The 162,163-nt window shown below is 70.5% G+C and carries 155 protein-coding genes, 3 tRNA genes and 1 pseudogene (1 of these 159 only partly in view); 87 read left to right on the top strand and 72 right to left on the bottom strand.

What is annotated here, in order from left to right:
- Nucleotides 1-574 precede the first annotated feature (574 nt).
- On the bottom strand, nucleotides 575-829 hold the full coding sequence (locus tag PSH03_RS01315) for an SCO4848 family membrane protein (protein WP_238687998.1): 255 nt from the start codon (nucleotides 827-829) through the stop codon (nucleotides 575-577).
- Nucleotides 830-995: 166 nt separating this feature from the next.
- Here PSH03_RS01315 and PSH03_RS01310 point away from each other — a divergent pair, with 166 nt between their 5' ends.
- The 3 genes from PSH03_RS01310 to trpS all read left to right on the top strand — a co-directional run bounded on the left by PSH03_RS01310 (nucleotide 996) and on the right by trpS (nucleotide 2,735).
- Nucleotides 996-1,406 (top strand): PRC-barrel domain-containing protein, encoded by a 411-nt coding sequence (locus PSH03_RS01310; protein WP_372494698.1) that lies wholly within the window; start codon nucleotides 996-998, stop codon nucleotides 1,404-1,406.
- A 4-nt stretch (nucleotides 1,407-1,410) separates the two neighbouring features.
- Nucleotides 1,411-1,587 carry a hypothetical protein gene (locus PSH03_RS01305; RefSeq protein ID WP_210782583.1) on the top strand — a complete coding sequence of 59 codons (177 nt, stop codon included), beginning with the start codon at nucleotides 1,411-1,413 and terminating at the stop codon, nucleotides 1,585-1,587.
- Nucleotides 1,588-1,676: 89 nt separating this feature from the next.
- A complete protein-coding gene (trpS, locus tag PSH03_RS01300) occupies nucleotides 1,677-2,735 on the top strand; it encodes a tryptophan--tRNA ligase (protein ID WP_210782585.1) in 1,059 nt (352 codons plus the stop codon).
- Between the two features lie 57 nt (nucleotides 2,736-2,792).
- Here the strand turns inward: trpS and PSH03_RS01295 are convergent, their stop codons facing one another.
- Complete coding sequence (locus PSH03_RS01295) at nucleotides 2,793-3,515, bottom strand: hypothetical protein (RefSeq protein WP_210782587.1); 723 nt, start codon at nucleotides 3,513-3,515, stop codon at nucleotides 2,793-2,795.
- 72 nt (nucleotides 3,516-3,587) lie between these two features.
- Between PSH03_RS01295 and PSH03_RS01290 the strand changes: the two genes are divergently transcribed.
- Nucleotides 3,588-4,238, top strand: coding sequence for a winged helix-turn-helix transcriptional regulator (locus PSH03_RS01290; RefSeq protein WP_210782589.1), 651 nt, complete (start codon nucleotides 3,588-3,590; stop codon nucleotides 4,236-4,238).
- 12 nt (nucleotides 4,239-4,250) lie between these two features.
- On the opposite strand, the gene PSH03_RS01285 is transcribed toward PSH03_RS01290, so the two are convergent.
- Nucleotides 4,251-4,400: a hypothetical protein gene (locus PSH03_RS01285; protein WP_210782591.1), complete on the bottom strand. Its 150-nt coding sequence runs from the start codon at nucleotides 4,398-4,400 to the stop codon at nucleotides 4,251-4,253.
- On the opposite strand from PSH03_RS01285, the gene PSH03_RS01280 reads away from it, so the two are divergent.
- From PSH03_RS01280 to PSH03_RS01270, 3 genes are read left to right on the top strand one after another with little or no spacing between them, the layout of a single operon-like run.
- The gene (locus PSH03_RS01280; RefSeq protein ID WP_238687996.1) at nucleotides 4,399-4,734 is read left to right on the top strand and encodes a YciI family protein; all 336 of its coding nucleotides are present in this window, start codon (nucleotides 4,399-4,401) and stop codon (nucleotides 4,732-4,734) included. The genes PSH03_RS01285 and PSH03_RS01280 overlap by 2 nt on opposite strands.
- A gap of 2 nt (nucleotides 4,735-4,736) precedes the next feature.
- Nucleotides 4,737-5,993, top strand: coding sequence for an RNA polymerase sigma factor (locus tag PSH03_RS01275; protein WP_238687995.1), 1,257 nt, complete (start codon nucleotides 4,737-4,739; stop codon nucleotides 5,991-5,993).
- Between the two features lie 16 nt (nucleotides 5,994-6,009).
- Nucleotides 6,010-6,600, top strand: a complete 591-nt coding sequence (locus tag PSH03_RS01270; protein ID WP_210782593.1) for an HAD family hydrolase — start codon at nucleotides 6,010-6,012, stop codon at nucleotides 6,598-6,600.
- Nucleotides 6,601-6,604: 4 nt separating this feature from the next.
- Here PSH03_RS01270 and PSH03_RS01265 read toward each other — a convergent pair whose 3' ends face one another.
- From PSH03_RS01265 to PSH03_RS01250, 4 genes are all read right to left on the bottom strand, one after another.
- On the bottom strand, nucleotides 6,605-7,576 hold the full coding sequence (locus PSH03_RS01265; protein WP_238687994.1) for a quinone oxidoreductase family protein: 972 nt from the start codon (nucleotides 7,574-7,576) through the stop codon (nucleotides 6,605-6,607).
- A gap of 133 nt (nucleotides 7,577-7,709) precedes the next feature.
- A complete protein-coding gene (locus PSH03_RS01260) occupies nucleotides 7,710-8,789 on the bottom strand; it encodes a WxL protein peptidoglycan domain-containing protein (protein WP_238687993.1) in 1,080 nt (359 codons plus the stop codon).
- A gap of 89 nt (nucleotides 8,790-8,878) precedes the next feature.
- Nucleotides 8,879-10,852 carry a purple acid phosphatase family protein gene (locus PSH03_RS01255; protein WP_210782599.1) on the bottom strand — a complete coding sequence of 658 codons (1,974 nt, stop codon included), beginning with the start codon at nucleotides 10,850-10,852 and terminating at the stop codon, nucleotides 8,879-8,881.
- 143 nt (nucleotides 10,853-10,995) lie between these two features.
- Nucleotides 10,996-12,213 carry a HupE/UreJ family protein gene (locus PSH03_RS01250; protein WP_210782602.1) on the bottom strand — a complete coding sequence of 406 codons (1,218 nt, stop codon included), beginning with the start codon at nucleotides 12,211-12,213 and terminating at the stop codon, nucleotides 10,996-10,998.
- Between the two features lie 181 nt (nucleotides 12,214-12,394).
- Here PSH03_RS01250 and PSH03_RS01245 point away from each other — a divergent pair, with 181 nt between their 5' ends.
- Nucleotides 12,395-13,057 (top strand): type 1 periplasmic-binding domain-containing protein, encoded by a 663-nt coding sequence (locus PSH03_RS01245; protein WP_238687992.1) that lies wholly within the window; start codon nucleotides 12,395-12,397, stop codon nucleotides 13,055-13,057.
- Nucleotides 13,058-13,126: 69 nt separating this feature from the next.
- Here PSH03_RS01245 and PSH03_RS01240 read toward each other — a convergent pair whose 3' ends face one another.
- Together PSH03_RS01240 and PSH03_RS01235 are read right to left on the bottom strand one after the other, a co-directional pair.
- Complete coding sequence (locus PSH03_RS01240) at nucleotides 13,127-14,848, bottom strand: glucuronyl esterase domain-containing protein (RefSeq protein WP_238687991.1); 1,722 nt, start codon at nucleotides 14,846-14,848, stop codon at nucleotides 13,127-13,129.
- Between the two features lie 317 nt (nucleotides 14,849-15,165).
- Entirely contained in the window at nucleotides 15,166-15,921 is a 756-nt protein-coding gene (locus PSH03_RS01235) for an SDR family NAD(P)-dependent oxidoreductase (protein WP_210782608.1), read from the bottom strand.
- Nucleotides 15,922-16,220: 299 nt separating this feature from the next.
- On the opposite strand from PSH03_RS01235, the gene PSH03_RS01230 reads away from it, so the two are divergent.
- Both PSH03_RS01230 and PSH03_RS01225 read left to right on the top strand, forming a co-directional pair.
- Nucleotides 16,221-17,708, top strand: a complete 1,488-nt coding sequence (locus tag PSH03_RS01230) for an MFS transporter (RefSeq protein WP_238687990.1) — start codon at nucleotides 16,221-16,223, stop codon at nucleotides 17,706-17,708.
- A gap of 227 nt (nucleotides 17,709-17,935) precedes the next feature.
- A complete protein-coding gene (locus PSH03_RS01225; protein ID WP_238687989.1) occupies nucleotides 17,936-18,418 on the top strand; it encodes a class I SAM-dependent methyltransferase in 483 nt (160 codons plus the stop codon).
- A 94-nt stretch (nucleotides 18,419-18,512) separates the two neighbouring features.
- Here the strand turns inward: PSH03_RS01225 and PSH03_RS01220 are convergent, their stop codons facing one another.
- The 4 genes from PSH03_RS01220 to PSH03_RS01205 form a co-directional block, all read right to left on the bottom strand.
- Entirely contained in the window at nucleotides 18,513-20,045 is a 1,533-nt protein-coding gene (locus PSH03_RS01220) for a non-reducing end alpha-L-arabinofuranosidase family hydrolase (protein ID WP_238687988.1), read from the bottom strand.
- A gap of 418 nt (nucleotides 20,046-20,463) precedes the next feature.
- Entirely contained in the window at nucleotides 20,464-22,080 is a 1,617-nt protein-coding gene (locus tag PSH03_RS01215; RefSeq protein ID WP_238687987.1) for a serine/threonine protein kinase, read from the bottom strand.
- A 276-nt stretch (nucleotides 22,081-22,356) separates the two neighbouring features.
- Nucleotides 22,357-23,469, bottom strand: coding sequence for a ricin-type beta-trefoil lectin domain protein (locus PSH03_RS01210; RefSeq protein WP_210782618.1), 1,113 nt, complete (start codon nucleotides 23,467-23,469; stop codon nucleotides 22,357-22,359).
- A 270-nt stretch (nucleotides 23,470-23,739) separates the two neighbouring features.
- The gene (locus PSH03_RS01205; protein ID WP_238687986.1) at nucleotides 23,740-23,955 is read right to left on the bottom strand and encodes a hypothetical protein; all 216 of its coding nucleotides are present in this window, start codon (nucleotides 23,953-23,955) and stop codon (nucleotides 23,740-23,742) included.
- Nucleotides 23,956-24,137: 182 nt separating this feature from the next.
- Here PSH03_RS01205 and PSH03_RS01200 point away from each other — a divergent pair, with 182 nt between their 5' ends.
- Entirely contained in the window at nucleotides 24,138-24,815 is a 678-nt protein-coding gene (locus tag PSH03_RS01200) for a hypothetical protein (protein WP_238687985.1), read from the top strand.
- Nucleotides 24,816-24,993: 178 nt separating this feature from the next.
- Here the strand turns inward: PSH03_RS01200 and PSH03_RS01195 are convergent, their stop codons facing one another.
- The 5 genes from PSH03_RS01195 to PSH03_RS01175 form a co-directional block, all read right to left on the bottom strand.
- Nucleotides 24,994-25,275 carry an SCO0607 family lipoprotein gene (locus PSH03_RS01195; protein WP_238687984.1) on the bottom strand — a complete coding sequence of 94 codons (282 nt, stop codon included), beginning with the start codon at nucleotides 25,273-25,275 and terminating at the stop codon, nucleotides 24,994-24,996.
- A 540-nt stretch (nucleotides 25,276-25,815) separates the two neighbouring features.
- On the bottom strand, nucleotides 25,816-26,094 hold the full coding sequence (locus PSH03_RS01190; protein WP_238687983.1) for a hypothetical protein: 279 nt from the start codon (nucleotides 26,092-26,094) through the stop codon (nucleotides 25,816-25,818).
- Between the two features lie 345 nt (nucleotides 26,095-26,439).
- Nucleotides 26,440-28,383 (bottom strand): DUF3732 domain-containing protein, encoded by a 1,944-nt coding sequence (locus tag PSH03_RS01185; protein ID WP_238687982.1) that lies wholly within the window; start codon nucleotides 28,381-28,383, stop codon nucleotides 26,440-26,442.
- Complete coding sequence (locus PSH03_RS01180) at nucleotides 28,380-28,868, bottom strand: three component ABC system middle component (protein WP_238687981.1); 489 nt, start codon at nucleotides 28,866-28,868, stop codon at nucleotides 28,380-28,382. The genes PSH03_RS01185 and PSH03_RS01180 overlap by 4 nt, the downstream gene beginning before the upstream one ends.
- A complete protein-coding gene (locus tag PSH03_RS01175; protein WP_238687980.1) occupies nucleotides 28,855-30,066 on the bottom strand; it encodes an ABC-three component system protein in 1,212 nt (403 codons plus the stop codon). Before PSH03_RS01175 ends, PSH03_RS01180 begins: the two co-directional genes overlap by 14 nt.
- 1,086 nt (nucleotides 30,067-31,152) lie before the next feature.
- On the opposite strand from PSH03_RS01175, the gene PSH03_RS01170 reads away from it, so the two are divergent.
- Nucleotides 31,153-32,073, top strand: a complete 921-nt coding sequence (locus PSH03_RS01170) for a hypothetical protein (protein ID WP_238687979.1) — start codon at nucleotides 31,153-31,155, stop codon at nucleotides 32,071-32,073.
- Nucleotides 32,074-32,351: 278 nt separating this feature from the next.
- Here the strand turns inward: PSH03_RS01170 and PSH03_RS01165 are convergent.
- Both PSH03_RS01165 and PSH03_RS01160 read right to left on the bottom strand, forming a co-directional pair.
- Nucleotides 32,352-32,424, bottom strand: a tRNA-Arg gene (locus tag PSH03_RS01165).
- A 35-nt stretch (nucleotides 32,425-32,459) separates the two neighbouring features.
- Nucleotides 32,460-32,550, bottom strand: a tRNA-Ser gene (locus PSH03_RS01160).
- A gap of 239 nt (nucleotides 32,551-32,789) precedes the next feature.
- On the opposite strand from PSH03_RS01160, the gene PSH03_RS01155 reads away from it, so the two are divergent.
- Nucleotides 32,790-34,088 carry a hypothetical protein gene (locus PSH03_RS01155; protein ID WP_238687978.1) on the top strand — a complete coding sequence of 433 codons (1,299 nt, stop codon included), beginning with the start codon at nucleotides 32,790-32,792 and terminating at the stop codon, nucleotides 34,086-34,088.
- Between the two features lie 4 nt (nucleotides 34,089-34,092).
- Here PSH03_RS01155 and PSH03_RS01150 read toward each other — a convergent pair whose 3' ends face one another.
- Complete coding sequence (locus PSH03_RS01150) at nucleotides 34,093-34,863, bottom strand: CPBP family intramembrane glutamic endopeptidase (protein ID WP_238687977.1); 771 nt, start codon at nucleotides 34,861-34,863, stop codon at nucleotides 34,093-34,095.
- 144 nt (nucleotides 34,864-35,007) lie between these two features.
- Here PSH03_RS01150 and PSH03_RS01145 point away from each other — a divergent pair, with 144 nt between their 5' ends.
- On the top strand, nucleotides 35,008-36,123 hold the full coding sequence (locus PSH03_RS01145) for a globin domain-containing protein (protein ID WP_210782628.1): 1,116 nt from the start codon (nucleotides 35,008-35,010) through the stop codon (nucleotides 36,121-36,123).
- A 69-nt stretch (nucleotides 36,124-36,192) separates the two neighbouring features.
- On the opposite strand, the gene PSH03_RS01140 is transcribed toward PSH03_RS01145, so the two are convergent.
- The gene (locus PSH03_RS01140) at nucleotides 36,193-37,722 is read right to left on the bottom strand and encodes a peptide deformylase (protein WP_238687976.1); all 1,530 of its coding nucleotides are present in this window, start codon (nucleotides 37,720-37,722) and stop codon (nucleotides 36,193-36,195) included.
- 326 nt (nucleotides 37,723-38,048) lie between these two features.
- Between PSH03_RS01140 and PSH03_RS01135 the strand changes: the two genes are divergently transcribed.
- Nucleotides 38,049-38,825 (top strand): IucA/IucC family C-terminal-domain containing protein, encoded by a 777-nt coding sequence (locus tag PSH03_RS01135; RefSeq protein ID WP_238687975.1) that lies wholly within the window; start codon nucleotides 38,049-38,051, stop codon nucleotides 38,823-38,825.
- Between the two features lie 36 nt (nucleotides 38,826-38,861).
- On the opposite strand, the gene PSH03_RS01130 is transcribed toward PSH03_RS01135, so the two are convergent.
- On the bottom strand, nucleotides 38,862-40,595 hold the full coding sequence (locus tag PSH03_RS01130) for a DUF6311 domain-containing protein (RefSeq protein ID WP_238688005.1): 1,734 nt from the start codon (nucleotides 40,593-40,595) through the stop codon (nucleotides 38,862-38,864).
- A gap of 314 nt (nucleotides 40,596-40,909) precedes the next feature.
- Here PSH03_RS01130 and PSH03_RS01125 point away from each other — a divergent pair, with 314 nt between their 5' ends.
- Nucleotides 40,910-41,620 carry a class I SAM-dependent methyltransferase gene (locus PSH03_RS01125; protein ID WP_210782636.1) on the top strand — a complete coding sequence of 237 codons (711 nt, stop codon included), beginning with the start codon at nucleotides 40,910-40,912 and terminating at the stop codon, nucleotides 41,618-41,620.
- A 135-nt stretch (nucleotides 41,621-41,755) separates the two neighbouring features.
- Here PSH03_RS01125 and PSH03_RS01120 read toward each other — a convergent pair whose 3' ends face one another.
- Nucleotides 41,756-42,298, bottom strand: coding sequence for a YbhB/YbcL family Raf kinase inhibitor-like protein (locus PSH03_RS01120; RefSeq protein ID WP_210782638.1), 543 nt, complete (start codon nucleotides 42,296-42,298; stop codon nucleotides 41,756-41,758).
- 143 nt (nucleotides 42,299-42,441) lie between these two features.
- Between PSH03_RS01120 and PSH03_RS01115 the strand changes: the two genes are divergently transcribed.
- On the top strand, nucleotides 42,442-42,597 hold the full coding sequence (locus tag PSH03_RS01115) for a hypothetical protein (protein ID WP_210782640.1): 156 nt from the start codon (nucleotides 42,442-42,444) through the stop codon (nucleotides 42,595-42,597).
- A 78-nt stretch (nucleotides 42,598-42,675) separates the two neighbouring features.
- On the top strand, nucleotides 42,676-43,833 hold the full coding sequence (locus PSH03_RS01110; protein WP_238687974.1) for a low temperature requirement protein A: 1,158 nt from the start codon (nucleotides 42,676-42,678) through the stop codon (nucleotides 43,831-43,833).
- A 90-nt stretch (nucleotides 43,834-43,923) separates the two neighbouring features.
- On the opposite strand, the gene PSH03_RS01105 is transcribed toward PSH03_RS01110, so the two are convergent.
- A tRNA-Ser gene (locus tag PSH03_RS01105) sits at nucleotides 43,924-44,010 on the bottom strand.
- Nucleotides 44,011-44,171: 161 nt separating this feature from the next.
- Here PSH03_RS01105 and PSH03_RS01100 point away from each other — a divergent pair.
- Nucleotides 44,172-45,170, top strand: coding sequence for an NAD(P)H-quinone oxidoreductase (locus PSH03_RS01100; RefSeq protein ID WP_210782653.1), 999 nt, complete (start codon nucleotides 44,172-44,174; stop codon nucleotides 45,168-45,170).
- Here the strand turns inward: PSH03_RS01100 and soxR are convergent.
- A complete protein-coding gene (gene soxR, locus PSH03_RS01095; RefSeq protein WP_112637862.1) occupies nucleotides 45,163-45,636 on the bottom strand; it encodes a redox-sensitive transcriptional activator SoxR in 474 nt (157 codons plus the stop codon). The genes PSH03_RS01100 and soxR overlap by 8 nt on opposite strands.
- 47 nt (nucleotides 45,637-45,683) lie before the next feature.
- On the opposite strand from soxR, the gene PSH03_RS01090 reads away from it, so the two are divergent.
- Together PSH03_RS01090 and PSH03_RS01085 are read left to right on the top strand one after the other, a co-directional pair.
- The gene (locus PSH03_RS01090; protein WP_238687973.1) at nucleotides 45,684-46,379 is read left to right on the top strand and encodes a thiamine pyrophosphate-binding protein; all 696 of its coding nucleotides are present in this window, start codon (nucleotides 45,684-45,686) and stop codon (nucleotides 46,377-46,379) included.
- 5 nt (nucleotides 46,380-46,384) lie between these two features.
- Nucleotides 46,385-47,278, top strand: coding sequence for a transketolase family protein (locus tag PSH03_RS01085; protein WP_238687972.1), 894 nt, complete (start codon nucleotides 46,385-46,387; stop codon nucleotides 47,276-47,278).
- On the opposite strand, the gene PSH03_RS01080 is transcribed toward PSH03_RS01085, so the two are convergent.
- On the bottom strand, nucleotides 47,264-47,971 hold the full coding sequence (locus tag PSH03_RS01080; protein ID WP_210782660.1) for a glycosyltransferase family 2 protein: 708 nt from the start codon (nucleotides 47,969-47,971) through the stop codon (nucleotides 47,264-47,266). The genes PSH03_RS01085 and PSH03_RS01080 overlap by 15 nt on opposite strands.
- A 123-nt stretch (nucleotides 47,972-48,094) precedes the next feature.
- Between PSH03_RS01080 and PSH03_RS01075 the strand changes: the two genes are divergently transcribed.
- Together PSH03_RS01075 and PSH03_RS01070 are read left to right on the top strand one after the other, a co-directional pair.
- Nucleotides 48,095-50,314: a glycosyltransferase family 39 protein gene (locus tag PSH03_RS01075; RefSeq protein WP_238687971.1), complete on the top strand. Its 2,220-nt coding sequence runs from the start codon at nucleotides 48,095-48,097 to the stop codon at nucleotides 50,312-50,314.
- A 210-nt stretch (nucleotides 50,315-50,524) separates the two neighbouring features.
- The gene (locus PSH03_RS01070) at nucleotides 50,525-52,126 is read left to right on the top strand and encodes a ricin-type beta-trefoil lectin domain protein (RefSeq protein ID WP_238687970.1); all 1,602 of its coding nucleotides are present in this window, start codon (nucleotides 50,525-50,527) and stop codon (nucleotides 52,124-52,126) included.
- 39 nt (nucleotides 52,127-52,165) lie between these two features.
- Here PSH03_RS01070 and PSH03_RS01065 read toward each other — a convergent pair whose 3' ends face one another.
- The 5 genes from PSH03_RS01065 to PSH03_RS01045 all read right to left on the bottom strand — a co-directional run bounded on the left by PSH03_RS01065 (nucleotide 52,166) and on the right by PSH03_RS01045 (nucleotide 56,688).
- Nucleotides 52,166-52,765, bottom strand: coding sequence for a hypothetical protein (locus PSH03_RS01065; protein WP_238687969.1), 600 nt, complete (start codon nucleotides 52,763-52,765; stop codon nucleotides 52,166-52,168).
- A gap of 56 nt (nucleotides 52,766-52,821) precedes the next feature.
- A complete protein-coding gene (locus PSH03_RS01060; RefSeq protein ID WP_238687968.1) occupies nucleotides 52,822-54,288 on the bottom strand; it encodes a sensor histidine kinase in 1,467 nt (488 codons plus the stop codon).
- Nucleotides 54,281-54,973 carry a response regulator transcription factor gene (locus tag PSH03_RS01055; protein ID WP_210782665.1) on the bottom strand — a complete coding sequence of 231 codons (693 nt, stop codon included), beginning with the start codon at nucleotides 54,971-54,973 and terminating at the stop codon, nucleotides 54,281-54,283. The genes PSH03_RS01060 and PSH03_RS01055 overlap by 8 nt, the downstream gene beginning before the upstream one ends.
- Before the next feature lie 89 nt (nucleotides 54,974-55,062).
- Nucleotides 55,063-55,569 (bottom strand): hypothetical protein, encoded by a 507-nt coding sequence (locus PSH03_RS01050; protein WP_210782667.1) that lies wholly within the window; start codon nucleotides 55,567-55,569, stop codon nucleotides 55,063-55,065.
- Between the two features lie 111 nt (nucleotides 55,570-55,680).
- Nucleotides 55,681-56,688: a phosphotransferase gene (locus PSH03_RS01045; RefSeq protein WP_238687967.1), complete on the bottom strand. Its 1,008-nt coding sequence runs from the start codon at nucleotides 56,686-56,688 to the stop codon at nucleotides 55,681-55,683.
- Nucleotides 56,689-56,878: 190 nt separating this feature from the next.
- On the opposite strand from PSH03_RS01045, the gene PSH03_RS01040 reads away from it, so the two are divergent.
- The gene (locus tag PSH03_RS01040) at nucleotides 56,879-57,817 is read left to right on the top strand and encodes a hypothetical protein (protein ID WP_238687966.1); all 939 of its coding nucleotides are present in this window, start codon (nucleotides 56,879-56,881) and stop codon (nucleotides 57,815-57,817) included.
- Between the two features lie 91 nt (nucleotides 57,818-57,908).
- Nucleotides 57,909-58,799: a maleylpyruvate isomerase family mycothiol-dependent enzyme gene (locus PSH03_RS01035; protein ID WP_210782672.1), complete on the top strand. Its 891-nt coding sequence runs from the start codon at nucleotides 57,909-57,911 to the stop codon at nucleotides 58,797-58,799.
- A gap of 19 nt (nucleotides 58,800-58,818) precedes the next feature.
- On the opposite strand, the gene PSH03_RS01030 is transcribed toward PSH03_RS01035, so the two are convergent.
- On the bottom strand, nucleotides 58,819-59,991 hold the full coding sequence (locus PSH03_RS01030) for a thiolase family protein (protein ID WP_210782674.1): 1,173 nt from the start codon (nucleotides 59,989-59,991) through the stop codon (nucleotides 58,819-58,821).
- A 112-nt stretch (nucleotides 59,992-60,103) separates the two neighbouring features.
- Between PSH03_RS01030 and PSH03_RS01025 the strand changes: the two genes are divergently transcribed.
- The gene (locus PSH03_RS01025; protein WP_210782676.1) at nucleotides 60,104-60,532 is read left to right on the top strand and encodes a PH domain-containing protein; all 429 of its coding nucleotides are present in this window, start codon (nucleotides 60,104-60,106) and stop codon (nucleotides 60,530-60,532) included.
- On the opposite strand, the gene PSH03_RS01020 is transcribed toward PSH03_RS01025, so the two are convergent.
- Nucleotides 60,525-61,436: a rhomboid family intramembrane serine protease gene (locus PSH03_RS01020; protein ID WP_210782678.1), complete on the bottom strand. Its 912-nt coding sequence runs from the start codon at nucleotides 61,434-61,436 to the stop codon at nucleotides 60,525-60,527. The genes PSH03_RS01025 and PSH03_RS01020 overlap by 8 nt on opposite strands.
- A 94-nt stretch (nucleotides 61,437-61,530) precedes the next feature.
- On the bottom strand, nucleotides 61,531-62,061 hold the full coding sequence (locus tag PSH03_RS01015) for a peptidylprolyl isomerase (RefSeq protein WP_091396894.1): 531 nt from the start codon (nucleotides 62,059-62,061) through the stop codon (nucleotides 61,531-61,533).
- An 84-nt stretch (nucleotides 62,062-62,145) separates the two neighbouring features.
- On the opposite strand from PSH03_RS01015, the gene PSH03_RS01010 reads away from it, so the two are divergent.
- On the top strand, nucleotides 62,146-62,925 hold the full coding sequence (locus PSH03_RS01010) for a hypothetical protein (protein WP_210782680.1): 780 nt from the start codon (nucleotides 62,146-62,148) through the stop codon (nucleotides 62,923-62,925).
- A gap of 115 nt (nucleotides 62,926-63,040) precedes the next feature.
- Here the strand turns inward: PSH03_RS01010 and corA are convergent, their stop codons facing one another.
- From corA to PSH03_RS00990, 4 genes are all read right to left on the bottom strand, one after another.
- Nucleotides 63,041-64,195: a magnesium/cobalt transporter CorA gene (gene corA / locus PSH03_RS01005; RefSeq protein WP_210782682.1), complete on the bottom strand. Its 1,155-nt coding sequence runs from the start codon at nucleotides 64,193-64,195 to the stop codon at nucleotides 63,041-63,043.
- A 311-nt stretch (nucleotides 64,196-64,506) separates the two neighbouring features.
- The gene (locus PSH03_RS01000) at nucleotides 64,507-65,601 is read right to left on the bottom strand and encodes an aminotransferase-like domain-containing protein (RefSeq protein WP_238687965.1); all 1,095 of its coding nucleotides are present in this window, start codon (nucleotides 65,599-65,601) and stop codon (nucleotides 64,507-64,509) included.
- Nucleotides 65,602-65,707: 106 nt separating this feature from the next.
- Complete coding sequence (locus PSH03_RS00995) at nucleotides 65,708-66,166, bottom strand: ester cyclase (protein WP_210782686.1); 459 nt, start codon at nucleotides 66,164-66,166, stop codon at nucleotides 65,708-65,710.
- A gap of 83 nt (nucleotides 66,167-66,249) precedes the next feature.
- The gene (locus PSH03_RS00990) at nucleotides 66,250-66,642 is read right to left on the bottom strand and encodes a CBS domain-containing protein (RefSeq protein WP_210782688.1); all 393 of its coding nucleotides are present in this window, start codon (nucleotides 66,640-66,642) and stop codon (nucleotides 66,250-66,252) included.
- A gap of 109 nt (nucleotides 66,643-66,751) precedes the next feature.
- Between PSH03_RS00990 and PSH03_RS00985 the strand changes: the two genes are divergently transcribed.
- From PSH03_RS00985 to PSH03_RS00965, 5 genes are all read left to right on the top strand, one after another.
- Nucleotides 66,752-67,204 carry an NUDIX domain-containing protein gene (locus PSH03_RS00985; protein ID WP_210782690.1) on the top strand — a complete coding sequence of 151 codons (453 nt, stop codon included), beginning with the start codon at nucleotides 66,752-66,754 and terminating at the stop codon, nucleotides 67,202-67,204.
- On the top strand, nucleotides 67,201-67,968 hold the full coding sequence (locus PSH03_RS00980; RefSeq protein WP_238687964.1) for a hypothetical protein: 768 nt from the start codon (nucleotides 67,201-67,203) through the stop codon (nucleotides 67,966-67,968). Before PSH03_RS00985 ends, PSH03_RS00980 begins: the two co-directional genes overlap by 4 nt.
- 78 nt (nucleotides 67,969-68,046) lie before the next feature.
- Nucleotides 68,047-68,778, top strand: coding sequence for a phosphocholine cytidylyltransferase family protein (locus tag PSH03_RS00975; RefSeq protein ID WP_238687963.1), 732 nt, complete (start codon nucleotides 68,047-68,049; stop codon nucleotides 68,776-68,778).
- Nucleotides 68,766-69,833, top strand: a complete 1,068-nt coding sequence (locus PSH03_RS00970; RefSeq protein ID WP_210782697.1) for an iron-containing alcohol dehydrogenase family protein — start codon at nucleotides 68,766-68,768, stop codon at nucleotides 69,831-69,833. The genes PSH03_RS00975 and PSH03_RS00970 overlap by 13 nt, the downstream gene beginning before the upstream one ends.
- Nucleotides 69,808-70,530 (top strand): CDP-alcohol phosphatidyltransferase family protein, encoded by a 723-nt coding sequence (locus PSH03_RS00965; RefSeq protein ID WP_238687962.1) that lies wholly within the window; start codon nucleotides 69,808-69,810, stop codon nucleotides 70,528-70,530. Before PSH03_RS00970 ends, PSH03_RS00965 begins: the two co-directional genes overlap by 26 nt.
- A gap of 128 nt (nucleotides 70,531-70,658) precedes the next feature.
- On the opposite strand, the gene PSH03_RS00960 is transcribed toward PSH03_RS00965, so the two are convergent.
- Nucleotides 70,659-71,930: a glycosyltransferase gene (locus PSH03_RS00960; RefSeq protein ID WP_238687961.1), complete on the bottom strand. Its 1,272-nt coding sequence runs from the start codon at nucleotides 71,928-71,930 to the stop codon at nucleotides 70,659-70,661.
- Between the two features lie 24 nt (nucleotides 71,931-71,954).
- Between PSH03_RS00960 and PSH03_RS00955 the strand changes: the two genes are divergently transcribed.
- The 10 genes from PSH03_RS00955 (at nucleotide 71,955) to PSH03_RS00910 (ending at nucleotide 83,238) form a co-directional block, all read left to right on the top strand.
- Nucleotides 71,955-72,815, top strand: a complete 861-nt coding sequence (locus PSH03_RS00955; protein WP_238687960.1) for an Fpg/Nei family DNA glycosylase — start codon at nucleotides 71,955-71,957, stop codon at nucleotides 72,813-72,815.
- A 264-nt stretch (nucleotides 72,816-73,079) separates the two neighbouring features.
- Nucleotides 73,080-74,651 (top strand): sugar transferase, encoded by a 1,572-nt coding sequence (locus PSH03_RS00950; RefSeq protein WP_210782769.1) that lies wholly within the window; start codon nucleotides 73,080-73,082, stop codon nucleotides 74,649-74,651.
- A 39-nt stretch (nucleotides 74,652-74,690) separates the two neighbouring features.
- The gene (locus PSH03_RS00945) at nucleotides 74,691-75,917 is read left to right on the top strand and encodes a sensor histidine kinase (protein WP_210782710.1); all 1,227 of its coding nucleotides are present in this window, start codon (nucleotides 74,691-74,693) and stop codon (nucleotides 75,915-75,917) included.
- 23 nt (nucleotides 75,918-75,940) lie between these two features.
- A complete protein-coding gene (locus PSH03_RS00940; RefSeq protein WP_088950711.1) occupies nucleotides 75,941-76,702 on the top strand; it encodes a LytR/AlgR family response regulator transcription factor in 762 nt (253 codons plus the stop codon).
- 66 nt (nucleotides 76,703-76,768) lie between these two features.
- Nucleotides 76,769-77,431: a DUF5701 family protein gene (locus PSH03_RS00935; RefSeq protein ID WP_210782712.1), complete on the top strand. Its 663-nt coding sequence runs from the start codon at nucleotides 76,769-76,771 to the stop codon at nucleotides 77,429-77,431.
- A 227-nt stretch (nucleotides 77,432-77,658) separates the two neighbouring features.
- Nucleotides 77,659-78,339 (top strand): response regulator transcription factor, encoded by a 681-nt coding sequence (locus PSH03_RS00930; protein ID WP_210782714.1) that lies wholly within the window; start codon nucleotides 77,659-77,661, stop codon nucleotides 78,337-78,339.
- Nucleotides 78,336-79,418 (top strand): sensor histidine kinase, encoded by a 1,083-nt coding sequence (locus PSH03_RS00925; protein WP_210782716.1) that lies wholly within the window; start codon nucleotides 78,336-78,338, stop codon nucleotides 79,416-79,418. The genes PSH03_RS00930 and PSH03_RS00925 overlap by 4 nt, the downstream gene beginning before the upstream one ends.
- Entirely contained in the window at nucleotides 79,415-81,136 is a 1,722-nt protein-coding gene (locus PSH03_RS00920; protein ID WP_238687959.1) for a DUF4153 domain-containing protein, read from the top strand. The genes PSH03_RS00925 and PSH03_RS00920 overlap by 4 nt, the downstream gene beginning before the upstream one ends.
- Nucleotides 81,137-81,180: 44 nt before the next feature.
- On the top strand, nucleotides 81,181-81,594 hold the full coding sequence (locus tag PSH03_RS00915) for a DUF485 domain-containing protein (RefSeq protein WP_238687560.1): 414 nt from the start codon (nucleotides 81,181-81,183) through the stop codon (nucleotides 81,592-81,594).
- Complete coding sequence (locus PSH03_RS00910) at nucleotides 81,595-83,238, top strand: sodium/solute symporter (protein ID WP_210782720.1); 1,644 nt, start codon at nucleotides 81,595-81,597, stop codon at nucleotides 83,236-83,238.
- A 100-nt stretch (nucleotides 83,239-83,338) separates the two neighbouring features.
- On the opposite strand, the gene PSH03_RS00905 is transcribed toward PSH03_RS00910, so the two are convergent.
- Both PSH03_RS00905 and PSH03_RS00900 read right to left on the bottom strand, forming a co-directional pair.
- On the bottom strand, nucleotides 83,339-84,193 hold the full coding sequence (locus PSH03_RS00905; protein WP_238687958.1) for a hypothetical protein: 855 nt from the start codon (nucleotides 84,191-84,193) through the stop codon (nucleotides 83,339-83,341).
- The gene (locus PSH03_RS00900; RefSeq protein WP_210782724.1) at nucleotides 84,186-84,686 is read right to left on the bottom strand and encodes a SigE family RNA polymerase sigma factor; all 501 of its coding nucleotides are present in this window, start codon (nucleotides 84,684-84,686) and stop codon (nucleotides 84,186-84,188) included. Before PSH03_RS00900 ends, PSH03_RS00905 begins: the two co-directional genes overlap by 8 nt.
- Nucleotides 84,687-84,971: 285 nt before the next feature.
- Between PSH03_RS00900 and PSH03_RS00895 the strand changes: the two genes are divergently transcribed.
- Nucleotides 84,972-85,736, top strand: coding sequence for an ABC transporter ATP-binding protein (locus tag PSH03_RS00895; protein ID WP_091396824.1), 765 nt, complete (start codon nucleotides 84,972-84,974; stop codon nucleotides 85,734-85,736).
- On the top strand, nucleotides 85,721-87,424 hold the full coding sequence (locus tag PSH03_RS00890) for an ABC transporter permease (RefSeq protein WP_372494695.1): 1,704 nt from the start codon (nucleotides 85,721-85,723) through the stop codon (nucleotides 87,422-87,424). The genes PSH03_RS00895 and PSH03_RS00890 overlap by 16 nt, the downstream gene beginning before the upstream one ends.
- Here the strand turns inward: PSH03_RS00890 and PSH03_RS00885 are convergent.
- Together PSH03_RS00885 and PSH03_RS00880 are read right to left on the bottom strand one after the other, a co-directional pair.
- Nucleotides 87,421-87,627, bottom strand: coding sequence for a DUF397 domain-containing protein (locus tag PSH03_RS00885; protein ID WP_238687957.1), 207 nt, complete (start codon nucleotides 87,625-87,627; stop codon nucleotides 87,421-87,423). The two genes, PSH03_RS00890 and PSH03_RS00885, sit on opposite strands and share 4 nt — an antisense overlap.
- Nucleotides 87,624-88,409 (bottom strand): helix-turn-helix domain-containing protein, encoded by a 786-nt coding sequence (locus tag PSH03_RS00880; protein WP_238687956.1) that lies wholly within the window; start codon nucleotides 88,407-88,409, stop codon nucleotides 87,624-87,626. The genes PSH03_RS00885 and PSH03_RS00880 overlap by 4 nt, the downstream gene beginning before the upstream one ends.
- Nucleotides 88,410-88,998: 589 nt before the next feature.
- Between PSH03_RS00880 and PSH03_RS00875 the strand changes: the two genes are divergently transcribed.
- From PSH03_RS00875 to PSH03_RS00820, 12 genes are all read left to right on the top strand, one after another.
- Nucleotides 88,999-89,751, top strand: coding sequence for a flavin reductase family protein (locus tag PSH03_RS00875; RefSeq protein ID WP_210782772.1), 753 nt, complete (start codon nucleotides 88,999-89,001; stop codon nucleotides 89,749-89,751).
- Between the two features lie 175 nt (nucleotides 89,752-89,926).
- Entirely contained in the window at nucleotides 89,927-90,292 is a 366-nt protein-coding gene (locus PSH03_RS00870) for a DUF485 domain-containing protein (protein WP_088950720.1), read from the top strand.
- Entirely contained in the window at nucleotides 90,270-91,961 is a 1,692-nt protein-coding gene (locus PSH03_RS00865; protein ID WP_210782730.1) for a monocarboxylic acid transporter, read from the top strand. The genes PSH03_RS00870 and PSH03_RS00865 overlap by 23 nt, the downstream gene beginning before the upstream one ends.
- 89 nt (nucleotides 91,962-92,050) lie before the next feature.
- Nucleotides 92,051-93,028, top strand: a complete 978-nt coding sequence (locus tag PSH03_RS00860; protein ID WP_210782732.1) for an NAD-dependent epimerase/dehydratase family protein — start codon at nucleotides 92,051-92,053, stop codon at nucleotides 93,026-93,028.
- Between the two features lie 76 nt (nucleotides 93,029-93,104).
- Complete coding sequence (locus PSH03_RS00855) at nucleotides 93,105-94,331, top strand: LCP family protein (protein WP_238687955.1); 1,227 nt, start codon at nucleotides 93,105-93,107, stop codon at nucleotides 94,329-94,331.
- A gap of 159 nt (nucleotides 94,332-94,490) precedes the next feature.
- Nucleotides 94,491-95,759 (top strand): LCP family protein, encoded by a 1,269-nt coding sequence (locus PSH03_RS00850; protein WP_210782736.1) that lies wholly within the window; start codon nucleotides 94,491-94,493, stop codon nucleotides 95,757-95,759.
- A 221-nt stretch (nucleotides 95,760-95,980) separates the two neighbouring features.
- Nucleotides 95,981-96,898: an LCP family protein gene (locus tag PSH03_RS00845; protein WP_238687954.1), complete on the top strand. Its 918-nt coding sequence runs from the start codon at nucleotides 95,981-95,983 to the stop codon at nucleotides 96,896-96,898.
- Between the two features lie 58 nt (nucleotides 96,899-96,956).
- Nucleotides 96,957-97,292 carry a rhodanese-like domain-containing protein gene (locus PSH03_RS00840; RefSeq protein WP_030487745.1) on the top strand — a complete coding sequence of 112 codons (336 nt, stop codon included), beginning with the start codon at nucleotides 96,957-96,959 and terminating at the stop codon, nucleotides 97,290-97,292.
- Between the two features lie 10 nt (nucleotides 97,293-97,302).
- A complete protein-coding gene (locus PSH03_RS00835; RefSeq protein ID WP_210782738.1) occupies nucleotides 97,303-98,091 on the top strand; it encodes a glycerophosphodiester phosphodiesterase in 789 nt (262 codons plus the stop codon).
- Nucleotides 98,092-98,145: 54 nt separating this feature from the next.
- Entirely contained in the window at nucleotides 98,146-99,600 is a 1,455-nt protein-coding gene (locus PSH03_RS00830; protein WP_210782740.1) for a PAS domain-containing sensor histidine kinase, read from the top strand.
- A gap of 61 nt (nucleotides 99,601-99,661) precedes the next feature.
- Entirely contained in the window at nucleotides 99,662-100,081 is a 420-nt protein-coding gene (locus tag PSH03_RS00825; RefSeq protein WP_238687953.1) for an ATP-binding protein, read from the top strand.
- Between the two features lie 59 nt (nucleotides 100,082-100,140).
- Complete coding sequence (locus PSH03_RS00820; RefSeq protein ID WP_210782745.1) at nucleotides 100,141-101,028, top strand: DUF5926 family protein; 888 nt, start codon at nucleotides 100,141-100,143, stop codon at nucleotides 101,026-101,028.
- Between the two features lie 96 nt (nucleotides 101,029-101,124).
- Here the strand turns inward: PSH03_RS00820 and PSH03_RS00815 are convergent, their stop codons facing one another.
- Nucleotides 101,125-102,342 (bottom strand): arginine deiminase, encoded by a 1,218-nt coding sequence (locus PSH03_RS00815; protein ID WP_091396783.1) that lies wholly within the window; start codon nucleotides 102,340-102,342, stop codon nucleotides 101,125-101,127.
- Nucleotides 102,343-102,505: 163 nt separating this feature from the next.
- Here PSH03_RS00815 and PSH03_RS00810 point away from each other — a divergent pair, with 163 nt between their 5' ends.
- The 5 genes from PSH03_RS00810 to pheA all read left to right on the top strand — a co-directional run bounded on the left by PSH03_RS00810 (nucleotide 102,506) and on the right by pheA (nucleotide 106,002).
- Nucleotides 102,506-103,243: a hypothetical protein gene (locus PSH03_RS00810; protein WP_112583868.1), complete on the top strand. Its 738-nt coding sequence runs from the start codon at nucleotides 102,506-102,508 to the stop codon at nucleotides 103,241-103,243.
- A 169-nt stretch (nucleotides 103,244-103,412) separates the two neighbouring features.
- A complete protein-coding gene (locus tag PSH03_RS00805) occupies nucleotides 103,413-103,871 on the top strand; it encodes a hypothetical protein (protein ID WP_112583869.1) in 459 nt (152 codons plus the stop codon).
- A 75-nt stretch (nucleotides 103,872-103,946) separates the two neighbouring features.
- Nucleotides 103,947-104,336, top strand: a complete 390-nt coding sequence (locus PSH03_RS00800) for an ACT domain-containing protein (RefSeq protein WP_238687952.1) — start codon at nucleotides 103,947-103,949, stop codon at nucleotides 104,334-104,336.
- An 84-nt stretch (nucleotides 104,337-104,420) separates the two neighbouring features.
- Nucleotides 104,421-105,038: a hypothetical protein gene (locus PSH03_RS00795; RefSeq protein WP_308194339.1), complete on the top strand. Its 618-nt coding sequence runs from the start codon at nucleotides 104,421-104,423 to the stop codon at nucleotides 105,036-105,038.
- 10 nt (nucleotides 105,039-105,048) lie between these two features.
- Nucleotides 105,049-106,002 carry a prephenate dehydratase gene (gene pheA, locus PSH03_RS00790; RefSeq protein ID WP_210782751.1) on the top strand — a complete coding sequence of 318 codons (954 nt, stop codon included), beginning with the start codon at nucleotides 105,049-105,051 and terminating at the stop codon, nucleotides 106,000-106,002.
- An 87-nt stretch (nucleotides 106,003-106,089) separates the two neighbouring features.
- On the opposite strand, the gene PSH03_RS00785 is transcribed toward pheA, so the two are convergent.
- The 3 genes from PSH03_RS00785 to PSH03_RS00775 form a co-directional block, all read right to left on the bottom strand.
- A complete protein-coding gene (locus PSH03_RS00785) occupies nucleotides 106,090-106,812 on the bottom strand; it encodes an AIM24 family protein (RefSeq protein ID WP_210782753.1) in 723 nt (240 codons plus the stop codon).
- A 169-nt stretch (nucleotides 106,813-106,981) separates the two neighbouring features.
- Complete coding sequence (locus tag PSH03_RS00780) at nucleotides 106,982-107,329, bottom strand: metallopeptidase family protein (protein WP_196924705.1); 348 nt, start codon at nucleotides 107,327-107,329, stop codon at nucleotides 106,982-106,984.
- 148 nt (nucleotides 107,330-107,477) lie between these two features.
- Nucleotides 107,478-107,909 carry an OsmC family protein gene (locus PSH03_RS00775; RefSeq protein WP_091396762.1) on the bottom strand — a complete coding sequence of 144 codons (432 nt, stop codon included), beginning with the start codon at nucleotides 107,907-107,909 and terminating at the stop codon, nucleotides 107,478-107,480.
- A gap of 132 nt (nucleotides 107,910-108,041) precedes the next feature.
- On the opposite strand from PSH03_RS00775, the gene PSH03_RS00770 reads away from it, so the two are divergent.
- The 3 genes from PSH03_RS00770 to PSH03_RS00760 all read left to right on the top strand — a co-directional run bounded on the left by PSH03_RS00770 (nucleotide 108,042) and on the right by PSH03_RS00760 (nucleotide 110,699).
- Complete coding sequence (locus tag PSH03_RS00770) at nucleotides 108,042-108,779, top strand: hypothetical protein (RefSeq protein ID WP_238687951.1); 738 nt, start codon at nucleotides 108,042-108,044, stop codon at nucleotides 108,777-108,779.
- Nucleotides 108,780-109,065: 286 nt separating this feature from the next.
- Complete coding sequence (locus PSH03_RS00765) at nucleotides 109,066-109,887, top strand: HAD family hydrolase (RefSeq protein WP_238687950.1); 822 nt, start codon at nucleotides 109,066-109,068, stop codon at nucleotides 109,885-109,887.
- Entirely contained in the window at nucleotides 109,887-110,699 is an 813-nt protein-coding gene (locus PSH03_RS00760) for an HAD family hydrolase (protein ID WP_210787440.1), read from the top strand. Before PSH03_RS00765 ends, PSH03_RS00760 begins: the two co-directional genes overlap by 1 nt.
- A 2-nt stretch (nucleotides 110,700-110,701) precedes the next feature.
- Here the strand turns inward: PSH03_RS00760 and PSH03_RS00755 are convergent, their stop codons facing one another.
- On the bottom strand, nucleotides 110,702-111,304 hold the full coding sequence (locus PSH03_RS00755) for a bacterial proteasome activator family protein (RefSeq protein ID WP_091396749.1): 603 nt from the start codon (nucleotides 111,302-111,304) through the stop codon (nucleotides 110,702-110,704).
- 84 nt (nucleotides 111,305-111,388) lie between these two features.
- On the opposite strand from PSH03_RS00755, the gene PSH03_RS00750 reads away from it, so the two are divergent.
- Together PSH03_RS00750 and PSH03_RS00745 are read left to right on the top strand one after the other, a co-directional pair.
- Nucleotides 111,389-112,186, top strand: coding sequence for an alpha/beta hydrolase family protein (locus tag PSH03_RS00750; RefSeq protein WP_238687949.1), 798 nt, complete (start codon nucleotides 111,389-111,391; stop codon nucleotides 112,184-112,186).
- Nucleotides 112,187-112,266: 80 nt separating this feature from the next.
- A complete protein-coding gene (locus PSH03_RS00745; protein ID WP_210787438.1) occupies nucleotides 112,267-113,454 on the top strand; it encodes an ABC transporter substrate-binding protein in 1,188 nt (395 codons plus the stop codon).
- Between the two features lie 67 nt (nucleotides 113,455-113,521).
- Here the strand turns inward: PSH03_RS00745 and ddaH are convergent, their stop codons facing one another.
- On the bottom strand, nucleotides 113,522-114,355 hold the full coding sequence (gene ddaH, locus PSH03_RS00740; protein ID WP_238687948.1) for a dimethylargininase: 834 nt from the start codon (nucleotides 114,353-114,355) through the stop codon (nucleotides 113,522-113,524).
- A 59-nt stretch (nucleotides 114,356-114,414) separates the two neighbouring features.
- Between ddaH and PSH03_RS00735 the strand changes: the two genes are divergently transcribed.
- A complete protein-coding gene (locus tag PSH03_RS00735; RefSeq protein WP_210787437.1) occupies nucleotides 114,415-114,879 on the top strand; it encodes an Lrp/AsnC family transcriptional regulator in 465 nt (154 codons plus the stop codon).
- Between the two features lie 72 nt (nucleotides 114,880-114,951).
- The gene (locus tag PSH03_RS00730) at nucleotides 114,952-115,908 is read left to right on the top strand and encodes a zinc-binding dehydrogenase (protein WP_238687947.1); all 957 of its coding nucleotides are present in this window, start codon (nucleotides 114,952-114,954) and stop codon (nucleotides 115,906-115,908) included.
- 6 nt (nucleotides 115,909-115,914) lie between these two features.
- On the opposite strand, the gene PSH03_RS00725 is transcribed toward PSH03_RS00730, so the two are convergent.
- The 3 genes from PSH03_RS00725 to mobA all read right to left on the bottom strand — a co-directional run bounded on the left by PSH03_RS00725 (nucleotide 115,915) and on the right by mobA (nucleotide 117,992).
- Nucleotides 115,915-117,021 carry a T3SS (YopN, CesT) and YbjN peptide-binding chaperone 1 gene (locus tag PSH03_RS00725; RefSeq protein ID WP_210787435.1) on the bottom strand — a complete coding sequence of 369 codons (1,107 nt, stop codon included), beginning with the start codon at nucleotides 117,019-117,021 and terminating at the stop codon, nucleotides 115,915-115,917.
- An 81-nt stretch (nucleotides 117,022-117,102) separates the two neighbouring features.
- Nucleotides 117,103-117,369 carry a DUF6457 domain-containing protein gene (locus PSH03_RS00720; RefSeq protein ID WP_210787434.1) on the bottom strand — a complete coding sequence of 89 codons (267 nt, stop codon included), beginning with the start codon at nucleotides 117,367-117,369 and terminating at the stop codon, nucleotides 117,103-117,105.
- Nucleotides 117,366-117,992 (bottom strand): molybdenum cofactor guanylyltransferase, encoded by a 627-nt coding sequence (gene mobA, locus PSH03_RS00715; protein WP_372494697.1) that lies wholly within the window; start codon nucleotides 117,990-117,992, stop codon nucleotides 117,366-117,368. Before mobA ends, PSH03_RS00720 begins: the two co-directional genes overlap by 4 nt.
- Before the next feature lie 282 nt (nucleotides 117,993-118,274).
- Here mobA and fdhD point away from each other — a divergent pair, with 282 nt between their 5' ends.
- Nucleotides 118,275-119,141, top strand: a complete 867-nt coding sequence (gene fdhD / locus PSH03_RS00710) for a formate dehydrogenase accessory sulfurtransferase FdhD (RefSeq protein WP_238687945.1) — start codon at nucleotides 118,275-118,277, stop codon at nucleotides 119,139-119,141.
- 13 nt (nucleotides 119,142-119,154) lie between these two features.
- Here the strand turns inward: fdhD and PSH03_RS00705 are convergent, their stop codons facing one another.
- The 4 genes from PSH03_RS00705 to PSH03_RS00690 all read right to left on the bottom strand — a co-directional run bounded on the left by PSH03_RS00705 (nucleotide 119,155) and on the right by PSH03_RS00690 (nucleotide 121,757).
- Nucleotides 119,155-119,871: a GAP family protein gene (locus PSH03_RS00705; protein WP_238687944.1), complete on the bottom strand. Its 717-nt coding sequence runs from the start codon at nucleotides 119,869-119,871 to the stop codon at nucleotides 119,155-119,157.
- A 278-nt stretch (nucleotides 119,872-120,149) separates the two neighbouring features.
- The gene (locus PSH03_RS00700) at nucleotides 120,150-120,467 is read right to left on the bottom strand and encodes a helix-turn-helix domain-containing protein (RefSeq protein WP_210787230.1); all 318 of its coding nucleotides are present in this window, start codon (nucleotides 120,465-120,467) and stop codon (nucleotides 120,150-120,152) included.
- Nucleotides 120,467-120,727 carry a hypothetical protein gene (locus PSH03_RS00695; RefSeq protein ID WP_238687943.1) on the bottom strand — a complete coding sequence of 87 codons (261 nt, stop codon included), beginning with the start codon at nucleotides 120,725-120,727 and terminating at the stop codon, nucleotides 120,467-120,469. The genes PSH03_RS00700 and PSH03_RS00695 overlap by 1 nt, the downstream gene beginning before the upstream one ends.
- Nucleotides 120,714-121,757, bottom strand: coding sequence for a DUF4192 domain-containing protein (locus PSH03_RS00690; RefSeq protein WP_210787234.1), 1,044 nt, complete (start codon nucleotides 121,755-121,757; stop codon nucleotides 120,714-120,716). Before PSH03_RS00690 ends, PSH03_RS00695 begins: the two co-directional genes overlap by 14 nt.
- A gap of 173 nt (nucleotides 121,758-121,930) precedes the next feature.
- Between PSH03_RS00690 and PSH03_RS00685 the strand changes: the two genes are divergently transcribed.
- From PSH03_RS00685 to PSH03_RS00665, 5 genes are all read left to right on the top strand, one after another.
- The gene (locus PSH03_RS00685) at nucleotides 121,931-122,845 is read left to right on the top strand and encodes a fructosamine kinase family protein (RefSeq protein WP_238687942.1); all 915 of its coding nucleotides are present in this window, start codon (nucleotides 121,931-121,933) and stop codon (nucleotides 122,843-122,845) included.
- Nucleotides 122,842-123,855: a GTP 3',8-cyclase MoaA gene (gene moaA / locus PSH03_RS00680; RefSeq protein ID WP_238687941.1), complete on the top strand. Its 1,014-nt coding sequence runs from the start codon at nucleotides 122,842-122,844 to the stop codon at nucleotides 123,853-123,855. The genes PSH03_RS00685 and moaA overlap by 4 nt, the downstream gene beginning before the upstream one ends.
- 2 nt (nucleotides 123,856-123,857) lie before the next feature.
- Nucleotides 123,858-124,112 (top strand): MoaD/ThiS family protein, encoded by a 255-nt coding sequence (locus PSH03_RS00675; protein ID WP_238687940.1) that lies wholly within the window; start codon nucleotides 123,858-123,860, stop codon nucleotides 124,110-124,112.
- A 14-nt stretch (nucleotides 124,113-124,126) separates the two neighbouring features.
- Nucleotides 124,127-125,371: a metallophosphoesterase gene (locus PSH03_RS00670; protein WP_238687939.1), complete on the top strand. Its 1,245-nt coding sequence runs from the start codon at nucleotides 124,127-124,129 to the stop codon at nucleotides 125,369-125,371.
- A gap of 61 nt (nucleotides 125,372-125,432) precedes the next feature.
- Nucleotides 125,433-128,612 (top strand): UvrD-helicase domain-containing protein, encoded by a 3,180-nt coding sequence (locus PSH03_RS00665; protein WP_238687938.1) that lies wholly within the window; start codon nucleotides 125,433-125,435, stop codon nucleotides 128,610-128,612.
- A gap of 115 nt (nucleotides 128,613-128,727) precedes the next feature.
- On the opposite strand, the gene PSH03_RS00660 is transcribed toward PSH03_RS00665, so the two are convergent.
- Nucleotides 128,728-129,381 carry a prepilin peptidase gene (locus PSH03_RS00660; protein ID WP_210787246.1) on the bottom strand — a complete coding sequence of 218 codons (654 nt, stop codon included), beginning with the start codon at nucleotides 129,379-129,381 and terminating at the stop codon, nucleotides 128,728-128,730.
- Nucleotides 129,382-129,391: 10 nt separating this feature from the next.
- Nucleotides 129,392-130,396, bottom strand: coding sequence for an EamA family transporter (locus PSH03_RS00655; RefSeq protein WP_238687937.1), 1,005 nt, complete (start codon nucleotides 130,394-130,396; stop codon nucleotides 129,392-129,394).
- Nucleotides 130,397-130,798: 402 nt separating this feature from the next.
- On the opposite strand from PSH03_RS00655, the pseudogene PSH03_RS00650 reads away from it, so the two are divergent.
- The 3 genes and pseudogenes from PSH03_RS00650 to PSH03_RS00640 all read left to right on the top strand — a co-directional run.
- A pseudogene (locus tag PSH03_RS00650) lies at nucleotides 130,799-131,281 on the top strand (LppU/SCO3897 family protein); the annotation flags it as partial.
- Between the two features lie 440 nt (nucleotides 131,282-131,721).
- The gene (locus PSH03_RS32720; RefSeq protein WP_210782186.1) at nucleotides 131,722-132,171 is read left to right on the top strand and encodes an LppU/SCO3897 family protein; all 450 of its coding nucleotides are present in this window, start codon (nucleotides 131,722-131,724) and stop codon (nucleotides 132,169-132,171) included.
- Between the two features lie 157 nt (nucleotides 132,172-132,328).
- Nucleotides 132,329-133,570, top strand: coding sequence for an ATP-binding protein (locus PSH03_RS00640; RefSeq protein ID WP_210782030.1), 1,242 nt, complete (start codon nucleotides 132,329-132,331; stop codon nucleotides 133,568-133,570).
- Nucleotides 133,571-133,595: 25 nt separating this feature from the next.
- Here PSH03_RS00640 and PSH03_RS00635 read toward each other — a convergent pair whose 3' ends face one another.
- Entirely contained in the window at nucleotides 133,596-134,144 is a 549-nt protein-coding gene (locus tag PSH03_RS00635; RefSeq protein WP_238687936.1) for a GNAT family N-acetyltransferase, read from the bottom strand.
- 133 nt (nucleotides 134,145-134,277) lie between these two features.
- Here PSH03_RS00635 and PSH03_RS00630 point away from each other — a divergent pair, with 133 nt between their 5' ends.
- Together PSH03_RS00630 and PSH03_RS00625 are read left to right on the top strand one after the other, a co-directional pair.
- The gene (locus tag PSH03_RS00630) at nucleotides 134,278-134,823 is read left to right on the top strand and encodes a DoxX family protein (RefSeq protein ID WP_112583895.1); all 546 of its coding nucleotides are present in this window, start codon (nucleotides 134,278-134,280) and stop codon (nucleotides 134,821-134,823) included.
- A 215-nt stretch (nucleotides 134,824-135,038) separates the two neighbouring features.
- On the top strand, nucleotides 135,039-136,505 hold the full coding sequence (locus PSH03_RS00625) for a glycosyltransferase 87 family protein (RefSeq protein WP_210782034.1): 1,467 nt from the start codon (nucleotides 135,039-135,041) through the stop codon (nucleotides 136,503-136,505).
- Nucleotides 136,506-136,509: 4 nt separating this feature from the next.
- Here PSH03_RS00625 and PSH03_RS00620 read toward each other — a convergent pair whose 3' ends face one another.
- The 5 genes from PSH03_RS00620 to PSH03_RS00600 form a co-directional block, all read right to left on the bottom strand.
- Nucleotides 136,510-136,938 carry a molybdenum cofactor biosynthesis protein MoaE gene (locus PSH03_RS00620; protein ID WP_210782036.1) on the bottom strand — a complete coding sequence of 143 codons (429 nt, stop codon included), beginning with the start codon at nucleotides 136,936-136,938 and terminating at the stop codon, nucleotides 136,510-136,512.
- A complete protein-coding gene (locus PSH03_RS00615; protein ID WP_238687935.1) occupies nucleotides 136,935-138,191 on the bottom strand; it encodes a molybdopterin molybdotransferase MoeA in 1,257 nt (418 codons plus the stop codon). Before PSH03_RS00615 ends, PSH03_RS00620 begins: the two co-directional genes overlap by 4 nt.
- A 77-nt stretch (nucleotides 138,192-138,268) precedes the next feature.
- The gene (locus PSH03_RS00610) at nucleotides 138,269-138,739 is read right to left on the bottom strand and encodes a MogA/MoaB family molybdenum cofactor biosynthesis protein (protein WP_238687934.1); all 471 of its coding nucleotides are present in this window, start codon (nucleotides 138,737-138,739) and stop codon (nucleotides 138,269-138,271) included.
- Nucleotides 138,736-139,227: a cyclic pyranopterin monophosphate synthase MoaC gene (moaC, locus tag PSH03_RS00605; RefSeq protein WP_210782042.1), complete on the bottom strand. Its 492-nt coding sequence runs from the start codon at nucleotides 139,225-139,227 to the stop codon at nucleotides 138,736-138,738. The genes PSH03_RS00610 and moaC overlap by 4 nt, the downstream gene beginning before the upstream one ends.
- Nucleotides 139,228-139,489: 262 nt before the next feature.
- Nucleotides 139,490-142,594 (bottom strand): AfsR/SARP family transcriptional regulator, encoded by a 3,105-nt coding sequence (locus PSH03_RS00600; RefSeq protein WP_210782044.1) that lies wholly within the window; start codon nucleotides 142,592-142,594, stop codon nucleotides 139,490-139,492.
- A 737-nt stretch (nucleotides 142,595-143,331) separates the two neighbouring features.
- On the opposite strand from PSH03_RS00600, the gene PSH03_RS00595 reads away from it, so the two are divergent.
- The 5 genes from PSH03_RS00595 (at nucleotide 143,332) to PSH03_RS00575 (ending at nucleotide 149,132) form a co-directional block, all read left to right on the top strand.
- Nucleotides 143,332-145,854: a putative bifunctional diguanylate cyclase/phosphodiesterase gene (locus PSH03_RS00595; RefSeq protein WP_210782046.1), complete on the top strand. Its 2,523-nt coding sequence runs from the start codon at nucleotides 143,332-143,334 to the stop codon at nucleotides 145,852-145,854.
- A 50-nt stretch (nucleotides 145,855-145,904) separates the two neighbouring features.
- Complete coding sequence (locus PSH03_RS00590) at nucleotides 145,905-147,269, top strand: glycosyltransferase 87 family protein (protein ID WP_238687933.1); 1,365 nt, start codon at nucleotides 145,905-145,907, stop codon at nucleotides 147,267-147,269.
- A gap of 41 nt (nucleotides 147,270-147,310) precedes the next feature.
- Nucleotides 147,311-147,943 carry a phosphoribosyltransferase gene (locus PSH03_RS00585; protein ID WP_238687932.1) on the top strand — a complete coding sequence of 211 codons (633 nt, stop codon included), beginning with the start codon at nucleotides 147,311-147,313 and terminating at the stop codon, nucleotides 147,941-147,943.
- 22 nt (nucleotides 147,944-147,965) lie between these two features.
- Nucleotides 147,966-148,349, top strand: coding sequence for a TFIIB-type zinc ribbon-containing protein (locus PSH03_RS00580; protein WP_210782052.1), 384 nt, complete (start codon nucleotides 147,966-147,968; stop codon nucleotides 148,347-148,349).
- A 105-nt stretch (nucleotides 148,350-148,454) separates the two neighbouring features.
- Nucleotides 148,455-149,132: a maleylpyruvate isomerase N-terminal domain-containing protein gene (locus tag PSH03_RS00575; RefSeq protein WP_238687931.1), complete on the top strand. Its 678-nt coding sequence runs from the start codon at nucleotides 148,455-148,457 to the stop codon at nucleotides 149,130-149,132.
- 23 nt (nucleotides 149,133-149,155) lie between these two features.
- Here the strand turns inward: PSH03_RS00575 and dnaB are convergent, their stop codons facing one another.
- Nucleotides 149,156-150,559, bottom strand: a complete 1,404-nt coding sequence (gene dnaB / locus PSH03_RS00570) for a replicative DNA helicase (protein WP_210782054.1) — start codon at nucleotides 150,557-150,559, stop codon at nucleotides 149,156-149,158.
- Nucleotides 150,560-150,955: 396 nt separating this feature from the next.
- Between dnaB and PSH03_RS00565 the strand changes: the two genes are divergently transcribed.
- Nucleotides 150,956-152,509, top strand: coding sequence for a hypothetical protein (locus PSH03_RS00565; protein WP_238687930.1), 1,554 nt, complete (start codon nucleotides 150,956-150,958; stop codon nucleotides 152,507-152,509).
- Nucleotides 152,510-152,703: 194 nt separating this feature from the next.
- On the opposite strand, the gene rplI is transcribed toward PSH03_RS00565, so the two are convergent.
- From rplI to rpsF, 4 genes are all read right to left on the bottom strand, one after another.
- The gene (rplI, locus tag PSH03_RS00560) at nucleotides 152,704-153,150 is read right to left on the bottom strand and encodes a 50S ribosomal protein L9 (protein WP_030487689.1); all 447 of its coding nucleotides are present in this window, start codon (nucleotides 153,148-153,150) and stop codon (nucleotides 152,704-152,706) included.
- Between the two features lie 14 nt (nucleotides 153,151-153,164).
- Nucleotides 153,165-153,446 carry a 30S ribosomal protein S18 gene (gene rpsR / locus PSH03_RS00555; RefSeq protein WP_051723758.1) on the bottom strand — a complete coding sequence of 94 codons (282 nt, stop codon included), beginning with the start codon at nucleotides 153,444-153,446 and terminating at the stop codon, nucleotides 153,165-153,167.
- Nucleotides 153,446-153,988, bottom strand: coding sequence for a single-stranded DNA-binding protein (locus tag PSH03_RS00550; RefSeq protein WP_238687929.1), 543 nt, complete (start codon nucleotides 153,986-153,988; stop codon nucleotides 153,446-153,448). Before PSH03_RS00550 ends, rpsR begins: the two co-directional genes overlap by 1 nt.
- Nucleotides 153,989-154,068: 80 nt before the next feature.
- Complete coding sequence (rpsF, locus tag PSH03_RS00545) at nucleotides 154,069-154,359, bottom strand: 30S ribosomal protein S6 (protein ID WP_036391391.1); 291 nt, start codon at nucleotides 154,357-154,359, stop codon at nucleotides 154,069-154,071.
- Between the two features lie 630 nt (nucleotides 154,360-154,989).
- On the opposite strand from rpsF, the gene PSH03_RS00540 reads away from it, so the two are divergent.
- Complete coding sequence (locus PSH03_RS00540; protein ID WP_210782060.1) at nucleotides 154,990-155,781, top strand: deoxyribonuclease IV; 792 nt, start codon at nucleotides 154,990-154,992, stop codon at nucleotides 155,779-155,781.
- Entirely contained in the window at nucleotides 155,778-157,934 is a 2,157-nt protein-coding gene (locus PSH03_RS00535) for a putative glycosyltransferase family protein (protein WP_238687928.1), read from the top strand. The genes PSH03_RS00540 and PSH03_RS00535 overlap by 4 nt, the downstream gene beginning before the upstream one ends.
- Nucleotides 157,935-158,052: 118 nt before the next feature.
- Here PSH03_RS00535 and PSH03_RS00530 read toward each other — a convergent pair whose 3' ends face one another.
- Together PSH03_RS00530 and PSH03_RS00525 are read right to left on the bottom strand one after the other, a co-directional pair.
- The gene (locus tag PSH03_RS00530; protein WP_210782064.1) at nucleotides 158,053-159,561 is read right to left on the bottom strand and encodes a glycosyltransferase family 87 protein; all 1,509 of its coding nucleotides are present in this window, start codon (nucleotides 159,559-159,561) and stop codon (nucleotides 158,053-158,055) included.
- A 126-nt stretch (nucleotides 159,562-159,687) separates the two neighbouring features.
- Nucleotides 159,688-162,163, bottom strand: the 3' portion of a protein-coding gene (locus PSH03_RS00525; protein WP_238687927.1) for a transglycosylase domain-containing protein. 398 nt of this gene lie beyond the right edge of the window; the window shows 2,476 of its 2,874 coding nt (coding positions 399-2,874); its start codon lies off the right edge, out of view; it ends in the stop codon at nucleotides 159,688-159,690.

The following is a 162,163-nucleotide window of genomic DNA, read 5'->3' as shown; positions in this document are numbered from 1 at the left end:
CCCCACCACAGTGGAACCCCAACCGGGGCTTTTCGTACCGCGTCCCCGCCGCTCTCGCGCCGGGCACTTTTACTACGTTACCTCACCGTCTTCGCCGTGTCAAACCGTGTGTCCCGGTCTGTCATGCTTCGTACGGGTCAGCGCCGGCGCACTCACGCAGCAGCGAACCGCTGCGTCAGGTCGTCGGATTCAGCAGACCGGCCGCTGCGGTTTCCCGCAGTCTCGCCCGGTTCCCTGCCGGTCGTGAACCTTACCCGGTCGGCTTCGCCGCACCAAATCCGCCTCGCGGCCGATCCGGCGAGCCCCGCCCGGACCGCGTCTCCCAGAAGTGAACCCCTGCTTGACCCGGTTGCCATCCCGTTTCGGTGCTCTAGGACCTTCGTCCCGTTTGCCCCGTTCCGCGCTGGCAGAGAGAAAGTTACGCGTCTGCGGGTTTGATCGTCAAATCCACGGGTAGCGGCGCGCGTCACATTCGCACGTCCGACCGGTTTTCCCAGGTCAGAGCCGTTCCGTCAGCAGCAGGCGCTCGGCGACCATCACGCCAGGCCGTCCTGGTCCTCAGGAGCGGCGGTGATCAGGACGGCTGCCGCCGCCGGGCGGCGAGCCAGGCCCGGACGCCGAGAACACCGGCGGTGGTGCCGATGGCCAGGGACGCGGCGATCAGCAAGACGTGCACCCACAGAAAGCTGGTGGCCGGGCCGTCGGCCACCGTGCCGGACGCCCAGGACCGCGGGTCCTGCCAGATGGCGACCGCGAACCTCGGCCAGATCACCCAGGTCCAGACGCCGACTCCGACCAGGAAGAGGCTCCACCCTCGCGACAGCACCATGGCAGCCGAGTATGCCAGCGCGCCTGGTCACCGTGCCCGCGCCGGCGCGCAACCGGGCGGCGGCGCGAACGCCGGGCGGACCGCCCCACACCTCGGCAGGAGCGCTGCCGCGTGGAGCCCAGGCTGTTTCCGGCGTCAGCGGGATGGGCACTGCGAAGGGGGACAGCTGAGGACGACCACCCCCTCGGTCACCCCTCCGGAGGATCAGGAGGGTGGGCACGACGGCCCGGACGCCCCCGGCCCGGGTACGCCCGTCGACCTGGTGGGTTATCAGGTGCAGGCGAGCGACGGGCGTATCGGCACCATCGACGAGACGAGCGACGAGGCGGACGCCGGACACCTGGTGGTCGACACCGGGCCATGGATCTTCGGCCAGAAGGTGTTGCTACCGGCCGGGACGGTCGACCGGGTGGATCACCAGGAACGCGTCGTGCACGTCGACCGGACCCGCCAGCAGATCAAGGACGCGCCACCGTTCCATCCGGTTTCGGCCGACCAGGAGTACCGGGAACGCGTCGGCGCCTACTACGCCGACAGCTACCTTCCGCCTCCCGGCGGCATCCCGCGGGTAATCTGAAGCCGTGGTCCGGACGGGCAACTGCGCATCCGAGGCGGTCGACCTGTTCGACGGCCGCTTCGTCGGTGCCGTGCCCGAGATCCCGACCAGCTCCGGCGACGGCCGTGAGCAACTTCTGAACGTCCTCCGTGCCGGTGGTCTGCGGTTTCGCGCCGGCGCGCGATGGCGGGCGACTCGCTGAGTCGATCCCGCTGACCGAGCAGGGCTGAGCCAGCCCTGCTTCGGCGCGCGCCCATGCGTGACCCACCTTCGGATACGAGAGGCACCACCATGTCCGTCGCACGAATGCTCACCGGCGACCGGCCCACCGGCCGCCTGCACCTCGGCCACTACGTCGGCAGCATCGCCAACCGGGTACGGCTGCACCGGCGCTACGAGAGCTTCTTCATCATCGCCGACCTGCACATGCTCACCACCCGCAACCGCCGGGAGGACATCGACCGGGTCTCCGGCAACGCCCGCGAGATGGTGACCGACATCCTCGCCGCCGGCGTCGACCCGGACCGGGCCACGTTCTATCTCCAGTCGGCCATCCCCGAGGTCGGCGACCTCAACACCCTCCTGCAGAACCTGGTGACCGTCCCCCGGCTGGAACGGGTGCCCTCGCTCAAGGACATGGCCCGCGACGCCGGCAAGGAGGAGATGCCGTACGGGCTGTTGGGTTATCCGGTGCTCCAGGCCGCCGACATCCTCTGCGTGAAGGGGGAGGTGGTTCCGGTCGGCCGGGACAACGCCGCACACGTCGAGGTGACCAGGGAGATCGCCCGGCGGTTCAACCACCTGTACGGCCCCGTCTTCCCGGTGCCCGAGTTGATCCCGGCGGACACGCCGAGCCTGGTGGGGACCGACGGCACCGCCAAGATGAGCAAGAGCCGGGGCAACTCGATCGCGCTCTCCGACGACGCGGCGACTGTGCGTCGCAAGGTGCTCGGCATGTACACCGACCCGAACCGGGTGCGGGCCGACGTGCCGGGGACTGTGGAAGGCAACCCGGTGTTCGCGTACCACGAGGTTTTCAATCCGGACCGCGACGAGGTGACCGACCTGGCCCGGCGGTACCGGGCCGGGCGGGTGGGTGACGTGGAGGTCAAGGAACGGCTGATCGTCGCGCTGGAGGGGTTCCTGGCGCCGATCCGGCAGCGCCGGGCCGAGATCGAAGCCGACCGGGGCCTGGTCGACCGACTGATCGTCGAGGGTACGGAACGGACCCGCCAGGAGGTACGCCAGACGGTGCTCGAGGTACGCCGGGCGATGGGGCTGACCGGCGCGTACCAGCAGATGCGACGGCGGGCTGAGCGAAGCCGGCGCCGGACGGACGCCTCGACCTGAGGCCGGGGCGTCCGGTCGGCGGCAGGGCGCCGGGTCCGCTGCGACACCATCGGGGTCTCAGCGGATCCGGACGTCAGCCAGGTCCAGGGTGATCGGCGTCCAGGAGAGGTCCGGGGTGCGGTCCTCCTGGCGGATGTGGATCCGGCGTCGCGTCGGCACGACCAGCCCGTCGACCTCGGTCGCCCCGCTGACGTGGTGCGCGACCGGGGAGGAGCCGTTGACCACCGGCTGGTAGTCCATGCGCCGCAGCAGCCCGCCGTCGTCGAAGTAGTACAGCTGGGTGTCGCTGTGGGTGTGCACGCTCTCGGGGTACGTGACGCGCAGGACGCGCCAGGACTCGCCGTCCTCCTTCCACGGCTCGACCTCGTGCGCCTCCACGCCTGGCCAGGTGAACAGGAACGGCTCGACGAGGTAGTGCCAGGTGGCGTAGCCACGGAAGTAGGCCGCCTGGGCGAGCGTCCACTGGCTCTCCCCGGTGTAGCCGGCAAAGCTGGCCCGAGGGTTCGTCAACTCGTCGATCAGGCTGCCGTCCGCCGCGGTGACGGTGACCCGGTCGGTGTCGCTGTCGTACTCGGTGACCTGGCCGGTGCCCTCCTGGACGTGGCGGATCCGTTCCCGGTGCAGGTCGGCCTCGACAAGTTCGGTGCTGTCGAAGTCGGGGCGGCCCTTGAACGCCCAGAACGGGCCGCCGTAGGTGAGCCGGGTGGTGAGGGTCGACGCGGTGTTCCAGCGATCAAGGCCGCCGTGACGCTCGATCACCTTGGCGAGCAGTGCATCCATTACGCGCTCCTAAGTTAGGACTAGACAGTCCGACGTTAGCACTGTTCGGTGGACGCCCACTACGATGGCGGTGTGACTCAGCGGACTTACCAGGACGCCTGCGGGGCGGCGCGCACGATGGACATCGTCGGCGAGCGCTGGGCTCTGTTGATCGTCCGAGAGTTGGTGTTCGGCCCGAAGCGTTTCGGCGATCTGCGGGCCGGGCTGCCGAAGGCCAGCCAGAACGTGCTCAGCCAGCGACTGCGGGAGCTGGAGCAGTCCGGCATCGTCCGGCGGGTGCAGCTCGGGCCGCCGGCAAGCGTGCACGCGTACGAGCTGACCGAACGCGGCCAGCAACTGGAACCGACACTGATCGAGCTGTCGCGGTGGGGCGCCGGCCTGCCCGCGGAGCCGGACGTCGAGATGAGCACTGACGCGTTCATGCTGTTGCTCAAGGCTCTCTATCGACCACCGACCGACGCGCCGGTGACGGCTCGACTCCGGTTGCAGGTGGGCACCGACGCCTTCGAGGTGGGGGTGTCTCCGAGTGGGATCGACGTCGCCCGTGGCCGGTCGGGCCCTGTCGACGTCACTGTCACCGGCACTGTCAGAGCACTGCGGGACCTGATGTTCGGCGGCACGCCGCTGCGATCGGCGGTATCGGCGGGCGAAATCGACGTGCACGGCGACATCCGAGCGGCCGAGCGGTTCTTCCTGCTCTTCGGAGCGACGCCCGACGAGTAGACCGGATGAAGCTCACAGCAGCTTCGCGGCTTCGGTGTGGCCAAGGCCGAAAAAGATCTGCCCGCGCCGTGTCGATATCACCGGCCCGTGTTCGTCGTCATGCTGTACGGCGACCCGCCGCACCGAGAGGAGCCGAAACGTGAAGTACATGCTGCTGTTCATGAGCCCCATGGTTGACGGGGAGGTCGTCGACAACGGGTGCAGCTTCGAGGACTGGATCCGCTACGACCGGGAGATGAAGGACGCCGGGGTCTGGGTCTCCGGGCACCCCTTGCAGGACCTGACCACCTGCACCACGGTGCAGGTCGGTCCGGACGGCGAGCGCACGATCACCGACGGGCCGTTCGCCGAGACCCGAGAGCTGCTCGGCGGGTACGACGTCATCGACGTGCCGGACCTCGACGCCGCGCTGGACTGGGCGGCCCGCAGCCCCGGGGCCATCGGCACCGGATCGGTCCAGGTCCGTCCCATCTTCGAGATCGACATGCAGGGGTGACAGTGCCGGCTGAGGGGGCAGCCGTCGGGTCGTCGGTGGAGGCGGTGTTCCGGGAGGAACGCGGCCGACTGCTCGCCTCGCTCGTGCGCCGCTTCGGCGACCTCGACCTGGCCGAGGAGGTCACCTCCGAGGCCATCGAGGCGGCGCTGACGCACTGGCCGACCGACGGCGTCCCGAGCCGGCCGGGGGCCTGGCTGCTCACCACTGCTCGTCGTCGGGCCGTGGACCGGCTGCGTCGGGACCGGGTGCTGGCGACCCGGCTCGCCGTACTGCAGGCGGAGGCCGAGCGGGCCGATCACGCGCCGCCCGCCGACGCGGACCGCGACCTGCCCGACGACCGGTTGGCGCTCTTCTTCACCTGCGCGCACCCGGCGCTGGCCGCGCAGGATCGCGGCGCGCTCACCCTGCGGTTCCTGGCCGGCCTCACCACCACCGAGGTCGCGCGGGCCTTCCTGGTGCCGCCCGCCACCATGGCCCAACGACTCGTCCGCGCCAAACGGAAGATCCGCGACGCACGCATCCCGTTCCGGGTGCCGGGGCCCGACGAGCTGCCCGGTCGGCTGCCCACGGTTCTCCAGGCCGTCTACTCGGTCTTCACCGAGGGGTACGCGGCCAGCACCGGCCCGGATCTGCAACGGATCGACCTGGCCGAGGAAGCCATCCGGCTGGGCCGGATCCTGCGGCGGCTGCTGCCGGCCGAGCGGGAGGTCGCCGGGCTGCTCGGCCTGATGCTGCTGGTCCACGCCCGACGGGACGCGCGTACCGGGCCGGACGGCGCCATGATCCTTCTCGACGACCAGGACCGGGGACGCTGGGACCGTCAAATGATCGAGGAGGGGCGCGGCCTGGTGGTGGTCGCGCTGACCGGCCGAGCGCCCGGCCCGTACGGCGTGCAGGCCGCCATCGCCGCGCTGCACGACGAGGCCGCCGACGTGGCCAGCACCGACTGGCCGCAGGTGGTGGCCCTCTACGACGTGCTGCTCGGCCTGGTGCCCTCACCGATCGTGGCGCTCAACCGGGCCGCCGCGGTCGCCATGCGGGACGGGCCGGCGGCGGGGCTCGCGCTGCTCGACGAGTTGGCCGACGAGCCTCGGCTGCGCGGCCACCACCCCTATCCGGCGGCGCGGGCCGACCTGCTGCGTCGGCTCGGCCGGTACGACGAGGCCGCCGCCGCGTACCGCAGCGCGTTGACGCTGGTCGGCACCGAACCGGAGCGCGCGTACCTGCTCAGTCAGCTGAGAGCCGTCACGACCGAGTGAGCTGTACCCTTCCCGGGTGAGTCTGCCTCTGCCTCCCGGGCCGTTCGCCGCGTACCTGTTCGACTGCGACGGCACCATCGTCGACTCGATGCCGCTGCATTACCTGGCCTGGCAGCGGGCCCTTGAGGAGTGGGGCTGCGAGTTCCCCGAGGACCTCTTCTACGCCTGGGGTGGGCGGCCCACCGCCGACATCATCGTCACGCTGAACGAGCAGCAGGGTCTGGCCATGCCGGTGGCGGCCGTCGTCGAACGCCGGGAGAGCTACTACCAGGAGTTGCTACCGCAACTCGCCGCCGTGCCCGACGTGCTGGCGCACATCCACGACGCGCACCGGCGGGTCCCGTTCGCCGTCGTCTCCGGCAGCACCCGCGCATCGGTCACCGCCTCCCTGGACGCGCTCGGTCTGCTGGACCGGTTCGACGTGCTGGTCTGCGCCGACGACTACACCCGGGCCAAGCCCGACCCGGAGGCGTTCCTGCTCGCGGCGGAGCAGCTCGGCGTACCCCCGGAGTCCTGCCTGGTCTTCGAGGACACCGACCTGGGCATCCAGGCAGCGACGGCGGCCGGCATGGCTTCGGTACGCGTGCCGCAACAGCGCACGCCCTGACGTCTCAGGCGACCGTCAGCAGGAGCTTGCCGGCGTAGGACGTCTGTAGGCGCTGGTGTGCGTCCCGCACCTTGCCCAGCGGGAACTTCTCCGCGACGTGCACCACGAACGGCCCCGCCTCGATGAGTTCGTTGAGGCGCTGCAACTGTCGAGGACTCGATTCGCCGTCGTACGCGCGGACCATGACGCCCGACCGCTCCTGCGGCTCCGGCCGCACCCCGTGGGCGAACGCGACGACCCCGCCGTCGGCCAGCGCCTCGGTCAGCCGGTCCAGCGTCGCGCCGCCGGCCATCGCCAGGATGGCGTTCACCCCGCCCGGCGCCGCGTCCCGGATCCGGGCCAGCACGTCGGTCATGTCGCCGTGGCCGTCGAGGGACACGTCGGCGCCGAGTCGGGTCACCAGCGCGACGCCGTCCGCCCCGGACGCCACGGCGATCACGTTCAGCCCCTGCCGCTTCGCCAACTGCACGGCCAGGTGGCCCTGACCGCCGCTCGCACCGAAGATCAGCAGCCAGGCGCCGGCCGACAGGCTGATCGCGTCGAGCCCGGCCAGCGCGGTCAGCGCGTCGGTGGGCATGGCACCGGCGTGTTCGGCAGGCACGCCGTCGGGCACCTTCGCCGCGTACTCCGCCTTGACCGACGCGTACTCGGCGTAGAAGCCGCCCTTCGGGCGAGCGGTGGCGGAGACGTAGACCAGGTCGCCCACCGCCAGGCCGGTCACCTTGCTGCCGGCCGCGATCACGGTTCCGGCGCCGTCGGAGCCGGGCACGATCGGGAGCGCCGAGCCCTCCGGCACCAGCACACCCTCGCGCTCGTACGCGTCCCACACCCCGACACCTGCGCTCAGGACCTTGATCAGCACCTCGTCGTCGGCGACCTGCGGGATCGGCAGCTTCCGCAGGGTGATCACCTCCGGCCCGCCGAACTCGTCGAAGGCCGCGGCCTGCATCCGCTCTGGCACATCCCCGTCAACCATGTGGCTTCCCTCTCCGTGCCGGCGTCACCGTCGCAGCATGCCGGCTCGGGAACAGGCGTGGCCCGGGGCCGAGCGTCGTTCACCCACAAGGACGAACGCCAGCGCTGGGTGGGCCTCGCCGGGCGTAGCCGGGTCAGGAGGTCTGCGGCTCCGGGCCACGAAGCGCCTGCTCGACGGCGTCGCGTACGCGGGCGTCCTCGCGCGCCTTGCTCTGCGCCCGGTTGCGGCGTCGGTACAGGTACGCCCCGACGAGCAGGGCGATCAGCACGACGAGCACCAGCACCAGCATCCAGGGCAGGGCCCAGCCGTGCGCGGTGACCTGGACCGGCTTGAGCGAGGTGGTGGAACCCGAGGCGTCGGTGAGCAGGGGTGTCACCGTCGCGGTCGCGGCCAGCGAGACGGCGGGAGCCACCCCGTGTACGGGCACCGTCACGTCCCAGCTCTCACCCGGAAGCAGCTCCGGCGGCGCGGCGACATCCTCGGCCCGCACCCGCAGCAGGCCGAACGGGCCCGAGACGGTCACCGCCTGCCTACCGGACAGGGCCGCGTTGCCGACGTTGTGGACCTTGTAGGTGATGGTGGCGTCACCCTTGCTGAACGGGTTGGTCGGCCCGGCGTACGTGACGTGGAGGTTCTCGATCGCGAGGTTCGGCTTCAGCTCGCCGCCCACCCGCAACTTGATCCGGATACCGAGGCGCCGGTCGACGTTGATCCCCTCAGCCTGGTCGGCCTGGGTCAGCGTGGTGAGGATGCCACCGACGTAGTCGCCGGGCGTGGCGTTCTCCGGAACGTTGACCTTGAAGGGGACCTGGGCGGTCTTTCCGGGCTGGATCACGACGCTGCCGGCGTTCGGCTTCACCCAGGCGCCGATCGCGATCGACTTCTTGTCCTTGGTGAGCAGGTCGAGCTGGCCGGCGTCGGTGGTGAAGCCGTCGGCCGCGTACACGGAGAGGGTCAGCGGCGCCGGGCCGCGGTTGGCCACGACCATGGCGTCCTCGACGGCACCGCCCGGGTTGACGTTGTAGCTGTAGCTGGACCGGGCCTCGCCGTAGCCGTTGGAGGCCGTCCGGACCGTCCAGGCGACGTTGCCGTCCGCCGCCAGGGCGGGACCGGCGCCGACACCGACGGCCGCGACGACGGCGAGCAGGGACAGTGCGGTCGTACGGAGGCGTGCGGTGGTCGTGGTCTTCCAGCGAGTTACGGACGGTTGCATCTCAAGTCCTTGTGGTGATCTTGGTAGTGGGTGAACCGGTGGCGGGGTAGGCCCCGAAGGTGCCTACCCCGCCGAGTGGAACAGTCCGGTCAGCTGCTCAGGGCAGTGATCGTGAGGGTGGTGCGGTAGCTGCCCTTCGCGATGCTGTCCGGGATCTTCAGATCCAGGTCAGCGCCGAGCTTGGCGCCACCACGCGGGTGACCCTGCGCGGCCGCGGCGAGCGCGCTGGAGACCGAGAGGCCCTTGCCCTGGTCGTCGAGCGACGACAGGACCGGGGCACCGGCCTCGGCGCCCGCGCCGGCGTCGAGCACGTACGGGTTCCAACCGAGGTAGGAGCCGGAGAACTTCTTGTCGGCGTCCTGGAAGTCGCCGACGTTGGCCGAGATCGACCACGGGGCGAGCGACCGGCGGCTGTCCGACACGAGGATCGGGTTGATCTTGCCGTTGGCCTGGAAGTAGGTGCCGTTGCGCTCCTGCGCGGTGCCCAGGTCGACCAGACCGTTGTAGCCGTCGATCGTCCAGCCGAACTCGCCCGGAGCCGGGTTCGGCACGTTGACCTGAATGGCCTGACCGTCACCGCTGTACGGGTGAATCGTGGTGTTGTCGACGATCGAGCCGACCGGCTGGCCGTCCGGGGTGTTGACGCAGGAGACGCCCTTCTCGACCGCCGCGTTCGGTGCCGCGCAGGTGCCGCTGCGAATGTTCTGCAGGACCAGCTTGTCCGCCTTGACCTGCACCTTGACGTAGCTGCGAACGTGCTCCTGGTTCTGCGCCGAGTTGAACCAGTAGTTGCTCGGGTTCAGCGGGTCCGGGCCGAGGCCCTCGACACCAGTGCCGGAGTTGTCGGGCTTCTTGATGTCGTAGTACTTCGAGCCGGAGGCCGAGTTCGCCGTCACGTAGATGACACCGCCCGGGCCGGGGAACACGTCGGCAGCACCCGGCTTCTCGGCCGGGTTCTCCTTCTGGCCGTTCTTGATGGAGTAGCTACGGGTGTAGACGTGGTCGTGACCCTGCAGCACCATGTCGATGCCGAGATCGGAGAACGCCGTCGTGAAGTCCTTCCGGCGGTTCTTGTTGTCCGCGTCGGTGGAGTGGCTCGCGGCCGAGTAGATCGCGTGGTGGTAGACGAGCACCTTCCACTTGGCCTCGGAGCCGTGCTTGTTGACGACGTCGGTGACGTACGAGACGTGCGCCGCGTCGCCACCGGGCGAGCCGTCGGCGGGGTTGACGTAGCTGTTGCTGTTGATGTCGATGAACAGCACGTCCTTGTAGATGTACCAGTAGTCGCCGCCGGAGCGGGTCGACTGGTCACCGTTGTAGTACTGGGCCGAACGGTCGGTGTTCGGGGTGAAGTGGTGCTGCTCCCAGGACTTGCCGCCGACGTCGTGGTTACCGATGGTCGCGGCCGTCGGGTACTGCCGAAGCTGCTCCGGGGAGAGGTACGCGTCCCACTGTGCCTCGTTGTTCGCGGACTCGACGTGGTCGCCGCCGGAGACCAGCAGCTCGGCGTTCGGGTTCGCCGCGGTGGCGACCTTCAGGGTTTCCGCCCAACCGGCCTGGTCCTTCGCGACGTCGCCGGAGGCGCCGATCTGGGGGTCGCCGAAGAACAGGAAGTCGTAGTCGCCCTCGAAGTCCTGCGTCTTGAAGGCGTACGCCGGGGACCAGCTGCCCTCGGCGCCGACCCGGTACGAGTACGCCGTGTTCTCACGCAGGTTGCTGATCGTGGCGTGCCGGTTGAAGCCGGTGGTGGAGGTGTTCGCCGCGCCGACGGCGTCGAAGCTGACCGCGCCGGCCGGGAACTCGCCGTTGACGATCTCGGCGGTCGGGGCGAGCTGGATCTTCTGCGCGGTGTCGGCGGAGGAGTACCAGCTCACGATGCGCTGGGTCTCGTTGGCGCCGACGCCGAGGACCACACCGGTGATCGTGGTGGACTCGGCCGCGCTCGCGGTGGCCGTCAGGCCACTGCCGAGGGCCGCGCCCAGGCCGAGGAACCCGGCTGCGACCCCGGCGACCAGGCGCCGCCGCACGAGCGCGGAGGCCCGTGTCGAGGTGCTCAATGTCATCGACATTGTTCCCTTTTCAAATAGAGAAATGGATTGTGCCTTCACCCGACGCTGGGGAAGCAATTCCACGCTTTCGCCGCCCGATGAACCGGCCATGAACGTGATCTTGCGAAAGACTGCACTCACGAACTACTTAGCTCTACTCATGATCCGGAAATGCGCTGCACAAACCAGATCAACCCCATAATGGACACGCCTGCGGAAACAGCTCCGGTCGCCCAGAGGCCGGCTTTCGGCGCACGACGGCGCAGCACGAACAGCAGCGGGAAGACGACAGCGATAATCGTCAACTGAACGACCTCGATGCCGACGTTGAACACCAGCAGCGACCACAGCAGGGTCCACGACCACGCCTCGTCGATACCCAGCGCGCCCGCGAAGCCGAGGCCGTGCACGAGGCCGAAGCAGAACACCACACTGAGGCGGATCCAGCCGGCCCGATCCAGGCTGAAATGGCCGCGCCCGGCCGTCTCCAGGTCGGCCGCGTGCTCACCACGCCGCCAGATCCCCCACAGGTGCCAACCGGCGACGACGGCGATCGAGAGCGCGATGATCGGCTCCACGATCACCCCCGGCACCTCGACCAGGCCGAGCGCGGCGAGCATGAACGTCACCGAGTGCGCCAGGGTGAAGCTGGTGGCCGCGAGCACGATCTCCCGAAGCCGCCGAGACCCGGCGATGAGCGCCAGCAGGAACAGGATGTGGTCGACCCCGGTCAGCAGATGCTCGGCGCCCAGGAGGAAGAACTCGCCGAACCGCTCGTACCAGGCCTGCGCGGTCGAGAAGGACGGGTTGGCGGCGTCGAGCGCCGCACTGCCCGAACGGCCGTCGATCTCGTAGGTGACTATCGTCTTCGTGCCCTTGACGTAGCCCTCACCATCAGGGAAGAGGCCGCTGCGCACCACGTGCTCGTCGGCCCGCTCCGGGCAGGTCCAGTCGAGCAGCAGGTCCGCGTACGGCACACCCTCGCGCTCGCCGACCGTCGCGTCACCCACCTGGGTCGGCCGGCAGGCCGCACCCCGGGAACTCACCGAGAACCGGTCGGAGACGTACCCGAGAACCGCCGACGCGTGACCCTTCAGTGCGGCGGCCTGGGCGGCGGTGTCGCCCGCCTCGAACGCGGCGGTCCCCGCCTGGAAGAGCGGGTCGTCGTCGCCGGCATCCGCGGCGGAAACGACGAGGAGGTCGTATTCGAGCTCCACCCCGGTCCGAATGTGACCCTCATCTCCCGCTGCAATTTTCGCGTACACGGTCGACGAGAAGCCGTGCGCGGACGCCGGTTCGGCGCCCAGAAACGGAACCACCGCTGCGGCGAACCCGACAGCGGCGACGATAACGGTGCGGCGGATGCGGCCTGACATTCGACTCCCTCGGTTGGCCAGTGCACGTTGCATGCCGTTGGTGAACACCAACCCGCGCACCGACGAACCGCCGGGGAACAACTTCCCCGAACGGCCGCCCACCGATTACCGGTGACCGGAATTGAGATAGGAATACGAAGAAGTACGCGCACTTTCCGCCACCACCCGGAGGACGATCACCTTGCGCCCCCCGCTTCGGGCCGTTGCCATGCTGGCCGTGACCGCCGCGCTGGTCACCGCCTGCAACTCCAGCGACGACTGGTCCGAGCCACGTCCGGCGCCCAGCGCCATCGGCACTCTCGGCCCGGGGTTCGTCGACCCCTCCACGAAGCCCGCGCCGGAGGCGACCATCACCCCGCGGCCCGGTTCGTGGGCCGACGTCCACCCGCCGAAGGACTACCGGGTCGTCCTGCTGACCAGCGGTACGGACAACGCGACCAAGGCCCTCGTGACGGCGGTGAAGGAGTGGGCCGACGACGAGCACGTCGACCTGAGGACCATCGTCGTCGGCAGTGCGCACGACACCGTTCCCAGCATCGCCAAGGCGATGGAGATGGGCCCGGACCTCATCGTCAGCGCGGGCAACGACCTCATCGACGGCCTCGCGCTGGTCACCCCGAACCACCTGGACGAGAAGTTCCTCGTGGTCGGCGCGGAACTCGCCGAGCCCACCTACAACGTCACAGCTGTCGACTGGGACGGCGCGTCGTTCCGTGGCGAGGGGCTCGGCATGTCCTCGACGTACGACCCGAACTCGTTCACCGCGGACCGGTGCGCGGCGGCCATCCGGGCGGGCGTGGCCGCGGTCCTCAACGACCTGACCGGGCTCGTGGTCTGGCTCTGACGCTCGGCTCCGCCGCGCAGCCGCGCGACCCGGTGCGGAGGCTGTGTGCCTCCGCACCGGGCCTGCGGGTCACCCGGTGGAACAGGTGGGAGTCATCCCCGCACCGGTGCCGCTGCCCTGGTAACCGAACTCGGTCGACTGCCCGGCTGCGATGGCGCCGTTGTAGGCGACATTGGTGAACTGGACGGTCCCGGTGCTGCCGCTCCGATTGGCGCTCCAGATGCTGGTGATGCTGGCACCCGACGGCAGAGTCATGGTTACCGTCCAACCGTTTACCGGCGCGGTGCCGGCGCTCACCCGCACCGTGGCGACGAAACCGCCCGTCCACTGGTTGACCGACACCGTCGCCGCACAGCCACCGGTCGGGGGCGGCGTGGTCGGGGGCGGCGTGGTCGGGGGCGGCGTGGTCGGGGGCGGCGTGGTCGGGGGCGGCGTGGTCGGGGGCGGCGTGGTCGGGCCGTCAGCCAGGACCGGCGTCGGCCAGTCCCGCCAGTCGGCCAACCGGCCGAGCGCCCTGCTGGAAATCCGGATCACGCCCGGCTCGTTGCCCGTCTTCAGCAAAAACTTGCGGATGTTGTTCTGCAGAGGGGTACGCCACTCGGGGCGGTTGGCGCAGTGGCTGCCGTCCTGCACGTCGGACCAGTAGGTGATGTTGTCGCCGGCGCCGAGCGCCTGGTAGACCTCGGCGCCGCCCAGGGCCGCGACGCTCGCCGACCGGGGGCCGAGGTTGGCGATGTGTGGGTTGTCCATGATGAACAAGCCGCGCGGTGCCACCATCGCGACCATCTCGTGGGTGTCCACCGGGAGCCGGTTCGGGCTGCCGGTGAAGGAGCCGAACGCGTCACCCAGCCAGGGTTGCTCCCCGTACGCGCTGCTCAGGCTCTGCGCGCCCTCACCCGGGATCCCCCGGAAGATGGGGACGCCCGCGCTGCCCGACTCGATCGGCATGGTCAGGGCGATGCGCTGGTCGAACACGCCGATCGCGAAGGCGCCCTTGCCGTAACGGGAGCAACCGGTGACGCCCATCGCGTCGGCCTTGAGGATCCTGCCGTCGGACTGCTCGATGACGTCGATGATCCGGCTGACGCCCCACCCCCAGGCGGCGAGCAGTCCGGTGCTGCTCGATGAGCCGTAGATGCTGTAGAACGCGCCCTGCTTGTTGGTCCGGGGAGTGCCCTCGCGGCCGACTGCCAGCGGGTCGTAACTGATCACGGCAGCGCCGGCGGCCTTGATGGTGGCCGTGTCGGCGCCGAACCCGCCGACGACCACGACGGCGGGGAAGGGACCGGTGCCGCTCGGCAGCTCGACCCGCGCCGAGAAGGTGGAGCTCCTGCCGTTGTGTGCCACGTTGACGGTGACGGTGCTGTTGGAGACCGTCCCCGTGACCGTCGCGGGCTTGGCGGGCTTCTCGCCAAAGACGAACTTCTCGGCGAGTTCCTTGATCTCCGCCCGCCGGCAGCGCCAGTCGGACCTGGCGGTGATGGTCGTTCCGTTCAGCTTCTTGAAGGGATCGGGAAGCTTGGCGTTGGTGGGCAGCGAGCCCAGGTCCGGCAGACCGGACACGGCGCAGTCGACGCCCTCGTCCTCCACTGCCGCAGCCAGCGTACCCATGGCGGCTTGCGCATTCGTCGTTCGTGTCACTACCGATACCGATCCGGCGACAGTGAGCGCCGCCAGCGCCAGCACGACGACCAGGAACCGGGTCCTGGAACGGCCCGAGGGGATGGTCACTAGAGGTCTCCTTCCGAGGTGGTGGTTTACAGGAAGGGACGAAGCGAGATCGATGATCACGATTGCCAGCCACGTCAAGCCTGGGCCGACTCATTGCAGAGTGTCAATGTTTTTCCGAAAGTTTCGACCCCATCTTGTCGAAACCTTTCGACGCCAACGCCCGGCTCGACGGCCGGCATCAGGTCCGCGCCGAACACCGACGGCACGATCGTGGCCCGCTGTCGACGCGACGGTAAGGAGATCGGCACCTCGGACAGCCCGTGGGCCGAGTTCGCAGTCACGCAGACGATCCAGCGGGCCTACCGGATCGTCTGACGCGTTGCCCGGTCCGGGGTGGCTGCCGCTGGAGCCGCCGCCCCGGACCGGACCTCACTGCCTCAGGCGGTCAGGGCGCCGTCGATGGCGATGGACGCGCCGCTGATGAAGGTGGCCTCGTCGCTGAGCAGGAACGCGGTGAGCGCGGCGACCTCGTCGGAGGTTCCGGCTCGTCCGGTCGGCTGCGCCGACAGGTAGCGCTCCGCGATCTCCGGGGCCTGGCTGACCACGCCCTGCCAGAGCGGGGTGTCGATCAGGCCGGTGACCAGGGCGTTGACCCGTACACCGGAGCGCGCCACGTCCAGGGCCGCCGAGCGCGTCAGACCGATGACCCCGTGCTTCGCCGCGTTGTAGGCGGCCTGGGTCCCGTCGCCCTTCACGCCGGAGACCGAGGCGTTGTTGACGATCGCGCCACCGCCGGAGGCGATGATCGCCGGCAGCTCGTACTTGAGGCCGTAGAAGACGCTCGTCAGGTTGAGGGCGAGCGACCGGTGCCAGTTGTCGCTGTCGGTCTCGCGCACGCTGGCCATCGGACCACCGCCGGCGTTGTTGAACGCGCCGTCCAGCCGCCCGTACTCAGTCACCGCGGCGTCCACGAGCCGCGCCATGTCCTCCTCGACCGTCACGTCGGTCGGCAAGAACAGGGCACTGCCGCCCGCGTTCCTGATCTGCGCGACGACTTCCTCGCCCCGGTCCTTGTCCCGGGCGCCGATGACGACGCGGGCTCCTTCCGTGGCCGCCCGCTGGGCGAACGCCAGGCCCATGCCCTGCGTGCCGCCGGTCACGACCAGCACCTTTGCTTCCAACCGTCCAGACATCTCGTCTCACATCCACTTCGACTGGTGAGCCGCCACGGGGCCCGCAGGGCTCTTCGTGAGACGGAACGCTAGCTTTTTCTGGAACGTTCGACAAAGTAACGACACTCACAGTCGACCCCTCCGCAGGCGCGACTTCCTCTTGATTGCTCGACACAATCCGGCAAAGGAGCTGATTTGGCCGTCCGAAACACCTCGGACGCCGCTGTAACCGCAGGCACATTCTTTGGTGTCCGTTCCATAAAGTAGTTAGCGTTGGGCGAGTCGCTCGAATCCGCCTAAACCACTCTTAAGGAACAGTCATGCCCACAGGTCGCACCGCCCCCGAGTCCCAGCGGTGGAAGGCCCTGTTGTTCATCTCCATCGCTCAACTGATGGTGGTGCTCGACGGGGCGGTCATGAACATCGCGCTCCCCTCGGCGCAACAGGCGCTGCACTTCACCGACGGGAGCAGGCAGTGGGTGGTGACCGCGTACGGTCTGGCCTTCGGCGGTCTGCTGCTTGTCGGTGGCCGGATCGGTGACATGGTCGGGCGCAAGCGCACCTTCCTGATCGCGCTGGCCGGCTTCGCGATCGCCTCGGCCATCGGCGGCCTGGCCGTCAACGCCGCGATGCTGCTGCTCGCCCGGGCACTCCAGGGTGTGTTCGCGGCCCTGCTCGCGCCGGCCGCGCTCTCGTTGCTCTCCCTGTCCTTCATCCAGCCGAGGGAACGCGCGAAGGCGTTCGGCGTGTTCAGCGCGGTCTCGATCGCCGGCGGCGCTGTGGGCCTGATCGTGGGAGGGCTGCTCACCCAGTACCTGAACTGGCGCTTCGCGATGTTCGTCCTCGTGCCGATCGCGGTCATCGGGATCCTGGGCGCCAGTCGCACAGTCCACGACGACGGCGAGCGGCACCGCGCGCGACTCGACCTGCCCGGCGTACTGCTGGCCAGCTCCGGACTCGTCGGCCTCGTCTACGGGTTCGGTGTCGCCGAGAGCCGCGGATGGTCGGCGGGGGTGACCATCGGGTCGTTCACCGCAGGGGTGCTGCTGCTGGCGACCTTCGTCGTGGTGCAGGCGCGGGTCACGTCCCCGCTGTTGCCACTGCGCGTCCTGACCGAACGCAACCGGGCCGCCGCGTACCTCTCGGTGGGCCTTGCGATCGTCAGCATGTTCGGGATGTTCCTCCTGCTCAGTTACTACTTCCAGCAGGTGAAGGGATGGTCGCCGGTGCTGGCCGGATTGGCTTTCATGCCGATGGCAGTGCCGCAGGCCATCGGTGCCACGCAGATCGGCGCCCGACTCGCGCACCGGATCGCACCCCGGCCGATCATGGTCGGCGGGTACCTCGTCACAGCGGTCGGTCTGGTGCTGCTGGCTTCGCTCGACGCGGACAGCGGCTTCCTGGAGATCGCGTTCGCCGAAGCGGTGATCGGGCTCGGCATCGGCACGGCGTTCATGCCCGCGATGAGCATTTCCACCCACGGCGTCGAGCCCAAGGACGCCGGTGTCGCCTCCGCGATGATCAGCTCGTCGCAGCAGGTCGGCGGGTCGATCGGCACCGCGCTGCTCAACACCATCGCGACCAGCTCGGCCGCCACCTACCTGGTCTCGCACGGTGGCCCGGCGGCGCAGGCCCAGGAGCGGAACGAGGCGCTGATGCACGGCTACTCGGTCGCGTACTGGGTTGCCGTCGGATTTGTGGTCGCGGCGGCACTGGTCTCGGTGGCCATGGTGAACGCCGGCGCCCCGAAGCACGTCCCGGCCCCGACGGACACCCTCGGAGACGTCACTCCGGTGCCCGTGCACTGATCGCTGTCGCGCCTGTCGATCCGGCGCGGTGACCGAGGACACGGTGCACCGATTCCGCCGAGAGGGTGGAATCAGAGGTGTGAGCAGAGAAGGCACCGGCGAGTGACGTCGTGAGGTCCACTCTTTCGACCCGCGATCCGGGTTCGTCCAGCGCTGGCACGACGCCCGCGGCGATCGAATCGATTCCGGCGACGCCCGCCCAGCGGCAGCGCTGGGCGGTGCAGGCGATGGCTGTCGCGCCTGACGACCAGGTGCTGGAGATCGGCTGCGGTCGGGGCGGTGCCGTCTCCCTGGTCGCCGGGCAACTCGCCACCGGTCGGATCGTCGCCATCGACCGCGCCGCAACGATGGTGCGGCTCGCGACCGAACGGAACCTGAGCCACATCGACGCCGGCAGAGCCGAGATCCGGCAAGCAGGGTTCGAGTCGGCCGACCTTCCGACCGGCCACTTCACCAAGATCTTCGCGGTGAACGTCAGCCTCTTCTGGTTGGGCGACGCGGCGCAGCAGATAGCTCGGATACGCAGCCTGCTGGCGCCGGGAGGACGGCTCTACGTCTTCGGCGAGCGACCCACCGAAGCGCACGCCACCGCGAACCTCACAGCGACCGAAACACTGCTCGAGACCCACCGTTTCGCCACGACCACATCGAGCGCCACCCGTGGTCGGGGCCAGGTGCTGACCTGTGTCACCGGCACGCCGATCCGGTGAGCATGGGCTGATCGCAGCGTTGACATGAGCCGGGCGGGCTCGGCGTGACGCCGAGCCCGCCCGTTCCGGGTCAGTCGAGCTTGATCAAACAGGGTCAGCGCTGCAGGGTCAGCAGACCCGGCCGGTACGGCAGCAGGCCGTAGTCGACGCCGTCGGAGCTGGGGGAACGCCCCTGGTAGAGCAGTTGCAGGTTGCAGGCGTCGACGGTCATCGTCTGGTCGGCGTTGGTGCGCAGCAGCTCACCGTGGCTGATGTCGTTGGTCCAGGTCGCGCCGCTGTTGACCTTGCCCGCGAACGGGTTGCTCTGGGACGCGGCCTGCGGGGTCCACGAACCGTTCAGGCTGGTCGCCGTGAACGAACGGAAGTAGCGGCCCGTCGAGCCGATCGCCTCGACGATCATGAGGTACTTGTTCAGACCCTGCAGCTTGTAGAGCTGAACGGCCTCGAACAGGTTGTTCGTGGTGTCGCTCATGATGGTCGTGTAGCTGCTGCCGAAGTTGCCCGGGAAGTTCCCGATCGGCATGCTGGCCCGGTAGATCTTGCCGTTGTCTCCGGCGAAGAACAGGTACATGTTCGTACCGTCACCGATGAGAGCCTGATCGATCGGACCGGTACCGGAGCCGGTAATGCTTCCGGTGAACAGCGTCTGCGGCGACGACCATCCGTTCGGGTTGGTCGGGTCGGACGAGGTCCGGTAGGAGAACGCCGGTCCACCCCACTGGTAGGCGAGCACCCAGATGTTCTTCGGCGCGAAGTAGAACAGCGACGGCGCGACAGTGCCGGAGTTCATCGCGTTCTGGCTGGCCGAGCCCATCTGCGAGTAGTTCGAGAAGAGGCTGAAGTTCATCGAGCCCCAACTCGACCCGAAGTCGTGCGTGGTGGCGTAGACCAGTTGCTGGCCGTTGTACGGGGCGACGGTGAAGTCCTTCAGCGACACCCAACCCGACCTCGGGTTCGCCAACACTCCACTGGAGGACCACCGGTACGTCGAGGGAAGGTCGCACGTGCCGCCCGGCGGCGGAGTCGTCGTCGGCGGCGGCGTGGTTCCGTCGACGCGGACGAACTGCCACTGCTGGTTGGCGCCGTTCCAGTCGTCGTACTGCACGATGTTTCCGCCGTCGGCGGTCGAGGCGCCCTGCACCTCCATCACCTTGTTGCTGTTCCGGTTGATCAACCGGACGTAGCCGCTGTCCGAGTCGGCGAGCCGGAACTGCTGGTTGGTGCCGTTGAGGTCACTCCACTGCACGATGCTGCCACCGTTGGCGGTCGAGCGGCCCGAGACGTCCAGCACCTTGCCGGACAGCCGCGACTTCACCCGGTAGTAGCCACCACCGGAGTCGACGAACTGCCACTGCTGCTGGTTGCCGTTGTTGCGGGCCCACTGGGTGATCCGGGCACCGTCATTCGTGGCCAGGTTGTAGACGTCCAGGGCCTTGCCGCTGTTGCGGTTGACCAACACGTACCACGCGTTCGTGTCGACCGACGCCGCAGCGGCGGGAGACGACACCACCGCTACGGCGGCGCCACCGACCATCAGCGCCGCCGCGCTGGCGGCGAGAAGGCGGGGCAACCACCAACGCCGCCGCGGCGGCGTTGCGATCGATGGAGACCTATCGAGGGCAGACATGATCCTCCTCCAGTGACCAAGAGCCGAACGGCCTGCCCGAGGGTGGGCGTACCGCGACGCGTGGCCGAGCGCGCAGGCGTCAGAGAGTTAGCGTTAACAAGACGCCGGCGAGCAGTAGCGCACGCCTGATTCGAGATCGACGAAGCAGGGCTTGCCCGGAAAGCCAAGGTGTCGTCGTCCTTAGGCATCGACTGTGAGCGATAACATGCCGTTCGTCAAGACGTAATGCGCTGGGAACATCTGCCGCTGCCGGGCTGCGGATCTTGGGGCAGGACGTCTTGCGCCGCGTTCCCGCAGGCATCGCCCCAGATCCCCCGCGCGGACCACCGCCGAGCCCTTGAGGAGGCCCCGCGAGCGCGTTAACATCGACGACTGCCCATTGCCGACGGCTTGCTGATGGCGCCGGTGAACTCCCGAGTCAGACCGCGCCTCGGTCGACCAGGCTGAACGTGGTGATCAGCGGAGCGTCACCGAGAAACTCGACGAAGATCTCCTTCTTGGTCGGGCTCCACTGCACCGGGCCGTACTCCTCGTTGATGATGGAGTAGGAGGTGCGCCCCTTGTCGTCCCTACCCTCACGGAAGATCGTGAACAGGGTTGCCTTGGTCGCCCGACAGTCGGCTCCCACCAGCGACTTGTACCCCTCGGAATCGAGCTTGACCCCGAGGCACGGCCGGTGGGCGATCTCCGGGTTCACCGACTTGATCATGTAATCGACACCGACTGGTTCGAGCACGAAGAGCGCATCCTTGCCGGTTCCGTCACCGACCTCGACCTCGCCGTGAGACGGCAGCGACAGGTCACGATCGATCTCCACCAGGTGCAGCAGGAATCGCCGCTGACCGGCCAGCATGGCCTGGGTCGGGTCCGCGGTGGCCGACGGTGAGGCGGACGGCTTGCCCGACGCGGGCGTGGACGTCGTGGCCGCCGGCCCGCTCGTCGTCGGGCTACCGCTCGGCGTCGAGCCGGCCCGGTCCGGTTCGGACATCCCATCCAACAGTTGCGGGCCGAACAGGAAAGCGGGCACCAGCACGGCGATCACCGCAGCAGTCGCCCCCAGCGCGGTGAGCCAGCCACGCCGGCGTGAACCCCCGCGACCGGCCGTGGCCAGACCCGACGGCGTCGACAGCGCGCCCCGACCATCACCACCGGCGGCGGGCGACACACTCGGCGGCGTCGCGCCCGGAAGTTGAGCCGGCCCGCCGGCACCCACCGGAGACGCTGCGGTCAACAACCCGTCGAGCAACTCCCGGGCGGTGGGCCGGGCAGCGGGGTCCTTCTCCAACGCGCGGGAGACCAATTCCCGCAACGGCCCACCGAGCCCGGTCAGGTCCGGCGGCTGAGTGAGGATCCGCATCGCGGTGGCGGTAGGCGAGTCGCCCCCGAACGGGCTGCGGCCGGTCGCGGCGTAGGCGACCAGGGCGCCCCAGGCGAAGATGTCAGCGGCCGGGCCCGCCGGACGGCCGGAAGCCGTGTCGAACCGCTCCGGAGCCATGTACGAGACGGTCCCGACCATCTGGTTGGTCCGGGTGTGCTGGCTCGTCGCCTCGAACGCTCGGGCGATGCCGAAGTCGATGACCTTGATCCCACCCGGTGCGACCAGGACGTTCGCCGGCTTCAGGTCGCGATGGATCACCCCAGCCCCGTGGATGGCGGTGAGCGCGGTGGCCACCCCGACCGCGATGCTGTGCAGCCGCGCCGCCCCCAGTGGGCCCTGTGTTCGGACCACCTCGGCCAGACTGGGGCCCTCGACGTACTCCACCACCAGGTAGGGCGGGTCATGGTCCGGGTCGGCGTCCAGGACCTCGGCGGTGCAGAACGGTGGAACCTGGCGGGCGCGGTTCACCTCACTACGGAACCGGCCCCGGAACTCCTCGTCGTGCGAGAGGTCCGCACGGACGACCTTGACCGCCACCAGCCGTCCCTGCGGCGAACGGGCCAGGAAGACACTGCCCATGCCCCCGTCGCCGAGCCGGTCGAGCACCTCGTAGCCACCGAGGCGTGCCGGGTCACCGGGACGCAACCCGTCGCTCACGCCAGATGCCCGCAGACTCCGACCACCGCGCGAACCGTTCCGCCCATCACCCGTTCCCCTCAGGTCACTCCGACGCCGGCCGCAGCCTATCGTCCGCCCACCGAATCCCGTCGATGCCGTCCACCAGCCGGCCACGACCGGGAACTATCGCCTCGTCGCGGCTGAAGCCGCCCCTGTCCGTCTGGCCGGGCAGGGGCGGCTTCCGACGTTGCTGGGAGTGCCGGTGCCGGCATGGGTGTCCACCTGCGATCCGACCATCCGGCGCGACCGTACGAGCTATCGGCGGCTCCACTGCTGGTTGGTCTGGCCGGTGCAGGTCCAGAGGACGAGCTTCGTGCCGTTGCCCGTACCCACGTTGTACGGGTCCAGGCAGAGGCCGGACTGCACCCCGGTGATGGTGCCGTTGGCGTTGACGTTCCACTGCTGGTTCGTTCCGCCGTGGCAGTCGTAGATGGTGACCAGGGTGCCCGGCGAGGTGCCATAGCCGGCGGCGTCGAGGCACTTGTTGCCGTACACGGTCAACGTCTTGTTGCTCGTGTAGGTCCACTGCTGGTTGGTGCGGCCGTGACAGTCCCACACCTGCACCTGGGTGCCGTTGGTGGTGGAGGAGCCGGGGACGTCGACGCAGCGACCGGACAGGGCACCCACGATCGCGGTGGTCTGCCCGGTGCCGCTGCCCGGGTTGCCGATGCTGCCGGGCACCGACTGCAGCGCGCTGTACCAGCGGGCAGCCATCTTGTCGTACCCGCCGGACGTGGGGTGGACGCCGTCGATCAGGTCGGCGGTGGTGAGTGCGCTGTGCATGTCGACCAGGCGTACGCGCTTGCCGGCGTTCACCTTGCTCTGCACGATGCCGGGGATCGCCGCGTTGAACGTGCGTGCGGCCGCCTCCTGGTTGCTGTTGGAGAGCGGGATGATCTGCGCGACGAACACTTCCGCTGTGGGAGCCGTGGTGGTGATCCGGTCGATCAGGGTGGAGAGCCGGTTCGGCGCGGTGCTCACGTTGTAGTTCTGCAGGATGTCGTTGGTGCCGATGTGCAGCAGAACGGTCTGCGGCCGCTGGGTGTTCAGCCAACCGACGATGTTCGCGTCGATCTGGTCGATGCGCCACCCGGGATGTCCCTGGTGGTCGTGGTCACCCAGGCTGGCAGGCCCGTTGAACTGCGACCCGACGAAGTCCACCGTGTATCGACCGTTGACGAGCCGCTGCCAGAGCCCGATGCGGTACCCGCCCGGTACCTGGGTGCCCTCGGTGATGGAGTCACCGAGAGGCATCACCCGCACCCCGCCGTTGGATTCCGCGTTGGCCGGGCCGGTCGAGATCAGCACCCCGGCGAGGACAACACCGAGTGCGGCAGTCGCCGCGAGCCATCTTGCCCTCGTTCGCATAGGTTTCTCCCCTGCAGTGGTAGTGCTGACCGAGGAGTCAGGCCGTCGCGACCGCCGCGACATCGGCATGACGATGCCGTCGCAGCACTGGGACGGATTGTTAACGCTAACAGCGATTTCTGTAAATTCTTGTCGCTGATCTGGCCCACGTCAAGCGCCAGCAACCCGGGTGTCCTGCCGGCGCGACGGCCGCCGGAAAGGCGGAAGGGCATGGTGGTGCTGCTGGGGTGCCCGTGACACGTACGCCGACATGAGCGAAGTCGCGGTAGGTCAGACCAGTCCGCCGAAGCGATCGACGCGAACGGATCCACAATCGTCCGCGCGGCCAACGCCATTCCGTTCCGGATCCTGGAGGTCGGAGCCGGCGGCGACCTGACGCTGCGAGACGCCACCATCAAGGGCGGCCAAGCCGAGGGTGGGGTCGGCGCCGGCGGCGGTGGCATCCGGATCGACGTCGGCGGCAGGGCTGTCATCGAGAACACCCACGTGGTCTACAACCACACCAACGGCCCGGGTGGCGGTATCGCCACCTCGGCGTCACGAAGATCCTCGGCGGGAAGGAGCACGGCAAGGACTGGGACGGCAAGGACAAGGACAAGAAGAACAGCGGCAGCAACAACAGCGCCCTGTTCGACGGTGGAGGCATCTTCAACAACGGCAACCTCACCGTGCAGAACACCCGGCTGAGCTACAACAACACGATCGGGGTCGTCAACATCCTGCCCATCGGTGGCGCTGGTGGCGGGTTGTCGAACAGCAGCGTCGCCGTTCTCGAGAACGTCCACCTGGACAACAACAACACCGCAGGCTTCCGTGGCGGCGACATCCGCGGTGGAATCAACTCCACCACCGAGGCCAGGAACGTCGAAGTCAACGACAACCGGGCCGGCAGCGAGGGCGGCGGAATCTTCTCCGACGGCGTCTTCCACCTCCGACACGGCAAGGTCCACCACAACGAGGCCGGCCAACGGGGTGGCGGCGTCTACAACCAGATCGGCCAGTTCGTTGTCGAGGACAGCTGGATCAGCGAGAACGTCGCCAGCACGAACAGCACGATCGAACACGGCGGCGGCGTCTACAACGGCAGCGGCACCGTGGTACTGCGCCGCACCCACGTCGACCGGAACCGGGCCATCGGCTCGAATTCCCAGGGCGGCGGAATCTACAACAACAGCACGCTCACCCTCACCGAAAGCAAGGTCACCGACAACATCTCCATCCTGGCACCCGGCGGGATCTTCAACGACGGCGGCCAGGTCACCGTGGACCAGAAGACGGTGATCAGCGGCAACCTGCCCACGAACTGCACACCCAGCTCACCGCCGGTGCCCAACTGCTTCGGCTGATCATCCGATCGGTACGACACACGGGTAGCTGGCACAGAGGTATCGGAGCAACATCCGGTCCCGCACAGGTTCGGTCACGAAGACCGAACCTGCGGCGTGACCGGATGCCGTCCGCGGAACGACCGCAGGGACTCGAACCGTCACTTCTCTGCCGGGCGACGATCCTCCGGGTGGCGGCTCAGGTATCGATGATGTTGTTGTTCGCGTCGATGCCGTGGCTGCGCCAGTAGACGTCCCACTCGTCGTCGACGTGCTGCGGGACCTTGCCCTCCGGGTAGCGGACGTACGGCGGGGTCGGCTCCTGCCCATCCGGGAAGCAGGCGCTGCCGCCCTGCCCGCCCACCGCGATCGCCGGATACTCACCGCCAGCGCAGATGTCCTCCCGGAACGAACAACCGGTGGTGACCATCAGCCCACCCAGGCCGACCCCGGCCAGGGCGATCATGATTCGCGTTCGCATGGAGGGAATTCTGGTCGCCGCGACCGCGCCTGCCATCCGTACGCGTACTCATCTCGAGCCGGGCGTCACGATTCCTCGCCCAGGGTCGACCAGGCCGATGGGGCGAGCAGAACAGCACAACAGCGTCCGATACGTAACCCCATACAAAACAGGGAACATGGCCGATTGGCTATATTCCCTGTTCAGGTGGTGCGCCCGAAGGGACTCGAACCCCCAACCTTCTGATCCGTAGTCGGAAGGAGAGGGTGCTCGCGACCTGCAGTTATGCAGGTTTGTCCAGATTCGGTATGTAGCAGTGTCGACGGAACGTGACGCTTGAGCGCGTTTCCTGCCCGCAGCGCGCGCCCATAGGCGCGCGGCCTGATGTGGATGTTTCGATCTGCGGAGGCAACGTCTGCACTGCCGCTGGTCGAGCATTGGTGGGGGCCACGACTCGCTCTGCCGTCTCGCGCAGACACTTGCCGCACGAACACGTAGGTCATCTCTGGGCTGCCGTCTCCACCAGGATGCCCCGCACGCAGCCGCACTGTTATTCGCGGATCAATCCCGTGGTCCCGGTCGGTCGCCCGCTTCTTGATCTGCTGGCGAGCTACCTGCCGCTCGGCGCGCCTGACTCATCAGGTCTCGGATCACTGCCGACGGGTTGAGGCCGCGGCGCTGGGCCTCCTCGAAAAGCCATATGAGCTCGCCCTCGCTCAGCTCCACCACGTACGTGTTCCTCACCGGGCGGGGCTCGTACTCCACCTTTACCTCGCCCTGGTCGATCAAGTCGGTCAGCCGCGCGTTCAAGGCCCACTGCTCTTCAGGACTCAGTCTCATGGTCCCCTCCGGGAATCGTCCGGCCCGCTCCCGTCTCATTCTTCAGCTGCCTGCCGCTAACTACCAGGACAAACTCGCTGCCGCCCGTCAGCGTGGCTGGCGGAGCACACTGGCCACTGCGCTCGCGGACCCGGTTCTACCGGGCGTTCTACGCGCTGGTGGGAGCCGCTGCCCCCGATGGTGCGCCGGGTGGCGCCGAGCCAAGGTCCTGGAAGCGACGTGCACGGTGCAGCGTCGTGGCGACCGCGTCCGTATGCCGACGCTCCCGGGTCTGCGGGAACCCTCGGAGCGCTCACCGAGGCTGCAGCATGAAGACTGCGCTTGGCGCGAACTCGGATGGCGCCGCTAGTCCTCCTCGATCCAGTCCGCGGGTATCAACGCCTCGCCGTCAGCGCGCCATCGATACCTGACCGCGTCGCTGAACCATTGCTCCTCAAGATCGGCATGCTCCATGACGATGACTTGGAGGTCTACTTCGGGACGCGCGATGGTCTCCATGACCACTTGATAGGTGCGGACGAGCGCCTCCCGATCGTCATCGGGCAGCACGTGCGAACCGTCGCCGGCGTAGTCGGAGGGAAACCAGACTTGCGACGGCTGGTCCATGATCAGGATCCTGGGTACCGGCCGGTCCTCCGTCGCGAACCACTCGTGCAACGCCAGGAAGGTCGCAACGTGGTACCCGACATAGTTCTCGCCGCTGCCCATCTCATGCAGTGGGACCGCGCCGTTGCGGGTGTCGGCGACGACCGTCAGACGCCTCAAGTCCAGGCGGATGGGCCACGCCGAGTGCTCGATTTCAAGGCGTTGAGCCTTCTCCCACAGGCTCTGACTTATGCGCGCCAGGAAGGATGTGAGCAGGTCGGGGTTCCCGTTCTCCTCCAGCCTTGCCTCGATCTCGGCGATCTCGGCCTCGATCTCAGCCGTGCGGTCCTGGATCGGCGGTTGTTGGCCACGTCGGTCGAGCATCTCAAGGTAGAAACCGATCCGCCCCTGAACCAACGCAGTACGGGCCTCGGCGTCGCGAAGCCTCGCGATGGCCTGGACACCGGCCGCCAGCTCATCAATCTCAGCCTTATTGGCTCGCAGTAGCTGCGTGACCTCTTGAATCTCTTCGGCCAGCAGCGCCGCCATCTGGTCGATTTTGGGGGTGTCCGTTCGTATGGCGACGATCTCCCCGTCAAGTCGCACCAGCTCACGGTGCATGTCAACCCACGTACTCTCGGCGCCGGGGGCGTCGTTGCCGCACACCGGACAGGCACGCGGAGGTCCGTCCTCGTTTCCGAAGAACCCGAGCGACGCGAGGCGTGCGCGCTGCTCGCCGGCCTCGGCCGCGAAATCGCTGTTCTCGTTGGCTGCGCGGCGAAGCCGGGTTAGTTGGATGTTCAAGCCAGCTAGCCGGTCTCGCAGCTGCGCGCGCTGCTGATTGAGTGCCGTGATCTGGTCACCTTGGGCCTCCGGCTGCCCGACGGACCGGACGTCGACGAGTGACAGTGACCGCAGGAGCCCGAAGGCTTCACCCTCATTGAGGCCCTGGGGCGGCAGCTCATCGAGCAGTCCAACTGCCGCTGCCTCCGCAAGGAGCGCACGGGCCTGGCCCGTGGCGCCGAGTGCTGCGGCGCGTTCATCGAGCGTCCGCCGCAGCGCGACGAGCTCCCGCTTGAGGGTACGTAGCCTGATCGTGAGTGTGGCGTACTCGGTATCCACCGCCCCCAGAAAGTAAGGGATGACCGCCCGAATTGCGTTGGGGCGGTGCTCATCCCCTTGGGTATGGAACAGCACATCCTGGTTAGCAATCTCGTTCTGTTCCTGCATGACAAAGAACAGCGCGTGACGAATGCTAGGAGACAGCGGACCCGTGGTGCCGGGCATCGGCAGACGCAGTGAGCGGTCGATGCCACACAAATCTCCGATGATCTGCTTGGCCGTGTCGACGTTCGTGTTGAACTCGAGTTCGTCGAATGCTGGTATCGATTCTGGATCGGAGACGACGCTGACGTACATGCGATCGGCGGTTTTGTGTAGGCGCTCCGGCGCTGGCCGGGCGATGTACATCGTCCGATCACCACTCACGATCATGAGACCGAACCCTCTGGAGTTGTCCCTCGTCACCCCCGCCTTGACCGGATACCCACCGCTACCGAGGCAGTAGTCGATGATCGTCAGGATCGCGCTCTTACCCCTGCGTGAGGAACCGGTGATGATGTTGAGCTGTCCGAGCTCAAAGGTCACCTTGCGGACGCGTTCGCCGCGGCCGTACACGACGACATGCCTGATCTGGAAGCTCAAGGACGGACTCCAAGAAGTGTGAAGATCGTCGGAAGGTCGCCGGCCCTGGAAAGCCACCGGCCAAGGAACAAGCTGGCCCTCTGGATCTGGGCAACTTCCGGGGTGTCACCGGTGATCCTCTTGGGGACTCGCTGGGTCGATCGGACGAGGTGTTGTTCCTCCAACACCAGCAAGCCGGCCCGCAAGCTAAGCAGGAGCCCTTCCCTCACGAGCGGGCCGAGGAACGGCGCGGCCTGTCGAAGGTGAACCCGGGCTGCCGATTCACGCTCGATCCAGTTGACCGTCGTCGAGGAGATGCTTTTCGGCAGCACGGCTCGCACGGGGGCGGTGAGGGCCATGACGGGAGCCAAGATGGCGAGGAGGACGTGACAGCCTGGGCCGTTCTCTTGCTCATGCCCCTGCACGGCGCGGGCGACCAGGAGTCCGGCGAACGCAGGATTGTGGAGGTTTCGCTCTTCCCGACTCAGAAGGTCAAGCGCCGGCATTCACACCACCGACAGGCTCCAGGATGGCCAGAAGACGCACCTCGAAGTCCGGGTGCCATCCCACACGCTGGTCGTCCGCGAGGATGTGGAAAGACCCCTTGCAGATAAAGGGGTCATGGCACTCGGGTCGGATGTTCCTCCGGAACTCGGTCTCCACCCAACCGTAGATCCGTCTCGCCGCCGCGATTTTCGTTTCTTCCGCCGCTTCCTCACCAAGCTCGTCCTGCATGACGGCGAAGTGCGTCTCCCACTCCTCGCGCAGCCGCCGCTCGTAGGTTCCGATCTCGCCGGGAAGAAGCAGATTTTCACGCGACCAGCGTGAGCGTTGGGTGGACGCGCGCAGGTAGTCACGCACCGCGAGTTCGATCCGGCGGTTGCCTATTCCGATCAAGTCGAGCTGTCGGATGAACGCGCGTTCGCCGTACTCCTCTCGGGTCGCCGTCATTTCGGCGATGTCCTCGTCGATCGGGAGGTTGTAGGGCCGGAACTGGTCGCGCAGCTCGCTGAACTTTTCATCGATCTCGCTACCCGGGATCGGCAGCGCAGCCTCGACCCGCATGGTCTCGATGCACCGCTGAATGAACCAGCCTTCGAGGCGGTTGAGTAGCGATTCGGCCGCCTGCTTGCCGACAGCGAAGTGGCAGACCTGAAGGAGGTCTCGGTAGACGTCCTCAATGGTGGGACCATCGCCGAGGACGGTGATGGCCGCAAGCATCGCCTCTCGTTGACCGTCCTTCAGTCCACGGTAGGCCTCGATGCTCTTTCTCTTGGCATCCGACGCCGATCTTGCGGCCGCCGCTTCAAGCAGTTCACGTGCCCTCTTGACATCCCGGCCCGGACCTGACTGTAGGTAATGGGCCACCGATTCGACGGGCACATCCGAGGTTGTCAGCAGCAGGAGTCGGGTACGGGCGGGGTCCAGCGATCCGTCCCTGATCGCCTCGCTCCAAATCCGTAGCGTCTTCCACAGATCGGTGCTGCCGTCCGTGAGCCGGGTGCCGCTGGCTCGATGCTTCAGTTGCCAACGTCTGCTTCCGCTGGCGGCGACGATTTCCACGTCGTCTACCACCTCAACCGACACACTCCAGCTCGCGTCAGCCCCGAACTCATTGAGCCCGGCCAGGAGGGCATATCGCAGCTGGTAAAGATAGCCGATAGCCGAGGCTGAAGCATCGAACACGCTACTTGAACCACTCACACGAGCTCCTGGATAAGCCGCGCCGGGACCGTTGTCGTGGCAGCACATCACAGCCAGGTCGCTGAGTAAATACGTCTCGTCACACTGGGGACGATTTGTTGCCCGAGGTCAACCGGCCGTCACAGGAAACGACTCTTCCGGCCGGTTGGCTGGAGTAGCGACAGCAGTATGCAAGTCCACGTGCGCGTCGTAGGCGGCATAGCCGGCCACGCGGGTCCCGCCCGTCCGGTCAACCCTCGCCGTCCGCTACGTCGAGCGGTGGCGCTGGAGCGCTCGATCTGCCTGCGTAGCGCACAACGTCCACCAGCAGGCTCAACCATCGGCGGCAGCACGCAGCGTCGCGAACCGAGTCCTGCATCGCTCCAAAGCCGGTCCTCGCGCCTTCGGCCAGCGGTCCGCCGTGCGTACTGCGATCCTTGGCGCCGAACCCACCTCTGACCCTATTCCGCCATGGTCGCCGGACCCGCCGAACCTGAGCCAAGCCCTGCCCGAACCGCCGCCGTCACCGAAATGGTGGCGACGCCGCCGGCCGGGCACCGCCAAGGCTTAGCCACCCAGCCTCCCGGTGTTATCGCCGCTGAGTCAGCGCGCCTCTTCGTTCCTCCGGGCGCCGCGCCACCGCTCCGCCCCAGGCTGACCAGCTCATGCCCCGGGTGCTGGACGCGGTGTAGGAGTTGCGAGCGGGCCCGGGCGCGATACGGCAACGGCGAGGTGTCCCTTGAGAGGGACACCTCGCCGTTGATCGTCAGCGGGCTTGGTGCCAGGTGGATAGCCGGAGAGGACTACCTCGTGCGGTCCTACCTGCCTGGTGCCGGAAAGCCTGTCGCTGGGAGGAACGATCCGACTCACCGCCGCCAACTCACCCTCGCTTCGACCTGCATCGGCAGGGCCACGCTCCCCCTGCTCTTGCAGCCCTCCGTCCGGGCTGAAACCACCATAGCAGCCGATTCATCACCAGGGATACCCTTAAAACCCCGATCAGACCGCGCTTGCGCGGGGGTAGCATCGGACTAGACCCAGGGTCACCCTTGCGCTAGCGTAGGGGTGAGCCTGCCACTGTTACCGGGCACTATAGGAGAACACTTTATGTCGCTGAATAACGGTGAACAGCCGTTCGCCCCTGCGCAAGCGTCACGTGTTTCGTCCGGTGACGGGTACCAGCGCCTCTTTGACCAGTTCACCTACCGGCGACCGCGCCCGATCGCCCTCACCGCGGCGGAGAACGTCGCCAAGCGCAATCACAACCGGTCCCTGCCGCTGCGCCGGGCGTTCGCGGAGCGGCCGGACAACTCGACCCAGCCCACCCCGCTGGCCCGCCTCCTCCGCGGCGGCCGAGGCGGCAGTGTCCGGCTCCGGCTGTACCTGTCCTACCTCTGGCTCGGCGCGGCGCCCCCGCACGAGCTGGTGTACCCCGCCCGCGCCTGGGCCGAGCTGCTCGACCTGGACGAGCCCGATGCCAGCGGAGCCCGACGTGTGGCCGACGCGGTGCGCTGGCTGGAGAAGAACAACTTCATCGAGGTCACCAACCGCGCCGGCGCCCCGAATATCGTCCGGCTGCGCAGCGACACCGGTGACGGCAAGCCCTACGAGACCCCCGGCTCCGCCTACAACCGGCTGAAGCAGAAGAAGCCGGAGGCGGCGCAGATCCACCGTTACATCCAGCTCCCGCCGACGCTGTGGACCTCCGGCTGGATGGCCGTGCTCAGCCCCGCCGCCTTGGCCATGCTGATCATCCTGCGCGTCCAGGTCGGCGCGAAGGACCCCGACACCGAAGAGGTCTGGATCGCCCCCGACTACGCCACCAAGGCGTTCCTGCTCTCCGAAGAGACCCGCACCCGCGGCATCCGCGAACTCCAGCACGCCGGCCTGATCAGCGTCCGACGCCGGCAGCTCGTCGCCACCGACAGCTTCGACTTCCGCCGGTTCCGCAACGTCTACCAACTCAACCTCCCGGCCCTCGCGCAACCGGCGGTAATCCCCGAGCCGGTCAAAGAGGCACCTGCGTGACCGGACTGTGCCGCGGAGACGGCAACGCACCTGCGCGGGGGTGGGCGGGTTGAGGCACCGGGCCAGGGTCGACAGCGGCGCCGACAATGACGGCGGTCAGGGTGGCGATCGCGAGCCAGTGGCCACAGGCGTCAACGTTCGGGCTAGCTTCTTCCGCTACTGACCGTCACGATCAAGCAGCGCCAGCGCGCGAGCGCGCGCCCATGGGCGCGCGAAAAAAGCCCCCCTGGTCGACGGTTGTCGATGACCAGGAGGGCATTTTCCCTGTTCAACTGCTGTGCGCCCGAAGGGACTCGAACCCCTAACCTTCTGATCCGTAGTCAGATGCTCTATCCATTGAGCTACGGGCGCTTGTGCTCAGCCAGTGTACACACCCGGCTTTCGCGCGGAGACTCCGGGATTCGAACCCGGGAGGGGCTTTAAGACCCCAACCGCATTAGCAGTGCGGCGCCATAGACCAGACTAGGCGAAGTCTCCCCGGTGATCCTCAGACCACCGCGCCCGAGGATACAGGTCACCACCCACCGGGAGCAAAACGACTTCCGGGGTACGCCCACCGCGACCCGCCGCCGTCCGTGTTTCCACGCTGTGCGCCGGCGTGATCGGGACTACGCTCCATCGATATGCAGGAGCAGCCGCCCAGCGAGTCGACCCGTCGAGAGCCTGCTGAACGAGCGCGTCGGCGCTCCCCACGGGCCACCTTCAGGCCGCCGATCGTGGCCGAGGAGCCCACCGAGACGGTGGAGCCGGCTGAGGCGCCGGCACCGCCGGCAGCCGACTCAGCGAGCCAGCGTCCCCCTCGACGGGCCAAGGCTGCCCCGGCGGTGCTCTTCCAGCCACCGGAGCCGGATCGCCCCCTGCCTCGACAGCCTCGACGCGCACCGACCGAGCTGACCGCCGAGGCGATCGCGGAGCAGCCGGAGCACGCGGAGCAGCCGACCGGCGACCAACCGAGCCCAGCAACCGGCCTCGCATCGACACCGCCGAAGGCTCGGACCGCCTCTGTTCGCAGGGCTGCCCCTCGGCAGGCAGCCGACACGCCGGCCGAGGTGACCCCCGCCACGCCGGCACCCCGCAAGCGCGCCGCACAACCCACCAAGGCCGCGAGCAGCACCGAAGCCGCAAGCACTACCGAACCGCAGACCACCACAGCCGCGAGCAACACCGGCGAGGCGAGCACCATCACGCCAACGGCCCCGGCCAGAGCCGCAAAGACCACCAAGCGCGCGGCCACCCCACGAAAGAGCACCACGCCGACAAAGAGCACCCCGCCGACAAAGCCCGCCCCCGAACCCGTGGTCGGGCCGCAGACGGCGCGCACCGAGCAGTTGGCCTCGGCAGCCCCCGCCGCGCGGCAGGTTGAGCCGGCTCTGGGGCGTACCCCGGAATCGGAGCTGCGCGCGGTCGCCGCGCGCGTGCTCGACCACCCTGGCTTCGCACCGGAGCTGTTGGCTCTGGCTGCGGTGCGGACGTTCGGGCCCGGCGCGGCGGGGTGGGCCGCTGGGTTGCGCGACCGGTATCCGGACGCCTCGGCGGACGGCCTGGCCCGGTTGGCGGCCCGGCGGTTCGTCCGCTCGGCGGGTGCGGGTGGGGCGACCGCCGCGCTGGCCGGCTTCTTCGCGCCGCTGGCCGAGTTGGCGGCGGTGCTGTGGACGCACTCGGAGCTGGTGCTGCACCTGGCCGCGGCGTACGGCAAGGATCCGACGCATCCTGACCGGGCCGTCGACCTGTTGGTGCTGACCCAGGTGCACCCGGATCGGGCGAGCGCGGCGGCGGCCCTGGCCGCCGCCGAGTCGCCGGGTGACCCGGTCGAGGGGGCGTGGCCGCGGGCGGCGGAGGCGGCTTGGCGGTTGGCCGCGCCGCTCACGGCGCAGGCCGGTGGTTGGGTGGCGTTGCGGCTGGTGGCCCGGTTGCTGCCGGGCGCGGCGGTGCTCACGGCGGCGTTGGGCGACGCGGCGGCGGCCGACCGGCTCGCGGCCCGAACGGTGGCCGCCTACCGACCCGACCGGCGCTGACGGGTCAGAGCCAGTCGAACCATTCCCGGGGCAGCAGCGCGTAGCCGACGAAGGCGAACACGTCGAGCAGGGTGTGCGCGATGATCAGCGGCATCACCCGCCGGGTGCGCAGGTAGAAGAGGCTGAACACGACGCCCATGATCGCGTTGCCGACGAACGCGCCGAAGCCTTGGTAGAGGTGGTACGAGCCGCGCAGCAGCGCGCTGGCCGCGATGATCGCGGCCAGCCGCCACTGGAGCTGACGCAGCCGGGTGACCAGGTAACCGACCACGATCACCTCTTCCAGCACGGCGTTCTGCACGGCGGCGAGAATCAGCACCGGAACCGTCCACCAGACGTCCGGCAGCGCGGCCGGCACCAGCGTGGCGTTGAGGCCCAGATGGGCCGCCACCCAGAACAGCGCCAGCCCGGGTAGCCCGATGAGCGCCGCCAGCCCGGCGCCGCGCGCCACGTCCTGACCGGGCCGCCGGGCGTCCAGGCCGAGGGTCCGCGCCGGGTCGCCGGGGTCACGGCTGAGCAGGTGTACGGCGAGCAGCACCGGCAGCAGCGCGAACACGATGCCGAGCAGCTGGTACGTGAGATCCAGCCAGGGGCGGGCCGACGCCGAGGTGTTCAGCGAGGCGGTCTGCTTGGAGAGCGGACCGTCGGCGGTCAACTTCGCGATGATCGAGACCACCGCGTAGATCGCGGACTGGCCGAGGGAGAGGCCGAGGACCAGCAGCGTCTCGGTGCCCAGCAGTCGGCGGGACACCGGGCGGGTCAGCTCAACGGTCACCGCACCACTCTGCCCGACGTGCGGCACCCGTGACATGGCCGACCGGCCACCATGAGCCGATCGCACATTCTGTGCGACCAGTCGACACGCTCCGTGGAGATTCTATGGGCGCCCGATCCGTTGCCGTCTGGAGAAGGAGCGTCCGTGGACAACCTCGCGCGGTTGCTGAAGGAGAGCTGGACCCTGGTCGAGGACGACCGGGTCCGGTTGAGCGGTCACTTCTACGCTCGGCTGTTCCTGCTCGACCCCGCCCTGCGGCAACTGTTCCCGGTGCAGATGACCGGCCAGGGCGACCGTCTACTCGAAGCGATCATCACGGCGATCCACACTGTGGACGACCCGGAGAGCTTCGACGAGTTCCTCCGGGCGCTGGGCCGCGACCACCGCAAGTACCACGTCGACGAGCGGCACTACGCCACGATGGGCGTCGCACTTCTGGACGCGCTGCGCAGCACCGCCGGCGACGGCTGGAACCTGGAGTACGACCAGGCGTGGCGGGAGGCGTACGCGGCGATCGCCGCCCTGATGGTGGCCGGCGCCGCCTCCGACGACGACCCGCCGTTCTGGCACGCCGAGGTGCTGACCCACGAGCGGTACGGCCCGGACACCGCCGTGCTGACCTGCCGGGCGTTGCAGCATCCGCTGCGCTGGCAGGCGGGGCAGTACGTGAGCCTGGAGGTGCCGCGCTACCACCCCCGGGTGTGGCGTAACTACTCGGTGGCGAACGCCCCGAACGACGACAACGTGCTGGAGTTCCACGTGCGGTCTCCGGGGGCCGGCTGGGTGTCCGGCGCCCTGGTGCGGCGGGTGCGGCCGGGTGACCTGCTCCGCCTGGCGGCGCCGATGGGGTCGATGACCCTGGACCGCGCCTCGGAACGGGACATCCTCTGCGTGGCCGGCGGCGTCGGGCTGGCGCCGATCAAGGCGCTGGTGGAGGAGTTGGCCACCTTCAACCGGACCCGGTGGGTGCACGTCTTCTACGGCGCACGGCAGGCGGGCGACCTGTACGGCCTGGACGGGTTGCAGGAGTTGGTGGCCGTACACCCGTGGTTGTCGGTCACCGCGGCGTGCAGTGAGGACCCGGACTTCGACGGCGAGCAGGGCGAGATCCCGGAGGTCGTGGCCCGGTACGGCCCGTGGACCACGCACGACTGCTTCGTCTCCGGTGCCGCCCGGATGGTCCGGTCCACCCTGCGGGTGCTCGCCGCGGACAACGTGCCGCCGCCGCACATCCGCTACGACACCTTCGGTGACCTCTAGACGTTCCTCCCCCCACACCGGGGCGCGTGCCCCTGCCCCCTGGGGCACGCGCCCCGGTCCCTTTCTTGGTCAGTAGCGCCAGGGGTGCCCGCTCTCGCGGTACTCCTCCACCGGCACCAACGGCACACCGGGTGCCATCCGGTCGACGTAGAGCCGGCCCTCCAGGTGGTCGATCTCATGTGCGACCAGCCGGGCCATGCCGAATTCGAACGACGTGATGATCCGGCTGCCGTCCCACTGGGCGTGTTCCACGTCCAGTCGCAGCGGCCGGGGCACCAGACCTCGGTGGTCGAAGAAGGAGAGGCAGCCCTCGTACTGCTCGTCGGTCTCCGGGTCGGCGTCGACCACCCGGGGGTTGAGCAGCACGACCGGCTCCGCCGACCGGTCGGGGGGCCGTACCACGGCCGCGGCGCGGCCGATGCCGAACTGCGGTGCCGCGACGCCCACTCCCTTGCTGAACGGGTGCAGCTCGTCGAGCCGGGCCAGGGCCATGGTGAGCCGGTCGACCACGTCCCGGGCGACGTGTTCCTCGCCGGGCAGGTCGAACGGGCGGGCCCGCTGGCGGAGCAGGTCGTCCCCGCGTTGCACGATCCCGAGGCCGCGCATCCGGTCGCTGGGTCGGACCCGGGCGCCGCCGGGGCCGACGTCCGGTTCGGTGTCCGGACGGGCACGGAACCGCCACTGCATCCGGTAGCGGGCATTCAACGGGGGGTCGTCGGTCTGCCAGTCGTAGATCACCCGATCGCCCTCGTCGTGACGCTGCGGCGCCGTCCGCAGCGGGCCCTCCTCCGCGCTGAGCGAGGTCTCCACGCCCCAGACCTGCGGGTCGAGGGCCGCAGGCAGGTCCAGGCGTACGGCGAGCTGCCGGGTGGGCAGTCGGACGGCTCGCTGGAACCAGGGGCCCCACTTCTCGTGCCCGACGCTGTACGCGTACTCGATGGTGGCCCGGTCGCCCGGGTAGAGGGGGAAGCGTCGCTCCCCGTTCTCGAAGAGCAGCCAGATCTCCTTGAACGCGTCGCGATCGTGCTTGGCGCGCCAGTGCATCGGCTCCGGGTCTCCGCCGCCGTCGTCTCGGCGGGCCTGTATCTGCAGTTCGGCGAAGGTGAGGGGGTGCTCCCGGTGGTGCCGGTTGGAGCGGCCGGGGTCGTTCGGGTAGCGGTCGACGGCGACCCGGACCAGGTAGCGGGTGACCGGTTCGGTGCCGGCGTTGTACAGCTCACGGTGGATGACGCACCGGTAGCCCTCGTCGGCGTGGGTGAGGGTGGCCAGCTCCCGTTCCACGACCAGGCCGGTGCCGGGTGGCAGCCACTGGCCTGGCAGGTACGGCTCGCGGTTCGGCTGACCGGCCCGGGCGTGCCGTAGGTCGTCGTACTCCCGGAAGCGCTGCCAGATCGCGCCGCTTGCCTCCAGGACGGCCTCCGCGCGGCGGGCGAAGTCCTCGGTCGGCCGGTGCCGCCGCCCCTCGACGTGGCTCACGTAGGACGGGTCGAACCCCATCAGGACGGCCAGTTGCTTCTTGGACAGCCCGCGCCCGGTCCGTTGCCGGGCGAGTTCGGCCGCGAAGGAGTCGGCAGCCCGTTCGAGGGGTGAGGTCGTCATGAGCTTCCTCGTGGCCGGGGCTATAAGTTTCACGTTCCGTACGCGACCACACACGCAAGTGGCATGTTTTCGACACACCGCTTGACAATTAACCGATGGCCGTCGATTGTGCGGCGGCGTTTCCCAGCACTGACTCCGGGTAGTACGCGAAGCACTACTCCCGTCGGATACGGGGTGACCTGGGCGTCCGGGATGTGACCAAGGTGAGGCTTCCCTTACGGTCAGGGGGTTGGTTAGGCTAGCCTTAGCTCAGGACGGCACTGGTTCGTCCGCCGGGGCGCACTCCTCGGTCACACAGACAGGGGACGACTCAGGTGACAGCGGTGATGCCACGGCGGGATACCGCCACCACGCCGCTCGCCCCCGTCACCGCGGCGCTCCGGGCCATGTTCGGCACCGACGACCTCCCCGGCCTCACCCGGGGCCTGCTGGTCGACGACGAGCTCGGCTGGGCGCCCGCCACCACCCTGATCGACGGCAGCCGACTGCCGGAGCTGTTGAACGGCGCCGCCGTCCGCTGGGGCGGCACCCCGCACGCCTGCGCGGCGTTGGCCTGGAAGTCCTACAGTTACTGGGCAGCGCTGCCGGTCGTGCTCGGCTGGGCCTCCGCCCGACGGGTGCCACTGCTCGATCCGGCCGACCTGCTGATCCACTTCGAGGACCATCGGCAGCTGCTCACCATGGGCATGCGCCGGGGCACGAAAGTGGCGGTGCTGCCGAACGACCCGCTGGCGCTCGCCGGCCTGCCGGAGGTGCGGGTCGTCGCCGACGAGGCGGAGCTGCTGGCCGCGCTGCGCGCGTCCCTGCTCGACGCGCACCTGGCACCGCTCATCACGGCGATCCAGTCCGAGGTCCGGGTGGGCACCCGGACGCTGCTCGGCTCGGTCGCCTCCGGCATCGCGCACGGCATCCTGCGGGCCGCGGACGCCCTGCCCGGCTCCACGGTGCAGAGCATCGACACACTGCTCGGCGCACTCGACCTGGCCGACCTGATCGAACTGGTGCCGGGGCCGACCGGTGAGCCGACAGTGCAGCGCCGCACCTGCTGTCTCGCCTTCACTCTGCCCCGCCCGAAGGTCTGCCAGGGCTGCTGCGTCCGGTAGGGCCTGTTTCGCCTAGGTCAGGCTGGGCCGCACTGCTCAGTCGGTCAACGACCGGACATCCCACACCCACACGCCGCCGGTGAAGACCGGTTGGATCCCGGTCAGCTCGGTCATGCCCCGGCGCAGCGCGGCCTCGTGCTCGTGTGGCCCGAGGATGACCACCCCGGCCCGCCAGTAGCGCAGGTCGTCGACCGCTCGGACCCGGGTCTGCGGGGTGATCGGCGGCACCGCCCCGGTGCGCCGGATGGTGCCGAAGAAGCTGCTGGTGGGGCGGGGAGTCGCACCGAACAACGCAACCTTCGGCGGATCGGCGTTCGGGCGGGTGTCCGGGCCGAGGAAGTAGCCACGGGCCAGCGGCATGTCCAGCCGGGTCGCGGCGGACCAGCGCAGCGGCTCGGCGTAGGTGGTGTCCGGCAACGGCAGGGTCACCACACTGCGCCCACCGGTCACGTACGGCCGCCAGGCCCCACTCGTCACGAAGCTGGGGACCGGGTCGAGGCGGGCCACGGGCAGCGGGGTGGGGACGATCGGCAACAGGGCCATCGTGAGCACGGTGGCGGTGACGAAGCGGACCTGCCCGCGAGCGGCCGGGTGCGCGTCGGCCAACTCGCGGGCACGTTCGGCGCCGTAGGCGAGCAGCAGCCCGATGATCGGGGTGATCGCCAACGCCCAGCGTGTCGGCACCACCGAGTGCAGGATGGGCAGGTTCTCCAGCGCCGCCCAGGGGCCCGGCACACCCGTACCCCGGTTGTCGAAGCGGACCTCCCGACCCAGCGACAGCACCGCGAAGAGCAACCCGAGCGCGGCCAGCGCGAGCACCACGATCGAGCGGCGCAGCCACCAGACCAGGGCGATCACCAACACCACCAGCGCCCAACCGAAGAAGCTGTTCTCCTCGGTCGGGTTCTTGGCCAGGCCCGCGGCGGTACGCGCGCTGCCGGCCAGTGATTCCCGGGAGTACGCGACGAAAGAGGCCACGTCGCTGGAGTAGCCGCGGATCAGGCGGGACAGCCCGGAGTACGCGTCCGGTCCGAAGAACTGCACGTACAGGGGGTACGCGAGCAGGAGCAGGGCGACCACGGCGGCGACGGCCAGCCCGGCGAGGAAGGATCGGGCCCGCGACCGTAGCTCCGCGCGGCCGAGGGCGAGCACGCCGACGATCACGCCGAGCCCGATCGCGGTCATCAGCAGGATCTCCAGGTTGAGGAACGCCTGCCAGACGATGACCAGCGCGAGGAGGACCCCGTTGCGCAGCCAGCGGCCGGGTTCACCGAGTCGTAGCGTGCGCCAGATGATCAACGGGACGACGAACTGCGACACGATGTTCGGGTGCCCATTGGCGTGCGACACCATGGCCGGCGCGAACGCGCAGAAGCCGGCGCCCAGCCACGCCGGCCCTCGGCTGCCGATCAGGACCCGGGAGAGCAGGAAATACCAGGCAGTGGCGGTGGCAATCATGCCGGCGGTGAGAAAGATCAGAAATGACGCCCGCGGCCCGAACAGCAGGGTGATCGGCGTCATTGGCAATGAAATGGATAATACGGACGTATTGGCCATCAGATTGACGCCGTCGGGGACGTTCATCTGATTGGAATGGAACGGATACGCAAAGTGCGTGACTACTCGCGCACCGTGGGCCATCATCCATTCGAACTGCGACTGATCGGACTGGTTGTCCCGCACACCGCTGCGCGGGTCCAGCCAGAGTCGACAGGTGACCCAGAAGCCGAGCACCACGAAGCTCAGCACGGCGGCCAGATCGGCCCACATCCCCCTGCGGGAAGGCCGAACGGCAGCGGAGGCCCCCTCCGCCGACGGCACGGCGGCCGGGCCGCCGCCGTCGCTGGGCACGTCCGGTTCAGGAGTAGTCATGACAATTCATAGGGTAGTCAGCGCATGGCGCCGCCGTGACATGTTTCGGGGTACTGCCGTACTATGTGCCGGGTTCGCCGACCGCCGATCACGAACCCACCCCCCGACCACAATTCGGCCACCCCGATGCCCCGATTCTTTCGCCGTCCCAGCGGATGATTCACTCTGTCGGTCCAGGCACGGGTCGAGTTCATATCGTGAGGAATCGACGCATGGCAGAAATCACTGGGGATCAGCGCGTGCAGTCCGAGGTGCTGGAAGGCCTGGCAACCGCTGTCAACCACCGTCGCTGGTTCATCGAACTGGCCGTGCCGTACCTCGGCGACGACCCGATCGAGATCGGCAGCGGTCTCGGTGACTACGCGCTGGAATGGTCCGAGCGGCTGCCGCGGTTCACCGCCACCGAGGCCGACCCGGCCCGGCTGGTGCAGCTCAAGGAGCGCCTCGCCGACCGTCCGAACGTCGACGTCCGGCAGATGCTGCTGCCGCACAACGACCGGGGCGACTACAGCGCGGCCGTCTCGTACAACGTCCTGGAGCACATCGAGGACCACGTGGGCGCGCTGGAGAGCATGCGCGACCTGGTCCGCCCCGGCGGCGCCGTGATCATCATCGTGCCCGCGTTCCAGTTCGCGATGGGCCCGGCCGACATCGCCACCGGGCACGTCCGCCGCTACACGAAGAAGACGCTCGGGGCGGCGATGACGGACGCCGGTCTGACCATCGAGAAGATGCACTACGCCAACGCGCTCGGGCTGATCGGCTACTTCATGGCCACCAAGGTCTTCCGGCTGATGCCGAAGGAAGGCCCGATGGTCAAGGTGTACGACACCCTCGTCCTGCCCGCAACCAAGGCCGCCGAGCAGCTCGTCCTGCCGCCGTTCGGCCAGTCCGTCTTCGCCGTAGCCCGCGTCCCAGCCTGACCCCGGCCCCGGCCCCGGCCCCGGCCCCGGCCCCGGCCCCGGCCCCGGCGATCTTGCACTTTCTGTCGTCCTTACGCCCTTTATGTCAGGGATGTCGGGACAGAAAGTGCAAGATCGCGGGAGCTGGGGGCGGGGTTAGTCCTTGATCTGGTACGTGGGGCGGATTACCGCTCTCGCGAGGGTGTGGAACGTCAGGTTGAAGCCGACGTAGGCGGGGCTGGCGTCCGGAGTCAGGTCCAGGCGGTCGACGTCCAAGGCGTGCACCGCGAAGACGTACCGGTGCGGGCGGTCGCCGGGCGGCGGAGCCGCCCCGCCGTAGCCCTGCTCGCCGTAGTCGTTGCGGACCGAGAACGCCCCGCCGAGGTCGGTGCCCGCCGCACCACCAGCCCCGGTGGGCAACTGGGTGACGTTGACCGGCACGTTCACCAGCACCCAGTGCCAGAAGCCGCTGCCCGTCGGCGCGTCCGGGTCGTAGCAGGTCACCGTGAAGCTCTTCGTCTCGGCGGGGAAATCCGACCAGGTCAGCTGCGGCGAGACGTTGTCACCCCCGGTGCTGCCATGCGCGTGCCGGGCGTCCATCGGCTCGCCGTTCTGCACGTCGTCGCTCATCAGCGTGAACGAGGGCACCGTCGGCAGCAGCTCGTACGGGTCCGGGGCGATCGGTCGTTCCAGGGTCATGGGGACGCGTCCTTCCGATGTGCGGAGATACCAGCCCCTTCTTACCCCGCCGCGGCCCTCCCGACGACCGGAAGCACGCGCTGACCCAGTGTGGTTTCGCAGAGCTACGTTTGAGTTCGGGCAGCGTTCCGCAGGGGGACATCGTGGCCGGCATCTGGCGGGACTTCGTGGTGGCCGTCTTCACCGCGTTCCGCCGCCGGGACGAGCGAGCCATCGCCGACGAACGCCGACGCGGTGTCGAGCGACTGGCCGAGGAGACGATCCGCCGGGAGCGGCGGGCCACCGACCCGCCGGAGTGACCGCGAAGCGGGGTGCCGGACCGCCTCGGTGCAACCGGTGAAGATGACCTGATGGGGCGGACTTTTGGGGCACGACCGATGGCGACCCCGGAGACTCATCGACCCATTCTGTTCGAGGTCTTCTTTGACCTGGTCTTCGTCTTCGGCCTGATCCGGGTCACCACGTTCATGAGCCAGCGGCCCGCGCCGGTGACCTTGATGCAGGGATTCCTCGTACTCCTGCTGCTCTGGATCTCCTGGCTGGTCTACTCCTGGCTGGGCAACCACGTCCGGATCGACGTCGGGCTGATCCGTGCCGGTGTCACCGTCGCGATGGCGGCCGTCTTCCTCGTCGCTCTCGTCATCCCCGACGCCTGGGGGACCGGACCAGGTACGACGGGGTCCCGGCTGATCCTGGTGCTGGCGTACATCGTGCTTCGAGTTGTCGATCTGGTTCTCTTCCGCTGGGTGGCAGCGGGCAACCGGCAGGTGCGCAGGACCATTCGCCTCTACACCCTCTCCACCGCGCTGTCCTGGATTCCGCTCGTCCTCGGCGCCGTGTTCGGCGGCACCGCACAGATCCTGCTCTGGGCGCTGGCCCTCACCATCGACATGGGCGGCGGGGTGGTCTCCTCGATGCTGAGCGGTTGGCCCGTACGCAGCCCCGGCCACTTCGCCGAGCGGCACAGCCTCGTGGTGATCATTGCGCTCGGGGAGTCCCTGATCTCGGTCGCCGCCGGCATCGGGACTCAGCGGATCCGTGGACCGATCCTGCTGGCCGCGCTCCTCACCCTCTCCGTCACCGTGTGCCTGTACTGGCTCTACTCCGCGAGCGCGGCAACCTCCAGGCACGCGCTGACGACGGAGTCCGGGCTACGGCGCGCCCACGTCGGTGCGAATGCCTACAGCGTTGCCCACTTCCCGGTACTCGCCGGGACCATCTACGTGGCACTGGGAGTCGAGCAGGTGCTGGCCGGCCTGGCACATGAGGAGTCCCACGGCATCTCGGACTGGATGCCGACCGTCGCGTTGTTCGGCGGGACCGCCCTGTTCCTCGCGGGCCGGGCGACGTTCCTGAGTCTCAGCGTCCGGTGCGTGCGACCGGGGCAACTCGTCGCTCCCGTCGTGGCGCTGCTGTTACTCCCCGTCGGCCGTCACCTGCCCGGCCTGGCCGCGCTCGGCCTGCTCACCGCGTTCCTCGCCGTGCTGCTCAGCTACGAGGCGTGGACCAGGCGCGCTACCGCCGACGAAGGCTGACCGCGCCAGATCCACTCGGCATTCAGGAAATCGCGGTATCCGCGTGGCCCGAACACCCCGACGTCCGAAAAGTCGAGTGGATCAAGGAGGCGGAGGGTGTGGGATTCGAACCCACGAAGACATCGCTGCCTTACCGGTTTTCAAGACCAGCGCCATCGGCCACTAGGCGAACCCTCCTGGGCCGCCACCCGTGGGCGTACGGCCACGCATAGTCTGCCACGGCTCGCTCCGGGCGGCCCGGCGTCCCTCCCCGGTGCGCCGGCCAGCCGGTCTGCTGCGTCCACTGTGGGCTGGACGGTGCGCCTGCGGCACCCGGGAAGATCGGGAAGACTGGGCCCATGCGAGCCATCACGATTCCCCAGCCCGGTGGACCTGACGCGCTGGTCTGGGCCGAGGTGCCCGACCCGGAGCCGGGCCCGGACGAGGTCATCGTGGATGTGCGGGCCAGCGGGGTCAACCGCGCTGACCTGCTGCAACGGCAGGGGCACTACCCGCCGCCGCCGGGTGCGCCCGCGTACCCCGGGTTGGAATGCTCTGGGGTGATCACGGAGGTTGGCGCGCAGGTCGCCGGGTGGGCGGTCGGGCAGCAGGTCTGCGCGCTGCTGGCCGGCGGCGGGTACGCGGAGCGGGTCGCCGTTCCCGCCGGGCAGTTGCTGCCGGTGCCCGCCTGCGACCCGGTCGACGCGGCGGCGCTGCCCGAGGTGGCCTGCACGGTCTGGTCGAACCTGGTCCAGGTGGCGCGGCTCGGCGCGGGCGACACGCTGCTGGTGCACGGCGGCGGCAGCGGGATCGGCACCTTCGCCATTCAGCTCGGGGCGGCCCTCGGCGTGACAGTGCTCACCACCGCGCGGGAGGCCAAGCACGACCGGCTGCGTGAGCTGGGCGCGGCACACATCATCGACTACCGGGAGCAGGACTTCGTCGAGGAGGTCCGGCGGGTCACCGACGGGCGCGGCGTGGACGTCATCCTCGACATCATGGGTGGGTCCTACCTGGGGCGGAACGTGTCCGCGCTGGCCACCGGCGGTCGGCTCGTGGTGATCGGGATGCAGGGTGGGCGCAAGGCCGAGTTGGATCTCGGCGCGCTGCTGGCCAAGCGGGCCAGCGTCACCGCGACGTCGCTACGGTCCCGTCCGCTCGCCGAGAAGGCGGAGATCGTCCAGGGCGTACGGGACGAGGTGTGGCCGTTGGTCGAGGCGGGCCGGATCCGGCCGATCGTGGACCGGCGGCTGCCGATGACCGAGGCGGCGCAGGCGCACCGGCTCGTCGAGTCCAATGACCACTTCGGCAAGGTGCTGCTCACCCGCCCGCCGGGCGGAGGGTCGGCCGTCAGCTGAGCGAGCCTGCCAGGGTCGGGTCGTCGGTCGGTCGGGGCAGCACCAGCCGGGCGCCCGGGCCCTCGCCGGCCAGGGTGTCCTCGGGGTTGTTGAGCGTGCAGCGCTGCAGGGACAGGCAGCCGCAGCCGATGCAGCCGTCCAGGTCGTCGCGGAGCTTGGTGAGCAGCCGGATCCGCTCGTCCAGGCGGCTGCGCCAGCTCGCCGACAGCCGCGCCCAGTCCTGCGGGCTCGGGGTGCGGGCCTCGGGGAGCGAGTCGAGCGCCTCCCGGATCTCGTCGAGCGAGACGCCGACCTGCTGGGAGATCCGGATGAAGGCGACCCGCCGCAGCTCGGCACGGGCGTAGCGGCGCTGGTTGCCGCCGGTGCGGTCGGCGCGAATCAGCCCGAGTCGCTCGTAGTAGCGCAACGCCGACGGTGCCACCCCGGAGCGGGCGGACAGCTCACCGATCGTCAATAGATCCGGCATCACCAGGTCCTTGAGTTGAAGTGCACTTCAACTCACACAGTAGTGGCATGACCACCACACTGCCCACCGACAGCAGCGCCCGCCTGCCCGGCCTGATCCGACGACTGACCGGCGACGAGAAGCACGCGCCGAGCGCGCACTCCACCGTCGACGTGCTCCAGGTGCTCTACGACCGGGTGCTGCGGGTCACCCCCGACACCGCCGACGACCCGGAGCGGGACCGGTTCCTGCTCTCCAAGGGCCACGGGCCGGCCGCCTACTACGCGGTGCTCGCCGCCCACGGCTTCATTCCGGACGCCTGGCTCGACGACCTGGCCGGCTCGGAGAGCCGGCTCGGCCACCACCCGGACCGACTCCTGGTGCCGGGGGTCGAGATCGGCTCCGGCTCCCTCGGGCACGGGCTCGGGCTGGCCGTCGGCACCGCGCTCGGCCTGCGCGCCCAGGGGCTGCTCAACCCCCGGGTGTACGTGCTGCTCGGCGACGCCGAACTGGACGAGGGATCCAACCACGAGGCGATCGCGTACGCGGGAGCGACCGGCCTGGACAGCCTCACCGCGGTCGTGGTCGACAACTCGTCGGCCAGCCACGGATGGGCCGGTGGCATCGCCAGCCGGTTCACCGTCAACGGTTGGACCGCCGACACCGTCAACGGCCGCAACCACGAAGCCCTGTACGCGGCGCTGACCGGGCACCGACCACGACACCCGCACCTGGTGGTCGCCCGCATCGAGAGCAAGGGATGACGGACATGCGTACCGCCTTCATCGACACCACCACAGCGCTTCTCGACGAGGATCCGCGCACCGCACTGGTGCTGGCCGACATCTCGGCGAGCCAGTTCGCCGCAGCCGGCCACCGCCACCCGGACCGGGTGCTCAACGTCGGGATCCGGGAGCAACTGATGATCGGTGTGGCCGGCGGGCTCGCCCTGACCGGGCTGCGTCCGATCGCGCACTCGTACGCGACGTTCCTGGTGGACCGGGCGTACGAGCAGATCAAGTTGGATCTGGACCACCAGGGCGTGGGCGCCGTCCTGGTCAGCATCGGCGCGTCGTACGACGGGTCGGCTGAGGGCCGCACCCACCAGTCACCCGGGGACGTGGCGCTCTTCGACTCGCTCGGTGACGGCTGGACGGTTCGGGTGCCCGGCCACCCGGACGAGGTGGCGCCGCTGCTGCGCAACGCCGCGACCAGCGACGATCCGGTCTACCTGCGGCTCTCCGAGCAGCGCAACGCCGAGGCGTACCCGGACGCCACACGGCTACGGGTGCTTCGGCGGGGCCTGACGAACGCGCCGCTCGTGGTGGCGGTCGGACCGATGCTCGACCCCACTCTGGCGGCGACCGAGGGAATGGACGTGACAGTGGCGTACACCCACACGCCCCGGCCACTCGACACGCCCGGGCTGCGGGCGCTCGCCAACACCGATGTGGTGCTGGTCGAGCCGTACCTGGGGGGGACGTCGAGCGCGCTCGTCAGCCGGGCCCTGGCGGACGTACCGCACCGGCTGCTCGCCCTCGGGGTGGGTCAGACCGACCTGCGACGGTACGGCGATCCGGCCGACCACGCCCGGTGGCATGGTCTGGACGCCGACGGCCTGCGGCGGTCGATCAGCGCGTTCCTGGGGTCAGTTGGCGGCTGAGACGGCGGGGCGGCGGCGAGCGCGCTCGCGCCCGAGGATCCAGATCGCCTCGACGCCGTCCTTCCAGGTGATCTTCTTGCCCTCTTCCCGGCCGCGTGCCCGGTAGCTGATCGGCACCTCGTACGGCCGGATCCGGCGACGCAGCAGCTTGCCGGTCACCTCGGCCTCCATGCCGAAGCCGCGCGAGCGCACCTCGAGCGACCGGTAGAGCGCCACCGGCATCAGCTTGAAGCAGGTCTCCAGGTCGCCGATGTACGAGTTGAACAGCACGTTGGCCGCCATCGTGACGCCCTTGTTGCCCATCACGTACCAGAAGCTGTAGGCGCTGTGGCTGCCGAAGGTGCGATTGCCGTAGACCACCTTGGCCCGACCGTCGAGCACCGGGTCGAGCAGCTTGGGGATGTCCTGCGGGTCGTACTCCAGGTCGGCGTCGAGGATGACCATGTAGTCACCCTCGGCGCTGTCGACCGCCGTCTTGATGGCGGCACCCTTGCCGGCGTTGCGCTGGTGGGTGATGACCCGCAGGCGCGCGTCGTCGGCGCGACCGAGGACCTCGCCGGTGCCGTCGCGGCTGCCGTCGTCGACGACTACCAATTCGATCTCACAGGGATAGTCCACCGCCAATGCCTGCTTGAGGGCATCCGCGATGCGTTCTTCCTCGTTGTAGACCGGCATGAGGATCGAGAGCTTCACGGGGATCTCCACGGTGGCGGCAACACGTCGGCCATAGCCTAGCCTGGTTGGTTTGTTTACCGCGTACCGCTACCGCTGGGCAGTCCGCGCGGCGGCCTCAGATCAATGGTGTTTACTTCCGCCATGTCGGCTGCCGGCTCCCTGCTCGCGGTGATTCCTGTCGCTGCGGTGCTCCTGCTCATCGTCGCGGCGATGCCACGCGAGGCTGGCGCGGTGGCACCGCTGCGGCTCGCCGTGGTCCGCGCCGTCCTGCTCAGCGGGGCGTACGCGGTGCTCGTCGTCGAGGTGCTCGGCGCGTCGCACGCGCTGACCCGAGGCGCGTTCACAGTCGCCTGGCTGCTCTTCCTGGTCGCGGCCGCGGCGGCGGCCGGTCTGCGCTGGCGACGGGCGACCCGCCTCGGGCGGCCGGCCGCCGCCGCACCGGTGCCGGTCAGCGCTGCGCCGGCAGTCAGCACCGCACCGCAGCCGGTGCCGGTCGGCGCGGTGGTGTCCGGTGGCGGACCTGACGTGTCCGCCCCGGCCGCCGAGCGCGGTGAGCCCGGCCCCGCGCCGACACAGGCTGGTCGGGGGTTCGCTGACCTTCGTGCCGTAGCGGTCGACGCGTGGCGGGCGGCCCGACCGGGTGAGCGGCTCCTCGCCGGCACTGTGGGCGGGCTGGTCCTGGTGGAGCTGCTGGTCGCGCTGCTGGCCGAGCCGAACAACTTCGACTCGCAGACGTACCACCTGCCGAAGGTGGAGCACTGGGTGGCCCAGGGCGACCTGGACTTCTGGCCGACCGCCATCCACCGGCAGGTGACCATCCCGCCCGGAGCCGAGTACCTGCTGCTGCACCTGCGCCTGCTCACCGGCGGGGACCACCTGCACAACCTGGTGCAGTGGGCGGCCGGGGTGGTCTGCCTCCTGGTGGCCGCACGGATCACCGCACAGCTCGGCGGCGGCCGGCGGGCCCAGTTGCTCACCGCGTTCGTGCTGGCGACCACGCCGATGGTGGTGCTCCAGGCGACCAGCACGCAGACCGACCTGATCTGCGCGGCGTGGGTGGCCTGCGCGGCGACCCTGGCGCTGGACGGGCTGAGTCGACGGACCGGCTGGGGCACGTTGCTCGGGCTGGGGGCGGCGACCGGGCTGACCGCGGTGACCAAGACCAGCGGCCTGATCGCGGTCGGCCCGCTGCTGGTGCTCTGGGGACTGGCCCAGTTGAGGCTGGCCCGGACCGATCGATCGGCACCGGCTGGCCCGGCGACACCCGGTGGGGGTCGGCGTTCCTGGCCGGTCGGCGGGCTGGCCCGCACCGTCGGCGGTTCGGTGCTGATCCTGGTGGTCGCTGCCGTGGTGGTCGGCCCGTTCCTGGCCCGGGTGACCGCCGAGTTCGGGCACCCGCTGGGGCCGCCCCGGCTGCGCGAGTCCATCCCGATGGAGCGGCACGACCCGGCGTCGATAGTGGTCAACGCGCTGCGGATCGGGCACACCGCGTTCGACACGCCGCTGGCGCCGCTGCGTCGGGCCGGGGCCGAGGTGATCATCAGCGGCGCCGAGGCGATCGGGGTCGACCCGCAGGACCGCGCGATCACCTTCGGGCGGGAGCTGTTCCCGGAGCCGGCCTGGTATCCGGACGAGGACCGGGTGGCGTTTCCGCTGGCCGGGGCGTTGGCGGTGATCGGTGCGGTGATCGCGCTCGCCCGACCACGGCGGATCGCCCCCGAGCGGGCCGGGTCGCTGCGGGCGTACGCCGTGGTGGTGCTGACCGCCGTGCTGCTGCACACCGCGATGATCAAGTGGCAGCCGTGGGGCAACCGGCTGCTGCTCTACGCCGTGGTGCTCGCCGTGCCCCTCGCCGGCCTCTGGCTGGACGCTCTCCTGCGCAACCGCGCGGGTGGGCGTCGTTCGGTTGCCACAGTGGCGGCCCTCACCGTGCTGGCCACCTCGGCGCTGGCCGGAGTGCTCGCGCTGTCGTACGGCTTCCCGCGCCGGCTGGTCGGCGCCGGCTCGGTCTTCACCACCTCGGACTGGGACACCCGGTTCCTGCGCCGCCCCCAGTGGGCCGACGAGTTCCGCTGGGCGGCGACCGCGGTCCAGGACAGCGGTGCGCGACGGATCGGTCTGGTGCAGCAGAACGACAACTGGGAGTACCCGTGGTGGCTGCTGCTGCGGCAGCCCGACGGCGGCTCACCGGACCTGGTGGCGTTGCAGTCCGTGTTGCCGGAACGACCGCCGGCCGACCCCTCCTCGGTCGACGCGATCGTCTGCACCGGCACCGAGGCGGCCTGCGCCAAACTCGTCCCGGCCGGCTGGCGGCTGGAGTTCCGCGGCTACGTCGGCTACGCCCTGCCGCCGGGCCGCTGAACCAGAAGTCGGCCGCACCGCCGCCCGGCCGCTGCACCAGAAGTCGGCTCGGCGCCGCCGTGGCGCTGGCGCGCGGGCCCGGATAGTCCGATCCGGGCGGTTCTGCAGCCCGCGCGCAAGGATCTGAAGCGCATTCACATCTGTTGATCCGCACGTTACCGTCTGGTAACTCAATCGACGTCCCGCGATTGAGCCGAAAGGAGTGCGTCGATGCCTGCAATCCCCGCCAGGCCCGAACGCGCGACCCGACGACGGGCCATCACCGTCGCCGTCGCCGTCGCCGCTCTCGTCCTACCGATGCTCGCCGGACCGGCCACCCCCGCCACCGCCGCCGACCGACCAACCGTCCAACCACTGCCCGCCAACCTCGAAGCCATCCGGGCCGCCGAGGCGACCGCCCTCTACGGCAGCCCGGCGATCCGCCCGATCGAGCAACGGCGTACCGCGTTGATCACCATGGGTGACAGCGAGATCTCCGGTGAGGGGGTCGGCAACTACGTCCCCGGCACCCACCAGGACGGCAACTGGTGCGACCGCTCGTACGACCAGGCGGTCTTCCGCACCGGCATCACGTCGGACGCGCAGTACAACATCGCCTGCTCCGGTGCCACCCCCTGGAACCTGATCGCCGGCGGCCCGACCCAGCACAACGAGCTGAACCAGGGCGACTACCTGGGCATCAAGGCGCGCAACACGCACGTGAAGCTGATCTGGGTGGTGGTCGGCGCGAACGGTGACGGCACCATCCAGTTCGGTCCGGTCGCCACCGACTGCGCCGTCCGCCGGGTCTTCTTCCAGGGCGCCTGCTACCCCACCTACACCGACCAGTGGACGATCCGCACCGACGGCAGCCGGCAGGCAGTGGAGTCGGCGCTGACCGACATCCGGCAGACCATGACCAACGCCGGCTACCTGCGGTCGGACTACGAGCTGGTGCTGATGTCGTACCCGAGCCCCGGCAGCCCGGACGTGGAGGACAACCCCAACTTCCCCGGCTGGTACTCCGGCGGTTGCCTGCTCTACCTGGCCGACGCGGCGTTCGCCCGGAACAAGGCGGTGCCGATGTTCGAGTCGGCGCTGCGCTCGGCCGCGGCGAACACCGGCACCCGCTACCTGGACGCCAGCCGGCTCTTCCACGGGCACGAGGTGTGCACCGACAACACCTCGGTCCGTGGCCTCTACATCGAGGTCGGCATCTGGAACGAGAACGCCGCCCGACAGTCGTTCCACCCCAACGCCCGTGGGCACGGCATGTTCGCCCAGTGCATCACCCAGTTCTGGAACTCCGGGCAGACGCGGGCCAGCTGCGTCGACCCGGCCAGCACCGGCGGTGGCGTGCTCTACCCGGGTCTGCTGGACTTCAAGCAACTGCGCAACCTGGCCACCGGCACCTGTGTCGACGGCAAGGGGTACGACTCCCGCAACGGCACCGCGCAGCAGCCGTACTCCTGCCACGGTGGGCGCAACCAGGGCTTCTGGTACGACTCGGCCCGGCGGTCGCTGCACTCGGAGCTGTCCCACGACCGTTGCCTGGACGTCGCCAACAGCTCGATGACCGCCGGCACCGCTGTCAACATCTACGACTGCAACGGCACCGGCGCGCAGCAGTTCGTCTTCGTGGGTAACCAGATCAGGCCGGCGAGCGCCAACAACCTCTGCGTGGCGTTCGACAACCCGCTGCTGGGCAGCTCTCGCCTGCGGTTGGCGAACTGCTCCAGCAGCACCCGGCAGCAGTGGTCGTTCGAGGCCCGTACCGCCGCCAACCCGGTCGGCTACGGTCACGACGACTTCATCGGCTCCCGCGTCTACTGACGAGGGAAGGGGCCCTGGCCTCGGCCAGGGCCCCTTCGCTCACTTGGCGCGGGGAACGAGGACGAGCCGGGCCACGCCCTTCTCGCCGTTCTTCGCGCCGGCGACGCCGAGCGTCGCGCCGACAGTTATCTCGCTCGGCTGCACTGTGGCCCGCCGCTCGACCACCCGCAGGTCGTCGCCGAAGGTCCAGGTCATGGTGAAGCCGTCGGTGGACTTGACGGTCATCGAGTCCCCGTCGATCGCTGTCACCTCGCCGCGCTGCACGGCGACGGTCTGCGTACCGCCGTCCTTCGTCTTCACCACCGCCTCACCGTGCAGGGTGTTCTTGCGCAGCAGCACGCGGGCCTGGCGGCGCTTGCGCCACTCCTCACCGCGCTTCTCCCGGGCCTTCTCCTGCGCGCTGGGGGACGCACCCGGCGTCGGCGTGGCCGGCGCGGCGACGGTTCGCACATCCAGGTCGTCGGCGTCGAAGCCCATCGCGGCCAGCGCCTGACCCTCGACCCCCATGGCGGCGGCGACGTCGACGGCGACATCCCGGGCGGGTTGGCTGGCCACCTCGGCCGCGCCGCAGCCGCTGACGCCGAGCGCGACCGCCGCGAGCAGTGCCGTGGTGCCGGTGGCGATACCCCAACGTGGCATGACTCTCCCTCTCGTCCGTGGAGCCCTCAGCCTTCCCGGGAACGACGAGCGGAGCGTCAGGCCGATGTTCGGGTCAGGTAAGGATCACCGGGCAACCGGACGGCGAAGGCGGCGCCGCCCTCCGGCGCGTGCCCCGCGGCGATCTCCCCGCCCAACCGGCGGACCAGCCCGGCGGCCAGCGCCAACCCCAGGCCGCTGCCCACCTTGCGCACCCCCCGGTAACGCTCGTGCAGCGCACCGCGTTCGAAGGCCACCGCCAGGTCGTCGTCGGTGAAGCCGGGCCCGCCGTCGCGAACCTCCAACACGCCGCCGTGCGCCGGGTCCGCGCCGGCCGGCCGGACCGCGAGCACCACCGGCGCCCCCGGGGGTACGACCCGCAGCGCGTTCTCCAGCAGCCCGTCCAGCACCTGCCGGATCCGCCCCGGATCGGTGTACGCGGGCACCGGCTGACCGGGCGTCTCCACCCGGAACGACACGCCCACCGCCGCGCACCGACCGGACCAGGTCGGCTCCGCATCCACTGCCAGTTGGGTCAGGTCCACCGGCACCGGTTCGAGGGGAAAGTCGGCGGCCTCCAGCCGGGCCAGTGCCAACAGGTCGCCGATCAGCCGGTCCAGGTGTTGGGCCTCGGCCAGCATCGTCCGACCGGTGTCCACCGTGTCGTCGGCACCGAGCACCCCGTCGGCGAGCGCCTCGGCGTACCCCCGGATCGCTGTCAGCGGGGTGCGCAGCTCGTGCGAGACGGAGAGCAGGAACTCCCGCTGTCGGCCCTCGCTGGTGGCCAGCGCGGCAGCCAGACCGTTCAACGCCTCGGCCAGGTCGGCGACCTCGTCCGGCGACTCGACCGGCACCCGGACGGCACGGTCACCGGCGCGCAGCCGGGCGGCGGCGGTGGCCGCGACACGGATCGGCCGGGCCAACCGACGGGCCAGCAGCAGCCCGGCCACCACGCCGGCGGTCAACCCGGCCAGCAGCGGCAACCACAGACTGAGCAGCACCCGTGCCCACAGCCCGTTGGCCAGCGGACGGGAGAGCACCACCCCGTTGCCGCCGGGCAGGGCCCGACCCTCGACCAGGGCCCGCTCACCGTTGACCGAGCGGCGGGCCGACACGTTGCGGCCCTGCCCGATCCGCTGCACCACCCGCGGTGGCAGGCCCCCCCGGTCCACCGCCCCGCGGCGGATGAGGTACGCGTCGATGCCCTGGGCGCGCAGTTGCTGGATGAGCCGTTCCTCGTCGGCTCCGCGACCCCGGTCGAGGCGGGTCCGCAGCACCTCGGCGGCGAGTCGGGCCTGGGCGGCGAGCGCTTCCTGCTCGCTCCGCTCCGCGCCACGGATCGCCAACGGCACCGCGACGATGGCGGTGACCAGCACCGACACCAGCGCCACCGCGCAGGTGACGAGCACCGCGCGGGCGGTCAGCGTACGGCCGAGTCGGCCTCGTCGGGGTGCGGTGGGTGGGGTGGCGCCGACCACCGGCAGGGCCATGGTCGGCGACTCGACGTGCCCGGGGTGGTCAGGCATCGACCGCGTACCCGACGCCGCGATGGGTCCGGATCACACTCGCCCGGCCGAGCTTCGCCCGCACCTGGGCGACGTGCACGTCCACCGTCCGGGTGCCGGCGTGCGCCGCGTAGCCCCAGACTCCGGCCAGCAACTCCTCCCGGGTGAAGACCCGGCCGGGCCGGGCCATCAGGTGAGCCAGCAGGTCGAACTCGGTGGAGGTGAGCTGCACCGGGGCACCGGCGGCGGTGACCGTGCGGCGGGCCGGGTCGAGCATCACCGGGCCGACGACACGTGGCCGGTCCGCGCCCTCCGGGCCGCCCGCGGATCGGCGCAGCACCGCGCGGACCCGGGCAACCAGCTCCCGGGGGCTGAACGGCTTGGTGACGTAGTCGTCGGCGCCCAACTCCAGGCCGACGATCCGGTCCACCTCGTCGTCGCGGGCGGTGAGGAAGATGACCGGGGTCCAGTCGCCGGCCTCGCGCAGCCGGCGGCAGATCTCGGTGCCGGGCAGACCCGGCAGCGCGATGTCCAGGACGCAGGCCACCGGACGCAACCGGCGGGCCGCGCTCAGACCAGCCGCGCCGTCACGCTCCAGGTGGACGCCGAACCCGTCCCGGGTCAGGTAGAGCCGGACCAGGTCGGCGATGGCCGGCTCGTCCTCCACGACGAGGACGAGCCCGCGATGCGGTGGTTCGACTGTCACCGGCCCATGATTGCCGACTGCGAAGGCTCGGCGCGATCTGTGTGTGTTCGAGTTCGGTAAAGGCCGGGCGACGCCCGGTCGGGGTCAGCTCACCAGGACGGAGCGAACATCCCGGGCCGGGCGGCGGCCGGTGCGTCACCGATGCTGGCGACGACCCGGGCGCCGGGCGGCCGCAGGCGGGTCCGGAACGCCTGGTTGAGCAACGCGTCGAGCTGCCAGACCTGCTTCGGGTGACTGGTCCGGATCAGGAACCGCTCACGGATCCCGTCGATCGCGGTGGCCGCCATCTCCACCGACTGCAGCCGCGGGTCCGGGCTCCAGGTGACGTTGCTCAGCTCGCGCAACTCGGTGTTGAGATGCAGGCGCAGTCGGTGCAGGAGGCGGGTCTGCTGGGTCACCACCAGCCGACGGTGGGTGAGTAGCAACAGGTAGTCGCCGGTGACCGGGCGGTCGGGGCGGCTGCAACGGGTGATCAGGATGGTGGCGTCACCGGAGCCGACGCAGCGCCGGAAGACCGGCATGTGCCGGCTCACCGTCTGCACGGCCAGGCCAGCCTCGGCGGCGGCCGGGAGGAACGTTCGGGAGAAGACGTCCATGACCTGCCCAACGACGTCCCCAGCAGGGTGATGTGGGTCACGCGGGATTTTTGGAAGTTCCACGCTGCCTGTCGCACTGCCTGTCCGACTTCCGACTCGGACGGATCATGGTCAGGAGTTCGGCTGAAGTGGACTGGCGGCGAACAGCTCCTCCAGCCAGCCCGGGACCGCGTCGGCGTACTCGGCGCGGGACTCCTCGGGAGTGTCCAGTGCCCGACGCCAGGAGAGTGACCGGCTCACCGGCCCCAGGGCGATCGCGAGGTCGGCGGCCTCCACGAGCGTCCGCCGGTCGTACCGGTCGGTCCACGCCTCCAGGTACGCGTCACGCAACCGCACCAGTCGGGCGTCGGCGGCGGCGAGCTTCCCGGCGTGCCCGATGGAGCGCAGGGTCACCAGCAGCGTGCCGAACGGGTGCGCCACCGAGGCGTCGCCCCAGTCGAAGTACCGGTACCCGTCCGCGCCGGCGAAGACGTTGCCGTCGTGCAGGTCGTCGTGTTGCACGGTCGCCGGAATGCCGAGGTCGGCGAGCCGACGGCACCGCTCGGCGTACGACGGCACCTCCGCCCGCAGCCGGTCGTACACCTCGGGGTTGGGCCCCTTCTCCGCGCCGATCAACAGCGACGCGCGGTCGTCGAGCAGCTCGACGAACAGGTCGGCGAGCACCTCGGGCCGATGGTCCGGTACGCCGGAGGTGACCAGCTCGTCGGCCTGCGCCGCGGTGGCCAACTGGAGGGCGGCGTACCCGGGCAGCGCCCGCTCCCAGTGCGTCAGGTCCGGGTCGCGGGCCAGCAGGTCGCGCAGTGACTCGCCGCCGTCGGGCAGCAACGACCAGCCCCGTTCAGGGTCCACCGCGATCGGGGTCAGCACCCGCTCGGGCGCGAGCCGGGCCAGCGTCGCGATCAGGGCGGCCTCGTGCATCGTGCCCGGATTGTTGGCCTTGAACCAGACCGGACCATCGTCGGTCGGCACCCGCCACACCAACGACCACGGGCGGATCCGCGGCTCCACCGGCCCGGTCACTCGCCGACCCGCGCGAGTCAACTGCTCGTCGACCCAGGACCGGGCCTGCGTCTGCCACTGCTCGTCGGACCAGTCCGGAGCACGCTCGATCGTCGTCACGCTGGCACCCTAGGCCGTCTTCCCGAAGTTGGGGACCGCTTATTCCACCGCCGCCGGCACGGCACGACGTCCCACCGGAGGCCGTGACATCTGCCGACTGCGCACCCTGGGAGATGCGCCGAGGAAGCTCCGAGCGAAATCATCGCTGCGCACAGTAATTAGTGCTCGAATCGGCTCGGGGAGTAGAGCTATGACGGGAACGCCAACCACAGCCCCTCGAAACGTCGCGCGCCCCTCCGTCGCCGATCGTCCACCACGCAACGGCGTCATCATCGCGGTCAGCGTGGCGGCCGGGGTCCTACTGGCGGTGCTCTGGTCTTACGAGTTCGTCGACTCGGTCATCGGTGACAGCGTCGCCAGCGGGATCCTCGGTCACGATGCGAAGGCGACGGCGATCTCCGGTACCGCCGCCGGCCTGGTGTTCGCATTCGTGTCCGGCCTCGCCGGCACGTTCACCGCGTGCAACATCGCGATGCTCGCGTCCATCGGGCCGCTCGGCGCGGCAAGCTCCGCCAACGGTGACCGGCTCCGGCTGCTGCTGCGGCCGGTCGGCTACCTCACCCTGGGCATGGTCGCCGTCGCCGCGGTGTACGGGTTCGTCGGGGTCCTGCTGGGTGACCGGCTCCCCCAGCTGTCCACCGACACCGCCGGTGGGGTGCCGGTACGCATCATCCAGTCGTCGGTGGTGTTCGGCGTCATCGGGCTGGCCCTCATCTATCTCGGGCTGGCCGCGATCCGGGCGGTGCCGGACGTGTTCGCCGACCGGCCGGTCGCACGGGTGATCACCCTCGGCGCGCTCATCGGCGGCTTCCTCATCGGCCGGCCGTACCCGTTGTTCAACAAGCTGTTCCACTGGGCGGTCGACAGCGGCAACCCACTGTACGGTTCGGCCGCGTTCGTGCTGCAGTCCCTCGGCAACATCGTCGTGGTCACCGCGCTGTTCGCGTTGCTGATCATGCTCACCCGCGGCCGGTTCATCAGCTGGCTCGCCGCCGACGTACGACGCAGCATGGTGATCAGCGGCGCGCTGCTCATCGCCCTGGGCGTCTTCACGGTCGTGTACTGGGACGTCCGGGTGCCCTCGATCTTCGGCTTCGGCTGGTTCCCCACCATGTTCTATAACCACTGACGCGGTCCTGCCGCTGCCGCTGCCGCTGCCGCTGCCGAAGAATGGCACATTCGAAGATGTTTCGGCGCGCTGGATGCTCGATGCTGTTCGTGTGACTGGCGGGGCGGATCAGGACCGGTGGAGTGTGGCCAACACGGCACTGCGAACGGCCACCGACCGGTTCACCGATTTGGTGGCCGCCGCGCCCTCACCCGACGTCATGGCGACTGCCGACTGGACAGTGGCCGACACCCTCGCGCACGTGGTGTCGATCGCGATGCTGTACGTGTCGAGGCTGGACGGCACCGAGGTCCCCATCCGGGTGCCGGGGCTGGAGGACATGCTGGCCAGCACGAATGTGGACACGGTGGCCGACGTCAACACCCAGGTGCTCGCCCACTTCACCGAGCGCGACCCGGAGGTGCTGCTGACGCAGCTGAACAACTTGGTCGGCCGCCTCCTGACGACGTCGGCCGATCCGCGCTCGACGGTGAGTTGGCTGGGCAACGCGAGGGTGACGGTCGGCGGACTGTTCGCCCACCTGACCAACGAGCTGCTCGTGCACGGCTGGGACATCGCGCGGGCGCTCCGCCGGCCGTGGCCGATGCCGGACGAGCACGCCGCGCTCTACTGGGACCTGTTCATGTTCGACATGCTGCGCGACACGTACGGGGTGCTGCTCAACACCGAGCTGCCGATGCCCCGGCACCACGTGTCGGTGCAGTTCCGCTCGCGGTACGCGCCGACGACGACGCTGACCCTGGGCGACCGCCGGGTGTGGATCGCGCCACCCGACGCCCCGTTCGACGCGAGCGTGACGTTCCGCCCCGCCCGGTTCAACCTGATGATGTTCGGCCGGATCAGCATCGCGCAGGCGGTGCTGCGGCGCGACGTCGTCATCGGCGGGCCGAGGCCGTGGCGGCTGCCCGCGTTCCTCCGGGTCGTGCACATGCCCAACGCCCGGCTCGCGCCCCCACCAGCATCCGGGCCCCAACGGCGGTGACCGGCGGGCGGCGGTGTCCTCAGATCAGCTCGACGATGGTGGCGTTGGCCATCCCGCCGCCCTCGCACATGGTCTGCAGGCCGTAGCGGATGCCGTTGTCCCGCATGTGCTGAAGCATGGTGGTCATGATCCGGGCACCGGAGCCGCCGAGCGGGTGGCCGAGGGCGATCGCCCCGCCGCGCGGGTTGAGCCGCTCCGGGTCCGCCTCGGTCTCCGCCAACCAGGCCAGCGGCACCGGGGCGAACGCCTCGTTCACCTCGTACACCCCGATCTCCTCGATGCCCAGCCCCGCGCGGCGCAGCGCCTTCGCGGTGGCCGGGATGGGCGCGGTGAGCATGGCGACCGGGTCGTCGGCGGCGACCACGGCGGTGTGGATCCGGGCCAGCGGGCGCAGGCCGTGTCGGCTGGCCCAGTCGGAGGTGGTCACCGCGAGGGCCGCGGCGCCGTCGGAGATCTGGGACGCGGAACCGGCGGTCACCACGCCGTCGGCGCGGAACGGGGTGGCCAGCTCACCCAGCTTCTCCAGGGAGGTCTCCCGACGGATGCCCTCGTCGGCGGCAAACTTGCCACCGTCGGCGAGCGGCACCGGGGTCAGCTCCGGGTCGAACGCGCCGGCGTCCTGCGCGGCGGCTGCCTTCTCGTGGCTGGCCAGCGCGAACTCGTCCAGTTGGGTACGCGAGAGGCGCCACCGTTGGGCGATCAGCTCGGCCCCGACCCCCTGGTTGAACGGCAGCGGCGCGTCGTCGGCGAAGCCCTCGACGCCCCGGTAACGGGCGCGTAGCTGGTCACTGAACGGCATGCCGCCGGCCACGCTCGAGCCCATCGGCACCCTGGTCATCGACTCGACGCCGCCGGCGACCACCAGGTCGGCCTGACCGGAGAGCACCGTCGCGGCGGCGAAGTGCAGGGCCTGCTGACTGGAGCCGCACTGCCGGTCCAGCGTGGTGCCGGGCACCGTCTCGGGCCAGCCGGCGGCGAGCACGCCGTTGCGGGCGATGTTCCACGACTGCTCGCCGACCTGGGACACGCAGCCCCAGAAGACGTCGTCGACCTGGGCCGGGTCGAGCCCGGTGCGCTCGGCGAGGGCGCGCAGCACGTGCGCCGAGAGGTCGACCGGGTGGACGCCGGCGAGGCTGCCCTTGCGCCGCCCGACCGGGGTACGTACCGCGCCGACGATGACCGCGTCACTCATGTTTACTCCCCGGTAACTTGGGCTGCCCCGATCCTACGTCGTCCATCGACCGGTCGTCGGGCCACACCCGCACGAGGTGCCGGAATCCGACGGCCGCTGGCATGCTGGGCGGGTGAATGAGACCTCCCCTGCACAGCAGTGGCGGGTGCCGTCGAGCCTGCCGTCGGCGAAGCTGGCCGGCGCTGTCCTGCTCGTCGCGCTCGGGCTGCTCTTCGCCGACGGCGACACTGTCCGCCTGGCATTGGCCGTCCTGGCCGCCGCCGCGCTGGCCGGCTGGGCGGTACGTGACCTGGTCGCGCCGGTCCGGTTGGCGGTGGACCCGGCCGGGCTCACCGTCATCCACGGCTTCGCCGGCCGGCGGCTGCTGCCCTGGTCTGCGGTCGAGGCGATCGCCGTCGACCGGCGGCCCCGACTCGGGCTGACCAGCGAGACCCTGGAGATCGACGCGGGCAACTCGCTGCATCTGTTCGGCCGGTACGACCTCGGGGCCACCCCGGAAGAGGTGGCCGCCGCACTGCACGCCGCCCGCCCTGTCAGGTGAGCAGTGCGGCGGTCCGGAAGAGCACCAGCGCGAGCAGGATCAGCAGGATCAGCGCCCCACCGGTGACCTGCACCAGCGTGCGCCGACCACGCGGCGCGTACGCGAGCACCAACGCCATCAACGCGCCGACCACCAGCCCGCCCAGGTGCCCGGGGATCGAGATGCCCGGCACGGCGAGTGTGAACACCAGGTTGATCACCAGGATCGGGATGATCCGTGAGATGTCCCGGCCCAGCTTGCGCTCGATGATGATCAGCGCGGCGAAGAGACCGAACACGGCGGTCGACGCGCCGACGGTGGCCGCCCTCGGGCTGCTGAACAGGTAGGCGGCCACGTTGCCGCCGAGGCCCGCGATCAGGTAGAGCGCGGCGAACCGCACCCGCCCGAGGTTGGCCTCCAGCGACCGGCCGAGCACCCACAGCGCCCACATGTTGAGCAGCAGGTGGAGCACGCCGTAGTGCAGGAACATCGCCGTGACCAGCCGGTACCACTGGCCCTCGGCGATCCCGCCGAGCGTGTAGTCGGAGAGGTAGGCCCGGCCGAGCACCGCACCCCACTCGGTCAGCGGCGTGCTGCCACCCATCAGGCCGCCGAAGCCGGAGCCGCCGACCGCCGCGTCCCCGCCCCGGGCGGAGGCGATGGAGAGCAGCAGGAGCAGCACGTTCACGGCGATCAGGGCCTTGGTGACATAGCCGTGCCGGCCGGCCGTACCGCCGCCGAAGGCGGTACGCGCCGGCCGGACACTGCGACGCCCCTCGTTGACGCACTCCGGGCACTGGTGCCCGACCGAGGCATCCCGCATGCAGTCCGGGCAGATCGGCCGGTCACAGCGGGAGCACCGGACGTAGGTCTCCCGGCCGGGGTGCCGGTAGCAGACGGGGGTGGTCGGCGGAGACTCGCTCACCGGGCCGACCCTCCGTCCAACACCACACGGTCCACCGGCACCGGCCGTGCTCCGGAGCGCTCAATCATGCGAGCAAAGGTACCTCGCCAGTCGCTCAGGAAGCAGACCGCTCAATCTCGACCCGCTCGATGACGACGTCCTGGAGCGGACGGTCGCTCGGACCGGTCGGGGTGTTCGCGATCGAATCCACGATCTTCACCGACTCCTCGTCGGCGACCTGTCCGAAGATGGTGTGCCGGTTGTTGAGGTGCGGCGTCGGGGACACGGTGATGAAGAACTGCGAACCGTTGGTGCCCGGTCCGGCGTTCGCCATCGCCAGCAGGTACGGACGGTCGAATCGCAGCTCCGGGTGGAACTCGTCGGCGAACTTGTAGCCCGGTCCGCCCCGGCCGGTGCCGGTCGGGTCGCCCATCTGGACCATGAAACCGCTGATCACCCGGTGCGAGATGGTCCCGTCGTAGTACGGACCACTGCCCGGCTGACCGGTGCGCGGGTCGGTGTACTCACGGTTGCCCTCGGCCAGGTCGACGAAGTTGCGGACGGTCTTCGGCGCGTGGTTGGGGAAGAGCTCCAGCCGGATCGGGCCAGCGTTGGTGTGCAGGGTGGCGTAGACAGCCTCGGCCACGGGTACTCCTCACTCGTTGGTCAGTTCCATGCGGATCCTCCCATGTGCCCGATCTGGCATCGCGGAGGCATCCGAAGGTGGAGGATGACGAAGGAACAACTCCCAGGAGGTAGGACCGTGTTTGGATTCGGGCGGCGCAAGTCCCAGGGGCAGCTGGCAAGGGCCGAGCTGAACCAGAGCATCAGCCACCTGATGCTGGCAGCCAACCACGCCGCGAAGGGCGCCGGCGCGACCGTCGGCCCGCGGGTCCAGATGGCCCGGGGTTACGTCGAACCGACCGCCGCGAAGGTACGGGACCGCGCGTCGACCGGCTGGGGGACGACTCTCACCACGCTGGCACCGCTGGCGGCGGCTGCTCGTGACGGCGCCGCACAGGCAGGGCCGCTGACCAGGAAGGCCAAGTCGAAGACCATGCGGATCACCGGTAAGAAGAAGCAGCCGCGTCGTCGCGGCTCGATGATGACCGGCCTGTTGGCGGCGGGTGCCATCGCCGGCCTGGCCGGCGCGGTCGCGCTGCGTCGCCGCCGGGAGCAGCAGGAGTGGGCCGAGTACGACCCGACCCGCAGCACCCTGGAGCCGATGCGCGACGAGGTCGACTCGATCGAGGTGCGTACGCCGTCCGCAGCACGGGGGTCCGACGGGTCCGCGATTTCCGGCGCGGCGGGGATGACCGGCGCGGGCAGCTCGGCGGTGGCCGGCGGCTCCAGCGCCAGCACCACCGCCCCGGCCAAGCAGACCGGTGTCCGCCCGACCGACAAGGTCCCGTCGGTCGCCGAGGGCGCCACCGACGTCTCCGGTCGGCCGACCGACGACCTCACCAAGGCGCTGGGCAAGGACACGGCCCGCACCAACGGCCGCCGCTGAGGTCAACAGCAGCGCATCGGGCGCCGGCGAGTGGGTCCACCCACTCGTCGGCGCTTCCGCCTGAGCGGCGCTTCCGCGTGAGCGGCGCTACCGCAAGAGCGGCGCTACCGCAAGATCAGAGCCAGCCGTTGCGGCGGAACCAGCGGTAGAGGGCCAGCGAGACACCGAGCATCAGGGCCAACACCACCGGATAGCCGTACGTCATCTTCAGCTCGGGCATATTGTCGAAGTTCATCCCATAGATGCCGGCGATGGCGGTCCAGACCGCGGCGATACCGGCCCAGGCAGCGATCTTGCGCATGTCGTTGTTCTGGTCGACGGTGACCTGGGCCAGCCGCGCCTGAAGGATGGAGTTCAGCAGGTCGTCGTAGGAGTTCACCTGCTCCACGGTGCGGCTCAGGTGGTCCTGCACGTCCCGGAAGTATTTGCGGATCTCCTTGGGAACGTCCCGGTTGACCTGGGAGGTCAGCGTCATCAGCGGCCGTTGCAACGGCACCACCGCCCGCTTGAACTCGACCAGTTCCCGCTTCATCTGGTAGATCCGCTGAACCCGCCCGTGGCCGTGGCGGTCGAAGACCTCGGCCTCCAGCATGTCCAGGTCGTCCTCGATCTGGTCGGCCACCTCCAGATAGAGGTCGACCACCCGGTCGGTCACCCCGTACGCCACAGCCCACGGGCCGTGCAGCAGCAACTCCTGCTTGGTCTCCAGGTCGGCGCGGATCGGGGCGAGCCGGCAGGCGTCGCCGTGCCGGACGCTGATCACGAAGTTCGGGCCGATGAAGAGCATCACCTGCCCGGTCTCCACCACCTCGGAGTTCTCGGTCAGCTCGGTGTGCTCGCAGTAGCGGGCGGTGCGCAGCACCAGGAAGACGACGTCGCCGAACCGCTCCAGCTTGGGACGCTGCTCGGCCTTGACCGCGTCCTCGACCGCCAGCTCGTGCAGGCCGTAGGTCTCCGCGATGGCGGTCATCTCGGCCAGCTCCGGCTGGTGCAGACCGATCCAGACGAAGCCGTGCTCCTCACGGCGGGCCGCCGCCAGTGCATCCGCGTAGTCCCAGTCGCCGGGCTGCCGCTTGCCGTCGACGTAGAGCGCGCAGTCGACCACGGCGCTGCGGCCGGTGCCACTGCCCGTCGGGGCCGGAACGGGCGGCGAGCCGTCGGCGTTGAGAATCCGGGTCATCGCCCGGACCGGGGAGGGCCACGCCCGAGGTCGCAGCACCCGACCGGTGGTCGACGGTGCCGTCCGGTCCCGCTCTGTCCGATCCGTCATCGCGTCACCTCCCGCGCTCAGCTGCGGCTTGCAGGCTACGCCGATCGCGGTCGAGGACCGGTGTGACGGCGGTCGCGTGGGGGCGGCGCCGGGCGGGCCGGGCCGCATCGGGGGGTGTGCGGGGGACGACACGGCCCACCCGGCACCTGTGGGGGCGGGAGGTTGTGCTGCCGCGTCAACCCGGCGGGGCCGGCCCGGAGGCCGGGCGCAGCTGGCGGGGTGACGCTCGCAGCATTGTGGGCCAGCCGGCCGCCCGAGGGGAGCCCCGGGACGGCCGGCATCGTCGTTCTGTCAGGAACCCGACACTTAAGTCAGCTGCGGACGGCCTCGACTGCCGCCGCGAGCCGCCGGACACCCTCGTCGATCTTGTCGGCGGTCACCGCCGAGAAGGCCAGTCGGAGAGCGTGCCGCCCGCCGTCCAACACGAAGTCACTGCCCTTGACCACGGCGACCCCGCGCTCGGCCGCCGCCGGGGCGAGCCGGTCGACCAGCACGTCCTCCGGGAACTCCACCCAGAGGAAGTAGCCGCCGTCGGGCTCCACGAACCGCGCCTGCGGCAGGTGCCGGCGCAACGACTCGGCGAGCACCTGGGCCCGCTCGCCCAGCGCTGCCCGGACCGTCTCGATCGAGCGGTCGATGTCACCGGAGACGCAGAACTGGTGCACGATCGCCTGGGACACCATCCCGGGGGAGATGTAAAGGCTTGTCGCGTTCTTCGCGATGGAGGCGATCAGGTCGGCCGGGCCGACCAGGTAACCGACCCGCACACCCGGGCAGACCGTCTTGGTGAAGCTCGACGCGTGCACCACCACGTTGCGGGTGTCCAGCGAGAGCATCGACGGCAGCGCCTCGCCACGGAAGCGGATGTCCGCGTACGGGTCGTCCTCGAAGATCGTGAACTCGTACTCGGCGGCCAGGTCGAGCAACTCCCGGCGCTTCTCCAGGGACAGCGTCATACCGGCCGGGTTCTGGTAGTTCGGGATGACGTGCGCGAGCCGGGGGCGGACACCGGACTCCAGCAGCTTGCGCAGCTCGGCAGTGTCCAGGCCATCCGGCTGGACGGCGATGCTGTGCAGCTCACTCCCCATCCGCTGGAGGTTGAGCAGCGTCCGGTCGTACGTCGGGCGCTCCACCACCACCGCGTCGCCGGGGCGGACCAGGTGGTCGAAGAGGAACGCGTCGGCCTGAAGCGACCCATTGGTGACCAGCACCTGGTCGGCCTCGACCCCGTGCTTCTCGGCGATCCACTTTCGCAGCGGAAGGTACCCGACGGAGGTGCCGTACGCCGTCACCCCTGCGGGATCGGCGTCGAAGGCGCGGACGGCGGCGGCCTTGAGCCCCTCGACATCGACGATGTCCAGCGAGGGAGCCCCACGGGCAAAGGAGATCAACTGCTCGGCGGTCATGGATGTTGAGCGTACGGGCGGCGGCGGGGGACGCGCGGTCGGCACGGCGATGTCCGCATCCTGAGCCACCGGGTCGGGTGACCCCACTCCACCGGTCGGCGGCAGATCAGACCGGAAGTGCGAGCGCGTCGCGCTGCGCGGCCCGGGAAAGTCCCTCCAACTGCACGCCGAGCGCGTCGAGGAGCTGACTCCAGTCGAAGTAGGAGCGCCAGGCGGTGATCCGACCCTTGCGGGCCCGGACCACGTCGGCCACCTCCCAGCTCACCAGCCGGCCGGTGGGCGCTACGGTGCCGTACGGCGAATGCAGGGTGCCGGTGTGGGTGCCGGTCAGCCGCAGCTCGACCGCGGCGCCACCGCCGGTGCGGACCACGCCCATCGGGTCGACCCGCAGATCTCCGAAGGCGCCGGTCCAGGTGCGCAGCAGCGCGGGCAGCTCGATCGGACGGACCGTCACGCCCGGCATGGCGTAGAACGCCTCCGGGGCGTAGAGATCCGGCAGCCGGGCCACGTCCCGACGCAGGAGCATGGCGTACTGCTGCTCGACCAGCCGCTCCGCGTCGCGCATCGGGACCTCCCCCGCGGGCCACGGCATCTCCGCGCCCGCAGGGGATGTCTACCCATCGATCCGGCCCCGCACACCACAGTCGGTCAGGTCGTGGCGACCGCCTGGCTCTCCGACCAGACCCGCATGATGTCCCGGACGGAGATCACGCCGGCCACCTCCCGGCCGTCCAGCACCACCAGGTGCCGGAATCCGCCCCGGGCCATCGCGGCGGCGGCCTCGGTCACCGTCCACTCCGGCCCCGCGTAGACCACGTCCCAGGTCAGGTGGGCGCCGGTGCGTTCCACGTCGCAGTCCAGGCCGGCGCCGATGGCCTTTAACACGTCACGTTCGGTCATGATCCCCACGCCCTCGGAATCCGGGTCGATCACGACCGCCGACCCGACACCGCGGGCCGACATCATCCGGGCCGCCTGGCGGAGCGTGTGCTCCGGACCGACGACGAGGACCTGGCTGGACATCGCATCCCGTACCTGCATCACACATCACCCCTTTGGGACGGTGGCATTCGGTACGGACATGGTGGTCGGTGGATGTTTCCGGGACAAGAGCGGCATCGCACAAGCTGCGGACGCTGGCTACTGTCGGATGGTGTCCACCGAGCCCCTGCGCTGCGCCGGCGCGCTGATCGTCGACCATGACGGCCGCATCTTCTTTCAGCGCCGCTCACCACACCGACGCCTGTTTCCCAACTGTTGGGACATCGTCGGTGGCCACCTGGAGCCGGGCGAGGACATCGACGAGGCACTGCGCCGGGAGATCACCGAGGAGACCGGCTGGGTCCTCTCCCACGTCCTGGGTCAGGTGGGCGAGTACAGCTACGTCGGCGACGACGGCCTGGCCCGGACCGAGTACGACTTCCTGGTCCGCGTCGACGGTGACCTCGACCGCCCGATGCTGGAGGCCGGCAAGCACACCGAGTACCGCTGGCTGGCCGAGCACGAGATGACAGTGCTCGACGAGCACCGCGACGTCAACGACGGGCTGATCCGGCGGATCGCGGAGGAGGGCTTCGCCGTCCTGCGGTCGATCGGTCTGTGAACACCGTCGAACTGGCGCCCCACCGGATCGCCGGGCTGCTCGCGCCGGCCGTGGACCGGACCTTCCGTGCCGGCATCCTGGCCGGCCGGGACGGTGGTGGCGCCGAGTTGTCCCAGCGCTACGGCGGAATCACCGCCACCGGCTTCCTGGTCGACCTGCGCACCCGGCTGGCCGCACCCGGTGGCACAGTCGACGGGCCCGGGTTCGCGGCGATCACCCGCTACCAGGACCCGGTCGCCTGCCGGCGGACAGTGGACAAGCAGGTGGCCCACGGAATGATCTACCGCGGCCCGGACGGCGCCCTGTCCGCCACCGAGCGGGGCGCCGCCTTCCTCACCGAGCTGTACCAGGTGCACGCCGAGGTCACCGAGGAGTTGTGGGCCGGCCACGACGACCGGATGGCCCGGCTGGTGGCCATGCTCGGCCGACTGCTGTCGTACGCCCTGGTGCTGGCCGACGAGGAGGCGAACCCGGCCGCCTCGGCCTTCGCCGCGCTGGCGCCCCCGTACGAGCCGGACGGCACCCCGTCGGGTGTGCTGCTGCTCAACCGGCTCAGCACGCTGCGACACCACCGGGCCGACGCGCACGCCGCCGCGTGGACCGCCGCCGGGCACACCGCGTCGAGCATCGCCGCCCTGCCGGCCGGTCCCGAGCGGCTCGCCATCGAACTGGAGACCGACCGGCGGGCCGGCGGCCCGTACGCCGTGCTCAGCTCGGAGGAGCGCCTGGCCATGCTCGCCGACCTGGCGGCATTGCCCGGCTGACCCGGTTGGCCGGAGCGGCGCACCCGGCCGGCGCTATCCTCCACCGGTGACGGGAGCAGGACTAGGGAGGATGTCGCGATGATCGGAATGGTGCTCGCGGCCGGAGCGGGACGACGGCTGCGCCCGTACACCGACACCCTGCCCAAGGCTTTGGTGCCGGTGGACGGCGAGACGACGATCCTGGACATCGCGCTGGGCAACCTCGCCGAGGTAGGGCTCACCGACATCGTGATCGTCGTCGGCTACGCGGCGGACGCGGTCCGCGAGCGGCAGGCCGAGCTGGAGAAGCGGTACGGGGTCACGCTCACCCTGGTGCACAACGACAAGGCCGAGGAGTGGAACAACGCCTACTCGCTCTGGCTCGCCCGGGAGTACTTCGCGCGCGGCGTGCTGCTGGTCAACGGGGACACCGTGCACCCGGTGAGCGTGGAGAAGACCCTGCTCGCCGAGCGTGGCCCGGGCATCCTGCTGGCCGTGGACACCCTCAAGCCGCTGGCCGAGGAGGAGATGAAGACCACCTTCGACGCCGCCGGCCAGCTCACCCGGATCACCAAGATCATGGACCCGGGCGAGGCGTACGGGGAGTACATCGGCGCGACGCTGATCGAGCCGCAGGTCGCCGACGCCCTCGCCGACGCGCTGGAGGCGACCTGGCGACGGGACCCGAACCTCTACTACGAGGACGGCTACCAGGAGTTCTCCGACCGGGGCGGGGAGGTGCGGGCGGCGCCGATCGGTGACGTCCCGTGGGTCGAGGTCGACAACCACGCCGACCTGGCCCGCGCGCGGGAGATCGCGTGCCGCTACTAGCTCGGAGCGTCCTCACCCCGCTGCACATCGACGTGCGACGCGGGGCGGTCGCCGACCTGGGCGCGATCCTGGCCGACGGGCGGATCTCCTCCGGGGGCGACGTCGCGGTGGTGGTCGGCCCGGGTCAGGGTGCCCAGATCGCGGAGCTGATCCGACCGTCGCTGCGCTCGGCGGACGTGTTCACCGTCTCCGGCGGGACGCTGGACGCCGCCGACGACCTGGGCGGCAAACTTCGCGCCCGGTCCTACGACGCGGTGGTCGGCATCGGTGGCGGCAAGACCATCGACGTGGCCAAGTACGCGGCGACCCGCCGAGGGCTGCCGATGGTGTCGGTGGCGACCAGCCTCGCCAACGACGGGATCGCCTCCCCGGTGGCCAGCCTGATCACCGACGGGATCAAGGGCTCCTACGGCGTACACATCCCGATCGGGGTGATCGTCGACCTGGACTTCGTGGAGAGCGGCCCGGACCGGCACAACCGGGCGGGCATCGGCGACGTGATCAGCAACATCAGCGCGCTGGCCGACTGGGAGCTGTCCCGACAGGTACGCGGTGAGCCGGTCGACGGGCTGGCCGCGTCGCTCTCGCGGGCGGGCGCCGAAGCGGTGCTCAACCACCCGGGCGACATGAGCGACGACGCCTTCGTGATCGTCCTCGCCGAGGCGTTGATCTCCAGCGGCCTGGCGATGGCTGTCGACGGCACCAGCCGTCCGTGCAGCGGCGGCTGCCACGAGATCATGCACGCTGTCGACTCGCTCTTCCCGGGGACCGCCTCGCACGGCGAGCTGGCCGGGCTGGGTGCGCTGTTCTGCACCTGGCTGCGCGGAGATCTCCGCCGCTTCCGGGAGATGTCGGCCTGCCTCACCCGGCACGGCCTGCCCCGGCTCCCCTCCGAGGTGGCGCTCACCGACGACCAGTTCATCGAGGCGGTCCAGTTCGCGCCGCGTACCCGGCCGGACCGGTACACCATCCTCGAACACCTGGCACTGTCGCCTACCGAGACCCGGGAACGGCTGGCAGACTACGCCGGTGCAATCCGCGACCAGCTTGGCTGACCCCCGTCCCACCGTCGCCGACTTCCACCGGGTGAACCGGGGCGGCGGCCTGTTCAGCGAGGCGATCAGCCAGTGGCTGGGGGCCGTCTTCGCGCTCGTCGCCCAGCGGCTCGGGCTGCGACCGACAGCGTTGACAATCACCAACCTGGTGCTCGGGCTGGCCACCTCGGTCACCGTGGTGGCGCTCGCCGGCCCGGTCGCCGCCGGGGACGTACCGGCCTGGGTGGTCGGTCTGCTCGCCCTCATCGGCTGGCAGGTGGCGTACTCCCTGGACTGCGCGGACGGGCAGCTGGCCCGGGTGACCGGCCAGGGCAGCGCGGCCGGCGCGCGTGTCGACGTGCTCTGCGACGTGGCCGCGCAGATCGCCCTGGTGGCAGCACTGGCCGCCACCGCCGTGGCGCAGGAGCCGTCCACGCCGACCTGGCTCGTGGCGACCTTCGCGGGCACCTGGATGGTCAACCTGGTGACGTCGGTGATGCAGGCTGGCCCGAACGCGGCCAGCATGGTCACCTCGACCTCGTTGCCGGTGCGCCTGGTGAAGCTGGTCCGCGACTACGGCGCTGTGGTCTTCGTGGCCGCCGTGGTGCTCGCCGTGGCCCCGGCGCTGGTCCTCTGGGTGATGGTCGCCTTCACGATCGTCAACGGCGGCTTCCTGCTGGCGAGCATCGCCTTCTCCGCCCGCGCCTCCCTGCGCTGACCAACCAGTCCCCACTCCGCGATCTTGCAATTGCTGTCGCGACACATGGGGCATCCCACCGATATCGACGACCGAAACTGCAAGATCGGCGGGGTGGGGCTTGGCGGCGCGGGCCGCCTGGGTGGTGTTCAGACGTGGTTGGGGGTTCGGGCCAGGCCCGCGTAGATGTCGATGAGCTGCTTGGTGACCACGTCGGGGTGGAAGGTGCGCTCGTAGCGGGCGCGGGCGGCCAGGGCCAGCCCGGACGCTCCGGCGCGGGCGACCGGCAGGGCGGCCGCGAGCGCGGCCGGCTCCGGGGCGACCACCCAACCGGCCTCGCCCAGACCGATCCCCGCCGGCATGGCTGACCCGCCGCCGCCCCCGGCGACCGCGGAGGCGATCTCGGCGGGCCCGGTGCCGGCGGGCTCGTGCGGGGCGTCGGCCCCCACCAGGTACGGAATGCCGCCCAGCGCCGTACCGAGCACCGGTCGGCCGTTCGCCAACGCCTCGATGATCACGGTGGGCAGCACGTCGTGCCACATCGCGGCGGCGATAACCACAGCGCTCGCCTCGACTGCGGCCTGCACGCCGGCCCGGTCGAGCTGACCGAGGTAGACCACGTCGGGTCGCTCGGCGGCGGCTGCCTCCACGAGGTGGCGCAGCTCGCCGTCGCCGGCCACCCGCAGCGTGCCCAACGAACCCACCGGGTGCCGGCGCCAGGCGTCCAGCAGCAGGTCGACGCCCTTCTCCGGAGAGAGCCGCGCCATGTAGAGGAACCCGTCACCCAGCGGTGCCGGCCGACCCGGGTCGGGTACGGAGTTCGGCTTCACCACGATGCGTTCGTCCGGAATGCCGTAGTCGCGGAGGTGATCGGCGATCGCCGAGGTGAGCGCGATGTACCGGTCGACCGAGCGCCAGGTGCCCCGGTGCACGGCCAGGGTGGTCGCCATCAGCGCGCTCTGCACCGCCGAGTCCCGGTAGCAGCGGTGCTTGATCGCTGGCACACCCAACGCCCGACCCTTGCAGTCCTGACAGATCACGCCGTCGCGGAAGTAGATCCCCGACGAGCAGACCTGCCGGTAGTTGTGCACCGTCTGCACCACCGGCACGCCGTGCCGGTGCGCGGTCCGCACCACCCAGGGCGAGATCAGAGGGTACGGGTTGTGCAGGTGCAGAACGTCCGGTCGGTGCTCGGTGAGCAGCCGGCTGAGGTCGTGTTGGGCGCGCGGCGCCCAGATCGGCGAGATCGGCAGCAGCGCCTTCGCCGCCTTCGACATCGACGGGATCTCGTCCGAACTGCGAATGAAGGGCAGCACCTCGACGCCAGCGGCGGTGAGCTGCGCGATCTCCGAGTCGACGATCGTGTTCTCACCGGAAGGCTGGGCTTCCCGGTACCGGTTGTGTGCCACCACGATTCTCACGGGAAAGAAGGCTACCGTTGTGTCGTGCCCGAACTACCGGAGGTTGAGGCGCTCGCGGGTTACCTGCGTCAGCGCGCGGTGGGGCGGCGCGTCGATCGGCTGGAGATCGCCGCGATCAGCGCCCTGAAGACGTACGAGCCGGCGCCGTCCGAGGTCGCCGGCCGGGCGGTGGTCGACGCCAGTCGGCACGGAAAGTTCCTCGACGTCCTCTTCGAGGGCGGCCTGCACCTGGTGGTGCATTTGGCGCGAGCGGGCTGGCTGCACTACCGAGAGGCGTTCCCCGCCACCACCCCACTGCGTCCGGGCAAGGGCCCGATCGCGGTGCGGGTACGCCTGGATGACGGTTCCGGCTTCGACCTCACCGAGGCCGGCACCCAGAAGAAGCTGGCTGCCTATCTGGTCACCGACCTCGCGACGGTCCCCGGGGTGGCCAAGCTGGGCCCGGACGCGCTCGCCGCGGATCTGCCCCTCTTCGGCGAGCGGCTGCGGAGCAGGCGGGGGCAGGTCAAGGGGGTGCTGACCGACCAGTCGGTGCTGTCCGGGGTGGGCAACGCGTACTCCGACGAGATCCTGCACGCCGCGAAGCTGTCTCCGTTCGCGATCACCGATCGGCTCACCGACGCCCAGATCGCCACCCTGCACGCCGCCACCCGACAGGTCCTCGGCGATGCGGTCGAGCGGTCCCTCGGTCAGCGGGCCGCGGAACTGAAGGGCGAGAAGCGCTCCGGCCTGAAGGTGCACGCGCGCACCGGGCTGCCCTGCCCGGTGTGCGGGGACGCCGTGCGCGAGGTGTCGTTCGCCGACTCCAGCCTCCAGTACTGCCCCACCTGCCAGACCGGCGGCAAGCCGCTCGCTGACCGTCGGTTGTCCCGCCTCGTACGGTGAGTAATTGCACTTCAGGGCTACGGAGCGGAATCGCCCTCCCTGAGCGGAAGCTCCGGTCCGCCCTTCTCGCCACGCGCGCATCCATCGGTATAGTGGCCCGGTCCCCGGCTTCTGAAATGGTGCGGAGCCGGCCAGATCCTGCCAGCACCGTCGGTCGCCAATCTCCTTTGGGGCGACGATCGGTCGGAGGCCGCGTGGGAGACTGGGACGGTGGGCGACCCGGGCCTTCACGCCGAGTGAGCGGCCCGTGTCATGCGGGAGGACATGGGTGAGGTGACGGCAAGCCTCCAGCGCCCGGTAACCAACGAAGGCCGGAGCAGACTCGTGCGGCACGTCGACAGCTTCGAGATCCAGCCGCCGACGCCGCCGTCCCACAACGGCGTACCTCGGTCGGCTTGGACGAGGGCGCGACGCCGTGTCTCCCGCTGGCACCGCCCCTACATCGCGATCCTGCTGCTGCTCGACTTCGGCGCGGCGGCGTTCGCCAGTTGGATCGCGATCCAACTGTTCGACCAGGCCGCCTCCGGGTTCTCCGGCACCCAGCAGGACCCGACGTGGTTCCACACCGTCTCCTACCTGCTGCTGCCGCTCGGCTGGGTGGTGATCCTCTGGAGCAACCGGGCCTACGACCGGCGCTACCTGGGGCTCGGTCCGGACGAGTTCAAGCGGGTGATCCGGGCGTCGGTAACGGTGGCCGCGAGCGTCTCCTTCCTCGCCTTCTCCACCGTCACCCAGCTCTCCCGGTTCACCGTGGGCACGGCGCTGGTCGGCGCGACGCTGTTGATCCTGTGGGGCCGTTTCGTGGCCCGGTGGGCGCTGCACTACATCCGGCGGCGGGCCGGCCAGGCCGCGCACCGGATGGTGCTGGTCGGCACCCTGCCCGAGTGCCTGGAGGTCTACGCGGCGGTCACCCGCAGCCCGGCCGCCGGGCTGATGCCCGTCGCCATCCACATCACCGACGGGTACGCGGCGGCCCGAGGCATGCCGACCCCGGTTCCGGTGTACGCCGGACGTGACGTCCTGGCCCTGGTCCGTGAGGTCGGTGGGGACACCATCGCCGTCTGCGGGTCGGCCAGCGCGGAGCCGGGCGAGTTGCGCCGGCTGGCCTGGCAGCTGGAGGGCTCCGGCGTCGACCTGGTGGTCGCCCCGCAGCTCACCGACATCGCCGGCCCTCGGGTGCACATCCGGCCGATCGAGGGTCTGCCGCTGCTGCACGTCGAGGAGCCGACCCTCTCCGGGCCGGCGCTGCTGGCCAAGAACCTGATGGACCGGGTCGCCGCCGGTCTCGGCCTGCTGCTGCTGATCCCGCTCTTCCTGGCCATCGGCGTGGCGATCCGGATCTCCGACCCCGGGCCGGTCTTCTTCCGGCAGCCCCGGGTGGGGCACGAGGGGCGCACGTTCCGGGTGTGGAAGTTCCGGACCATGTACGTCAACGCCGAGGACCGGCTGGCCAGCCTGGTCGATCGGAACGAGACCGACGGCATGCTGTTCAAGATGAAGGAGGACCCTCGGGTCTTCCCGGTCGGTCGCTTCCTGCGGGCCACGTCGCTGGACGAGCTGCCGCAGCTGATAAACGTGCTGTGGGGCGAGATGTCGCTGGTCGGGCCCCGCCCGCTGCCGGCCGACGACGGTGACTTCCTGGGTGACGTGCGGCGCCGACTGCTGGTTCGCCCCGGCATGACCGGGCTGTGGCAGGTCTCCGGGCGCTCCGACCTGTCCTGGGACGAGTCGGTCCGACTGGACCTCTACTACGTCGACAACTGGTCGCTCGCGTACGACCTGAGCATCCTGTGGCGCACCGTCGGGGTGGTGCTCGCCCGAAAGGGCGCGTACTAGAGGGTTGGCGCGCCGGCTCGCAGGGGCGAGGATCGCTGCGTGGCTGCCAACCTCTCCGCCGTGGTCGGCGTCGTCTCACTCGTCACCGCGCTGACCGCAGCCCTGCTGGCGGTGCTGCGGCTGCGGGCCCGCCGTGGCATCGCGACCGCCACCCAGCGGGCCACCTACGAGGTGCTGCACACCGCCGGCCTGGCCGCCGAGCCGCTGCGAGCGGGGTTGAGCGAGGCGGGCGCGGCGAAGGCCGTACGGCATCTGCGGGCGCTGGTGGGCGCGGTCGGGCTGGCGCTCACCGACGCCGACCGGCTGCTGGCCCTCGACGGGCGCGGCACGCACCACGGAGAGCAACTGCTCGTGGCGGCCCAGCGGACGGTGGACAGCGGCCGCTCGACGGTGCTTGGTGAGCAGGAACTGCACTGCGACCGGGTCGACTGCCCGGTCCGCGGGGCGGTGGTCGCGCCGCTGCTGGGGGCGGACGGCCGGGTGGTGGGCGCGCTGGTGGCGGTCGCCGACAGCCCGCCGCCTCCGGGGTTGGTGCAGGCCACCCTCGAGACGGCGCACTGGGCCGGCAACCAGCTCGCCCTGGCCGAGCTGGACTCGTCGCGGGAGCGGCTGGCCCGCGCCGAGATCCGTGCGTTGCGGGCGCAGATCAGCCCGCACTTCATCTACAACGCGCTGACCGCGATCGGTTCGTTCGTACGCACCGACCCGGAGCGGGCCCGGGAGCTGATCCTGGAGTTCGCGGAGTTCACCAGGTACTCGTTCCGGGCGCACGGGGAGTTCACCACGCTGGCCGAGGAGCTGCGGTCGATCGACCGCTACCTGACCATCGAGCGGGCCCGGTTCGGCGACCGGCTGCAGGTGCGGTTGCAGATCGCCCCGGAGGTGCTGCCGGTGACGCTGCCGTTCCTCTGCCTCCAGCCGTTGGTGGAGAACGCGGTTCGCCACGGGTTGTCCCGCAAGCCGGGCACGGGCATGGTGAGCATCGAGGCCCGGGACGCGGGGGCCGAATGCCACATCACGGTGGAGGACGACGGAGTGGGAATGGATCCGACCACGCTGACCGCCGGCATCGCCGAGCTGGCCCGCGGCACCGGCGACCCGGGCGACGACACGGGCCAGCACGTCGGCCTCTCCAACGTCGACGAGCGGTTGCGCTCGGTCTTCGGGGACCGGTTCGGCCTGGTCGTGGAGACCGGGTTGGGCTCGGGCACGAAGGTGAGCATGCGGGTGCCGAAGTTCCACCCCGGCGTGCGGGCAGGGTCGTGAGCGAGCGGACCGGGACGGGTGGGGTGAACGCGTCCGGTTTCCTGCGCGTCCTCGCGGTGGACGACGAGCCGCCCGCGCTCGACGAACTGGCGTACCACCTGCGGGCCGACCCCCGGGTGGCCCGGCTGCACACGGCTGGCGATGCCACCGAGGCGCTGCGGCTGCTGCGCGACGGCGACGTGGACGTGGTCTTCCTGGACATCCGGATGCCCGGCCTGGACGGCATGGAGTTGGCCCGGGTGCTGCGCCGCTTCGCCCGGCCACCGGCGATCGTGTTCGTCACCGCGTACGACGACGGCGCGGTGGACGCCTTCGATCTGGGCGCCACCGACTACGTGCGGAAACCGGTGCGCGCCGATCGGCTGGCCGAGTCGCTGCGCCGGGTGATCGGCTCGCGGGTGGTGCCGTCGCACCCGGCGGCGCTGGCCCGCGCAGAGGAGGACCCGACCATCCCCATCGAGTTGGCCGGCACCACCCGGATGCTGCCCCGATCGGCGGTGCGCTGGGTGGAGGCGCAGGGCGACTACGCCCGGTTGCACACCGCGGAGGGGTCGCACCTGGTGCGGGTCTCGCTGGCCACGCTGGCGGAGCGCTGGGCCGATGCCGGTTTCGTCAGGGTGCACAGGTCGTACCTGGTGCAGTTGAAGTTGATCGCGGAGTTGCGGCTGGTCAACTCCGGCTACGTGGTGGTGATCGACTCGACCGAGCTGCCGGTGAGCCGGCGGCACACCCGGGAGCTGAAGGACAAGCTGGTCAGGGCCGCGAAGCAGGATTGGAGTCGCTGAGCCGGGAATGGAAGCAGCCCTACCGTACGTTGTACGCTAGTCCGTACGACTTCCGGGAGGCCTGCCGTGACCGAGACCCCGTTCGACGCCGAATCCGAGTTCGACAGCCAACTCGACCGACTGGTGCAGCTCGGCTACCCCGCCCTCGCCGGGCTGACCGAGAGCGCCTTCCGCGACCTGGTCGCGCCACTGCGGGCCACTGCGGTCGAGGGCACCGCCGGGCTGCCCGCCCCCACCGACGCCCGGGTGCCGTTCCTGCTGGTCACCACCCGGGACCTGATCGGTGTGCCGGAACGGGTGGAGCTGACCACCCTGGCCGGCAAGAGCAAGCCCGGGGTCATCGACCGGAACTACGCCGACGACGACCTGCCCCGCTTCGATCCGATCAAGGAGCTGGAGGTGCCCGCCGGTCCGGCGTACCTGCTCTTCGACGTCGACCGGGGCGAGGAGTTCCGCAATCTGGCCCCGGCCACTGCCATGGAGGGGATCACCGCTCAGGGCCGGTTGCCGCTGAGCATCGACGAGGGGCTCGCCTTCATCACGCTGCACCCGACCGCGCTGGCCAGCAACCGGTGCTTCTCGCTGGTCGGCTCCCGGTGCGGCGACAAGCGGGTGCCGGCGCTGTGGATCAGCCAGGGCGCACCCAAGCTGGGCTGGTGCTGGTACGGCAACCCGCACACCTGGCTCGGCTCCGCCTCGGCCCGGCCGGAGCGCGTCGGCCTGGAGTGACCGCAGGCCATCGATGATCGACTCGGGTTCCGGAAAGTCGGGCCATCCCACCGGCCCGGATGGCCCGACTCTCCGCAAGCTCGGTCGGTTGTCCACAACGAGCCTCCGGAGTTCCCACACGCCAGCCGGCATGATCCCCGAGTTATCCACAGCCGTGACCGGTTCTCCACAGGTTATTCACAACGCAAACCACTGATCTCCACGGCCGCTCCCTACAGTCAGGACCCATGAGCGCACGCCGGGTACTGGTGGTCGAGGACGAACGGACCATCGCCGAGTCCATCGCCGCCCGACTACGGGCCGAGGGTTTCACTGTGGAGATCGCGGCGGACGGGCCCAGCGCTGTCGCCCAGTTCCACGCCGGACAGCCGGATCTCGTCGTCCTCGACGTGATGCTGCCGGGCTTCGACGGTCTGGAGGTGTGCCGCCGGATCCAGGCCGACCGGCCGGTGCCGGTGCTGATGCTCACCGCCCGGGACGACGAGACCGACCTGCTCGTGGGGCTGGCGGTCGGCGCGGACGACTACCTCACCAAGCCGTTCTCGATGCGGGAACTCACCGCCCGGGTGCACGTCCTGCTGCGTCGCATGGAGCGGGCCGCCGCCACTCCCGCGCGGCCCGCCATCCGCCTCGGCGACATCGAGATCAACGAGGCCGAGCGACGGGTCCGCCGGGCCGGCGCGGACGTGCACCTCACCCCGACCGAGTTCGACCTGCTGGTCCACCTCGCGGGGCGGCCCCGCACGGTGCTCCCCCGGGAACGGCTGCTCGCCGAGGTCTGGGGATGGGGCGACGGGAGCGGCACCCGCACCGTGGACAGCCACATCAAGGCTCTGCGCCGCAAGCTGGGTGCCGACCTCATCCGCACTGTGCACGGGGTCGGCTACGCCCTGGAGCTGCCGTCATGACGGCGACAGTGCTCACCCGGCTGGACCGGGTGCTGGAGCTGCTGCCCCGACCGCTGGACCCGGTGCGCTCGATCAAGCTGAAGCTGGGTGTGCTGCTGGTCGCCTCCGGGGCGGCCGGGCTGGCCTACTTCTCGTACGGCATCGGCTGGCCGCCGCCGATCACCTCGGCCACCGCGATCGCCGTCGCCCTGCTCACCTCGCAGGTGCTCGCCCACGGCATGACCTCGCCGTTGCGGGACATGACGGCGGCCGCCGGGGCGATGGCGCGCGGCGACTACACCCGTCGGGTACGCGCCACCTCCCGCGACGAGGTCGGCGAGCTGGCCCAGGCGTTCAACAAGATGGCCGAGGACCTGCACGCCGCCGACCAGCGCCGACGCGAGTTGATCGCCAACGTCTCGCACGAGCTGCGTACGCCGATCACCGCGCTGCAGGGCGTGCTGGAGAACATGGTGGACGGGGTCGCCGATCCCGAACCCGCGGCGCTGCGTTCGGCGTTGGCCCAGACCGAACGGCTCGGGCACCTCGTCGCCGACCTGCTCGACCTGTCCCGACTCGACGCCGGGGTGGTGCCGTTGCGGCGCGTACGCATCGACGTGGGGGACTTCCTCGACGAGGCGGTGGAGCACGCCACGGCCAGCGCGTCCGGCGCCGGTCTGGACGTGCGCTTCCAGCTCCGTGACCTGCCGGCACCGCTGACGGTCCACGCGGACCCGTGGCGCCTGCACCAGGTCTTCGCGAACCTCCTCGACAACGCGGCCCGACACAGCCCACCCGGCGGCACGGTACGGGTGTGCGCAGAGGAACACGGCGACCAGCTCCGCTTCGAGGTGAGCGACGAGGGCCCGGGCATACCGCCGGACGAGCGTTCCCGGGTGTTCGAGCGATTCACCCGCGGCGACCGGTCGGTCGGCGGGGGGACCGGGCTCGGCCTGGCCATCGCCCGGTGGGTCGTCGAACTGCACGGCGGTCGGATCGGTGTCCTCGATCCCGCCGGACCAGACCGGGGTGACCGGCCCGGCTGCCGCATTCAGGTCACCATCCCGTGCGACGGGCCATACCGAGAAGAGGCCGCATGACCAGCCCCGGCAGCACCCCTCTCCCGGCCACCGGGCCGAGCGGACCGCAGGTCTCCCCGACCGTTCGACCCGGCCCGGCTGGCCCACCAGCCGCCGCTCAACCCCGACCCGGGCCGGCCGCCCCGACCCTTGCCAGGCCACCAGGGCTGATCGAGCGGCGCTGGCCGGGGCCGGCCGGTCCGGCCGGTCCGCTGGTCCTGGCGGCGCTGACGGCGGCGGCGGTCGTCGGCGCCTCGACGCTCACGATGGTTCGTCCCGGACTCGGCTGGCTGGTGGCCGCGCTCGCCGGCACCGCCGCCCTCGTCACCGCCAGCGTCGTCCGTTCCAGGACGTTGACGTCGGCTGCGGACGTCACCAGGCCGACCGCCGCGACGGCGACGGCGACACCGACCGCCACGACAGCTGCGGCGGCCACCGCCCGCCCCGGTGCCACGGGGGCACCGGGGCGGGTGGCGCAAGTCGTCTGGGCTGCCGCGACGGTGGTGTTGGTCGCCGTCGGCACGGTCCGGGCCGCCGGCTGGCTCTTCGCCCTCTGCCTGCTCGCAGCGGCGGTGACCGGGACACTCGCGGTGACCGGCGGGCGAAGCCCGCTCGGAATGTTGGTCGCCGCGACGCTGCCGCCGGCCGCGACGGTACGGGCGCTCCCGTGGGCGGTACGCGGTCTACGCAGCGGCCGTCCGACCGGGTCGGGTATCGAGGTCGGACGCATCATCACCAGCCTGGCGATCTCCGCCGGCCTGCTGCTGCTGTTCGGGGTGCTCTTCTCCTCCGCCGACGCGGTCTTCGCCGATCTGGTCACCGGATTGCTGCCCGACATCTCGGTGCCCGGTGTGATCGGTTGGGCGTTCCGCCTGCTGCTGATCGGTGGCGGTCTGCTTGGTGCCGCGTACCTGGTCAGCCGCCCACCCGACCTGGAGGGGCTGCGACCGGCGCCGTCACGACCGGCCCACCGGCTGGAGTGGACCCTCCCGCTGGTGTTGCTCGACGCCCTGTTCGCCGCGTTCGTGCTGGTCCAGCTGACTGTGTTGTTCGGCGGGGCGGGGCACGTGCTGCGGACGGCCGGGCTCACCTACGCCCAGTACGCCCGCGGCGGGTTCTGGCAACTGCTCGCCGTCACCGCGCTCACCCTGCTGGTGATCGCGATCGCCGCCCGCCGGGCACCGAAGGCCACCCCGGGGGACCGGCTGCTGGTCCGCGTACTGCTCGGCACGCTCGCCGCGCTCAGTCTGGTGATCGTCGCCTCGGCGCTCTACCGGATGCAGGTCTACGCCGACGCGTACGGTGCCACCCGGCTGCGGCTCGTGGTGTCGGCGGTCGAAATCTGGCTCGGGCTGCTCTTCATCCTGGTCGGGGTTGCCGTGGTGCGGTTGCGGGCCGAATGGCTCCCCCGGTTGGTGGTGGGCACCGCGGCGCTGGCGCTGCTCGGGTTGGCACTTCTCAACCCGGATCGCCTGATCGCCGAACGGAACGTCGACAGGTACCTGGAGACCGGCCGGTTGGACGTCGGCTACCTGTCCGGGCTGTCGGCAGACGCCGTACCGGCCCTGGATCGGCTGCCCGAGCCGATGCGCTCCTGCGCACTCGGGGAGATCGCCGCCGAGCTGCCCCGGGACGGGTTCTGGGCGGCGAACCTCGGCCGGGAACGCGCCCGTCGGGTTCTCGACACGACCCCGGTGAGCGCCGGCGTGACCGACTGCCTCGGGTTGCAACGCTGGTGAGCATGAACGCTTGACAATCGCGTACGGCGGGCGAGACTGCCGGGGTGGCCAAGCAACTCCCCGACGTGGGGTCGAGCGGTGCGGTACCGCCGCCCCGGCGGTCCCGGATCGTGCTGGCCGAGATCACCAGGCAGGACACCCGCGCCGAGCGGACCCGCGCCGAGCTGGCCCAGCAGACCCAGGTCGGCGAGGCGCTGGTCCGCGGCCTGGTCCGGGCCCAACTCGCGCTGGCGTTGCGACTGTCCCTGGTGGTGGCCATCGGTTTGGGCGGGCTGCCCTGGCTGTTCGCGATCGCGCCCTCGCTCGGCCGGACCACAGTCGCCGGTGTCAACCTGCCGTGGCTGCTGCTCGGGGTGGCCTCCTTCCCGTTCCTGATCGGGGTGGGCTGGGCGTACGTGCGGCTGGCCGAGCGCAACGAGCAGGACTTCACCGACCTGGTGCAACGGCCGGAGCGCTGAGTGGGCAACGACTTCGTGGTCCCGGCCATCGTCGCGGTCACCCTGGTCACCGTCGGGATCGGCTTCTACGGGCTGCGGATGGCCCGGACCACGTCCGACTTCCTGGTGGCGTCCAGGGCGATCAGTCCGACCTGGAACGCCGCCGCCATCGGCGGGGAGTACCTGTCGGCGGCGAGCTTCCTCGGCATCGCGGGGCTGGTCCTCAAGTACGGCGTGGACGTGCTCTGGTACCCGGTCGGGTTCGCCGCCGGCTACCTGGCCCTGCTGCTCTTCGTGGCCGCGCCACTGCGCCGCTCCGGCGCGTTCACCCTGCCCGACTTCTGCGAGCTGCGGCTGGGGTCGCGTCGACTCCGCATCCTGGCCACCGCCTTCGTGATCTTCATCGGTTGGCTGTACCTGGTGCCGCAGCTCCAGGGTGCCGGGCTGACCCTGGCCACGGTGGCCGGCTCCCCGTACCCCCTCGGAGCCCTGCTGGTGGCGGCCGTGGTCACCGCGAACGTGGCGCTGGGCGGCATGCGCGCGATCACCTTCGTGCAGGCGTTCCAGTACTGGCTCAAGCTGACCGCTCTCGCCGTACCGGTGATCTTCCTGGCCCTGCAGTGGCAGGCCGACGGCCGCCCGGCGGTGACCCCGCCCGACGGGCCGACGTTCCGGGCCGCGACCACCGTCGTGGTCGAGCACCGCGCGACCCTCACCCTGCCCGACGGTGACATCCGGGAGGTACGCCCCGGCGACGAGTTGACGTTCGCCGCCGGTGACCCGGTGCCGGACGTCTCCGGGGTGGCCACCGACGCCAACGACTGGTTGCTGCCCAGCGCCGCCGGTGACGACGACCGGGGCCTGTTCGCCACGTACTCGCTGATCCTGGCCACCTTCCTGGGCACCATGGGCCTGCCGCACGTGCTGGTGCGCTTCTACACCAATCCGGACGGCGCGGCGGCCCGTCGGACCACCCTGGTCGTGCTGGCGTTGGTCGGCGCGTTCTACCTGCTGCCCACCCTGTACGGGGTCCTCGGCCGGATCTACACCCCGCAGTTGCTGCTCAGCGGCCAGACCGACGCGGTGGTGGTGCTGCTACCCGAAGCGGCCCTGGGTGACGGCCTGGCCGGGCGGCTCCTCGCCGCGCTGGTCGCCGCGGGCGCCTTCGCGGCGTTCCTCTCCACCTCGTCCGGCCTGCTGACCAGTGTCGCCGGGGTGATCTCGACGGACGTGCTCGGTCGGGGATCGGTACGCGGGTTCCGGCTGGCCACCGTCATCGCCGGTGGTGTGCCGGCGGTGCTGGCGCTGCACGTCTCCGGGCTGGACGTCTCGCAGGTCGTCGGGCTGGCCTTCGCTGTCGCCGCGTCGAGCTTCTGCCCGCTGCTGGTGCTCGGGATCTGGTGGCGCGGGCTGACCGACGTGGGCGCCACCGCCGGCGTGGTGGCCGGCGGCGGCGCGGCGATCGGCGCGGTGCTGGTCACAGTGCTCGGCCCACCGCTGTCCGGCTGGCCGGCCACGCTCATCGCGCAGCCGGCCGCCTGGACGGTGCCGCTGGCCTTCACAGTGATGGTCGCCGTGTCGATGGCGACCCGCCGGCGAGCCCCGGCCGACGTCGCCGCCACCATGCTCCGCCTACACACCCCGGAAGCCCTGCGGATGCAGTGATCCCCGCTGCCGCGATGCGCTCGGTCACGATCACCGCCATCGCCTTCGCCCCGGACCCACCTTCGCCATGGCAGAGGTGACTCCGGGGCTCGCGACCTGGTCAACAGGTGTCAGTGCCGGCGCAGAGCCGCTGCGCCACCGGGCGGGCGTACCGCAGCGCCTCCTTCGGCGTGGTGTCCATGTCCAACGCGACCTGTGCCACCAGGTCGCCCTGCCGCACGACGAGCCAGCGGCTCCGCACGCCCTCGATGTCCGAGCCCACCAGCACTGACTCGTCACCGGCCCCCAGCCCATCGGCCAGGACCGACATCGAACTGGTCGCCCCCCTGGGTTTGCAGTCGGTGAAAAGTGCGCGGACCGCGTCCATCTCACGGGCAGCATCGCGAATCGAGAAGCGGACGACGCGTTGGATCATCCTGTCGGTCGGCGAGTCGAACGACACGGTTCGCTGGGCGAGCCTGGCCGTGGACGTCCCCGACGGCGCTTCGCGACAGTAGATCGACACTGACTCCAGGCTCCAGTCGCCGTCGATGTCGTCCTCTGCCATCGTGAAGCCGGCGGGCAGATCCGCGAGCCGCAGCATGGCTGCGGCCGGAATCGCCGGGTTGGTGGAACCGGCCGACGGCCGACCACTGGTACGTGACGGGCTCGATGGCGGTGCGGGGGGAGTGGTGCTGGTCGTCGACGGCCGAGGTGCCGCCGAGGTGGCCGACGGCGTGGGTGTCGGGGTGGGTGATCCGGTCGCCGGCAGCACCGGCGTCGGCGCGCCCTCCCGGCCACCGGCCAGCGCCACCGCGCCGGTGGCCACCAGGGCCACCGCCACCACCGCGGCGAGCGCCGCCGCGATCCTCGTCTGACGGGTCCGCCGCCGGCCGCGCTCCCGCACCTGTGCGGTCGGGGCCCAGCTCAGGTGCTCGGTGTCGCGGTAGATGTCGGTGAAGAACTGATCAGGCATTGCTGACCTCCTCGGGGAGGGTGGTGCCGAGCATGGGGGCCATGGCCTGGCGGCCCCGGGAGAGCCGGGCCTTGACGGTGCCGAGCGGTACACCGATCTGAGTCGCGATGTCAGCGACCGAGAGGTCCGCCAAATAGTGCAGGACGATCGCCTCGCGTTGTTCCAGCGGCAGTCGACGTAACGCCGCGACCAGCGCGACGGTGTTCTCCGAGGGTGGTCCCACGGCAGTGGCCGGGCCGTGCCGCCGGTTCGCGCGGATGCCGTTGCGGATCTTGCGCCATCGGTTGATGAGGAGGCGGTGCCCCACGCCGCGCACCCACGCCTCCGGATCGTCGTACTCGCCGATGCGCTGCCAGCGCTGCCAGGCCCGCACGTACGCCTCCTGTGCGGCGTCCTGCGCCTCATGGATGTCGCCACCGAGGGCGTACAGCACGGTGACGACCCGGTGTCTGGTGGCTCGATAGAACTCCTCGAAGCCGTCGTCTCTGTCCAACGTCCCCTCCCCCGTTGTCGCTTCTGCCACTGTCACCCGCCGGCACGACGGCCGGTTGCATCAGAGGGCGCACGGAGAGTGGGTGTCGGCCGGAACGAGGCTGCCGAACACGACACCGAGCTCGTTTCGCGATCTTGCACTTTCTGTCCCGACACAAGGCTCATAACACCCCATCTCGACAACAGAAGCTGCAAGATCGGCGCACTCATCGTCCGCCTCGGGGATGATCGCGGGTCCGCCCGTCGCCGGACGGCGGAACTGGCGATCGACGGATAACGTCGGCGCATGACTGTTGAGCACCCCGCGCTCGCACTGCGTGGCCTGGCCAAACGGTTCGACGGCACGATCGCGGTGGCCGGCGTCGACCTGGACGTCCCCGCCGGCTCCTTCTACGGCCTGCTCGGCCCGAACGGCGCCGGCAAGACGACCACCCTGTCGATGGCGGTCGGGCTGTTGCGACCGGACGCCGGCTCGGCCTGGGTGCTCGGGCACGACGTCTGGCAGGACCCGGTCACCGCCAAGCGGCTGCTCGGTGTGATGCCCGACGGGGTCCGGTTGTTCGACCGACTCACCGGCGCGGAGCTGCTGGCGTACAACGGGTTGTTGCGGGGGATGGACCCGGCGGTGGTCGACCAGCGGGCAGCCGAGCTGCTGGACGTGTTGGCGCTCGGCGACGCCGGTCGCACGCTGGTGGTGGACTACTCGGCGGGCATGAAGAAGAAGATCGGTCTGGCCTGCGCGCTGCTGCACGGCCCCCGGGTGCTGGTGTTGGACGAGCCGTTCGAGGCGGTCGACCCGGTCTCCGCAGCACTGATCCGAGACATCCTCACCCGGTACGCGGCCGGCGGTGGCACCGTGGTCTTCTCCAGTCACGTCATGGAGGTCGTCGAGCGGCTCTGCTCGCACGTGGCGATCCTGGCCGGCGGCACCATCAAGCGGGTCGGGACCATCGACGAGGTCCGCGGCGGGCGCTCGTTGGAGCAGGTCTTCGTCGAGGTGGTCGGCGGGCGCACCGCGACCGGCGAGGAGCTGTCGTGGCTCTCCCAGTGAGCGCGGACGCCACCCCCGCCGCGCCCGTACGCGCTGTCTCCGCTCGCCACTTCGTGCGGCTCAAGCTGCGGGTGATGGGCAACAACTTTCGGGGTCAGGGCTGGCGGATCGCCCTGTTCGTCGGTGGCGCGCTGCTCGGGCTCTGGTTCGCCGCCGCCGGGTTCTTCCTCTTCGCCGCGCCGGGCCTGACCGGCAACGGCCGGTACGCGGTGCTGATCGCGGCGGCCGGTGGCGGGCTGCTGGTGCTGGGTTGGCTGTTTCTGCCGCTGGTCTTCTTCGGTGTGGACGAAACACTGGACCCGGCCCGGTTCGCGCTGCTGCCGCTGCCCCGGCGCACACTGGTGACCGGCCTGTTCGTGGCGGCCCTGATCAGCGTGCCGGTGCTGGCGGTGCTCATCGCGTCGTTCGGGCTGGTGCTGACCTCATGGTCGTTGGGTGGCTGGTCGGCGGGGTTGGTCGCCGTCGTGGGTGTGCTCGCCGGGTTGCTGCTCTGTGTGGCCGCCAGCCGGGCGGTGACCAGCGCCTTCGCGACCATGTTGCGGTCCCGACGGGTCCGCGACCTGGCGGCCGTGCTGCTGGCGGTGACGGCCGCGCTGCTCGGCCCGTTGCAGGTCTTCGGCCTCGCCGCGCTGCGCGAGGCGGACTGGACCCGGTTGGCCGGCGTGGCGACCGTGATCGGTTGGACGCCGTTGGGCGCTCCATGGACCGTCGGCATCGACGTGGCCCAGGGGCGGGTGTGGGCGGCGCCGGTCAAGTTGCTGATCACCGTGGTGGCGCTCGGCGCCCTGCTGGCCTGGTGGTCCCGGTCGATCGAGTCGGCGATGGTGGGTGCGGCGAGCGCCGGTAAGGCCCCGGTGCGGCGCGGGGTCACCGGCGGCGCGGTCGCCCAACTGTTTCCCCGGGTCGCCGCCTGGGCCGGCCGGGACCGGTTCGGTGCCCTGGTCGCCCGGGAGGCCCGCTACTGGTGGCGGGACGCGCGCCGCCGGGCCAACCTGATCACGATCGCGGTGGTCGGCATCTTCGTACCGGTGTTGATCAACGTTACGGGCGGGGACTTCGCGTTCGATGACGGCGCCGGGTTCACGGCGGCTGCCAGCGACAGCTCACCGGTGGTGGTCACCATCTCCATGGTCCTCGTGGGCGTGCTCGCCGCCGTCACCCTGGCCAACCAGTTCGGCTTCGACGGCAGCGCGTACGCGGCGAACGTGGTGGCCGGGGTGCCCGGCCGGGTCGAGTTGCGGGCCCGGATGACGGCTTTCTCGCTGTACGTGCTGCCGATGTTGGGCGTCGTCGCTGTGGTGTTGTCGTTTCTGCTCAGCCGACCGGAGTGGATCGGCCTCACCATCGGCGGTCTGGTCGCCACCTACGGCGCCGGGCTGGCGGTGAACAGTCTGATCTCGGTGCTCGGGGCGTACTCACTGCCGGAGACGAGCAACCCGTTCGCCATGAACAGCGGTGCGGGCCTGGCGAAGGGGCTGCTCACCCTGCTGGCCATGCTCGCCTCGGTGGTCGCCGCGGTGCCGATGGTGGTGGCCGCCGCGCTGCTCGGTGACGCGTGGCTCTGGTTGGCCCTGCCGGTCGGCGCCGCGTACGGGCTGGGCGCGGCGCTGCTGGGCGCGTACCTGGCCGGCGACGTGCTGGACCGCCGCCAGCCGGAGCTGCTGGCCACTGTCACCCCGCGCCGCTAGTCAGCGCGTCGGCTGGGATCCTGGGCAGCGTCGGCGATGAAGCCACGCCAAGCGGCCGGCGCGAAGCTGAGGGTCGGGCCGGAGCGATCCTTGCTGTCCCGGACCAGAACGACGCCGGGCAGATTGTCCGCCACCTCGACACAGGCACCACCCGTGTCGCCGGACCTGGTCGACGTCCGCCAGTGGGGTTGAGGAACGGTCATGGCGTCACCTTCAGCTTCCGGATCAGATCCAGCGAGGCGCTTGTGGACAGTGCCTCGCCCAGCAGGCTATCCCATTTCCGACCAATCAGACGCACGACGTCCGGGTCGTCGATGACATGTCCGCGAGCCACGTCCTCGACATAGGTGACCCGTTCACCGTCGGGCAGCTCAGCGAGCAGAAATCCGCCTGTCAGTCCGACATGGGCTCCGGCATCGAGGGGCACGACGTGCAGTCTGACGTTCGGCATGGCGGCGAATTCCATCAGCCGAGCAAGCTGCGCGTCCAGTACCGCCGGTCCGCCGATCGGGCGGCGTAGAGCCGTCTCGTCCAGGACGAAGACACATTGCGGCGACTCTGCCCGCTGCCACAACTGCTGTCGATCCATCCGGACCGTGACCAACTCGTCCACCAACTTGATCGGATTCAGGCCACCAGCGGAAATGACCGCGCGGGCATAGTCCTCGGTTTGCAGGAGCCCCGGAATCAGGCACGGCTCGAACTCGCAGAGCCGGATCGCCTGCTCCTCATGGTTGCGCCACGGAACGAACCAGGTCGGTAGCCGCTGCCGATCGGCGGCCCGCAACAGTTCGGCGAGGAGGCCGCCGGTGGCTAGGGCCTCGTCGGCGGCGACCGCGAACTCCATTGTCGGCCGACGTCGGCCGGTCTCGATGGCGGCCACCGTGGATGGACTCCACTTGGTCAGCGTAGCCAGCGCCTCCTGGGACACCTCGGCACCGGCTCGGGCGGCCTTCAACGCCCGCACCCACATCTCGACGTTCATCCTTACCTCTCCGGTAAGTACGTGACTGCGCTGTGTAGTAAGCCCTGGCATCCTCCCCTGTCCGCGCCGCTCAGTCCAGGGTGGATAGCACGCGGCCCGGCCGGTGGAGGCGACGTCCCGGCGACTGGGTCCTGCGTTCGGGCCGCCCCGGTCATCCCCCGATCGGGGCGGCCCTCGTCGACTGGGAGGAGATCAGCCTTGTTCGGGTTCATCCGTGGCGGGAACGGGGTGCGGTGGTCGTACCGGAGAAGGAAGGTTGCGGCACCGGAGGCCGTGCCGGGCGCGACCGGATCGGAGCGGTCGGTAGGCCCGCCGAATCAACCACCCGCGTGGGCGAACGGGCCGACGGTGGCCCTGCCGCGACCAGGCCGGGCCGGTTGGCTGACCCCGGCGCAAACCTGGCGCGCGAACGGTGGCCGCTGGTGAGCTGCGCCGGCCGGGAGCGCCACGCCACCACAAGCGATATACCTCTGAGTCATATTTATGCCTCAGAGGTATATCGCTCAAACCGGAGAGACCCTTCGACCACCGTACGGGGTCGGCCGATCGCGAAGACCGGGCCCGGCTGGTGAGCCGGCCACACGTGCCGATGCGGCCGCTGTGGCGGTGTCGGGGCTGCGGCGCGCACTGGCCGTGTCAGCCGGCGCGGCTGGCACTGCTCGCTGAGTACCGAGACGACCGCGTGGGGCTGCTGGTCTACCTGGCCACGATGATGGCGGAGGCCGGTGATCAGCTCGCCCGGCTCGGCGGACGACCCGCCGATCTGCACGAGCGCTTCCTTGGTTGGGCGAGGGGTCGGGGCGGCACAATGTTTCACGTGAATCATGAGCCGGGTGCCGAGATCCACCACACCGATCCGTTCGCGGTGCCGACCGGGCAACGGTCGCCGGTACGCCGGCTGCGTGGTCGCCTCGCCGCACCGGTGACCCTCTGGACGGCGCCCGGTCCGGCCGGGCTGACCGTCTCGTCCACCCTGGTGGCTGAGGGGGAACCGGACCGGCTGCTCGGGCTGATCGATGCGGAGTCCGACCTCTGGGCGGCCGTCGAGGAGTCGGGTCGGTTCGCTGTCACACCGCTCGGCCCGCCGCACCGGCAGCTCGCCGACCGGTTCGCCGGCCTCTTCCCCGCCCCGGGCGGGCTCTTCGCCACCGGCGCGTGGAACGAGACGCCGTACGGGCCGGTTCCGGCGGACGCCGGCGGCTGGGTCGGATGCCGGCTGGACACCGCCCGGGAGTACGGCTGGGGCCTGCTGGTCGAGGCCACGATCGAGGCGGTCGACCTGGCCGATGAGGCCACCCCGCTGCTGCACTACCGAGGTCGCTACCACGAGCTGCCGACCTGAACGGACCCTTCGCCACGGGCGACCGATCATCGCAGTGACCTGAGTCACTTGGCGCAGCCAGCCAACCGCTCGGCGCACTCGCCGACCGGCGTCGATCTCAGCCTTCCCTGCCGGGGAGTGCGCTCTTTACGGTGCGCGAAACTCCTCTGACGCCTGTGAAGGTGGTGATCCACAGATGTCCACGGACACACCCGCTCCGGCCGCTTCCCAGTCGGACAAGTACCTGGCCGTACAACGGTCGGACGAGTTCGCCGGGCTGCGGCGTGCGCTGCGCGGCTTCGTCTTCCCGATGACCGTCGCGTTCTTCCTGTGGTATGCGCTCTACGTCATTCTCTCCGCGTACGCCCGGGACTTCATGGGCACGAAGCTGTTCGGCAGCAACATCAACGTCGCACTGGTCTTCGGCCTGCTCCAGTTCGTCTCCACGTTCCTGATCGCCTGGCTCTACTCCCGGTACGCGGACCGGAAGATCGACCCCATCGCGGACCGGATCCGCGCCGAGATCGGGGAGGTGACCCGTGAAGACGGTTCACGCGGTTGAGACGTTCCTCGCGGCTGAGGCGGGCGATCACACCGCCCGCAACCTGACCATCACGCTGTTCCTGGTCTTCGTGGCGGTGACCCTGGGCATCACCATCTGGGCCAGCCGGCAGACCAAGACGGCGACCGACTTCTACGCCGGCGGCCGGTCCTTCTCCGGCTTCCAGAACGGCATGGCGATCGGCGGCGACTACATGTCGGCCGCCTCGTTCCTCGGCATCGCCGGCATCATCGCGCTCTACGGCTACGACGGCTTCCTCTACTCGATCGGCTTCCTGGTCGCCTGGCTGGTGGCCCTGCTGCTGGTCGCGGAGCTGCTGCGGAACTCGGGCCGGTACACGATGGCGGACGTGCTGGCCTTCCGGATGCGTCAGCGTCCGGTGCGTACGGCGGCGGCGGTCTCCACCATCACGGTGTCGATCTTCTACCTGCTCGCCCAGATGGTCGGCGCAGGCGCGCTGGTCGCGCTGCTGCTCGGCATCCGGCCGGGGACGACCTTCCTCGGCATGGACGCGGACACCGCGAAGGTGGCCACCATCATCATGGTCGGCACGCTGATGATCATCTACGTGACAGTGGGTGGCATGAAGGGCACCACCTACGTGCAGATCGTCAAGGCGTTCCTGCTCATGGGCGGCGCGCTGTTGATGACGATCCTGGTGCTGGCGAAGTTCAACTTCAACCTGTCGGAGCTGCTCGGCCAGGCGGCCGCCGCGTCCGGCAAGGGCAGCGCGTTCCTCGAACCCGGGCTCCGGTACGGCGTCGAGGTCGCCGGCAACTCGACGCAGACGTTCTACAACAAGGTCGACCTGCTGTCCCTGGGCATCGCCCTGGTGCTCGGCACCGCCGGTCTGCCGCACATCCTGATCCGCTTCTACACGGTGCCGACCGCGAAGGCGGCCCGTAAGAGCGTGCTCTGGGCGATCGGCATCATCGGCACCTTCTACCTGCTCACCCTGGCCCTCGGCTTCGGTGCGGCGGCGCTGGTCGGCAGCCAGGCGATCACGGCACAGGACAAGGCCGGCAACACCGCCGCGCCGCAGCTGGCCGAAGCGCTCGGCATCGACTTCTTCGGCGGCGAACTGGGCGGGGCAGCCCTGCTGGCGATCATCGCGGCGGTCGCCTTCGCCACCATCCTCGCGGTGGTCGCCGGGTTGACGCTGGCCTCGTCGTCCAGCCTGGCGCACGACTTCTACGCGAACGTGCTGAAGAAGGGTGAGGCGTCGGAGCGGCAGGAGGTGCGGGTCGCCCGGATCTCCGCCCTGGGGATCGGCGCGGTGTCGATCGCCCTGTCGATCTACGCGCAGAACCTCAACGTGGCGTTCCTGGTGGCGCTGGCCTTCGCGGTCGCCGCCTCGGGCAACCTGCCGGCGATCCTCTACAGCCTCTTCTGGCGGCGGTTCAACACCTCCGGCGCGGTGTGGGCGATCTACGGCGGGCTGCTCTCGGCCGTGCTGCTGGTGTTCTTCTCGCCGGTGGTCTCCGGTGCGGCGACCTCGATGTTCCCGAACCACGACTGGCAGTGGTTCCCGCTGTCCAACCCGGGCATCCTCTCCATCCCGTTCGGTTTCCTCTGCGGGTGGATCGGCACTGTCATCTCCAAGGAGCACGACGAGGACAAGTACGCGGAGCTGGAGGTGCGCGCCCTGACCGGCTCTGGCGCCCACTGATCGCGGCACCTGTCGAGGGGTTCCCTGTTGACGTGCGACGTCAACAGGGGACCCCTTCCGCGAATTCGGCGGTCGGTAGGCTGAGCCGCATGAAGGTTGCTGAGCGGTTTGGTTCCGATCACCGCGTCCTCGTCACCGGCGGAGCTGGCTTCGTCCCGTCACACCTGGTGGACGCCCTGATCGCCCGAGGCTGCACGGTGGTGGCGCTGGACAACTTCGTGACCGGCTCCAAGGAGAACGTCGCCCACCTGCTGGATCGGCCGACCTTCACCCTCGTCGAGGCGGACATCTCCGACGGTCTGCCGACCCACCACCCGGCGCTGGCCGAGCGGTTCGACGCGATCCTGCACATGGCCTCTCCGGCCAGCCCCACCGACTTCGCCCAGTTGCCGGTGGAGATCCTCCGGGTCGGCTCGGTCGGCACCCTGCACCTGCTGGAGCGCGCGGCCGCCGACGGCGCCCGGTTCCTGATGGCCTCCACCTCCGAGGCGTACGGAGATCCGAAGGAACACCCGCAGCGGGAGACCTACTGGGGCAACGTCAACCCGATCGGGGTCCGCAGCGTCTACGACGAGGCCAAGCGCTTCTCCGAGGCCGCGACGATGGCGTACCACCGCTACCGGGGGCTCGACGCGGCGATCGTCCGGATCTTCAACACGTACGGCCCGCGGATGCGCCCGGACGACGGCCGCGCCATCCCCACCTTCATCTCCCAGGCGCTGCGTGGCGAGCCGATCACCGTGCACGGCACTGGTAACCAGACCCGGTCCATCTGCTTCGTCGAGGATCTGGTGCGCGGCATCCTGCTGCTGCTCGACTCGACCGAGACGGGCCCGGTCAACTGCGGCACCGAGCACGAGCTGACAATGCGGCAACTCGCCGAGTTGATCGTGTCGCTCTCCGACAGCACCTCGAAGGTGACCTATGTCACCCGCAGCTCGGACGACCCGGAGATGCGTCGACCGGATCTCACGCTCGCTCGTGAACTGCTCGGATACGAGCCGTCGGTCGCGCCCGAAGATGGCCTGCGACGCACGATCGAGTACTTCCGGTCGCGGCTAGGGTAACCAGATCTTCGCGTACCGCCTGCCGCTGAGTGTCGCCTGAAGGCGGCAGTGGCTCCCGCTACGTACCCTGAGTTACATGTCCGCGACCTCGTCAGCCGGTGACCCGCATCCGTACCTGCACCGCAGCGCCGGGCGCGCATCGGTGCCCGGCCCCGATCGGGGCGCCTCCGGGCGCGCCCGTCCGACCGAGGCGCGCTTCTACCCGTCGTACGACGAGGAGCAGCCTCGGTCCGGCGGCCCGGCGGGGCCCACCGGGCCCGGTGGGCCGGGTGGCACCGGCGGGTCGGGGCGGCGCGGCCCGCGACCGCGTTGGGGTCGGATCGCCCTGGTGGCCGGGGCCGCGGTGCTGGTGCTGGCGCTGCTCGGCAGCGTCGGCGCCTGGTTGTACGCCCGCAACCTCAACAGTGACCTGGCCCGCACCGACCCGTTCTCGGAGATCACCGGTGGTCGGCCCGCCAAGACCGTCGACGGTGCGCTGAACATCCTGCTGGTCGGCAGCGACTCACGGGACCCGGACGCGCCGGTCGACAGCAAGAGTCAGTGGCGCGCCGACACGATCATCGTCATGCACATTCCGGCCGATCACCAGGAGGCCTACCTGGTCTCCATCCCCCGGGACCTGTACGTGCCGATCCCGGAGAGCGCCGGCGCGGACTGCGGCTCCGGTTCGCGCGCGAAGATCAACGCAGCGTTCGCGTTCGGTGGGCTGCCGCTGGCGGTACGCACCGTGGAGTGCTTCACCGACGTTCGGATCGACCACGTGATGGCTATCGACTTCGGCGGTTTCAAGGAGGTCACCGACGCTCTCGGCGGGGTGGACCTGAAGGTGGAGCGCACCATCACCTCGATCCACAAGCCGTACCGGACCTTCACCAAGGGCACCAACCACATGGACGGCGCGGAGGCGCTGGACTGGATCCGGCAACGCAAGCAGTTCCCGGACGGGGACTTCGCCCGGATGCGGCACCAGCAGGAGTTCCTTCGGGCACTGATGGACAAGGCGGCCAGCACCGGCACGCTGGCGAACCCGAAGAAGCTCAACGATTTCCTCAAGTCGGTGACCGCGGCCGTAACCGTCGACCAGACTTTCTCGGTTACAGACATGGCGCTGCAGTTCCGTAACCTGCGCGGCCAGAACCTCACCTTTGTGACCAGCCCGAACTCGGGCAGCGACACCATCAACGGCGAGTCGGTGGTGGTGTCGGACCGGGAGAAGGCGCTCGCGATGTACCAGGCCATGTCCGGAGACACGATGGCCGACTGGGTCAAGGCGAACCCGCCGAAGAGCAACGACGGCGGCTGACCGTGGCCCGGCTGGCACCAGCCGTTCGGGTCATCGAGCAGCGACGATCGACTGAGTCTGCGAAATTCGACGTCCGGATTGACCCGGGATGAACTCGCCAAGTCGATTTGATGTACGTACAGTGGTGCCGCCCCCTCCTGATCACGAGCTGGAGCACGCATGCCGGTTCAGGCCAGTCGTCGCCCTTCTTCCTCCGGGTCCGCCGCCCCCAGCGGTCGAGTCGCTGCGGCCATACCCGCGCAGGCACGCCCCTCGGGCGGCGGGCCGGGCTCGCGTCCGCCCGGCAGCGGCGGTGGTGGCGGTGGCGACCGCCCGGGTGGTGGTGGGTCGAAGAAGCGGACCAAGCGCAAGGACCCGCTCTGGGCCAGGCTGACCGTCGTCTTCGGTGCCGTGCTGATGCTGAGCAGCGGGGTGGCCATCGTCGGCAGCAAGGCGTTGATCGGGCAGGCGACCGGCGGCATCGCGAAGGGCAACCTGCTGGGTGACGCCGGCAAGTCCGACGCCGAGGGCGGTGCGAGCCTGGACGGCCCGATCGACATGCTGCTGCTCGGCGTGGACGCGCGGGAGCGCTGGGCCGCCGACGACGTCCGCTCCGACAGCATCATCGTCCTGCACATTCCGGCCACGCACGACCAGGCGTACCTGATCTCGATCCCGCGGGACACCGAGGCGCAGATCCCGGCGTTCAAGAAGAGCGGCTACGGCGGCGGCTCCGGAAAGATCAACGCCGCGTTCCAGGCCGGTGCCGCCAACGGTGGCGGCTGGGAGGGTGGCGCCCAGCTGATGGCCCAGACGATCAAGCGCCTCACCGGGATCAGCTTCGACGGCGCGGCGATCATCAACTTCGGTGGCTTCAAGAACGTCATCGACACCCTGGGCACGGTGCGGATCTGCGTCAGCCAGGAGGTCAAGTCGCTGCACATGTCGTACGTCGACGGCAAGCCGATGTGGAACGCGGACGCCAAGAAGACCGGCAAGCAGCGGACCCCGGTGGTGCACAAGAAGGGCTGCCAGGAGATGGAGGGTTGGGCCGCGCTGGACTACTCCCGGCAGCGCAAGTCCCTCAAGAACGGCGACTACGACCGGCAGGCCAACCAGCAGCAGCTGATCAAGGCGATGGCGAAGAAGGCCACCGAGGGCGGGATGTTGTCCAACCCGGCCAAGATGAACAACCTGATCAAGGCGGCGGGCAAGGCGTTCGTGCTGGACACCGGCGGCGTGCCGATCGAGGACTTCATCTTCACCATGCGCGGGGTCACCGGCAACGAGCTGACCATGCTCAAGACCAACAATGGCACCTTCAACGCCAACGACAACAACACCGAGGGCTTGAGCGAAGAGACGATGGCCATGTTCCAGGCGGTCAAGCAGGACAAGCTCGCCGAATTCGTCTTCACCCACCCCGAGGTGATCTCCACCCGCAAGTGAGGGCCGGGAGTCGCGGAAAGCCAGCGACGACCTCCTCACCGCCCGTAGCCTGACGTGAGCAGGTTTCACGTATCGGCTGCGGGGAGGCGGTCACGTCCAGGTGGGGACGGAACGCAACGGGCCGGGCCGGGACGGCCCCGTCCGCCCGGTCGCCTCGCGCCCGTTGGCCGCGGATCCTGCTCGGCATCGGCCTGGCTCTCGTCCTACTGGCGGGGCTCGCCGTGGCCGGGCTCAAGACGCTCAGCCACCGCTACGACCGCACGGTGACCAAGGAGCAACTGCTCGACGCCGACGCCCGCACCGACCGCACCGACCTGGACGGGCCGCTCAACTACCTCCTGGTCGGCTCCGACCGGCGCCCGGGCGACAGCGGCCCCGACCAACGCTCCGACACCATCCTCATCGTGCACGTCCCCGCCGGGCAGCGGGAGGCGTACCTGGTCTCCATCCCGCGTGACCTGCTGGTCGCCATCCCGCCTGCGAACGGCTTCGGCGGCGGTCAAGACAAGATCAATGCCGCGTACGAGCACGGCGGCGGCGGGCAGGCCGGCGCCCAACTGCTCTCCGCCACCCTGCACCGGCTCACCGGAATCCGGTTCGACGGCGCCGCGCTGATCGACTTCTCCGGCTTCCGGAAGGTCATCGACCTGCTCGGCGGGGTGGAGATGTGCGTGGACACCGAGGTCCGCTCGATCCACACCAACCGGGTCTTCCCCACCGGCTGCCACCAGATGGACGGCGCGCAGGCGCTGGACTACGTCCGACAGCGCTACGACCTGCCCGGCGGTGACTACGACCGGCAGCACCACCAGCAGCAGCTGCTCCGGGCGATGTTGGACAGCGCCGGCAGGGCGGACCTGCGGAGCAACCCCGTCAAACTGGACCAGGTGCTCCGGGCGGTCGGCGGCTCCTTGACCGTCGACACCAACGGCGTACCCCTGGAGGACCTGCTCCTCGCGCTGCGCGCGCTGCCGCCCGACGGGATGCGCGGCGTCCAGGTGCCCTCCTCGCCGCAGACCATCGACGAGGTCTCGTACGTGGTGCTGGACAACGGCGGCAACGGGCTCTTCGAGGCGCTCCGCGGCACTGAGGTGCCGGCCTGGGCGCAGGCCAACCCTCGCTGGGTGACCCGGTTGTGACGGTGCCGACGGCCCGGTCGGTGCCGAACCGGCCCATGAGGATCTAGTGTTGCTTCCTGTGTTCGGACCCCAGGTTCCCACCGTGCCCGTGACCGAGATCGCCGACGAGACCTACCTGCTGGACGTGCGGGAGGACGACGAGTGGGCGGCCGGCCACGCGCCCACCGCCCACCACCTGCCGATGATGGAGCTGCCGGCCCGGCTGGCCGAGGTGCCCACCGACCGGGAGGTGGCTGTCGTCTGCCGTTCCGGCGGACGTTCCGCCCAGGTCGTCGCCTACCTGATCAACAACGGCTGGGAGCAGGTACGCAACGCCGACGGCGGGATGCGCCAGTGGGCTGCGGTCGGCCGACCGGTGGTCGACGCGAACGGGCAGCCCGGCCAGGTCATCTGAGGCCGGCGGAATGGGCGGGCCACTGGTCTTCGCGCACCGCGGCGCCTCGTTCGACCTACCCGAGCACACCCTCGCCGCGTATCTGCGCGCCCTCGACGAGGGCGCCGACGGCCTGGAGTGCGACGTCCGGCTGACCCGGGACGGGCACCTGGTCTGCGTGCACGACCGACGACTCGACCGCACCAGCAACGGTCGCGGTCTGGTCAGCGCGCGTACGCTCGCCGAGCTGGACGCCCTGGACTTCGGCTCGTGGCACCCGGGCAGCGCCCCGATCGGCGACCTGCCACCGGACGAGTCGCACACCCGGCTGCTGACCCTGGCCCGGCTCCTGGACGCGGTGCTCGCCGCCGGGCGACCGGTCCGACTGCTGGTGGAGACGAAGCACCCGTCCCGCTACGGCTCGAACGTGGAACGGCGACTGGTCAGCCTGCTGCGCCGGTACGGGCTGGCCGACCCCGCGCCGGACGACCCGGTGCAGGTCACCGTCATGTCGTTCTCCCCGCTGGCGGTCCGTCGGGTGCGCGAGCTGGCCCCGACGCTGCCCACCGTGCTGTTGCTGGAAGTGCTGCCGCGCTGGCTGCGGTTGGGTCGGCTGCCGTTCGGCACCCGGATCGCCGGGCCGGGCATCGGCCTGGTCCGGGCCCGCCCGCAGCTGCTGCCCGCACTGCGCGCGGCCGGCAACCAGGTGTACGTCTGGACGGTCAACGAGCCGACCGACCTGGAGCTGGTGCTGGCCGCCGGCGTGGACGGGATCATCACCGACCGGCCCGCGTACGCCCTCGCCCGGCTGGACCGCTGACCCATCGACCGGGCGGGGGTGCCCAAAACCCGGTCGGCGGGGCAGACTCGGCACATGCCGGAGCGTATCGATTTCCCCGCTCTCCTCGCCGGCCACACCGTCGTGATCGAGATGATCAACTCTGGGGACGCGGGCCTGCCGGTCCTCACCCAACTGCTCCGGGTGGCCCAGCCTGCGCTCGGCGCCACCGGGATGGCGTTCGTCGAGTTCGGTCCGACCGGCGGTCGCGTCATCGCCGCGACCGGCGCGGCGGAGTGGGCCCTCGGCCGACCACTGGCTGTCGACGACCCGGACACCGTCTGCCTGCTCTCCGGGCCACGGGTACGCCAGGCGCGGGTGAGTGACCTCAACGGCAAGCTGGCCGGCGAACTGGCCGGCAGCGGCCTGCGCCGGATGGTCGTCTCCCGGGCCGAGATCGGCGGGCACACCGTCGGCAGCCTGCACGCGCTCTACCCGGGCGACGACGAGCCGGGTGCCGAGCAGCAGGGGGTGATCGCTTATCTCGCCTCCTGCGTCGGGCACATGTACGGCGACCAGAGTGGCCTGCCGGTGCACGGCGACGGCCCGGTGGTGGCGGCCCTCGCCGACGGGCTGGCCGTCGTCGACCGGGACGGGCACGTCCGGCTCTGGAACCCGGCAGCCGCCCAGGTCACCGGCCGGACGGTCGAGCAGGCGCTGAGCCACCCGTTGCCGTTCCCACTGCCGCCCTCCGGGCAGGTTCGGGACCACCGGATGCCGGACGGCCGCTGGCTGCGGATCACCTCCGGCGACCTGCCCGGCCCGGGAACGTTACGGGTGGTCACCTTCCGCGACATCACCGACCAGCAGCGCCGCGACCACGACCGAGAGCTGTTCGTCGCGGTGACCAGCCACGAGCTGCGCACCCCGGTCACCGTCATCAAGGGGTACGCGGACACCCTCACCGACCACTGGGAGTCGCTGACCGACGTCGACCGACGGCAGGCGGCCCGGGTGATCGGGCAACGCGCCAACGAGCTGGCCCGGCTGGTCGACCGTCTGCTCAGCTCGGCGGCCGAGGTAGGGCCGGGCGACGACCCTCCCACCCCGTTCGACCTCGGCGAGGCGCTGCGTTCCGCCGTCGTCGACCTGCCGGCGGAGCTGCGCCGCCGGCTGGTGCTCCGCCTCCCGAGCGATCTACCCAAGGCGCTCGGTCACCGGCCCAGCCTGGCCACCGTGCTGACCGAGTTGACGACCAACGCCGGTAAATACTCGGCACCTGGTTCTCCCATCGAGATCACCGCCTCCGGCGACGGTCATCTGGTGGCGTTCCGGGTCAGCGACCAGGGCATCGGCATCCGACCCGAGCACGTGGAACGGGCGTTCGACCGGTTCTGGCAGGGCGAGTCCGGCGACCGTCGCGGCTACCCGGGGGCCGGGCTCGGCCTCTATCTCGTCCGTCGGATCGTTGAACAGCAGAATGGATGGGTATCCCTACGTCCGAGGACCGGCGGCGGTACGGTCGCAGAGGTGCGGCTACCACGCGGTTGACCAGGGGTGGCGCGACGTGGAGGCGACGGTGGCAGCGGCAACGAGGGATCGAGCCTGGTGCGTGGTGGTTCCCCACCACCCGGGCGGGGCACGGCTGGCCCGACACCGGCTCGCCGCCGAGCTGACGGATGTCGTACCCCCGACGCTCCTCGCGGACCTGATCGCGGTGCTCGCGGAGCTGGTGGGCAACGCGGTGCGGCACGCCAGACCGCTGCCCGGCGGCGTGATCCGGGTTGCCTGGCAGCTGCGGCCCTCGGCCGAGGGCGCACTGATCCAGCTTCGGGTCACCGACGGCGGCAGCGCGAGCACCGGGCCGCGGCTCCGGACGGCCAACCCGGACGCGGCGGACGGGCGCGGGCTGCACATCGTCGCCGGCCTGGCCACCCGTTGGGGCGTCGAGCGGGACGGCATGGGCCAGCGCGTCTGGGCGGAGTTCGACCCGGCGCCGACACCTCGACCCGACCTGGTGTCGGCGGGCTGAGGACGGCTCGGGCGGGTCCCGGTCACGGCGAGCCGCTCGGGGCTCTAGGCTGTGACGCCGTGAGTAAGCGTCGAAAGAGCCAGCGCGCCGCCGCCGACACCACCCCCCGTCGCGACAAGGTGCGAGACGTCTTCGTGCCGCGTCCGTTCGACGGGCTGGTCGACGAGTCCGAGTGGATCGCGCTGCGCGAGTTGGTGCCCGCCGCCTCGGCCCCGCTGCGCCTGGCACCCGCCCTGGTCGAGGAATTCGGCGACCGGGCGGCGACGCTCGCCACGGTGCTGCCGATGGCCGCGCCGGCGATCACCAAGCCGGACGGCCGGGTGCTGATCGGTCTCCAGCGCCACCAGCAGTCCGGCGACGTGTCGCGGGACCTGGCCGACGCGTTGCTCAGCGCGCTGCGTGCCGAGCCGGGTGGCCAGGTGGCAGTGCCGCCACTGCCCGGCCCCGGGCCGCGGCTGCAGGACATCCTCGTGGACGGTCCGCTGGACATCACCATGCACGACGGTTTCGACTTCTGGCTCGACCCCGGAGCGGCCGACGATCCGACCGTCCAGGCGTCGCTGGAGCGGGCGAACGCGGCCATCTACCCGACGGTCCGGCTGACCGCGGCGAAGGCCGCGTACTGGTGTCAGGTCCCGGAGAAGGCCCACGTGCGCTGGGTGCTGCCGGACGACGAGGACGCCGCCCTGGACGCGCTGGCCCGACTCGGCGCGGCCGGCACGCTGACGCTCGGCGAGCAGACCAAGTTCGCCGGCATGTTCCGCGCGCACGGTCGACTCGTGCCGGTCTGGGACCTGCCGGAGGAGACCCCGGCCGCCGAGTGGGAGGAGCCGGTGGCGCAGTTCGCCAAGCGCTACGCCGAGGCGCTCACCGTCGCCGACCCACTCGACGCCGCCGGCCGCCGGGCCCGTCAGGGGCTGCTCGGCCGCCAGCTCACCCTGCGCTGAGCCGGGGCCGTCGTTCCGCTCGGCCGGGCGAGCTCAGGCGGCGTCTCGCTCAGCCGGGGTCGTACCGCTCAGCGGGGTGACGGGCCGGTCGTGTGCTCAGCCGGCGACGGGTAGCGGGTCGCGGGTGATCGGGCAGGACATGCAGCGCGGCCCGCCCCGACCGGAGCCCAACTCGGAGCCGGCGATCGGGATCACCTCGATGCCGGCCCGCTCCAGTTGGGCGTTGGTCTCCGTGTTGCGCTCGTAGCCGACGCAGAGCCGGGGGGCCAGCGCGAGAGTGTTGTTGCCGTCGTCCCACTGCTCGCGTTCCGCGGTGACCGGATCCAGCCCGGTGTCGATGACCCGGAGCAGGTCGAGGTCCATCGCGTCGGCGGCGGCCCGCAGGAACGGCGCCGGCCCGTCCACCCGGGGGTCCTCGCCGTCCCCGCCGGCGATCACCGTGTACGCGGACAGCGTGCTCGCGATGTTGGGGTACATCAGGACGGCGTCCACGTCGACCATCGTGCACACGGTGTCCAGGTGCATGGTGGCGCGCTTCTGGGCGATCGGCACCACCAGGATGGTGTGGGCCAGGCCGGCGGCGAAGACCTGCCGACCGAGGCGTTCCGCGCCGGCCGGGGTCGTCCGCTCGCCCACCCCGACCGCCAGCACCCCGGGCGCGAGCAGCAGCACGTCCCCGCCCTCCAGGTGCTCCAGGCTGGGGCGGTAGACGAACTCGGTGCCGGCGAACCGGGGGTGGTGGCGGTAGATGGCGTCGGTCAGTGTGGTCTCCCGGCGGCGGGCCGGCATGGCCAGGCTGGTGACACCGACCCGGTCGCCGATCCACAGCGACGAGTCGCGGGTGAAGAGCAGGTTGGGCAACGGGTCGATGACGAAGTCGTGTCGGTCCATCAGCGTGTAGACCAGCCCACCCGGTCGCTCGGAGCTGATCCGCAACTCCTCGTGGGCCAGCCCGGCGGTGAGCACGTCGGCGAGCGCGGCCGGGTCCAGGTAGGAGAGGTGGTCGGCGACACGGGCGCGCAGCGTGTCGCCGAGCCGCCGGGAGCGCAGCACCTGCTCGGTGAGTTCGGCCCGGGCGTCCGCGACGGCCAGCGTCTCGGCCAGCAGGGTGGCCAGGTAGAGCACCTCGACGCCGCGCTCGCGCAGGGCGGCGGCGAACGCGTCGTGCTCCTCCTGGGCGCGCCCCACCCAGGGGATCGCGTCGAACAGGAGCGAGTCGTTGTTGCGCGGGGTGAGCCGGGCCAGTTCGGGGCCGGGCCGGTGCAGCAGTACGGTGCCGAGCCGCCCGACTTCACTGTCGACGTAGTGGGTCACTCCCGCAGCGTAGGGCAGGGTTTAGCGGCATCCGAGAAAAGAACTGTGGATGAATATGGCATTCATCCACAGTCATTCCGGCGCTCCGGCTTGCAGAACACCGGTAGTGGCAACGTAGGGTAGTGAGGACATAACTTCGAGGGACCTTTTGCCGGAGGTCGCGATGACTGTCTTTCCCGCACGACGAGCCGTACCGTCCGCTCGGGCACTGCCGCCCGTCGCGGTGCCACACCCCCGCGTCGAGGCGCCGGGGGTTCTCGAACCGGTCCGTCCGACCCCGCTCGAGTGGGCCCGCCGCCGTCGGGCCGAGCGGGGTGCACGCCGCCTGGAGGCGGCCGGGGCACGGGCGTTGGGCCAACTCGACCACCTCGGGCCTGCCTGGCACGTGATCGAGTGGCCGCGCACCGACGTGACGGACGTCCTCGACCGCGGTCAGGACGAACGAGCCGGGTTCCTCGCCATCGGGCCGAGTGGCCTGTTTGCCGTGACCATCGCCGACCACGGCCGAGCCAGGGTGCTCGTCGCCGGCGACGTGGTGCAGATCAACGGCAAGCGGCCTCCGTACGTGGCCGAGTCCCGCCGGGACGCCAAGCGGGCCAGCAAGGCGCTCTCCGAGGCGGTGGGGCTGCCCGTTCCGGTGACGCCGGTGCTGACCTTCGTCGGCTCGGGCGTGATCAGCGTCTACGGCCTTCCGAAGGACTGTCTGATGGCCACCCACCGGGAACTGGACCGGCTGCTCGTCGCCGGCGGCAGCCGGATCAGCCCGGCCACAGCCGAGAAGCTTTCCCGGGTCGCACAGCACCCGGGCACCTGGCTGAACGGCACGTACCGTCCAACCGCCGACTACCGGTGGTACGACGAGGGCCGAACGGCCGCTGACAAGCCGGCCCACCGCCGGTAACGTCACCGGCGACGCCACGCGGCTCCGGTCCCCCCGTTCACCTCACCGGTCTCCGCGCCGTCACCGGTCGCCTCGGTTCACGCTGCGCGCCCCGGTGACCCGGTGCGCTCGGTGATTCCGTCGGCGACCCGCTAGCGTGGACAGTCGATCGGTGCACATAGGAGGCGCGGTGGCCCACGTCGAACTTTCGCTCTCGGAAGCGTTCGTGCCGGCGGCGCGGGCCTCGACAGAGCCGGAGTCCGACAACGTCGGCCAATGGTCGTCGACAGTCTCCCGGGCGGACGAGCCGTGCCTGCTGATCGACGCCGACACCCGGGTGGTGGCGATCTCCACGGCCGGTTGCGAGCTGCTCTGTCTCGGTGAGCCGGCCGGGCTGATCGGGCGACCGTTGCTCGATGGCGGGCTGCGCCTGCTCGACTTCACCGCCAACCGGGGCGAGCTGACCGAAGCCGAGATCGACAAGATTCCGCCCCTGCTGGCGCTCTCCTCCGGCCGGCTCGCCCGTGGGCTACTCAGGGTGCAGGCCGCCTCGGCGAACAGCTCCGACGCGACAGTAGACGCGATCTCCACCCCGGTGCTCACCGACGGCACCGTGGCCGGCTCACTCACCTTCTTCTCCGAGGTCTGACCTGCGGCGCAGTGTGTCCCTCGCCGCACGCGGCGTTGCCCGGGCGGGTCCACACGAAGGCCGTAGGGTGCCCTCATGCTCGATATCGCCCTGCTGCCGGGGGAATACGCTGTGTGCCGGCTCGCCCCCGGCACCACCCTGCCGTACGCGCTGTCAAGCGGGCTGCGCGACGCGGACGTGGTGACGGTGAGCTGGACCTCCGACGGGATCTCCGTGATCTGCCCGACCGAGCGGGCGCCGGCACAGGCCGTGGTGGAGACGACCTGGCGTTGCCTACGGGTCACCGCCCCGGTGGCCCTGGCCGGCACCGGCAGCCTTGCCGCGCTGGTCGACCCGCTCGCCGAGGCACGGGTCAGCGCCGTCACCTTCTCCACGTTCGACACCGACTATCTGCTGGTGCCTACCGTCCGTTTGATCGAGGGCACGGCCGCGCTCCAGCGCGCCGGGCACCGCGTCACCGGCTGACCTTCACCCGACCCGCCGCTCGCCCTACGATGGGCTCGGCCACCCCGGCCGCGACGAATTCTCCGATGTCCCGAGGATCGGCCCGTGCCGTTCACCCCACCCCCGCCCGCGTCCCCCTCACCGCGGTCGACGATCCACCCCCCACCGGCGGCTGCTGGCCGGGCAGCCGATCGCGTTCCGGCGCGGAGCCTCGCCCGAGTCCTGCCGATCGCGCTCGCCGTCGCGGCGCTGGCCGGCTGCGGCGCCCCACCCGGGCTGGGGGAGCCGACCAGCGTGCCCACCCACACCGCAGCCCCGACACCGTCCGGACCGAGCACCGCACCGGCCACCCCGCCCACCACCGCGCCGTCTCCCGGTACGGTCACGCCCACCCCGGACGCCGGGTTGGTCGCGACGGCCTGCCGCAACGGGCCGACCGGCCAGCGGGTGCTGCAACTGTTGCGCGGCCGGGCCGGAGTGCTGCCGGCGAACGTCCGGGTCCAGGTCCGCACCGGGCCGCTCTGCGCCGCTGACTGGCAGTTCACGGTGCTGACGGTGACCGGGCACGAGGAACTCCAGGTGATCACCCGGGGCGAGCCCGGTTCCCCGGTGCTGGTCACCGCCGGCACGGACGTCTGCACCATCGAGGTACGCGCCACCAGCCCGGCCGGGATTCGCGCCCTCGCCTGTGACGCCGGCCCGGCCAACGGGCCGGGTGCGTAGGCTGATCGGCATGCCGGGAACACCGCCGACACGTTTCGTCTTCCTCGGGCCGGAGGGCACCTTCGCCGAGCAGGCCCTGCGTTCCATACCCGCCGCCGAGCGCGGCACCCGTACGCCCGCCCGCAGCGTCGGAGAGGCGCTGGACAGCGTCCGCGCCGGCGACGCCGACGCCGCGCTGGTGCCACTGGAGAACTCGATCGGCGGCGCGGTGGGCGTCACGCTGGACGAGATGGCCGAGGGCGAGCCGCTGGTGATCACCCGGGAGGTGATCCTGCCGGTGGAGTTCGTACTCGCCGCGCGGCCCGACACCCCGCTGACCTCGATCCGCACCGTGGCGGCCCATCCACAGGCGTCCACCCAGTGCCGGGGCTGGTTGCGCAACCACCTGCCCGACGCCGTGGTGGTCGACGTGCTCTCCAACGGCGCGGCCGCCGCCGGCGCCGGCACGGGTGAGTACGACGCGGCGATCTGCGCACCGATCGGAGCCTCCCGGCACCGACTCACCACACTCGCCGACAAGATCGCCGACCACCCCGACGCGGTGACCCGGTTCGCGCTGGTGTCCCGCCCCGGGCCGCCACCGCCGCCGACCGGTGACGACCTCACCTCGCTCGCGGTCTACATCGCCCACGACCGCGTCGGCGCGCTGCTGTCCGTGCTGATGGAGTTGGCCGTCCGTGGGGTCAACCTGACCCGGATCGAATCCCGGCCGACCGGCGAGGCGTTGGGCCGCTACGTCTTCTTCCTGGACTGCACCGGCCACGTGGCCGACGTACGCCTGGGCGAGGCGTTGCAGGGGCTCCGCAGGGTCTGTGCCGACGTCCGCTTCCTGGGGTCCTACCCCCGGCACCGGTGGGCCGAGGCGGGCGAACGCCCGGTGCCCGCGCCAGCGGGGCTCTCCGACGTCGACTACGCCGACGCGGTGGCCTGGCTGACCCGCCTGCGTACCGGTGAGTTGACCTGACCGGCGCGGAGCGCCCCCAAGAGAACGGGAGCGCCCGCGCCGCTGCGGTCAGCCCGACAGGTCCGGTGCGGCCAGCGCCACTCCCGGTCAGCTCAGCAGACCGCCGAGCAGACCGCCCTCCTGCTGCTGCTGGCCACTGCCCATGATCGGCGGCTCCTCGGACGGCTGCACCACGACGAAGCCCTGACCGGCGAAGCTCATGGTGAACGACTCACCGGTGCGACGCCCGAGCAGAGTGCCGAGGCCGAGCTGTTCGGCCCGGTGGTAGCCGGTCTGGAGGTTGGCCGACCAGCAGACCGCGGCCTGGGGGTCGACGTACGTCGGAGCGTCCACGTTCAGCACGACCGGGGTGCCCCTGGTGGTGATGGCGATCCGCCCGTAGCCGGTGAACACACAGTTGAAGAGGCCGGACGAGGACGCCATCCCGGCGCCGCCGACCATCCTGATGTCGTACTGGAGGGTGGAGTCGAAGGCGAGCACGCTGCTGCCGTTGATGGAGAGGGAGTCGCCCGGCTCCAGGTCGATGATGTGCACGTCCTTGGCCAGCTCGGCGAGGAAGACGTCACCCTGCCCGGTGACCTTCATCAGCGGGACGCCCTCGCCGGTGAGCTTCTGCTTGAGGAACTTGCCGAGCCCGCCGGAACCCAACGCCTGGAACTGCACATTGCCCTGGTAGGCGACCATCGACCCGACCCGGGCCATCGCCTCGCCGTTGAGCTCGATCTTCAACATCTTGGAGTTCTGCAACCGCATGCCGGGCTGCGCGGACTCCTTCTCCAGATTCTCCGCGGAGAACAGCTCGCTGCGCATGAAAGGGCCTCCTGAATAGGGTCGCGTTCGCTGCACCGACGGTAGGCGACCTCGGCAAGCACCGGCCATCGGACGGGCGGCGCGGCGCGGGCGGATCGAACGGCGGGGGCGGGCGTCGAGCGGCGGGGGCGGGCGTCGAGCGGCGGGGGCGGGCGTCGAGCGGCGGGGCTCAGCCCCAGCCGAGCGCGTGCAACCGCGCGTCGTCGATGCCGAAGTGGTGGGCGATCTCGTGCACCACTGTCACCGCCACCTCGTCGATGACGTCCTCGTCGTTGTCGCAGATCCGCAGGATCGGACGGCGGTAGATGAAGATCCGGTCGGGCAGCACACCGGAGTAGTCCCAGCCGCGCTCGGTGAGCGCATGCCCCTCGTAGAGGCCGAGCAGGTCGACCTCTCCCGGTGGCGGGTCGTCCTCGACCAGGATCACCACGTTGTTCATCAGGCCGAGTAGTTCTTCGGGCACCTCGTCGAGGGCTTCGCCGACCAACTCCTCGAAGCGCTCACGGCTCATCTCCACCGGCACCTCGCCCATTGTGCCCGACGCGGGGGCACGCGGCCCGGTCCTGCCGGACGACAGTGGCCGTCATCCGCACATGCACGGAAGAAGCGACCACCCTGGATCGGGCGGAGGCTCCTTCCGTGGACGTACGGGCGGGCCGGTTGGCTCAGGCAGCCAGGCGGGCGTTGAGGGTGATCTCGGCACCCGGCGAGAGCAGGCGAGAGATCGGGCAGTTGGCCTTGGCGGCCTCGGCGAGCTTCTGGAACTCCGCGTCGTCGATCCCCGGGACCTGGCCGACAGTCTCCAGGTCGATCCGGGTGACCGTCATGCCGGCGTCGGTCTTGTCCAGGTGCACCTTGGCGGTGGTCTCGACCGAGGTGGCCGTCGAGCCCGCGTCGGCAAGCGCCTTGGAGAACGCCATCGAGAAGCAGCCGGCGTGCGCGGCGGCGATCAGCTCCTCGGGGTTGGTGCCCTCACCCTCCTCGAAGCGCGACTTGAAGGAGTAGTTGCCGGACAGGCCGCCCTTACCGGTGCGGATGGTGCCCGCGCCCTCGGTGAGATTGCCCTGCCATTGTGCTGAAGCGGTACGGATAGGCATGGGGCAAACGCTAGCGGAAAGGCGACCGCCGAGCGACAGACCGGCGCGCTCGCCAGCCCTGCGATCCCTGTCACCACCAGCTTGCTGTGCCATGATGCGACCCAGGTCCGTGACAGGGCGGAAGGGTGGCCGATGTCCGAGGAGCTTCCGATCCCGCGGCAGGGCGACCGATCCGAGGCCCCGGCGGTGATCGAGTGGGGTGCCGACGAGCCGGCCCCGCGACGCCGCTTCGCCTGGTCCCTGGCCGACTTCACGCAGGATCCTCGTCTGCCCCTGCTGCTCGCCGGTCTGGGCGCGGTGGCCGCGATCGCCTCGCTCGTCGGTGAGTGGCTGGTGATGAACCTGCCGAACGGCGGGCCCGAGGGGAACACGACGATCAAGGTGCCCGCCGGGGTGTCCGAGGTCGGTGGCTTCGGGGTCGGCTACCTGGTCGGGCTTCTTGCCCTCGTCTGCACCGTGGCGCTGACGTTGCGCGGCACGGCGGCCGTGCGGCCGAACGCCCGGCTGGCCGGTCTCACAGTGGCCGGTGCCCTGCTGGCGCTGCTGGTGGCTGCCACGGCCAGCCTCGACAACCCCGGTCAGCGAAACTTCTTCTACTCGCCCCAGGACGGCTTCCAGGTCGAGTACGGCCGTGGGCTGGTGATGGCGTTCGTGGCCTGCGTGCTGTTCGCGGCCGCCCTGCGGCTGACCCCCGCCGCACCCCCCGACGCGTTCGGGCCGCCGGACGACGACCGCCCCGCCGACCCGCCAGCACCGCGCCCCCGGCGCCGCCGCCGTGACCCCGACCCGATCGAGGACGGCCTCCCCGCCCCAGCCGACCTGACAGTCACCCCCGCCGCCCCCTTCGCCCGCCCCGACCCCCAGCCCTAACCCCCACCCCACCCCACCCCGCACCCCCCACCCCGCGCCGATCTTGCGTTTGCTGTCCCGGCATAGGGCCCATAAGCACGCGAAACGGCAACCGAAAGTGCAAGATCGCGCGGTGAGGTGGGGGCGGCGCTGCGGGACACCTCACGGGCGCTGGGGGTTGGCGTCCGATTCGCCTGGAAGCCATGGTTGGGGCCCGTTTCGCGAGGTACGGTTGCTGCCCGCCGTCACTCTGGGACTCGGTTTCGCTGATCCTGGCGGTGCGACGGCGGTGGGCGAAGGAGGAACAATGACCCGCCCGGGACTGCCCAAGTTGATCGCGACCGACCTCGACGGGACGCTGGTCCGCAGCGATGACACCGTCTCCGCGTACACCCATGGGGTGCTCGACCGGGTGCGCGCCGCCGGAATTCCGGTGGTCGGCGCAACCGGACGCGGCCCTCGGTTGACCGAGTTGACCCGCAACGACATCCGTGCCGCCGACTTCCTCGTGATGGCCGGCGGCGGACGGGTGGTCGACCAGAGCGACCCGAGCGGCCCGGTGGTGCTCCGCGACGAGCGGCTGCCCGCCGAGGTGCTGGCCCCACTCCTCGCCGACCTGGAGACGGAGGTCGGCCCGCTGACCGTGATGGTCGAGGCGTCCGACGAGCACGACGCCCCGCTGTGGGGCGACTACCACGAGAGCTGGCCCTACCAGGACCGCTTCGAGGCGCGCACTCGCGACGAGTGCCTCGCCTGCGACGTGATCAAGGCGTTCGCCCGGACCGCCGACCATCACGTGGACGAGCTGCTGGCGGTGGCCCGCCGGATCGTCTCGCCGCAGGTCGCCACGCTCACCCAGGCCGGGCTCGGCTTCATCGAGATCTCCCCGCCCGGCGTGGACAAGGCGACCGGGCTGACCGTGGTGGCGCAGACGCTCGGGGTCGACCCGGCCGATGTGCTGGTCTTCGGTGACATGCCCAACGACCTGCCGATGTTCGAGTGGGCCGGTTGGTCCCGGGTGGCAGTGGCCAACGCACACCCCGCGCTGCGCGCCGCCGCCGACGAGGTGACCTTGCGCAACGACGACGACGGGGTGGCGGTGTATCTGGACCGGCTACTGTCCCGGTAATGGGAGACACACCCCGCCTCATCGCCACCGACATCGACGGCACGCTGATCCGCGACGACCACACCGTCAGCCCACGTACCGCCGACCTGCTCGCGCGGATCTCCGCGCGAGGCACGCCGGTCGTCCTGGTCACCGGCCGTCCGGTCCGCTGGCTCAAGATGGTGTACGACCAGCTCGCCCGACCGCTGCCGGCGGTCTGCGCGAACGGCGCCGTGGTCTACGACCCGTTCGAGGACGAGGTGGTGCGGGCTGACCCGCTCGCCCCGCACCACCTGGCCGAGGTGGCCCGGAGGCTACGGGCCGAGGTGCCCGGGATCAGCTTCGCCGTGGAGATCCTGGACAGCCGGGAGATGCGGCACGAGGCGCACTACCCGCTGCGGTGGGATGCCGACGCCAACGGCATTCGGCCGATCGAGACGCCGGAGGAGTTGCTCTCGGTGCCGGCGGTGAAGCTCCTCGCCCGAGCCGGCGAGCAGGACCCGGATGCCTTCGCCGAGCTGATCGCCACGGCGGTGGCGGGGTTGGCCGAGGCCACGCACTCGTCGTCCTCCGGGCTGGTGGAGATCTCGGCGGCCGGGGTGACCAAGGCGGCGGGACTGGCCTGGTACTGCGACCAGCTCGGGGTGGCCGCGGCGGACGTGCTGGCCTTCGGCGACATGCCCAACGACGTGCCGATGCTGACCTGGGCCGGGCGTGGTGTGGCGGTGGCCAACGCGCACCGCGCCGTCCTGGCGGTCGCCGACGACGTGACGACGGCGAACACCGAGGACGGCGTGGCGGCGTACCTGGAGAAGATCTTCGGGGTGGACTGAGGTCAGAGGTACTGACCGGTGTTGTGACCCTCGCCGCCGCCCGGCTGGCCGATGCCCGGCATCCCGGGGACTACCCCACCGGGGCCGCTGGGCAGTGCCTGCCGGCCGCCGCGCATCTGCTCCAGCTGCACCCGGGCGGCCATCTGCTGGGCCACCAGGGCCGCCTGGATGCCGTGGAACAGGCCCTCCAGCCAGCCGACGAGCTGGGCGTGCGCGATCCGCAGCTCGCCCTCGCTGGGGGCCTTGTCCTCGGCGAAGGGCAACGAGATGCGCTCCAGCTCGTCGCGCAGCTCGGGGGCGAGGCCCTCCTTGAGCTCGACGATCGACCGCTCGTGGATCTCCCGCATCCGGTTGCGGCTGGCGTCGTCGAGAGGTGCGGCCTTCACCTCCTCCAGCAACTGCTTGATCATGCTGCCGATCCGCATCACCTTGGCCGGCTGTTCGACCAGGCGGGTCGGGTCCTCGCCTTGGCCCTCGTCGGTCTGCATCGTGCCGATCGGCCGGCCGTCCGGGCCAACCACCACCACGGTGCCGGAGTGGCCGGAGTCGTCGGGGCCGGGCTCGTCGTTCTGTCCAGCGGAGCGCGCTTCGGTCATGGGGTCCATCTTTACCCAGCGGGCGCGAACCATGCCGGCCGGGACCGACTACCGGGGCCGAACCACCCGGGCGGGGCGCGCTACCGTCGCGCCATGCCTGTCGACCCGCGCGCCGTGTTGACCCGGCCCGCACCCGAGCCCGACCGGACAGTGGCGTACGGGGACCACCCGGACCAGGTGGCCGATCTGCGCCTCCCGGCGGGAGCCGGGCCGGCCCGGCCGCTGGTCGTCGTCCTGCACGGCGGCTTCTGGCGGGCCGAGTACGACCGACGGCACACCGGCCCGTTGGCCGCGGCCCTCGCCGCTGACGGCTACCCGGTGGCGCAGCTGGAATACCGCCGTACCGGGCAGCCCGGGGGTGGCTGGCCGGGCACCCTGACCGACGTGTTGACCGGGGTGGCCGAGCTGCCGGTGCTGGCGGCCGAGGCGCTGCCCGGCCGGGTGAGCCTGGCCCCGCCGATCCTGGTCGGGCACTCCGCCGGCGGCCACCTGGCGCTGTACGTGGCGGCCACCGCTCCGGCAACGGTGGGCGGGGTGCTCGCCCTGGCCCCGGTGGCCGATCTGGGCGAGGCGTACCGGCGGGATCTGGACTCGGGCGCGGTCGCCGCGCTGCTCGGCGGCGGCCCGGCGCAGTTCCCCGACCGGTACGCGAGCGCGGATCCACGGATGTTGGTACCGATACGAGCACGGACAGTAGTCGTCCATGGCTCGGACGATCGCCAGGTTCCGGTCGAGATGAGCCGGGATTTCGTCGCGGAGGCGCGTGTCACTGGTTCCGATATTTCCCTTGTTGAACTGCCTGGATGCGAGCATTTCGGGCTGATCGACCCGGAGGCCGTCGCCTGGCCTCAGGTCCTCGCCGTGTTGCGGTCCCTGCACGATGATCACTAGCCATTGACGCAGCGTCGCGGACCAGGTAGAACGCCGGTGGGGCGGTGTTCGGCCCTGTACGCATCCTTGGAAGGAACTCGGTGTCGCAGATGAATCGCAGGCGGGCGCTCCAACTGTTGGCCGCGCTCGGTACCACCGGGTTCGTCGCCGCGTGTGGCTCAGACGGTGACGCCGATCCGAGCGCCAACCGGGGCCCGATCAAGATCGGTTTGATCACGCCGCAGGCTGGTGGTTTCAAGAGCATCGGCGACGACATCACCAATGGCTTCCAGCTCTTCCTCGACCTTCACGACCAGCGGCTGGGCGGCCACCCCGTGGAGCTGCTGACCGCCGACGAGGGCGACACCGCGAAGACGGGCAAGGCTGCCGTCGAGGGCCTGCTCAAGCAGGGCGTGCTGGCACTCACCGGCGTGGTCAACTCGGCGGTGATGGTCGGCATCCGGGACACAGTGGAGCAGGCCCGGGTCCCGCTGATCGGCTCCAACGCCTCACCGAGCAGCCTGCAGAGCGTCTTCTACATCTGGCGGACCTCGTACGTGCTCGACGAGGCTGGCAAGGCGCTGGGCCGCTACCTGCGCGACCAACTGCCGGCGAACGGCCGCATCGCGATCATCATGCCGGAGAACGTCGGCAGCCCCGACGTGGTCCGCGGCTTCCGGCAGGAGTTCGGCGCGACCGACCCGCGGATCGGCGACCCGGTGACCTACACCAACGCCACCTCCAACCCCGGCAAGACGACGTACGCCTCCGACATCACCAAGGCGCTGGCCAAGAAGCCCACAGCGGTCTTCTGCTTCTTCGCCGGAGCGGCAGCTGTGGAGTTCATCAAGCAGCTGCGCGAGAGGTTCGCCGGGCCGATCTACGCACCCGGCTTCCTCACCGAGGGCACCGTGCTGGAGAACCTGAAGGACAACGCGCTGGGCATCCAGACCGCGCTGAACTACTCGGCCGACCTGAACAACACGTCGAACCGGGTCTTCGCCTCGGCGTACCGCAAGAAGTACCAGGTCACCCCCACCACGTACGCGATGGCGTCGTACGACGCGGCGCAGGTGCTCGACCAGGCCATCCAGCTGACCGGTGGGAAGCCCACGCCGCAGCAGGTCAACCTGGCCCTGGGCAAGATCGGCCAGATCGACAGCCCGCGCGGCATCTGGCAGTTCAACCAGCCGCGTACCCCGCAGCAGAAGTGGTACCTGCGCGAGGTGCAGCGCGACGGTCAGGTCATGTCGAACGTGCTGATCAACGAGCTGGCCACGCTGGGCTGAACGCCCACCCGGAGCACGATTCGGGGCCGGTCTCCCAGTGGGAGACCGGCCCCGAGACGTTCGCGGGTCAGTGCCGCAGCTCGGCGATGCAGCACTTCACGCTGCCGCCGCCCTTCTTCAGCTCGGCCAACTCGACCGGGACCGGGGTGTACCCGGCCGCCTTGAGCTTGCCGGCCAGCCGGGTGGCCTCGCTGTTGAGCACCACGTTCGCGCCGTCGCTGACCAGGTTGAGCCCGAAGGCCATCGCGTCCTCGTCGTCGGCGATCACCGCGTCCGGGAAGAGCTGGGTGAGCACCCGCTGGCTGGCCGCGGAGAACGCGCCCGGGAAGTAGACGACGTTCGCGTCGTCGATGGCCGCGAGCGCAACGTCCAGGTGGTAGAAACGGGGGTCGATCAGGCGCAGCGACACCACCGGACGACCCAGCGCCTCCTGCGCCTCCGCGTGGGCGGGAATCTCGGTACGGAAGCCGTGCCCGGCCAGGATGAGCCCGCCGTGCGCCTCCGGCACGTACGCGAAGTCGCCCTCACCCTCGTTTGTCTCGCTGGGTGCGATGAACCGCCAGCCCTGCGCCTCGTAGAAGGCGTGGTGGGCGACGGCCTCGGCGGCCCGCTGTTCGTGCTTGAACCGGGCGCCGTAGACGCTGCCGTCCACCACGAAGCCGCCGTTGGCGGCGTAGACCATGTCGGGCAGGCCCTGCTCGGCGGTGAGCAGGTGCACGTCGTGGCCGAGGCCGACAAGCGTCTCGCGCAGCCGGTCCCACTGCTTGACGGCCAGGCCCCGGTCGACCGGGGTGGTCACGTCCATCCACGGGTTGATCGCGTACTCGACCGCGAAGTATTCCGGCGAGCACATGAGATATGTCCGCTTTCGCGGGAAACGCTGCTGGTTCACGGTCACCAAGAGTAGGTACCGTGGAACTTTGAAAACAGCCACAAGCGTTGCTTCCCAGAGGCGGAACGTTGCAGATAGATGCGGTAGACCAGCGGATCATTGCGTTACTCGTCGCGGACGCCCGTGCGTCGTACGCCGACATCGGTGCCCGGGTGTCACTCTCCGCCCCAGCGGTCAAACGTCGCGTCGACCGACTGCGCGCCACCGGTGTGATCAGGGGATTCACGGCCGTCGTTGATCCGGCCGCCGTCGGCTGGACCACGGAGGCCTTCGTCGAGTTGTTCTGCGCCGGGCGGACCACCCCGGCGCAGATCGGCGTGGCCGCCCGCCGACACCCCGAGGTGGTCGGCGCGTACACCGTCTCCGGGGAGGCGGACGCACTCGTGCACCTGCGCGCCGCCGACATCGCCCACCTGGAGGCGGCACTGGAGCGGCTGCGTGCCGAGTCCTTCGTGACCTCCACCCGCAGCACCATCGTGCTCTCCCGGCTGGTCGAATCGCCCGGCGTCGGCCCGTCCGCCGGCGCCTCTTGACCTCAACCCAGGTTGAGGAGATGGACTGGCCCCGAGTGGGCGAGGCAGCCCATCGGGGCCGAGGGGGCTGTCATGCGGGCGATCTGGTTACGTGAGTTCGGCGGGCCCGAGGTGCTGGTGCCCGGCCCCGCGCCCGACCCGGTTCCCGGTCCCGGCCAGGTGCTGATCGACGTCGCGCACGCGAACATCACCTTCATCGAGACGCAACTGCGCGCCGGTCACCCCGGCCCGTTCCGCCTCACCCCACCGCTGATCCCCGGCAACGGCGTCGGCGGAGTGATCACGGCTGTCGGGTCGGACGTCGACCCGACGCTGGCCGGGCAACGGGTGGTCACCGCCACCGGAGGTTCCGGCGGTTACGCCGAACGCGCGGCAGTGGACGCCTCGGCGACGATCGCGGTACCGGCCGGGTTGGCTCTGGACGAGGCGGTGGCACTCCTGGCCGACGGGCGGACCGCCACCATGCTGATCGAGGCGGTCGGTGTCCGCCCGGGTGACCGGGTGCTGGTGGAGGCCGCGGCCGGCGGCGTCGGCAGCCTGTTGGTGCAGCTCGCGGTCCGGGCCGGGGCCCGGGTGATCGGCGCGGCCGGTGGGCGACGCAAGGTGGACCTGCTACCCGGCCTGGGCGCCGAGCTGGCCGTCGACTACCTGCTGCCGGAGTGGGCCGAGCAGGTCCGCGCTGCGGTGGGCGCTGTCGACGTGGTGTTCGACGGGGTCGGTGGTTCGGTGGCCCGGGCCGCCTTCGACCTGCTCCCCCCGGGCGGCCGGATGGTCAGCTTCGGGCTGGCGAGCGGCGAGTGGTCCCCGGTTTCGGCGGAGGCGGCCACGGCACGGCAGGTCATCCTGGTCCGCCCGGACGTGCCACCGGCCCGGCTGCGGACGTACACCGAACAGGCCCTGGCGGACGCGGCGGCCGGCCAGGTACGACCGCTCATCGGCCAGCGTTTCCCACTGGAACGCGCCGCCGACGCGCACGCCGCCATCGAGGCGCGCGCGACGGTCGGCAAGACCCTGCTGGACGTGGCCTGATCGGGATCAGAGGTACATGCCGGTGCGGTGCTCCGACTCGTCGCGCCGGACCGGCTTGTCACCCTCACCGAAGAACCGCTTGCCGCCGAACTCGCCGTGCAGACGGTCGTCCAACTCGTCGGCGAGACCGGTCATCACCTGCACGGCCAGCATCAGATGGGTCGCCTGGAAGTTGCGGCCGAACACCGGGATGGACGCCCACACCGTGTCGTCGGCGCAGTAGAGGCGGCCGATCGGCATCCGGTTCGTCAGTTCGGAGAGCTTGACGTAGAGCCGCTCGGTCGGTTCCACCTCGGTGAGCACCGGGGAGAAGACGTCCACCAGGGGCGGATTGTCCCGCACCCGCACGAAGACCATCGCCGAGCCGGCGCGGATGGTGATGTCGCCGTCCGAGTCGATCTGCAACCGGTCGGTGTCCGACTTCAACATGGTGGAGACCACGGTGCGGACCCGGTCGGCCAGGTCGAGCACGTCGTCCCGCTCGACCTGCGCGGCGGCCGCCTCGGCCAGCGCCTCCTCCAGGTCCGCCTCGACGTCGGCGTCCGGACCGAACTCGCTACGGGCGGTGCCCAGCGCGTCCACGGCCAACGGCTCGCCCTCGGCGTCGTGCACCAGATAGACGAGGAACGCCGGGTGCGGAGCACCGTAGACGTCCCGCAGCGTGCGGGAGAGCAGCGTGGCGACCTGCGTCGACTCGGCCGTCGTGGCGTTCAGCCCGAAGGAACCGCCGGAGCCGGCGACCACCCCGGGCGGGGACCAACCGAGCGCGACCATGTCCGCCACCGCGCCCCGGTCCAGTCGGTAGCCCGCCGGCAGAGCGGCGTTGCCGACCGCGCGGGCGGACAACACCCGGTCCGCGTCCACGTCGACGCTTATCGAATAGACGGCGTCCCCGGTGCCGGAGGCGGTGGGGTCCAGGGTCACGTCGAGGTGCGCGCCGACGGGAAGTTCCCGCAGCCGTACGGCGAGCGCGCGGGCGAACTCCCGCCACGCCTCGGTCACCTTCGCCCGCAGGTCGGTGGTGCTGGGCTCGTCGAGCAGGATCGATTCCGCCGGCTCAGTCGAAGCACCGGGCAGCTCACCGTGCGGCGCCGAGGGGTGGTCAGCCGTCATGATCGCCTCCGTCCGTCACGATCACCCTACCCACGCCGCCTGTTGGCCGAATCAGCCCGGACCGGGATCGGACAGCGGCGGTCAGGAAGCCGTCGGGTCCGCGGGGTCGGCGCCCAGCTCGACCGGCCAGGCGCCCGCCAGCGCGCTGAGCCGGGCCGCGGCGTCCGCCGGGTCCGCGCCCCGGCCAACCGCCAACCCGAAGAGGTACGCGGTGACCGGCGCACCCGGACGCAACACCTGGTGGGCGACGTCCCGGGCCAGGTCCAGCACCGCCGGCACCGGCACCGCGGCCGGGTCCAGATCCAGCTCGGCGCACACCGCCGTGACCCAGTCGTCCATCACCGTCATCGCGCCCACTCCTCCGCCCGGCGTACGTCCTCGTCAGTGTCGCAGTCGAACCACGGCGGCGGGCCCTCGCCGGACCAGGCCACCTCCCGCACGACGAGACCGGCCAGCAACGCCCGGACCGGCGCTCCGGACAGGCTGCCGCCCCGCTCGACCGTCAACCGGTGCACCGCCGCCCGCAGCGCGGCGACCCGCCAGACACCGCAGAGCGACTGCCGCCGCCCGTCCCCGTCCACGAAGCACGCCCCGTCCGGCCCTCGCTCGCCGTCGAGGCCACTGCGGGCCGGTCGCGCCGGAGCGAGACCGCCACCCGGCGGTTCGGTGTCCGGGGTCTTCCGGTCGAGGTGCTTCAGCAGTTCACCGATCGCGGCGCGGGTGAGCAGCGGCAGGTCGGCAGCGAGCAGCGCGACCACACTGACGTCGGGATCCAGCAGCGCCAGGCCGGCCGCCGCCGCGGCGACCGGACCTCCGCCGGGCGGGTCCTCACGGACGACCCGCACACCCGCCGGCACGGCGTCGGCCGCACCGACCAGCACCCGCGGCGTCGCGTCGCTGACGGCGGCCAGCACCCGGTCACGCATCGGCCGGCCACCAACCGGAAGCGCGGGCTTGTCGAGCCCGCCCATCCGTCGGGCGGCCCCACCCGCGAGCACCACTGCGGCGTACGTCCTCACCCGGCCACCGTAGCCGTGCCGGCGCTCGGTCGCGCGCGCTCAGGCCCGATCAAGACTCTCACCCCGGCCCCTCCGACCCTGCTGGTCCACCCCCTCGCCCCGGTGCCGCCCCTCGCCCCGGTGATCATGGAGTTATCGGTCGACACGCCGACGACACGCGCGGACAACTTCATGATCAACACGTGGAGGTGGGTATGGGGGTGGGGGTGCCGGCGGGGGGTGGAGGATGGCGGGATGGGACGGGCAACTGATCGACGGGGCGTACTCCGGATCGACCTGGACGCGGCGACCGCCGGGCGCGGGTCGGTCCGCCGACCGGACACGCTGGCCGTGGAGGAGCCGCTGGAGATCCGGGTCGGCGCGGCCGGCCCCGGCCGACGCCAACCGCTCGCCGTCACCATGCGTACTCCCGGCGACGATCTGGACCTGGCAATCGGGTTCCTGCTGACGGAGGGGCTGATCCGGTCGACCGACGACGTGTTGACCGCGCAACTCTGCGCCGGCGCGGAGACGCCGAACACGTACAACGTGGTGGACGTGGTGCTCGCCCCCGGCGTACCGGAACCGACCACCGACCCGTCCCGGAACTTCTACACGACCAGCTCCTGCGGGGTCTGCGGCAAGGCCAGCATCGACGCGGTACGCACCCGGTCGCTCTTCCCGGTCGCGGCGGATCCGCTCAGCGTGCCGGCCACGCTGCTCGCCGAGCTGCCCGACCGGTTACGCGCCGCCCAGCGCGGCTTCGATCGGACCGGCGGGCTGCACGCGGCGGGGCTGTTCACCCCCGACGGTGAGCTGGTGGTGCTCCGGGAGGACGTGGGCCGGCACAACGCCGTGGACAAGGTGATCGGCTGGGCCGTGCGGGAACGCCGACTGCCGCTCGCCGGGCACCTGCTGCTGGTCTCCGGGCGGGCGAGCTTCGAACTGACCCAGAAGGCGTGGATGGCGGGGTTGCCGCTGCTGGCCGCGGTGTCCGCCCCGAGCACCCTCGCCGCCGAACTGGCCGACGAGGCGGGCATGACACTCGTCGGCTTCCTGCGCGGACGGACCATGAACGTCTACACCGGGCCGCACCGGATCACAGTGGAGCAGCCAGCCTGACCCGAGCGGCCCGTCAGCGACCGATCCGGTCGATCAGGTCGAACAGGGCCAGCCGTGCGGCGGCATCACGGGCGATCAGGATACCGGCGATGCCGAGGATCCAGCCCAACGCGCTGCCCGCCTTCGTGACGATCCAGGTGTTCAGGCGGGCCAGCACCGGCTCGACCAGTCGCGGGCGGGCCACCCTGGCACCCAGCAACAACACCGCCGGCAGCACCATGACCAGGCAGTACCCGGTGAGCAGCGCCACCACGCTCGCCGCTCCCACCCCCGAGGTGGCCAACAGACCCACCGCACCGAGGTACGGAAGCATGGTCGCCACCTCGGCGAGCGCCGCGAGCAGCGCCAGCCCGACCAACCAGCGGGCCGAGGAATCTCCGGCGGTGGCCCGGTCCCGCCAGCGCAACACACCACCGGTACGGGGACGCCGCTTGCCGTCGTAGCGGAAGCTGAGCGCCAGCATTCCCACGCCCAGGACGAGTTGTGCCCAGAGGACGCCCCGGTTGTCCAGGGCGCCGCCCAGCGCGTCGCCCAGCCTGCTGCCTCCCCAGACCAGCAGCAGCCCGACCCCGAGGTAGAACACCGCGATGGTGGCGAGGTAGCCCAGGATCCGCCGGACGTTGACCGGCCCGGGGGCGAGCAGCAACCAGACCGGAATGAAGAGGGTGCCGATGCTGGTGCTGTCGATCAACGCCAGCCCGGCCAGCGACAGCAGCAACTCGGGGGTCATGTCGTACCAACGCGGAGAACGATCACGAGATCATTCTCCGGCGGCGGTGAGCCTGCCGCGTCGGCCGTGGACAGGAGCAACGCGTACATCCTTCGACGGAGGGCGTGCAGGCCCGCATCGCCGACGCCGTCGCGAACCGTCGAAGGCCGCCGAGGTCCTGGGCCGCGACGAGGGCGACCTCTGGCCCGACCTGTTCAAGCGGCGGGGTGTTTCGGTATCGGGGACACCCCGACTTCCAGGAAGCCGAGTCGATCCTCGATCTACCGAGAAGCCGCCGGCTATGCGGCTACGATCTCGACGGCACCGCGGGAGATCTTTACGTCGAACTCCATGCCGGTGCCCTTGGAGAGCTTGACGAGGGTCGCGATCGACGGCGGCTGGTCGCCCGACTCCAGTCGCGCGATGACTGACTGGGTCATCCCCACCTTGCGAGCGAGCGCGGTCTGGGTCAGCTGGTTCTCGGTGCGGTATCCCACGATGCGGAGCGCGACCTCACGCGCGAATGCTGTCCGATCCCACTCTGCGCGGAACACCGGGTCCTGACGGCTGACATCGCCGATGACCTGCTGCGAGGTCTTGAGTTCGGAACGTTTCATCACTCCGCCTCCACGTCCTTGATCCTTCGCTCTGCGGCTGCGACGGCCCGGGCGAAGTTCCGCTGACTGACGCTGGCTTCTGGGCCGAGGCTCTCCAGCTTTTCGACGGCGTGTCCGATTGCCGCCTGCTCGATCGCGGGTATGGCTCGCAGTTCGGGCACGGCCTCTGGGTGGAAGAGGACTGACCAGAGCCGACTATAGCGAAATTGCGATACGGCTGCTGCGGAGTCTCCCGCATCTGGCTCGTCAGCGGCGGCCACGTCGGCTCCGTTTGCGGGGCCGGATGACACCAGGCATGCCGACCGACGGCCAGCCGTCCAACTCGGCAGGGGGCACGCCCCGCCGGAGCAGGTCGTCCAGCAGCAGGGCGAGCGAGTAGTCAGGGTGCAGGCTCAGCGTGCGTTCGAGCGCGACCGCCGCCAACGCGCCCTGTCCGGCGCGCCAGGCGGCGAACGCCAGCAGCGCACCCGGCGCGGCGGCCACCTCCGGCTCGGCTCGGCGCAGCACGTCGGTCCAGAGGGCGATGTCCCGGTCCCGGCCGTCGGTGCGTTCCCACGCGTGATCGCGGACCGGCAGGTGGGTCATCAGCAGGCTCAACCAGGCCGCCTCGTCGTCGTCGAGCCGCTCACCACGCCGCTGCCGGCGCTGGGCCTCGCGGACCGCCGCCACCCCGGCGGCGCGCAGTGCACGCGCCCCGAGCAGGTCGCTCTCGGGTGCCTGCTCGATCAGCTCGGTCAGTCTCAGCTCGGCGCGGGCGGTGGCCGTGCGGGCCGCCTCCCGGGCCGGGCCGTCCACCGGTGCCACCTGCGCCACCAGGGCGGCCCGGTCGGGGAGTGCGACCTGACCGGCGAAGATCGCCGAGGCGGTCACCCGGTTGACGGTCGGGTCGTAGCGGCGCCCCTCGGGCGGGCAGCAGTCGGGCTCGGTGCAGAGGTAGGACCACCAGCGGCCGTCGGTCACCCGCAGCGCGTCGAGCACGTGCAGCCCGAAGTCGTTCAACGCGTCGCGCACCGCGTCCACGGCCGGGGTGACCCGCTCCGGTTGCCCGTAACCCACAACCGTGGCGGCCTCGGCGCCCTGCCGGCGGATCACACCAGCCAGGTGCACGGCCAGCCCGCCCAGCTCGGTCGGCTCGGGCAGGTCCGCGCGGGCGGCGAAGACGATCTGTCGGCCGACCAGCGCCACGGCGACCACGCTGTCGGTGGGATGAAAGCCGAGCAGGTACGGCACAGCGGCGATCAGGTCGGCGGGTGAGCGGACGGCGAGCTGAGGGCGTTCGGTCGAGGTCATGTCGGAAGCCTGCGGCGGGCGTACCAGGCCCTGCCACCCCTGTGGACGACACGCGGCTTATCCACAGTTACTGAACGTGTTTTCCCTGCTCGCGCCACACCTGCGGGTGCGGAAAGAGCGCCGATGTCGTCGGGCGACACCTGGCTGTCGTAAGGAGCGGTTACCGTGCGCTGATGGACCTGGCGTACCTGCGCGCGCATCCGGCACACCTACCGACCTTCCGGACCCATCAGCGGCTCCGGGAGACGCCGGTCGCCGGTGGAAACATCTGCGCGGCCGCCCGGCTCACCCTCGACGACGGCCACTCCGTCTTCGCCAAGTCCTGGCCTGAAGACGCCGACCGACCGCCGCCGGAGGGCTTCTTCGCCGCCGAGGCCGCCGGCCTGCGCTGGCTGCGGGAGGCGGGCGCGGTCGGCGTACCCGAGGTGATCGTGGTGTTGCCGGAGCTGCTGGCGCTCGACTGGGTGGAACCCGGCGAACCGACGCCGGAGGCCGCGGAGCGCTTCGGCCGGGAGTTGGCCGAGCTGCACCGGGCGGGCGCAACCGCCTTCGGTGCCACCTGGCCCGGGTTCATCGGCTCGCTCCCACAGGACAACACCCCCACCGGCGGGCGCTGGTCGACCTGGTTCGCCGAGCGACGCCTCGCCCCCTACCTGCGACGCTCGGTCGACGGTGGCGCGCTGACCAGCGCCGATGCCGCTCTGGTCGAGCAGGTGATCGGCCGCCTCGACGGGCTCGGCGGCGACGAGCCGCCCGCGCGCATCCACGGCGACCTGTGGCCGGGCAACGTGCTGTGGGGGGCCGACGACCGGGCCTGGCTCGTCGACCCGGCAGCGCACGGTGGGCACCGGGAGACGGATCTCGCCCAGCTCGCCCTCTTCGGCGGCATCCCCCACCTGGATCGGGTGCTGGCCGCCTACCAGGAGAGTTGGCCGCTACCGGACGGCTGGCGTGAGCGCGTGCCGTTGCACCAGCTGCACCTCCTGCTAGTGCACACCGCACTCTTCGGCGTCAGCTTCCGAGATGTGGTCGTCCAGACCGCCCGTGGCGTCCTGAGCCGGGCCGAGCGCGCTACGGTCGACAGGTGAGCGTCGCCCCGGGGACCGACGCCGTCCTCGTCGACCGGTACGGCCGTGTCGCCCGGGACCTGCGCGTGTCCCTCACCGACAAGTGCAACCTGCGCTGCACCTACTGCATGCCGGCGGAAGGTCTCCCCTGGCTGGCCGGCCCCGAGTTGCTGACCGACGAGGAGATCGTCCGGTTGGTCCGGGTGGCTGTCGAGCTGCTCGGCGTGACCGAGGTGCGGTTCACCGGCGGTGAGCCGCTGATCCGACCCGGGCTGGTCGAGATCGTGACGGCGGTCGCCGCCCTCGAACCCCGCCCACGGGTCTCGCTGACCACCAACGGCATCGGCCTGGACCGGCTGGCCCCGGCGTTGCGGGCCGCCGGCCTGGACAGGGTGAACGTCTCACTGGACACCCTGGACCCGGACCGGTTCACCAAGCTCACCCGCCGCCCCCGTCTCGACGCGGTGCTGGCCGGGCTCGCCGGGGCGGCGGCCGCCGGGCTCAGCCCTGTGAAGATCAATTCGGTGTTGATGCGTGGCGTCAACGAGGACGAGGCGCCGGCGCTGCTCCGCTTCGCCCTCGACCACGACTACCAGCTACGGATCATCGAGCAGATGCCGTTGGACGCCCAGCACGGCTGGGCCCGCGACACCATGGTCACCGCCGAGGAGATCCTGGCGTCGTTGCGTACCGTCTTCGATCTGAGCCCCGACCCGGCCGAGCGCGGCGCGGCACCGGCGGAGACCTGGCTGGTCGACGGAGGCCCCGCCCGGGTCGGTGTAATCGCCAGCGTCACCCGCCCCTTCTGCGGGGACTGCGACCGCACCCGGTTGACCGCCGACGGTCAGGTCCGCGCCTGCCTCTTCGCCACGGAAGAGTCGGATCTACGCGCCGCGCTGCGCACCGGCGCGGACGACGGCGAGTTGGCCCGGCGCTGGCGTGCCGCGATGTGGGGCAAGCGCGCCGGGCACGGCATCGACGACCCCACCTTCCTCCAGCCGACCCGCCCGATGTCCGCGATCGGAGGCTGAGCGTGGAGGGGCCACAGCTGACCATCCGCTACTTCGCCGGCGCCCGCGCCGCCGCTGGTCGCGCCGAGGAGGCCATCCCCGCCGGGCGGTCACTCGACGACCTCACGGCCGAGCTGACCCGGCGCCACGGCGACCGGCTCGCCGGGGTGCTGCGGGTGGCGAGTTTCCTCGTGAACGGCGTCACCTGTCATGATCGTCAGGCACCCCTACCGGCCGGGGCCACGATCGATGTCCTGCCCCCGTTCGCGGGCGGCTGAGGGAGGCGCACGCAATGATGGCGGTTCTGGGGTTCGTGGCTGTCCTGGCGCTGGTCACCGGTCTCATCCACCTCTACCTGTGGAAGCGGCTCGTTCGGGACACCACCACGCCGGGCCGTTGGCGACGGGTCGGTGGGATCGCCGCCCTGGTGCTGGCCCTGCTCGTGCCGGTCACCCTCGCCGGAACGCAGGCCGGGCTCTACTGGCTCGCCTGGCCGGGCTACCTGTGGCTCGCGCTGATGTTCTACCTGCTGGTCGTACTGGTCGTGCTGGAAGTCCCGATGCTGGTCGCCCGGCTGGTGCTGCGTCGCCGGGTGGTCGCCGCGGAGCCCACCACCGCCGCGCCCGAGCCGGTGCTGGTCGGTGCCGCCGGCCCGACCGAGCCGCCGGCCGCCGGCGCCGTAGCGGCACCGGACCACGACCCGTCCCGTCGGTTGCTGCTGGCCCGTGGGGCGGCCATCTTCGCCGGCCTCACCGCCACCGGCGTCACCGGGTACGGCATCCGCACGGCGCTGGGCCCACCTCACCTCGACCGGGTGCGGATTCCGCTGGCCAAACTCCCCCGCAGCATGGACGGTCTGCGCATCGCCACCGTCTCCGACATCCACCTCGGCCCGCTGCGCGGGCGGGCACACACCGAGCGGATCGTCGCCGCGATCAACCGGCTCGACGCGGACATCGTCGCGGTCGTCGGTGACCTGGTCGACGGCTCCGTGGCCGAACTCGGCTCGGCCGCCGCGCCGCTGCGCGACCTTCGCTCCCGCTACGGCAGCTTCTTCGTCACCGGCAACCACGAGTACTACTCCGGCGTGGAGGAGTGGGTCCAGGAGGTCGACCGGCTCGGTCTGCGGGTGCTGCAGAACCGGCGGCAGGAGATCCAGGCCCGGGGCGGTGTGCTCGACCTGGCCGGCGTGAACGACCTCACCGGGGCGGGCACCGGCCTCGCCGCCGGGCCGGATTTCGCCGCCGCCCTCGGTGACCGCGACCCGAGTCGACCCGTGGTCCTGCTCGCGCACCAGCCGTTGGCGGCCAAGGAGGCAGCCCGCTACGGCGTCGACCTGCAACTGTCCGGGCACACCCACGGTGGGCAGATGGTGCCGTTCAACCTGGCCGTCAGGCTGGAGCAGCCGGTGGTCAGCGGGCTCGGCGAGGTCGACGGCACCAAGGTCTACGTGACCAACGGCGCCGGTTTCTGGGGGCCTCCGGTCCGGGTCGGGGCGGAGCCGCAGATCAGTCTGGTCGAGCTGCGCTCGGCATAGCGGAGGTCACGTACGCGCGTGGCGGCGGGTGGCCGGCGCGACGGGCGTGACAGGATGCGGCGTGCCCCCGTTCAGCGCCGTACCCCCCGGTGGCCTACCGCCATTCGTCGCGGACCTGCACATCCACTCGAAGTACTCGCGCGCGTGCAGCCGTGACCTCACCCTGCCGAACCTCGCGTGGTGGGCCCGGCGTAAGGGCATCGGCCTGCTCGGCACCGGCGACTTCACCCACCCCGCCTGGTACGACCACCTGCGGGAGACGCTGCGCCCGGCCGAACCGGGGCTCTACCGGCTCGACCCGGAGGCGGAACGGGACCTCGCCCGACGGCTGCCACCCCGACTCGCGCCGAACGCGGAGGCGGACCCGGTCCGTTTCATGCTGAGCGTGGAGATCTCCACCATCTACAAGCGGGACGACCGGACGCGCAAGGTGCACCACCTGATCTACCTGCCGGATCTGGACGCGGTGGCCCGGTTCAACACCGCGCTGGGCCGGATCGGCAACCTCGGCTCCGACGGCCGGCCGATCCTCGGACTGGACTCCCGCGACCTGCTGGAGATCACCCTGGAGGCCAGCCCGGACGGATATCTGGTGCCGGCACACATCTGGACTCCCTGGTTCTCCGCGCTGGGTTCGAAGTCCGGCTTCGACGCGATCGCGGACTGCTACGCCGACCTGGCCGGGCACGTCTTCGCCGTGGAGACCGGGCTCTCCTCCGACCCGGCCATGAACTGGCGGGTCGGCAGCCTGGACGGCTACCAACTGGTGTCCAACTCGGACGCGCACTCGCCGCCGGCGCTCGGCCGCGAGGCGACAGTGCTGACCGCCGAACGGGACTACTTCGCCGTTCGGGAGGCGCTGCGTACGGGTGACGGCCTGGCCGGCACCATCGAGTTCTTCCCGGAGGAGGGCAAGTACCACGCGGACGGGCACCGGCTGTGTGGGGTCAACTGGTCTCCGGAGCGCACCCGGGCCGCCGGCGGGCGCTGCCCCGAGTGCGGCAAGCCACTCACCGTGGGCGTCCTCAGCCGGATCGAGGAGCTGGCCGACCGCCCGGACGGGCACCGGCCGGCGCACGCCCGGGACGTCACCCACCTGGTGCCGCTGGCCGAGATCCTCGGCGAGATCAACAAGGTGGGGGCCCGGTCGAAGAAGGTCGAGGGGCGGCTCAACGAGCTGCTGGCCGCACTCGGCCCCGAGCTGGAGATCCTGACCGCGACGCCGCTGACCGAGATCGCGCAGGCCGGTGGTGAGCTGCTCGCGGAGGGCATCGGACGGCTGCGGCGCGGCGACGTCCGCCGGGTGCCCGGTTACGACGGCGAGTACGGCGTGATCACGCTCTTCGACAGGGCCGAGTTGGGCGCGCAGGAGACGCTGTTCGACGTACCGGTGCCGGCGCAGCGGCGACCCGCGGAGCCGGCTCCCCGGGTTCCGGCCAAGCGCCCGGCGGCGGCCAAGGCGGAGCCGAAGCGGAAGCCGGTCCCGGCGCCCGCGCGGCCGATCGCGTCGCCGCCGTCTCCGCACGAGCCGTTCGAGCCGATGCTCTCCGGCATGGAGGAGGTCGGCACCGGCCTGCTGGACCGACTGGACGCCATGCAGCGGGTGGCCGCCTCCGCACCCGGCGGTCCGCTGCTCATCGTGGCCGGTCCGGGCACCGGCAAGACCAGGACGCTCACCCACCGGATCGCGTACCTCTGCGCGGAGCTGAACGTCTTCCCCGAGCACTGCCTCGCGATCACGTTCACCCGCCGGGCCGCCGAGGAGCTGCGGCACCGGCTCGACGGCCTGCTCGGCCCGGTCGCCGAGGACGTCACGGTGGGTACGTTCCACGCTCTGGGTTTGACCATCCTGCGGGAGAACGCCGGCGCGGCGGGTCTCCCGGCCGACTTCCGGATCGCCGACGACGCCGAGCGGGCGGCGGCCCGCACCGAGGCCGGCGACGACAGTGCCGCGTACGTGTCGCTGCTGCGCAAGCAGGACCTGGTCGACCTGGACGAACTGGTGACCCTGCCGGTGGAGCTGCTGCGGGCCGACCGGAAGTTGGTCGAACGGTACCGGGACCGCTGGCGGTGGATCTTCGTCGACGAGTACCAGGACGTCGACGAGGTGCAGTACGAGCTGCTGCGGCTGCTCAGCCCCGCCGACGGCAACCTCTGCGCGATCGGCGACCCGGACCAGGCCATCTACTCGTTCCGGGGTGCCGACGTCGGCTACTTCCTGCGCTTCTCCGAGGACTTCACCGACGCCCGACTGGTCCGGCTCAACCGCAACTACCGGTCGTCGGCCCCGATCCTGGCCGCCGCCGTGCAGGCCATCGCGCCGTCCTCGCTGGTCCGGGGCCGGCGACTGGACCCGGCCCGGCTCGACCCGGAGGCCCCGCTGGTAGGGCGCTACCTGGCGGCGTCAGTGGCCGAGGAGGCCGACTTCGTGGTGCGTACCGTCGACGACCTGGTCGGCGGGTTGTCGCACCGTTCACTGGACTCGGGCCGCATCGACGGCCGGTCCACCTCGCTGTCGTTCTCCGACATCGCCGTGCTGTACCGCACCGACGCGCAGGCCGCCCCGATCGTGGATGCCCTGACCAGGGCGAACATCCCCGTGCAGAAGCGTTCCCACGACCGGCTGCGGGATCGGCCCGGGGTGGCGGCCATCGCCCGCGAGCTTCGGCACGCCGACGGTCTGGCCGGCTCGCTTGCCGCCCGGGTGCGGCTGGCCGGTCAGGTGGTCGCGGAACGGTTCGCCGTGCCCACCCTGGACGGCGCCAGCAGCGCGGTCCGTCCCGAGGACGTCCGCTCGGCAGTGGACCTGCTGACCCCGCTGGCCCGACGCTGCGGTGACGACCTGGAGGCCTTCCTGTCGCAGTTGGCCACCGGCGCGGAGGTGGACGCGCTCGACCCGCGCGCCGAGGCGGTCACGCTGCTCACCCTGCACGCCGCGAAGGGCCTGGAGTTCCCGGTGGTCTTCCTGGTCGGTGTCGAGGACGGGCTGTTGCCGTTGCGCTGGCCGGGCTCGACGCCCGACGAGGACGCCGTCGCCGAGGAGCGCCGGCTCTTCTTCGTCGGCGTGACCCGGGCTCAGGACCGGCTGTACGTCAGTCACGCCGCCCGCCGCACCCGGCACGGCGCCGAGCGCGACTGCGCCCCGTCACCGTTCCTCAACACCATCGACCCCGGCCTCTTCGAACGCTTCGGCGAAGCCGAACCCCGCCGCCCCAAGGACCGCCAACTCCGCCTGATCTAACCGCCGGTCCCCTCATGCTCCGTCGATCTTGCACTTTCGGTCGTCGTTGTGCGAGGGATGCACCTTATGTCGGCGCAGAAACGGCAAGATCGACGAAGTTGGGGGCGGGGGCGCGTCAGGTGAGGAGGGGGGCGAGCCAGGCGCCCACCAGCAGGGCCGGGCCGAGGGGCAGCAGGGTGTTCCGGTGCACCTTTCGGGCGGCGAGCAGGCCGAGCACCAGACCGCCGTGCAGCACGTGCGGCAGGAGCAACCCGGTCAGCAGGGCTTCCCACCCCAACCAGCCGAGCGGCAGGCCGAGGACGGCGGCGAGTTTCACGTCCCCGAAACCCAGCCGTGAGCCGGGCAGCAGGGCCAGCAGCACGTGCGCCGCGCCCGCGACCGTCGCGCCTCCCAGCGCGCCGAGCAGCCGGCCGGGAGTGCCGGCCAGCAGCGCCGCGGTGGTCAGCCCTCCAAGGGCCAGCAGCCCGGCGACGAGGACCAACGGGTCGGGCAGCCGCAGACAGGCCAGGTCGACCCGCGCCAGCACCAGACCGACCGCCGCGACCGCGAGGATGACCGGCAGCGCCGGGTCGTCACCCACGGCGACGGCAAGGCCGACAAAGACGCTGGCCGCCACCATCGGGTCGACCCAGGGCCGCCGGACCGGACGCGGCGGTGGAAACGCCAGTGGCCGCGGGTCCGCTGTGGCGAAGCGCCGCGACACCAGGGGTACGACGAGGCCGACCAGCGCGCCGAGCAGCGCGATCGACACCAGCGCGGTGGCCGACATGGGCCGGACGTTACTGGCGGTCGCGCACCGGGGTGTCCCCCGATCGTGAGCCCGTGCCCGTCCGACGCGGCCGTTCGGTGGTCACCACCAGGGCGACCCCGGCGACGATGACAGCACCGCCGAGCAGCACCTGCGGGGTGATCGGCTCGGCCACCAGCAGCGCGCCGAGCGCCACCGCGACCGCCGGGTTCACGTAGGCGTACGTCGACACCAGCGAGATCGGCGCGTTGTGCAGCAGCCAGACGTACGCGGTGAAGGCCACCAGCGAGCCGGCCACCATGAGGTAACCCAGCGCCAACCAGGACCGGGTGCTCACCGCCGCCGGGTGGAAGTCGGCCAGTTCGCCCCGACCGGCGGCGACTGCCACCAGCACCAGCGCGCCGGCCATCATCTCGTACACCGTGGCCACGAACGGGTCGGCGGGCATCCGGATCCGTCCGGACAGGAACGACCCGACCGACCAGGAGGTGGCCGCCGCCACCACTGTCAACGCCCCGACCAGCGGTACCGCTGCCGAACCACCGCCCGGCAGCACCAGCAGGATGAGGCCGACGAAGCCCACTGTGACCCCGGCGAACGTCCAGATCGGCGGCCGATCCCCGGTGGCCGAGCGCAACAGAACCACCAGCAACGGCACCGTGGCCACCAGCAGCGCGGCGATCCCGGACGGCACCGCCACTCCCGGCGGCCCCGATTCGGCGAGCACCACCAGGCCGTTGCCGGCGGCGAGCAGAAGCACCCCGACCAGCGCGGCCGAGCCGAGTTGCCGTCGGTCCACCCGCAGCGCGCCGGGGCCTCGACGCAGTCGCAGCACCACCGCCAGGACCAGGCCGGCCACGGCGAACCGGAGCGCGGCCGACAGCAGCGGAGGCATCGTCTCCACGGTGATCCGGATGGCCAGATAGGTCGACCCCCAGAGCACGTAGACCACGATCAACGCTGTCCAGATCACTGTCGGCGTGCTGCTGGCACGACGGCCGGCGAGGGCCGTGGCGCTCGGTGGAGGTGAGCTCATCAGTGGACCACGCTACGGTGACCCCGGAGCCCGCGTCGCGCTTTGGTGGCCGGCCTCTCACCACTCGTGCAGGAGGGCGGCATGACGAACTACGGACAACCGGGGAGCGGCCACCCAGGGCCGTGGCGTGGGCAAAGACCCGACGAGACGCCCGGTCGACCGGCGCAACAGCCCTACCCGCCCGCGGCGGAGCCCTACCCGCCCGCCGGCCCGTCGTACCCGCCCGCACCGCAGGGACGACCTGGGCCGTACGGGGGCCCACCCAACCCGCCCTACGGTGCGGCGCCCGGCGCGCCCTACGGCGGCGGGACCGATACGCCCTACGGCCACGAGCCCCGCACGCCCTACGGCGGCTCGTACCAGCCGGCCCCGCCGACCCCGACGTACGGCGGGCAGCCGTACCGGCCCGGCGACCCGTACGGCGAGGATCCGGCGCCGAGCCGGCGCGGGCGGGGGCCGCTGATCGTGGTACTGGCCGTCGTACTGCTGGTGGTCGCCGTCGCCGGGGCGTTCTGGTTCCGCCGTGGGCAGAGCGACCCGGCGCCGGCAGCCGCGCCGAGCAACTCGGCCGTCGCCGGTGAGCCCAGCGCGGACGCGGTCGAGCCGGCGCCGAGCGCCGCCGCGCCGGAGTCGTCGGCCGATCCCCGCTTCGCGAAGGTCGGTCAGTGCGTCCGCAACGACGGCACCGCCGGCGGCAAGCCGAAGCTGCTGATCAGCGGCTGTACCGCGAAGTCGTACGAGGTGCTGAGCCGGATCGACGGCCCGACCAGCGGCGAGCGGGACGCCGAGGCCAAGTGCGGCAAGGTCGAGGGCTACACCAACTGGTATTTCTTCGACAGTGAGCTGGACACTCTCGACTTCGTCCTCTGCCTCAAGCAACGCTGAGACCACCCACCCCCGGGGATGACATGACGACCTACGGACCTGCGGGTTCCGACCAGCCGGACGATCCGTACCAGCGCCCGCCCAACGAGCCGGACAGCTCACCACCGGTCGACCCGACAGTGCCCCAGTGGAGCACCCCGCCGGCCGCTGACGACCCTACCCGCCAGCAGTGGGGTCCCCCGCCGACCGGCGCGGAGCCACCGACGGCACCCATGTGGGCGCCGCCGCCCACCAATCCGGAGCCGCCGACCACGCCGATGTGGGCGCCGCCGCCTGCCTCGGGCCCGGAGCACCCGCCGCCCGGCCCGTTCCCACCGCCCGGCCCGTTCCCACCGGCCGGGCCGTACCCACCGGCGGGCCCGATGCCCGGTCAGCCGGCCGGGCCGATGCCGGGTCAGCCACCCGCGCCGTGGGGGCAGCAGCCTCCCGGCGGCTACGGGATGCCGCCCGTCGCGCCGGCGAAGAAGACCGGCCGCAACGTCGCCCTCATCATCACCGTGGTGGTGCTGCTCGTGCTCTGTCCGTGTCTCGGCCTGGCCGGATGGGCGGTCTGGAAGGTGGCCGACGCTGGCAGCGACGCGGCGCGTACCCCGTCGACGAGTGCCCCGGGCGTTCCACCCGCGCTGCCCACCGACGCCCCGACGTCGGCCGCCCCGACTCCGGGCGAGGAGTTCGCCAGGGGTGACTGCGTGGTGAACGACGGCAGTGAGAGCGACGCGGACCTTCGCAAGGTGCCCTGCGGCCCGAACACCTATCAGGTGCTGCTGCGAATTCCGGCGACCACGGACGGCGACCGGTGCGAGACGCTCGCGCCACAGGCGACCGCGAACTACGTGCACGACAACTCGGTCGACCTGTTCGACTACGTGCTCTGCCTGAAGAAGCGCTAGCCCGATCTGGCCGATCGCTGGTCCGATTGCCAAAACTAGGGCTGTCTAGCGTCCACGCTAGACAGCCCTAGTTTGTGGTCGACGGGTCTCGACACGCCGGTAGCCGCATCTATCCATGTCTAGCCTCGCAGCTAGATGGCCCGATAATCTGCGATGCGTGGATCCGGTCCGCAACCCGTACGCGCCAGGCGCCGGTCAGCGTCCGCCCGAACTTGCCGGGCGGGGGCGGGAGCTGGACGTCTTCGACATCGTGCTCGAACGCATCGCCCGGGGTCGACCCGAGCGCAGCCTGATGCTCACCGGGCTGCGTGGCGTCGGCAAGACGGTCCTGCTCAACACGCTCCGGTCGCAGGCGATCAACCGACTCTGGGGCAGCGGCAAGATCGAGGCTCGACCCGACCAGTCGTTGCGCAGGCCGGTCGCCGCCGCACTGCACATGGCGGTCCGGGAGCTCGCCCCCCGCCACCGCGCACCGGACCGGATCGACGCGTTCCTCGGCGTCCTCAAGGCGTTCGCCCAGCGATCCAACCCGACCGGCCGGGCCGGTGCCGCCACCAAGCTGCGCGACCGGTGGCAGCCCGGCATCGACGTGCCGGCCGCCAGCGGCCGAGCCGACTCCGGCGACATCGAGATCGACCTGGTCGAGCTGTTCAGTGACGCCGCCGCCGTGGCCAGTGACGTCGGCACCGGCATCGCCATCTTCATCGACGAGATGCAGGATCTCGGCCCGGAGGACGTGTCGGCGCTCTGCGCCGCCTGCCACGAGCTGTCCCAGCTCGGCGCGCCGCTGATCGTCGTCGGCGCCGGCCTTCCGCACCTGCCGGCCGTGCTCAGCGCCGCCAAGTCGTACTCCGAACGGTTGTTCCGCTATCAACGCATCGACCGGCTCGACCGGATCGCCGCCGACCGGGCGCTCTGCGCGCCCGCCGAGCGCGAGGAGGTCGAGTACGAGCCGAAGGCACTCGACCTGCTCTACGAGAAGTCCGGCGGCTATCCCTACTTCGTCCAGGCGTACGGCAAGGCCACCTGGGACCACGCCCCACGCTCGCCGATCACCGCCGCCGATGTGCGGGTCGCCGCGCCCGAGGCGGAGGCCGAGCTGGCGGTCGGGTTCTTCGGTTCCCGGTTCGAACGGGCCACTCCCGCCGAACGCGAGTACATGCGGGCGATGGCCATGATGTCCGCGGTCGAGGGCGAGCCCGGCGCGGTGGTCCGCGACGACATGGACGCCGCGGTGCCCACCGCGGAGATCGCCCGTGCCCTCGGCCGCAAGCCGGCCAGTCTGTCCCCGGCCCGGGACGCGCTGATCAAGAAGGGGCTGATCTACTCCGGTGAGCGGGGCACCGTCGCCTTCACCGTCCCGCACTTCGGCCGGTACCTGCGGACACAGCCGGCCTGACCCCCCGCCGATCGCGTCGACCCGGTCAGACCTTCGACCAGGGCGCCGGAAAGAGCACCTCACCGCGCGGCGGGCGGCCCTCCTCGCTGGTGGACGGCGGCAGCACCAGCGCCTGCCAGGGCTCACCGAGGCCGGCCCACGGGCCGGTCAGGCCCAGTTCACTCGCCGGGCCGAACCCGAACCGGCGGTAGAAGACCGGGGCACCGAGGACGACGACGAGCCGCTCGCCCAGCTCGGTGGAGGCGTCCAGGGCGGCCTGCACGACCGCCGTGCCGTGCCCGACACGCTGTCGGTGCGGCGCGACCGCCACCGGGCCGAGGGCCAGGACGGGCACGTCCGGGCCGCGCTCCGGCCGCAGCCGCACCCGGGTGAGCAGCGCGTAGCCGACCACCTCACCGCCGTACTCGGCGACCATGGCCAACTCCGGCAACCAGGCGGTGGTGTCGCGTAGCTCGTCGACGAGGCTGACCTCGGGTGGCGTCGCCACGTCCGGGCGGGCGAAGGCGGCGGCCAGTACGCGGCGGACCGGGCCGGCGTCGGCCGGGTCCTCGGGGCGTAGCCGCAGCGTGGTCACCCGCGCGACGTTACCCGCCAGCGCCCGTCCATCCGTGACGGTCGCTCGATTCGGCGTGGCGTACGTGTACGAACACCAATCCGATCCTGCGGTTGACGGGGTAGCAAACGTCGCGACGGGGTATGACTGATCCATGACGCCCGTACGCTCCCTCGCCCGCGCCATGCTGAGCGGCATCTTCGTGGTCAGCGGGTATCGCAACTTACGCGACCCCGGTCGGCTCGCGGTGGCCGCCAAACCGGTGACCGACAAGGTCGCACCCGTGCTCAAGAAGGCACACCCGAGCTTCCCCACCGAGACCGAGACGTTGATCCGGCTCAACGCGGCCGTGCAGGTCAGCGCCGGTCTGATGCTGGCCACCGGCCGGTTCAGTCGACCCGCGGCGCTGGTTCTGGCCGGCACGCTGGTGCCGGTGACCATCGCCGGGCATCCCTTCTGGAACAACGACGACCCGATCGCCAAGAACAACAATCAGATTCACGTCCTGAAGAACCTCGGGCTCCTCGGCGGTCTGCTGCTGGCCGCGGCGGACACCGGCGGCAAGCCGGGTCTGCGGTGGCGGACGGGCCACCGCATCGGCCACTCTCGACGTTCCATGCAACGCGCCGTCCGAACGGCCCGCCGCGAGGCCCGAATCGCCGTCCGCTCCGCGTCCACCGCACGTCGACTCCCCGGCTGACCTGCGTCGATCCGTCTGCGTCCCACCCCCACCCCTCGCTAAGGCCACGAATTACCTGAACCACCCGGTAGGCGTTAACGCGGTGGAAATGTCAAAAACATGTGTGGGATCGGACACGGTCGCATAACGCGGGAGGCACTGACGTGAGGCGCCGTTCTAGGCTCCGTGCAGGACCTGGACGGGTAGGACGACCTTGGTACGGGGGTGGCCACGCCATGCCGACGGATGTCGGTAGACGGGCGGACCGCCTCGCCCCAATCCAACGTGTGTCACGCGGCATCGACCGTGTGACGCGCGGGATCGATCGCAGAAACGTCGTACGGGGCGCCATAGTGGCCGCCGTCGCCTATGCCGCATGGCTTGCCATCGGCACCTTCGGGCGGCCGTACAACTTCTTCGACATGAAGATCTACCACGGTGCCGTGGTGTGGTGGGCGAGCGGTCACGAGCTCTACGAGTTCATCGCGCCCGAAACCACACTCGGGTTCACCTATCCGCCCTTCGCCGGGCTGGTCATGCTGCCGATGGCGCAGCTGCCGATCGGCGCGGCCGGCCTGGTCAACGCCGCCGCCAGCATCGCCGCCCTGGCGCTGGTGCTGGCCGGGCTGCTCCGACCCATCGTGGATCGACTCGGGTGGCCACTGTGGTTCACGGTGGCCCTGGCGGTGCCGCTCGCGGTCGCCATCGAGCCAGCTCGGGAGACCCTCGGCTACGGCCAGGTCAACATCCTGCTGTTCGCCCTGATCATGGCTGACCTGATCGGCCTTCGCTGGCGGTCCCGCCGGGGCACCCACTACGCCGCCACCGACGGCCCGCTGCTGCGCTTCATCTACGGCGGGGCCTGGGCGGGGGCCGGTATCGGCCTCGCCACAGCGGTCAAGCTCACCCCGGCGCTGTTCATCGCCTACCTGCTGATCACCCGTCAGTGGCGGGTGGCGGCCACCGCCATCGGCACCACGATCGGCGTGACGGTGGGAACCTTCGCGATCGTCGGTGACGAGTCGCGGACCTACTTCGGCAGCGTGCTGTGGCAGACCGAACGGGTCGGCGCGGCGGACATGACGCCCAACCAGTCCCTCGCCGGACTGCTCGCCCGGCTGTACGACTCGATCGAGACCCCGGGGCTGCTGTGGCTCGCCTTCTCGGTGCTGGTCCTGGCGCTGGGCCTGTCCCGGGCGGCCAGTTCCCGCGCCGACGGTGACGAGCTGACCGCCTTCACGTTGGTCGGTCTCACCGCGAACGTGATCAGCCCGATCTCCTGGACCCACCACCTGGTCTGGGTGATCCCGGCGATCATCGTGCTGGCCGACGCCGCCGTGCGTCGCCGCGAGGCGAGCCGGGGGATGCCGCAGCGCACCGGCCAGGGGCCGGCCTTCGGCGGTCTACCCGGGGTCAACGGGCTCCGCCCGCCGATCTGGTACCCGACGCTGACCGGGCTCCGCCACGGCTTCGCCGCGATCGGGCTCTACCTGCTCTTCCTGATCTCTCCGATCTGGCCGTACGAACACCAACTGCCGGAGATGTCGCACTACCAGGACGGCCTGTTCGGGGCACTGATGGAAAACTCGCTCGCCCTCGCGCTGATCGTCCTGGTCGCCGCGCTGCCCTGGCGTCCAGGCGCGGAGCCGGCGTTCTACGGCGACCGGCTCGCCCGGGCCGTGGTGGTCAACGGCCGCCGCTGAGCGGTCAGGGGCAGTTGACCCATTCGTCGGTGCCGTCGGTGAAGACCTGCCGCTTCCAGATCGGCAGTCGCGCCTTGACCTCGTCGACCAGTCGGGCGCAGGCCGCGAAGGCCGCCGCCCGGTGCGCGGTGCTCACCGCGGCGACGAGCGCCACGTCACCGATGACCAGGGGGCCGACCCGGTGCGATACCGCCACCGCGTAGACGTCGGGCTCCGCGGCGATCTCGGCGGCCACCTCGCGCAGCACCTGTGCGGCGCTGGGGTGGCCCTCGTACTCCAGGCTGGTGACCTGGCGACCGTGGTCGTGGTCGCGGACGACGCCCTGGAAGGACACCACGGCGCCGGCCCGGCGGTCGGCGACCGCCGCCTCGTGCGTGGCGAGGTCGAGCGGCTGGTCGGTGACCTCGCCGAAGGTGATCGCTGGTGCGGTCACGACGCACGCTCCCCGGGAAACAACGGCAGTGGCACGATCGGAACCCGGTCGCCCGGCTCGCCGCTGGTGCCGGGTCGGATGACCGCGAACCCGTCCGCGCCGGCCAGGCCCCGCAGCATCGCCGAGCCGACGTGACGGACCGGGAACGCGACGCCGGCGGACCGGTCCAGTCGGACCAACGCCAGGTGGGTGTGGTCACCGCGACCGGGCACCGCCTCGGCCAACGTGACCTGGGGCAGCACCGGCATCGACCGGCCCTGGAGGCCGGCGAGCAGCGGGGCGACGAGCGACACCAGCGCGACGATGGCGGACTGCGGGTTGCCCGGCAGCCCGGCCACGAACCGGGCTCGCCCGTCGGGGCCGGTCAGCCGGGCCAGCAGCATGGGGAAGCCCGGGCGGACCGCCACCGTGTTGACCACGTAGTCGGCGCCGAGCGCCTCCAGGGTCGGGTGCAGGTGGTCGACCGGGCCGTTCATCGTGCCGCCGGTGGTGCAGACCAGATCGGCGTGGCCCAGCGCCGAGCGTAGGGCCGCCACGTGCGCGGGCAGCGTGTCGGCCACCGGGCCGACCACGTCGGACGGGCGGACCTGGCAGCCGTAGCGCCGCAGCCAGGCCGGGACCGCGGGGCCCAGCGCGTCGCGGATGCGACCGGCCGCGGGCGGGCCCGCCGTCAGCAACTCGTCGCCGAAGACCAGCAGCGCGGCGCGCGGCGCCCGTCGGACCCGCAGCGTGTCGTGCCCGCAGGCGGCGGCCAGGCCGATCACCGCCGGGTCGACCGGCGTGCCGACCGGCAACAGTTCCTCATCGGCGTACGCCTCCTCGCCGGGCTTCCGCCACTCGGGTGTCTCCCGGGGAACGCCGGTGACCAGGCCGTCAGCGCTCGTCGACTCTTCCACCCGCAGCACGGCGGTGGCGCCCTCGGGCACCATCGCACCGGTCGCGATCTCGACGGTGGTGTCGTGCTCGGTGAGCGGCGCGGGGGTGCTGCCGGCCAGGACCCGGCCGACGACGCGCCACGGCCCGCTGCCGCGCACCGCCCAGCCATCCACGCTGGAGGTCGGGAACGCCGGCAGGTCGGTGCGGGTGGTCAACGGCTCGGCCAGGGTCGACCCGTCGGTGTCGACAAGTGGTCGGGCGGCGGCGGGCAGCGCGGCGGCCAGACCGACCGCGTAGACCCGCGAACGGGCTTCTTCCCACCCGGCTGGTGGGGGTGCGGTGACCCGATCCGCTGTGGGTGCGGTTTCCGTGCTCACCGACCGAGCCTATCGGCACGGACCGACACCCGCCCGGGCCTGGCGCGCACCGGCCAGTGGTCGCCACCGCGGAGCGGTCAGTGGTCCCCGCCGCGGAGCTGGTCGACGGTGTGGCCGAGGATCGGCCCGAGAACGGCCAGGCCATCCCGGACACCGCCGGTCGAGCCGGGCAGATTGACCACCAGCATCCGACCGGCGACCCCGGCCAGGCCCCGGGACAGCACCGACGTCGGCACGCGATCACGACTGTGCGCGCGGATAGCCTCCGCAATGCCGGGGATCTCGTAATCCAGCAGGCCCCGGGTCACGTCCGGGGTCTGATCCGTCGGGGTCACTCCGGTGCCACCGCTGGTCAGCACCACCTCGACACCGTCGGCGCGGGCGGCCCGCAAAGCGTCGCCGACCGGCTCACCGTCGGGCACCACCACCGGGTCGTCGACCTGACAGCCCAGCTCCCGCAGGCCGGCGACGAGCAGCGGCCCGCTGGTGTCGGCGTAGACACCGGCCGCGGCCCGATTGGAAGCGACGATCACCCGAGCCCGGATCACTGCCGGTCCTCCGGCCGAACCCACTCGCCGGTCTTGCCGCCCTCCTTGCGCAGCACCCGGACCGCCTCCACCGAGGCCGCCGGGTCGACCGCCTTGACCATGTCGACCAGGGCGAGACCCGCGACAGCAACCGCCGTCAGTGCCTCCATCTCCACCCCCGTCCGGTCCGCCGTGCGGGCAGTGGCCGTGATCTCCACGGTGTCGGCGGTCAACCGCAGGTCGACGGTGACGCCGTGCAGGGCGATCGGGTGACAGAGCGGAATCAGGTCAGGAGTGCGCTTGGCCCCCATGATCCCGGCCAGCCGCCCGACGGCCAACGCGTCACCCTTGGGCAGCCCGTCGCGATGCAGCAGGTCGATGACCTCGGGTGTGGTCCGCAGACGGCCGGCCGCGACGGCCAACCGACCCGTCACCGCCTTGGCGGAGACGTCGACCATGCGGGCCGCGCCGGCGCGATCGACGTGGCTGAGCTGCGCGGGTTCGGTCACGGTCGTGAGCCTATCGGTGCGGTACGACGGCGGTCGGAAGGAGCGGCGTCACGCTGGCGACCGCACCGGGTGCTGACGGCGCAACTGCCCCGACGCCGCTCCTCCCTCACCAGCCCACCACCAAGGTCGCTGGGGGGACCCAGCAGCGGGCGCGTGTCGACGACCCGGTTCTGCCCAGGGGCAGAACCTCCCCCGTTCGTCGATACGGCCGGTAGGTTACCGGGCGTGCCGATAAGAAATCGATAAGCGCCGTTCAGGCTGGTCAGCGCTCTGCGACCACCGTCGCGCCAGTCAACTCGGCGAGGCGACGCTCGGCCTCGAAGCGCTCCGGCACGCCCATCCGTCGGAAGATCGCCAACGCCCGCTCCCAGTGCCGTCGGGCCTCGGCCGGGTCGATGCGGGCGAAGTGTTCGGCGAGCCCTGCCAACGCTCGACCCTGCTCGTGGGGGTGCGCGATCCGAGTGGCCAACCGCAACGCCTCCTGGTGCACCTCGAACGCCTCGCCACCTCGCCCCTGCGCCAGCAGGGTGCGCCCGAGTTCGTTGAGCGCAGCCGCCTCGACGTGTCGCTCCCCCGAACCGATCGACAGCTTCCGGGCCAACTCGTGCTCCTGCTGGGCCTCCACCAGACGACCCAGACCGCGATAGGCGATCCCGAGGTCGTTGCGCACCTCGGCCTCGGCGTACCGGTGGCCGGTGCGATCGCGCAGGGCCAAGGAGGCCAGGAGAATTCGGATCGCCTGCGGAAGGTCACCCATCCGGAGGCGTACGGCGCCGATGTGGCTGAGAGCGTTGAGGGTGTGGAACTCGTCGGAGTTCGTTCGGGCCCACGCCAGGTGCAGGCGGTGGATCCGCAGCGCCTCCTCGTAACGGCCCAGGGCCGTCAGTGCGATGCCGAGATTCGGCAGCACCATCGGCACCCTGACGTTGCCGTACCCCTTGTAGTCACGCAGGCACTCCAGACCGACCGTCACCGCTTCGGCCAGATTGCCGCTCCACCAGTAGACGGCGGCGAGATTGGCGCGGTATCGAGCCGCGTTCAGCGCGTCCCGCGACTCTCCGGCAAGGGCGACAGCGCGGGTCAGATGGTGCAGCGCTGCCCGGTTGTCGCCGGTCCGAACGTATCCGGAAGCGAGGTAGTTGTTCATCAATGCCATTGCGCCGACGTCCCCGGATGCCTCCGCTGCGGTCAGCGCGTGCCGGTGGGTCGTGATGATGTCCTCGAAGTACCCGCGGATGTAACACAATCGCCAGAGAGCGCGGGCCAGTCGCCAGGAGTGCTCGTGGAAGCCCTCATCAAGTGCTGACCTCACCATCGTCACCAGGTCCGTCCGCTCCGTCTCCAACCAGTCGGCGGTGGGCTCCCCGATCGCGTCGATCAACTCGGGTCGCGCGAACGGAAGATGTGTGACGCGAGATCCCAGGTCGTTGAACTCCAGCGTCTTGGCGACCCTCAGTGCCATCTCCAGGGTGAAATCGAACAGGTTTTCCAGCCCGGCCTTTCGGTCGCTCGCGGAGTCGGTGCGCGAACACAGTTCGATGGAGTACTGCCGCATGAGGTCGTGCAGTCGATATCGCGTCGAGTCCAGATCCTCCACCAGGTTCCTGTCGACGAGGTCGTCGAGCGCCGCGCGAGCTTCCGCGATCGTCAGACCGGTCAGCGCTGCTACTGCCGGTGTGCTGAAGCGGCTACCGGGATACAGGCCCAGGAATCGGAAGACACGCTTGGTCGAACTCGGAAGAGGCTCGTAGGAAGCGGCGAAGGCCCCGGTGACGGTGCTCTCTTCCTGGGCCAGATGGTGCAGCACCGGAACCTCGCCGGCCATCTGCCCGGCAAGGTCCGCCAACCGCCAGCCGCGCCGATGCGCCAGCCTGGCACCCGCCAGCCGGATCGCCAGTGGGAGGTACCCGCACCGGCGCACCACTTCGGCGGCCGCATCCGATTCGGCTTCGATCCTGTCCCGACCGACACTCAGGCTGAGGAGTTCCAAGCTCTCCCGGGGGTTGAGGAGCGGGAGCGTCTGCGAGGGCCCGACATCCGGGTGGGTCAGACGCCGCCGTGAGGTCACCAGCACGACGGTGGTCGGCTCGACCGGCAGCAGGGGCATGATCTGCTCGCTGCTCGCCGCGTTGTCGAGCACTATCACTGATCGCCGACGTGCCAGTTCCTGCCGCCACAACTCCACCCTGTCGTCGAACTCCACCGGCACACGGCCAGCCGGAACGCCCATCTGTCGTAGCAGCGAGGCCAGAGCACTCGCCGGCTCCACCCGGTTCTTCTCGCCGTGCCCGCACAAGTCGATAAACAGCGCGGCGTCCGGGTATCGATCGGACAGCCGGCGGGCCAGATGCACGGCGAGGGTCGTCTTGCCGCTACCCGCCATGCCGTCGATGATGTGCACGGCTGGCACCCGCTCTTCGATCCGCCTGGTCTCCGCCAGCAGTCGCGACACCACGTCCTCCCTGCCGACGAAGTCGGTGACCGCTCGGGGGAGGTGATCCACCAGGTCGGGCTGAGGCGCTCTTGCGGAGACCGGGACATCGACTGTGGAAGTTGGGTTCGAAACACGACGGGCGCTCTGGCCAGCCGGACGGGATGCGGCGCGGTTCGCCGGCGGCCGGGATGGCACCGCCGAAACGATCGTGCGGTGGAGAGCCTGGAGGTCGGAACCCGGGAGGACGCCGAGTTCGGCCATCAGCTTCGCCCGAACCTCGTCGTACGTGACGAGCGCACCCGCGTGGTCGCCGCGCTCGTGCAGCGCCCGCGCGAGGAGAACGTACGCCGGTTCCCGGAGGGGATGACGGGCGATGACCTCCCGCAACAGGGGGATCGCCTGGTCGCCCCGTCCCGCCCTGAGCTGCGCGTCGGCAAGGAGTTCCACGGCCAGCAGGCGTCCCTCCTCGGCGGCCATCACGCGCGCGCCGAGCACAGGCCCGAGCGTGATGCCGGCGAGCATCGCACCCCGCCAGCGCGCCACGGCGGACCCCAACCGTTCCAGAGCGCGGTCGACGTGGCCGGCTATCAGGGCTTCGCGACCCGCTACGCACTCCATCTCGAAGCGAAACACGTCAATAGCTTCCGGCCCAAGGGTGAGCCGGTAGCCGCTCTGCTGTCTAACGAGGACGCCCCGACCAGACTGGAAAGCCTCGAAGGTTCGGCGCAGATTGGCGGCGTAGGTCCGTACGTTCGCCACTGCGGAGCGCGGCGGGCCGTCCGGCCACAGCTCGTCGACCAGGTCGTTGAGGGTCACCAGTTGCCCCGGTTGGACCGCGAGCATCGCGAGGACAGCCTGCTGTTTGGGCGTACCCAGGTGCAGCTTGCGAGCAAGCAGTTGCACCGAGAGGCCGCCCAGAAGTTGAATCTCCACCCGTCCCCCCTGCTTCAGCGGGGTATTCAGCCGATCACGGAACGAAGCTTACGGGCAGTGGATGTAACGCCCGATCCCATCAAGCCGCCGATGCGAACGCTCCTGCGGCCATCCGCTGTGACGGCGCCGACGAGTGCAATGCGAACATTGCAAGAACGATCTGCCGCCTCAGCGTTCGCGACTCCAACCGCAGCATCGAAAGAAGGAGCGAAAGCGAGTTTCGGCACCGACCCCTCGGCCCCGACGCCGGGAACGGCCCCGGGGAGTGCCACCATCATCAATGTTCATCTGCGAACGGTTGCGCCCACAGTCGACGAAGGGGGACTCCTGGCTGAAGTTGAGGAGCGGTTGACCGAATCGGCGGATGAGTTGCGGCACCGCAGCACCCACACTGAGGGCGCGGTCTAATCAGTCGGCACGGCTCGCGACATTCCGCAACGGACCGGATGCAACAGGCGAGCATCCCAGCGCTCTCCGCACCGGAACGCAAACAGAATGTCACTTATGCGGACAGGATTAACTAATGTTGAGGATAACGACATTTATCATCCCTAACTAGGGCCAAACCCATTTAAGCTCCATTCGTAGAGAGTCGGCGCCAACGAAGACCGACATCCACACGAAGGAGAGGGTGGGTGAAATGCGCGGAAACGAGTGGGGCTGACATCGGTGCAGGACTTCTGCATCGCTCGGCGATATGGTTGCGAGAACGACAGGCGAGGTAATCCAGGAGTTGCGTGGCCTCTTCACAACGACGCGATGACGGGACCGATCGACGGCTACGGCTGATCGTCGGTCTCCTCGTCGTTGCTGCCACGATCGTTGCGCTCGCCTCCCTGAGACTGACCTTCCCCGCGGCCGATGCTCCGACACCCGACGGAGCAACCCTGGTAACGCTCACCGCCATGATCGCGTTGGGTGCGTTCGTCAAGACGCGCGTACGTGTCCGGTCCACGGTGCACCTGATCAGTTGGAGCGAGGCGGCGATCGTCATCGCGGCCGCCATTGCCCCCATTCCATGGGTGGTGCTCTGCACCTGCATCGGGATCACCATCGCCTCGGCCCGTCTACCACCGATCAAGCTGGCCTTCGGCGTTGGCAAGAACATCCTCGTCGCGGCCGGGGCAGGCATCGCCTTCGCACTGCTCGGTTGGACCTGGCCTGCCATGCAGGCCCCGCAGCTGGTGGGGATCCTGTCGGTCGGGTACCTCCTCGCTGCCTTCCTCGACGAGGTGCTGGCGATCCCCGTTATCGCGCTCGCCTCCGGCACCAAGATCTCGACCCAGTTCCGCAGCAACCTGGATCTTCGCCTGGCCGGCTACGCGGTCCGGTTCGTGGTGGCGGCCCTGACCCTGCTTACCCTCCAGATGGACCCCCGGCTCCTGCTCGCCGTCCCACCCCTGGTCCTGAGCCTGCACCTCGCCTACTCCGCGCGCATCCGAGGCCGCACCGAGCAGCAGGCGTGGCAGCGGCTGGCCCGCACCACCGACGCGCTCAACGTGGTCGACCTGGACAACGTCCTCACCACAGCCGTCACCCAGGCCGCCGAGTTGTTCTCCGCCGACGAGGTCGAGATCGAGCTGCGCGACGGCGGCCGCACCGTACGCGGCGGCACCGGCGGTATCACCTTCGACGGCCCGACCGGCACGCCCACCGACGTGGACGGCACTATCGTCCCCGCGCCGCTGGAAGGCCACGACCGGACGGTCGACGTCGGCATGCTTCGACTGCGCTTCCGCGGCCCGGTGCAGCTCTCCGAGCGGGAGCAGTACACCCTGCGCACCTTCGCCTCCGCGCTCTGCACCGCCGTCCGCAACGCCCAGGCGTACGCCGAACTGGCCCGGGTCGCCGACGAGCACGCGTACGCGGCCTCACACGACGCGCTGACCGGCCTGGCCAACCGCCGGCACCTCCTCGACGAGGGCACCGAACAGTTGAGCACCCGCCATGCCGACGGGGTGACCGCGCTGGTGCTGATCGACCTCAACCATTTCAAGGAAGTCAACGACACGCTCGGGCATGCCGCCGGCGACCAGGTGCTGGTGCAGGTGGCCGACCGGTTGCGGGGTGCGGCCCAGCCGAGCGACCTGGTGGCCCGCCTCGGCGGCGACGAGTTCGCCGTACTCATGCGCGGTCTGCCGGCCCCGGCGGTCGCCGCGCACCGGGCCGAGACGCTGCTCGCCACCCTGCACGAGCCGTTCGAGTTGGACGGCATGCGAATCAGCGTCGAAGCCAGCGGCGGGATCTCCGGCGCCCCGTCCAACGGCGGCATGGCCGAGTTGCTGCGCCGCGCCGACGTGGCCATGTACCAGGCGAAGCGGGCCGGGCAGCGGATCGCCACGTACGCCCCGACCCGCGACACCGCCGACCTCGGTCGCCTCACCCTGGGCGGTGACCTGCCGCGCGCGGTCGCCGACCACGAGTTCGTCGTCAACTTCCAACCGATCGTCGACCTCGGCACCGGTGAGGTGACCAGCGCTGAGGCGCTGGCCCGCTGGCACCACCCCACCCACGGCCTGATCGACCCGCTGCGGTTCCTGGAGGCGGTGGAACGGTCCGGCCTGCTACCGGCCTTCGCCGAAGCGATCCTCGACCAGGCGCTGATCGCGGCGGTGAGTTGGCGCGACGCCGGCTTCGACATACCGGTCGCTGTCAACGTGTCCCCGCGCAGCCTGCTCGACGCGCGGTTCCCCGGCTCGGTGCTGGCCCGCCTCAGAGCCCACGACCTACCACCCGACCGGCTGGTCCTGGAGTTGACCGAGACGCTGACCCTCAGCCAACTCGACGTGGTCGACCGGGTGCTCAGCCGGCTACGCGACGAGGGAGTCCGGTTGGCGTTGGACGACTTCGGCACCGGCTACTCCTCCCTCTCGCTGCTCTCCCGTATCCCGGTTCACGAGCTGAAGATCGACCGGAGCTTCGTGACGACGATGGAGAGTTCGGCGGAGGCCGCCGCCGTCATCCGCTCCACCCTCGACCTGGGCCGCAGCCTGGACCTGGACGTGGTGGCCGAGGGCGTGGAGAGCGAGCCGCAGCGGCGTGCCCTCTGGGAGTTGGGCTGCGTCGCCGGCCAGGGCCATCTGTTCGCCCGGCCGATGCCGTCCGGCACCCTGCTCGCGGCGATGCAGCGCGGCTCGGGCGGCCGACCGGGCGCCCTCGCCGCGCCGCTGCACGACACCGGGGCGGTGATCCGGTTAAGCCAGAACCGCCGCCAGGCCGGCCGCTCCAGGCCCGACCGCCTGCCACACCTGCCCGCCTGAGCAGGCATCGCCCCGCTGCCCGGGCAGTCCGGTCTGCCAGACTGTCGCGCGTGATCGTCGACGACCCGACCGCCCACCGCAGTCGCTGGCACTGGCGCACGCTCGACAACGCCGCCGGCGGACTCGCCCTCGACCTGGGCCTCTACGCGGTGTCGGCAACCTTCGCCGCGATCACCGCGGTCACGTCCACCCTGCTGCCGCACCGCGCCTGGGGAGCGGTCGCCGCCGTCGGCTACCTGCTCGCAACGCTGACGGTGATCGCCCAACTTCTGCTGCGTCGACGCTCTCCAACCTCCCGGCTGACCGGTCTGCCAGCCCGCTGGGCGGTCACCGGTCTCGCCTGGGCCACCACCACGCTGCTGCCGCTGGCTTGGCAGAGCATCGACCGGGCCGGTGGGCGCACCGACCGGGCCCAGGAGGAGGTGCTGGTCGTGGAGCAGGCCGGCAGCCGCCTCCTGGAACACGGCACGCCCTACCTCGGACCCGACGCCATCGCCGCCCTGCCACCGGGCGAGCAACTGATGGGCTACACCCCGTACCAGCCCGGCATGGCGATGTTCGGCCTGCCCAGGGCGCTGCTCGACACCTGGTGGACCGACTCCCGGGTCTGGTTCGCGGTGGGCACCGCCCTGGCGCTCGCCCTGGCCGTGGCCGCCCTGCGCGGAGCACCGGCCACCACGGGCGAGGCCACCGCCGGCCAGGCCACCACCGCCGCGACCCACCGACGGGACGCCGCCCTGCTGCGCGGCGTGCAGGCCGCCACCGTACTGCCGATCTGTGCCCTCACCCTTGCCACCGGCGGCGACGACCTACCCGTACTCGCGCTCTGCCTGCTTGCCCTCGCGTTCGCCGCCGCCGACCGACCCGGCCGGGCCGGCCTCGCGGTCGGACTCGCCGGCGCGCTGAAGCTGTTCGCCTGGCCGGTAGCCCTGGTCCTGATCGTCTGGGGCCTGACCCGACGCGCCGGCACCCGAGTCGCCGTCGGCGCGATCGGACTGCCCATCGCCGCACTACTGCCGGCGCTGCTGGTGGACCGCGACGCGCTCACCGAGAACGTGCTGCGCTTCCCCCTCGGCCACGGGCTGGTCACCAGCCCAGCACAGTCCCCGTTCCCCGGCTATCTGATCGCCAGCGCGCTACCCGCCGGCCGGCTGATCGCCGCCGGGCTGCTGGTCGCCGCCGGAGTGGCCATCGCCGTCCGGCTCGCCCGCCGCCCGCCCCGCACCGCCGTCGCCACCGCGCTCATCTGCGGGTACGGGCTGCTCGCCGCCATCGCCCTGATGCCCTCGACCCGCTTCGGCTACCTGCTGTACCCGCTGGCCCTGCTGACCTGGGCTCCCGCCCTACGCCGACCAAGCGACACACCGACCGCCGCGATTGCCGATGAGCGAACCGGTCGGACCACTTCGGCGTAACTTCCGAGCGAAACGGCGCGCCAGGGCGTAGACCTGAAGGCATGACCACGTACCTCGACCGGGCCGACGCCGGCCGGGTGCTCTCCGAACGGCTCACCGCACTCATCGGCGAACCGGACGTCGTCGTCCTGGGCCTCGTCCGTGGCGGCGTGCCGGTCGCCCGGGTCGTCGCCGAACGCCTCGGCGCACCACTGGACGTGCTGGTCGTCCGCAAGCTCGGCATGCCGTGGGCCCGGGAGGTCGCCTTCGGCGCACTCGGGCCGGGCGGTGTGCAGGTGCTCAACGACGCGGTGGCCAGCCGACTCAGCAGCGACGACATCGCCGAGGTGCGCCGCCGGGAGCAGGCCGAACTGGAGCGCCGGGAACGGCTCTACCGGGGCGACCGCCCACAGTTGGACCTCACCGGGCGGACGGCCGTGATCGTCGACGACGGCCTCGCCACCGGCGCAACCGCCCGCGTCGCCGTCGAAGTCGTCCGCCAACTCGGGGCACACCGCGTCGTCGTCGCGGTCCCGGTCGGCGCGCAGGAGGCGTACGAACTGCTCGCCGCCGAGGCCGACCAGGTCATCTGCGCGCAACGCCCGGCGGATTTCGGCGCGGTCAGCGTCTACTACGACGATTTCCACGAGGTGTCCGACGAAGAAGTCACCGAGGCGCTCACAGCAACTGCATAGAAATACCGGGTACCGTCGGGCGATGAGTAGCCTCACCTGTCCCAAGTGTCACGGAGAAATGCGCCAGTACGAGCGCAGCGGCGTCGTCATCGACCAGTGCGGGGAGTGCCGAGGCATCTTCCTGGACCGCGGCGAGCTGGAGAAGCTGTTCGAGGCGGAGGCCAACTGGAGCCGCCAACAGGCCGGCGGCGCGCCAGGGCAGCCCGCGCAGCAGCCGGCCGGCTACCCGCCCCCGCCGCCCCCGGCGCACCAGCCCGGTTACGGCGCCGTCCCGCCGCCGCCCCCGCCCGCCCACGGCTACCCGCCGCAGCCGGCGTACGGCCACCAGCAGCAACAGCACCACGGCTACCACGGCCACTACCGGCAGAAGAAGCGCAAGGGCTTCCTCGACGACATGTTCGGCTGAGCCGGAGCCGACGTTCCGCCCGGGTCGATCCACGCGTCGGCCCGGGCACACCACCCGGGCCATTGATCGTTGGCGGGGGCGATGCTTCATGCGAGGCTGAATCGCATGACCGCGATCCGACCGGACGAGGCGCTGACCCAGGCGTACGACGGGATCACCGCGGTGGTCGGTCGCCTGGACGATGCCGGCCTGCAACGAGCCACCCGCTGCCGGGGCTGGCTCATCGCCGACCTGCTCCTGCACGTGCTCGGCGACGCCCAGCGGGCACTCGTCACCCTGGCCAGCCCCGTCGACGGCCCCGCCGACGTCGACGACGTGAGCTACTGGCGTGACTTCCCCGGCGATGATGAGAACGCCACCCGACAAGCCTGGTGGGTCCGCCGATCGGCCGCCGCCTTCGACCGCCCGACCGGCATCGTCGCGCTCTGGCGGGACACCGCGCCGGCGGCGGTCCGCGCCGCCACGTCAGCCGACCCCGAGGGGTACGTGACCACCCAGGGACACGTGCTGCGCGTACCCGATTTCCTCGCCACCCTGACCACCGAGGCCGCCGTCCACCACCTCGACCTGACGCTGGAACTGCCCGACGCGCCGCCGCCCGGCCCACTGGCGGTACGCGTCGCCGTAGCGACCATGGACGGCCTGCTCAGTGACGACACCGTTCGACCCGGCGCGTGGGACGACCACGACTTCCTGCTGAAGGCCACCGGGCGCGTTCCGCTGACCGACCGGGATCGACTGGAACTGGGTGAGTCGGCGGGCTGGTTCCCACTGCTCGGCTGACCGACGACGGGTCGCCGCGCCGGTCAGCCGATGGCCATGTCGACGAAGCGGGACAGGTGCAGCTGGGCCGCGACGGTCACGGTGTCGGTGGGTCCATTTCGATGTTTGGCAACAATAAAATCCGCCTCCCCGGCTCGCGGCGACTCCTTGTCGTAGTAGTCGTCGCGGTGCAGAAGGATGACAACGTCAGCATCTTGCTCAATTGAGCCAGACTCACGCAAGTCGGACAATTGGGGTCGCTTGTCGGTGCGCTGCTCGGGGCCACGGTTCAGCTGACTGACCGCGATCACCGGGCACTCGACCTCCTTGGCCAACAGCTTGAGGCCACGGGACAGGTCGGCGACCTCCTGCTGGCGACTCTCGGTGCGCTTCGGTGAGGTCATCAGCTGGAGATAGTCGACCACGATCATCTTGAGGTCGTGCCGCTGCTTGAGCCGCCGAGCCTTGGCCCGGATCTCCATCAGGTTCATGCTCGGCGTGTCGTCGACGAAGAGCGGCGCCTCGCTGATCTCACCCATGCACCGGGCCAGCTTGGTCCAGTCGTCGTCGGAGAGCTGACCGCTGCGCAGCACGTGCAGCGGCACCCGCGCCTCAGCGGAGAGCAGCCGCATGACGATCTCGACCTTGCTCATTTCCAGCGAGAAGATGGCAGCCGCCTGGTTGGCGCGAATAGCAGCATTTCGGGCAAAGTCCATACTTGCGGTCGATTTGCCCAAACCCGGCCTTCCGGCCACGATGATCAACTGTCCGGCGTGCAGGCCGTTGAGCAGTCGGTCCAGGTCGCTGAAGCCGGTCGGAACGCCGGTCATCATGCCGCCGGTCGCGCCCACCGCCTCGATCTCGTCCAGCGTCGGCTGCAACATGTCGGCCAGGATCGCGAAGTCCTCGCTGACCCGCCGTTCGGTGACGTCGTAGACCGCCTGCTGGGCGAGGTCGACGACGTCGTCCACGTCGCGGCTGCCGCCGCTGGCGGTGCCGTAGCCCAGTTGCACGATCTTCGTGCCGGCCTCGACCAGTCGGCGTAGCACCGCCCGCTCGCTGACGATGCGGGCGTAGTACGCCGCGTTGGCGGCGGTGGGCACGCTGGCGATGAGTGTGTGCAGGTACGGCGCGCCACCGATGCGTACCAGATCCCCGGAGTCGGCGAGCGCCGCCGCGACAGTGATGGAGTCGGCCGGCTCACCCCGGCCGTAGATGTCGAGGATGATGTCGAAGATGGTGGCGTGCACCGGCCGGTAGAAGTCGTTGGTCTTGAGGATCTCGACGACGTCGGCGATGGCGTCCTTGGAGAGCAGCATGCCGCCGAGGACGCACTGCTCGGCCGCGACGTCCTGGGGCGGGGTCTTGTCGAACTGGCCATCCCGCTGTGCGGGTGACTGGCCTCCGCCCGAGCGTGGCTCTGCCCGCATGTCGTCGGTTACCGACACGGGTCCCCCCTCCACTGCGCCGGATCCAACCCCAGCTCTACCGCTGGGGTATGACACTTCTCCTCCGACCGGGCCGGTCGATCGGGGGCCATCGCCGGCGGTCGAGGGCCAACCATACGGACCCCGAGGTCAGAGACTCAACAACGCCGGTGGACGAGCCTCGGGACAACCTGTGGATCCCGGTGGACAGCATGTGCGCAGCGTGTGCACAGCCTGTGGATAACCATTGGGGAATTCTCGGCCATAAGTCGTTGACCTGGGAGAACATGCTCCCCAGCCTGTGGAGGAGAATATTTCGGTCGGGCCTGTGACACGATCGTCCCGTACTATCTCCAGCGAACGGCTACACCTGGACAGCGGATTCCGCTTTCGGTTCAGAAGGGTCACACTCCGGCCGTGAATTACCGGGACTGGGGACGCGGCGATGGCAGCCCGCGCGAGCGCCAGCCAACCGCCTCGTGGGGTGAGCGCGCGGCGTCTGTTCCGGTTGATCCGTACGACGAGGACGGGCGCTACCGCACCTCCAGCCGGCGGCGCGCATTGGACCGCGGCCAGGACGAGCCTGTCGACGCCTACCTGCCCCGGTGGGCGCTGGAGTCAGGGGTCCGGCACGCGGACGGCGGTGGTCGCCACGCGGCACCGGACGACGATGAGGACGAGCCCGAGCGGCCGATCTCCGGGGCAGGCCGACGGTCCGCCGAGTCGTCGAGTGGTCGGCGGCGGGGCAGCGAGCCGCGTCGACGGGAGCAGGCAGCGATCGGCCCGGCGCCAGACTCGGACCACACCCGGGAGTGGACGCTCGACCGGCCGCAGGACCAGGGGTACGCCGGCCGCCGACGGGCCGACGCCGGGGAGGACGAGCCGGTCTCCGGCACCGTCTCGGACCGGCGTCCCCGCCGCGCGCCCGCCGGCCGTCCACAGGTGATCTGGTCGGGCGGTGAGCCGGAGTCCACCCCGAGCGAGCAGGTGCCGGACCAGGAGCCGAGCCGTCCGAGCCGGCGTAGCCGCCGTGCGGCGGAGGAGTCCTGGTCCCGCCCGGCGGCCGACCCGTGGGCCCGTGGATCGGACCGGGCGGCGGAGCCCGAACCGTCGTACCCGCCTGCCGTGGACCCGTGGGACGCCTCGGGCGTGCACGCGTGGCCGCCGGTGGCCGGCGCGGACGGCGGGGACCTGAGCGGGCAGTGGTCGGCGGTGGAGAGCGTCGGTGGCTGGGAACGGTCGGACCGCACCGGCCAGTGGGAGCGGTCCGCGATCGAGGACGACCAGTGGGACCGTACGCTGGCGCCGCGCTCCGATCGCTCGGTGGCGGCCGAGGGGTGGCCGAGCCGGGAAGACGGGTTCTGGTCCGGCACCAGGTTGGCCGATGACGACCCGCGTTGGATGGATCCGACGACGTCGGCGCCCCGGTCTCCGGTGGTGGGATACACCGCCCCACGGCCGCGCAGCGCGCCCGCGCAACGTACGGGTGCGGCGCGTCCGGGTACGCCCCGGCGTCGGGCGGACCGGCCGGCGGTGGGAACGGCGTCGGTGCGTCGGCGGGTCGAGTCGGCGGCCACTGGCGCCTGGGCGCGGCGTCTGGAGGACGACCTGCTGGACCCGGATCCGGGTGGGTCCGTCCGGCCTCTGCTGTACACGGCGGCCTGTTACCTGGTGCCGGCGATGCTGATCTTCGTTTGGCTGTTGACGTTGGACAGCCAGGCGCCGGCTGGTTGTGTGACCGACATCAGCGGGGGCGGGTGTGAGTCCGCCCGGTCCCGGGCACTGGAGTCACTGCTGGCCGGTTCGCCGCGCTTCGGTCTGGCGCTGGTGAGCAGCTTGGTGGTGGCGGCGCTGCTGCGGCGGGTGGGTACGACGTGGCGCTCGGCGACCATCGCGGTTGCCGCCGCGGTGGTGGGCGGCGGCCTCTCCACGGTGCTGATCAGCGCGGTGACGGGCCAGCCCATCGGGTGACCCGTCGGCGGGCCGGCTCGGACGGGCGTCGGGTCGGGGCGCGCGCTGGGCGGGGAGGCAGGTCGGGGCCCGCTGGGCGACGGGGCATGCCGGCGGCGACCATCTTGGCCGGGGGCATTGTCGGGTCGGACGACGTACGCACGAGGGCCCGCACCGATCGCTCGGTGCGGGCCCTCGTGGTGGTGTTGCGGACGTCAGCCCTGAACGACGTTCAGGTTGAACGACGCGGTCACCTCAGGGTGCAGCTTGATCTTCACCGGGTAGGCGCCGATCGACTTGATGTGACCGGGCACCTCCAGCCGGCGACGATCGAGGACCGGGCCGCTGGCGGCCTTGACGGCGTCGACGATCTCGGCCGGGGTGACCGAGCCGAAGAGCCGTCCACCGTCGCCGGCGCGGACCTTCAGGTTGACCTTGAGACCCTCGAGCTGAGCCTTGACCTCGTTGGCGTGGTCGAGGTCGCGGATCTCGCGGGCCCCACGGGCCCGCTTGATGACCGTGACCTGCTTTTCCGCGCCCTTGGTCCAGACGATCGCGAAGCCCTGCGGCAGCAGGTAGTTACGGCCGTAGCCGTTCTTGACCTCGACGATGTCGCCCGGGGCACCGAGGCCGGACACTTCCTGAGTCAGGATGATCTTCATATCGGTGCCTCCTCTCAGCGGGTGGTGGCCGTGTATGGCAGGAGCGCCATCTCACGGGCGTTCTTGACCGCACGGGCGATCTGCCGCTGCTGCTGCGAGGTCACGCCGGTCACCCGACGAGCGCGGATCTTGCCGCGATCGGAGATGAACTTGCGCAGCAGCGCGGTGTCCTTGTAATCGATGTAGGCGATCCCGTCCTTGTCGAGCGGGTTCACCTTCTTCTTGGGCTTGCGCAGTGCCGCAGCCTTGGCCGTTGCACGTGCTCCTGGTTTGCGATCGCGAGCGCTAGGCGCCATTAGAACGGTGGCTCCTCGTCAAAATTGGCGCCCGAACCGGCACGCGCGGGAGAAGGAGCAGCCGAAGCCCAGGGGTCGTCGAAGTTGCCTCCGCCGCCACCCTGGTTGCCACCGCCACCGCCACCGCCGCCACCGAAGCCGCCGCCGCCACCGCCGGAGCGGGACATCTTCTGCACCTTCGCCGTGGCGTAGCGCAGCGACGGGCCGATCTCGTCGACCTCAAGCTCGATGACAGTGCGCTTCTCACCCTCGCGGGTCTCGTACGACCGCTGACGCAGCCGGCCCGACACGATCACCCGAGCGCCACGCTGCAGCGACTCGGCGACGTGCTCGGCGGCCTGCCGCCACACGGTGCATGCGAGGAACAGCGGCTCGCCGTCCTTCCATTCGTTCGACGCCTTGTCCATGAAACGGGGCGTCGAAGCGACTCGGAACTTGGCGACCGCAGCCCCGGAGGGGGTGAACCGCAACTCGGGGTCATCGGTCAGATTGCCGATGACCGTGATGGTGGTGTCTCCTGCCATGACCATCTCCTCGCGCACTCAGCGTCTCGTCGTACAGGCTCGCAGAGCCGTACGACAGAGTCGCGGAGGCTGATCCGGACGAACCGGGGTTGGATGCTCTAGCGCATTTCCGGTCGGATGACCTTGGTGCGCAGCACGGACTCGTTGAGCCGGAGCTGACGGTCCAGCTCGGCCACCGCAGCAGGCGTGGCCTGCAGGTCGATGACGGCGTAGATGCCTTCGGCCTTTTTGTTGATCTCGTACGCGAGGCGCCGACGGCCCCACACGTCGGTCTTCTCAACCGAGCCACCCGCGGTCCGAATCACGTTCAGGTACGTGTCGAGCGACGGTGCGACGGTGCGCTCCTCGAGGCTGGAGTCGAGGATGACCATTAGTTCGTAGTGACGCAAGACGTGCTCACCTCCTGTGGGCTAAGCGGCCACGGTCCTTCCGTGGCAGGAGGTCTTGTGTCGCTGCCCGCACGCGCCGAGGGAACCCGGCCGGACGCGGACAACCTGACCAGGATACCCGGTCTCAACGATCATGCCCGGGGTGGTCGGCTCCGGACCCGGACGAGCCGACGAGGGCCCACCGTCCGACCGTCAACCGGTCGGTGGTGGGCCCTCGTCTACGAGGCCGCGGGGCGTCCGGTCCGCATTCCTTGGGTGGGACCTGGGGAGGAACGACCACACCGATGAGGTTGGACCGAAGACGCCCCGCGGAGCTTTATCGTGTTGTTATCTGACGATACAACAGCACTCGTACCTTGTCGGGGGGAAAAGCACAATTTCCGAGATTCGTCGTCGCTCGGTACCCGTTGTGCGGTGGGGTCGCCCCCGCTGCGCCGGGCCGCGCCGCGGGGGTGACCTCGCTGTCCGCCGTCGACCGCCGGTCGCCGTGTGCGCAACGCTCGCGCCGCTGGCGGCACCGGGATGCTGATCGCCGGTTCAAACCCATCAACGATCGTCGGTCCCTCAGGTGACGCGACACCGCGCCGGCCGTCGCCGCGCCGGTCGGGGGCGCGACGTAGGCTCGCTCGCATGCGTATCGGAGCCCACGTCGACTCGACCGACCCGCTGGCGGAGGCGGCCGCCCGGTCCGCCGAGACCGTGCAGTTCTTCCTCGCCGACCCACAGGGTTGGAAGGCGCCCAAGCCTCGCGAAGATGCCGAGCGGCTGCGCGCCGCCGAGGTCGACCTCTACGTGCACGCGCCGTACGTCATCAACGTGGCCACGCTCAACAACCGCATCCGGATCCCGAGCCGCAAGCTGCTGCTCGGGCACGCCAACGCGGCCGCCGCCATCGGCGCCAAGGGCCTGATCGTTCACGGTGGGCACGTCAACGCCGGCGACGACCTGGCCGTCGGCTTCGACAACTGGCGCAAGACCTTCGCGTACGCGGCGGACTCCGGCGGCTTCGGCGTACCGGTCCTGATCGAGAACACCGCCGGCGGCGACAACTCCTGCGCCCGACGGCTGGACGCGCTCGCCCGACTCTGGGACGCCATCGGTGACTACGAGGTCGGCTTCTGCCTGGACACCTGCCACGCGTACGCGGGCGGCGAGGAGCTGCTCGGCCTGGTCGACCGGGTCAAGGCGATCACCGGGCGGATCGACCTGGTGCACGCCAACAACTCCAAGGGCGCGTTCAACTCCGGCCAGGACCGACACGACAACCTGGGCGGCGGGACGATCGACCCGGAGCTGGTGGTGGCGGTGATCCGGGCGGCCGGCGCGCCGGTGGTCGTCGAGACACCGGGCGGTGTGACCGGTCAGGCGGCCGACATCGACTTCCTGCGTGAGCAGCTCGGAGCGGAGAGCCTGGCGGCATGACGAGCGGACAGCCCGGGACCGGCAACGCCCGGCCCACCCCCACCGGCGCGACCGCCGAGAGTCAATCCGCCACGACAGCCGCGGCCGGCACCCCCACCCAGCAGAACGCCGCGGCCAAGCAGGATGCCGCGGCCAAGCAGGATGCCGCCGAGGGCGGCACCGCGGTCAGCGACAGCACCGCCAAGGGCACCGACGCATCCAAGGACAGCGGCACGGCCAAGCACAGCGGCACGGTGGGTGGCGCGACCAAGGACAGCGGTGCGACCAAGGACGCGACCAAGGACAGCGGGGCAGCCAAGGACGACGACGCGGCCAAGGGCGCGAAGGTGGACGGCGCCGACGGCACGGACAAGGCCGGCAGCGAGGCGAAGCCGGACGACCCGGAGCGTTGGGAGGCGTTCGCCTCCGCGCCGGAGCCACGGCCCTCCATCTTCAGTCGGGCGGGCCGGGCGGTCGGGCGGTTCCTGATCCACGAGTGGACCCTGGCCGCCCTCGGCGCGTTGGCACTGGCCGTGTTGATGACCTGGCCGACGCTGCGCTATCCGCGCTACACCCTTCCGCAGGACTACTGGGATCCGAGCCTGCAAGCCTGGCAGATGGCCTGGTCCGGGCACATCCTGCTGGCCGAGCCGGCGCGGCTGTGGCAGTCCAACACGTTCTTCCCCGAGCTGTGGAGCTTCGCGTTCTCCGACACGCTGCTCGGGTACGCCCCGGCCGGGATGCTCGGCAGCGGTCCCGAGGACGCCGTGCTGCGCTACAACATCATGTTCGTGCTGGCGCACGCGCTCGCCACGCTCGGGGCGTACGCGCTGGCCCGACAGCTCGGGGCCGGCCGGATCGGTGCGGCCGTCGCGGGCGTGAGCTACACCTACGCGCCGTGGCTGCTGGCCCAGGCCGGGCACCTGCATGTGCTCTCCAACGGTGGCATTCCGCTGGCGTTGGCGATGTTGGCGCGCGGGCACGGGTGGTCTCTCCGACACGGCTACCGGCCGGAGCGCCGGCATGACGGGTGGGTCTACGCCGGTTGGCTGGTGGCGGCCTGGCAACTCAGCCTCGGCTTCGGCATCGGGCTGCCCTTCGCGTACTTCCTGGCCGGCGCGGTGCTGGTCGCTGCCGTCCTGTTCTTCGCGCGGCGGCTGCGCACCGGGCAGGCCGTTCCGTTCGGTCGCCGGTTGTTCGCCGCCGACGTGCTCGGCGGGCTGTTGTTCGCCGGTGTCGGTCTGCTGATGGCGTTCCCGTTCTTCAAGGTGACCGAGCTGCACCCGTACGCCGAGCGCACCATCGGTGACATCAGCCTCTTCTCGCCGCCGGCGTCGGGCTTCGTGACGGCGCCCGGGGAGTCGCGGATCTGGGGTGGGCTGCACGAGGGTGCCCGGGCAGCGCTGCCGTGGCACCCGGAGATGACCCTGCTGCCGGGCTTCGTGCTCTACGCGCTCGCCGCGGGCGGGTTGTTCTTCTCGGCGTGGCGGCTGCGGCACCGACTGCTGCTGCTCGCTGGGGTGCTGGTGACGATGGCCTTCGCCATGGGCACCCGTTTCTTCGACGGCACCTTCACCTACGTGCCCTTCTTCGAGCACCTGCCGGGCTGGAGCGGCCTGCGTACCCCCGGGCGGTTGATGCTCTGGACCACGTTGTTGCTCGGCCTGCTCGCGGCGGGCGCGGTCACCGCCCTCACCGACCGGGTCCGCGAGTTGACCGCGCAGCGGATTCCGTCGTGGCCGGGGCCGTGGCTGCGGATGGCCACCCTGCTGCCGTTGCTGCTGGTCACCGTCGAGGGCCTGAACACCACCCCACACCCGGTGGTGCCGACCCAACCGGCGGCGATGCGGTCGGCGGAGGGTCCGCTGCTGGTGCTGCCCAGCAATCAGAGCCTGGACCAGCACGTGATGCTCTGGTCGACCAGCGGATTCCCCGATGTGGTCAACGGCGGTAGCGGCTTCACGCCGCGCCAGCTCGACGACGTCCGTCGGGTGAGCCAGTCGTTCCCGGACCAGACGAGCGTCGACTACCTGCGTACGCTCGGCGTCCGCACCGTGGTGCTGCTGCGCGGCCAGGTGGCCGGCACACCGTGGGAGATCAACATCGACGCGCCGGTCGAGTCGCTCGGCATCAGCCGGCAGGAGGTCGGCGACGCTGTCGTCTATCGCCTGTGAAGCTTTAGGGCGGGTTTTCGGGGGAGCCCACCCGGCTCCGGGCGGTCAGGCTTGATCCCTGCGCCGGGCGGCTCCCCCGAAAACCCTGACGTGGTGCCGGCCGCGGTCGGCCTTAGGGTCAGGTCGTGGGCACCGGTACGGGTGCTTGTTCGCTGGTCGTCGTGGTGCGGCGCCAGCGGTCTATCCAGGGGGCGTCCGGGGCGCCGTCGAGAACGCCGCCGTCCGGGTCGTCCGGGTAGGTGGCCCGCACCGCGTCCTGCTCGGGGTGCAGGATCTCCTTGACGACGAAGACGCAGAGCACCACCACAGTGGCCAGTCGCAGCGTCGAGGCCAGCACGAACACCCCCTCCGGGAAGACCGGACGGCTGGTTGCCGCGCCGAGCAGTTCCCCGTAGAAGGCCACGAAGTAGCAGACCTCGGCGATCTGCCAGGCCAGGAACGCGCCCCACTTCGGCCGGGCCAGCACCACCAGCGGGAGCAGCCAGAGCACGAACTGCTGCGACCAGACCTTGCTGAAGATGAGGAACGCCGCGACCACCAGGAAGGCGAGCTGACCCAGCCGCGGTCGGCGCGGCGCCCGCAGCGCCAGCACGGCGACGCCGAGGCAGGCCAGCCCGAACAGCGCGTACGAGACGGTGTTGAGGGTCGGGATGTTGGCGTTGAGCCACTCGAACGGGCCGAGGTTGGCGGGGTCGTTGCCGACCTTGCCGTCCAGGTAGCGCCCGATGTACCAGAGCGTGCCCCAGTCGATCGGTCGGGTGGTGTTCAGTTCGAAGAACCGGTCCCAGTTTTCCGGGTACGCGCGGGCGGCCGGCAGGTTGACCAGCACCACTGCCGCGACAGCCGTCCCGATGGCGGTGAGCGCGGCACGAAGCCGGTCGGCCCGTAGCGCCAGGATGAGGATCGGCCCGAGCAGGAAGAGCGGCCAGAGCTTAGCCGCGCCGGCCAACCCGAGCAGCACTCCGGCCACCGCCGGTCGTTTTCGAGCCCAGGCCAGCAGGCCGAAGGCGGCCAGCCCGATGGCGAGCAGGTCCCAGTTGACGGTTGCGGTGAGCACCAACGCCGGGGCGAGTGCGAACATCGCCGCGTCCCAGGGTCGTCGGCGGCGCAACGCCAGGATCACCGCCACCGTGGCCACCGCGAGCGCGCCCAGCACCAGCGCGTTGAGGTTGTAGAACCACTGGCCCTGGTTGATGCTCGGGTCGCCGTCACCGATGGCGTGCACCGGCAGGCCCAACGCCCCCATGAAGTAGCCGGTCAGCACCGGGTACTCGACCGGGTGGTCGCGGTAGGGCACCTTGCCCTCGTTGAGCCCTTCGGCGTAGTAGAGGGCGAGGACGTCGGTGTAGCAGAACCGGGTGTACTGGACGTTGTTCTGCCAGGCGCCGTCCTGGCAGGGCGATTTCTGCACCCAGTGCAACGCGAGCGTGAGGCACGCCAACGCCAGCACGATCCGCACTGCGGTCCAGAAGCGACGCTCCTGACCGGCCGGCCGGTTCAGCGCTGTCGCGTGGTCGCCCAGCGGCCCGCCGATGACGCTGGAGATGCCGCGGACGAACCCGTCGGAGCGGGACGGGTGATCGGTGGTTCCGGCGTCGTCGATGCCGGGCGTCGACTGGGTGCTCATGGAGAGGCATCCTGCCGTACGACAGGGGTGCCCGTCCCGTCCCGGCGCGGAGTTCCGGGTACGAAAACGCCGCCCCCGGCCGGGACAGGTCGTCCGGCCGGCGGCGGCGTCGGGTGCTGGTGCGGGTCAGTCCCGGTTGGGTGGCAGGCCGGGCAACAGCCCTCCGCCGCCACCGGTTCCTCCGCCGCCGGGATTACCGCCTGGGTTACCTCCTGGGTTACCGCCGGGAGTGCCCCCAGGGTTACCGCCAGAGTTGTTACCCCCGGGGTTGCAGAAGATGTCGATCAGCGGGTTACAGGGGGTGCCCTGGCCGGGCTGACCCCCGGGGTTGGTCGGCGGTGGCGGTGGCTCCTTGCCGTTGCCCTTCGTGACGTCACCCTCGCCGGTGACGCTGGGCAGGGGGATCTCCTCCTGGCCCTTGAGGGCGGCGTTCATGTACTTCTCCCAGATCGGGCCAGGGAGCGTCGAACCGCCGATGTCCTTACCGCTGGCGAGCTTGATCTGCGGCTTCCTCGGATCCCGGCTGCCCACCCAGACCGCTGTGGCGTTCTGCGGGGTGTAGCCGACCGTCCAGGCGTGGGAGTTGTCCTTGTTGTCGTACTCCCAGGTGCCGGTCTTGGCGGCGGCCTGGCGGCCGTTCTCCAGGGAGATGTTGTTGGGGCGGGGGATCTGCTTCAGGACGCCGGTGACCTCGTCGGTGATCTTCTTGGGGATCCGCTGCTCCGGCTTGATGCGCTCGCTGCCAACGACCTTCCACTTGCCGGTGTCCTTGTCCTGCTGCTCCACCTTGACGACGAAGTGCGCCTTGATGTACTTGCCGTCGTTGGCGAACGTGGCCATGGCGTTGGCGTGATCGAACACGGTGATCGGGTACTTGCCGAAACCGGTGTAGTTGTCGAACGGTTTCGGCCCCTTCTTCGACAGGTCGAAGGCCTGCGGCGGGTCGACGCCCCACATGGTGGTCACGCCGGCCTTCCTGGCCATGTCGACGACCTTGTCGGCGCCGATCGTGTCGGCGACCCAATAGAAGGGAACGTTGTACGACTGGACCGTCGACTCTTCGAGCGTGCAGTACTTGCCGCACTTGAGGTTGGTGCGGTTGGCGTTACCGATCGTGTCCCTGGAGCCCTCGGGCTTGTACGGCGTGGGGTCCCAGTGCGACTTGACGGAGATGCCGGCCTCGATCGCGGCGGCCAGGGTGTACACCTTCATCGACGAGCCCGGCTGGTGCCCACCGGTCAGGTCGCCGTTCTTGTCGATGTTCTTGCCGGCGTAGTCGAAGTCGGCACCGCTGTCACCGCCGTAGTAGGCGAGCACGCGGCCTTTCTTCGGGTCGATCGAGACCACCGCCGCCATCAGGTTCTTCGGCTGGTCGTTGAGCTCGGAGCCCTTCTTCGACTGCATCGCGGTGTTCTCCGCGGCGGCCTGGAGCTTCGGGTCGATGGTGGTGGTGATCCGGTAGCCGCCATCCCGCAGCGCGTCGACGCAACTGGTCTTGCCCTCCGCACCGCTGTCGGAGCAGAGACCCATCTCGTCCATCTCTTGGCGGACGTAGTTGATGACGTTGCCGCGCGGGCTGTCGACACCGAAGCCCACGCCATCCTTCTTCGGCGGCAGCGCCTTCGGGTACTCGGTGGGCGCCGGGGGGTGGTTGGGGGAGTCCAGCCAGCCCTCCTTCTTCATGCCGCCGATCACGTAGTCCCACCGCGACCTGGCATCGGTCGGGTTGACCGCCGGGTCGAACCCCTTGTGGGTTTCGCTCGCCACCGGTTGCTTGATCACTGCGGCCAGCACTGCTCCCTCGCCGGGAGTGAGCTTGCTTGCCGGCTTGCCGAAGTAGGTCTGTGCCGCCGCCTCGATGCCGTACGCGCCGCGACCGAAGTAGATGACGTTCAGGTAGTGCTGCATGATCGTCGGCTTGTCGTACTTGTCGTTCAGCTTGGAGGCGAGGATCGCCTCCTTCACCTTCCGGCCGTACGTGTCGTCCTTGAGGTTCTCGAACGCGTTGCGGGCGTACTGCTGGGTGATCGTCGAGGCGCCCTGCTTGTCGCCGTTGGAGACGTTGTTCCATGCGGCCCGGACGATGCCCTTGTAGTCGACGCCGGAGTGCCGGTAGAAATTCCGGTCCTCCGCCGCGGCGACCGCGTCCTGCACGTGCTGCGGGATCTGCTGGATGGTCACGAAGGTGCGGTTCTCGCTGCCCAGCTTGGCGAGCTGCGTCTTGCCGTCCTTGGCGTACACGGTGGTGGACAGCGGCAGCGGCATCTCGTTCGGCATGACCACGTTTGTCGAGTAGTAGGTGAACCCGACCACGCCGATGCCGGCGAGCATGATGAAGACGGCGAACCCGGCGATCAGCAGGTTCATCCGCTTGCGCTTCTTGGCCCGGGCCGCGCCCGAGTCACCCGGACCACGGCCGCCCCGACCGGGACCGCCCGGACCGCCCGGCCCACCGGGACCGCCCGGTCCACCGGAGACCGGTGAGACGCTCGCCCGGGCGACCGCCGCACGACCACCGACCGCTGCGGAACCGACGCTGGCCCGACCCGCCGAGGCAGTGCCGACCGAGGCCGCACCGACGGCGGCAGCGCCGACAGTGGCC

Origin of the sequence: Micromonospora salmantinae (genome assembly GCF_022230905.1) — a bacterium.
In the GTDB taxonomy this organism is placed as follows: domain Bacteria; phylum Actinomycetota; class Actinomycetes; order Mycobacteriales; family Micromonosporaceae; genus Micromonospora; species Micromonospora salmantinae.
This window is presented reverse-complemented; position numbering and strand designations above follow the sequence as displayed.

Excerpts from the sequence above, each read along its gene's own strand:
- PSH03_RS01315 (WP_238687998.1), bottom strand. The coding sequence starts at position 829 with ATGGTGCTGTCGCGAGGGTGGAGCCTCTTCCTGGTCGGAGTCGGCGTC.
- trpS (WP_210782585.1), top strand. The coding sequence starts at position 1,677 with ATGTCCGTCGCACGAATGCTCACCGGCGACCGGCCCACCGGCCGCCTG.
- PSH03_RS01295 (WP_210782587.1), bottom strand. The coding sequence starts at position 3,515 with ATGGATGCACTGCTCGCCAAGGTGATCGAGCGTCACGGCGGCCTTGAT.
- PSH03_RS01280 (WP_238687996.1), top strand. The coding sequence starts at position 4,399 with ATGAGCCCCATGGTTGACGGGGAGGTCGTCGACAACGGGTGCAGCTTC.
- PSH03_RS01285 (WP_210782591.1), bottom strand. The coding sequence starts at position 4,400 with ATGAACAGCAGCATGTACTTCACGTTTCGGCTCCTCTCGGTGCGGCGG.
- PSH03_RS01265 (WP_238687994.1), bottom strand. The coding sequence starts at position 7,576 with ATGGTTGACGGGGATGTGCCAGAGCGGATGCAGGCCGCGGCCTTCGAC.
- PSH03_RS01260 (WP_238687993.1), bottom strand. The coding sequence starts at position 8,789 with ATGCAACCGTCCGTAACTCGCTGGAAGACCACGACCACCGCACGCCTC.
- PSH03_RS01255 (WP_210782599.1), bottom strand. The coding sequence starts at position 10,852 with ATGACATTGAGCACCTCGACACGGGCCTCCGCGCTCGTGCGGCGGCGC.
- PSH03_RS01250 (WP_210782602.1), bottom strand. The coding sequence starts at position 12,213 with ATGTCAGGCCGCATCCGCCGCACCGTTATCGTCGCCGCTGTCGGGTTC.
- PSH03_RS01235 (WP_210782608.1), bottom strand. The coding sequence starts at position 15,921 with ATGTCTGGACGGTTGGAAGCAAAGGTGCTGGTCGTGACCGGCGGCACG.
- PSH03_RS01230 (WP_238687990.1), top strand. The coding sequence starts at position 16,221 with ATGCCCACAGGTCGCACCGCCCCCGAGTCCCAGCGGTGGAAGGCCCTG.
- PSH03_RS01225 (WP_238687989.1), top strand. The coding sequence starts at position 17,936 with ATGGCTGTCGCGCCTGACGACCAGGTGCTGGAGATCGGCTGCGGTCGG.
- PSH03_RS01220 (WP_238687988.1), bottom strand. The coding sequence starts at position 20,045 with ATGTCTGCCCTCGATAGGTCTCCATCGATCGCAACGCCGCCGCGGCGG.
- PSH03_RS01210 (WP_210782618.1), bottom strand. The coding sequence starts at position 23,469 with ATGCGAACGAGGGCAAGATGGCTCGCGGCGACTGCCGCACTCGGTGTT.
- PSH03_RS01195 (WP_238687984.1), bottom strand. The coding sequence starts at position 25,275 with ATGCGAACGCGAATCATGATCGCCCTGGCCGGGGTCGGCCTGGGTGGG.
- PSH03_RS01190 (WP_238687983.1), bottom strand. The coding sequence starts at position 26,094 with ATGAGACTGAGTCCTGAAGAGCAGTGGGCCTTGAACGCGCGGCTGACC.
- PSH03_RS01180 (WP_238687981.1), bottom strand. The coding sequence starts at position 28,868 with ATGCCGGCGCTTGACCTTCTGAGTCGGGAAGAGCGAAACCTCCACAAT.
- PSH03_RS01170 (WP_238687979.1), top strand. The coding sequence starts at position 31,153 with ATGTCGCTGAATAACGGTGAACAGCCGTTCGCCCCTGCGCAAGCGTCA.
- PSH03_RS01140 (WP_238687976.1), bottom strand. The coding sequence starts at position 37,722 with ATGACGACCTCACCCCTCGAACGGGCTGCCGACTCCTTCGCGGCCGAA.
- PSH03_RS01135 (WP_238687975.1), top strand. The coding sequence starts at position 38,049 with ATGCCACGGCGGGATACCGCCACCACGCCGCTCGCCCCCGTCACCGCG.
- PSH03_RS01130 (WP_238688005.1), bottom strand. The coding sequence starts at position 40,595 with ATGTGGGCCGATCTGGCCGCCGTGCTGAGCTTCGTGGTGCTCGGCTTC.
- PSH03_RS01125 (WP_210782636.1), top strand. The coding sequence starts at position 40,910 with ATGGCAGAAATCACTGGGGATCAGCGCGTGCAGTCCGAGGTGCTGGAA.
- PSH03_RS01120 (WP_210782638.1), bottom strand. The coding sequence starts at position 42,298 with ATGACCCTGGAACGACCGATCGCCCCGGACCCGTACGAGCTGCTGCCG.
- PSH03_RS01110 (WP_238687974.1), top strand. The coding sequence starts at position 42,676 with ATGGCGACCCCGGAGACTCATCGACCCATTCTGTTCGAGGTCTTCTTT.
- PSH03_RS01100 (WP_210782653.1), top strand. The coding sequence starts at position 44,172 with ATGCGAGCCATCACGATTCCCCAGCCCGGTGGACCTGACGCGCTGGTC.
- soxR (WP_112637862.1), bottom strand. The coding sequence starts at position 45,636 with ATGCCGGATCTATTGACGATCGGTGAGCTGTCCGCCCGCTCCGGGGTG.
- PSH03_RS01090 (WP_238687973.1), top strand. The coding sequence starts at position 45,684 with ATGACCACCACACTGCCCACCGACAGCAGCGCCCGCCTGCCCGGCCTG.
- PSH03_RS01085 (WP_238687972.1), top strand. The coding sequence starts at position 46,385 with ATGCGTACCGCCTTCATCGACACCACCACAGCGCTTCTCGACGAGGAT.
- PSH03_RS01075 (WP_238687971.1), top strand. The coding sequence starts at position 48,095 with ATGTCGGCTGCCGGCTCCCTGCTCGCGGTGATTCCTGTCGCTGCGGTG.
- PSH03_RS01070 (WP_238687970.1), top strand. The coding sequence starts at position 50,525 with ATGCCTGCAATCCCCGCCAGGCCCGAACGCGCGACCCGACGACGGGCC.
- PSH03_RS01065 (WP_238687969.1), bottom strand. The coding sequence starts at position 52,765 with ATGCCACGTTGGGGTATCGCCACCGGCACCACGGCACTGCTCGCGGCG.
- PSH03_RS01060 (WP_238687968.1), bottom strand. The coding sequence starts at position 54,288 with ATGCCTGACCACCCCGGGCACGTCGAGTCGCCGACCATGGCCCTGCCG.
- PSH03_RS01050 (WP_210782667.1), bottom strand. The coding sequence starts at position 55,569 with ATGGACGTCTTCTCCCGAACGTTCCTCCCGGCCGCCGCCGAGGCTGGC.
- PSH03_RS01040 (WP_238687966.1), top strand. The coding sequence starts at position 56,879 with ATGACGGGAACGCCAACCACAGCCCCTCGAAACGTCGCGCGCCCCTCC.
- PSH03_RS01030 (WP_210782674.1), bottom strand. The coding sequence starts at position 59,991 with ATGAGTGACGCGGTCATCGTCGGCGCGGTACGTACCCCGGTCGGGCGG.
- PSH03_RS01010 (WP_210782680.1), top strand. The coding sequence starts at position 62,146 with ATGACGAAGGAACAACTCCCAGGAGGTAGGACCGTGTTTGGATTCGGG.
- corA (WP_210782682.1), bottom strand. The coding sequence starts at position 64,195 with ATGACGGATCGGACAGAGCGGGACCGGACGGCACCGTCGACCACCGGT.
- PSH03_RS01000 (WP_238687965.1), bottom strand. The coding sequence starts at position 65,601 with ATGACCGCCGAGCAGTTGATCTCCTTTGCCCGTGGGGCTCCCTCGCTG.
- PSH03_RS00995 (WP_210782686.1), bottom strand. The coding sequence starts at position 66,166 with ATGCGCGACGCGGAGCGGCTGGTCGAGCAGCAGTACGCCATGCTCCTG.
- PSH03_RS00990 (WP_210782688.1), bottom strand. The coding sequence starts at position 66,642 with ATGCAGGTACGGGATGCGATGTCCAGCCAGGTCCTCGTCGTCGGTCCG.
- PSH03_RS00985 (WP_210782690.1), top strand. The coding sequence starts at position 66,752 with ATGGTGTCCACCGAGCCCCTGCGCTGCGCCGGCGCGCTGATCGTCGAC.
- PSH03_RS00975 (WP_238687963.1), top strand. The coding sequence starts at position 68,047 with ATGATCGGAATGGTGCTCGCGGCCGGAGCGGGACGACGGCTGCGCCCG.
- PSH03_RS00950 (WP_210782769.1), top strand. The coding sequence starts at position 73,080 with ATGGGTGAGGTGACGGCAAGCCTCCAGCGCCCGGTAACCAACGAAGGC.
- PSH03_RS00930 (WP_210782714.1), top strand. The coding sequence starts at position 77,659 with ATGAGCGCACGCCGGGTACTGGTGGTCGAGGACGAACGGACCATCGCC.
- PSH03_RS00925 (WP_210782716.1), top strand. The coding sequence starts at position 78,336 with ATGACGGCGACAGTGCTCACCCGGCTGGACCGGGTGCTGGAGCTGCTG.
- PSH03_RS00920 (WP_238687959.1), top strand. The coding sequence starts at position 79,415 with ATGACCAGCCCCGGCAGCACCCCTCTCCCGGCCACCGGGCCGAGCGGA.
- PSH03_RS00905 (WP_238687958.1), bottom strand. The coding sequence starts at position 84,193 with ATGCCTGATCAGTTCTTCACCGACATCTACCGCGACACCGAGCACCTG.
- PSH03_RS00895 (WP_091396824.1), top strand. The coding sequence starts at position 84,972 with ATGACTGTTGAGCACCCCGCGCTCGCACTGCGTGGCCTGGCCAAACGG.
- PSH03_RS00885 (WP_238687957.1), bottom strand. The coding sequence starts at position 87,627 with ATGACCGTTCCTCAACCCCACTGGCGGACGTCGACCAGGTCCGGCGAC.
- PSH03_RS00880 (WP_238687956.1), bottom strand. The coding sequence starts at position 88,409 with ATGAACGTCGAGATGTGGGTGCGGGCGTTGAAGGCCGCCCGAGCCGGT.
- PSH03_RS00875 (WP_210782772.1), top strand. The coding sequence starts at position 88,999 with ATGCGGCCGCTGTGGCGGTGTCGGGGCTGCGGCGCGCACTGGCCGTGT.
- PSH03_RS00870 (WP_088950720.1), top strand. The coding sequence starts at position 89,927 with ATGTCCACGGACACACCCGCTCCGGCCGCTTCCCAGTCGGACAAGTAC.
- PSH03_RS00860 (WP_210782732.1), top strand. The coding sequence starts at position 92,051 with ATGAAGGTTGCTGAGCGGTTTGGTTCCGATCACCGCGTCCTCGTCACC.
- PSH03_RS00855 (WP_238687955.1), top strand. The coding sequence starts at position 93,105 with ATGTCCGCGACCTCGTCAGCCGGTGACCCGCATCCGTACCTGCACCGC.
- PSH03_RS00850 (WP_210782736.1), top strand. The coding sequence starts at position 94,491 with ATGCCGGTTCAGGCCAGTCGTCGCCCTTCTTCCTCCGGGTCCGCCGCC.
- PSH03_RS00835 (WP_210782738.1), top strand. The coding sequence starts at position 97,303 with ATGGGCGGGCCACTGGTCTTCGCGCACCGCGGCGCCTCGTTCGACCTA.
- PSH03_RS00830 (WP_210782740.1), top strand. The coding sequence starts at position 98,146 with ATGCCGGAGCGTATCGATTTCCCCGCTCTCCTCGCCGGCCACACCGTC.
- PSH03_RS00810 (WP_112583868.1), top strand. The coding sequence starts at position 102,506 with ATGACTGTCTTTCCCGCACGACGAGCCGTACCGTCCGCTCGGGCACTG.
- PSH03_RS00800 (WP_238687952.1), top strand. The coding sequence starts at position 103,947 with ATGCTCGATATCGCCCTGCTGCCGGGGGAATACGCTGTGTGCCGGCTC.
- pheA (WP_210782751.1), top strand. The coding sequence starts at position 105,049 with ATGCCGGGAACACCGCCGACACGTTTCGTCTTCCTCGGGCCGGAGGGC.
- PSH03_RS00785 (WP_210782753.1), bottom strand. The coding sequence starts at position 106,812 with ATGCGCAGCGAGCTGTTCTCCGCGGAGAATCTGGAGAAGGAGTCCGCG.
- PSH03_RS00775 (WP_091396762.1), bottom strand. The coding sequence starts at position 107,909 with ATGCCTATCCGTACCGCTTCAGCACAATGGCAGGGCAATCTCACCGAG.
- PSH03_RS00770 (WP_238687951.1), top strand. The coding sequence starts at position 108,042 with ATGTCCGAGGAGCTTCCGATCCCGCGGCAGGGCGACCGATCCGAGGCC.
- PSH03_RS00765 (WP_238687950.1), top strand. The coding sequence starts at position 109,066 with ATGACCCGCCCGGGACTGCCCAAGTTGATCGCGACCGACCTCGACGGG.
- PSH03_RS00760 (WP_210787440.1), top strand. The coding sequence starts at position 109,887 with ATGGGAGACACACCCCGCCTCATCGCCACCGACATCGACGGCACGCTG.
- PSH03_RS00755 (WP_091396749.1), bottom strand. The coding sequence starts at position 111,304 with ATGGACCCCATGACCGAAGCGCGCTCCGCTGGACAGAACGACGAGCCC.
- PSH03_RS00750 (WP_238687949.1), top strand. The coding sequence starts at position 111,389 with ATGCCTGTCGACCCGCGCGCCGTGTTGACCCGGCCCGCACCCGAGCCC.
- PSH03_RS00730 (WP_238687947.1), top strand. The coding sequence starts at position 114,952 with ATGCGGGCGATCTGGTTACGTGAGTTCGGCGGGCCCGAGGTGCTGGTG.
- PSH03_RS00725 (WP_210787435.1), bottom strand. The coding sequence starts at position 117,021 with ATGACGGCTGACCACCCCTCGGCGCCGCACGGTGAGCTGCCCGGTGCT.
- PSH03_RS00720 (WP_210787434.1), bottom strand. The coding sequence starts at position 117,369 with ATGACGGTGATGGACGACTGGGTCACGGCGGTGTGCGCCGAGCTGGAT.
- mobA (WP_372494697.1), bottom strand. The coding sequence starts at position 117,992 with ATGGGCGGGCTCGACAAGCCCGCGCTTCCGGTTGGTGGCCGGCCGATG.
- fdhD (WP_238687945.1), top strand. The coding sequence starts at position 118,275 with ATGGGACGGGCAACTGATCGACGGGGCGTACTCCGGATCGACCTGGAC.
- PSH03_RS00705 (WP_238687944.1), bottom strand. The coding sequence starts at position 119,871 with ATGACCCCCGAGTTGCTGCTGTCGCTGGCCGGGCTGGCGTTGATCGAC.
- PSH03_RS00700 (WP_210787230.1), bottom strand. The coding sequence starts at position 120,467 with ATGAAACGTTCCGAACTCAAGACCTCGCAGCAGGTCATCGGCGATGTC.
- PSH03_RS00690 (WP_210787234.1), bottom strand. The coding sequence starts at position 121,757 with ATGACCTCGACCGAACGCCCTCAGCTCGCCGTCCGCTCACCCGCCGAC.
- PSH03_RS00685 (WP_238687942.1), top strand. The coding sequence starts at position 121,931 with ATGGACCTGGCGTACCTGCGCGCGCATCCGGCACACCTACCGACCTTC.
- PSH03_RS00670 (WP_238687939.1), top strand. The coding sequence starts at position 124,127 with ATGATGGCGGTTCTGGGGTTCGTGGCTGTCCTGGCGCTGGTCACCGGT.
- PSH03_RS00660 (WP_210787246.1), bottom strand. The coding sequence starts at position 129,381 with ATGTCGGCCACCGCGCTGGTGTCGATCGCGCTGCTCGGCGCGCTGGTC.
- PSH03_RS00655 (WP_238687937.1), bottom strand. The coding sequence starts at position 130,396 with ATGAGCTCACCTCCACCGAGCGCCACGGCCCTCGCCGGCCGTCGTGCC.
- PSH03_RS32720 (WP_210782186.1), top strand. The coding sequence starts at position 131,722 with ATGCCGCCCGTCGCGCCGGCGAAGAAGACCGGCCGCAACGTCGCCCTC.
- PSH03_RS00630 (WP_112583895.1), top strand. The coding sequence starts at position 134,278 with ATGACGCCCGTACGCTCCCTCGCCCGCGCCATGCTGAGCGGCATCTTC.
- PSH03_RS00625 (WP_210782034.1), top strand. The coding sequence starts at position 135,039 with ATGCCGACGGATGTCGGTAGACGGGCGGACCGCCTCGCCCCAATCCAA.
- PSH03_RS00585 (WP_238687932.1), top strand. The coding sequence starts at position 147,311 with ATGACCACGTACCTCGACCGGGCCGACGCCGGCCGGGTGCTCTCCGAA.
- PSH03_RS00580 (WP_210782052.1), top strand. The coding sequence starts at position 147,966 with ATGAGTAGCCTCACCTGTCCCAAGTGTCACGGAGAAATGCGCCAGTAC.
- PSH03_RS00575 (WP_238687931.1), top strand. The coding sequence starts at position 148,455 with ATGACCGCGATCCGACCGGACGAGGCGCTGACCCAGGCGTACGACGGG.
- rplI (WP_030487689.1), bottom strand. The coding sequence starts at position 153,150 with ATGAAGATCATCCTGACTCAGGAAGTGTCCGGCCTCGGTGCCCCGGGC.
- rpsR (WP_051723758.1), bottom strand. The coding sequence starts at position 153,446 with ATGGCGCCTAGCGCTCGCGATCGCAAACCAGGAGCACGTGCAACGGCC.
- PSH03_RS00540 (WP_210782060.1), top strand. The coding sequence starts at position 154,990 with ATGCGTATCGGAGCCCACGTCGACTCGACCGACCCGCTGGCGGAGGCG.
- PSH03_RS00535 (WP_238687928.1), top strand. The coding sequence starts at position 155,778 with ATGACGAGCGGACAGCCCGGGACCGGCAACGCCCGGCCCACCCCCACC.
- PSH03_RS00530 (WP_210782064.1), bottom strand. The coding sequence starts at position 159,561 with ATGAGCACCCAGTCGACGCCCGGCATCGACGACGCCGGAACCACCGAT.